Raw genomic sequence first — 230,686 nt, forward strand, 5'->3', positions numbered from 1 at the left:
GAAGTGGGGCGAATTATAGAGACTCAGAATCTGCCGTCAACACTTAATTTGAGTTTTCTATCAACCTTAGGAAAACGTCGCTTCTATATAGACGCGAACGCAGTGAGTGCGCACTATATTGCCCAATACACCAGCTACCTTCTCGGATGATGCCTCGCAAATGAACGACCAACCCCGCAGCCTTGCCTCAACCCTGTTCCCGGTTGGCCTTCTATTAATAGCCATGGCATCAATCCAGTCCGGCGCCTCGCTGGCGAAAAGCATGTTCCCCATCGTTGGCGCTCAAGGCACGACAACTCTGCGCCTGATCTTCGCCAGCATCATCATGCTGTTACTGCTCAAACCCTGGAGAGCGAAGCTGACGGCAAAGTCGCTACGCACAGTGATTGTCTACGGGATGGCCCTAGGCGGCATGAACTTCCTGTTCTATATGTCATTGCGCACTGTTCCGCTCGGCATCGCCGTCGCCCTGGAGTTCACTGGCCCGCTGGCAGTCGCCATCTATGCCTCACGTCGCGCGATCGATTTTCTTTGGATAGTTCTGGCGGCCATCGGATTGCTGTTACTGATACCGACCGGCGCCACCGAATCGGGTATCGATCTGATCGGTGCAGGCTATGCGCTGGGAGCCGGCGTTTGCTGGGCACTGTACATTCTGTTCGGTCAAAAGGCCGGCGCAGATAACGGCGTGACTACTGCGGCGCTTGGCGTGATGATCGCAGCCCTGTTCGTCGCCCCCATCGGCATCGTCCATGCCGGAAGCGCACTGCTGACACCCACATTGATCCCGATCGCGATCGGGGTCGCGATCTTGTCCACAGCCCTTCCCTACACACTGGAAATGATCGCTCTCACCCGCATGCCCGCCCGCACCTTCGGCACGCTTATGAGCATCGAACCGGCCTTTGGCGCACTGTCGGGCCTGCTATTCCTTCAGGAATACCTTTCTTTGTCACAATGGATGGCGATCCTGTGCATTATTCTGGCCTCCGTCGGTGCGACCATGACTATGGGCAGCACTGCCAAACCCGCGATCGCGGCAGATTGAAACGGGATTGAACGAAGATCTGGCATTTGGCGCTCATTTAGGCCATGTTTAGCCTCGCAACCCAATGCCAGACATGGATTTTTTCGGATAGGGACATCAGAACGCTTCAAGCGAGAGCGCATACAGGCAGACCCGAGCGCCAGACTCGAGGCCGCCATAAGGACGGTAATGAAACGAATTTTGATACTGATCGCCATACTCGCCATTGCAGGCTGTGCGGCGACGTCGAAAACCCAGGTCAAGCATGGCAAGAAGGGGCTGCACATCAACTGTTCGGGGCTATCCTCCTCTTGGGACAAGTGCTACACCAGCGCCGCAAACTCTTGTGCACCGAAAGGCTATAAGGTCATCGCAAAATCAGGTGATGCCGTGGAGGAGCCGGGTGATTACCCCTTCGGCCTCAACCCTGCCGGTTACACCAGCCGCAGCATGATCGTCATCTGCAAATAGGCCGCCACTATTGCGCTCGCGTAGCGGCGAGCTGGTTCCCGATCTCTTCATGACAGGAACTCAGCACCCGCTGCTGAATTTTTGGCGACGCCAGCATACGCGCCACCACCAGCGCCCCGACACATTGCGACAGAATCGCCCAGGCCAGGCTGTCGCTTTCCAGAATCTGCGCCCAACTTTCCTGAAGCTTACAAATCCACAGTTCGGCCTGTTCTCGCACAACAACATCCGATCGCGCAATCTCGGCGCCCAGTGCAGGCAATGCGCAGCCCAGCTCAGGTTGCTCGACATGAGCCATGTTCAGATACAGTTTCAGGCATCGCTCCAGCCGTTCCCGATCTTGCGGACCCTGCCCGCCCAAGCGTTCCAGACTCTGGCACAACTCGCGCTCGACTATAGCCGCAAACAACGCGTCCTTGGACGAGAAGTGGCTGTAGAACGCCGCTCCACTCAGGCCGATCGCCTTCATCAGTCCATCGACACCCATTGATGAGAACCCGTTTCTTTTCGCAGAAAGCGAACTGCTTTGCAGGAGTTTCTCTTTCGTTTCCAGCTTGTGACCGGCGGAGTACCGCATGTATTTGTCCCCACAATTGAGTGCCTTGACGCTCAGCGGATCCTAGCATAACGTTCGTTCACTTAACGATCGTTTACTAAAGGGATCCACCCATGAATAACAAGAAGGTCGTATTGGTTGTCGGTGCAGGTGATGCTACAGGTGGCGCCATCGCCAAGCGCTTCGCCAAGGAAGGTTTCATCGCTTGCGTCACGCGCCGCAGCGCCGACAAATTGCAGCCGTTGGTGGAAGCCATTCAGGCGGACGGCGGGGAAGCCCACGGGATTGCCTGCGATGCACGTAAGGAAGAAGACGTGATAGCGCTGATCGAAGATATCGAAACCCGCCTGGGCCCGATTGAAGCATTCGTTTTCAACATTGGTGCCAACGTTCCTTGCAGCATCCTCGAAGAAACCGCCCGCAAGTATTTCAAGATCTGGGAAATGGCCTGTTTTTCCGGATTCCTCAATGCCCGCGAAGTCGCCAAACGGATGGTGCCCCGTAACCGTGGCACCATCCTGTTCACCGGCGCGACTGCAGGATTGCGCGGTGCCTCAGGCTTTGCCGCATTCGCCGGGGCCAAGCACGGTATTCGGGCTCTGGCACAGAGCATGGCCAGGGAGCTTGGCCCGATGAACATCCACGTCGCCCATGTCGTGGTCGACGGCGCCATCGATACCGACTTCATCCGCGACAACTTCCCCGACAAATACGCCACCAAGGATCAGGACGGTATTCTCAATCCCGACCATATCGCCGAGAACTATTGGTATCTGCATAGCCAACCCCGGGACGCCTGGACGTTCGAACTGGATCTGCGTCCATGGAATGAGCGCTGGTAATTCCCCTCCCCGATAACAAAAACAGAGTGCAGCGAACATGAGCAAAACCGTGGAGTTTTATTTCGATCTCGGCAGCCCCGCCACCTACCTGGCCTATACCCAGCTACCAAGGATCTGCGCCGAAACCGGCGCTCAACTGATCTACATTCCGATGTTGCTGGGCGGCGTCTTCAAGGCCACCGGCAACGCATCGCCGGCAATGATCCCGGCCAAGGGTCGTTACATGTTTCAGGACCTGGACCGCTACGCCAAACGCTACGGCGTGCCCCTGAAATTCAACCCGCATTTCCCGATCAATACCCTGATGTTGATGCGCGCGGTCACCGGTATTCAACTGCGTCATCCCGATCGCTTCCAGGCATTCATCGATTGCCTGTTTAAAGCGCTGTGGGTTGAAGGCCGTCCTCTCGATGAACCGGCAACCGTTGCCGCCGTGCTGACCGAACATGGCTTCCATCCTGAAGAGGTACTGGCATTGACCAATGATGAAGCAGTCAAGGCTGCACTCAAGGACAATACCGAAACCGCCGTGAAGCGTGGCGTCTTCGGTGCGCCGAGCATGTTCATCGACAACCAGTTGTTCTTCGGTCAGGACCGGCTCGACTTCGTGGCGCAAGCCCTTCGCTAAATCTCCACCACCAGACGCCCCTGAGCTGCCTTCGTTGCCAGCAGCTCATGGGCTTCCCCGGCAGTTTCCAGCATAAACCGACGCGGATCGAGCAACGGGCGCAATTGGCCGGACTCAATCAAGGCAGCAGCCTGTCGCAGGATCTCGCCATGATGCTCACAGCCTCGGCCGGTCAGTAACGGCAGCAAGGTGAACACTCCCGAATACGTCGCCCCACGAAACGACAACGGCGCCAGACTGTGCTGCCCCCAACCGAGACAGCTCAGCACATGCCCGCTATAGATCCGTGCTGCTTTGAAGGATGCGTCCAGCGTCTCGCCGCCGACCGTGTCATAGACAATATCGAACCCTTCCCCCGCCGTGAACCTGGCGACGTAGTCCTCCACCGAGTTCTCTCGATGATCAATGAACGTCGCACCGTAGCCCTCGATGATCGAGCGTTGTCCCGCAGAACCCGTGGCATAGACTTCGGCACCGAATGCACGAGCCAGTTGAATGGCCACATGCCCGACACCGCCCGCACCACCGTGAATCAACACGTTGTGCCCCGCCCCCACCCGAGCCCGATCCACCAGACCTTCCCAAGCGGTGATCAGTATCAATGGCAAGCTTGCGGCCTCACGTGAGCTGAGGTTCAAAGGCTTACGCGACACCAGTCGTGCGTCCACCACTGCAAACTCGGCCAACGATCCTTGCGCGCCGCCAATGCCCGTGGCTAACGCATACACCTCATCGCCCGGCGCCCATCCCTGCACGCCCTCACCCACTGCTTCGATCACACCAGCCAGATCCAGTCCCAACACTGCCGGCAACGGTTGCCGGGCATGGGCGGCCTGCCCCGCACGAATTTTCAGATCGAGCGGATTCACACCGCTGGCCTTGATCCGCACCAGTACCTGTCCAGCCCCAGCCACAGGCCGTTCCAGGGAAACCAAGCGTAACGGCCCATTGGCCTGGTCCACCATCAGGGCTTTCATGTTCAGTGAGTCAGTCATTTCGGTCATTCCTGTCGGAGAAAGTGAAACCATGTTCCCGCAACAGACCCATGCCGATAAGAAGCCAAATGACTATAGTGAGCATGCCGAATTGGCATGAATGAGGCGCTTCATGGACAAGCTAAACGCAATGGCCATCTTCGTCCGGGTAGTCGAACGCGGCAGTTTCTCCGCTGTTGCCCGGGAACTGCACACCACCCAGCCGACTATCAGCAAAGTCCTGCGCGCCCTTGAAAATCAATTGGGCGGCAAGCTGATTGCCCGCAGTACGCGCAAGTTGTCACTGACCGATGAAGGTCAGCGGTACTACAACGAATGTCGAAATATCCTCGCAGCCGTGGATGCCGCCGAGCAGCGTTTCCAGTCCGGCAGGGAAACCGTGGCCGGTCCTCTACGAATCGGCTCATCCGTCAGTTTCGGCCGTTTGCAGATTGCCTCGCGACTGGCGGATTTTCTGCAACTCTACCCTCAGGTGCAGGTCGACCTGCAACTCAGCGATCAGAATCTGGATCTGGTCAGTGAAGGCCTGGACGTCAGCCTGCGCATCGGCGATTTGAACGACAGCGGCATGATCGCCCGACGCATCGGCACCACCCACCGGCTCACAGTGGCGACGCCCGATTACCTGCGACGCCAAGGTCACCCACAATCACCTCAGGATCTCGCGCAGCACAACTGCCTGCAATTCAACCTGCTCAGCACTCAGAACCTGTGGACCTACGAGAAGGATGGCCAATATCACGACGTACGTATCCAGGGCAATGCCCAGAGCAACAACTCCGAAGCGATCCGCGAAATGGTCTTGGGAGGACTGGGGATTTCGCTGTCACCGGTCTGGCTGTTCAGCGAGGATTTGAAGGCCGGTCGGGTGATCGCCCTGTTGCAGGACTACCAGACCCGATCATTGCCGATACACGCCGTGTCCCCGGTGAACCGTCGCCAGTCCGCCAGGGTCAACGCGTTTGTCGACTTCATGACCCGGGCGCTGGCTGCAGCGCCCGAGCTTCAACCGATCAGATAGCGGCAGTACGCGTGCTCAACCACTCCAGTGCCGCGCCATCAAGCAGCGGGCTCAGACGCTCGCGCACTTCGGCGTGATAGGCGTTGAACCACTGTTTTTCTTCCTGCGTCAGCAACGACGGTTCCAGGCAACGGGTATCGATCGGGCACAGGGTCAGGGTTTCAAACTTGAGGAACTCGCCGAATTCGCTGCTTCCCGCTTCAACGTTCATCGCCAGGTTCTCGATCCGCACACCCCAGCGGCCCGGACGATACGTGCCCGGTTCAATGGAGGTGATCATCCCCGGTTGCATGGCAGTCTGTGGTGCTGGCGCCGCCTGGTAGGCAATCACCTGCGGACCTTCGTGAACGTTGAGGAAGTAACCCACGCCGTGGCCGGTGCCGTGGCCATAATCCACGTTCTCGGCCCAGATCGGCGCGCGGGCAATCGCATCCAGCAGCGGCGACAGAATGCCTTTAGGGAAATGGGCGCGGGACAACGCGATCACGCCTTTCAGGACGCGGGTGCAGTCGCGTTTCTGCTCTTCGGTTGGCGTACCGACCGCCACCATCCGCGTGATGTCGGTAGTACCGCCCAGATATTGGCCACCGGAGTCAATCAGCAACAAGCCGTCACCCTCGATCACCGCGTGCTCTTCCGGGGTGGCGTGGTAATGCGGCATCGCACCATTGGCGTTGAATGCGGCAATTGTGTTGAAACTCAGCGACACATAATCCGGACGACGCTCACGGGCTGCCGTGAGTTTTTCATCGATGGTCAGCTCGGTTATGCGCTCGCGCCCCCAGGCCGATTCCAGCCAGGTGAAAAACTCGCACAGCGCCGCGCCATCCTGCTCCATCGCCTGACGAATATGGGCGGCGTCTGCCAGGCTCTTCTGCGATTTGGCCAGCGTGGTCGGGTTCAGGCCTTCGACCAGTTTCACGCCACTGTCGAGGTTGTCCAGCAGACCGCTGGTCACCCGCGCCGGATCCACCAGCAGGCTCGCGCCACTCGGAATCGCACGCAGGGCATCAGCGATTTCGCTGTAGTCACGCACGGTCACGCCGTCTTTTTCCAGCACGGCACGCAACTCTGCATCGACCTTACTCAGTGCGACAAACAGCGTGGCCTGCTGCTGGCTGATCAGCGCGAAAGAAACGAATACCGGGTTGAACGACACATCGCCGCCGCGCAGGTTGAACAGCCAGGCGATGTCGTCGAGGGTGGCGATGAAATGCCAATCGGCGCCGCGCTCCTGCAGGGTTTCGCGCAGTTTGGCGAGTTTCTCGCCACGGCTGACTGTCGCCTGCGGAGGCAGGTGCTGGTAGATCGGCGCATTCGGCAGCGCCGGGCGATCACTCCAGACTTCTTTCAACAGGTCGATGTCGGTACGCAGACTGGCGCCCCGCGCCTCGAGCTTGCTGCCCAGCGTACGCGCCGACGCAACCGCCATCACCGCACCGTCAACCGCGACCACGCCACCTTCCGGCGTCTGTTCGGCGAGCCAGTCCAGCGGGCTCGGCTGACCCGGTTGCAGTTTCACCAGTTCGATGCCGCTGCCCTTGAGTTCCTTGGTCGCCTGTTCCCAGTAGCGACTGTCGGCCCAGACCCCGGCGAAATCGGGGGTGACAATCAATGTACCCACCGAGCCATGGAAACCCGACAACCATTGCCGACCCTGCCAGTAACCCGGCAGGTATTCCGACAGGTGCGGGTCGGCGGACGGCACCAGCAACGCGTGGATACCTTCGCGGCGCATCAGTTCACGGGTGTGCGCGAGGCGCTGGGGAACCGTTCCATCGGTCAAAGTCTGGGTACTCATCATGTCTCCTGCCAATCACTTCATCGTTATTGTTCGGTGCCGTTCCAAGACGGCGAGTTAAAGCCTTGTCGCCCAGAATGCCGGAGCACTGGCGCAGGCGGTCCTGATCAGTTCTACAGCCTTGTCGACGTCTTCGGCAGTGGTGAAACGGCCGAGGCTCAGGCGAATCGTGCGCGCCGCCAGATGCGCATCGTGCCCCAGTGCCAGCAAGACGTGGGACGGCGCGTTGCTCGCGGAATTGCAGGCCGAAGTCGCGGAAAACGCAATTGAATGACTCAGCGCCGCCGGGTTGAACTCGCCTTCGCTGAAGGTCAGGCTCAAGGTGTGCGGGATACGTTGAGTACTGCTGCCGTTGAGGCGCACGCCGGGCAGGCTCAACAGTTGTTCAAGCAGACGTTCGCGCAGCGCGACGATGGTTTTCTTCTCGTCATCAAAAGCTTCGGCAGCCAAGGCAAACGCCGAGCCCATGGCAGCAATCTGGTGAGTCGCCAACGTACCGGAACGCAAGCCGCCCTCGTGGCCACCACCGTGAATCTGCGCCTGCAAGCGCTGTTGCGCACGCGGGCCGACGTACAGCGCGCCGATGCCTTTGGGGCCGTAGAGCTTGTGCGCCGAAAACGACATCAGGTCCACCGGCCATTGCGCCAGATCGATCGCGACCTTGCCCGCGCCCTGAGCCGCATCGACGTGGAACAAGGCCCCGCGCCCACGCACCACTTCGCCGATGGCCGGGATGTCGTTGACGGTGCCGAGCTCGTTGTTGACCAGCATCAGCGATACCAGAAAGGTGTCATCGCGCGTCGCTTCGCTGACTGCTTGCGGGGTGATCAGGCCTTCGGCGTCCGGCACCAGATAGGTCACGGCGACACCGGCGTCCTGCAATTGCCGGGCGGTATCGAGAATGGCTTTGTGTTCGATCTGACTGGTGATGATGTGCCCGCCGGACACACCACGGGCCTGGGCCACGCCTTTAAGGGCAAGGTTGTTGGATTCGGTAGCGCCGGAGGTCCAGACAATCTGCTGTGCCTGAGCGCCAACCAGTTCGGCGACTTGTCGCCGAGCGTTCTCGACCGTTTGTCGGGCTTGTTGGCCGAAGGCGTGGGAACTGGAGGCCGGGTTGCCGAAGTTACCGTTGAAGCCCAGACACTCGGTCATCACCTGGATGACCCGCTCGTCCACCGGGGTGGTGGCGGCGTAATCGAAATACAGCGGACGTGTGTTCATAAAAAGACTCGCAGAGCGTGTTCCGGGATCAGGAAGCTCGTGTCTACAAACGGCACGGCGCAGCCTTGTGAGCTGCGTCCGGGTTCGAGAGCGCCATCAATACCTGATCGGATGCCGTTAAAGAAGAACAACTTCATTTAAAAGTGCGTAGGAACGCTCCTGAGCGCGACTTTAACAGGCATCGGGGCGGCGGTTGTAGCACTGCGTCAGCCAAAGCTTTCAAGGAGTAACGGATACAGCGAAATCACCAGCAACGCCGCCATGCCCCAGTTGAACACCCGCAGCCAGCGACGATCCTTGAGCACGTTACGCAGCAACGTTCCGCACGCCGCCCAGACACCGACGCTCGGCAGGTTGATGATGGCAAACACCGCGGCAATCACGATCACATTGGTGAAGTAACCCTGCATCGGCGTGTACGTGCTGATGGCGCCGATGGCCATGATCCAGGCTTTGGGATTGACCCACTGAAAAGCCGCCGCGCCGAGATAGCTGATCGGTTTTGCTTCGCCCTGCTCGCTGTCGCCGACCGGGCCCGAATGGGCGATTTTCCACGCCAGATACAACAAGTACGCCGCGCCAACGTAACGCAGAGCCGTATAAAGAAGAGGATAAGTCTGGAACACCGCGCCCAAACCAAAACCCACTGCTACCACCAGCACGAAGAAGCCGCAGGTAATGCCGAGCATATGGGGGATGGTGCGGTTAAAACCGAAGTTCACGCCCGATGCCAGCAACATGGTGTTGTTCGGCCCCGGTGTGATCGAGGTGACAAGGGCAAACAGGGCGAAGCCCAGCAGCAGGTCGAGCGAGAGGGTCATGGCAGGCAGTCCGTCAGGGATCATTCAGGTGTTGACCCTATCCCACGGCGCCGCGCAAACCCACGGACAGTTGGGTAAAACTTCGAGCAGTACAGTTGCGAATCAGCTAGGACGACCGTGCAGCTGTACGGCCCGCTCGGCGCTCATTTCACCCTTGTTGTCGAAACCGAATGTCTTCTGCGGCTGGCCGAGCAATTCGGCTTTTTTCGCGTGGTATTCCTCGAAGGACAAACCGCGACGGTTCAAGGTTTCGAGGGCCAGTTCCCGGGTTTCTTCCGCAGTGTAAGGCCGCAATTCCGGGGAAACGTGGCTCGCGCAACCGGCGAGAACAGAGACAGCGAGCATCAGCGAAACAGTCAGTAAACGATTCATGGGAGTGTCCTGGCGAGCGGTGTGTGTCGATGGAGAAAGGCTACGCCCGGGCACGCTTTGGCAGAAATCAACGCTCTCAATAGTGGCTATCGGAATTTGGACAGGGTTGATTTCATATTTTCGTGACGGCAGTTTCCTCGGCCACAGCGCGCTACGAAGTCACCGACGAATTCCTCAAGATCTGGCGCCGCGTGTTGCAAGGCGGAGCCGCAACGTGACCTGCACGCGGCTGATCAAGATCGGCGAGTTGGCGGTGAACAAATAGCGCCCTGCGGCCAACCCGCAAGGCGAGCGCCTTATCCAGCTGCCGATCTAGCCGACCAGTTGGCAGTGCAAGCCATCGTCGTGACTGCGGGCGATGCTGCTCAGTACCTGGAATGAGCCGAAGGTCACGGTGCGCGCCTGATGAGTACGGATCAGTTGCCAGAAGTCCTGCTCGCCGGTCTCGAAACTCTGGAACGCGGCCTCTCCCGCCTCGCGGGACTGCCATTGCAGAAAGCTCAACACTCGCCGGCCATCGTCGCTGGCCTGGACGCTGGCACTGACGAAGCCGGGGTAACGCTGGGCCAGGCGTTCGGTCTGCACCGCCAGCGCCGAGACCAGCGCCGGTTGCTGGCCGGGTTCGATTTCAAATTCGATCAATTGGGTAAAGCTGCGGTTTTTCGCTGGTGCTTGCATGACATCCCCACTCTGTCAGACGAATCTTGCGATTCGAAGGCGTGCAGGGTAAAACCTCGAGTTAACTAGAGGTCAAGGGGCAATTTTCAAATGATCACTGCGGAAAATCTGCACAAGCAATTGACCGTCGGCGAAGTCGCGGCCCGCAGCGGCGTGGCGGTTACCGCCCTGCACTTTTATGAATCCAAGGGTTTGATCAAGAGCCAGCGCAATGCCGGCAACCAGCGCCGCTATCCTCGGGAGGTGCTGCGGCGGGTGGCGTTGATCAAGGTGGCGCAACGGCTGGGCATTCCACTGGCGGAAATCGGCGAGGCGCTGAAACAGTTGCCGGATAACCGCGCGCCGACGGCGGCGGACTGGAAAGTGTTGTCGGAGCAGTGGCGGCGGGAGTTGGACGAGCGGATCAATCAGTTGGTGCTGCTGCGTGATCGGCTGACCGGTTGCATCGGTTGCGGATGCCTGTCGATGGAGGCCTGCCCGCTGCGCAATCAGGGCGATGTGCTGGGCGAACAGGGGCCCGGAGCGCATTTTCTCGACGTTCCAAAGTGAAGGTTCCCACGCCACGGGTTTCGGCTTCCCGCGCGTAGTCAGCGAACAGGAACGCCAGCGCCAGCGGCGATTTTTGTGGTCGGCATTTGGGCTCCGTTCCGGCGTTGCGGGGCTGCTCGTCGGCTGCCCGGTCACGGCGGCGGCACGGATCTATAGTTGAGCGACCGGCAACCCCGGCGAAGGCATACCTTCAACCTCTAATAAAAACCAGGCAACAAATAACAGGGAGCACCGCCATGAGCGTCAAACCCATTCCCGAGGGATACCACAGCATTACCCCGTACCTCGGCATTCACAAAGCTGCCGAAGCCATCGACTTCTATAAAAAAGCGTTCGGTGCCACCGAAGTGATGCGCCTGAGCATGCCCGACGGCGGCATCGGCCACGCCGAACTGCGCATCGGCGACAGCGCGATCATGCTCGGTTCGCCATGCGATCAAGGACCGCTGAGCAATCCGGACACAGCGGTGTCGGTCGGTTTGCATCTGTACGTGACCGATGTCGACAAATCCTTCCAGCGCGCGCTGGATGCCGGCGCGACCTCGGTGTCCGAGGTCAAGGATCAGTTCTACGGCGACCGCAGCGGGACATTGAAAGATCCGTACGGGCATCTGTGGTTCCTGGCCACGCGCAAGGAGGACCTGACCCAGGCGCAGATCGAGCAGCGGGCGAAGGAGATGTTCCAGCAGGGTTAGCAACGCCGAGTGTCCATTCCCGCGCAGCGCGCGGGGATCGGCAAACACGATTCATGAACCGTCGAACCACGCTTCACGGCTTGTCATGAACGCCCGGCGATTTCAGGATGCAGGCCACTCGCCTGAATAAAGGATCACTCCAGATGTTTGCCGGATTCGTCAAAGACCAGCGCCTCGTCAACGGCGTGGACATCAGCTACCGCATCAAAGGCAGCGGCCAGGGTCTGCTGCTGTTGCACGGGCACCCGCAGACCCACGTCATCTGGCACAAGATCGCCGAGCAACTGGCCGAACATTTCACCGTGGTCGCTGCTGACCTGCGCGGTTATGGCGACAGCAGTCGCCCGCCGGCCGATGAGGCTCACCTTAATTACTCCAAGCGCGAGATGGCCCGCGACGGCGTGCAATTGATGAAAGCGTTGGGTTTCGAGCATTTCTCGATCCTTGCCCACGACCGTGGCGCCCGGGTCGCCCATCGCCTGGCTCTCGATCATCCCGAGGTTGTGCAGCGCATGGTCCTGCTCGACATCGCCCCCACGCTGGCGATGTACGCCCAGACCAATGAAGCCTTTGCCCGGGCTTACTGGCACTGGTTCTTCCTGATCCGTCCGGCGCCGCTGCCGGAAACCCTGATCGAAGCCGATCCCGAAGGTTACCTGCGCAGTGTCATGGGCAGCCGCAGCGCCGGGCTGGCACCCTTTACCGATGAGGCGTTCAGCGAATATCGGCGTTGCCTGGAACGTCCCGGCAGCGCTCGCGGAATTTGTGAAGATTATCGGGCCAGTGCCGGCATCGACCTGGAACATGATCGCGCCGACCTCGCGGCCGGTCGTCACTTGAACCTGCCATTGCTGGTGCTGTGGGGCGCCGAGGGCACCGTCGGTCGATGCTTCGATCCGCTCAGGGAATGGGAACAGGTGGCCACCAACGTACGGGGCAAGGCCCTGCCTGCCGGGCATTACCTCGCCGAAGAAGTCCCTGAACTGTTGCTCGTCGAAGCGCTCGATTTTCTCTGCTGATTTCCCTCCTCCAACCCGGCGGCATGCGCTGCCGGACTGCTTCGCCCTCTCCTCGCAAATCCGCCCCGCGCAGCCGCCACCTGCAATCGCGAAACATTTACTTTCATATCGCTTATCGGGATTTGCTTCGGTCATCCGTCTTATAGAAATGCGGGCCGGTCGCGTAGGCAAAAGCCACGACCGGCCCTTCAGGGACTGCCGCGCTGCGAAGCCCGTAGCGTCAAGTCCTCTTACTGAATCAAGACCCGTCATCATGTCGAAGAAATCCCGCTCGAAACTGTGGTTCCTGGTACACAGCTGGCTGGCATTGCCGATCTGGTTTTTCGTTCTGATCGTCTGCGTCACCGGCACGCTGGCGGTGGTCAGCCAGGAGATCGTCTGGCTGGCCAACCCGCAAATGCGCGCCAGTGCACCGTCGGATGATGCACCGCGCCTGAGTTACGACCAGATCCTCGCCGAAATCAAAAAAGCCGAACCGCAGACGGTGGTGCAAAGCATCAACCGCCCGGACGAATCGCACTTTGCCCTCGACGTCGACGTCAGCTACCCCGACGGGCGTTCCTTGACGGTCTACGTCAATCCGTACACCGGCGTAATTCAGGGCACGGCGCCGAGCTTCAACTTCAAGGCGTTCACCCGCGCACTGCATGGCTGGTGGCTGGTGCCGTTCACCAACGGTTTCAGCTGGGGCTGGTATCTGGTGTCGTTCCTCGGCCTGCCGATGCTGGCGTCGCTGGTGACCGGACTGGTGGTGTACAAGCGTTTCTGGAAAGGTTTCTTCCGCCCGACCTTACGCATTCGCCACGGTGCGCGGATTTTCTGGGGCGACTTCCATCGCCTCAGCGGCATCTGGTCGATCTGGTTCATCGCGGTGATTTCGATCACCGGCACCTGGTTCCTGATCCAGGCGCTGCTGTTTGACAACCAGATTTCCATCTCCAGCGAGCCGATCATTCCGGCCATGTCTCGCGAAGCCGTGCCGCAGTCCAGCGATGGTTTGCCCCCGCCGCGCATCAGCCTGGACCGCGCCATCGAAATCGCCCAGACAAAAATCCCCGGCTTCGAAGCCAGCTTCATCAGCCTGCCGGGCAATGCCTACGCGCATCTGGATATCGGCGGGCGCGGCTGGTATCCGCTGATGTACCAGACCGCCACGCTCAACCCGTACAGCGGTGACGTGGCGGCTTCGCGGCTGTTGTCCGATCGCACGTCGCTGGAGTTCGTCACCGAATCCATGCGCCCGCTGCACACCGGTGACTTCGGCGGTCTGTGGGTCAAGCTGATCTGGTTCTTCTTCGGCCTGCTGCTGAGCATGATGGTCCTCAGCGGTTTGTTGATCTGGACCAAGCGCACCGCGCTGGCCACCGCCAACGCCCTCAAGCGCGAGCACAAGAAACAGCGCGTACATACACAACCCGCCCTGCGCCGTGAAACGTCGGAGGCCAACCTGTGAGCAAGTCCACTCCCGTGGCTCAGCCTTCACGGCTGAGCGTGATCTGGCACAAATGGCGCTTCCACATCAACGTGCTGTTGCTGTTGATCCCTTTGGGCTTCATGCCCAAATATTTCGCCGACGCCTCGCTGTTTCGCGGAGACAGCGGATTGGGTGAAAGGGAGATCGGCGAAATCCAGGTCGGTCCCTGGAGCCTGCGACTGGCCGAACTGCGCAATGAGGCACCGACCCTGAGCGGGCCGGCCGGCTACATGAAAGATTTCAACGCGGCCCTCTGCGATGCCTGTGTCGACCACGTCAAGGCGACGTACCTGCGCATCGGCAAACCTCGCAGCCTGCGCGCGGCCGGGGTGATTTTCTTCGGCACACCTTACCGCATGGGCACCCAGCTGCCGGTGCCGGAAAAGACCGCTGCCGACGCCGAACTGTGGATCACCATGGAAGGCTGGGACGGCAGCATGCATCAAGCCTCGATCCCGCTAAGCCAGGCCTCGCCTGCCACCCTCGCCTGGCTGAACAAACAAGGAGCCAAACCATGAGCCGTCCTTTCCGACTGAGCATCCGCACTGCACTGCTGGCGCTGTGCGCCGGTTTCAGCGCCAGTGCCCTGGCCCACAACCCGATGTGCGAGTGCAAGGCCATCGACGCCGAGCAGATCAAATGCACCGGCGGTTTCTCCGACGGCAGCGGCGCGCCGGGGGTGACCCTGGATGTGATCGGCTACGACGAAACCATCCTGGTGCCTGGCAAGCTCGGCGCCGATTCGACCCTGACCTTCAAGAAACCCGGCGCCGAGTTCTACGTGCTGTTCGACGCCGGCCCCGGCCATGTGGTCGAAATCGACCAAGCGGATATCGAAGCCCCATGACCACACCGACCACCCAGGTTGTACGCCCGGCCGGTGCCGGGCACGAAACCCTCAACGTGCTGCTGACGTGCCTGCTGATCCTGGCGGTCGCCGGATCTGTAGTGGCATGGCGCGGCGTTTCCCACGAGCCCGAGCCGGTTTCCAGCCATCAGCTGGATGCCCGCCGCGACCTCGGCGCCAGCGAGCAAGGCATCTATGCCGACTTGCGGGTGACCCTCGACGAGATACGCCTGCTGCGTGAAGAACAGCAAGCGCTGCCGACCCCGCAGGACCTTGCAGATGAAGGGTTCGCGCCATTCGCCCAGGATGCCAGCTCGGTCAGTCGTGGCGGTCATGCCTGGCAGTTGCTGGCCGACCGCGCCTACTTCGGCCACAGCCAGGCTCCGGCCGTGGCCGGGTCGTTTCTGATGCGCCTGAACGACGCCGCACCGGATATCTGGCTCAACCGCGCCACCGACCTGCAAGCGCCGACAGATCTGTCCGACGCAGCGCTGTCCGCTGCCGGCTGGAAACAGATCGTCGCGCAATTCGATGCCGGCGTGACCCGCGAACATCGTCATTGAACCCTCGCCTTCATTCGAGAGAAGACCGCTTGCCCATGCCTAGTTCATCTCAACGCCGCCCCTTCCTGCGCCTCCTGCTGATCGGTCTGTGCGCCTGCCTGCTGAGCCCGCTGGCCAGCGCCGATCAGGCCAAGCGCCTGCGCATCGGCATCACCCTGCATCCGTATTACAGCTATGTGGCGAACATCGTCGGCGACAAGGCCGAGGTCGTGCCGCTGATTCCCGCCGGCTTCAACCCGCACGCCTACGAGCCGCGTGCTGAAGACATCAAGCGCATCAGCGGGCTGGATGTGATCGTGCTCAACGGAGTCGGGCATGACGACTTCGCCGACCGCATGATCGCCGCCAGCGAAACGCCGAACATCAAGACCATCGAGGCCAACGAAAACGTGCCATTGCTGGCCGCCACCGGGGTTGCCGCGCGCGGTGCCGGCAAAGTGGTGAACCCGCACACGTTTCTGTCGATCAGTGCCTCGATTGCCCAGGTCAACAACATCGCCCGTGAACTGGGCAAGCTCGACCCGGACAACGCCAGGACCTACACCCAGAACGCCCGCGCCTACGGCAAGCGCTTGCGGCAGATGCGCGCCGACGCTCTGGCCAAGCTGACCCAGGCACCGAACGCCGAATTGCGAGTGGCCACGGTGCACGCCGCTTATGACTACCTGCTGCGCGAGTTCGGTCTGGAAGTCACCGCCGTGGTCGAGCCGGCCCATGGCATTGAGCCGAGCCCGAGCCAGTTGAAGAAAACCATTGACCAACTGCGCGAGCTGGACGTGAAAGTGATCTTCTCCGAGATGGACTTCCCGTCTACCTACGTCGAAACCATCCAGCGCGAGTCCGGTGTGAAGCTGTACCCGCTGTCGCACATTTCCTACGGCGAATACACCGCCAACAAGTACGAAAAGGAAATGACCGGCAACCTCGACACCGTGGTTCGGGCGATTCGGGAGTCCGGCGCATGACTTCAAAAGAAATCGAACTCCCTGTGGGAGCGAGCTTGCTCGCGAAAGCGTCCATTCAGTCAACGTCGCCGTTGGATGAGAAACCGCATTCGCGAGCAAGCTCGCTCCCACGAGTATCAGGCCCGACTCTGGAATTCGCCGACGTCAGCCTGACCCTCGGCCGCACGACCATCCTCGACAAGGTCACCTTTCAAGTTCAGCCCGGCAGCGTGCATGCGCTGGTCGGCCCCAACGGCGGCGGCAAGAGTTCGCTGATCAAGACTCTGCTCGGGCAAATGCCCCATCAGGGCCGGCTCAGCCTGCAATGGCCCGGCGAGCCCGGCACCATCGGCTACGTGCCGCAGGCGCTGGAGTTTGATCGCGGCCTGCCGATGACCGTCGATGATTTCATGGCCGCCATGTGCCAGCGTCGCCCGGCGTTTCTCGGATTGAGCAAACGCTACGCCGGCGCCATCGGTAATGCACTGGAGCGGGTCGGCATGCAGGACAAGCGCAAGCGCCGGATGGGCGCGCTGTCCGGTGGCGAACGCCAGCGGGTGCTGCTCGCCCAGGGTCTGATTCCGGCGCCGCAATTGCTGGTGCTGGATGAACCGATGTCGGCCCTCGACGAAGCCGGGATCCAGGTGTTCGAGCGTTTGCTCGGCGACTGGCGCGCGACGGGCGTCACCGTGCTGTGGATCGAGCACGATCTGGAAGCGGTCGGGCGCCTGGCCAATCGCGTCACCGGCCTCAACCGCCGCGTGCTGTTCGACGCCACGCCACAACAGGCCCTGACCCCTGAGCGCCTGCTGACCCTGTTCTCGACCCATCCACGGAGCGCTGCCTGATGAGTTATGAAGCCTTTCGTTTGATGGTGCAGGGCTGGGCGTCGTCCGGTTACCTGCCGGAAGCCCTGGCCTACGGTTTTGTGGTCAACGCGCTGCTCGCCGGCCTGTTGATCGGCCCGGTGCTCGGCGGTCTCGGCACGCTGGTGGTGGTCAAGCGCTTCGCGTTTTTTTCCGAGGCGGTCGGCCACGCGGCGCTGACCGGCGTGGCCATCGGCATTCTGCTCGGCGAACCCTACACCGGGCCTTACGGCAGCCTGTTCGGCTATTGCCTGCTGTTCGGCATCCTGCTCAATTACCTGCGCAACCGTACCGGCCTGGCTCCGGACACATTGATCGGCGTGTTCCTGTCGGTGTCTCTGGCGCTGGGTGCCAGCCTGCTGCTGATCCTGGCGGGCAAGATCAACGTGCACATTCTGGAAAACGTATTGTTCGGCTCGGTGCTGACAGTCAACGGCAACGACCTGCTGGTGCTGGCGATTGTCGGTTCACTGGTGATGGCGCTGGCCCTGCCGTTGTACAACCGGATCATGCTTGCCAGCTTCAACCCGCAACTGGCGGCGGTGCGCGGTGTCGCGGTGAAAACCCTGGATTACCTGTTCGTGATTCTGGTGACGCTGATCACCGTCGCGGCAGTGAAAGTCATCGGCGCGATTCTGGTCGGCGCCCTGCTGGTGATTCCGGCAGCGGCCGCCCGCTTGCTCAGCCAGTCGCTCAAGGGTTTCTTCTGGTGTTCGGTGCTGATTGCCACGGTCAGCACGCTGTGCGGGATTCTCGCACCGATCGTGTTCGACCTGCCGATTCCGTCCGGCGCCGCGATCATTCTGGTCGCCGGTATCGCCTTCGCCATCGCTGCGATTGCCCGGGGCGTCGTCCCCAGTCTGAAAGGGAACCTTGGATAAATGGCTTTTTCATTGCGACAACTGACCCTGGCCATCGCCCTCAGCGGCGCAGTTTCGAGCCCTCTGCTGGCGGCCGAGAAACCGTTGCGGGTGCTGGCCTCGTTGCCCATCACTTATGGTCTGGGCGAAGTCCTGCTCAAGGGCACCGACATCAGCCTCGAACGCGCTGCGCCGGCCAATCTGCCGGGCAGCCGTCAGACCGCTTACTTCACCGGGCGCGGCGCCCCCGCGCTGAGCAAACTGGCCGCCGGCGCCGATGCAGTGATCGGCGTGCGCTCGCTGTGGGCCGATGATCCGCTGTACCCGATCGCCCGCCGCAGCAATATCCGCATCGTAGAAGTCGACGCGGCGCGCCCGGTGGACGGCGCCTTGCCCGGCATTGCCGTACAACCGGGGCTCAAGGTTGACGGCCTGAACAGCCAGCCGTGGCTGGCGAGCAACAACATGGGGCGCATGGCTGACGTGATGGCAGCGGATCTGGTGCGCCTGGCGCCGAAGGACAAACCGAAGATCGAGGCCAATCTGGCGGCGCTGAAACAACGTCTGCTGAAACTCAGTGCCGACAGCGAGGCGCGTCTGGCCAGTGCCGATAACCTGAGTGTGATGAGCCTGAGCGACCACTTCGGTTATCTGATCGGCAGCCTGAATCTGGAACTGATCGGACAGGATGCGCGTCCGGATACCGAATGGACGCCAGAAGATCTGAAAAAACTGACCGCCACACTGAAAGACAATGACGTAGCGGTGGTGCTGCACCATCGGCAGCCGTCGGACGCGGTGAAAGCGGCAATCGCCGAATCGGGCAGTCAGCTGCTGGTGCTGAGCACCGATGCGGCGGACCCGGTGGGGGAGCTGGAAGGGAATGTGGATGTGTTGCTCAAGGGCTTGAGCGGCGCGTAACGCCAGTCGCCCCCCGTTGATCGTTCCCGAAGCGGACGCAGAGCGTCCAATGAGACATTCCCACGCAGAGCGTGGGAACGATCATCAAGGCCGATCTTCCAGACATGAAAAAACCCGCTGACCGTTCTCGGTTCAGCGGGTTTCTTTTTGGCTGGAGACTTACTGGGCAGCCGCTTGCGCTTCCATCTTCTGGCGCAGGCTCAGCGGGCGCATGTCGGTCCAGACTTCTTCGATGTAGGCCAGGCATTCCTTTTTCAGGCCGCTCTTGCCGACGGTGCGCCAGCCCTCCGGCACGGCCTTGTAGTCCGGCCAGATCGAGTACTGCTCTTCGTGGTTGACCACGACTTGAAAGAGGATGTCCTCGCGGTCGAATACTGACGTCATGCTGTGTCTCCATCGCTTGAAGGGTGGGCTGCACGACGGGTGCAGCCGGGTTTGTAGAAAGAACGTTCGACGCGGCGAAAAATTTACAGGCTGGCGGTCGCGGCGCTCAGCGCACGGCCGAAGATTTCGGCGACGCGATCGATTTCGGCGGCAGTAATCACCAGCGGCGGCAGGAAGCGCACCACCGCGCCATGTCGCCCGCCCAGCTCCAGAATCAGCCCGCGCTTGAGGCATTCACGCTGAACCAGGGACGCCAGACGTGCGAAGGCCGGTGGATGGCCCAAGGCATCCGGGGTGCCATTCGGATCGACCAGCTCGACGCCGAGCATCAGGCCACGACCACGAATATCGCCCAGTTGCGGGAAATCGCGTTGCAGGATGTGCAGGTGTTCACTCAAGCGTTCGCCCATGGCGGCGGCGTGTTCGCAGACCTTGTGTTCGACCAGGTAACGCATCACCGCGGAACCGGCGGCCATCGCCATCTGGTTGCCACGGAACGTCCCGGCGTGGGCGCCTGGTTGCCAGGTGTCGAGCCAGTCGCGATAGACCACCACGGCCAGCGGCAGGCTGCCGCCGATGGCTTTGGACAGCACCACTACATCCGGCGTGATGCCGGCGTGTTCAAAGGCAAACATCTTGCCGGTGCGGGCGAAACCGCTCTGGATTTCGTCGATGATCAACGCCACGCCGACCTTTTCGGTGATGCGGCGCAGACCGCGCAACCACTCGATGTCCGCCGGAATCACACCGCCCTCGCCCTGCACCGCTTCAACGATGACGGCGGCCGGCAATTGCACGCCAGCCTCCGGGTCGTTGAGCAGGTTTTCCAGGTAACTCAGGTTGGCCTTCACGCCCGCCGCGCCACCGAGGCCGAACGGGCAACGGTAGTCGTACGGGAACGGCATGAATTGCACGCCGTTGCTGAGCAATGCGCCCAACGGTTTCTTCGGACCGAGGCTGCCCATCAGGCTCAAGGCGCCCTGACTCATGCCGTGATAACCGCCGGAGAACGACAGCACAGTGCTGCGCCCGGTGGCGGTACGCACCAGTTTCAGCGCGGCTTCCACGGCGTCAGTGCCGGTCGGGCCGCAGAACTGGATTTTCGCTTCCTTGGCCAATGCGGGAGGCAAGAGGCCGAACAGGTCCTGAACAAACTGATCTTTCACCGGTGTGGTCAGGTCCAGGGTATGCAGCGGCAGCTCATCGGCCAGCACCTGCTGGATTGCCTCGATCACCACCGGATGGTTATGCCCCAGCGCCAGAGTGCCGGCACCCGCCAGGCAATCGATGAAGGTCCGGCCCTCGACGTCCTCGACGTACAGACCCTTGGCGCGTTTCAACGCCAGCGGAATGCGCCGCGGGTAACTACGGGCATTGGATTCCTGCTGGCTCTGACGGGCCAACAACGGCGACTCATTGAACTGATACAGCGTTTCCGCCGGCGCGGAGGCGATCCGGGCCGACGACTCTTCGATAAGGCTGGTGGCGACTGACATCTCTCGACCCCTCAATACGCTATGGATAGTGACCAAAACTGCACACCAGGCAGTGCGCGCTCCGGTCGCGGGGCGCACATGCAGGTTTTCCTGTTCTGGAAACGCACCAGCGTGTTGAGGATTTACACCCTTGATCGAATGTCAGGCCGAGATTGCCAGCGCCTTGTGCATCGGCAGAGTCACAACGCCGTGTTGTATGAGGGGAGACGCCGTTTCGCGATAACCCAGGCGCCGGTAGAACGCCGCGCCGGTTCGCGTGCTGGCGAGCGTGACGCGAGGCTGGCCACGAATCCGCAGCCACCCCTCCAGATCGCCCATCAGTGCGCGACCCGCACCGCGACGAAACCACTCCGGCTGCACATGACAGAACGTGATCTCGCCATTGGCTGCGGCCATGCCGACACCGACAGGTTTGTCCTGCAGCAGCGCGATGTTCAGGTAAAGACGCGGATCGGCGAGCCAGGCGCTGATGTGTTCCGCCGATTGTCGGCGGATCCAGCGGTCGACCAGTTGTGGATCGTTGCGATGGTCGAGCGCGCAACCTACGCGAATCGAGCGCTCGAGAATCCGGCTGATGATGCCGGCGTCGGCGGGGGTGGCGGGACAGATGTAGACGGGTGCTTCCATGGCGCTGTTTCCCTCAATCCATTGAGTCAGAGACTGGAGCGACAATAACGTCGCGGCCAGCAGATGACTAATGGAGAGAGGTTACATTTGATGTGCCTGGCAAACGTCAGAGCGGTTGCAGCGGCATGGTCAGCTCGACCCGCAAGCCATCCGGGCGGCTGTCGAAATGCAGGGTGCAGGCGCAGCGTTGAACGATGGCCTGGACAATCGCCAGTCCCAGTCCGCAACCGGTGCTCTGGCCGTTGCGCCAGAAGCGCTGGGTCAGATGTTGCAGATCGTCCGGCGCAATCCCCGGCCCATGATCGCGCACCACGAAACGCACATGAGAGGCGGAGGTTTCCAGGCTCAGTTCCACCGCGCCGTCCGTCGGGGTATGTCGCAGAGCGTTATCCAACAGGTTGCGCAAGGCTGCGATCGACAACACTGCCGGCATTTGCAGGGGCGCAGCGGACAAGCGTTCAGGCAGGTGCAGCCTGATGCGCTGGCGCTGGTCGCTGGCCGAGTCCTGAATCGCCAGTTTCGCCACCTGTTCGGCACTGCACTGGACGCCGTCGTCGAACGACAGACTGCCTTCGACCCGCGCCAGCAACAGCAATTGCTCAAGGGTCCGGTGCAGGCGGTCGGCGCCCTCTTCGGCCCGGGCCAGAGACTGATCCCGTGCACTGCCTTCGGTCATGCGCGCCACTTGCAGGTGGGTCTTGATCGCCGTCAGCGGACTGCGCAGTTCATGGGCGGCATCGCCGGTCAGGCGACGTTCGCGCTCGATGGTCTTGCCGATGCGCTGGAACAACTGGTTCTGGGTTTCGAGCAGCGGTTTCAGTTCGCTGGGGAATGACTGCAACTGCAACGGCTCGAGCGAATCGGCGTTGCGGCGCATCAAGGCTTCACGCAAGCGATTGAGCGGTGCCAGGCCCTGGCCGATCCCCAGCCACAGCAGGCACAGGCAGCCGAGCAGCGCCACGCCGACCGGCACCGAGGCCGCCAGCAGGATCGACATGTTCAGGGCTTCGCGCTCGATCACCCGGTCGGCGGTGGTGATCCGCACATCGCCCCGGGCCAGAGTAAAGCTGCGCCATGGCGCACCGTCGATCATCTGATCGTGAAAGCCCATCTTCCGGGCTTCCAGCGCCTGTTCCGGGTTGTTGTGGCTGCGGGCGAGGATTTCCCCGCGCAGCGAACTGACCTGACAGGCCATGCCGCCGGGAATGTTCAATTGTTCGGCGCTGAAGTGGGTGCCTTCGCCTTTGCTCGGAATGGCCGGCAATTGCTCCAGCAAACCGGCGACCATGCGTGCCGACGCCACCAGGCGCTGGTCGAGGGAAAACATCATCTGGTTGCGCAGGTCGCTGAGCATCCAGGCAGCCGCCAGGGCCCAGATCAGCGCGAACGCGGCGCCGAGGGTCAGGCTCAGGCGCAGGCGCAGACTCATCACTTGTCAGGTTCTCCGCCATCGGCCGGGCCCAGGCGATAACCCAGCCCCCGCACGGTTTCGACGATGCCCTTACCCAGTTTGCTGCGCAGGTGGTGGATGTGCACGTTGAGCGCGTTGCTTTCCAGTTCATCGTTGAAGCCGTAGACGCTGTCCTTCAACTGCTCGGTGGACAGCACCCGGCCACGGTTGTGCAGCAAGGCCTGCAGCAACGACTGTTCACGCCGGGACAGATCAATCGAGCGGCCTGCCAACGTGGTTTCGCGGCTGCTCGGATCATAGGTCAGCGCACCGTGCTCAATCAGGTTGACACTGCGCCCGGCCACCCGGCGCAGCAGGGTTTGCAGACGGGCGAACAATTCGCGCAGATCGAATGGCTTGAGCAGATAGTCGTCGGCACCGGACTGCAAACCGTCGACCCGGTCGGTGACAGAATCCCGCGCAGTGAGGATCAGCACCGGAATTTCCAGCCCCTGCTGACGCAGTTGCTGCAGCAGTTTGAGGCCATCTTCGTCCGGCAACCCGAGATCGAGCACCATCACGTCGAACTCGGCAACCTTGAGGATCGCCCGCGCCTTTGAAGCCGTATTGACGTGCTCGACCGTCAGGCCCTGGGCAGTCAGGCCGGCGACGATGCCGCTGGCGATCAACTCGTCGTCTTCGCAAACCAGTACGTGCATGGGGAGGCTCTCTGAATAAAAACATGAGTCAAGCAGGCAAGGATTAAGGTCAAATTATGACGAGGGATTGAGTTCAGGCAAGGCGTATTTCGTGTCGCCTTTTCCATCTGCCAAGTGCCTGACACTCCATATAACGTTAACACTTATATATTCATCTTTACCCGCCCCCCAAAAAAGCATCAACTTGAAACATACATTCCCACCTGCAACCATTCCAAATTTGAATATTCATCGATACTCTCAACATCGAAAAACACAAACACAAAACAACCAACAAAACAGGCTTATACCCTAAGCCGCCATCTAATCTAAAGGAATTGAGACATGCCAAAAATGAACAACTTTGTCGCCGTTGACTGGTGCGCTGGCCCAGACCGAATTTTCTTTTTCTTCAAAGAGCACAACTCATACTCTCGTTTCTCCTTAGGCGACAACAAAGCCGACAGTGGCTATCCACTACCGGTGAGAGGAAACTGGGGCGACCACATCATATCCGCCGCTGATCTGCGCTTCGGCTTTACGACCACTGAACCCAGCTGGAATAACAGCATCGACCACCTCTGGCTTTTTTACTACCAGGATGATACTCCGTGTGTGTGCCAGTTCCTTCAACAGACTGACAGCGTAATCTCCAACACCACCGTTGCCGATTCCAAATGGGCCCCACTACTTCCATATTTCAAAAACATCATTGGTGTCATGCGGCGACAAACGACTTCATCCGTCGATGAACTCCGAGTACTTTTAAATAACGGGAATTACCTGTCCTACGATTACACCAGCATGACACTGGAAGTCATCCCCCTCGAAGGCAGCGACTGGGCCGACCTGGAACAATACAGTGATCGAATGATGACAGCAGTCTTGAATGACTATCCAACGTTCGATCGGTACTTTTATATTTTCCTGCACGGCAATGAGTACTTGCGATATGAGCACGAGTCCAAAAAAATACACGGCCCGATCCAAATCGACGATGAAAGTTGGCCGGGCCTCCCGCACGATTGAAATCATGCAGGACGCCAGAATATTTCTGCGACGCGATTAATAGAACCTTCAACATTAACTCCCTGCACAGAATTCATATCTGGCGTTCACCAACACCCATACGAACCGCTTCAACCACAAACAACTCTTCAACCAACCAAAAGAAAAAAACCATGGATAACTTCGTCTCTATCGATTGGCGCAACGGCCCCGATCGTATCTTTTTCTTCTTTAAAGGCACCGACATGTTCGCTAGTTTCAGTCTCGGCGATAATCGTCTCGAAAAACATCACCCCATCTTGATCAAGGGGCACTGGGGGGATTTCGAACAGCACGTGGACGACCTGAGGTTCGGATTCACCGTGCCAAGCCCGGACTGGCACAGTGCCGGCGGAGGCGACATGGTCTGGTTCTTTTACTACGACGGCGAAACTCCGATGGCCTGCAAGTTCTCCCAGATTACTTCCAGTGTGGTATTCAAAAAGAAACTTTCAGATACCGATATTGGTGGCCACTAGGAAACTTCTTCCACAAAATTGTCGGTGTCATGCTGGATGAAAAGGCGGACGTCAAGCACACCTACTGGGTTCTACTGAACGACGGACGCTATTTCAAATACAACCCTGGAATCCCCAGAAAAGTCAAAGTACTGTCAATGGCCAATTCCGAATGGAGCTTTCTCGAAAAGTACAAAGACCGGATCGTTACAACCGCACTGAATAATTACCCGGTCTTCGATACTTATTTTTACATTTTCTTGACCGACGAAGAATATCTGAGATTTGACCTCAAGACCCGAAAAGCCAGCGGCCCCCATCCGATCGATGAAGAAACATGGCCCGGTTTGTTTGATTGACAGGTAAATTGCTCTGTGCGCAGGGGAGCGGATTGGGCGTCGCGGTTAATCATCGGTTAATCGCCGCCGCCCATTGTGCCCCTCAATTGCACAGGGACAAGGCTCCTCCATGCGTCATTTTTTTCTACTGTTTGCACTGTTGATTTCGAGTCTGGCCCAAGCGGGTAATGATCCTTTTGCGTCAAAACCGGAGTTCCTGCCGGTCGACAAGGCATTCGTGCTGACCTCGGAACGTCTGGAATCCGGTGAGACCCAGCTGTTCTGGCAAATCGCCGACGGCTACTACCTGTATCAGAAGCGCCTCAAGTTCGACGGGCTGGCGACGCAAAACGTCCCGGCCCTGCCAGAAGGCGAGTCCCATAGCGACGAGTATTTCGGTGAACAACCGGTCTACCGACAGGGCCTCGAGCTGAAAACCCCGGCGGCCGCCACGGGCCGGATAAAGGTCAGTTATCAGGGCTGTGCCGACGCCGGCCTTTGCTATCCCCCGCAGACGCGAGTGATCGATCTCGGCGGCAAAGCCGCAGCAACGACAGATGAAGCACCGGATCAGGCACTGGCCAGCGGTCTGCAGCAGCACTCGCTGGGCTGGAGTCTGCTGGTGTTTTTCGGCCTCGGTCTGTTGCTGGCGTTTGCGCCGTGTTCGTTGCCGATGCTGCCGATTCTGGCGGGCATGGTGGTGGGCAGTGGTGCAACGCCGCGTCGCGGTTTCGCGCTGGCCGGCAGTTATGTGGTTTGCATGGCGCTGGTGTATGCGGCGATGGGCGTCATCGCCGCGCTGCTGGGGGCGAACCTGCAGGCGTGGTTGCAGAACCCGTGGCTGCTCGGGACGTTCGCAGCAGTGTTCGTGGTTCTGGCGCTGCCGATGTTCGGTTTCTTCGAACTGCAATTGCCGGTGGCCCTGCGGGATCGACTGGAGCACGCCTCGCGCAGCCAGCGCGGCGGCAGTCTGGTCGGCGCGGGCGTACTGGGCGCGCTGTCCGGCTTACTGGTCGGCCCGTGCATGACCGCGCCGCTGGCCGGTGCCCTGCTCTACATCGCGCAAAGTGGCAACGCGCTGCACGGCGGTCTGATTCTTTTTGCCCTGGGCATCGGTATCGGCGTGCCGCTGCTGTTGCTGGTAACGGTCGGCAATCGCTTCCTGCCAAAGCCAGGCGCGTGGATGAATCTGCTCAAAGGCGTGTTCGGTTTCCTGTTCCTCGCTACCGCGCTGCTGATGCTGCGTCCGGTGCTGCAACCTTCGCTGTGGCTGGGCCTGTGCGGTGCGCTGCTGTTGATCGCCGCTTACAGTGCCTGGAAACAATCCGGCGGCTTTGGTCGCGTGGCGCAGTTGTTTGGCGCCGGCTCGCTGTTGCTGGGCCTGTGGGGCAGTCTGCTGGTGGTCGGTGCGGCGGGCGGCAGTGACGATCCGTATCAACCGTTGCAGGTGTACAGCGCCGGACGCGCCGGATCTGCGGCGCCCAGCGGCCACGAAGCCTTCACGACGATCAAGGATCCCGCCGCCCTGCAACGCGAGCTCGACACCGCCAAAGCGCAGGGCCAGTGGGTATTGCTCGATTACTACGCCGACTGGTGCACGTCGTGCAAAGTCATGGAGAAACAGGTGTTCGGCCAGGCTCGAGTGATGCAGACCTTGAGTGATGTGCGCTTGCTCCGACTAGACGTCACCGCCGACAATGCCGCCAGCCGCGAACTGCTCGGTCGTTATAAAGTGCCGGGGCCACCGAGTTTCGTGTGGATCGGCACCGACGGTGAAGAGCGCCGCAGCCAGCGCATCACCGGCGAGGTCGATGCCGATACTTTCCTGCAACGCTGGACCACCACCCGAGACGCCCGTTAATGCTGACCTTCACCCTCGGCACCTTTGCCATCGCACTCAACCACCTGCTGCTGATCAGCGCGCTGGCGCTGGCGACCTTCGTCGGCTGGCGGGTGGCCAAGCGCGGCGGCGACAACCCCGAGTCGGCGCTGTTCAGCCTGTTTCTGCTCGGCATGCTGGCGGCGCGCATTGCGTTTGTCGCGGTGTATTGGGGGCACTATCGCAACGATCTGTGGCAGATCATCGACCTGCGCGACGGCGGTTTTCTCGCCTGGCCGGGGGTGATCGTGCTGTTGCTGGCGGCGCTGTATCGCGGCTGGCGCCGGCCGGGTTTGCGTCGACCGCTGGGTTTCGGCGTGGTCAGCGGTGTGGCGTTCTGGGTGCTGGCGACCCTGTCGCTGAACATCTACGAGCAAGGCACGCGCCTGCCGGACATCACCCTGCGCACCGCCGCCGGGGAAACCGTGAAACTCACCGACTATCAGGGCGGGCCGCTGGTGATCAACCTGTGGGCCACCTGGTGTCCGCCGTGCCGCCGGGAAATGCCGGTGCTGGAAAACGCCCAGCAACAACGCCCGGACCTGACGTTCCTGTTCGTCAACCAGGCCGAAAGCATGCAAAGCGTCGCCACATTTCTCGAAACCCAGGGCTTGAGCCTGAGCAACGTGCTGTTTGACCGCAGCGGACGCCTCGGCCAGGCCGTGGGCTCCATGGCACTGCCGACTACGCTGTTCTATAGCCCGGACGGTCGCCTGCTGGGCAGCCATCTGGGCGAGTTGTCGAACGCCAGCCTGGCCCGCGCCCTGGAAAACTTCGACACCCCGGCTTCCAGCCCGAATCCGGCCACCTCTTCTTCAAGGAAACTGCCATGCCCCGCCTCCGCCACCTGCTGACACTGACCATGAGCGCAGCCCTGCTGCACTTGCCGTCGGTCCAGGCTGCTGAAGAACTGCCTGAAGCGATCAAGAAAATCGAAGCCAAGGGCGCAAAAATCGTCGGCCAGTTCGACGCCCCCGACGGCTTGCGTGGTTACGCCGCGCAATACCAGAACCGCGGCATGGCGCTGTACCTGACGCCGGACGGCAAGCACGTGCTGCTGGGCAACCTGTACGACGCCGACGGCAATGACCTCAGCAGCGCGCCACTGCAAAAACTGGTCTATGCGCCAATGGCCAAGGAAGTCTGGGCCAAGTTCGAAGCCAGCAACTGGATTCAGGACGGCAACAAGGATGCACCGCGCACCGTGTATCTGTTCAGCGACCCGAACTGCCCGTACTGCAACATGTTCTGGGAACAGGCACGTCCATGGGTCAAGGCCGGCAAGGTGCAGCTGCGACACATCATGGTCGGCATCATCCGCGAAGACAGCCCGGCCAAAGCCGCCGCCCTGCTCGCCGCCAAGGACCCGAGCAAAGCTCTGGAAGATCACGAGAAGGCCGGCAAGGCCAGCACCCTCAAGGCCTTGAAGGACATTCCGGTTGCCGTGCAGACCAAACTCGCGGCGAACATGCAGTTGATGGAAGACCTGGAATTGCAGGCCACCCCGGCGATCTTCTACATGGACGACAAGGGCGAACTGCAACAACAGCAAGGCGCGCCGACGCCGGACAAGCTGGCGAAGATTCTCGGCCCGAAATAATGATTGGCGGCTCCGGCAAACGCTGCTGGAGCCGTCACCACTTACTCGGCTGACACCGGCCCAGGATGTCATCCAGCTCGCCTGTCGCTTCGCGCTCGAGCAAAAACTGCGTCACCTCTTGCGACCACTCCACGTCCGATAGTATGCCGGCCCAGGCATGGGTTTTTGCTGAGTGGCAGGGCCGATCATCGAAGTTGTGGATCAACGCCTGGTTCAAAGTTCGTACATCAAATCCCGGATTCCTTTCGCTTTGCAGCATCAGGGAATTGAGAACCCGTTGTTGAGTATCGGGATTCAGCGTGAATGGATGGGTTTTAGTTGAACTCAAAACGATAAACGTCGGTTTGACGTCTTCAGCCAGCGCGGCCTGCAATCGATAGTGACCGTCGATAATCACGTAAGAACACAAGGCGCCGACGTACCACAGCAAGACGGGGGGCAGGCTGTCCTCTCTCGCCTTCTTGCGCCACCACTTCATACGCCCGGCATACGGATCGACCGTGTGCAGACCAATCAGATTGCCCAAATCCCAGTCGAGCCACTCCACCGATCGTGGCTGAAGATTGTCGAGAATGCCGTCACCACGAGCTGACCATCTCGGTAAATGACTGGTCATCTCTTGCTCTGTCGAGAAATACCAGTTGCTCACACCTTCGCCACGTTGTCCTGGCACGGCCACAGGCATCATTGGCCGTGCCACCCATTGCCCGGGATAAAGAAAGTCCGCCTGATACTCCATCAGTTGGTTGATGAAGTATCGACTCCAGGCCTTCATCCGCTGCCCAGCAGGCAAATGGCGATGGTGTTCGACCTGTGCAGAGTCAATGGCAGGAACGGGTGGCGACTCCCAGTGCATCGGCATCGGATTGCGTACCAGCCAGGCACCGTAATACGAAGTCGCTATCGTTCCCCAAAGCAAAGGGCTCTCGTTGAACATCAGTTTCAGACGAGCATTGTTACCCGTTCGCAGATGCAGTTGTGGTTTGCCCTGCGGGGGGCCACTGATCTCGACGCTAAGCCCACCCCATTGTCCTTGCAGATCTTCAAGATCGCGCCAGAAGAATTGCTTCACGCCAGACCCTTAAAATGAAATTCCATGCGCAATTACAGCGTATTTCGATTGCGCTCACTCAAAAAGCTGAACAACACCTCCGTCACGAATTCGGGATTCTCCAGATTGGAGATATGCCCCGCCTCCGGCACCAGCACACACGGACAGCCAATCAGCTCAGCCATTTCCCGTGCTTCCGACGGCGGGCGTGGCTTGTCCTGATCGCCGCAGACCACCAGCGTGGTGGCCGCATTCAGCTCGCCCAGACGCGGCAACAGATCATCACGGCCAAAGGTGATACGCCCCATCGGCACGATGCTTTGACGCAGACGTTCAGCGGAGTAACCCGCGAGTTTCGCGCGAAAGTCCTGATACAGCGCCGACGCTCGATCGATGCCCGGCCGGAAGAAGATCGGCACCACGATATCCAGCAGTTGCTCGGAGATCCCGCCGCTTTCCTCGATCTGTTTGAACAGCGAGAAATAGTACTGGCGAGTCGGCTCCGGCTCGACGCCGACGTAGGTGTCCATCAACACCAGTCCGTTGAGCCGCTGCGGCGCCGACAACGCCAGACGCACACCCCACATGCCGCCGACCGACAGCCCGACCAGCGTAACCTGATCGATATCCAGATGATCGAGCAAGGCCAGCGCCTGGCGCGCGATGTCGTCCAGCGAAGCGGTGCCTTCAGGCAAATGACCGGATTCGCCATGGCCCCACAGGTCCAGCGCAATCACCCGGTAGTGCGCCGACAGTGCAGCGATCTGCGGCGCCCACATGGCCTGGTCCCACAGGTAGCTCCCGGCCAGTAATACCGCCGGGCCTGTGCCTTGATCAATGTAGTGAAGCGCCTGTCCGTCAACCGTGAAAAAAGGCATCGATAACCCCCGTGGCAAAGAAACTGAAGCCCGAAGACTGAGCGGGCCGGCCTCGACAGTCAATGATATGAAAGGATTACAAAGCCTTACCTGCGACAACGGCTACAGAGAAAACCATGTTTTCTGTCGCCGTTGTCGCGGGCTGTTGTTTACAGGCCCTCCAGCTCCGCCATCAGGTCATTCAGGCGATCAACCTTCTCCTCGGTAATGTCGCTGGCCGCCAGTCCTTCGATGTAACCGGCCAGTTCCTCCACCGTGCTGCACTCGAACATCGCCCGTAGCGGTACGTCCCGTTGCAAGGCTTTCTGCACCCGCGAGGCGATCTGCGTGGCGAGCAAAGAATGCCCGCCGAGCTCGAAGAAGTTGTCGCGTACCCCGACCTTCTCGACTTTGAGCACCTCGGCCCAGATGTCGACCAGGGTCTGTTCCAGTTCGCTGCGCGGCGCCAGGTAATCCCGGCTCTGCAACTGGCCGATTTCCAGCGCCGGCAAGGCCTTTCGGTCGAGTTTGCCGTTGGCGTTGAGCGGCAACCGGTCGAGCCACAGCCAATGCAGCGGCACCATGTATTCCGGCAGTTCGGCGCGCAGGCGCTGCTTGATCCGCTCCAGGCGTTCGCTCTGATTCAGTGCGGAATCTGCGGCGACCAGATAGCCGACCAGATGCTTGCCGTTGACGCCTTCCTGCACACCGACCGCGCCATCGCGAACTTCCGGTTGCTCATGCAGACGCGCCTCGATTTCACCCAGCTCGATCCGGTAACCGCGAATCTTCACCTGATGGTCGACCCGACCGACGTATTCCAGCACACCGTCACTGCGACGGCGCGCCAGGTCACCGGTGCGATACAGACGCTCGCCCGGTGCACCGAACGGATTCGGCACAAACACCGGCGCGGTGCGCAGTGGATCGCTGACATAACCACGACCGACACCGGTGCCCGCCACACACAACTCACCCACCGCACCCAGCGGCACCAGATCCAGCGCGCCATCGAGCAGGTACAGCAAGTTGTTGTCGGTCGGGGTACCGATCGGCAGGTAACTGCCGCGAGTCGAGGCCAGGTCGACGCGGAAGAACGCCACGTCGTCCGAGCATTCCGCCGGGCCATACGCGTTGACCAGACCGATCTCCGGGTAACGCAGCAACCACTGATGAGCCAGCTCCGGTGGCATTGCTTCACCGGTCGGCAGCATCCAGCGCAGGCCGTCGAGGCTCAGACGATCCGAAGCGAGCATGCCCTGGATCAGCGATGGCACGCTTTCGAGCACGGTGATGCCCTGCTGCTGCACATGCACCAGCAAACCTTGCGGATCGTGGGCGATGGTGTTCGGCACGATGTCCACCCGCGCCCCGAACAACGGTGCGGCGAGGAACTGCCAGACCGAAATGTCAAAGCTTTGCGAAGCGGTCTGGGCGATCACATCGGCGTCGCTCAGGTTCAGGTACGGCACCTTGCTCAACTGGTTGTTGAGCATGCCGCGCTGCTCGACCATCACGCCTTTGGGCAACCCGGTGGAGCCCGAGGTGTAGATCACGTAGGCCAGGTTGTCCGGGCCGCTGAAGATGCCCGGATTCGTCGACGACACTGCGCCCGCCTGAACCTCTTCCCACACCAGCAAACGTGGTCGGTTGGCACAGCTGAATTCGTCGAGCAAGGTCGTCGCCTGTTCACGGCAAGCTTCGCTGCACACCAGCACCGGCGTGCGACTGAGTTCGATGATCCGTTGCAGACGCTGGCTCGGCAGGCCCGGATCCAGCGGCAGGTAACCGGCACCGGCCTTGAAGCTGCCGATGATCATGCCCAGCAGATCCGGATTACGTTCGCCCAGCAGCGCCACCGGTTGATCCATCTGCACCCCGGCCGCGACCAGTGCATGACCGAGACGGTTGGCGTTGACGTTCAGTTGCCCGTAGCTCAACTGCTGATCGAGGCAACTGGCGGCAATGCGTTGCGGATGTTGCGCGACCTGCGCTTCAAACAGTTCGACGTAGCTCTGCTGCAGCGGATAGTCGTGCTCACTCTGATTGCAACCGTGGAGCAGGAAATCCTGTTCCTCATGGCCCAGCAGCGGCAGGTCGGCCATGTCGCCATGGAAGCCGTCGACCAGCGCCAGCAACAGACGCTTGAACTCACCGAGCATGCGCTCGATGGTCGACTCGTCGAAGTAACGCTGGTCGTAGGACAGATGCAGACCGAGGTCGTCGCCCGGATAGCAGACCGCCGTCAGCGGGAAGTTGGTGTGGGTACGGCCCGAGTCCGAGGTCGCATTGAGGCTTTGCGCACGGTCCAGCACCGAGACTTCCACCGGGGCGTTTTCGAACACGAACAGGCTGTCGAACAGCGGCTGGCCTTTCGGCAGTTCGCTTTGCTCCTGGATGTTCACCAGCGGCAGGTATTCGTACTCGCGCAGTTGCATGTTGCTGTCGAGCAGGTCGCTCAGCCACTGACGCACGCTGGCGCGCTGGTCGTCCGCCGGGATCTGCACCCGCAGCGCGATGCTGTTGATGAACAGGCCGACAGTGCGTTGCATCTCCGGCATCTCCACCGGACGCCCGGCCACGGTCACGCCGAACAGCACGTCGCGATCACCGCTCATGCGGCGCAGCACCAGTGCCCACGCCGCCTGGGCGAAGGTGTTGACGGTCAGTTGATGGGCCTGGGCCAGCTCACGCAGACGGGCGCCGTCCTCGACGTTCAGTCGGGTGTAGCGGTCGCCAACGATCATGCCACCGCTTTCACCGGCGTGTTCACGCAGGAACGGACGATCGCTCGGGATCGGCGTGGTGCGCTCGAAGCCTCGCAGGTTCTGCTGCCACCACTGACGTGCTTCGGCCAGGCTCTGGCGTTGCAGCCAGCCGATGTAATCGCGGTAGCGCGGTGGCTTCGCCAGTTGCGCTTCGCGACCTTCACCGAGGGCGGTATAGATCTCGAAGAAATCGTTCATCAGCAGCGACCGGCACCAGGCATCGATCAGGATGTGGTGGTTGCTCATCATGAACCAGTAGCGCGCGGCGCCGACCTTGATCAGGCGCAGGTGGAACGGGGCCTGATTGAGCAGATCGAACCCGGCCTCGCGCTCGGCCTTGAGCAGCGCTTGCAGTTTCGGCTCCTGCTCGGCGTCCGCAATGGTGCTCCAGTCCAGGTATTCGATCGGCGTACGACCCGGCGTATGAATCACTTGCAGCATGTCTTCGCCGACATTCCAGCAGAACGACGCACGCAGCGCTTCGTGACGGGCGACCACCGCTTGCCACGCCTGGGCGAAACGCTCGGGGTCGAGCTCGCTGTTGATGCGGTAGCGATCCTGCATGTAGTACAGACCGGTGCCCGGTTCGAGCAAGGTGTGCAGCAGCATGCCTTCCTGCATCGGCGTCAACGGGTACACATCTTCGATGTGCGCCGCCGGCACCGGCAGCGCATCGAGTTGCGCCTGGGTCAGTTTCGCCAGCGGGAAGTCCGACGGCGTCAGACCGCCGGCCTCGTCTTGCAGGCAGTGTTCGATCAGGCTCAGCAACTCACCGACGTAGGCATCCGCCAGCTCGTTGATGGTCTGCGCGTCGTAACGTTCGGCGCTGAAAGTCCAGCGCAGCAGCAGTTCCCCGCCGTACACCTGACTGTCGACGCTCAACTCGTTCGGCAGCGGTGCGTGCGGATCGTGGGCCGCGCCGACCGGCTCGTCCAGCGGACGGAACAGCGCATCGCTGCCGAAGCTCTGGTCGAACTGGCCGAGGTAGTTGAAGGTGATCGGCGCGTTCGGCAATGCCACCATGCTTTCACGACTGGCGTCATCGGCCAGATAACGCAGCACGCCATAACCAAGGCCTTTGTGCGGCACGGCCCGCAGCTGTTCCTTGATCGCCTTGATCGAAGCGCCCTGCCCGGCGGCCTCTTCGATGTTGTGCGGGGTCAGGCGCAGCGGATAGGCGCTGGTGAACCAGCCGACGGTGCGGGTCAGGTCGATCTCGTCAAACAGGGTTTCGCGGCCGTGGCCTTCCAGTTGAATCAGCGCCGACGGCTGCCCGCTCCAGCGGCACAGCACGCGGGCCAGTGCGGTCAGCAACAAGTCGTTGACCTGCGTGCGATAGGCGCTCGGTGCCTGTTGCAGCAGTTGTTTGGTGCGCTCGGCATCCAGACGCACGCTGACCGTTTGTGCATGACGATTCTCGCGACCGCCCTCAGGACGTTCGCACGGCAAGTCGGCATTCGGGCCAGCCAGTTGCGCTTGCCACCAGCTCAGTTCTTCACGCAGGGATTCGCTGCCGGCGTAGGCCTGCAAGCGCGCTGACCAGTCCTTGAAGGCGCTGGTTTTCGCCGGCAGTTTCACCGACTGATCGGCGTCGAGTTGGCGATACACGGTTTGCAGATCGTCGAGCAGAACGCGCCACGACACACCGTCGACCACCAGGTGATGGATTGCGATGAACAGCCGTTGCTGGCCGTCCGGCCCATCGATCAGCACGGCGCGCAGCAGCGGGCCTTGCGCGAGATCGAGACTGCGCTGGGCATCGGCGAACAGTGCGGCGCATTTGTCCATCGACGGCACGCGAACTTGCCAAAGCACCGCTGCATCGGTCACCGGTTGATGGGTTGCTTGCCATGTGCCGTTGGCCTCGATGAAGCGCAGGCGCAAGGCGTCATGCTGCTCGACCACCGCCAGCAACGCTTGCTCCAATCGGTGCGGTTCAAGCGCCACAGTCGGCTCCAGCAGCAACGCCTGGTTCCAGTGCTGACGCTCGGCAATCTCGGTATCGAAGAACCAGTGCTGGATCGGCGTCAGACGCGATTCGCCAGTCACCAGACCTTGCTCGGCGGTCACGGTTTCACTGCGGCTGGCGACAGCGGCCAGGGTCTGCACGGTCTGGTGCTGGAACAGATCGCGCGGGCTGAAGTGAATGCCCTGCTGGCGCGCGCGGCTGACCACTTGAATCGACAGGATCGAGTCGCCGCCCAGTTCGAAGAAGTTGTCGTTGAGACCAACCTGCTCGACGTTGAGTACCTCGCACCAGATCTGCGCCAGGGTCTGCTCAAGCTCGTTGCTTGGCGCCACGTAATCCTGACGATTGAGGTCCAGATCCGGTGCCGGCAACGCGCGGCGGTCGAGCTTGCCGTTGGCGGTCAGCGGCATGCTCGCCAGCAGGATCAGATGGGTCGGCACCATGTAGTCCGGCAGTTGCGTCTTCAGGTGCGCCTTCAGCGCTTCGCGCAGTTCGACCTGCTCAGCTTCGCTTCGCGAAGCGACCTCGGTCACCAGATAGCCAACCAGTTGCTTGCCGCTCGGCGCATCCAGCGCCAACACCACCGCTTCACGGATCGAATCGTGATCGAGCAAGCGGATTTCGATCTCGCCCAGTTCGATACGGAAGCCACGGATCTTCACCTGATGGTCGATCCGCCCGAGGTACTCCACCAGACCATCGGCACGCTGGCGCACCAGGTCGCCGGTGCGGTACATGCGCCCGCCATCGGCAGCAAACGGGTCGGCGACAAAACGCTCGGCGGTGATGCCGGCGCGGTCGTGATACCCCAGCGCCAGACCGGCGCCACCGACGAACAATTCACCGGTCGCACCTTGCGGCACCAGCGCCAGATCGGCGTCGAGAATGTAGGCCACGCGATCACCGATCACGCTGCCGATCGGCACGCTGCCAGCGCCCTCTTCCAGAACATCCGGCGCGAGACTGGCCAGCGGCATGACCACGGTTTCGGTCGGGCCGTAGGCATTGAAGAACAGGCTCGGCTTGAACGCCGCGCGAATCCGTTGCAGATGTTCGCCGGTCAGCGCTTCGCCGCCGGTGATGATCATGCGCACCGGCAGGATGTCGTTTTGCGTGGCGAGGAACTGCGCCAACTGGCTGCCGTAGCTCGGGGTGAAACCGAGAATATTGATCCGATGTTCGCGGATCAGGCCGCAGATTTCTTCCGCGTCCCACTGACCTTGCGCACGCAGCACGACTTGCGCCCCGCTGAGCAGCGGCACCAGCAGACGCTCGGTAGCGGCGTCGAAGTTGATCGAATAAAAGTGCAGCTCGCAATCGTCTGGACGCATACCGAAGCGCTCGATCACGGCCTGGCAATGCATGGCGATTTCACCGTGAGACACCACCACGCCTTTCGGCTTGCCGGTGGAACCCGAGGTGTAAATCAGGTACGCCTGATGCTGCGGCAGGCTGACAAATGGCAACTCGGTAGCCGGGTAATCGGCAAGCGCCGCGCTGTCGTCCTCCAGGCACCAGCGCGCCACGTTCGACGGCAGTTCGCCGAGGGCCTTGAACATTGCGCGGTCGCTGAGCAGCAGGCCGACGCCGCTGTCTTCGATCATGTAATGCAAACGGTCGAGCGGGTATTCCGGATCCAGCGGCACATAGGCGCCACCGGCCTTGAGGATCGCCAGCAGACCGACGACCATTTCCAGCGAACGCTCCAGCGCCAGGCCTACTCGCACTTGCGGGCCGACACCGCGCTCACGCAGGGCCCAGGCCAGGCGATTGGCGCGAGCGTCGAGTTCGGCGTAGCTCAGGGTCTGCCCGGCAAAAGTCAGGGCCGGTGCGTCTTTGCGCGCCAACGCCTGTTCGGCGAACAGGTGATGAATGCACTGATCGAGACGGCGCTCGCCCGGCTCGACGCCGAGGCTGTCGAGCAATTGCTGTTGCTCGGGCGCATCGAGCAGCGGCAGTTCGCTGAGACGTTGCTGCGGATCGGCGATCAACGCTTCCAGCAGGTTGCACCAGTGCCTGGCCATGCGCGCAATCGTCGGCTCGTCGAACAAGTCGGTGCTGTAAGTCAGGCAGCAACCGAGTCGGTGATCGAGGTCGGTGACTTCCAGGTTGAGGTCGAACTTGGTCGCCCGCGCATCGTTGGCCAGGTACTCGACGGTCATCCCGGCGAGCATGCGGCTTTGCTGGAATTCCCAGCGCTGTACATTGCACATCACCTGGAACAACGGGTTGTACGCGGCGCTGCGCGGTGGCTGCAACGCTTCAACCAGATGATCGAACGGCAGGTCCTGATGGGACTGACCTTCGATCACGGTGTGGCGCACCTGCTCGAACAACTCGCCGACCGACATCTGGCCGTCGAGCTGGCATCGCAGCACTTGAGTGTTGAGGAACGCACCGATCAGCCCTTCGCTTTCCGGACGGATACGGTTGGCCACCGGCGCGCCGATGCGCAGATCGGTCTGGCCGCTGTAGCGGTAAAGCAGGGTTGCGAGCGCAGCCGTCATGGTCATGAACAGGGTCAGACCGTTCTGCGCGTTGAACGCCCGGACCCGCGCGGCAAGATCGTCGCTCAGGTCGAAACGGAACAGCTCGCCCTGGTGGCTTTGCACCGGCGGACGCGGACGGTCGCCCGGCAATTCCAGCAGCGGATGTTCGCGACCCAGTTGCGCGGTCCAGTAATCGAGCTGACGCTGACGCTCGCCGGATTCCAGCCAGTTGCGCTGCCACACGCTGTAGTCGAGGTACTGCACCGGCAGCGGCTCCAGCGGCGAATCGCGGTCGTCAACGAACGCTTCGTACAGCGCGCTGAGTTCACGGGCGAAGATGTCCATCGCCCAGCCTTCGGTGACGATGTGGTGCAGGGTCAGGACGAAGTAATGCTCCTGCTCGGCGGTCTTGACCAGGCAGGCGCGCAGCAGCGGACCGGTTTCCAGATCGAACGGCAGATGCGCTTCATCGTCGGCCAGTTGCTGGACTTTCTGCTCGCGCACATCAGCGGCGAGTTTCGAGAAATCCTTCCAGTCCATGCGCACGCCGGTCTCGGCATGCACCTGCTGACGGGCCACGCCGTCGACGCTCGGGAACGTGGTGCGCAGGGTTTCGTGGCGCACGATCAGCGCTTGCAGTGCCGCCTCGAAACGCCCCACATCCAGCACGCCACGCAGGCGCGCCATGCCGCCGACGTTGTACGCCGGGCTGTCCGGCTCCATCTGCCAGAGGAACCACATGCGCTGTTGGGAATAGGACAGCGGCACCGGTTTGCTGCGATCAACCTTGTCGATGGGCGGCTGCTTGTTGGTGCGGCCGCTGGCCTGGATCTGGCGAATTTGTTCGGCGAAATCACCCAGCTCGCTGTGCTCGAACAAGGCGCGCAGCGGCAGCTCGACGTCGCAGGCCTGACGGGTGCGAGAGATGATTTGCGTGGCCAGCAGCGAGTGACCGCCGAGGGCGAAGAAGTCGTCGCGCAGGCCGACCTGTTTCAGGCCCAGCACTTCACGCCAGATCGCGGCGATCTGCTGCTCCAGCTCGGTGACCGGTTCGACGTGTTCGCGCACCTGCCATTGCGGCTCGGGCAATGCGCGGCGGTCGAGTTTGCCGCTCGGGCTCAGGGGCATAGCGTCCAGGCGCATCAGTTGCGCCGGGACCATGTATTCCGGCAGCTCGGCGGCCAGTGCGGTTTTCAGGCGAGCGGTTTGCGCGTCCTGATCTTCGCTGGTGTCGGTTGCAGTGAAGTAGCCGATCAGTTGCGGGCCGGCGACGGTTTCACGCACCAGCACGGCGGCCTGAGCGACACCGTCCTGAGCCAGCAGTCGCGCTTCGATCTCTTGCGGCTCGACGCGGAAGCCGCGCAGTTTGACCTGCTGATCGAGACGGCCGAGGTATTCGATCACACCGTCGCCGGTCCAGCGCGCACGGTCACCGGTGCGGTACAGACGCGCGCCCTGCTCGCCCAGCGGATCGACCAAAAAACGTTCGGCGGTCAGCGCCGGGCGACCGAGGTAACCACGGGCCAGGCCGATGCCGCTGATGCACAGTTCCCCCGGCACACCGGCCGGTACTGGGTTGAGATCGCTGTCGAGCACGCGGCAGACCACGTTGCCCAGCGGACGGCCAATCGGCGAACGCTCGCCATCCGCCACGGAGCAATGCCAGTGGGTGACGTTGATCGCGGTTTCGGTCGGGCCATAACGGTTGTGCAGCTGCACCGCCGGCAGTTGCGCCAGCACGCGGTTGCGCAGCTCCGCCGGCAGCGCTTCACCGCCGGAGAACACACGGCGCAGGCTGGTGCATCCGGCGCTCAGCTGTTCGTCGATGAACAGCGAAAGCAGCGGCGGCACAAAGTGCAGCGTGGTCACGCCGTATTGCTGAACCAGCTGCGCGATGCAATGCGGATCGCGGTGTTCACCGGGGCCGGCGATCAGCAGGCGCGCGCCCGTGATCAGCGGCCAGAAGCACTCCCACACCGACACGTCGAAACTGATCGGTGCCTTTTGCATCAACACGTCGGTGTCGTTCAGGCAATAGGTGTTCTGCATCCATTGCAGACGCTCGGCCAGCGCCGCGTGAGTGTTGCCCACGCCTTTCGGCTGGCCGGTGGAACCGGAGGTGTAAATCACGTAGGCGAGGTTGTCGCCGTGCAGGTGCAGGCCCGGTGCCTGGCTCGGCCAGTTCTCCAGGTGCAGGGTGTCCATGGCGATCACGCTGACGCCTTCGCTGGCCGGCAAGCGGTCGAGCAGTGCCGTCTGGGTCAGCAGCAGTTCGACACCGCTGTCGCTGAGCATGTAGGCCAGGCGTTCGGCGGGGTAATCCGGATCCAGCGGCACGTAGGCGCCGCCGGCCTTGATGATCGCCAGCAGGCCGATCAGCAGTTGCGGCGAACGCTCGGCGGCGATGGCCACACAGACATCCGGGCCGACGCCTTTGTCACGCAGGTAATGGGCCAGACGGTTGGCCCGGGCGTGCAGTTCGGCAAAATCGAGACTGCCGCCGTCCCACACCAGCGCGGTGCGATCCGGAGTCTGCCGGGCTTGTTCATTCAGCAGTTCCGGCAGCCATTGTTGCGCCGGGGTGCACGGGGCGATGCTCCACGCGTTTTGCTGAGTGTTCTCGGTGGCGGTCAGCAGCGGCAGGTCACCGATGGTCTGCTCCGGACGTTCGCAGACAGTCCGCAACAGGTTGCTGAAATGCTCGGCCAGACGCTCGATGGTCGCCGCGTCGAACAACTCATCGGCGTAGTCGAAGGACAGCGTCAGGCGACCGTTTCGGTCTTCTTCACTGTGCAGTTGCAGATCGAACTTGGCCTCGCGGCTGTGCCACGGCAGTTCTTCGGCGAGCAGGCCCGGCAGTCGTTTGAGCGCATTCAGGTCGCGTTGCTGATGGTTGAACATGACCTGGAACAGACCTTGTTCGCGGGCCTGCGGGAAGGCTTCGAGCAGTTGCTCGAACGGCAGGTCCTGATTCGCCTGGGCATCGAGTGCAGCCTGGCGGGTTTGCGCCAGCAGTTCGGTGAACGGCAGACGCGAATCGACGTTGGCGCGCAGCACCTGGGTGTTGATGAAGAAGCCGATCAGGCCCTGGGTTTCCAGACGCGGACGGTTGGCGTTCGGCACACCGATGCGGATATCGCGCTGGCCGCTGTAGCGATGCAACAGGCTCTGGAACGCCGAGAGCAGCAGCATGAATGGCGTGGATTGACAGGCTTGGGCAGTCTGGCGGATCGCATCGCTGAGGCTCACCCCCAGGCGAACGCTGTGGCGCGCGGCACTGTGTTTTTGCCTGGCAGAACGCGGATGGTCGGTCGCCAGCTCCAGGGTCGGATGCTCGTCGCCCAACTGCGCTTTCCAGTACGCCAGTTGCCGCTCGCCCTCACCTTGGGCCAGCCATTGGCGCTGCCAGCTGCCGTAGTCGGCGTATTGGGTGGGCAGCGGCGCGAGTTCGGCGCGCTGGCCTTGGGAAGCGGCGGCGTACAGGCGCGAGAACTCGTCGATCAAAACGTTCAGCGACCAGCCATCGGCGATGATGTGGTGCATGGTCACCAGCAACTGGTGATCTTCGTCATCGAGGCGAACCAGCGTCACCCACAGCAGCGGGCCTTTCTCCAGATCGAACCGGGTGCGGGCCTCGTCTTCGCGGATCTGTTGTGCGCGGGCTTCACGTTCGCCAGCCGGCAGGTCGCTGATGTCGATCAGTTGCAGGTTGAACTCACCTGCCGCTTCGACCTGTTGCAACGCCACGCCGTCGCGCTCGAAGAAACGCGAACGCAGAGATTCATGACGTTCGATCAGTTGTTGGAAACTGGCGCGCAGGGCGTCCTCGTCCAGTTCGCCGCGCAGGCGCAGGGCACCGGGAATGTTGTAAGCGCTGCTGTGCGGATCGAGCTGCCAGGTGATCCACAGACGGTTTTGCGCCAGCGATTGCGGCAAGGCTTCGTGGCGCGAAAGCGCGGTGATTTCGCCCTGGGCGCTGCCGCCGTCCCGTTGCTGTTGTGCGACAGCGGCGGCGAACGCGGACAGGGTCGGGGCTTCGAACAGCAGACGCAAATTCAGCTCCAGGCTCAGCTCTTCGCGAACCTTGGCGATCACTTGGGCGGCTGCGATCGAGTTGCCGCCGAGCAGGAAGAAGTGATCGTCGGCGTTGACCTGTTTGACGTTCAACTGCTCGGCCCAGATTCTGCCGATCAATGCTTCCAGTTCGGAGGTGGACGCGGTCGACTCGCAGTTTTCAGCGGTGGCCGACGGGAACACCGCGTAGCTGTCGAGGCTGCCGTCGGCCAGGCGATTGCGGCAGGCCGAACGTTGCAACTTGCCACTGGAAGTTTTCGGCAATGCGCCCGGATTGAGCAGCACCACCACGCTCGGTGCTTCCTGATACGCCTCGGCCACAGCCTGGCGGATGGCTTTGATCAGCGCTTCGGGCGGGAGGATTTTCTGCACGCTGCGGCTGATTTCCGCCGCGATGCCGATGCCTTCTTCGCCATTCTGATTGACCGCGAACGCAGCGACGCGGCCCTTGCGCACCACCTCCACTTCGTTCTCGACCGTCTTCTCGATGTCCTGCGGATAGAGGTTGTGACCGCGCACGATCAGCATGTCTTTCAGGCGACCGGTGATGAACAGTTCACCGTCGCGGATGAAACCCAGGTCACCGGTGCGCAGCCAGGTCTGGCCGGCGTGCTGCACGAAGGTTTTGGCAGTCGCTTCGGGATTGCGCCAGTAGCCGTGGGCGATGCTCGGGCCGGCTGCCCAGACTTCACCGACGGCGTTGTCGGCGAGCGCTTCGAGGGTGTTTGGCTCGACGATCAGCACCGCATGCTCGGGTTGGCTGATGCCGCAACTCATGATCGGACTGCCCTCGCCCGCTTCGGCACGGTTCTGTGCCAGGGCTTGATCGTCCACACGTAGCGCCGGAATGCCGGTGCCGCGCGGTGTGCCGGCGACGAACAGGGTCGCTTCGGCCAGACCGTAGGACGCCATGAAGCTGCTTTCGCTGAAACCGCATGCAGTGAATTTCTCGGCGAAGCGCTCGAGGGTGTCGAGGCGGATCGGCTCGGAACCGGAATAGGCCACGCGCCAGCGGCTCAGGTCGAGACGTTCCAGCGCCGATTCACTGACGCGCTCGCTGCACAGACGATAGGCGAAGTCCGGGCCGCCGCTGATGGTGCCGCCGTATTGGCTGATCGCTTCAAGCCAGCGCAACGGCCGGGCGAGGAAGTAAGCCGGCGACATCAGGATGCACGGCACGCCGCTGAAGATCGGTTGCAGCAGGCCGCCGATCAAACCCATGTCGTGGTACAGCGGCAGCCAGCTAACGATCACGTCGTCGGGGTTCACATCGATGCCGAAGCCGTGGCGGATCAGCAGTTCGTTGGCCACCAGGTTGCCGTGGCTGACCTGCACGCCCTTGGGCAGCGCGGTGGAGCCGGAGGTGTATTGCAGGAAGGCGATGTGGTCTTGCGGCAAGGTCGGTTCGGCCCAGCGCTCGGCGAGCGAAGCGTCCAGGGTATCGACGCACAACAGCGGCGGCGCGCCTTCGATTTGCTGCAGGGCGTCGCCCAGGTCGGCGCTGGTCAGCAGCAGGCGCGGTTCGGCGTCGGCGATGATCGACAGCAGGCGCTCCTGATGGTGACGCCTGGCCGACTCCGGCGGATAGGCCGGCACCGCGATCACGCCCGCGTAGAGGCAACCGAAGAACGCCGCGACGTAATCCGGGCCACTCGGAAACAGCAATACCGCGCGATCACCGAATCCGGCCTCGGCCTGCAACGCTGCCGCGATGGTGCGCGCGCGCTGATCGAGTTCGCGATAACTGAGCACCACAGCCTGTTCCTCGGTTTCGGCGAGAAAGCGCAAGGCCAGCCGATCCGGCGTCAGGGCCGCGCGGCGCTGGAGGGCTTGGACCAGAGTGCTGGGGAGTTCGAACGCGTCGGTCATGAGGTTTCCTGCCTGAATTCGGCTTGCTGATGGAATCGGGTTGGCTGCGGCATGCCCGTGCAAGGCATGCGGGACACGGTCTTCGCCGACCGTGCAAGGCATTGGAATGCGGTAGGTCCGGGGCTGGGTGCCCGGATCCATTCACCAATGAGAACGGATGACGTCTTGAAATAATTAGTCGGCAGGCTGGATCACCAACGGCGCTGGGCGCTTGGGCGGTGTGCGGCGGCGTGTCGCAGTTCACGGATCGCACCGTTATGGATCATTAGTTCTCTTTCTCAATTGACAATCATTATCATTCAACATAATTTGTCGCTCGATGTGTAGGACGGCCCCGTCCCCCAGGCGTCCCACTAACCTATTGGCAGCAAGGTGATTTCCATGACGGAACAAGTATCCACAAGCAGGTGCGATTCACCGCTACTTCAGGCATTCGTCGACAATCGACTGATTCTGGTCAAGATTGCAGCCCGCATTACCGGCTGCCGGTCACGCGCCGAAGATGTGGTGCAGGATGCGTTCTTCCGACTGCAATCGGCGCCGCCGATAACGTCGTCGATCAAGGCCCAACTGAGTTATCTGTTCCAGATCGTGCGCAATCTGGCGATCGATCACTACCGCAAACAGGCGCTGGAGCAGAAGTACGCCGGCCCCGAGGAGGAAGGGTTGAACGTGGTCATTCAGGGCGCTTCGCCGGAAACCTCGCACATCAACTTCTCGACCCTGGAACACATCGCCGACGCACTGACCGAGTTGCCGGTCCGCACCCGCTATGCATTCGAGATGTACCGTCTGCACGGCGTGCCGCAGAAGGACATCGCCAAGGAACTCGGTGTGTCGCCGACGCTGGTCAACTTCATGATTCGTGATGCGCTGGTGCACTGCCGCAAGGTATCCGGCAGCCGCGCCGAGGCCATGTCCGCGAACCGTCGCTGATAAAAATCGGCCCAAAAAAAAGATCGCAGCCTTTGTCGAAAGGCAGCGATCTTTTTTGTTTTCAGGGAAATGTCACACCAGCGTGCAGCGGTCGAAAAACCGCTCGCGACCAAGGATCATCAGCGCCGCGCGCTTGTGCGGGAAGTCGAACTCCTTGTCGCAGTGGAAGCACTGATTGTGCATATGGCCGATCATCTTCGCGTTGTCGGCACGTGGTTCGGCCACCACTCGCTGAGTGCGCGGATCATCCAGGAACAGGTAGTGCACCAGCGCCGACAGCCAGCTCGCCACCTTGTGCGGGCCGCGATGGTCTTCTTCCCCGACCAGCATGTGGATGCCGCGATCGTAATTGTCGGCATTGTAGAACGGCGCGATGCGGTCTTCCTTGGCCCAGTAAGCTTCGAAATAGGCAAACGGCTGATCATCGAAACAACCGATCAGGGTCAGGGTGTGCGGATCGGCGTCAAGCTTGCTCAGGTACTCGCGATGCTGTTCGAGGCTGCCCTCTTCCTGCCAGAAACTGGCGACTCGCGGACTGTTCTGCCAGCGATTGAAACGCGCAAGATCCTGCTCGATTTCCACCGTTCGCAGGGAAATCCAGGCACCGAGACGCGCATCGAAACGCCGGTAAACCTCACCACGCGGCTTCACCGGTCGCATCGGATGACGCTTGCCGTTACTGATGACCATCTGCTGCGGATAACTGCCCGTCAGCGAATTGCCCAGCCACGGTTGCGGCAGTTGCCAGAACAACGTGCGCTCGCAGCGATATTCACCCGCCACTTCAGTGCCCACCAGCAAACCGCTGCGCAAGGCTTCGGTTGGCGCCTGATCCAGTTGCCAGATCAATTGCTGACGCGCCGGATCACGAGCAAACAGCCAATAACAGGCCGCCCACAGCGCCTGGCCTGGCGGCAGCGCATAGCGTTCATCGATCTGGATCGGCCCCTGGCCTTCGCGATCAAGGCGCAGGCGAATCAGCGGTTGCCCGTCCAGGATCAGGCTCAGACGGCTTTCGGTGGCATCGGCTACCAGTTGGCTGCCCGAAGGCAGGGCCAGGGCAGTCAGGTCATTCAGATTGGACATGGGTCGGGCTCACGGTAATCGTCGACAGTTCAACGATGGGACGTGAGCCGAGGCGGGAAATTTAGGCCAGGCGCGAAAAACCGTCGGTCATTGTTGCGGTACCGGCACCACCGCAATCTTGTACGGATCGAAGATCTTCAGCATCTGCCCGTTGTCGCGCAGGCCCTGCAGCAGCTTGCCGAACGCTTCGCCGGTGATCGGCGCCTTCGGACTGAGAATCGCGTAGTGGTGGTAGATCTGGTCGATACGCTGGGACACCAGCAACTCGTCGCGCACTTTTTCGTTACGCAGCAGGTAATCGAACAAATACGAGCGAGTGACCAGGGCAATGTCTGCGCGCCCGCGCAAGACCATCAGCAGGTTGCTGTCGTGGGAATAGGTCAGCGTGGCGCTGTACGCCTCCGCGAGGTATTTGGGATCGGCGTTGAAGTTGGCGAACTCATAGTGATAGCCGCTGTACAGCGCCAGCCGTTTTCCCTTGAGATCGGCGAAGTAATTCTGCTGGCGTCCGGGCTTGTTCTGCGCGACGAAAATCTCCGCGTCCTCCAGGCCCATGTCGACGGTGGCGTGGGGAATGTCTTTCCAGCCCCACTCCGGGTTTTCGAAGATCGCCATGTCGGTGCGACCATCCTTGAAATCGCCGAACCGGCGAGGAATCGAGGTGGGCACCAGCTCGAAACGATAGTCGCTCTGGGCGCCGTTCAACGCCGCGACCAGTTCCGGCAGCAGGCCGGTGTCGGCGCCGTTTTCCGGGCGAATGGTGTAGGGCGGAAAATGCGCCGCGCCCACCCGAACCACTTGCGCCGCCGGAGCAGGCAATACCCATAATGCAGCCAGCGCTGCGAGCATCAGCCCGGCGGCCGTCCGAATTGGCGAAGACTTCAAAACACCCCACTCCCCGAAAAAGTACCGATCATTGCATTCAAGCTAGGCGGTTTCGCCCAGTTAGCCAGTTTCCCGGCCCGATAGAAAGCGCCTAGCGCTCTTCGAGTACCAGAATCAGCGCTTCTTCGGCCAGTTGATCCAGGCTCAGGCTGCCGCCGGCGCGGAACCAGGTGGTGGTCCAGGACAATGCGCCCGTGAGAAAACGTCGGGTAATGAACACGTCGCCACGGATGAAACCTGCCTCTTTGGCCTCGCCCAGCACTTGCAGCCAGAGGTCTTCGTAGATGTCGCGCAGCGCCAGCACTTTGGCCTGACCGTCTTCGGACAACGAGCGCCATTCATACACCAGCACCGCCATCGCTTCGCCGCTGCCGCCCATGATCGACTGCAATTCACAGCGGATCAGCGCCAGTACCCGCTCGCGCACATCGGCGGCGTCAGCCAGGGCTGCGCGCATCAGCGCAGTGTTGTAGCGGATGGTTTCTTCCATCACCGCCCGCAGGATTTCATCCTTGCTCTTGAAGTGATGAAAGATGCTGCCGGACTGAATCCCCACGGCACCGGCCAGATCGCGCACTGTGGTGCGCTCATAGCCTTTGTTGCGGAACAGGTGGGCCGCCACTTGCAGCAGTTTGCCGCGAGCGCTGTCCGGATCGGTCAGCTGGCCGGCATCGACCAGTTCACGCATGACCCTCAGGGCTTTTTGCTCGTCCACCCGTTCTCTCCTACAGTCGATCAGTCAAATGCGTCGTACCCCGCAGAAACGGCGGGGTTGCGCGGGCAATTTAAGCCGCCGGCGGTGACCAAGCAAGCGCTTGGGCAGAAGATAATTTCGCCTGTTTACAAACCAAGCGCTTGCTTGGTAGCCTCGATGCACTTCTGTCACAGGTTCCTGAGTCGGAGATCAAAATGCCCACCACGGTTCGCATCGGATGCGCCAGCGCATTCTGGGGAGACACCTCGACCGCCGCCGCACAGCTTGTGGCCGGAGGACAGCTGGATTATCTGGTCTTCGACTATCTGGCCGAAATAACCATGTCGATCATGGCTGGCGCGCGCATGAAGGACCCGCAGGCGGGATTTGCCGGCGATTTCATCGAAGTCCTCGCGCCTCTGTTGCCGCAACTGGCCGAGCAGAAAATCCGCGTCATCAGCAATGCCGGCGGGGTCAATCCAAAGGCCTGCGCCGCCGCGCTGCAAGCGGCCTGCGACAAGGCCGGCGTGGCGCTGAAAATCGCCGTGCTGTCGGGCGATGACCTGCAACCGCACTTCAAACAACTTGCCTCCCAAGGCATTACGGAAATGTTCAGCGGCGCCCCGCTGCCGCCGATGTGCGTGTCGACCAACGCCTACCTCGGCGCGCCGGGCATCGTCGAAGCGCTGCGTCTGGGGGCCGACATCGTGATCTCCGGCCGGGTGGTCGACAGCGCAGTGGTCAGCGCTGCGCTGGTGCATGAATTTGGCTGGTCATGGCACGACTACGACAAACTCGCGCAAGCCGCCCTGGCCGGACACATCATCGAATGTGGCGCGCAATGCACCGGCGGCAATTTCACCGATTGGCGCGATGTGCCGGATTACGAGCACATCGGTTTCCCGATCGTCGAAGTCAGCGCCGACGGCCAGTTCATCGTCAGCAAACCCGAGGGCTCCGGCGGGCTGGTCACCCCCCTGACCGTAGGCGAACAGATGCTCTACGAAATCGGCAATCCGCAGGCCTATCTGTTGCCCGACGTGGTCTGCGATTTCAGCCAGGTCAAACTCCAGCAACAGGGCAAAAACGCCGTGCGGGTACACGGTGCCAAAGGCCTGCCGCCCAGCGACCAATACAAGGTCAGTGCAACGTATCCGGACGGTTTCCGGTGTACCGCCAGTTGCTTGATAGCCGGGATTGACGCGGTGGAAAAAGCCCGACGCGTCAGCCAGGCGATCCTCGACAAAACCTCGGAAATGCTCGACCACAAAGGCCTCGGGCCATACACCGAAACCCACGTCGAACTGCTTGGCAGCGAAGCCACCTACGGCCCTCACGGTCAGCGCCAGGACAGTCGCGAAGTGGTGATCAAACTCGCCGTGCGCCACCCGAACAAACAAGCGCTGATCCTGTTCTCCCGAGAAATCGCCCAGGCCGCGACCGGCATGGCGCCGGGGCTGACCGGCATCGTCGGCGGACGGCCGACGGTGTATCCGCTGATCCGGCTGTTCTCCTTCCTGATCGACAAAAGCGCCTGCACATTGCAGATCGACATCGCCGGCGAATCTCACCCGTTCGCCCTGCCCGCCCCCGCCACCCTCGACAGCCAGGATCTGCCACTGCCCCACGAAACGCCCAAACCCCAGGGCCGCGCCGATGCGAGCGTGCCGTTGGTCAAACTGGCGGTCGCGCGCTCCGGCGACAAGGGCAATCACAGCAACATTGGCGTCATGCCACGTCGTCCCGAATACCTGCCGTGGATCGCCGAAGCACTGACCCCGGCGGTGGTCGTCGACTGGATGAGCCATGTCCTCGACCCGATTCACGGTCGGGTCGAACGCTGGTATCTGCCCGGCACTCACAGCCTCAACTTCCTGCTGGAAAATGCCCTTGGTGGCGGCGGCGTGGCGAGTTTGCGCATCGACCCGCAAGGCAAGGCCTTCGCCCAACAACTACTGGAAATCCAGATCCCGGTGCCGCAGAGCATCGCCGAACAGTTCGACTAGAGGATTGGCACCATGGCGTATGAATCGATTTTCAGGGCCGATCTGTTCAGCGGCCAGACCGTCATCGTCACCGGGGGCGGCAGTGGCATCGGGCGTTGTACCGCCCACGAACTGGCGGCGCTCGGGGCCAACGTGGTGCTGGTCGGACGCAAGCCGGAAAAGCTGCAAACCGTCGCCGCTGAAATTGCCGAGGATGGCGGGCGCGCCCACTGGAAGGTCTGCGATATCCGTGACGAAGAGGCGGTGAAGGCGCTGGTCAGCGAGCTGATCCGCGAGCACGGGCCGATTCACGGACTGGTCAACAATGCCGGCGGCCAGTACCCGTCGCCACTGGCCTCGATCAATCAGAAGGGTTTCGAAACCGTGCTGCGGACCAATCTGGTAGGCGGTTTCCTGATGGCCCGGGAAGTGTTCAACCAGTCGATGAGCAAACACGGCGGCAGCATCGTCAACATGCTCGCCGACATGTGGGGCGGCATGCCCGGCATGGGCCACTCGGGCGCTGCGCGTTCGGGCATGGACAACTTCACCAAGACTGCCGCCTTCGAATGGGGTTATGCCGGTGTTAGGGTGAATGCGGTGGCGCCGGGCTGGATCGCTTCCAGCGGCATGGACACTTACGAAGGCGCGTTCAAAGCGGTGATCCCGACCTTGCGCGAACACGTGCCGCTCAAGCGCATCGGCACCGAATCGGAGGTCAGCGCAGCGATCGTGTTTCTGCTCAGCCCGGCAGCCGCGTTCATCAGCGGCAGCACCTTGCGCATCGATGGCGCGGCCAGCCTGGGCAGTCGCGCCTGGCCGTTGCACAAGGCGTCCCACAGCGAATCCTTCAATGGTTTTCACCGGGCCTGCATGCCCGACGTTTTGAAGGACAAGGAGTAAGCCATGCCGCAGATCCAGTCCCGGCTCGACCCGCACAGCGAAGCCTTTACCCGCAACCGCGCAGCGATGCTCGCCGCCATCGAGCAAGTCCGGCAACTCGAACAGAACCTGCTGAACAAGGCCGCCGAAGCCAAACCGAAATTCGACAAACGCGGACAATTGCTGCCCCGCGAACGCCTGAATCTGTTGCTCGACCCCGGCGCGCCATTCCTCGAACTGGCGAGCCTGGCCGGCTACAAACTGCACGACGACAAGGACGGCAGCTCGGCCGGTGGCGGCTTGATCGCCGGCATTGGTTACGTGTCCGGCGTGCGCGCCTTGATCGTGGCGAACAACAGCGCGATCAAGGGCGGGACGATTTCCCCGTCGGGCCTGAAGAAATCCCTGCGCCTGCAACAGATCGCCCAGGAAAACAAACTGCCGGTCATCACCCTCGCCGAAAGCGGCGGCGCCAACCTCAATTACGCGGCGGAAATTTTCGTCGAAGGCGCACGCAGCTTTGCCAATCAGGCGCGGATGTCGGCCATGGGTTTGCCGCAGATCACCGTAGTACACGGTTCGGCCACCGCTGGCGGCGCCTATCAGCCGGGGTTGTCGGATTACGTGGTGGTGGTGCGCGGCAAGGCCAAGCTGTTTCTTGCCGGCCCGCCGTTGCTTAAAGCAGCGACCGGTGAAGTCGCCACCGACGAAGAACTGGGTGGCGCCGAGATGCACGCGCAAGTCGCCGGCACCGCCGAATACCTGGCCGAAAACGATGCCGATGGCGTGCGTCAGGTGCGGGAAATCGTCAGCCTGCTGAACTGGAACGAGCAAATACCGTGGCTGCCCGAACCGCAATTCAAGGAGCCGCTGTATCCCATCGACGAACTGCTCGGGCTGATCCCGGACGACCCGAAAAAACCTTACGACGTGCGCGAAATCATTGCGCGGATCGCCGATGAATCGCGCTTCCTGGAGTTCAAGGGTGAGTTCGACCAGCAGACCGTTTGTGGCCACCTGAAAATTCAGGGCCGCGCCTGCGGTTTTATCGGCAACAACGGCCCGATCACGCCCAACGGCGCGAGCAAGGCGGCGCAGTTCATTCAACTGTGCGACCAGAGCCAGACGCCGCTGCTGTTTTTCCACAACACCACCGGGTTCATGGTCGGCACCGAATCGGAACAGCACGGGGTGATCAAGCATGGCTCGAAATTGATCCAGGCCGTGGCCAATGCGCGGGTGCCGAAACTGACGATCGTGGTCGGCGGTTCCTACGGCGCGGGCAACTACGCGATGTGCGGACGCGGGCTCGATCCGCGCTTCATCTTCGCCTGGCCCAACAGCCGCACCGCCGTGATGGGCGGCGCTCAGGCCGGCAAGGTGCTGCGCATCGTCACCGAAGCCAAGCAGTTGAAGGACGGCCTGGTGCCCGACCCGAAAATGCTCGACATGCTGGAGCAGGTCACCGCGCAGAAACTCGACAACCAGTCCACCGCTCTCTACGGCAGCGCCAACCTGTGGGACGACGGGCTGATCGATCCGCGTGACACCCGCACCCTGCTCGGCTATCTGCTGGACATCTGCCACGAAGCCGACATCCGCACGTTGCAACCCAACAGCTTCGGCGTCAGCCGGTTCTGATCGCCACGGATTAAAGGAGAACAATAAAAATGATCTTCACCCCGGAACACGAAGCCCTGCGCCGCACCGTCCGCCAATTCGTCGAGCACGAGATCAACCCGCACGTCGATGAATGGGAAAAGGCCGGGCGCTTTCCGATCCACGAGATTTTCCGCAAGGCCGGCGACCTCGGTCTGCTGGGGATTTCCAAACCGGAAAAGTTCGGCGGCATGGGCCTGGATTACAGCTATTCGATCGTCGCCGCCGAAGAGTTCGGCACCATCCATTGTGGCGGCATTCCAATGTCGATCGGCGTGCAGACCGACATGTGCACTCCCGCCCTCGCCCGCTTCGGTTCCGATGAATTGCGCGAAGAGTTTCTGCGCCCGGCGATCACCGGCGAGCAGGTCGGCTGCATCGGCGTCTCGGAAGTCGGTGCCGGCTCCGATGTCGCCGGGCTCAAGACCACCGCGCGCAAGGACGGCGACGACTATGTGATCAACGGCAGCAAGATGTGGATCACCAACTCGCCCAGCGCCGACTTCATCTGCCTGCTGGCCAACACCTCGGACGACAAGCCGCACGTCAACAAATCGCTGATCATGGTGCCGATGAACACGCCGGGCATCAGCCTCAGTTCACACCTCGACAAGCTCGGCATGCGCAGCTCGGAAACTGCCCAGGTGTTTTTCGACAACGTGCGCGTGCCCCAGCGCAATCGCATCGGCCACGAAGGCGCCGGGTTCATGATGCAGATGCTGCAGTTCCAGGAGGAACGTCTGTTCGGCGCGGCCAACATGATCAAAGGCCTGGAATATTGCGTCGACAGCACCATCGAGTACTGCAAGGAACGTAAGACCTTCGGCAACGCGCTGATCGACAACCAGGTGATCCACTTCCGCCTCGCCGAATTGCAGACCGAAATCGAATGCCTGCGGGCGCTGGTCTATCAGGCCACCGAGCAATACGTGAAAGGTCAGGACGTCACCCGACTGGCGTCGATGGCCAAGCTCAAGGCCGGGCGTCTCGGCCGCGAAGTCAGTGACAGTTGCCTGCAATACTGGGGCGGCATGGGCTTCATGTGGGACAACCCGGTGGCCCGTGCCTATCGCGACGTGCGACTGGTGTCGATTGGCGGCGGCGCCGACGAAATCATGCTGGGCATCATCTGCAAACTGATGGGCATCCTGCCGGGGAAAAAGAAATGAGCGCCCTGCCCGATTGCCAGACGCTGCTGCTGGAACGGCACAACGGCGTGTTGCACATCACCCTCAATCGCCCGGAATGCCGCAACGCCATGAGCCTGCAAATGGTCGCCGAGCTACGCGCAATTCTGGCCGCTGTGCGCGATGACCGTAGCGTGCGCGCCTTGGTGCTCAGCGGTGCCGGCGGGCATTTCTGCGCCGGTGGCGACATCAAGGACATGGCCAACGCCCGCGCCCAGGGCAGCGATGCCTATCGCGAGTTGAACCGAGCCTTCGGGTCATTGCTGGAAGAAGCACAGCACGCGCCGCAAGTGCTGATCACCGTGTTGCAGGGCGCTGTGCTGGGGGGCGGCTTCGGGCTGGCCTGTGTCAGCGATATCGCCATCACCGATCATCAGGCGCAGTTCGGTTTGCCGGAAACCAGTCTTGGTCTGCTGCCAGCGCAGATCGCGCCGTTTGTGGTGCAGCGCATCGGTCTGACCGAAACCCGCCGCCTGGCCCTGACCGCCGCACGCTTCGACGGCCACCAGGCACGACGCCTGGGGCTGGTGCATTTTGTCGAGCAGGATCCACAGGCGCTCGCCGAGCGGCTGGATGAAGTGCTCGACCATGTCCTCTGCTGCGCTCCCGAAGCGAATGCCGTGACGAAAAAACTGGTGCTGGCCAGTGCCGGCCAGCCGCCAAGTGAACTGCTGGATGAAGCGGCGCAGTGGTTCAGCGAAGCGGTGACCGGTGCCGAAGGGATCGAAGGCACGATGGCGTTTGTGCAAAAGCGCAAACCGAGGTGGGCTCCTTAAAAAACATCGCGGGCAAACCCCGCGATGAGGCCCTTCCATACACCGCCAACATTCAGGAAAAACCACCATGCCCGCCCTCCACAAGATCCTGATCGCCAACCGCGGTGAAATCGCCTGCCGCATCCAGCGCACCGCCCAGGCCCTTGGCTATCGCACGGTCGCCGTTTTCAGTGATGCCGACGCCGATGCACTGCACGTGCAGATGGCCGATCAAGCGGTGAACATCGGCCCGGCGCCGGTGCTGCAGTCCTACCTGAATATCCCGGCGATCCTCGACGCCGCCCGGCGCAGCGGTGCCGACGCCATACACCCGGGCTACGGCTTCCTCTCGGAAAATGCCGAATTCGCCCGCGCCTGCGAACAGGCCGGCCTGACCTTCATCGGCCCCAGCGTCGAAGCCATCGAACTGATGGGCAGCAAACGCCAGTCGAAAATCGCCATGCTCGCGGCCGGTGTGCCGTGCATCGCCGGCTATCAAGGTGCGGATCAGGACGACGCGACCCTGACCCGTGAAGCCGAGCGCATCGGTTACCCGCTGATGATCAAGGCCAGCGCCGGCGGTGGTGGACGCGGCATGCGGCTGGTGCACAGCGCCGAAGAGCTGCCGGCGCAATTGCGCACAGCACGCTCGGAAGCCTTGAACGGATTCGGCAGCGATGAACTGATCCTCGAACAGGCGCTGATCGAACCGCGCCATGTCGAAGTGCAGCTGTTCGGCGATCACCACGGCAATCTGATCTACCTCGGCGAGCGCGACTGCTCGATTCAGCGCCGCCACCAGAAAGTCATCGAAGAAGCGCCGTGCCCGGTGATGACCGAAGAACTGCGTCAGGCGATGGGCGAAGCGGCGCTCAAGGCCGGGCGTGCGGTGAACTATGTGGGCGCTGGCACCGTGGAATTTCTGCTCGATGCCCGAGGCCAGTTCTACTTTCTGGAAATGAATACCCGGCTGCAGGTCGAGCACCCGGTGACCGAACTGATTACCGGATTGGATCTGGTGGCGTGGCAACTGTCAGTCGCCGAAGGTCAGCCGCTGCCGCTGACCCAGGCGCAGGTGAAACTCGATGGCCACGCGATGGAAGTGCGCCTCTACGCCGAAGATCCGGCCCAGGGTTTTCTGCCGCAGACCGGGCGTGTCGAAGCCTGGGCGCCGGCGCTGGATCGCGGTGCGCGGATCGATCACGGCCTGATCGAAGGGCAGTCGATCTCACCGTTCTACGACCCGATGCTCGGCAAACTGATCGCCCACGGCGCCACCCGTGAAGAGGCGCGGCGCAAACTGTTGTGCGCAGTTCAGGACAGCGTGTTGCTGGGCGTGCAGAGCAATCAGCGGCTGCTGGCCAGCCTGTTGCAGCATCCGCAGTTCATCAGTGGGGAGTTCGGCACCGGGTTCATTGCGCAGCACTTTGCCGACCACGACTGCCTACGCGCCTGTTTGCCCAGTGCCGAAGTGCTGGCCTTGGCGGCGGCGCTGTTTTACCTGTGCGCCGCACAGCAACACCGCGCCCCGTTGTCGGGATGGCGCAACAACGCCAGTGCGCCGTTGCTCTATCGCATCGGCCTCGACGCCCGCGACTGGAACGTGCAACTTCGCACCCGTTCAAATAATGCGTTTGAAGTGCAGGTCGCAGAACGTGTCATCGAACTCAGACTCGTCGAACACACTGCCGGAGCCGTGACGCTGGAGATCGATGGCCTGCGCCAGCGCCATGCCTATCGCCTGCGCGACGAGCAGCTCTGGCTGTTCACCCACCCCGGCAGCCTGCATCTGGTGGATCGAACTCATGCGGTGATCGACAGTCAGACCAGCGTCAGTTCCGGCACGTTGAAAGCCCCGATGGATGGCGCCATCATCGAAGTGCTCGTCAGCGAAGGCAGCCCGGTCAGCAAGGGCCAACTGCTGGTGGTGCTGGAGGCGATGAAAATGGAGCACCCGCTCAAGGCCGGCATCGACGGCGTGCTCAAGCGGGTGCAGGTCAAGGTCGGCGATCAGGTAAAAAATCGTCAGGTTCTGTTGCAGGTCGAGTAGTCGCCGCGCGCATCCGCAAGGTTTGACTACGCTCTGAATAATCAGGACGCGGAAATCAGGAAACCTGCGATGCCCCATTGGCTGGTCATAGATCTGGAAGCCACCACCGATGAGGGTGGCTGGCCGGTTACGGAAATGGAGATCATCGAGATCGGCGCGACCCTGGTGGATCGCGCCGGTCGCGAGCAGGATCACTTTCAGCGCTTCGTCAAACCGACGCGGCGCCCCTTGTTGACGCCGTTTTGCCGCGAACTCACGCACATCACCCAGGCCAACATCGATGCGGCGCAGCCGTTGAGCGACGTCTGGCCGGTCTTCGAGCGTTGGCTTGGCCAGCATCGGACGCGCCTTGAAGGCTGGGCCAGTTGGGGCGATTACGACCGCAAGCAGTTGCTTCAGGAATGGCAGCGGCTGCAACTCGACAGTGCCCTGAGCCGGGTGCCGCACATGAACCTCAAACAGCGCTTCGCCAAGGCCCGACGCCTCGAGCGGCCGCTGGGGCTCAATGGCGCGTTGCAACTGGCGGGCATGCAGTTCACCGGTCAGCAGCATCGAGCGCTGGAAGATGCGCGCAATACCGCCCGCTTATTGCCGTTGGTGCTGCCGCTCTAGCGCAGGTGACGGCGCCATAAGCCTTGTGCATACTGGCCGACCCTTTTTGACCCTTTTAAGCCCTTTTCGAGAGGAATCGCCCATGTTTAAAGTCAACGAGTACTTCGACGGCACCGTCAAGTCGATCGCTTTCGGCACTGCTGAAGGCCCTGCGACCATCGGCGTCATGGCCCCGGGCGAATACGAATTTGGCACCAGCCAGCGTGAAATCATGCACGTTGTCTCGGGCGCACTGACCGTCAAGCTGCCGGACAGCGCCGATTGGGAGACCTTCGCCGCGGGCAGCCAGTTCAACGTGCCAGCCAACAGCAAGTTCCAGCTGAAGGTGGCCGTCGACACCGCTTACCTGTGCGAATACCGCGGCTGAAACACCGGTTTCCTGCGCTCATGAAAATGCCCGTGTCGAAGGACACGGGCATTTTTCGTTTCCGGCGGGTTATTCGAGGATTTCCACCGGCATGCCGACTTCAAGCCGGCCGTTGCTGTCGTTGACCAGGTTCTGGCCGAACATCGCGCCGTCGGCCTGGGCACGGGTCTTCTGCAGGGTCGCCAGTGGTTCGCGGTCTGCGCTGCGCTCACCGGTCTGCGGATCGATGGTGGTGAGAATGCATCGCGAGCAGGACTTGACCACGCGGAACTCGACCTCACCGATACGAATCCGCTTCCAGCCGTCCTCGGCGTAGGCGTCACTGCCTTCGATCACCAGATTCGGCCGGAACCGCAGCATTTCCAAAGGTCGCCCGACTTCCTGCGACAAGTGTTGCAGCGAGGCCTCGCCAATCAGCAGCAGCGGAAAGCCGTCGGCGAATGCCACTTGATCGTCGTCCTTGCCATAGCCGGCCTGCGTCGTACGGGCGCGCTCCAGCGGCACTTGCACCAGACGCGTCGGCTTGCCGATGAATTCGCTGACCCAGCGGGCCGCTTCCTCGCCGGCATCCGGTACGCGCAAGGTATCGCGCCAGATGGTTACGCCACGCAGGTCGTCGTCACCGCCGGGCAAGGCGACATCGATTGCCGAATGCCCCGCCGCGCTGAGCGTCAGGCCGCCAGTGGCATTCCATAGCGCCGACAGCTGGCTCATTTTCGCTTCGGCACGCTGGGTCAGGAACCGCCCGCTGGCCTCGTCCACCAGCATCCAGCGTCGGTCGCCCTCAAGCCCCAGTTTGTCCAGGCCGATCCTTTGCAGGACCTCGCCCTTTGCGGATTTCAACGGGTAACGATAAAGCGCGCTCAGACGCAGCATGGCCAGCTCCCTGGTGGGTCAAAAACGCCACCCTATACGAGCTTTGTCAGCGAATCAAAGGCTGACGCGGGGTCAGCCTCGAAAGGTTGATCAGGCCGGTACTTCGTCGAGCATCAGACGCTGGCGCACCACGTCGACCAGTTTGTCCGGCTGGAACTTGGAGAGGAAATTGTCGCAACCGACCTTCTTCACCATCGAATCGTTGAAACTGCCGGACAGCGAAGTGTGCAGCACCACATACAGGCCACGCAGGCGCGGGTCGTTGCGGATTTCGGTGGTCAGGCGATAGCCGTCCATCTCCGGCATTTCGGCATCGGTGAACACCATCAGCAGTTTGTCGGTCATGTTCACCCCGGTGTCCGCCCAGGCCTTGAGCATGTTCAAGGCTTTAAGGCCGTCGCTGGCGATGTGCATCTTCACGCCCAACTGGCCGAGGGTGTCGCGCAATTGCGAGAGCGCCACGTTGGAGTCGTCCACCAGCAACACTTCGCGGCCACGGGCGCGTTCCAGCACCGGATCGTCCAGTTTGTCGCGAGAAACCTTGGCGTTGTACGGCACGATTTCGGCGAGGACCTTCTCGACGTCGATGATTTCCACCAATTGGTCGTCGACCTTGCTGATGGCGGTCAGGTAATGCTGTCGACCGGCACTGGTCGGCGGCGGCAGGATGGCTTCCCAGTTCATGTTGACGATGCGATCCACACCACCGACGAGGAACGCCTGCACCGAACGGTTGTATTCGGTGACGATGATCGTGCTGTTCGAGCCCGGCACCAGCGGGCGCATGCCGATCGCCTGGGACAGGTCAATCACTGGCAGCGTCTGGCCACGCAGGTTGACCACACCGCAGACAAACGGGTGACGCTGGGGCATCAGGGTCAGCTTCGGCAGTTGCAGAACCTCCTGAACCTTGAACACGTTGATCGCGAACAATTGGCGTCCGGCCAGTCGAAACATGAGAATTTCCAGGCGATTCTCACCCACCAGTTGCGTGCGTTGGTCTACCGTGTCGAGAATGCCGGCCATCAATGACTCCTGGGCTTGTTCTGATGAATTCACTATTGGGGGTTATCGGCTGAATCTGGCGGATCTTGATCCCGTCACAAATCACCAACAAAATGCCACGAGCGGGCATTGATGTCACATTAACATCATGCTTTACTGGCCCGGTGAAATCATCTGCTACATTCTCTTCGGCGCGACCTCGGTTTGCGCGACAGGTTCCCGTGCCTAAGGGAATCCCCTAGTAACAATCAGGCCCAACCTGATGTTCGCGATATCCAATAGCCATTAATGTGACGCCATTCTCATTGCATGAACGGAGTCAGGCTATTGTGTGCGATCGCAGTTCAGTGGAAACACATCCTCTTGAAACCCCAGGTCCGTGCGGATGCACACCGGGGCGCGGTCTCGCGACGGTTCATGATCGTCGACACACACGGCATTCCCTCATCAGACATGACGTGGTGGAGATAAGCATGCCGAACGACCGTAGTGATTGGGCGCAGCGGTTCCCCGAATTCCTTGTCGAGGCCGAAACGCTCCTGGCCAAGTCTGAAGAATGCCTCAGCCACCTGCAGTTGATCAGCAATGACAAGGACGCCATCGACTGCATGCTCAGCACCCTCCTGAAGCTTGCGAACAAGGCCGATGCCCTGTCACTGGAGGCGGTGTCCGGATTTTCCCTGCACCTGCATGGCTTGCTCACCCAGGTACAGGATCACGTGGATTTGCATGCGCAGGCCCTGGAAGCACTGAAAGAGTGCTTCACCCTGATGGCCTGGCAACTGGAACTGGTTGACCCACGCACCGGCCAGCTTGGACTGGATGAAAGCGAACAGGCATCGCTCATAGAAGCCTTTGCCTGTCAGGTCGGACAGGCTCACTTCCAATTGCCGCTCAATGGCAAGCCGATGTCCCTCGTCACCTGGTCGGAGCACCAGGCGTAACGAGATACACCATGGGCTGTTCAGGCCCGTCAGTTCTCGCAGTCGTATGTCGCAATTGAATAGTTCATACCTGCCCGCGACCTCTTCCAATAAATAATTACGAGCGATGAATGCGGACTATCCTCTACGGATGTCAGGGTTTTCCTGTGTAAAAGAAAACTTGCGGCTGCATCGCTAATTATCGAGTCAGGTACTTCAACTTTTCCATAATGGAACCGTCGTCCAACATGGCCTGTTTCCTGACTCTTTGGACATATAGGGCAAACGCGACCAACGGTATGTTAAGTGGTATTATGCCGCCCGTTAGTTGTTTCAGTTAATGGCAATGTGACTTCAATGATCGGTCTCCAGCAAAGTTGGCGCTCAATTATCGATCACTGAACCGTCTTTGAAATCAACAACCTGAATGACAGTTTTCCAGACAGAGACCGCCAGCCCTTCTGACCGGTCTGCCCGCAGCGAACATCCATTGGCTCCATCCGCTATGTACGCCAGCCTCAAGTCAATCACCACATGGCCTCCCTCCCGAGAAAATGCCCGCAGGTTCACACTCCTGTTGTGCACGGCTTCGGCCTTGGGCAGCCTGTTGTGCTATGGCTTCTCTGCGCCGTTGCCGCTCGGCCTGCTGCTGATCAACGTGGCGGCTGCCGGCTGTGTCTGGACCCAACATCGTCTGTCGCGCAAATCCATCAAGTTCCAGCCTCAGGAACTGGCCGACCGTTTGCTGGAAGTCCAGGAAAACGAGCGCCATCGCCTGAGTCGTGAACTGCATGACGATATCGGCCAGCTGCTGACCGCCGCCAAGCTGCAAAGCGAATGGCTCAAGCGCCGCCTGCCCGCAGATATGCAGGAACACTGCTCGGTCCTTTGCGAGACCCTGGAAGAAACCCTCAACAAGGTTCGCGACGTCTCGGCCATTCTCAATCCGCGGCAGTTGACCAGCCTTGGCCTGGAAGCAAGCCTGCGGGCGCATTTGCTCAAGGTATTGGCCAATACTTCGGTGCACTGGAGTCTTGATTGCCAGCAGCGCCTGAATGGAATCCCCGAAGAAATGGCGGTCGCTGCCTTTCGCATCACTCAGGAAGCGGTCACCAACATCCTTCGCCATGCACAGGCCAAAAACCTGTTGATCCGCGTACAACGCCTGCCGCAGGGCCTGACCTTGCTGATCAGCGATGATGGCCTGGGCTTTTCCCCGGCAGCGAATCCGGGGCGCGAAGGACAACGGGGCATGGCCGGAATGGCCGAACGGATCGAACAACTGGGCGGCACACTGAGCGTGACCAGCGAGCCGGGCAAAGGTACTCAAATCGAAGCACTATTCCCCTGGGCGCCCCGTGCACTCGAGCGGGCCAGTACGAATAAGGTTATGCGTTGACTTGTAACTTACTTCTAGTGGATGACCACTCGCTGATCAGGGCCGGCGTACGCGCCCTGGTGCTGGATATTCCCGGTTATGCGGTGATCGGCGAGGCCAATGACGGCTCGCAGCTGCTCGAGATGGTCGAGCAGCTGTCTCCCGATATCGTATTGCTGGACATTTCCATGAAGGAAACCGGCGGACTGGAAGCCCTCCAGCGGCTCAGACGCGTACGCCCGCACGCCAAAGTGCTGATTCTCTCGATGCACACCGACCCCGCGCTGATCATGCAGGCGCTGGAGTCCGGCGCTCACGGCTACCTGCTCAAGGACACCACGGCCACCGAGCTCGAACATGCACTGGAAGCACTGCGCAACAACGAGCGCTACTTGAGCCCAGCCATCGCCCACACCGTGATCAATCAGGCGCTGACACGCAACCTCAAGCAGCAACCGGAAGTCACCGAGTCGCACAACCTGACAGCACGCCAACTGGAAATCCTGCGTCTGATCGTACGCGGCAAGTCCACACGGGAAATCGCCAATGGTCTGGGCTTGAGCATCAAGACGGTCGAAACTCACCGCTCGCAGATCATGAAACGCCTGCAGATCTACGATGTGGCGGGCCTGGTGCTGTTTGCCGTGCGGGAACAGATCATCAGTCTGGACGACTGAGCCGGGTCGTTGTGCTCAACAGCGGCGAGTCCTTGGGCAAATGCACACGCAAGGCTGCGGGGCGCGCCGCAAACCGCAGACTGTCGCCCTCCAGTGGCTCACCGTCGAGATTGATGCAAAGCCCTTCGGCAACCTTGATTTCAACCCACGGCAAACGGGTGCGCACGAACATGTTGTCGATGCCGAACCCGTCGCTGAGCAGATTTTTCAGCGTACCGACCAATTCCTGCGGCGCCGGCAGAATGCTGATATCCAGAAGACCGTCATCCACCAGCGCTTCCGGGCACAACACATGCCCGCCACCGGCCTGGCGACCATTGCCGATCCCCAGCGCCAGCAGCTCGCCACGCCAATGAAAATCCGGTCCCTGCAACTCGCCGTAGGCGGCATGCAGTTCACTGAACCGCGATAAACCGGTAAACAGGTAAGCCGCGCCGCCCAGCACTTTTTTCAGATCTTCCGACGTGTTGGCCGTCACCTGACTGCCGAACCCGCCGGTGGCCATGTTCAGGAATATCTGCCCGCCGACTTCACCCAGATCGATGTCATGGGCGTGCGCCTCAAGCAATTCGAGCGCTTCGGCCGGTTCCAGGGGAATAGCGGCCGCACGGGAAAAATCATTGGCGGTTCCCAGCGGCAACAGCACCAGACTGGCCTTGCCTGGCTGCGCCGCCAGCGCTTCGGCGATATCACGCAGGGTGCCATCTCCACCACCGGCGATGATCTGACGGTATCCCGCCGCCAACGCCTCTTCCACCAGACGCTGGGCATCGCCGGCCTCCCAGGTCAGGCGCACGGCCAGTTCCCAGCCCTGTTTACGCTTGTTCTCGACAGCGGCACGAACCGCCTCGTTGAGTGCCTGCTTGCCATGCAGAATCAACAATGCCTTGCGTTCACTCATTACGGTCACTCCCGGAATTGAATCAGTACCGGACATCTTGACCCTCAACGCGGGTAAAAAAGTCGCACACCTTCCAATTAATTCCTGACGCTCGTCCTGCCCGCCCTACATATCGGTAATTTTTCGTACAGAACGTAAGGAATCGGCTCAATTGACCCGGCCAGGTCATTGGTACAACGTGTGTCGGCGTTAGAGATCTTCAATTCAATTACACAAGGATGTGCATGTAATGAGTGGATACAGTTTCAGGATTTTCGATTTCTTGCATTCCGGCATTTGCCAACAGCCCTCAATGGCCACAGGTGGACATTTCCATGCAAAGCCATGAAGCAAGACTATCCGTGAGTCCGGTTGCCTCTCTCTCCGAAAGTCGCGCCAGTCTCAAAGACGAATTCAAATGCAGCGCCAGAAATGCTGGAGAAAGCGATATGGAGCCGCGTGTCACCGAGCTGGAAACTCACCTGAAGTACATTCGACGCGATATGGACGAAGTCAGGGGAGACGTCAAAGCCATCAAACATCGCCTGGCCTACTCGGCAGGCGCGACAGCGATGGTGCTCGGACTGTTGGGCTGGATTGCCAACAGCCGGTTCGATCAACTGCTTACACTGCTCAGCCGTTGATCAGTTGAAAGGCAGGCACCGTTAAGCGACAGTGCCTGCCTTTCATATGCCTGCAATCAACCAAGAAGTTCGCTGAGTGGAATGAACGGCACCTGGTCTCCCTTGGCCAGGACTCGCCCTTCCTGCACTTCCACCAACCCCTCGGCCCAGGCAGCGCTGCGCAGGACGCCCGAGCTCTGGTTACGGTAGATAATCGCTTGCCCCTGCTCCAGACGTCCGCGCAGAAATTCACGGCGATTACCGGCCTGAGGCCAGGCAAAGCCTGCGGTCACTGAAAACTTCAGTGGTTCGACATCCTGCACGCCCTGGCGACGCAACAGATAAGGTCGGGTCAACAAGGCAAAAGTCACCAGTGTCGAAGCAGGATTTCCCGGCAATCCAACCACAGGGACACCACGAAAATGCCCGACCGTCAGCGGTTTGCCAGGTTTGATTGCCAGCTTCCAGAGCGTCAGCTCGCCCTCTTCCCTCAAGGCGATTCCAAGGAAATCAGCTTCCCCGACAGATACACCCCCGGTTGAAAGAATCAGATCTACATCCTGAAGCGCTCCAAGTCGCGCGCGGGTGGTAGGCAGGTCATCAGGCAGAATACCGGCATCCACCACTTCACATCCCAAGCGCTGCAACCAGCTGCACAACAACACCCGGTTACTGTTGTAGATCTGCCCCGGCCCCAATGCCGTGCCCGGCTCGACCAACTCATCACCCGTGGACAGTACCGCCACACGAACCCGGCGGACTACCTCAAGTCCTGAACAACCCAGCGATGCAGCCAACCCCTGCTCGATCGGACCGAGCCGGGTTCCGGCGGGCAATACCAACTCACCGACCGTCGTTTCCTGGCCTTGTGGACGAATGTTCTGCCCGGCCACCATCGCCTCGGTAAAACTCACGCGTTCATCGGCATGAATCTCGGTGTTTTCCTGCATCTCGACACAGTCCGCACCGGCAGGCACCGGCGCGCCGGTAAAGATTCGGGCGCAAGTGCCCGGTTTCAAAGGCTCTGGCGCCTGTCCGGCGAAAATCTTCTGACTGACCGGCAACGGCTCGCCGGTCCAGTCAGCCAGATTCAAGGCATAACCGTCCATGGCGCTGTTCGGCCACGGCGGCAGATCCAGTGTCGAAATCAGATCCTGCGCCAGCACCCGCCCCTGAACCTGAGCCAGTGGCAAAAACTCGTATTCGACAATCCGCGAGCTCTCGGCCATTTCCAGCAACCGCGCGAATGCCTCTTCAACCGGCATCAGGCTGCCGGTCTTGCCCGGCTTACCCACGGGATTCACAAGGCGCCGCCTGTTTCAAATGAGTGACGAAATTGCATGGGCGGTGGCGTGAGTCCAGTTGCTCGGCGAGGATGCCATCCCAACCGGTGCGCACTGCGTTGGTCGAGCCAGGCAGGCAGCACACCAGCGTGCCATTGGCCAGTCCCGCCAAAGCCCGGGATTGCACGGTGGAGGTGCCGATATCCGCCACCGAGATCTGACGAAACAGCTCACCAAAACCATCGACCTGCTTGTCCAGCAGGCAAGCTACCGCTTCGGGGGTGCTGTCACGGCCGGTAAAACCGGTTCCGCCGGTAATCAGCACTACTTGCACGACGTCTTCGGCAATCCAGTGGGCGACTTGCGCACGGATCTTGTAGAGGTCATCTTTGAGCAGCACCCGCTGCGCCAGATGGTGGCCTGCGGCCGTCAGACGGTCGACAAAAACCTGACCGGAAGTATCGGTTTCCAGAGTTCGGGTGTCGCTGACCGTCAGTACCGCGATATTGAGCGGTACGAAAGGTACATCAGCCTTGGCTTTCATAGGCTCGTCCAGTTGTAGGAGAAACAGCCCGGTGTTATATCACAGCGCCCCCTTTTTTCGCCGCCCCTGCAGAGAGCTGCCATGACCTCGAACACGCCATTGTCACCTTGTTCCATCCTGTTGCTGGCAGGTGGGCGCGGTCAGCGAATGGGCGGCCAGGACAAGGGACTTGTGGAATGGCACGGTGAACCGCTGATCGCACATCTGCAGCGCAAGGTTCGCCCGCTGACAGATGATCTGATCATTTCCTGCAACCGCAATCATGAACGCTATGCGCCATTCGCTGACCAATTGGTGAGCGATGACGAGGAAGACTTTCCTGGTCCCCTGGCTGGCATTCGCGCCGGCTTGAAAGCCGCGCGCCATACTCACCTGCTGGTACTGCCCTGCGATGTTCCGCGAATCGATCTTGCGCTGCTGCACAGCATGCGCGAGGCGGCCAGTCTGAATTCTGAAAAACCTTTAATGTTGCGACATGACGATCACTGGGAACCGCTGCTTTGCGTGATCCCGGTGGCGCTCCTGCCCGCTTTCGAAAACGCCTGGAACGCAGGAGAACGCAGCCCCGGCCGGGTGATGCGCACACTTGATGCCCAGGCCCTGGTTTGCCCTGACAACGATCCACGCCTGGCCAATCTCAACACCCCTGAACTGTTGAGTTCGCACAACACTGTGTCAGACTGACAGCATTCAAGGAACTTGCACGCCTTGTATACGTCTCAAGCTCAGTAACCAAAAGAATTTCCCTACGGAGACACACTCATGACTCAACGGACCCTCGCCACTTTCATGCTCGCACTGGGCCTCGCCACCCTCGCCGGTTGCGCTTCGCCAACAGTGATCACCTTGAATGACGGTCGCGAAATCCAGGCTGTCGACGCCCCTAAGTATGATGAAGATTCGGGCTTCTACGAGTTCGAGCAACTGGACGGCAAGCACACTCGCATCAACAAGGACCAGGTCCGCACTGTCAAAGAGCTGTAAGCTTTCAGTTCGACAGCGGATACAGAAAAGCCCGCAACATGCGGGCTTTTTCGTGTCTGACAGATAAGGGTCGATACCCGGGATCACCAGTCCAGTGTGATCCGGCTTTCAAACTCGCGCACCTGCCCTGTGACCGGATCGATGAACCGCAACCCCTGCGCCAGCAGCTTGAGCGGATTGGCATAATCATCCTCAACGTCTTTGAGCACTTCGGGGTAAAACGGATCATTGCAGATGCTCGCCCCCAGCGACGTCATGTGTACCCGCAACTGATGCTTCTTGCCGGTCACCGGATACAGTCCGTACCGCCATAGTTCGCCGTTCTTTTCACGAACCTCCACCGCCGTTTCGGTGTTACTCACACCTGGTCCTTCCTGCATGCGGAAAAACGGTTCACCGTCAATCATGCGGCTCTTGTGCACCAACGGAAATTCCAGCCCGGGCAGCGCGGCAGCAATGGCTTCATAGCGTTTTTCGATTTGCCGCGTCGGGAACAGCGACTGATACGCCGACCGCGTCTGTGGATTGGCAGAGAAAATCACCAGCCCGGCCGTGTGCCGGTCAATCCGGTGCAGCGGTACCAGATGAGGATTGTCCAGGCGCCGGATCAATCGGCGAAGCAGGGTCTGTTCGACGTACTCGCCCGCCGGGGTCACCGGAAGGAAATGCGGCTTGTCGGCCACCACCAGATGCTCGTCCGCGTACAGAATCGTCTCGACCACCGGGATCGGCTTTTCATCCGGCACTTCACGAAAATAGTGAATGCGCAGCCCTTCCTTGTAGGGCAAATCCAGCGGGATCGGCTGCCCCTGACCATCGAGCACCCGGCCCCGGGCGATTCGATCCAGCCATTGATCGCGCCCTATGGCACTGAAATGCTCACACAGACAGTCGAGCACTGTCCGCCAACTACCGGGGGGCAGATACAGCGTGCTGGCCTGATTCTGTGCGGCGGAAAACGTGGGTGTGCTGGACATACGGAAAACTCGAACCCTCAAAGCAGAGCGGCATTATCCAACACCGGACGCAGCAGACCTAGCGCGGAATCAGGCGGGGATCGATTTGAGCGCCGCCGCCTCGGTAAATTCCTTGAGCCAGCGCAACACATCCACGGCATCCCAACGACCCGGATCGTACAAGGCGTACAACAAACCCTGATACCCAACCACATCCAGCTGCTTGTGATAGCCGGCACGCTGGAACAATGCCTCGATCTCGGCAAAGCACGTATTGAAATGAAGCTTGTTGAAGGGAGTCTTGCCTTCCGTGACCAGACCGTCCAGGCGCAATTCGTGGACGGCCTCGCGCACCACGTCAACCGACATCCCGTTCACGCTGCTTTTCAACTGTTCGACATTGACCACGGTTGCTCCCTCTGACATCCGGTTTGGCCTGAGCAATGCCTGAAAACGGCATGGCAGGCCAATCCAATTACTGTATGCGCATACAGTAACCGAATAACCCGAAAGGTGCCAAGCCGTGATTGAGCGAAGGTGACGAATGCCATCAACGCAGAAGAGGAAAAAACCTTAACGCAGGAATGCCACCACCTGATCGGCGCTGAACGGCCACCCCAGTTCCGCGCCGGTATCAACCCTGCGCAGGACAGGGATGCGCAGGCTGTAAGCCTCGAACCACGATTCGTTGTCAGCAATGTCCACCAGTTCCACCAGCAGACCATGCTCGACAAAAGGCATCAGTTCGGCCTCTGCGACTTCACACAAATGGCACCCCAGGGTGCCGAACAACTGGCATTCAGGAAGCATGTGCGTTCAACCCCAAAAATCGAGTGATCATTCTAGGCCCGCTCACAAGGCCCGTCGACCCACCCATCCGGTGCGAAAACCGGCCTTGGCAAAACCCTGACGTAAATCAGCCCACAAAATCGCCGCTTGCGCGATGCTCCGGTGTTTTTTACCTCTACGCTTGAAGAGCCTGATCTGTCCCGGAGTGTCTTGTGTTTGCCAATCTGCTGATCATTCTGGCGTCGTCCCTGGTGATGATTGCCCTGTTCCGTCGCCTGCGCCTGCCACCTGTGCTGGGCTATCTGTGCGTAGGGTTGATGGTCGGGCCGAACGCGTTCGACTGGATCAATGAAAGCGAACATTTGCCGGATCTTGCCGAACTGGGTGTGGTGTTTCTGTTGTTTTCCCTGGGGCTGGAATTCTCCCTGTCGAAAATGATTGCCCTGCGCAAGGTAGTTTTCCGACTGGGCAGCCAGCAGGTGGTGATCACCACGGTGCTGCTGGGAAGCGTGCTGATGCTGCTGGGCATGCCTGCCACACCGGCCTTGCTGCTGGGCGCCGGCCTGTCGTTGTCATCCACGGCGATTGTGACCAAGGAGCTGGGCAGTCTCGGCGAAATTTTCAGCAGCCATGGCCAGAACGCGGTGGGCGTGCTGTTGTTCCAGGACGTGGTGGCAGTGTTGCTGCTGACGCTGGTGCCGGTGTTCGCCGGCAGCAGTGATCAGGCCTGGTACTGGGCGCTGCCCCTGACCTTGTCGAAGACCGTATTGCTGTTCTTCGGTTTGTTGCTGACCAGTCGCTGGCTGCTGCCACGCCTGTTCCAGGAAGTCGCGGCGTCCCGCTCGGCGGAACTGTTCGTGTTGCTGGCACTGGTCATTGTGCTGCTGACGGCCTGGCTGACCCACTTGCTGGGCCTGTCTCCGGCCCTCGGCGCGTTCCTCGCGGGCATGCTGCTGGGCGAAAGCCATTACCGGCATCAGATCGAGGCCGATATCCGGCCGTTTCGCGACATTCTGCTGGGGCTGTTTTTCGTCAGTATCGGCATGCTGATCGACCTGCAACTGTTCGCCAGTCACAGCCTGCAGATTATCGGCATGACCCTGGGTTTACTGGTGATCAAAGGCCTGGTGGTGACGCTGCTGGTGAAATGGCGCGGCAGCGACAGTGAAACGGCCTGGCGCAGCGGTCTTGCTCTCGCCCAGGGCGGAGAATTCTGCTTCGCCCTGATGGCGCAGATGCAGCAGAACCGGCTGCTCCCCGCCGAGCTCGGCGCCCTGCTGCTCGCCGCCACCTTCTGCTCGATGCTGCTGACGCCTTTGCTGTTACGCGCCGCACCGCGCATCGCCGCCACCCTGCACCGCAAACCCAATCAGGAAGCGCAGATCGAGGAAATCAGCGCCCTCAATGCCGGGTTCGACGGGCATGTGGTGATCTGCGGCTACGGCCGTGTCGGTCAGTCGATCGGGCGCTTCATGCGCAATGCCGGGCAAACCTACGTCGCACTGGATAACGATCCGGTGCGAATACAGGAAGCCGCCACCGTCGAACGCGACGTCCACTACGGCGATTCAACCCGCGGCGATCTGTTGACCGCCGTCGGCTTGCTGCGCGCCAGGTTGCTGGTCATTGCCGTGGATCAAGCTGACGTTGCCTTGCGGGTTCTCAAGGAGGCCCGGCGCCTCAACCCGACAGTACCGATTCTGGTACGCACCCGGGATGACAGCCAGTCGGCCGAGCTGAAAGCGGCCGGCGCCAGTGAAGTGGTGCCGGAGCTGCTGGAGTCGAGCCTGATGCTCGGTTCCCATGCGCTGATCCTGCTGGGGTTTCCTGCGCATCGGGTTCAGGAGAAAGTCGATCAGGTGCGCATCGATCGTTATCGCCTGCTTCACGGTTTTTACCCCGGAGCCGACGATGAGGAAACCTAGTCCTGGCTCACCGCGCCGATCTTGTGCAGCGACAGGTCGGCGCCGTAGTACTCCTGTTCCTGGCTCAGGCGCAAACCATGCAGTGCCTTGATCGAACCGTAGACGACAAACCCGCCGATCAGCGCCACCGCCACACCAAGGGCGGTGCCGATCAACTGGCTGATGAGGCTTACGCCGCCGAGTCCGCCCAGCGCGGTCGAGCCGAAGATCCCGCAGGCAATGCCGCCCCACACGCCACACAGACCATGCAACGGCCAGACACCCAGCACGTCATCGATCCGCCATTTGACTTGCGCCGCCGTGAAACACCAGACAAAAAGGGCACCGGCAATCGCGCCGGTCACCAGCGCGCCGACCGGGTGCATCAGGTCGGAACCGGCGCACACTGCCACCAGCCCGGCCAACGGACCGTTGTGCAGAAAGCCCGGGTCGTTGCGCCCGACGATCAACGCCGCCACCGTGCCGCCGACCATCGCCATCAGCGAGTTGACCGCCACCAGTCCGCTGACTCCCTGCAGGGTTTGCGCGCTCATTACGTTGAAGCCAAACCAGCCGACGATCAGAATCCACGAACCCAATGCCAGAAACGGAATGCTCGAAGGCGCGAACGCCACCAGCTTGCCGTCACGATAGCGCCCGTTGCGCGGCCCGAGCAGCAACACCGCCGCCAGCGCCAGCCAACCGCCCATGGCATGCACCACCACAGAACCTGCAAAGTCATGGAAGGCTGCACCGAACTGCGCAGTCAGCCAGGCTTGCAGGCCGTAGTTGCCGTTCCAGATCATGCCTTCGAAAAACGGGTAGATGAACGCTACGATCAGTGCCGTGGCGCACAGTTGTGGCACAAACCGCGCCCGTTCGGCGATGCCGCCGGAGATAATCGCCGGGATCGCCGCTGCAAAGGTCAGCAGGAAGAAAAACTTCACCAGTCCATAACCATGATCGGCACTGAGCACCGCCGCCGGTTGCAGGAAGGTCACCCCGTACGAAAGCCAATAGCCTATAAAGAAATAGGCGAGCGTCGACACCGCGAAGTCGCTGAGAATCTTCGACAGAGCGTTGACCTGGTTTTTCTGGCGAACCGTTCCGACCTCCAGAAACGCGAATCCGGCATGCATGGCCAGCACCATGACCGCACCGATCAGAATGAACAACGTGTTGGAACTGTGAACCAGTGTGTCCACAGCGCTTTGCAGATTTTCCATGAGGAGGCAGACCCGAAGCTGAAAAAGGCACCAAAGCGGTTCATGCGCACATTTCATGCACCAAGTTGCGGCTGCGCAGTTACTGATCCGGTCGTTCGGTGAACCGCTTTGGCGCACTAGGTCGATGGGCTGACATGAACCCTCATCGTCCGGGCCATGCTTTGCCCGGGTTCGCGCCCGGCAACAGCGCACTGCTACCGATCGACGCACCACGACACAGCAAAAGTTGTACCAGCCATTTGCACTGAACCTTCACACTTGGCTCATACTCGAACGCTTCAGAACGCTGCTTCAAAACGCCACTTACGGAGATCCCCCATGGCCAGCATCAAGGCAAAGACTGCTCAAGAAATCCTGATGAACGACTTCCAGACGCTGGTCAGCGACACTGAACGGTTGCTGGAACACACCGCCACGCTGGCCGGTGATCAGGCTGACGAGTTGCGCGAGCAAATCCACGAGAGCCTGCTGCGCGCACGGGAAACCCTGAAGTTGACTGAAGAGACTCTGCGCGAGCGCGGTCAGGCTGCGGTCAACGCCACCGAGGAATATGTGTCCGCCAACCCTTGGCAATCGGTGGGCATCGCCGCCGGCGTAGGGTTTCTGATCGGCCTGCTGGCCACGCGGCGCTGATCATGTCGATCGGTGAATCCGGCCCGAACACGGGCACTGCCTCCTCCACACGACGTCTGGGCGCCGCCGTTCTCGGTCTGCTGCACAGCCACGTCGAATTGTTCGGTATCGAATTGCAGGAGCAGAAGTCACGTACCGTCAGCCTGTTGCTGTTCGCCGGCCTCGCGCTGGTGTTTGCGCTGCTGTTGCTGGTTGGCCTGTCGACGCTTGTCCTGATTGTGTTCTGGGACACCTATCGCCTGGCTGCAATCATTGGTCTGTGTGTGTTCTATACCCTGGCAGCAATCTTTTGCGCGCTGCGTCTCAAGGCCGCGATCTTCGATGAATCCTCGCCCTTCCACGGCACGCTGGAAGAATTGGCCAACGACCGGGAGCGCCTGTTGCCATGAGCCTGCCTGAACTTCCGCACAACAGCTCACGCCGGGAAATGCGCAAGGCACTGATCCGTTTGCGCATGGAAATGCATCGTCAGGAAATCCGCCACGAAACCGGCCAGGTCCTGCAACCACTGCAACGCATGCGTGGCATGACGCAAAACCTGCAGGGCGGTTTCGGCATCAAGCACGCGCCGTTATGGGGCGTGGCGGCCGTGACGCTGCTGGGCTTCATCACGGGAAAAGGAGCCAAAAGCGGTGGTGTCGGCGGCTTGACCCGACTGATCCGCCTGGGCACCAGCCTCGCTCCACTGATCAAGCTGGTCATGCAGAGTTCGAGCAAACGCTGACCCTTCGCATCTGGCTGCATTCTTGCAACATCAGCGGGATTGAATCTCTTATCCGGAGATTCAATCCCGCTCGCCTATCCGGCCGGCAGAATTCGACCAGAACAAGAACGACAAGGAGGCCCCGTGATCGACGGGCAACCGCTCGCCTGCTTTCAACCTTTCATCGATACCGCCACCGGACGCATTGCAGGTGTCGAGGCACTGGGTCGTCTGCGCCAGGCCGATGGCCAACTGGTATCGGTCGGACCGCTGTTCGCCGACCCGCGCACCCCGGCCGTCGCGCTGCGCCGACTGGACCGGCAGATCCGGGATAACGCGTTGAGCCGACTGCACGAAGCGCCGCCGGACTGGTTTCTCAGCCTGAACATGTCACCGCGCTGGATCAGTCGCTTGCGTGCCGACCAGGCCTTGCCGAGCCTGAAACAGCTTGCACGGCACGGTATCGATCCACAGCGGATTGTTTTCGAGATTACTGAACTTGGCGGCAACAGCCAGCGCCTGAGCGAAGTCGTGGCCCGCTATCGCGATGCCGGTGCCCGGATTGCCATCGACGATTTCGGCGCCGGCTATTCGCAGCTTGATCGCGTGCTGGCGCTGCAACCGGACATTCTCAAACTCGACATGCGCCTGTTCCAGGCCGCCGCACTTGGCGGCCCGAGCAGTGACGTGGTCAAAGCCCTCGCGCAAATGGCCGAAAAAACCGGCTGCTGGATCATTGCCGAAGGCGTGGAAACCACGGCGCAGCTGAATTTCGCGCTGGAGTGCGGATCGCGCTACGTGCAAGGTTTTCTGTTCGCCCGGGCGCATGAGGCACTTTTCGGCACGGATGACTTCGTTGAGCGCTTTGCCGAGCTGCGCCAGTCCTACGTGCGCCAGAAGCTGGCCGAACGCAGCAGATGGATGTTCATGCGCCAGCAGCTCGGCGAACTCATGACCATCCTGCAAACCTGGGCCCAGGCCCGCGCCCCGCTCAGCGCCCTGCCACAGCTCGACGCCTTCCCGTGGCTGCTGCGCTTTTACCAATGCGACCGTCACGGCACCCAGCTGACGCCAAACCTGGAATGGCGACAAAGCGGCTGGGTCGCCGACAATCGCTACCTGGGCCACAACTGGTCGTGGCGCCCGTACTTCTATCACCTGCTGGCCGAAGGCTGGGAAGAACGGCGCCTGACGCTTTCCAACACCTATCGCGACGCCACCAGCAACCAGTATTGCCTGACCGCCGGACAGTTTTTCGATAACGGCGAGCGCCTGCTGCTGATCGACATCGATGCGGCAGGATTGTAGTTGCGCTTGCAGATGCCAGCCTGAACCGGGAAGCTAGGGAATCAGTCACCAGACGGAGAGAATCAGCCTTGGATTGGCATACCCTGCTCAACCGCGAACGTCTCGGCAAACCCTTGCACAGCCCGCAGGAACTGGGCCGCAGCCCGTTCCATAAAGACCATGACCGCATCATCTTCTCCGGCGCCTTCCGCCGCCTGGGGCGCAAGACCCAGGTGCATCCGGTGTCGAGCAACGACCACATTCACACGCGCCTGACCCACTCGCTGGAAGTCAGTTGTGTCGGCCGCTCGCTGGGCATGCGCGTCGGTGAAACCCTGCGCCGCGCCCTGCCCGAATGGTGCGAACCGAGCGATCTGGGCATGGTGGTTCAATCGGCCTGCCTGGCACACGACATCGGCAATCCGCCGTTCGGCCATTCCGGTGAAGACGCGATCCGTCACTGGTTCCAGCAGGCTGCCGGGCGCGGATGGCTGGACGCGATGAGCGACGCCGAGCGCGGTGACTTCCTGAACTTCGAAGGCAATGCCCAGGGTTTCCGGGTGCTCACGCAGCTGGAATATCACCAGTTCGACGGCGGGACACGACTCACCTACGCCACCCTCGGCACCTATCTGAAGTACCCGTGGACCGCGCGACACGCTGACTCCCTCGGTTACAAGAAGCACAAATTCGGTTGCTATCAGAGCGAACTGCCGTTGCTGGAGCAGATCGCCCACAAGCTGGGTCTGCCGCAACTGGAAGAGCAACGTTGGGCACGCCATCCGTTGGTGTATCTGATGGAGGCGGCGGACGACATCTGCTACGCCCTGATCGATCTGGAAGATGGCCTGGAAATGGAGCTGCTGGATTATGCCGAAGTCGAGTCGCTGCTGCTCGGTCTGGTCGGCGATGATCTGCCCGAAACCTATCGCCAGCTCGGCCCGCAGGATTCACGCCGGCGCAAACTGGCAATCCTGCGCGGCAAGGCCATCGAACACCTGACCAACGCGGCCGCCCGAGCCTTCGTCGAACAACAGGACGCACTGCTGGCCGGTACGCTGCCGGGGGATCTGGTGGAGCACATGCACGGTCCGGCCAAGCGCTGCGTGTTGAACGCCAAGGACATCGCCCGCAAGAAAATCTTTCAGGACAAGCGCAAGACCCTGCATGAAATTGGTGCTTACACGACCCTGGAGATTTTGCTCAACGCCTTCTGCGGTGCGGCCCTGGAACAGCACAACGGCCGCACGCCGTCGTTCAAGAGCCGCCGGATTCTCGATCTGCTGGGCAACAACGCACCGGATCCGCACGGTCCTCTACATACATCGTTCCTGCGCATGATCGACTTCATCGCCGGCATGACCGACAGCTACGCCAGCGACATGGCGCTGGAAATGACCGGCCGTTCCAGCCACTGACGCCTGCCCCCCCGCCCAATCTGCAATGGATCGGGCGGGTCTTGTGCAATAACGGCGAAAAGACAGACCCTTCTTTTTTTATATGTTCAAGAAGGCGAAACCGGAAAACCGATAATAGTTCCAGCATCGACCGCACTGCGCCCCTCCAAACTTAAACAAGAACAACTCTTGAACATCTCACGCCTCTACCTACGTCAAACCTAGTTAACACGTAGTCTGATTCTTCTTTATTTGTAGGACTTCTCCCTGATTGCTGCTGACGGCCTGCCAGTTCATGCGAGCGTTCATTCATCTGAGCTAAGGTTCGCCCTTTATTTGCGCTCGTATGGGATTTGATTATGAACTCCGTTTTTATTGTCGACGATCACCCGGTCATCCGCCTTGCCGTTCGAATGCTGCTGGAGCATGAAGGTTATAAAGTCGTCGGAGAAACCGATAACGGTGTCGATGCCATGCAGATGGTTCGCGAATGCATGCCCGACCTGATCATCCTCGACATCAGCATTCCCAAACTCGACGGCCTGGAAGTCCTGTCCCGCTTCAACGCAATGAGTTCGCCATTCAAGACGCTGGTATTGACTGCGCAATGCCCGACCCTGTTCGGCATACGTTGCATGCAGTCAGGTGCCTCGGGTTACGTGTGCAAACAGGAAGACCTGAGCGAACTGGTCAGTGCAATCAAAGCCGTACTGTCCGGTTACAACTACTTTCCCAGCCAGGCCTTGAATCCGGTTCGTCAAGATGATGTGCGCTATGTAGAACTTGAACTTTTCAAATCCGTCAATGATCGGGAACTGATGGTGCTGCAATTATTTGCCCAAGGGCGTACCAACAAGGAAATAGCCAAAGGCATGTTTCTCAGCAATAAAACCGTCAGTACTTATAAAAAACGCCTCATGCAAAAACTCAAAGCCAAGTCCCTTGTAGAACTTATCGAAATGGCCAAACGTAACGCACTCGTGTGAGAGCCAACATGCCCAGTCGCTTAAAGAGTTTTCTGATTGCATTGAGTGCATGCCTGTGTATCAGCGCACCTGTCACGGTTGCATCGCTTACCTTCCAGGACTTTGTCCTGCTTGCGCGCTCGACCGACAGATCCATATCGGTCTCGCTCGAGCCCGCGCAGATGGCGTGGCTGCACGCTCGCAATGAGTTGATTCTTGGGGCCTCTGCTCCCGACTATCCGCCCTTCGACATGACCACCAGCGGGCACGACTTCGAGGGATTCACGGCGGACTACGCGGGGCTGGTCGGCCAGGCGACCGGTCTGCCGGTCAAGGTCAGGCGCTTCGCGTCTCGAGAAGCCGCGATTCGGGCATTGATCGACGGCAGCATCGACATGCTCGGCACATCCAACGGCTTCGAAGCGGAAAACCCGGACATCGTGCTGTCCCGCCCCTACGCCGTCGATCAACCGGTGCTGGTGACCCGCGAAGGCGAAACCCGCTCTCTGACCGAAGGCCTGGCCGGTCTGCGGCTGAGCATGCTCTATCACTATCTGCCGCTGGATGAGGTCAAGGCGATGTATCCCAAAGCCCTCATCACGTCCTATCCGTCCTACCAGAACGCAATCAACGCCGTCGCATTCGATCAGGCGGACGTGTTTCTCGGCGACACCATTTCCACGCACTACATGATCAGCAAGGGTTACCTGAACAACATCCGCATGGCCAATTTCGGCAAGCACGAGGCTCACGGGTTCAGCTTCGCCGTGCATCGCAACAACGCACAGCTGGTCAAAATCATCGACACCGTGCTCAAGACTGTCCCTGGCAGCGAGCGCGAAAACATCGCCAAGCGCTGGAGCGTCGGCAGCGACACACTGCTCACAGACCAGAAGCTGCAACTGACCCGACGCGAAGAACAGTGGCTGAAAAGGAATCCGGTGGTAAGTGTGGTCGTCAACGAGGCCTTCGCCCCGCTGACGTTCTTCGACAGTGATGGCAACTTTCGCGGCATCAGTGCCGACCTGCTCGAACTCATCCGCTTGCGCACCGGCCTGCGTTTCGACGTCCGCCGCAGCCGCAACGATGCAGAGATGATCAAGCAGGTTGAAAATCACCAGGCCGACCTTATCGCCGCCCTGCTGCCCACCACTCAGCGCGAGCAAACCCTGACCTTCAGTCGCCCCTACCTGGAAAACTCCTATGTCCTGTTGACCCGAAAAGCGGCCGACAGTCCGACCCACCTGGGTCAGCTCAAACGCAAACGACTGGCGATCGCCCAGGGCAATCCGATGATCGAATACCTGCGGGCCGAATTTCCACGTATCCAACTGATCGAAACACCGGACACCTTCAGCGCCGTGGCGTTACTCGACGCAGGTCAGGTCGAGGGCGCAGTGAACTCGCTGGTCATCGCCAACTACTTCATCACATCCCGCATTTTCGAACAGCCACTGCAGATCACCACCACCATCGGCACACGTCAGGCGGCCTTCTCCCTGGCCACAGCTCGAGACAACACGGAACTGAGCTCGATCATCGACAAGTCGCTGATGAGCATCACCCCCGAAGAACTGGGCATCATCAATGGTCGCTGGCGTGGCTACTCAAGCGTTTCGCAAGGCACATGGCATCAGTACCAGCGCTTTTTTTATCAGGCGATCGGCGGCGCCTGCCTGCTGTTGCTGCTGTCGCTGTTCTGGAATGCCTACATGCGCCGCCAGATCAAACAACGCAAGGCAGCCGAACGAGCCTTGAACGATCAACTGGAATTCATGGGCGCACTGGTCAACGGCACCCCCCACCCCATCTACGTGCGTGACCGCCAGGGCGTGCTGAAAAGCTGCAATGACAGCTATCTCCAGGCGTTCAATGCCCGACGCGAAGACGTCATTGGCAAAAGTGTGATGCAGGGGCCATCGAACAATGCTTTCGAAGCCCTGACGTATCAAGCCGACTATCAGCGGGTAATGGCCGAGGGCAAACCGCTGGTGCTCGACCGGCCGCTGCAGATCGGCAACCGGCATCTGACCATCTATCACTGGATCCTGCCGTACCGGGACTCCAGCGGTGAAGTTCAGGGAATCATCGGCGGCTGGATCGACATCAGCGAGCGCCGCGAACTGCTTGATGAGCTGCGCGCGGCCAAGGAGCAGGCGGACGATGCCAATCGGGCCAAAAGTACGTTTCTGGCGACCATGAGCCACGAGATCCGCACACCGATGAACGCCGTGATCGGCATGCTCGAGTTGACGCTCAAGCGCATGGATCACGCTCACCCGGATCGCTCCGGCATCGAAACGGCCTACCATTCTGCCAAGGATCTGCTGGGCCTGATCGGCGACATCCTGGACATTGCCCGCATCGAGTCCGGGCGGCTGAGTCTGAACCCCGAGCGAATCAACCTGATCGATACCGTCGGTTCTGTGGTCAGAATCTTCGAAGGGCTCGCCCGGCAGAAACACCTTTCACTGGCGATGTCCGTCTCTCCGCCGGAACTGGATGTCGATGTACACCTCGACCCGCTGCGCTTCAAGCAGGTGCTGTCGAACCTGATCAGCAATGCCATCAAGTTCACCGAAGCAGGACACATCAAAATCACGCTGGATGTTCAACCCACCGACGATCCGGAACGCTCGATGGTGCAACTGACCGTACAGGACAGTGGCATCGGGATCACGACGCAGGATCAGTTGCGACTGTTCGAACCCTTCGCCCAGGCCGGCAACGGCGGACAACGAACCGTCAGCGGCGCGGGCCTGGGACTGGTCATCAGCCGCAACCTTTGCGAAATGATGGGAGGAAAACTGCGGTTGAGCAGCTTGCCCGGAGTCGGCACACAGGTCAGTGTCTCGCTACCGATGGCCATCCTGCCTGCGCAAGTGGCGAGAGCAGAAGACGAACCGCAGATTCAGGCATCCCTCATCCCCTTGACGGTTCTGGTGGTCGATGACCATCCGGCCAATCGGCTTCTGATGTGCCAGCAGCTGGAGTACCTCGGGCACCGCTTCAGTATTGCCGAAGATGGCCAGCGCGGACTGGAGCAATGGAAGAACGGCGAATTCGATCTGGTCATTGCCGACTGCAACATGCCCGTCATGAACGGCTATGAGCTGACCCGGGCGATTCGTCAGCACGAAATGCTCACCCGCCGCCCGGCGTGCACGGTGCTGGGGTTCACCGCCAATGCCCAGCCGGAGGAAATCCAGCGCTGCAAACAGGCCGGCATGAACGAGTGCCTGTTCAAACCCCTGAGCCTGAACAGCCTGAGCCAATGGGTCGACAGCGTTAAGCCGTTGTTCCGTGCGCCGGTGTTCAATCTGCAAGGGCTCACGCTGCTGACCGGCGGCAACCCCTCCCAGACTCACCGCCTGCTGGCAGAACTGCTCAACAGCAGTCGTCTTGACCGGCAGGAGTTGCAGACTGTGTCCCTCACACGGGACCGCCCTGCGCTGGCCGTCATCGCACACAAGATCAAAGGCGCCGCACGCATTGCCCAGGCCACACGTCTGATCGACAGTTGCGATGCACTTGAGCAGGCTTGTCAGCAAGCGCTGCCGGGGGACGAGATCGAGCGTCGCTGTCAGGCCAGCCGCCTTGCCATCCTGGAACTGGAGCAGGCACTGGAACAGCAACTGAACCGGATCAGCCAGAGCAAAGTGACCGGGGCTTAACTATGCTTGGACGCTGAGCGGTGTGCTTACCTACACGGAGAGTCCGCAATGCCCAGCCCACTGCGCCCGGAACAACGCCGGTTCCCGCTGCATGTGCACATCAGCGTCATGTTCACCTTTCTGCTGTTGCTCACCGGGGTGGTGCTGGGTCTGTTCAACTATCGACAGACCACACAGATCATCCTGTCGAGCAGCGAAAAACTGTTCAATCGCATCGAACAGGATGTACGCCTCGATCTGCAAGCCACTTATGCACCGATCCGGCATTTGCTGAGTCTGTTGGCCGACACCCCTGCCGCCCGGTCTTCCGGTCTCGAACCGCGCCTGGCGCTGCTCAAGCCGTTCAGCCAGTCCCTGACGGACAATCCGGATCTGGCCTCGCTGTATCTGGGATATGGCAACGGCGACTTCTTCATGGTTCGTCCTTTGCGCACGCCGGCGCTGAAAAACCTGCTCAAGGCACCCGAGGCAGCGGCTTTTCAGGTCTGGAGCATCGAACACGACGCCAGCGGTCAGGCGCATTCGCAGTCGCTGTTCTTCGATCAGGTCCTGTCCCCGGTCGGCCGGCAGGACAACCCCGACGATCCTTATGATCCCCGCAGCCGGGCGTGGTACATCAACGCGCGGCAGCAGACCGAACAGATCACCACTGAACCCTACGTCTTTTTCTCCACCCGCAACGTCGGCACGACACTGGCTCGGCGCAGCGGTGCTGACGCGGTGATCGGCGCCGACCTGACCCTCGACGCACTCTCCGCAACCCTGATCAAACACGTGGTGACACCCGCCACGGAAATCGTCCTGTTCGACGCCGACGGCAATGCCGTGGCCTATCCCGACAGCAGCCGGTTGATCGTCGATGACCGAACCGCGCGTCTGGCCAAGGCTGCCGACTTGAGCCCTGCCCTGCATGCCTTGTTTTCCGGTCACCAGGGCAATCGGATCAAGGCCGACGGCCGGCAATGGATTGTCGCCCGCAGCCAGTTGCAGGAAGGTGGGCCGAAGGGCTTGCAGATGGCGTTGCTGGTGCCGGAGGACGAGTTGCTGGTCGACGCCTATCGCATGCGCTGGCAAGGCGCGCTGATCACGCTGGCCACCCTTCTGCTGTGCCTGCCGCTGGGCTGGCTGATCTCGCGAATTCTGGTCAAGCCGCTGCATGCGCTGGTCAAGGAGGCCGACGCGATTCGCAGTTTCGATTTCAATTTTCCCGTGACCCGACGTTCGCCGGTGCTGGAGGTCGACCAGTTGAGTCTGTCGATGGCCCGCATGAAAGACACTCTGGCCAGCTTCTTTCGGATCACCGACAGTCTGACCGCCGAAACCCGCTTCGCCCCGCTGCTGCAACGGGTGCTGTTCGAGACCGTGCAGATCGCCCAGGCCCAGGCGGGCCTGATTTATCTGCGCGAAAACGATGGCGATCGCATGGAGCCCTGCGGTCTGGTGGTCGACGGCGAGTCCCAAAGCCTGGCCGCGTTCGATATTCAGGGGCACAACCTTGACACCGCTCCGAGTCCCGAATGGTTCCGACAACTGGCGAACGCCAACACGGTCGTGAGCAATCTGGGTTTCGAACAGGCCACCGACCTGCAGAAAGTGCTGCTGGCCATGGAATCGCCGAGGGCTCATCTGATCGGTATCCGCCTGCATAACCGGCACAACGAGACCGTCGGCCTGCTGGTACTGCTGATCAATGACAGCGGTACGGCGAGCGATCTGGAAAAGCTGCGGCCCGATCGCATCGCCTTCCTGCAAGCGGTGTCCGGGGCGGCGGCGGTGAGTATCGAGAGCCAGCGCCTGCAAGCCCGGCAGAAACAATTGCTGGACGCGTTCATTCAGTTGCTGGCCGGCGCCATCGACGCCAAGAGCCCTTATACCGGCGGGCATTGCCAGCGCGTGCCGGAGCTGACGCTGATGCTCGCCCATGCCGCAGCGGCCAGTCAGGCACCGGCGTTCAGTGACTACCAGCCGAACGAAGACGAATGGGAGGCCCTGCATATTGCCGCGTGGCTGCACGATTGCGGCAAGGTCACGACCCCGGAATACGTGGTCGACAAAGCCACCAAACTGGAAACCCTGAACGATCGTCTTCATGAAATCCGCACCCGCTTCGAAGTGCTCAAGCGCGATGCATGGGTCAGCTACTGGCAAGCCGTGGCCATGGGCGGCGATGAACGGCAACTGGCCGAGCTGCGCGACGCAACCCTGACAGCACTGGATGACGATTTTGCATTCGTCGCCCACTGCAATCTGGGCAGTGAAGCGATGGCCGAGGCCGATCTGCAACGTCTGCAACGTATTGCGCAACGTACCTGGACCCGCACGCTGGATGATCGACTGGGCTTGTCGTGGGAAGAGAACCGGCGTCAGGCACGCACCCCGGCACCGACCTTGCCGGTCAGCGAACCGCTGCTGGCGGACAAGCAGGAACATCTGCTGGAACGCGCCGAGGGCGAGCTGATTCCGGAGGACAATCCGTGGGGCTTCAAGCTCGACGTGCCGCCTTACAAATACAATCGCGGCGAGCTCTACAACCTCAGCATTCCTCGGGGCACGCTGACCCGCGAAGAACGTTACATCATCAACCACCACATGGTGCAGACGATCCTGATGCTCAGTCACCTGCCCTTCCCCGGGCATTTGAACAGCGTGGCGGAAATCGCCGGGGGGCATCACGAAAAGATGGATGGCACCGGTTATCCCAAGCGCCTGAAACGCGAAGACATGAGCCTGCCGGCGCGGATGATGGCGATTGCCGACATCTTTGAAGCCCTGACCGCCGCCGACCGCCCGTACAAAAAGGCCAAGTCCCTCAGTGAAGCGCTGGGGATCATGGCCACCATGTGCCGCGAGGCTCACATCGATGCCGAGCTGTTCGGGCTGTTCGTTCGCGATGGCGTGTATCTGCAGTACGCCACGCGTTTTCTCGATCCACGGCAGATCGATGCCGTGGACCCGGCGGCCGTGCTGCTCAAGGCAGGCCTGGCGGTGTGATCAGCAGTCGGTCAGGCGCAGGAAAATCGCCGCCAGCTGTTCGATCCCGGCCTGATCCTCGGCACCGAAACGCGCGAGCTTCGGGCTGTCGAGGTCGAGCACACCGATCAGACGACCGTCCTTGACCAACGGCACAACCAGCTCGCTGTTCGACGCACTGTCGCAGGCGATATGGCCGGGGAACGCGTGAACGTCTTCGACCCGTTGCGTCTGCAGGCTGGCAGCCGCCGCGCCGCACACACCGCGACCGAACGGAATGCGCACGCAGGCGATCTGGCCCTGGAACGGGCCAAGCACCAGCTCTTCGTTGCGATTGAGGTAGAAACCGGCCCAGTTCAGGTCATCGAGCTGGTTGTACAGGAACGCCGAAAACTGCGCGGCGTTGGCGATGAAATCGCGTTCGTCCGCCAGCAGCGACTCCAGTTGCGCGGCCAACATGCCATAGCCTTCGAGGCCCTGGCCGCTCTGTTGCAAATCAATCATGCCTTGTGCTCCAACAATTTCAGTCCCACCCAGTAACGGGCGAATTGGTATGCGCAACGTCCGTTGCGATTGCCACGACCGGTTGCCCAGCGCACGGCGAGGATGTCCAGTTGTTCGTCGCGCTCCCAGCTCAGGCCGGCCTTGGTGGCCAACTGGCCTATCCAGTGCTCGACGACGTTGAGGAAATGTTCCTGGGTAAACGGATAGAACGACAGCCACAGGCCGAAGCGATCCGACAGCGCGATCTTGTCTTCCACCGCCTCGCTCGGATGCAGCTCGCCATCGACGCGCTTCCAGTTTTCGTTGTCGCTTTCCTTTTCCGGCACCAGATGGCGACGGTTGGAGGTGGCGTACAGCAACACGTTGTCCGGCGCCTGTTCGAGCGAGCCGTCGAGCACGCTTTTCAGCACGCGGTAGTCGCCTTCGCCGGACTCGAACGACAAGTCGTCGCAGAACAGCACAAAGCGCTGCGGCAGCTTGGCGATCTGCTCCACCACCCGTGGCAGGTCCGCCAGGTGATCGCGCTCGATTTCGATCAGACGCAAACCGGCCGAGGCATGTTCAGCCAGCAGCGCGCGCACCAGCGACGATTTACCGGTGCCGCGCGAACCCCACAGCAGCGCATGGTTGGCCGGCATGCCGTCGAGAAACTGCTGGGTATTTCGGCCCAGTTGCTCCAGCTGCCGGTCGACACCGATCAGGTCCGACAGACGCATGTCGAGGCTGACTTCCAGCGGCAGCAGATAACCGCTGCGACCGTCACGCTGCCAGCGTGCAGCCAGGCAGGTACCCCAGTCGATGACCGGGCGTGGAGCCGGCAGCAGCGGTTCGATCCGCGCCAGAACCGACTCGGCGCGCTCAAGAAAAGCATTCAATCGGGAATCCACGTCTTCTCCTCGGGCTCGTTCACAGTGATGATGGCGGTGCAGCGACGACAGACAGCGTTCGAAACCTGTCCCGGCCCTTGCTACAAGGCGCTTCGGGAACTCAGGAGTCCGTGCATGATCGACTATGCTTGAGCAGCGAAGGGAAACGGAAGTGGTTCAACACCCCATGGATATCAAATTCACCCACCGGCTGTCGTACAAACAGGCCCGGCTTACCGTGCTGGTCGGGTTCATTCTGGGCACGCTGCTCAGCCTGCTGCAAATCGGCATCGATTATGCCAGTGAAGACGCGTCCATCAACCGTGAAATCCTGTCTTTGCTGGAAATCAGTCACAACCCGGCCTCGCGCATCGCCTACAACATCGATGCCGAACTGGCGCAGGAGCTGACCCTGGGACTGCTGCGCTCGCCGGCCATCATTTCCGCACGCCTGACCGACAACAACCAGACGGTGCTGGCCAACGTCAAACGCCCGGAGCTGCAAAGCGGCTACCGGATGATCAGCGACTTCCTGTTCGGCGCCAAACGCCAGTTCGAAGACCGCCTCTATCTCGATCACTTGCCCAACGAATCCCTCGGCACCCTCAGCCTGGAAGTCGACACCTACGCGTTCGGCAGCCGCTTCCTGCGCCGGGCCGAGGTCACGCTGATCAACGGTTTCGCCCGCAGCCTGATTCTCACCGGGATCCTGCTCGCGCTGTTCTACGTGATGCTGACCAAACCGCTGGTGCGGGTGATCCGCGAACTCAGCAGTCGCGACCCGCGCAGTGCCGAACCGACCACCCTTGAATGTCCAGGCGGACACGCCAATGACGAGATCGGCGTACTGGTCAAGGTGGCCAATCAGCAGTTCGAGAACATCGCCACGGAAATCCAGCAGCGGCGCAATGCGGAAAACCGGCTCACCGACTACCTCGCGCAACTCGAAGACATCGTGTCCGCGCGTACCGCCGAGCTCAAGGCGATCAACGCGCGCCTAAGCCAGTCCAACCGGGAACTGGAAGTGGCCCGCAGCACCGCACTGGACATGGCCGAGGCACGCTCGGCATTTCTCGCCAACATGAGCCACGAGATCCGCACCCCGCTCAACGGCCTGCTGGGGATGATCGCCCTTTCGCTCGACGGCCCGCTCAACCCCGAACAACAGCAACAACTGTCCATCGCTCACGACTCTGGCAAGGTATTGGTGGAGCTGCTCAACGATATTCTCGACCTGTCGAAATTCGATGCCGGGCAACTGGAGCTCGAACATATTCCGTTCGATCTCGGTTCGCTGATCGAAGACACCGCCAACCTGCTGTCGCAGAACGCGGCGCCGAGTGTCGAGCTGACTTGCCTGATCGATCCGTACTTCCCGGCACTGGTGCTCGGCGATCCGACCCGGGTCAGGCAGATCGTCAGCAATCTGTTGTCCAATGCCCTGAAATTCACTCGCTTCGGCCGGGTCGACGTGCGCTTGTCTACCTGGAAGGACGGTGTCCGGATCGAAGTCTGCGACACCGGCATCGGCATCGCCCAGGAAGCGCAGGTGAAGATTTTCCAGCCGTTCACCCAGGCGGGGGCCGGCATCACCCGCCAGTACGGCGGCACCGGGCTCGGCCTGGCACTGACCCATAACCTGTGCGAAGCCATGCAGGGGCGCCTGACCATCAGTTCCGAAGTGGGTTTCGGCAGTCAGTTCTGCGCCGAACTGCCATTGCCCTGCCACACCCGCGCGGTGATTCCGCCACCGTTGCACGGCAAGGTGCTGGCAATCACCAGCGCGGTCAGCGGGCTGGCAGAGCTGCTGGAAAGTCTGCTGCCGGTCTGGGGGCTGACCTACGAGCAGCGAACCCTCGACGATCCACTGCTTGGCCTGTCCCCCGACGTCATCATCACCGACTGCCCCGAATGCCTGTTCGGCCTGCGCCCGGCGATGACGGCGCCGATTCTGCTGGTAACCGCTTACGGAAGTTTCATGCCGGGTGAGGAAGCCACGGCCCTCGCGCCGTTGCAGCAGCAGGCGCGACCACTGGCCCGCAACGCGCTGTATCAGAATCTGCGCCGGACGCTGTTGCCGGACCTCTCCACCATCGACCGCGCGCGCCTCGAAAGCGTGCCGTCGCAGCGACGCGGTCGGGTGCTGCTGGTGGAGGACAACCCGGTCAACCAGTTGGTGGCCAAGGGCATGCTGGGGAAACTCGGCTGCGAAGTGGTCGTCGCCGCCCATGGTGTGGAAGCGCTGGATCAGCTGGAGCACGACGATTTCGACCTGGTGCTGATGGACTGCAACATGCCTGTGATGGACGGCTACGAAGCCAGTCGCCAGATTCGCCAGAGCGGCCGCTGGCCGCATCTGCCGATTGTCGCCCTGACCGCCAACGCCATGTCCGAGGAACGCGAACGCTGCAGGGCGGCGGGCATGAGCGACTATCTGGCCAAACCGTTTCGCCGTGAAGAGCTGGCGGCGCTGCTGGACCAGTGGATTCCGACTACGACAGTGCCTTGATCTGCCCCAGCAAGTGATCGAGACCGTCACGCAAGACATTGAGCCGGTCCAGATCCACCCCGCTGTCGCACAGCAGCCGTGCTTTCAACGGCCCGACCTGTTCACGCAGCGCTTGCCCCTGAGGTGTGAGGCTCAGATGTACCTCACGCTCATCTCGGGCCGAGCGCTGACGCTGGACCAGCTGCAGTTGCTCCAGACGCTTTAGCAGCGGCGTCAGCGTGCCGGAATCCAGTGCCAGACGCTCACCCAGCGCCTTGACCGTGGGTTGCTCCGGCACGGTTTGCTGCCATTCCCACAACACCAGCATCGCCAGGTATTGCGGATAGGTCAGACCGAGCTGTTCAAGCATCGGCTTGTAGGCACGAATCACCGCCCGCGATGCGGCATACAACTTGAAACACAGCTGGCTGTCGAGCTTCAGCGAATCGGCGGACAAGCTGTTCATTTGAGCAGGGCTTCGATCTCGCGGCTCAGATCCTGCGGCTTGGTAGCCGGGGCGAAGCGCTTGACCAACTGGCCGTCCTTGCCGATCAGGAATTTGGTGAAGTTCCACTTGATGCCCTGGGAGCCCAGCACGCCTGGCGCGCGTTTCTTCAATTGCACGAACAATGGGTGCGCGTCGGCGCCGTTGACTTCGATCTTCTTGAACAGCGGGAAGCTGACCCCGTAGTTCAGCTCGCAAAACTCGCTGATGGCGCCCTCGTTGCCCGGCTCCTGCTTGCCGAACTGATTGCACGGAAAACCCAATACCACCAGGCCCTGATCCTTGTAGGTCTGCCACAGCTCCTCAAGGCCTTTGTACTGCGGGGTGAAACCGCATTTGCTGGCGGTATTGACCACCAGCACTGCCTTGCCGGCGAAGTCGGCGAGGGTCTTTTGCTCGCCTTTGATGGTGGTGCACGGAATGTTCAGCAGGTTATCGCTCATGGTGCGCACTCTTGAAAATGGATAGGCGGCAAAAATAGCGAGCAATTGAATTGTGTGCAATTTAATTATTCGAAAGGCGACCCGTGGATCGCCCATTTCGGTTACTCGCGCGGCACCAGGTCCAGGCACACCGAGTTGATGCAGTAACGCAGACCGGTCGGCGGCGGGCCGTCAGGGAACACATGGCCCAAGTGCGCATCGCACCTGGCGCATTTCACTTCGGTGCGGATCATGCCGTGGCTGGTGTCACGGATTTCGGTCATGGCGTTGTCGCCGATCGGCGCGTAGAAGCTTGGCCAGCCGCAGCCGGAGTCGAATTTGGTCCTGGAGTCGAACAGCGGCTCGTTGCAGCAGATGCAGTGGTAGACGCCATCGGTCTTGGTGGCGTTGTACTTGCCGGAGAACGGCCGCTCGGTGGCGCTCAGGCGGCACACGTTGAACTGCTCGGGGTCGAGCATCGCCCGCCATTCTTCCAGGGTCTTTTCAATCTTTTCCATCATCACACCTCAGCGGCTGAAAAAGCCCGATCTGTACCTTTTCCACGGATCGGGCGGCACGTATGATTGCGCCTCGTCACACGCCAGTCTGGCAGCGGGTTCCTGCGCATTCAAACGGATTGTTGGAAACCGCCGCCCAAGACACCTGCCTGTGTGAAGACGCAGGATTCCCAGCACGGTTGTCCACCCGCCGCCTGGATCGTTCATTTTCGGGATCACATCGCCATGCAGTTCAGCAAATCGAACAAGCTCGCCAACGTCTGCTACGACATTCGCGGCCCGGTGCTCAAGCACGCCAAACGCCTGGAAGAGGAAGGCCATCGCATCCTCAAGCTGAACATCGGCAACCCGGCGCCCTTTGGTTTCGAAGCGCCGGACGAAATTCTCCAGGATGTGATCCGCAACCTGCCGACCGCCCAGGGCTACAGCGATTCCAAAGGCCTGTTCAGCGCGCGCAAGGCGGTGATGCAGTACTACCAGCAGAAACAGGTCGAAGGTGTCGGCATCGAAGATATCTACCTGGGCAACGGCGTGTCCGAGCTGATCGTGATGTCGCTGCAGGCGCTGCTCAACAACGGCGACGAAGTGCTGGTGCCGGCGCCGGACTACCCGCTGTGGACCGCAGCCGTGAGCCTGGCCGGCGGTAACGCGGTGCATTACCTGTGCGACGAAGGTGCCGACTGGTTCCCGGACCTGGCCGACATCAAGGCCAAGATCACCCCGAACACCAAGGCGATGGTGATCATCAACCCGAACAACCCGACCGGCGCGGTGTATTCGAAGGAAGTGCTGCTGGGCATGCTCGAACTGGCCCGCCAGCACAATCTGGTGGTGTTCTCCGACGAGATCTACGACAAGATCCTCTACGACGACGCCGTACACATTTGCACCGCCTCGCTGGCCCCGGACTTGCTGTGCCTGACCTTCAACGGTCTGTCCAAGTCGTATCGCGTGGCGGGTTTCCGTTCCGGCTGGATCGCCATTTCCGGGCCGAAACACAACGCCCACAGCTATATCGAAGGCATCGACATGCTGGCCAACATGCGCCTGTGCGCCAACGTGCCGAGTCAGCATGCGATCCAGACCGCTCTGGGCGGCTATCAGAGCATCAACGATCTGGTACTGCCGCAAGGCCGCCTGCTGGAACAGCGCAACCGGACCTGGGAATTGCTCAACGACATTCCCGGCGTAAGCTGTGTGAAGCCGATGGGCGCGCTGTACGCGTTCCCGAAGATCGACCCGAAAGTCTGCCCGATCCACAACGACGAGAAATTCGTGCTCGACCTGCTGCTCTCCGAGAAGCTGCTGGTGGTGCAAGGCACGGCGTTCAACTGGCCGTGGCCTGACCACTTCCGCGTGGTCACCCTGCCGCGGGTCGATGACCTGGACATGGCCATCGGTCGTATCGGCAACTTCCTCAAGTCCTACCGCCAGTAACCGGCGCTCAGTGCGCAACGGCCCGAACGTTGCGCACTGTCTGATTCAGCAACACTTCTGCTCCACCCCTCCTCCAGCACCTTCTACACTTGCGACTCATATGAATCATGCGTGCCTGAGGCAATGAGACCGGTTGCCGCGTGCCTGTCATCCATAACGGTTTCGGCAGTGGGAAATGTCCCACGCCCGGCGAATCCGGTGTAGGACACAGTTTGAAATAGTCACTCGGTTGAATCGCCAGGTGCCGCACCTTATATACCCCGCAGTACGCTACATCTTTAGCTTGAGGAGATTTCTACAACCATGATGCGCATCCTGCTGTTCTTGGCCACTAACCTGGCGGTCGTGCTGATAGCCAGCATCACCCTGAGCCTTTTCGGCTTCAACGGGTTCATGGCGGCCAACGGGGTTGACCTCAACCTCAATCAGCTGCTGGTTTTCTGTGCAGTCTTTGGTTTCGCCGGTTCCCTGTTCTCGCTGTTCATCTCCAAGTGGATGGCGAAGATGAGCACCAGCACCCAGGTCATCACCCAGCCACGCACTCGCCACGAACAATGGCTGCTGCAAACCGTCGAGCAACTGTCCCGGGAGGCCGGGATCAAGATGCCCGAAGTCGGGATTTTCCCGGCCTACGAAGCCAACGCCTTCGCCACCGGCTGGAACAAGAACGACGCTCTCGTCGCGGTCAGCCAGGGCTTGCTCGAGCGCTTCAAGGAAGACGAAGTGCGGGCCGTGCTGGCCCACGAGATCGGCCACGTGGCCAACGGCGACATGGTCACCCTGGCGCTGATCCAGGGCGTGGTGAACACGTTCGTGATGTTCTTCGCGCGGATCATCGGCAACTTCGTCGACAAGGTGATCTTCAAAAACGAAGAAGGCCAGGGCATGGCCTACTACATCGCGACCATCTTCGCCGAACTGGTACTGGGCATTCTGGCCAGCGCAATCGTGATGTGGTTCTCGCGCAAACGCGAGTTCCGTGCCGACGATGCCGGTGCACGTCTGGCCGGTACGGGCGCAATGATCAACGCCTTGCAACGTCTGCGCGCCGAACAGGGCCTGCCGGTGCACATGCCTGACACCCTGAACGCCTTCGGCATCAACGGTGGTATCAAACAAGGGTTCGCCCGCATGTTCATGAGCCACCCGCCGCTGGAAGAGCGTATCGACGCCCTGCGTCGTCGCGGCTGATCAAACCGGCGCAACCATGAGAAGGCCCGCAGTGATGCGGGCCTTTTTTTGCCTGTCGATTACTGCCCGGAAATCCGGTACACCCGCTCCTCCAGCCGAGTTACGCCGGCCTGCACGAACTTCCAGCTATCACCGAGTACGTCCTGTTCTTCCAGCATCTCGACGCGCCAGACACGGCCCAGCAAACGCTGCACTTCGGCATCGTCCACGGAAAAGGGCGGCCCTGGCATCTGCGACTGGTCGTAATCCAGCGTCACCAGCAGCCCTCGGCAAGTCGGCAACAGGCCCTGCAAGTGCGCTGCATAACGTTCGCGCATCGACGGCGGCAAGGCAATCACCGCCGCCCGGTCGTACAAGGCGGTGCAACCGGCCACGTCAGCCGCCGTCAGCAAGAAGAAATCCCCGCACCACAACTCGATCGCGCCGGCGCGATAAATCTTGAAGTCGCCCTGCTCGCTGACCTGCGGCTGCAATTGCTGCTCAAGGAAAAAGTCTTCCACGGCCTTCTCCGACAGCTCGACGCCGAGCACCTGATAGCCACGGCCGGCGAGCCACAGCAGATCCAGGCTTTTCCCACACAACGGCACCAGCACACGTGCCTGCGCCGGGATGGCCAGATCGGGCCAGTGCCGCTGCAAATACGGATTCACCTGACGCTGGTGAAAGCCGATCTGGTTCGATTCCCACTTCTTGTGCCAAAACTCCGGCTGCATGCATCCTCCCAAGAATTCGATCAAAAGGCGTTAAAACTTATATTGGAATTAGATCAATGAACTGACTGAAGATGAGCCATCTTAACGCTCAGGAACCCTTCCATGTTTCCCAGCCTGTTTATCTCTCACGGCTCACCTATGCTGGCGCTGGAACCCGGCGCCAGCGGCCCGGCCCTGGCGCGACTGGCAGCCGAACTGCCACGTCCGAAAGCCATCGTCATCGTTTCCGCCCATTGGGAAAGTCATGAACTGCTGGTCAGCAGCCATGCGCAACCGGAAACCTGGCACGACTTCGGCGGTTTTCCCCGCGCGCTGTTTGAAGTGCAGTATCCGGCTCCGGGCAATCCGCAACTGGCCCGCGAGGTCGCCGACTTGCTGACCGCCAACAACCTGCCGGCGCGTCTCGATCCGCAACGACCGTTCGATCACGGCGTGTGGGTGCCACTGTCGCTGATGTATCCGCAGGCGGATATACCGGTGGTTCAGGTTTCCCTGCCCAGCCGAGGTGGCCCGGCGCTGCAGAACCGCGTCGGCCAAGCGCTGGCCAGCCTGCGCGATCAAGGCATTTTGTTGATCGGCTCCGGCAGCATTACCCACAACCTGCGGGAACTGGACTGGCACGCCGGCCCGGAAAGCGTCGAGCCGTGGGCCCGGGAATTTCGTGACTGGATTGTCGACAAGCTTGCGGCCAACGATGAAGCTGCCCTGCACGATTACCGCCAGCAGGCACCGAACGCCGTGCGCAGCCATCCAAGTGATGAACACCTGTTGCCGCTGTACTTCGCCCGAGGTGCCGGCGGTGATTTCAGCATTGCCCATCAAGGCTTCACCATGGGCGCGCTGGGCATGGACATCTACCGCTTCGGCTGATGCCCGAATTGCAGGCAAAAAAAATCCCCGAACCAGTCGGGGATTTTTTATGTTCGATCAATCAGCCCAAGGGCGGATCAATCTTCGCGGTAGCGACGCAGCTTCAACTGCTTGCCGGCAACGCGAGTGTCCTTCAGCTTGGTCAGGAGTTTGTCCAGACCCTCTTCCGGCAGCTCGACGAGGCTGAAGCTGTCACGCACCTGGATGCGACCGATGGCTTCACGTGCCAGACCACCTTCGTTGAGGATGGCGCCCAGCAGGTTTTTCGCCGCGATACCGTCACGCGCGCCCAGCGCGGTACGGCAACGGGCACGGCCTTCGCCCAAAGGCATTGGCGCACGACGCTCACGATCACCACGGTCCGGACGATCACCGGAACGCTCAGGACGGTCGCCACGTGGCGCGCTGTTCGGTACCAGTGGACGTTCCTTCTCGATCGCTGCCAGGTTCAGCGCCTGACCATTGGTGGCCTTGCGCAGCAGAGCGGCAGCCAGGGCACGCGGGGTGCAACCGATGTCGGCGGTCAGGCGATCCAGCAGATCACCGTGAGTCGATTCGGCGTCAGCCACCAGCGGCGACAGGCTGTTGGTCAGTTTCTTGATGCGGGCATCGAGAACGGCCTGGGCGTCCGGCAGACGCACTTCGGCAACTTTCTGACCGGTTACACGCTCGATCACTTGCAGCATGCGGCGCTCACGTGGCGTCACCAGCAGCAGCGCGCGGCCTTCGCGACCGGCACGGCCGGTACGGCCGATACGGTGCACGTAGGATTCCGGATCGTACGGCATGTCCACGTTGAACACGTGGGTGATGCGCGGAACGTCCAGACCACGGGCGGCAACGTCGGTCGCCACAACGATGTCCAGACGGCCATCCTTCAGCGAGTCGATGACGCGCTCACGCTGGTTCTGGGCGATGTCGCCGTTCAACGCGGCGGCTTTGTAGCCTTTGGCGTCGAGGGCGCTGGCCAGATCCAGGGTCGCTTGCTTGGTGCGCACGAACATGATCAGAGCGTCGAAATCTTCCACTTCCAGCAAGCTGAGAACGGCAGAAGTCTTCTGGTCAGCGTGAACCAACAGGTGAGCCTGTTCGATCGCGGTAACAGTCTGGGTCTTGCTCTGGATCTTCACGTGCTTCGGATCGCGCAGGTGACGCTCGGCGATGGCACGGATCGATTGCGGCAGGGTCGCCGAGAACAATACGGTCTGACGGGTTTCCGGCATGGCCTTGAAGATGACTTCGAGGTCGTCCATGAAGCCCAGTTTGAGCATTTCGTCTGCTTCGTCGAGAACCAGGTGGTTCACGGTCTGCAGCACTTTTTCGTCGCGACGCAGGTGGTCGCACAGACGGCCCGGAGTGGCGACAACAATCTGTGCGCCATTACGGATTGCTTTCAATTGTGGGCCCATCGGCGCACCGCCGTAGACAGCCACAACAGTCACGCCCGGCATTTGCTTGGCGTAGGTTTCGAAAGCGGTTGCAACTTGCAGCGCCAACTCACGAGTTGGGGCCAGGATCAGAGCTTGCGGCTCGCGCTTGGACGGATCAATGCGGTGCAGGATAGGCAGGGCAAAGGCAGCGGTTTTACCGGTACCGGTTTGCGCCTGACCAATCATATCGTGACCGGCGAGGATGATCGGGATCGACTGCTGCTGAATGGCCGAAGGCTCTTCATAGCCGGTAGCGACTACTGCAGCGACAATATTGGGATGAAGTTCAAGAGCGGCGAAGCCGCCGATTTCCTGGGTCATGGGTCTGCCTCTAAGTGCATCCGCAAAGACCCATGCTCCAAAGCTGCACATGCCGTGTTGAGACTCAAGAGTCGCCCTGGCAGCTTTGTCGGCGGGGATTTGCGAAAACGAATGGATGGAAAAGAATCGTCAAGGAAGAGCCCGCAGTGCGGACGTGCAGCCGAAGCTGACTTCGGGGAATTGCGCTACCTAAACGCGGCCCGGTTAAAGGCCGGCGCGCACTATACCGGAATTTGCCCAAAAAGGGAGCTTTTTTTATCGGTGAAATACAGTTGTCACCGCTGTGTAACGGGGTTTTGCGGATAATCGGACAAAGGTCTATTTTTCTAAGACCCCGGCCCTGCGGGCGATGGCGCTTAAACGATTCACCGACATGCGACATCCGGTCGCTGCACCCTTTCTTCCCCTGCGAGGAAACACCCATGAATCAGCCCTGCCCCGGCCGCGTGAGCCGTGCGCGTGACGGTCACGTGTACTTGATCGGCCTGGACCGCGCCGCCAAGCGCAATGCCTTCGACCTCGACCTGCTCAACGATCTGGCCCTGGCCTACGGTGAATTCGAGGCTGATAAAGAAGCGCGGGTGGCGGTGGTGTTCGGACACGGTGAGCATTTCACCGCCGGGCTCGATCTGGTCAACGCAAGTTCCACCCTCGCCCAGGGCTGGCAGGTGCCGCCCGGTGGCTGCGATCCATGGGGCGTGTTCGTCGGCCCCCGGGTCAGCAAACCGGTGATTGTTGCGGCACAGGGTTATTGCCTGACCATTGGCATCGAGTTGATGCTCGCCGCCGACATCAACCTGTGTGCCAGCAACACCCGGTTTGCCCAAATGGAAGTGCAGCGCGGAATCTTCCCGTTCGGAGGTGCGACGCTGCGCTTTCATCAGATCGCCGGTTGGGGCAACGCGATGCGCTGGCTGCTGACCGGCGACGAGTTCGACGCTCATGAGGCCTTGCGCCTGGGGCTGGTGCAGGAGGTCATGGCCAGCGAGGATCTGCTGCCGCGCGCCATCGAACTGGCCGAACGGATTGCCCGGCAGGCGCCGCTTGGCGTACAGGCAACCCTGATGTCGGCGCGTCAGGCACGCTACGAAGGCGAGACTGCGGCGGCAAAAAGCTTGCCGCCGCTGGTTAAAAAATTGCTGGCCAGTGAAGACGCCAAGGAAGGTGTGCGCTCGCTGGTGGAGCGGCGACCCGGTGTCTTCAAAGGGATCTGAAATGGGTAGCGGTCATAGCGCCGCCTTCGCAGGCAAGCCCGCTCCCACAGTAACCGCGTCGTTCATAGACCTGTGTACGGCGCTAAAACTGTGGGAGCGGGCTGGGTCCGGGCGGCGATCCGACGAAGGGGCAATTACTGACAACTCAGGTCGCCGGACGGATGCAATTGATCAACGACTGCAACGAGTATCCCAGCTTCGGTGCCAGCGCTTCAGCTCGCGCGGTTAGCGCCTGCATGTCCAGCACCTGATCGAGATCCGCCGGCACGATCAGAATCACGTTGCCCTCCTTCACCGGCAGTTCCCAGTAATGCCGGTGATAGAGCCCGCGCAGCAGCGCCGCGCCCAAGGGTTTGCCGTCATCGGTGGCCCATTGATTGATCACCAGCCAGCCACCGGAATTCAGACGTTTCTGACAGTCACCGAGGAAATTCCACGCAAGGTGCCCGGCACCAGGGCCGACATCGGTATACAGGTCGACGAAAATCAGATCTGCAGGTTCAGTGGTCGACAGCAGCTCAAGGGCATCACCGACGCGGATGTACAGCCGTGGATCGTCATCAAGGCCAAGGTATTCGATGGCCAGGCGCGGTACATCCGGACGCAGTTCGATGGCTTCGACATCTTCCAGCGGCAGGAACTTGAGGCAGGCCTGGGTCAGCGTCCCCGCGCCCAAGCCGAGAAACAGCGCACTCTCCGGTTGTTCATGGCACAGCGCACCAATCAGCATTGCCCGGGTGTAGTCGTACTCCAGCCAGCTCGGGTCGGCGGTAAACACGCAGCTTTGCTCGATCGCATCGCCGAACTCCAGAAAGCGGTAGTCGGCCACTTCCAGCACGCGAATCACGCCGAACTCATCCTGTACCTCGGCGAGCAACAGCTCGACGCGCTCCTCAGTCATTTCGTCTCCTGGTGGTCACCGGGCGCGGTGACGCGATGGCACCGATTTGGTGCCGTGGCAAAGCGGCGATTGTCGGCGAAGCGGCGGGAGCAGGTCACGCACTAATTGCTGCTAACATGGCCGTCCGTGCGTAGAACCGTAGAGACCGTGATGAGCCAACCCTGGAGCCCTGACAGCTGGCGCGCCCTGCCGATCCAGCAACAACCCCAATACCCCGACGCCGCGCATCTGCGCCAGGTCGAGCAGACGCTGGCCAGCTACCCGCCGCTGGTGTTTGCCGGCGAAGCGCGCGAGCTGCGTCGTCAGTTTGCCGAAGTCACCCAGGGCCGGGCGTTCCTGCTGCAGGGCGGCGACTGCGCGGAAAGCTTCGCCGAGTTTTCCGCCGCGAAGATCCGCGACACCTTTAAAGTGTTGCTGCAAATGGCGATCGTCATGACCTTCGCCGCCGGCTGCCCTGTGGTGAAAGTCGGGCGCATGGCCGGTCAGTTCGCCAAGCCGCGCTCGGCCAACGACGAGACCATCGACGGCGTGACTCTGCCGGCCTACCGGGGCGACATCGTCAACGGCATCGGTTTCGACTCCGCCAGCCGCGTACCGGATCCGGAGCGTCTGCTGCAGTCGTATCACCAGTCCACCGCCACTCTCAACCTGCTGCGTGCCTTCGCCCAGGGCGGTTTTGCCGACCTGCATCAGGTGCACAAGTGGAATCTGGACTTCATCGCCAACTCGGCGCTGGCCGAAAAGTACAGCCATCTGGCCGACCGCATCGATGAAACCCTGGCGTTCATGCGCGCCTGCGGCATGGACAGCTCGCCGCAACTGCGCGAAACCAGTTTCTTCACCGCCCACGAAGCCCTGCTGCTGAACTACGAAGAAGCCTTCGTGCGCCGCGACAGCCTGACCAACGATTACTACGATTGCTCGGCGCATATGCTGTGGATCGGCGACCGCACCCGTCAGCTCGACGGTGCCCACGTCGAATTCCTGCGCGGGGTGAACAACCCGATCGGTGTCAAAGTCGGCCCGAGCATGAACCCTGACGACCTGATCCGCCTGATCGACGTGCTCAACCCGGACAACGATCCGGGTCGCCTCAACCTGATCGCGCGGATGGGCGCGAACAAGGTCGGCGATCACCTGCCGGCGCTGATTCGCGCGGTACAGCGTGAAGGCAAGCAGGTGCTGTGGAGCTCCGACCCGATGCACGGCAACACCATCAAGGCCAGCAGCGGCTACAAGACCCGCGACTTCGCGCAGATTCTTGGTGAGGTCAAACAGTTCTTCCAGGTTCACGAAGCGGAGGGCAGCTACGCCGGCGGTATCCACATCGAGATGACCGGGCAAAACGTCACCGAATGCATCGGTGGCGCGCGGCCGATCACTGAAGATGGCTTGTCGGATCGCTATCACACCCATTGCGACCCGCGAATGAATGCCGACCAGTCGCTGGAGCTGGCGTTTCTGATTGCCGAGACGCTGAAACAGGTGCGTCGCTGAGTTCGGAAACCTTCATTGTTTGATCGGGCCTCATCGCGGGCAAGCACGGCTCCCACAGGATCGAATTCGTACATTCAATTTTTTGAACGACTCGGTCACTGTGGGAGCTGGCTTGCCAGCGATGAGGCCGGTTCAGTCGCAGCCGATGTGGACCATAGCCAGCCGAAGCCGCCCCGCACTTTCCCGCTGACAATTGAGCTGCACCTGCTCAAGCCCCAACCAGTCCGCCATGCGCCGCAAGTTCAGCGCCAGTGCCAGCATCCCTGCATCATCCAGTCCCGTTTCTTCCTCGTGCACCGCATGCACTGCAAGGCGCCCCGCCGCCCGTTCGGCGCGCAGGTCAACCCGCGCCGCAATCCGTTCGTTGTGCAGGAACGGCAGCACGTAATAGCCGTAGACCCGCTTGTCCTGCGGGGTGTAAATCTCCAGCCGATAGCGAAAATCGAACAGTCGCTCGGTCCGGCTGCGTTCCCAGATCAGTGAGTCAAATGGCGACAGCAATGCACTGGCATCAACCTTGCGCGGAATTTTCGGCTCGGGCAGGCAATAGGCGATTTGCCGCCACCCGGCGACTTCGCAGGTCAGCAGTTGCCTGTCCTCGACCAGTTCGGCCAGACGCGGGCGGGCATCAGAGGGATTCAGTCTGAAGTAATCACGCAGGTCTTTTTCCGTGCCGACACCCAGCGCCTGCGCCGCATGCAACAGCAAACCGCGCTGCGCCTCGGCCTCATCGGGCAATGGCTGTTGCAGCACGGAGGCCGGAATCACCCGTTCCGGCAAGTCATACAATCGCTCGAAGCCACGGCGTCCGGCCACGGTGACTTCGCCAGCGGCAAACAGCCATTCCAGCGCATGTTTTTCCGCACTCCAGTCCCACCATGGCCCGGCCTTTTCCTTGCGGGTCGACAGGCTGCCGGCGCCCAGTGCGCCCTGCTCCCGGACCGACGCCAGCACCCGGCGGATGGTGTCCTGTTGCTCACGGCCGAATCGCGCCAGTTGCTGATAAATGTCCTCACCGCGCCTGGCCCGCTGCATGCGCCAGCCCATCAACGGATACATCGACAGCGGCAGCAACGACGCTTCATGGCCCCAGTATTCAAACAGCGAACGACGCCGCCCCGAACTCCAGGCAGCCTGGTCGAGCAAATCAGCAGAATAGGAACCGAGACGGGAGAACAGCGGAAGGTAGTGCGAGCGCACCACGGCGTTGACGGAGTCGATCTGCAACAGGCCGAGGCGTTCGATCAGCCGGTTGAGGTGCATGGCCTTGACAGCCGGCGGCTGGCGCCCGTGAAACCCTTGGGCAGCCAGCGCCAGACGTCGAGCCTGTTTAAGGGAAAAGGACAATGTCGCGGGCATGTGTACCTCCATGTCTGCTCGCAACCTACCTCACTGCAAAGGGGTTTGTGTAGCAATGGCCTCATCATTTATGCATCGGATCGTCCCAGAACGGCCTTACCGACTCATGTTCGACATCGGCTCGACTGACCCCGATGTCCTTAAGCGCTTCGTCGCTCAGACTGGCAAGCAACTCTCGTTCGCGGTGAAGTTCGTACCAGCGGCTAAACTTGTGCAGCAGATCGGAAATCAGATGGACCGGCACTCTGTCATCGCTCACATACACTTTTTGACCTTTCATCGTGTTGCCCTCCTTTAGGGATGGCTCAAGTCTCGCGCCGGAGCTACGATCAATCCAACGAATGTTTCTGATGGCATGCATCACGGAGATTCATCAATTGTCGGCGTACCCGAGTATCGATACCGATGTCCTGCGCACCTTTGTCGCGATTGCCGATCAAGGCGGTTTTACCCGTGCCGGCGAAATGGTCAACCGCACCCAATCGGCGGTGAGCATGCAGATGAAGCGTCTGGAAGAGGATGTGATGCAGCGCCAGTTGTTCGAGCGTGACGGGCGCCAGGTGCGCCTGACCGCCGAGGGCCAAGTGTTGCTCGGTTACGCGCGGCGCATCCTGAAATTGCACAGCGAAGTTTTCAACACCCTGCGCGAGCCGCACATGGTCGGCACGGTGCGGATCGGCACGCCGGACGATTACGTGATGCGGTTTCTGCCGGGGATCCTGTCGCGCTTCGCCCAGTTCTATCCGCTGATCCAGATCGAAGTGCATTGCGAGTCGACCAAACAGTTGCTGCAACGCACGGACCTGGATCTGTCGATCGTCACCCGCGAGCCGGGCAACGAGATTGGCCAGTTGCTGCGCAAGGAACGTTTTGTCTGGGCCGAGGCGCAGAATTTCAGCGCCCACGAACAGACGCCGTTGCCGCTGGCGATGTTCAACAGTGATTGTTTCTGTCGCCTGTGGGCCTGCAATGCGCTGGACGCGATGGGCCGCGAATACCGGATTGCCTACAACAGCACCAGCCTGTCGGCGTTGATGGCTGTGGTGAGCGCGGGTCTGGCGATCACCGCGCAGCTGGAAAGCCTGATCACCCCGGACCTGCGCATTCTTGGGGCCGCCGAGAATCTGCCACTGTTGCCCGAGGCCAGCATCATGCTGATCCGCAACCTCAATAATCCCTCGCCGATCACCGAATGCCTGGCCGAACACATCGTCGAAGGCTTCAAAATTTAAAGGCGAGCATCACCGCGGACAGCACCAGGAACCCGCAGAACAGTCCGCGCAGGAGTTTTTCCGGCATTGCGTGGGCCACTTTCACGCCCCAACTGATGCTGGCCAGCCCGCCAATGGCCAGCGGCAGGCCGATCATCCAGTCCACTTCGTGATGCACCGCGTACGTCACCAGCGTCACGCCGGTGCTCGGCAACGCCAATGCCAGCGACAGCCCCTGAGCGACCACTTGAGTGGTACCGAACAGGCTGGTCAACACCGGCGTCGCCACCACCGCCCCGCCGACGCCGAACAAGCCGCCCATGGCGCCCGACGCCGCGCCAAGCACGCCCAGCCATGGCCACGAATAACGCATCTCGGAAGTTGCTGCCTGACGCGCGCCAAACATGCGCACCAGGTTGTAGGCCGACAACGCTACAAGGAACGCGACAAAGCCGATGCGCATGGTTTGTGCGTCGATGCCCACGGCCCAGATTGAGCCGATCCACGCAAAGCAGAATCCCATCACTGCCAGCGGCAACGCATGGCGGAGTTCGATGCGGTTACGCTGGTGATAACGCCACAGCGCCAGCATCACATTCGGCACCACCATCACCAGCGCCGTGCCTTGGGCGATTTGCTGATCAAGCCCGAACCACACGCCCAGCAGCGGAATGGCAATCAAGCCACCGCCGATGCCGAATATTCCGCCCAAAGTGCCGAGGGCGGCGCCAAATACCAGGTACAGCATAAAATCGATCACAGCGGCATTCCTCATACGTCAGTCAGCGCATCGTACGCAGTCGGTGCTGGCACGGAAACGCATAGCAACGCACAATGGCTTTGCCAAATTCGCATAGGCGCTGAGCTGATCGATGAACCCCAATCAATTGACCGAACAACTCGGACTGTTCCTCGATGTTCTGGAGACCGGCAGCTTTTCTGCTGCTTCACGGCGACATCCGCTGACGCCCTCGGCCGTCGCCCGGCGCATCGACAGTCTGGAAAGCGCTGTCGGCAGCCAGTTGTTTATCCGCAGTACTCATGCAGTGCGCGCCACGCCGGCCGGTGTTGCGTTTGCCGAACGGGCACGGCGCATCGTGGCGGAGTTGCAACTGGCCCGGGCTGAAGCGGTGTCTCTGAGCAGCGCGCCGGAAGGCTTGATTCGGGTGGATGCGCCGGCGGCATTCGGGCGTCGGCATTTGGCCCCGGTGATTGCCGATTTTCTGGTGCTGTATCCGGGACTCGACGTGCAACTGCATCTGATAGACAGCTTCGTCGACATGGACGGCTCGAACCTGGGCAAGGTCGACCTGGTGCTGCGTGCCGGACAGATGGCCGACACCCGCCTGGTGGCCACGCCATTGGCGAGCATCGTGCGCATTGCCTGCGCCAGCCCCGACTACCTGAAGCGTCGGGGCGTACCGGGCGAGCCCGCGCAATTGAGCGAGCATGACGGCCTCGATTGGGACGGCCTCGCCCCACCTTTCGCCTGGCGTTTCGAGCAGGACGGACAGATGCAATTGCACCGCCCGGCAAGGGTACGCATGAGCGCCAACAACGCCGAGGCTTTGGTCTGCGGCGCACTGGCGGGGCTTGGGATTGCGCATCTGCCGACCTGGCTGGCCAGCGAATACCTGTTGCGTGGCGAGTTGCTGCCGCTGTTCTGTGAAAATGGCCTGCCAACACCGGAAAGCGCCGGCATTTACGCGCTGCGGCTGCAACAGCAGGCCAGCTCCCGCAGCCGCCTGTTGCTGGAATACCTCAAGACCCGGTTCAGCCCAGTGCCGCCGTGGGATCTGGCCCTGCAACGAGAGCTGGGCCGGCACTGACCGATTCGCCACCGGGCACAATTGTCTGGCGCATTAAAGATTCGAGCGCTAGATTCATCGGTATCACCGTTCAAGGCACCGACATGACCAACGACCGCAACACCTCCGATTACTGCGAAGACCTGCTGCTCGATAATCAGGCCTGCTTCGCCCTGCATTCCACTTCGCTGATGATGACCAAGGTCTACAAGCCACTGCTGCAAGCGCTTGGCCTGACCTATCCGCAATACCTGGCGATGATGGTTTTGTGGGAGAAGGATGGTTTGACCGTCGGAGAAATCAGCACGCGCCTGCTGACCGATCCGGGCTCGCTGACCCCGCTGCTCAAGCGTCTGGAGGGTGAAGGTTTGCTGAGCCGTACGCGAAGCCGTGAGGATGAGCGGGTAGTGATCGTTGAACTGACTGCCCAGGGACGCGCCTTGAAAGACAAGGCCCGAACCGTTCCACAATGCATCCTCGGTGCCAGTGGCTTCACGCTGGAGCGTCTGCAAAACCTGCAAGCCGAGTTGCAGGCCTTGCGGGGTCATTTGCAGGACAGCCTCGCTTAAGACCTTCCCTTCCCTACGGGCGCAGCCTTGCGCCTGTAGGCGAATCGCCCCTTCCCGGCTTACCCACGAAAAAAAATTTCCTCTCGCTTACGTTAAAAAAAATCTTATATATCAAAAACTTGAGATCACCACTCCACCTGATCCGAGTGCCAATTGCCGATCTTTTCGAAAATTTATCTTGCGCGCTAAATATTCGCGCAGTACATTTACTTCGCACCTAGTTAGCGCGCAAACAATTAGCGCAACAAATCACACTTAATGAGGCTCACACCATGCAAGCTCTCTACACCGCAATCGCAACTTCCACCGGCGGCCGTGACGGTCGTGCGATCTCCAGCGACAACATCCTCGACGTCAAACTGGCCACCCCGAAAGAACTCGGCGGTGCCGGCGGCGCGGCCACCAACCCTGAGCAACTGTTCGCCGCCGGTTACTCGGCCTGCTTCATCGGCGCGCTGAAATTCGTCGCCAGCCAGACCAAACGCAAAATCCCGGACGACTCGTCGATCACCGCTCACGTCGGCATCGGCCAGATTCCTGGCGGTTTCGGTCTGGACATCGACCTGCACATCAGCCTGCCGGGCCTGGAACAGGCTGACGCGCAAAGCCTGGTCGACGCTGCGCACCAGGTCTGCCCGTACTCCAACGCCACTCGCGGCAACGTCGATGTGCGTCTGCACGTCACCGTGTAATCACTGACACTCAGGCCCGTACAGGAAATGAACATGAACACTTTCAGCAAAGTCTTGACCGGTACCCTTCTCGCTCTGTCCATCCACAGCGCATTTGCCGGGGAGGTTGAACACAACACCCAGGCGTTCCTCGATGTGCTGAATGCCGGCACCGGCAAACCGATGGAACAGCTGACACCCAAGGATGCCCGAGCCGTTCTGACCGGCGCACAGTCCGGGGTCAAACTGACGTTGCCCAAGGCGGACGTCAGCGAGAAGACCATCCAGGTCGATGGCCAACCGTTGAGCCTGACCATCGTCCGGCCGGCCGGAGTCAAGGGCGAGCTGCCGGTGTTCATGTTCTTCCACGGCGGTGGCTGGGTGCTGGGGGATTTCCCGACCCACGAACGTCTGGTGCGGGATCTGGTGGTCGGCTCGGGGGCGGCGGCGGTGTTCGTCAACTACACCCCTTCGCCGGAAGCGCATTACCCGGTGGCGATCAACCAGGCTTACGCGGCGACCAAGTGGGTGGCCGAACACGGCAAAGAAATCAACGTCGACGGCAAACGTCTGGCGGTGGCGGGCAACAGTGTTGGCGGCAACATGGCGGCAGTCGTCGCCCTGATGGCCAAAGACAAAGGCACCCCGGCGATCAAATTCCAGGTGCTGCTGTGGCCGGTAACCGATGCCAATTTCGATACGGGTTCGTATAACCAGTATGCCGAGGGGCACTTCCTCACCCGCAACATGATGAAGTGGTTCTGGGACAACTACACCACCGACGCCAACCAGCGTAACGAGATCTACGCCTCGCCGCTGCGGGCCACCACCGCACAGTTGAAAGGTCTGCCGCCTGCACTGGTACAGACTGCGGGGGCCGACGTACTGCGTGACGAAGGCGAAGCCTACGCCCGTAAACTCGACGAAGCCGGCGTGCCGGTAACCTCGGTACGCTACAACGGCATGATCCACGACTACGGTTTGCTCAACGTGGTCAGCCAGGTGCCGGCGGTGCGTTCGGCGATGCTGCAGGCTTCGGAAGAATTGAAGCAACACCTGAAGAAGTAATTTTCATCAGGTACAAAAAAGCCCGACTCAATGGTCGGGCTTTTTCTTTCCGCAAAAAACAGTGCTTATTTGGCACGGCCTTTGTAGGAACCGCCTTCGCGGGTATCGATCTCGATCATGTCGCCGATTTCGATGAAGTCAGCAACCGACAGCTCGGTACCGTTCTTCAGTTTGGCAGGCTTCATCACCTTGCCGGAAGTGTCACCGCGAGCGGAACCTTCGGTGTAGTCGACCTGACGCACGATGGTGGTCGGCAGCTCTACGGAAACCAGACGGCCTTCGAAGAATACCGCTTCGCAAACGTCGGTCATGCCTTCTTCCACGAATGGCAGAACGCTTTCGATGTCTTCGGCGTTCAGCTCGTACATGGTGTAGTCGGTGGTGTCCATGAACGTGTAGGAGTCACCGCTGATGAAGGACAGGGTCGCTTCTTTACGATCCAGGATCACGTCGTCCAGCTTGTCGTCCGCACCGTAAACGGTTTCGGTCTTGTAACCGGTCAGCAGGTTCTTCAGCTTGGTCTTCATGATCGCGCTGTTACGGCCCGACTTGGTGAATTCAGCTTTCTGAACCAGCCAAGGATCGTTGTCGATACGGATCACGGTACCGGGTTTGAGTTCTTTACCAGTTTTCATTGCGAATATCCGAATTTGGATGGGATTTACAAAAATCTAGGCCGCGTATCATATCCAATTTCGGTAAAACTGTACCAGCGCCGTCGCAAGATCCGCCTGCGAGGCCTGTTCCAGACACCACGCGCGGGCATTTTCCTGCAGTGCAGGCCAGTGTTTTCGGGCCTCGAGCCAGTGATCGCCGATAGGCTGCCCGGCACTCCAGGCGCGCCAGAGACCGTTCATCGCCTCGGCAGCTACGGGCGAAAGGCGCTTTGTGTAGAGCGCAAGGAAGGCGTCGAGCTTGTCGAGATGGATGTCTTCGTCCTGCTGATAGATGTGCCACAGCATCGGACGCCCCGCCCATTGGGCCCGGACAAACGAGTCCTCGCCGCGCACCGCATTGAAATCGCAGCACCAGAGCAATTGGTCATATTGATCCTGACGGACGAACGGCAGCACCTGCACGGTCAGCGCCCGACGCACATTGAAGTCGCCGACCGACAGTGACTCGACACCGAGCCAGCGCGCGACATCACCGAGAATCCGCCCTTCCGGCACCAGCAGATGAGTGGGCGTCGAGTCAGCAGCGAGTACATCCAGCCAACTGGCGAGTCCGGCATTCTCGTAGGCAAACAGCGAAATCAACTGCGCACCGGGCACAGGAACGATCCCCAGACCGTGCAGGAATTGTCGCTGCGCCTCGGGATCCTGCTGAAACTGCTGGCGCCGCTCCAGCAAACCGCTCTCACGCAACAGGCCACCGGTTCCCGGCTGGAATCCCGGAAAGAAAAAGTACTTCTGCACCGATTTGTACTTCACTGACGGCAGACCGTGGCAACCGACCACCCAGTCTTCGGCACTGAGGTAGTCGAGGTTCATCCACAACGGCGGCTTCTGCCGCGCGGCCATGGCGTCCATGTAGAGACTCGGCAACTGGCAGGCAAACGCGGCGATCACTACGTCGGCGGCGTCCGTTTCCGGCCATTCAGCCGGCCAGTGTCGGACTTCGACACCCTGCTGCCTTTGCTGGTCAAGATGGATGTCGATTTCCGGGCAGATGCGCTCGAAGGCGCGCAGGTCATCGACCCACAGTCGCACCGTCATTGCATGTTCACTGACCAGTTGCCGGGCCAGACGCCAGGTCACGCCGATGTCGCCGTAATTGTCGACGACCGTACAAAAAATGTCCCAGCGGGTTATCGGTTGCGGCATTCAAGGCTCCCGTTGGCAAAAGCGCCGATTGTCCGCATAAATGTCTCCATGCAGAAGAGCCGACGGCAATTAATCTTCGTGCGACAATCGCCACTCGCCCGCATTCATCCGCCAGGAGGCAGCCATGCCCTATCGTCCCAATCCCCGTCGCCCCTTGCCTGTTCAGCTTAGCGCGCTGCAATTGACCGGCAGCATTGCGCTGGGTTTGTGGCTGGGTTTCCTGGCCATTGCGCTGACGTGCTGGCTCGCCTCGTCTCTCTTCAGCCATCAGTTGCAGCCGGTGGCGCAGGCGGTACAACAATTGAGCAAGCCTCCGGTGGCCGCCCAGCCACAGCCAGAACCTGAGCCACAAAACCGCCTGTTCGAGCAGTACGAAGAAAACCTGCGCAAGAACGAACAACAGGCACGCCTGGATCAGTCCCGAGGCAACACACGCAATCTGTCGAATCCCAAATGCCAGTTCTGGCTGCAACAGGATCAGACGGCCCCGAGCGAAAAGAGCCGCACCAATGTCCTGCAATTCTGCGATTGATCATGAATAAACAGACAGTTCACCAACTGATTCTCGACAGGCTGCGCGTCGACCTCGACATCGCCGAACGCGCGGCGCAAACCGCTTACGAAACTGCGACCCACGAAGAGAACATCGCCGAAAACAAGTACGACACCCTGGGACTTGAGGCTTCGTACCTGGCGGCGGGCCAGGCAAAACGGGTCGAGGAGATTCGTCACTCGCTGGCGCTGTGCCAGAACCTGACGCTGCGTGCATACGACGATCAGCGAGGGATTGAAGTCCGCGCCCTGCTTGGTCTGGAAGACGAAAAAGGTCGCGAGCAATGGCTGTTTCTCGCGCCGGATGCCGCGGGCTTGAAAGTCGACGTGGTGGGTCAGCCGATTACCGTCATCACCCCGCGCTCGCCGCTGGGCAAAAGCCTGCTGGGCAAGTTCGAGGGTGACGAGGTGGAGATTCTGGTGGCAGGCACCCGGCAACAGTTTGCTGTCACCGAGGTGCTGTAGACAGGCGCTTGGTGACAGGGGCTTAGTGGACCGGCAGTTCGACGCCTTCGAACAGCTCTTCCAGTTCCTGCTTGTTGTGGCACTGAATGGCCTTGGCCATGACATCGCGGGTCAGGTGCGGCGCGAATTTTTCAATGAAGTCGCACATGAAGCCGCGCAGGAAAGTGCCACGACGGAAACCGATCTTGGTCACGCTGGACTCGAACAGCTCGCTGGCATCGAGCACCACCAGATCGTTATCGAGTTTGGTGTCGACTGCCATTTTCGCCACGATGCCCACGCCCAGCCCCAGGCGCACATAGGTTTTGATGACGTCGGCGTCGGCAGCGGTGAACACCACTTTCGGCGTCAGGCCACGATGGCTGAAGGCTTCGTCGAGTTTCGAACGGCCGGTGAAACCGAACACGTAAGTCACGATCGGGTATTCGGCCAGCGCTTCGAGGGTCAGCTTCGGCAGCTTGGTCAGCGGGTGGCCCTGAGGCACGACCACGCAACGGTTCCAGCGGTAGCACGGCATCATCACCAGATCGCCGAACAGCTCCAGCGCTTCAGTGGCGATGGCGAAATCGACGGTGCCGTCAGCGGCCATTTCGGCGATCTGCATCGGCGACCCCTGGTGCATGTGCAGCGCCACGTCCGGGTATTGCTTGATGAAGTTGCTGATCACCGGCGGCAGTGCATAACGCGCCTGGGTGTGAGTGGTGGCGATCGACAGGGTGCCCTTCTTCTCGTTGGAGAATTCCTGAGCGATCTGCTTGATGCTTTCGACCTTGCGCAGAATCTCACCGGCAGTGGTGATGATGCGCTCGCCGGCCGGGGTGACGCGGGTCAGGTGCTTGCCGCTGCGGGCGAATACTTCGACGCCCAGTTCGTCTTCCAGCAGACGGATTTGTTTACTGATGCCCGGTTGCGAGGTGTAGAGGCTTTGGGCTGTAGCGGAAACGTTGAGGTCGTGGTGCGCCACTTCCCAGATGTAGCGCAATTGTTGAAGCTTCATATGAATCCCTCAAAGCAGGTAGACGCCACGGGCATCAGCGACGATATATAACTATATTAATGGTTTGAATAATAAATCTAGAACTTTTTTATCAAAGGGCCATTATTCCTGCTTCAGCGATCCTCCCGACGCCGACGCTCCACCAACGGCACCAGATAAACCGGCACCTTGGACAATTGCAGCAGCCGTGCTGCCGTTCGCCCCAGGGGTGTCTCCGCCCCGACCCCATGGCTGTGACTTCCTACGATCAGCAAATCGACAGAGAGTTTCTGCACCTGATCGAGAATCACCTGTGACGGATCGCCCTGCAGCACCCGTACCGCGCGTATCCGCTGCAGGTCCTGCTCGCCCTCGTCCCCCAGCTCTTCACGAAAGCTGTCGAGCACCCGTTGCTCGATATTGGCGATAACGGTTTTCAGACCCTGACTGTGGAATTCGTTCAATGCCTGTTCGTCGAGATAGCTCTGCAACACCGATTCGGCAAACAGCCCCATGGGCTCCACCGCGTGCACCACGTACAGATCGGCATTGAACGTTCGTGCCATTGCCAAGGCATGCTGCATCACTAACGGTGCGTACAGACCGAGGTCAGTGGCATACAGCATCGAACGAATCATATGACCTCCTCGCGTGCCAACATGGCGGAGATTTGATTCAGCTTAGCAGTGCCTTCGCGAGTACGACGTGCGACGCAACGTCTTGAACAACGTGCGCTCTAGACCGCCGGTTCGTTGCTGATGCCGTGGGGTACGTGACCGGTTGCCACGACTTCCCGGGCCAACTCGCAGTGGCCGGCCTGATCGTCGAAAAACACGTCGGCGGCGAAGGCTTCGAGGAACGCCGATTTGTTCAAGCCACCGAGAAACAGCGATTCGTCCAGACGAATGTCCCACTCACGCAAGGTGCGAATCACCCGCTCGTGGGCCGGAGCCGAACGCGCAGTGACCAGTGCCGTACGGATCGGGCATTCCTCATCGGAGAATTCGCGCTGCAACAGATTGAGTGCTGCGAGGAAGCCCTTGAACGGACCGCCGCGCAACGGTTCGCGCGCGGATTCACGCTCCTTGGCCTGGAAGGCTTCGAGGCCACCGGATTGATAAACCCGTTCCGACTCGTCGGAAAACAGCACCGCGTCCCCGTCGAAGGCGATGCGCAATTCATCGCTGGCCGCACGGCTGGCGCCGCCGGACAGAATGGTCGCCGCCGCAAAACCGGCATCCAGTGCGGCGCGCACGTCTTCGGCATGGGTGGAGAGAAACAGGTCGCAACCGAAAGCCTTCAGGTACGGATAAGGACTGCGCCCGCCGACAAACGCAGCACGGGAAATCGCCAGGCCGTAATGACCAATGGAATTGAAAACGCGCAGGCCGGTGTCAGCACTGTTGCGCGACACCAGAATCACCTCGACCCGGGCGCGGCCGAGGCGACTGTTGAGGTTGAGCAGTTTTTCCACCAGCGGAAAGGCATCGCCCGGCGCGAGAATTTCGTCTTCGTGATCGATCTGATATTGCCGGTAGGCTTCCACGCCACTCGACTCATACACCTTGTGACTTTCGCTCAGGTCGAACAGGGCACGGGACGAAATCGCCAGCACCAGTTTGTCATCGATATTCTTGGCCATGCCTTTCCCCCCGTGCGACCGGTTTATACGTTGCGCCGATCGATAAAGCTCAATGTGCGATACAACGACTCGATACGCGGCAACTCGCAGCCTGCCGCTTTTGCCGCCGCCAAAGGACGAGCGTAGATCGCCTCCAGTTCCAGTGGTCGCTTGTGCAAAAAGTCGTGGTACATGCTCGGCCAATAGTCGGGCATTTTCTCGGTCATCATGAACAGGTATTCGGCGTAACCGGGCGGCATGTCGTGGCCGCAGGCCCTGGCGCCCTGCACCACTTCAGCCATCAGCGCCTGAATCAATGCGCGGCTGTCAGTGTCGGCCATCAATGGCGTGGTGCCGGCACCGAGCAACACCGAAAGCCCGTTGTAGGGAATGTTCCACACCAGCTTCTGCCAGCGCGCCTGATGCAGGTTCGGCATCGCCTGGGAGTCGAGACCGGCGGCCCGGAACAGGCCGGCGCCCTCCTCGACGATCGCCATGCGCGCCGCTTCATCCGGTGCCGGGCCGCTGTGATAACCGACGTTCACCGCCCCCAGCGCCTGGTGAGTGACCTGCCCCGGCCCTTCACGGTGGACGCAGATCAGGCACAAGCCGCCCAGCAAATGCAGGGAATCGGGCAGCAATGCACGCAAGCTGTCTTCGACATCGAGGCCGTTTTGCAACAACAGCACTTTCGCGTCGGGTTTCGCCGCCTGAATGATCGACGGTGCCAGCCCGGCATTGCTGGTGGTCTTGGCGCCGACCAGCAGCCAGTCGCAGGGTGGCATGTCTTCTGCCGATGAATAGGCCTGCACCGGGTTCAGCGTCAATGCGCCATGCACGGCACTGTCCACTTGCAAGCCGCGCTCGGCGACTGTTGAAAATTCACTTCGCAATAGAAAGTGCACATCGAATCCGGCCCGAGCCAGCATCACTCCGTAAAACCCTCCGATGGCGCCGGTGCCAATGATCCCCACCACCGGTTTGTTGACTGCTCCCATCACGGCAACTCCTCTGCAATTCGACCCAGCGCCTGCGCCACGGCTGCGTTCAGCTCATCGACATTCAGGCGCGTGTGCACTGCCCCAAAAAACTCGCCGTCGCGCACCACAAACAGCGCCGGCAAATGAAAGACCTGATAACGCTCGACCAGTCCGCCGTTGTCACCGGCATCGATCCAGCACACGCGATCGACGGTCAAGTCGAACCCCGGCAACACTTCGCGGGCATAGCGACAACTGGCGCAGCCAACGCTGGTGAAGATCACCAGCGAAACGCCTTCCATCGCCAGCAGCCGTTGGTCGGCGTCGAAATCGGTCAGCTGCGATTCGACCACTATACTGGGGGAAACAATGTCAAATGGCCGACACAGGGAGTCTGTGCTCATGGGACGGTTTATTCCTCATCCGGATGATGTGCCCGTTGAATTGACCTTGCTCACACCGGAGTGTATTTCGCGTCAACGGCTGCACACTATCAGCCTCGGCGGCATCGCTTGCAATTACCACCGTGCCTGGCGCCATGGCACCGCCTTGCAGGTACGCATGCCGACCCTCAACGCCGACATCTGTTATCCGGGCTACGTGGCCTGGTGCCTGCGACGTAAAAAAGGCTATCTGGTGGGCATCGCCTTCACCGACGAACAGACGCTGTTCAGTGCGCGAATGGGTGAACAGGTGTGTCAGATCGAACGCTATTGCCGACTCAACGATGCCCACGACGATCTCCAGGATATTCAGGCCCTGGCCCTGCAATGGGTCGAACAACACGCCGACGAGTTCTCTCACGACACCGTTCGCAAAGCTTTTGCGCAGCCAGTGCTGGACTGAACAGTTACTTGCCCATTGTCTAGCAGGCGCCTAACGCGATAAGGTTCGGCTCCCCGACGCGCTTAAATCCGCTGTGCTCCGCCGCGCGGGGATCGCTGGCGGCCGGCACCCGTGACCTGACGAGTAAACGATGGCTGATTTACCGATCAACGACCTGAACGTCGCTTCCAACGAGACCCTGATCACTCCTGATCAGCTCAAGCGTGATATCCCTCTGAGCGACGCTGCCCTGCGCACCGTCACCAAGGGTCGCGAAGTCATCCGCAACATTCTCGATGGCACTGACCATCGTCTGTTCGTGGTTATCGGCCCCTGCTCGATCCACGACATCAAGGCTGCCCACGAATATGCCGATCGCCTGAAAGTGCTGGCGGCAGAAGTGTCGGACACCCTGTATCTGGTCATGCGCGTTTACTTCGAGAAGCCACGGACCACCGTCGGCTGGAAAGGCCTGATCAACGACCCATACCTGGATGACTCGTTCAAGATCCAGGACGGTCTGCACATCGGTCGCCAGTTGTTGCTGGACCTGGCCGAGAAAGGCCTGCCGACTGCCACTGAAGCCCTCGACCCGATCTCCCCGCAGTATCTGCAGGACCTGATCAGTTGGTCGGCCATCGGCGCACGGACCACCGAATCCCAGACCCACCGCGAAATGGCTTCCGGCCTGTCCTCGGCGGTCGGTTTCAAGAACGGCACCGACGGCGGCCTGACTGTGGCAATCAACGCCTTGCAGTCGGTTTCCAGCCCGCACCGTTTCCTGGGCATCAACCAGGAAGGTGGCGTGTCGATCGTCACCACCAAGGGCAACGCCTACGGTCACGTGGTGCTGCGCGGTGGTAACGGCAAGCCGAACTACGATTCGGTGAGCGTCGCCCTGTGCGAGCAGGCGCTGAACAAGGCGAAGATCAAGCCGAACATCATGGTCGATTGCAGCCACGCCAACTCCAACAAGGATCCGGCCCTGCAACCGCTGGTGATGGAGAACGTTGCCAACCAGATCCTTGAAGGCAACCAGTCGATCATCGGCCTGATGGTCGAGAGTCATCTGAACTGGGGCTGCCAGGCGATCCCGAAAGACCTCGCCGACCTGCAATACGGCGTGTCGATCACCGATGCGTGCATCGACTGGTCCGCTACCGAAAACACCTTGCGCAGCATGCACGCCAAGCTCAAGGATGTCCTGCCGAAACGTCAGCGCGGCTGACAGCCGTTTCTCAGGCATAAAAAACGCCAGGCATTGCCCGGCGTTTTTGTGTGTGCGGTGAGGTCAGTCAGATCTTGGCGGTGCGCCGCTGATGGCGCTCCATATAACGCTCCACGTAGGAGCACGAAGGAATGACCGTGTAACCCATTTCATCGGCGTACTGCAACGCCCGTTCGGTGAGGGCAGCCGCGATGCCTCGGCCACGCAAGGCGTTGGGCACGAAGGTGCGGTAGATATCCAGGGTCTGTTTCCCCAGATCCATATAGGTCAGGTAGGCACGATGACCGTCCACATTGGTCTCGAACTGATGACCAGCCTGGTCATGGTGGATGGACAACGCCTCGCTCATCACTACTCCTCGCGGGTCTCGAATTCTGACCCCTACCTTACCGATGTTTTCCCGGCGAAGGAACATCTACGCCACCCTGTGCCTGATGGACACCGAGAAGAACTGCACCGATCTCGCGCAACCCGAGCACGTATCAAATAGTAGGCACCATTGGCGAAAATGCTCAAGGTACGCTCGTCTTTACTCAGATCGACGGGGCAATTTCAGTGGACTCAGGTCCGGTTCGGGAGACGATCTTCCCGAGCCGAAAGGCTGAACATCGCCGGATGTTGAGACTTAAGACGAGCCCCCTGTTTTAAAGTCACCTCAACATGGACAAAGATATGCGAGGCGCTGCGCAAATTCGCAACAGAAGTGTGGACGAATCCATATAGACAGACTTTAGCCACTACCTGCAAAACAGCGAAGGGCAACGGGAACTTTTTCTCATTAACTCACTCATCTCGCGGCTTACAGGTGGATATTTTTTATACAGCCCAGTTAAAAGTTGCTCGAAAAAGAATCAACGCCTACAATTTTTTTTGCTTCTTGCCTCACGTCAGTTTACTTACTACAAGTAATGGGTAGTATGTACGCCGGCTATTTCCTCAATCGGAGGAGACAGCCACTTAATTGAAAGTCCTTGAAGGGGAACACGATGAACAACGTTCTGAAATTCTCTGCTCTGGCTCTGGCCGCAGTTCTGGCTACCGGTTGCAGCAGCGCATCGAAAGAAACCGAAGCACGTCTGACCGCTACTGAAGACGCAGCTGCTCGCGCCCAGGCTCGTGCAGACGAAGCTTACCGTAAAGCTGATGAAGCTCTGGCTGCTGCTCAAAAAGCACAACAGACTGCTGACGAAGCTAACGAGCGTGCTCTGCGCATGCTGGAAAAAGCTAGCCGCAAGTAATAGTCCTTCGGGATTGTTATCAAGCCGACCCGTTTTTCGGGTCGGCTTTTTTGTGCCTGCGGTTTTCTGCAGGCAACAAAAAACCCGCCGCTGCGCAAGCCTCGGCGGGTTTCATCTTTCAGCTTATTGCTGCAGGTCGATCGGTGCGCTGGAGACCATTGGCGCCGAGGTGTTCGGTGTGCCGATTTCGGTTGGCAGGCCATCTTCGGCCGCCACCACATCACGCACCACATCCCAGTTCATGCGCAGGTTGTTGGTGATGTCTTCGCGCTTGAGCATCGCGTTGATCACGGCGGTGTGCTTGTCAACCACCGACGGGTTGCCCTTGTCGTCGATCGGCGTGTGCGCTTCCAGATAGATCTTGCCGCCACTGCGACCGAACTTGTAAGCGTCGTTGAGGATTCGTACCGAAGTACCCACCGGCACCATGCTGGCCATTTCCAGCACGTTGTTGTTGAACATGCGGAAACAGCCATGGCTGGTACGCATGCCGATACCGAACTTCTTGTTCGAGCCGTGGATCAGGTAGCCCGGCGTGCCCAGAGTGAACTTGAACGGACCCAGCGGATTGTCCGGACCCGCCGGCACCACGTTCGGCAGCGGATCACCATCAGCGGCGTGTTCCGCCTTGATCGAGGCCGGTGGCGTCCAGGTCGGATTCGGTGTCTTGGCTGTGATCGTGGTGTGGGCGATCGGCGAGCCCCAGCCTTCACGACCGATACCCAGCGGGAAGGTGTACACCACGTTCCGGCCTTTCGGGTAGTAGTAGAGGCGGTATTCGGCGAGGTTGATCACAATGCCTTCACGCGGGCCCGGTGGCAGGATGAAGCGGGTCGGAAGAACGATTTCGGTGCCGGCGCCCGGCAGCCAGGCATCGACGCCCGGGTTGGCCGCGACCATTTCCGAATAGCCAAGATCGTAAGTGGTGCCCAGATCGGCAAAGGTGTCTTCGTACTTGGCCTTGATCACCTGCACCTGGCCGATGATGTCTTCACCAGGCGGTGGCAGGGGAAACTCCAGTGCGGCAACGGGACCGGCCACGCACAGGGCGGCAAGAGACAGGCAGCGGGTGACGGCAGGAAAACGCGGCAACATCCGGAGAATCCTTCGCAAGATCGACAAGGGTAATAAGAACGCGATTGTACACCGCGCCCAGAGAATTCGGGGAGATGCGCCGATGGGCTGGCATCACTCTTCACGATTGAAGCTGCCGCTAGCTCCGACTGCATTCGGAGATGGCTGAGCTTAAAGCTCGAAACGCAACTCGGGCCAGATCGGCGAGGTGCCGCGCTTCTGCGATTCAAGGATCGCCCGGCACAGCGAGCACAGGCGCTGATCCTGAAACACCCGGCGATCCACGCTCGACCAGCGCGGTTGCGCCGGCAGCAGACTGCCGCACAGGGTCCGGTCTGCCGAGCCGCCGAGCTCCAGTTGACGGGTCACCAGATGCACCCGCACTTCCTGGCAGGCGAACAGATCCAGCTGTTCGTCAGGCTCGATCAGTTGGTAGGCAAACAGGGACCAGGCAGGACGCGGCATCGGGGGCTCCAAATAAGGGGGCGCCACATTAGCCGAAAGCCTGCCGCTAGAAAAGCCTCATAGCAGCGGTTTTAGCGTCGGCCAGACATTTTCCAGCAACTTGCCCTGAGCCCCGGCTGCCGGGTGCAGACCGTCGGCCTGCATCAGGTCCGGATGCCCGCCCACGCCGTCGAGGAAAAACGGCACCAGCGGGATTTTTTTCTCCTCGGCGAGTTTGCCGTAAACCTCGGCAAAGGCATCGGTGTAGCGCTTGCCATAGTTGGGCGGCAATTGCATGCCGAGCAACAGCACCTTGGCACCGCTCTGCCGGGAGCTGTCGATCATCGAAGCAAGATTTTGTTGCAATTGCGTGGGCGGCATTCCGCGCAGGCCATCGTTGCCGCCCAATTCGAGGATCACCAGTTCCGGTTTGTGCTCTGCAAGCAGCGCAGGCAGCCGCGCCTGGCCTCCGGCACTGGTGTCGCCACTGATGGACGCATTGACCACTTTGTCGTCAAACCCTTCGGTCTTGAGCCGCTGTTCGAGCAACGACACCCACCCCAGCCGGGTATCCAGTCCGAAACCGGCGCTGATACTATCGCCAACGATCAGGACTGTACCCGCCGCTGCGTTCTGGGCCATGCACATCAAGGCCAGGCCAGCACTCAAAAACCACACACGCATCGGATTCTCCATGGGCGCAAGCATTCTCACCGCGAAGAACCTTAGCAAAGTGGTTCCCAGCGCGGAAGGTGAACTGACCATCCTGCACGAACTCAGCCTGGAACTGAACAAGGGCGATAGCCTGGCCATCGTCGGCGCGTCCGGTTCCGGCAAATCCACCCTTCTGGGTCTGCTTGCCGGCCTCGACCTGCCGAGCAGCGGCGAAGTGACTCTCGCCGGGCAAGGCCTGAGCAATCTCGACGAAGACCAGCGCGCGCGCATTCGTGCCGAGCATGTGGGTTTCGTCTTTCAGTCGTTCCAGTTGCTCGACAGCCTCAACGCGCTGGAAAACGTCATGCTGCCGCTGGAGCTCGACGGCCGCAAAGACGCCAGAAGCCGCGCCACCGAACTGCTGCAACGGGTCGGCCTCGGCCAGCGCCTGACTCACTCGCCGCGCCAACTCTCCGGGGGTGAGCAGCAACGCGTTGCAATTGCCCGGGCCTTCGCCGCCGAGCCGGACGTGCTGTTCGCCGACGAACCCACCGGCAACCTCGACAGTCACACCGGCGAGCGCATCAGTGACTTGCTGTTCGAATTGAACAAGGAACGCGGCACCACCCTGGTGCTGGTGACCCACGACGAACGCCTGGCCCATCGGTGCCGGCGCCTGATCCGTCTTGAAGCCGGCCTGTTGGTCGCCCCTCTGGAGCCTTGATGGCACGTCTGCCGCTGTTGCGTCTGTTCAGTCTCGCCCTGCGCCAACTGATGCGCGATGCCCGCGCCGGTGAACTGCGGGTGCTATTTTTCGCCTTGGTCGTGGCGGTGGCGGCGAGTACCGCGATCGGTTATTTCGGCGCCCGCCTCAACGGCGCAATGATGCTGCGCGCCACCGAGTTTCTCGGCGCCGACCTGTCGCTCGAAGGCAGCTCGCCAGCCCGACCGGAGCAGATCCGGAGCGGCACCGAGCTGCGGCTGGACCATGCGCAGGTGGTGGAGTTTTCCAGCGTCATCGCTACGGACAACGGCATTCAGCTCTCCAGCATCAAAGCTGTCGACCGCGCCTATCCGCTGCGCGGCGAGCTGAAAAGCGCCCCCGCCCCTTACGCGACGGAAGAAGCCGGAGGCGAGCCGCAGCCCGGTGAAGCCTGGGTCGAAGCACGCCTGCTGACGGCGCTGGACCTGAAAATCGGCGACAGTATCGACGTCGGCATGAAGACATTGAAACTGACGCGAGTGCTGACCTACGAGCCCGATCGCGCGGGCAACTTCTACAGCCTCACACCACGCGTAATGATCAACCTAGACGATCTCGCCGCGACCGGCGTGGTGCAACCCGGCAGCCGGGTGAGCTATCGCGAACTCTGGCGCGGTGAGCCGCAAGCGCTGGAAACCTATCGTCAACTGATCAAACCGGGCCTCGCCGCCAACCAGCGGATTCAGGATGCCCGCGACGGCAACCGACAGATCGGCGGCGCACTGGGCAAGGCCGAACGTTATCTGAACATGGCCAGTCTGGTCGCCGTGCTTCTGGCGGGGGTGGCGGTGGCGTTGTCGGCCAACCGCTTTGCCAGTCGACGTTTCGATGCCAGCGCCCTGCTGCGTTGCCTGGGCTTGTCGCGCCGGGAAACCCTGGTGCTGTTCAGTCTGCAACTGACAGTGCTCGGCCTGCTCGCCAGCCTCAGCGGCGCCCTGCTCGGCTGGCTCGCACAATTGGGATTGTTCGCGCTGTTGCATGATCTGCTGCCGACCGACGTACCGCCGGGTGGCTTGCTGCCGGCGCTCGCCGGAATCGGCACCGGACTGGTCGCCCTGGCAGGTTTCGCCCTGCCACCGCTCGCCGCACTGGGCCGCGTGCCGCCATTGCGGGTATTGCGCCGGGACATGCTGCCGATTCCGTCGAGTACCTGGATGGTCTATGGCGCGGCACTCGGCGCGCTTGGGCTGATCATGTGGCGCCTGAGTCTGGACCTGCTGCTGACATTCGCCCTGCTTGGCGGTGGCGTGGTGGCCGCGCTGGTGCTCGGCGGCTTGCTGCTGTTGCTGCTGCAGAGCCTGCGTCGCCTGCTCGCACGCGCGTCCCTGCCGTGGCGGCTTGGTCTGGGTCAGTTGTTGCGCCATCCTTTGGCGGCGGCTGGCCAGTCATTGGCCTTCGGGCTGATTCTGCTGTCCATGGCTTTGATTGCACTGCTGCGCGGCGAACTGCTCGACACTTGGCAAAACCAGTTGCCGAAAAACGCACCCAACTACTTCGCTCTGAACATCCTGCCGGCGGACAAACAGGCCTTCACCGATCACCTGATCAATGTCTCGGCCCAGGCCGCGCCGTTGTATCCGGTGGTGCCGGGACGGCTGATCAGCATCAATGGTGAGGCGGTGCAGCAGATCGTCAGCAAGGATTCGGCCGGCGACCGTGCCATCCAGCGCGACCTGAGCCTGACCTGGGCGGCCGACCTGCCGGCGGGCAATAAAATCACCGCCGGCTCGTGGTGGACCGGTCAACCTTCGGATGACGTTCCGGGCGTTTCGGTCGAAGGCAAAGTGGCCGAAAGCCTGAAACTCAAGCTGGGCGATCACATGGTGTTCAGCGTCGGCGGGGTCAATCGCGAGGCGAAGGTCACCAGTCTGCGGGAGATCAACTGGGACAACTTCCAGCCGAACTTCTTCATGATCTTCCAGCCCGGCACCTTGAAGGATCTGCCAGCGACTTACCTGACCAGCTTCTATCTGGCGCCCGGCCACGATCAGCAGATTGTCGAGTTGTCGCGAGCGTTTCCGGCGGTGACCATCCTGCAGGTCGAAGCCTTGCTCGAACAGCTGCGCAGCATCCTCGCCCAAGTCACCCTGGCGGTGGAGTATGTGCTGTTGTTTGTGTTGGCGGCGGGGATGGCGGTGCTGTTTTCAGGTTTGCAGGCAACGCTGGATGAACGCATTCGCCAGGGTGCGCTTTTGCGTGCGCTGGGTGCCGAGCGGCAGTTGTTGATCAAGGCGCGACGGATCGAGTTCGGCTTGCTCGGCGCGGTCAGCGGATTGCTCGCGGCCATCGGTTCGGAAGTGGTGAGTCTGGTGCTGTATCGCTTTGCCTTCGATCTGCCTTGGCATCCCCATCCGTGGTTGCTGCTGTTGCCGTTGATCGGCGCGGCGCTGATTGGTGGCGCCGGGGTGTTCGGCACACGGCGTGCGCTCAACGCCAGCCCGCTGACAGTGTTGCGTGAGGGTTGATAGACTCCAGCCGTCTCCCTCAAAAGAACTTGCCATGAGCCGTTATCGCCCTCCCCGCACCGCTGGCACCGCGCTGATCACCCCTGAGGGTGAAGCGCGGATGCGGGCCGAATTCCATGAGCTGTGGCATGTGCGCCGTCCGCAAGTGACGCAATCGGTCAGCGAGGCAGCGGCTCAGGGTGATCGTTCGGAGAATGCCGAGTACACCTACGGCAAGAAAATGCTGCGCGAGATCGACAGTCGCGTGCGTTTTCTCACCAAACGCCTCGAAGCGCTCAAAGTGGTCAGCGAAAAACCGAGTGATCCGAACAAGGTCTATTTCGGCGCCTGGGTGACCATCGAAGACGAGGACGGCAAACAGTCGCGCTATCGCATCGTCGGCCCGGACGAACTGGACCTGAAACTCGGCCTGATCAGCATCGACTCACCACTGGCCCGCGCCCTCATCGGCAAGGCGCTGGATGCGGAAGTGCGGGTACAGACGCCGACCGGCGAACAGTTCGTCTACATCGTGGCGATCGAATATCCCTGACGCTCAGCGCCGGGTAATCAGGCCCTGGCGTGCGACGCGGGTCAGTTGGCGAATCATTTCCGGCGCTTCTTCAAGACTCGGAGCCTGAATGACGGCCAGATCGAAGCTGTCATCGGCAAAACGCGCCAGCGACTCACCGTCTTCGACAAACTGGATCAGAAATGCGGCAGGACCGCCGCTGCGACGTGGCCAGCCATCGAGATAACGCAACAGCGTCGGCTGATGTTTGCCGCCAAGCAGGATTTTCGGATTGCGCTGGGTGATGTGTGCCGTGATCGGCGCGGGACGTGCTGGAGGGCGTAGTGCATTCATCGTGTCGTGTCTCTGCCTCAAAAGTCTGCATGGCAGGTGAGAGGCAACACCGAACCAGCGCTTTAGCGGTATTTCGAAGCCCTGTTCCGGCTTCTGACGGCAACTGAAGAACAGTCACCTGGCGCCCCGCAAGTAGCTGTTTAAATCGGCGCATGAGCGGCATCCTAGAGAACGTGACCGGCCAGTGTCAAGAATCAGCCGCAACAAAAAAGGCCCGCATAATGCGGGCCTTTTGCTTGAGCCAGAGCCTTCAACCGGCGATGGCGCGATCCACCGAGAGCTTGCCGGCACCTTCGATCAGTACCGCGAGGCTGCCACCGAGCAGAGCCAGGGCGAACTCGTAACCATTGTTGGCCATGAACAGACCGTTGCTGATGTGCACAGTGAAAATGGCCACCAGCGACAGGAAGGTCAGACCCAGTGCCGCCGGGCGCACCAGCAGGCCGATGATCAGCGCCAGACCGGCGAAGAACTCGGTGCCGCCGGCCAGTGTGGCCATCAGATAACCCGGGGTCAGACCGATGCTTTCCATGTATTGCGCGGTGCCTGCCAGACCGTAGCCACCGAACAGACCAAAGAGTTTCTGCGAGCCGTGGGCGGCGAAGATCACGCCGACGGCAATGCGCAGAATGGTCAGACCGTAGCCGGCGCGGGTGAACAGGACCTTGTTGATCAGAGAGCTCATGTTGCGTTTCCTTGTGGTCAGAAGTGCTTGTTGGTTGGCCGCTATATTAATCAGTTAATTTCATGTTAAAAGCGCAAAAAATCCGCCATAACAATCAACTTATTAGATCATTTGCGTGAGACCACTTTTTGCCCTGCGGGCTCCAACGACTCCCGCTCCCGGTCGAACGCCAAGTAATACTTGTTCACGCTATTAACATAGCTGACGGCTCCCATTCCCACCTGCTCCATGGCGATGCGCTCGACCTGGAAGAACCATTGGTTGGGATTCAGGCCGCGACGCCGCGCTTCTGCACGCATGCCTTGCACCCGCTCCGGCCCGATGTTGTAGGCGGCCAGAGTGAACGCCATCCGCTCGCGCTCGTTGAGTTTCGGGCTATTGAAGAACTTGCGGCGGATCATCGCCAGGTACTTGGCCCCGGCCTGCACATTCGCATCGAGATTCTGGATATTGTTGACGCCGACCCGCTGCGCAGCGGACGGCGTGATCTGCATCAACCCGGTTGGCCCGCCGCCGCTGCGCGCGCTGGGTTGCAGCGCAGACTCCTTGAAGGCCAGCGCCGCCAGGTTGAGCCAGTCCATATTTTGCGCTTCGGCGTGTTTCTGCAGCGTCGGGCGCAGTTTTTCCAGTCGCTGACGGTCAGCCTTGGCCAACGGATAGTGCACTTGATAGAGGCGGCGGTAGATCCGCAGGAATGCCGCATCTTCGTTCGACGGTTTTTTGTAGCCGGTCAGGAAGCGGTCGATGCTGGCCCGTAACATCGAGGCATCGCGGCGCACGAACCAGTATTCCTCGCCCGGTTCGCTGATCATCACCTGCCGGTCGAAACGCAGCTTGGGCAGGATCTTGCCCCAACGCTCGGCAATCGGTTGCTCGACGATGGTCAGGTGGAAGATACCGCCCTGGACCATTTCCAGCACATCTTCGACCGCCAGCGTCGGATCGACCCATTCGATCTTGATCGGCGCCAGTTTGTGTAGCGCCAGCTTCTGGTTGAGCTGACTCACCGCCTCCCCTGCCGCACTGCCGGTGGGCAATGCCAGGGTTTTGCCGGCCAGTTGTTCGACCTTGGTGTAGCGCTTCTCGCCCTTGATGCCGACCAACACCAGCGGCACGTTGCTGGCAATCGGCTCGCTGCTGGCGACCGCGTGGCCCGGTTGCAACTCGAGCAGTTCGCCCGGCGCAACAAGATCACCTTCGCCGCGCTGCAACGCGCCGAGCAATTGGTCCTTGGCTTTGGGGATGATCTTGAGGGTGACTTCCTGGCCGTCGCGGGCGTGGCCGTTGAGGTACTGCTCGAAGGCACGCAGACGGTGGTATTCGACGCCGATGGCCTGACCCTGGACTTCGCCAGAGCTATTGCGGCTCTGGTTGACCAGCACCCGCAGGAGGCGGCTGCTGCGGATCTCGGTCAGGTCGCGGACCTTGGCGGCCGGCACGGCTTGCAGCGGCCCGGGCAGCCGCGCGACCGCCGTCATCGGCAGCAGCAACGAACCACACAGCAGGAGCAAAACCGACGGACGAACCATCCACTCTCCGGAAAGAATACGGGCGTTTTCACCGCTGAACGGTCGCAAAACACCGACGAAAACAGAGCGCCTGGAGCGCTGATAAAGTGCGAGAGACTGGCACAGTGATAGCAATGCTGTCACACCAGCCTGCCTCGCGGCCTCAACAGACAGCCATAAGCCGTTGTAGTTCTTGGCTTTTCTTATAAATCTACAGCTCTGATATGCTTTCCGGCCTTCGGCCCGAGGTAGCACCATGCAACTCATCGATATCGGCGTCAACCTGACCAACCCCAGTTTCGCCGACAAACACCAGGCCGTGCTCGACCGCGCCTACGCTGCCGGAGTCTGCCAACTGGTGCTGACCGGCACCAGCGTCGAGGGCAGCGAACAGGCGCTGGAACTGTGCCAGCAACTGGATCCGGACGGCCAGCGACTGTTCGCCACCGCCGGCATTCACCCGCATTCGGCCAGCGACTGGAATGCCGACAGCGCACGGCGTCTGCGCAGCCTGCTGCAAGAATCGAACGTGGTGGCGGTGGGCGAATGCGGGCTGGATTTCAACCGTGATTTCTCGCCGCGCCCGCAGCAGGAAAAAGTCCTCGAAGAACATCTGGCGCTGGCGGCCGAACTGCAATTGCCGGTGTTCCTGCACGAACGTGATGCGAACCAGCGCCTGCTGGAAATCCTCCGAGACTTTCGCGACAGATTGCCCGCCGCCGTGGTGCATTGCTTCACAGGTGAGCAGAAAGCGTTGTTCAGTTACCTCGACCTGGATCTGCACATCGGCATCACCGGCTGGATCTGCGATGAGCGTCGCGGCACTCATTTGCATCCGCTGGTGAAGGAGATCAAACGCGGTCGCCTGATGCTGGAAAGCGATGCGCCGTACCTGCTGCCACGCACATTGCGGCCAAAACCGAAGAACGGTCGCAACGAGCCGGCGTATCTGACCGAAGTGCTGCGTGAAGTGGCCTTGCATCGAGGCGAGACCGAGGAAGATCTCGCGGCCCACACCACCGCCTGCGCGCGGGCGTTTTACGGTCTACCTACCCTGCCCTAGCCGGGGCGACTGCATCACTTGTTGATGCACATCAAAATCCGGGCACCTGGGTAGCGGCACAATAATGGCACCTTGCCAAAACTGTTTCCGCTATCAGAGAAGACCTCCATGGGTGCCTGGCTTAGCAATATCTCGCTGAAATACAAATTCTGGGCGGTCAACGCGGTCGCCTTTGTCACCACCCTGTTGCTGGTGCTGTACGCCGTACAGCTCGAACAACAGGCCCGCAGTCACGCCGCGCAAACCTCGGCCCAGGCCCAGGCACAGGTGCTCAAGGCCTGGCCGGCCGGGCAGGCGCTGCCCAAATCCGATCAAGTGCTGACGTTCAAACGCGGCGAAGCACCGCGCCTCAACGATCAGCCGTTGCTGGAGATCACCGACACCAACGGCTGGATCGAGATCAGTCACTTGCCGTTGTTCGGCGAAAACCCGCTGCTCGGCGCGGAGGTATTCAGCCGTGCCGATGGCCAGCAGGTCGCCGTGATCGCCTGCGCGCCCAGCCTCAGTCAAGTGTTCAGCGAGCGCTTCGCCAACTATGCGGTGGCGGTGTTCATCCTGATGCTGGCGATGCTTGGCGCTTCACAGTTGCTGATCCGCTTTCTGCTCAGCCAGCTCAACACCCTCAAGGACGTAATGCTGCACGTGGAGAAAACCGGCGACCTCGCCGCTCGGGTGCCGCTGGCCTGCAAGGATGAAGTCGGGCAGATGGCCAATGCGTTCAACGCAATGCAGGCCGGTTATCAGCGGGTGGTCACCACCGTGGCCAACACCGCGCGGCAACTGGATATCGGTGCCGCGCGACTGGCGTCGAGCATGAACGAAGTGCGTCACGGCATGCTCGGCCAGCAGAGTGAAACCGATCAGGCCGCCACGGCGATCAACGAAATGACCGCCACCGTCTACCACATCGCTCAGCACGCCGGCGCCACGCGCGACCTGTCGCAAACCGCCGACGGCCTGGCCGGCAGCGGTCAGCAGGTGGTGAGCCGAGTGCAGACGTCGATTGCCGGGCTGTCCAGCGGCGTGCAGCAGACCGCCGAGATGATTCAGCGCCTGGCCGAGGACAGCCAGAAGATCAATGGCGTGGTCAGCGTGATTCACAGCATCGCCGAACAGACCAACCTGCTGGCACTCAACGCCGCCATCGAAGCGGCCCGAGCCGGGGAAATGGGCCGCGGGTTCGCGGTGGTCGCCGACGAGGTGCGCAACCTCGCCAAACGCGTGCAGACCTCCACCGATGAAATCACCACCATGGTGTCAGCGTTGCAGGCCGGCACCCGTGACGCGGTGGACTTCATGCAGGAGAGTTCGTACAAGGCCGACGACTGCGTGCAGCAGGCGCAAGAGGCCGGCGAAGCGCTGGCGGAAATCACGGGGGCGGTGGCGCAGATGCGTGAGAGCAACACGCAGATTGCGGTGGCGGCAGAACAGCAAAGTCAGGTTGCCGAAGAGATGAATCGCGCCGTGGTGAGCATTCGCGATGTCACCGAGAACACTGTGCAGCAGACCGTGGATTCGGCGACCACCAGTAACGAGTTGGCGACGCTGGCCGGGGAACTGAACAAGGCGATCGGTCAGCTCAAGCTCTAGGGCGCAACATCAAAAATGGCCATTGTCCCTATTACTTCAATAGCCAACCTTGATTCGCCGCTCTGGCTGCCCGGGCCTATTCTTCAACCATGTACTGAACATGGATCGAGGAGCAGCAACATGGGCAAACGTCACCCCAACCTTCCCGCGTGGCAATGGCGCGCATATCCGAACAACCATCAGCATCCGACCAATCTGGTGCTGCACCTGATTGCCGTGCCGCTGTTCATCGTCGCGTTTCTGTTGATCGTCTCCGGTGTGTTCAGCCTGAGTCTGGCCAGTGTGGCGATCGGCGTGATTGGTATCATCGCGGCGCTGGGTCTGCAGCGCCATGGTCACAGCCTGGAGGCGCAAGCCTCCGAGCCGTTCAGTGATCGCAAGGACGCCGTCTCGCGTCTGCTGGTCGAGCAGTTTCTGACGTTTCCGCGGTTCTTCCTCAGTGGCGGCTGGTACCGTGCCTGGCGTGAGCGTCACCGCCGCCATTGAGTCAGGCGAAGATCGTCACCGTCTGCCGGCTCATGGCAATCAGTTCACCCTGCGCGCTCCACAGCTTGGCGGCGACATGGCCGTAACCGTCGGCCGCATACTCGATGTCCGCCAGGTACTGGCAAAAATCCAGCGTGCTCAAATCCCGTAACGGCTGAACGAATTCGATGGTCCAGGTCAACGTGCTGCCCGGTGCCGGTTTCTTCAGGTACGGCAACAGCGCCGGTGGCCAGGCATCGACCAGCGCCAGCAGGTGCGCCTCGTTGACCGGCTCTTCCTTCACATCCCCGCGCAAGCGCACCCAACCGCCCATCAGCCGCGATTGAATGCCGGTGAACGGCATGCCGCCGACACTCCAGCGCATCGCCAAATGACGCATGAACTCCGGGGTTACGCCTTTGATGTATGGCAGTTCCTGGCAGTCGTTCCAATGTTTCATCTCGGGTGCCGGATAGGCTTCCACCGCCACCTCCGACGGTCGCGAAGCCCCGAAGCTGCCTTGCACCATCGTCACCACCTGACCGTTCTGCACGGCGCGCCCCAGCACTTGGCTGACCGCCTTGCCTTCGCGCAGCACTTCGACCCCAAAGCTCACCGGCACTTCGGGCTCGACCGGGCCGACAAAGGTGATCGCCAGCGAACGCACCGGCCGATCAGTCGGTACTCGGGTGCGCATCACTTCAAATTGGAGTGCGGCCACCAACCCGCCAAAACTGGCCCGGCCCTGGCCCCACTCCGCCGGAATCGTTACCTCCGGTTGACGACGGACAGCATCGATCAGATCGCAAAAGCGCATGGAAACCTCGGACACGAAAAAGGGAATGACCGGATCTTAACCAGCGCGGCAGAGCCGCGCAGCGTCCATTCCGGTCAAAGAGACTGACAGATAAGACAGCGGCGCTGCGCGCCAGCGGGTTTCAGGATTTGAAGCAGGCCGCGCTGAGTTTATCCAGTACCCGGTCGGCCTTGATTTCGGCTTTGGCCATGGTCGCCTGCCATGTGGCGACGCAGGGTCGCAGATCCGGCTCCAGTTCGGCGCGCGCCAGCCATTGCCAGCAATCGTGCCAGTCACCGAGGGCGCCTTGTGCGGATTTCAGACGGGTTAATGCGGCTTCCGGCAGACGATCGAGTTCCGGGTAAGCCTCGATGCCGTAACGCACGCGCTTGATCAGCAAACGCAGACGATGGCGGTCGTGGGCCGGGTCGTGCAGCGCCACGTCGAGGTTTTTCCATTGTTTGCCCAGACGTTTCTCGATGCGCTTGTCCAGGCGCTTGAGCAATCCCTGGCGCTGGGACGCTCGCAGAAAGCGCGGGAAGGCGTCGAGGATCATCAGCAGCGAAGCCACTTCGGCGCTGGCCGCCAGCGTCGGATACGCCTCGGCCATTTGCGCCATGCGGCGCTGCGCGGCTTCGGGCTGATCATGCTTGATCAGCCAGGCCGCCAGCACTTCGCGGTCGCGCCAGGGCGTGGTCAGTTGCCCCACCGCAGCCGCCGCATCTTCCAGTTGCTCGACACCGGGCAAACCGCGCAACGGCCGCAACAGACTGCGCAAACGGCGCACGGTGGTGCGCAAATCATGCAGCGCCTCAGGGTCGGTCCGCGCAGTCAGACGGGCCTGACAGCCCAGCAGCCGTACTTCGAGGCTCAGGACATGGGCCACCAGCCGATCAACCAACGCAGACATCGCTTGCTCCTGAATTCAATGGCTTTGCACGAGTGTGAACTGGCGCAAGACACCTGCCCTTGCGCCACGTCAGCAGCTTAGCGTCCGGCGCGGGATTCGCGAATGTAGAAACGCGCCTTTTCGGCCTTCTTGGTGCAGCCTTCGAAACCCTCGAATTGCTGCTGAGTCTTGGCCGCCGTCAACAGCGACAACGCCTTGGAATAGCTGACGGTGCCGGCAAACCCTTCGGCCTTCGCCAGGTCCAGTTCATGCCACGCCGCGTCGAGCTGGCTGCCGCAGCTGTCGCGATAAGCAGTCTTGCCGGCGCAACCGGCCAATGCCAGAGCCATCAACGGCACACAGATCCAGGCTTTCATCACTCACACCTCAAAGATAGGTCAACAGTCGTGCAGGTAAGACGGTAAGGCAGCGAAAAAGTGCCTTGTACCCCGCAATTGCACCGCACTGCAAAAGATAGCGCCGACGGGTCATGAAGTATCGAAAAAACGACGCCATGGCCGCCCCGAGCGACCCCGGCGATTGAAGCCCGGCCCTCGATGGGTGCATTGTGGAACCTTGCCGGGAGGAAGACGGATGAAAAAACGTGTCGCACTGGTGCTGGGCTCCGGTGGCGCCCGGGGCTATGCCCATATCGGGGTCATTGAAGAGATCGAACGACGGGGCTATGACATCAGCTGTATTGCCGGCTGTTCAATGGGGGCCGTGGTCGGCGGAATCTACGCCGCCGGCAAGCTCGACGAGTATCGCAACTGGATCGAAAGCCTGGATTACCTCGACGTGCTGCGCCTGGTGGATGTCAGCTTCCGTCTCGGCGCGATCCGTGGCGAGAAAGTCTTCGGCCAGATCCGCAAGATCGTTGGCGAGATCAACATCGAAAACCTGCGCATTCCCTACACGGCGGTGGCCGCCGACCTCACCAATCAGCAGGAAATCTGGTTCCAGGAAGGCTGCCTGCATCAGGCCATGCGCGCCTCGGCAGCGATTCCCAGTCTGTTTACCCCGGTGATGCAAGGCAACCGGATGCTGGTGGACGGCGGCATTCTCAACCCGTTGCCGATCGTGCCGGTGGTGTCGAGCCACTGTGACCTGATCATCGCGGTCAATCTCAACTCGACCAACCAGCGCCATTACAAACTGCCGGTGATTCAACGCCCCGCCGCGTTCCGTACGCGCTTCGACAGCCTGATCAGTTCGCTGGGTTCGAAGATGCCGTTCCGCCGCAAACAGGCCGAGCAACTGCTGATCCTGGAACAGGAAGCACTGCGTGCCGAAGCGGCGGACATCAATCCGTGGGTCGAAAGCGCCGAGCCGGAAGCCCAGCAACCGGCCGCCGCCCCGGAGCGCGACGGCGCACCCAAGTCCGCCACCGGTTCATTTATCGTCGATAACGTCGGGCCGGCGTCATTGCTGGACCTGATCAACCAGAGTTTCGAGGTGATGCAGACCTCGCTGGCGCAGTACAAGATCGCCGGGTATCCGCCGGACATCCTGATCAACGTGCCGAAGCGGGTGTGCCGGTTCTTCGAGTTCTACAAGGCGCCCGAATTGATCGCGCTGGGTCGCGAGATTGCCCGGGATACGCTGGATCGCTACGAGAGCGAACAGAACTAAAGGCTGCTCTCGCTCAACAAGCGATAACCGACACCGGCCTCGGTCACGATGAAACGGGGCCGGGTCGGATCGTCCGCCAGTTTCTGTCGCAGATGACCGACCACGATCCGCAGGTAGTGACTGTCTTCGGTGTGAGTCGGGCCCCAGATGTCCTTGAGCAATTGCTGCTGGGTGATCACCCGCCCCGGATGCCGCGCCAGTTGCGCCAACACTGCATATTCCTTGCGGGTCAGGGCGACTTCGACGCCGTCGAGCAACACGCGGCGATATGCCAGGTCCACGGTCAGCGGGCCGAAATTCAACGCGGCCTGCTGCGCTTCGCCGGCCGGCGCCTGACGCAGCAACGCGCGCACCCGGGCGAGAAATTCCTGAATGCCGAACGGCTTGGTCACGTAGTCATTGGCGCCGCCATCCAGCGCCTGGACTTTCTGCCCTTCGCTGGCACGCACCGAGAGCACCAGCACCGGCGCCGTGGCCCACTCGCGAAACTCGCGCAGCACTTGCTGGCCGTCCATGTCCGGCAGGCCGAGGTCGAGCACCAGCAGATCGGGTTTGTTCAGCGCCGCCTGGGCCAGGCCCTCGGCGCCGGTGCCGGCCTCCAGCACTTTGTAGCCCTGGGAAGCGAGGCTGATACGCAGGAACTTGCGGATCTGCGGTTCGTCATCGATGACCAAAATGGTCGCGGTCTGGCTCATGAATTCACATCAACACAAAAGAGTGGCAAGAGAGTAGCGCAGCGCGGATCAGGCTTCACCGTCCATCCCCGGTTGCGTCTGCAACGGCAAGTGCAGGGTGATGCAGGTGCCGCGTCCGTCGATGCCGTCGCCGACACTGATCCGCCCGCCATGGGCGCCGACCATACCCTGACAGATCGCCAACCCGAGCCCCGTGCCCTGCCCGCCCCGATCACCCCGGGCGGCGGTGTAGAACATGTCGAAAATCTTCGCCCGCTCATCGACGGGAATCCCCGGCCCTTCATCGCTGACCGAAAAAAACACTTCGCTGTCATCCGCCCCGGCACGCAATTGCAGACGGCCGTGAGACGGCGAGAAGCGTGCGGCGTTTTCCAGCACGTTCACCAGCGCCTGTTCAATCAACGCGGCATGCACGTACAGCAGCGGCAGTTCGGCTGGCACATCGGTGCTCACCTGCAAAGATGAGAGCACTGCCCGCAGTCGGTTGAGCGCACTGCCGACGATGTCCGCCGGCGACACCCAGTCCCGCGCCAGCTTCAACGCACCATGCCCGAGACGGGTCATGTCCAGCAGGTTCTGAATGTAGCGATCGAGACGTTCGGCTTCGTCGCGTGTGCCTTCGAGCAGCTCGCGGCGATCCTCCAGCGGGATCGCTTCGCCGAGGGCCAGCAGGCTGTCGATGCTGCCGCGCATCGAGGTCAGCGGCGTGCGCAGATCGTGGGACACCGAGGCCAGCAAAGCGCTGCGCAGTTGTTCGGTTTCGCCGTGCAGGCGCGCGGCTTCCAGATCATCGGCCAATTGCGCCCGGGCCAATGCCTGGGCCAGCGGCTGACTCAACGCGGTCAGCAAACGACGACGCTGGCCGCTCAAGGTTCGGCCCTCTTTGGCGCACACCCCGAGCAGCGCCAGCGGTCCGTCCTCCACCGACAGCGGCCACCACCACCAGCGACCGAACGGCAACGTGCCGGTGCCCATGCCCGCCGGTTGATCGTGTTGCCAGGCCCAGTCGGCGGCGGCGCGTTCGGATTCGGTGAACTGCAACGGTCCGCCGGTTTCAACTTTCCAGCCACCCTGCCCGTCACGATTGAGCAGGCACAGTTGCAGATCGCTCCAGCCATTGAGGTGTTGCGCGGCGGCGCTGACCACGGCCTGGCGGTCGGTGGCGGCGGTGAGTTTGCGCGACAGGTCGAGCAGTTCGGTGGTCTCTTCCTGGGTATCGCGCAGCGCCTGCAATTGCCGCCGCTGTCGCGCCGCGAGGTTGCCGGTGAGCGCCGCCATCAGCAGGAAGAACAGCAAGGTCAGCACGTCTTCTTCGCGCTGGATGCTGAAGGAGAAATTCGGCGGGATGAACAGAAAGTCATAGGTCAGAAACGACAGCGCCGCACAGGCCAGCGCCGGGCCGAGGCTGCTGCGAACCGCCACCAGCAGCACCGCCGCAAGGAACACCAGCGAGATATTCGGCAACGGCAGCACGCTGGACACCGCCCAAGCCAGCGCACTGGCCAGCACTGTGGCGACCAGCGCCAGGGCATAGTCGAACCACACCAGCGTCGGCGCTACACGCGGGCGCGGCTGATGCTGTTCCTGGTCACTGTCCAGCACGTTGATTTCCAGGCCATGAGCCTGACGCAGCAAACGCGCCGCCAGCCCACCGCCGAACAGGCGCCTGCGCAGACGCGGCCGGGACTGGCCGACCAGCACCAGACTCGCCCGTCGTTCAGCCGCATGCTGGATCAGGGTTTTCGCCACTTCGCCGGCCCGCAACAGCACCACCTCGCCGCCGAGGCGTTCGGCCAGTTGCTGGGCGCTTTGCAGGCGCAGGCGCGATTGCTCGTCGCGCACGCTGCCGTTATCGACGTGCACCAGACTCCATGGCAGATGTCGCCGCTGGGCGACGCGGCTGGCGTGACGCACCAGCCGTTCGGCCTGCGCATCGCCATCGACGCCGACCAGCAAGCGCCCGCGCACCGCCGGCGCGGCCTGACCGAGCTGGCGATAGCCTTGAGCGAGATCGTTATCGACCTGCGCGGCAGCGGTCTGCATCGCCAGTTCGCGCAGTGCGGTGAGGTTGGTCTGAGTGAAGAATGCATCGATCGCGGCGCGTGCCTGCTCAGGCACGTAGACCTTGCCTTCGCGCAGGCGCTCGAGCAGTTCGCGGGGCGGCAGGTCGATCAGCAGCAGTTCGTAGGCTTCTTGCAGCACCCAGTCAGGGAGGGTTTCGCGTACCTGGACACCGGTGATGCCGCGCACCTGATCGTTGAGGCTTTCGAGGTGCTGGACGTTGACCGTGGTGTACACGTCGATACCGGCGGCGAGCAGTTCCTGAATGTCCTGCCAGCGTTTGGCGTGGCGGCTGCCGGGGGCGTTGCTGTGGGCAAGCTCATCGACCAGCACCAGTTTCGGCCGGGCCGCGAGCAGGCCATCGAGGTCCATTTCTTCAAGCGTCACGCCACGGTATTCCGAGCGCACCAACGGCAGTTGCGGCAAACCGCCAAGCAGCGCTTCGGTTTCGGCGCGACCATGGGTTTCAACCACTCCGGCGATGACTTTCACGCCCTGGCGCAATTGGCTGTGGGCGGCCTGCAACATCGCGTAGGTCTTGCCCACACCCGGCGCAGCGCCGAGGAAAACCTTGAGCCGGCCGCGTCCATCGCGGGGCAAGTCTGCTAACAGCGCGTCGGCGCGGCCGGAGTCACTCATGCTTGAAGCTCTCTTCCTGAAGTTGATCGTTCCCACGCTCTGCGTGGGAATGCAGCCCAGGACGCTCTGCGTCCCGCACATGCTGACGCACAGCGTCTTTTAAGGCGTTCCCATGCAGACGGTTCGACGCCTGGACATGGGAACGAACATCCACTACAGCTTTTCCAGCGCCATGTTCAGCGTCAGCACATTCACCACCGGCGGGCCCACCAGCGGCTGTTCGATGTGCGCGTCGAGCAGTTGCTGCAAGGTCGCCACCGGCAGATTGCGCGCGGCCGCAACACGCGCCAGTTGATAGGCAATCGCCGCCGGTGGCAAGTGCGGATCGAGGCCACTGCCGGAGGTGGTCAGCAGCGCCAGCGGCACCGGGCCCTGACCGGGCACCTGCAGCTTGTTGGCGTCATCGATCACCCGAGTGGCCAGCGCCGGATTGCTTGGCGACAGGTTGCTCGCACTGCTCGACACGGTGGCGAAGGCACCGGCCGAAGGACGCGGATGAAACCAGGCATCGCCGACAAAGTCCTGCGCGATCAGCGACGAGCCGCGCACCTTGCCTTCGGCGTCGCGCACCAGGCTGCCGTTGGCTTGCTCGGGGAAGGCGACCTGGGCAACGCCGGTCACCACCAGCGGATAGGCAACGCCGGTGACCAGGGTCATCAGCACCAGCAGGCTCAGGGCCGGACGTAACATTGTGGACATTTCAAAATCCTCGAATTCGTGCTTGAAGCGGTGTGCCCGGCACACCGCTGTTCAGGTTCAAACCAGATGCAACGCCGTCAACAGCATGTCGATCGCCTTGATCCCCACAAACGGCACCAGAATCCCGCCCAGGCCATAGATCAGCAGATTGCGACGCAGCAGCGCCGCCGCACTCGCTGCCTGCACCCGCACGCCGCGCAGGGCCAGCGGAATCAGCACCACGATGATCAACGCGTTGAACACGATGGCCGACAGGATCGCGCTCTGCGGACTGCTCAACTGCATGATGTTCAGCACGCCCAGTTGCGGGTAGATCGCGGCAAACAGCGCCGGCAGGATCGCAAAGTACTTGGCCACGTCGTTGGCGATGGAAAAGGTCGTCAGCGCGCCACGGGTCACCAGCAATTCCTTGCCGATCTGCACCACGTCCAGCAGCTTGGTCGGGTCGCTGTCGAGGTCGACCATGTTGGCCGCTTCACGCGCGGCTTGCGTGCCGTCGTTCATCGCCATGCCGACGTCAGCCTGAGCCAGCGCCGGGGCATCGTTGGCGCCGTCGCCGCACATCGCAACCAGACGACCATCGTTCTGCTCGTGACGGATGCGCGCCAGTTTTTTCTCCGGTGTGGCTTCGGCCAGTACGTCATCGACACCCGCTTCAGCGGCAATCGCGGCGGCGGTCAGCGGGTTGTCGCCGGTGACCATCACCGTGCGAATCCCCAGCTTGCGCAGCTCGGCAAAACGCTCGCGGATGCCCGGCTTGACCACGTCTTTGAGGTGGATTGCGCCGAGCAGTTTGCCGTCGGCGCAGACCAGCAACGGCGTGCCGCCGCTCTGGGCGATCCTGTCGATTTCCCGGGACAGCGCCGGGGCCAGGTCCTTGCGTTGTTGGCCGAGGAAGGCCAGCAGCGAATCCACCGCGCCCTTGCGGAACACACGGCCCTGATAGTCGACACCGGACAAGCGGGTTTCTGCGCTGAACGGTACGGGGGTCAGGGTTTCCGGCGAAGGTTCCGGCTGCGGATTTGAGCCGCGAAGGTACTCGACTATGGACTTGCCTTCGGCGGTTTCGTCGGCCAGCGAAGCGAACAGCGCGCCTTCGGCCAGCTCACGGGCATTCACGCCCGGCGCTGCATATACCGCGCTGCAACGACGGTTACCGAAAGTGATGGTGCCGGTCTTGTCCAGCAGCAGCACGTGCACGTCACCCGCCGCTTCCACCGCGCGACCGGACTTGGCGATCACGTTAAGGCGCACCAGCCGATCCATCCCGGCGATACCGATCGCCGACAGCAGACCGCCGATGGTGGTCGGAATCAGCGTGACCAATAACGCCACCAGGAACACCAGCGGCAAGCTGCCGTTGGCGAAGTGGGCGAACGGTTGCAGGGTCACGACCACCAGCAGAAAGATCAGGGTCAGGCCGATCAGCAGGATATCCAGCGCCACTTCGTTCGGGGTCTTCTGGCGTTTGGCGCCTTCGACCAGCGCGATCATGCGGTCGAGGGTCGATTCACCGGGATTGGCGGTGATCTTCACCAGCAGCCAGTCGGACACCAGCCGGGTGTTGCCGGTGACGGCGGAACGGTCGCCGCCGGACTCGCGAATCACCGGCGCCGATTCACCAGTGATCGCCGCTTCGTTGACCGCCGCAATACCTTCGATGACTTCGCCGTCACCGGGGATCATCTCCCCCGCTTCAACGCGCACCACGTCGCCCTTGCGCAGACTGGTGGCCGGTACGACCTGGAAGCTGCCGTTGGCCAGTTTGCGGCGGGCGCTGAGGCCTTCGCTGCCGGCCTTGAGGCTGTCGGCGCGGGCCTTGCCACGACCTTCGGCCAGCGCTTCGGCGAAGTTGGCGAACAGCACGGTGAACCACAGCCACAGGGCGATTTGCGCGGCCACGAAAGTCGGCACGCCGTTGTCGGGAATGAAGCACAGCACGGTGGTCAGGATCGCCGTCAGTTCGACCACCAGCATCACCGGCGAGCGCTGCAACTGGCGCGGGTCGAGCTTGACGAACGCTTGCACCAGCGCCGGACGCCACAGGGCGCTGATCGCGGTTTTCGCTTGTTCCGGCGCCTTGGCGACGACGGGTTTGATTGCGGGCATATTCATCATCAGCTCCTTAGAAGCCCATGCTCAGGTGTTCAGCGATTGGGCCCAGTGCGAGGGTCGGCAAGAATGTCAGGCCGCCCACCAGCAAAATGGTCACGGTCAACAGGGTCACAAACAGCGGGCCGTGGGTCGGGAAGCTGTTCTGGCCGATCGGTGCGGTTTTCTTCATCGCCAGGCTGCCGGCCAGAGCCAGTACCGGGAGGATGTAGCCGAAGCGACCGATCAACATGCCCAGTCCCAGCATCAGGTTGTGGAACGCGGTGTTGGCGCCGAAGCCGCCGAATGCCGAACCGTTGTTCGCACTGGCCGAGGTGTAGGCGTAGAGCAACTGACTGAAGCCGTGCGGGCCGGGGTTGCTCACCGCCGCCACCGGGCCCGGCAGGCTCGCTGCAATCGCGCCGAGCACCAGCACGCCGACCGGCATCACCAGCAGGGTGATGACCAGCAGCTGCACTTCACGGGCCTGGAGTTTCTTGCCGAGGTATTCCGGGGTGCGGCCGATCATCAGGCCGGCGAGGAACACCGCGATCAGCACGTTCAGCAACATGCCGTAGAGCCCCGCGCCGACGCCGCCGAAGATCACTTCACCGACCATCATGTTGACCAGCGCAACCATGCCGCTGAGCGGGTTGAGGCTGTCATGCATGCCGTTGACCGAACCGTTCGACGCCGCCGTGGTGGTCACCGACCAGAGCACGGTGGCGGTGGTGCCGAAGCGCGCTTCCTTGCCTTCCAGCGGCGCGGTCTGTTCGACGGCGACGTTGTTCAAGGCAGGGTTCGGCTGATACTCGGCCCACAGCGAAGTGGCGCCGCCGATGATGAACAGCGCGAGCATGCAGCCGATGATGGCGCGACTCTGACGCAGATCCTTCACGTAGTGGCCGAAGGTGAATACCAATGCCACCGGGATCAGGATGATCGACGCGACTTCGAACAGGTTGCTCCAGGCAGTCGGGTTCTCGAACGGATGCGCCGAGTTGACGCCGAAGAAACCACCGCCGTTGGTGCCCAGTTGCTTGATCGCAATCTGGCTGGCAGCCGGGCCGAGCGGGATGACTTGGTCAACGCCCTGCATCGTCACTGCATTCACATATTGAGCGAAGGTTTGCGGCACGCCCTGCCACACCAGGTACAGCGCCAGCAGCAGACACAGCGGCAGCAGACCGTAGAGCGTGGCACGGGTCATGTCGACCCAGAAGTTGCCGAGGGTTTTGGTGGACTTGCGCCCGATGCCACGGCACAGCGCAACCAGCACGGCGAGGCCGGTGGCGGCACTGACGAAGTTCTGCACGGTGAGGCCGACCATCTGGCTCAGGTAGCTGAGGGTCGCTTCACCGCTGTAGGACTGCCAGTTGGTGTTGGTCATGAAGCTGACGGCGGTGTTGAACGCCTGGGTCCACTCCTGGCCCGGCAGGTTTTGCGGGTTCAGCGGCAGGTGATCCTGAAACAGCAGGATCGCGAACAGCAGCAGAAAACCGGCGAGGTTGAATGCCAGCAGCGCCAGCGTGTACTTCTGCCAGCTCTGTTCATCCTGCGGATTGACCCCGGCAATGCGATAGCAGCCACGTTCGACCGGGCCGAGAATCGGCGTCAGCCAGGTGCGCTGGCCCTCCATCACCTTGTAGTAGAAGCGCCCGAGGAACGGCGCCGGCAGCAAGACCACCGCGAAGAATGCGAGGATCAGCCAATAGTCATAACTGTGCATAGCCGCTCCTAAGTCCGATCCGCGCGCAACAGCGCAACCAACAGATAAATGAACAGCCCCACTGCCAGCAGCAGTGACACCCCGTCCAGAACGCTCATGGAAGATCTCCGTGTTACGGCGTATTGCCGCGTGTGGAGGCATTGTCGGAAAGGAGGCTGTAAAGGAACGAGACCGAGGTTGCGCGCAGGGCATAAAGAAAGCGTAAAGAGTGGGTTTACGCGGGCGTTACAGCAGAGTTTTGCGTCGTGTGGACGGGCCTCTTCGTCGGATCGCCGCCCGGACCAGGCCCACTCCCACGTTTTGAAACGCGCTCCTCCAGACACCACTTACACCTGCGGGCTTGCCCGCGAAGACGGCAACACAGACAACATCGCACCCAACTGGCGCACAACTCTGTGGGCATTGCGCCGCGAACATCCCCGATACGACAGCTTTAAGCGCATTACGACCCGCCAATACAAAATGGCACGCCCACTGCACACGCCTTTCCCCGAGCTTTCCAAACCGTTCAGGGAGCAAACGCATGAACACTCAACTCAAACCCACGCTGGGCACGTTGCATCTGTGGGGCATCGCGGTGGGGCTGGTGATTTCCGGGGAATATTTCGGCTGGAGTTATGGCTGGGGCGTCGCGGGAACTCTCGGCTTTCTGGTGACCTCATTCATGGTCGCCACCATGTACACCTGCTTCATTTTCAGCTTCACCGAACTGACCACGGCGATTCCCCACGCGGGCGGGCCGTTTGCCTACAGTCGCCGGGCTTTCGGTGAAAAAGGCGGATTGATCGCAGGCCTGGCGACACTGATCGAATTCGTCTTCGCCCCGCCGGCGATCGCCTTGGCGATTGGCGCGTATCTGAACGTGCAGTTTCCGGCCCTCGATCCGAAACACGCGGCGGTCGGCGCATACATTGTGTTCATGACCTTGAACATCCTCGGGGTGAAACTGGCAGCGACCTTCGAACTGGTGGTCTGCGTGCTGGCAGTGGCCGAGTTGCTGGTGTTCATGGGTGTAGTCGCCCCGGCCTTCAGCTTCAGCAACTTCGCGCTCAATGGCTGGGCCGGTTCGGACATCTTCGGCGCTCCGGCGATTGCCGGGATGTTCGCGGCGATTCCGTTCGCGATCTGGTTCTTCCTCGCCATCGAAGGCGCGGCCATGGCCGCCGAAGAAGCCAAGGACCCGAAACGTACGATTCCCAAGGCCTACATCAGCGGCATTCTGACCTTGGTGTTGCTGGCGATGGGCGTGATGTTCTTCGCCGGTGGCGTCGGTGACTGGCGCACCCTGTCGAACATCAACGACCCGTTGCCTCAGGCGATGAAAACCGTGGTCGGCGACAATTCCGGCTGGCTGCACATGCTGGTGTGGATCGGCCTGTTCGGGCTGGTGGCGAGTTTCCACGGGATCATTCTTGGCTACTCGCGGCAGTTCTTCGCCCTCGCCCGCGCCGGTTACCTGCCCGCCTCGCTGGCGAAGCTGTCGCGCTTCCAGACCCCGCACCGCGCCATCATTGCCGGCGGCGTGATCGGCATCGCGGCGATCTACAGCGACGGGCTGATCAACCTCGGCGGCATGACCCTCACTGCCGCGATGATCACCATGGCGGTGTTCGGTGCGATCGTGATGTACATCATGAGCATGCTCAGCCTGTTCAAACTGCGTAAATCCGAACCAAATCTGGAGCGCACCTTCCGCGCGCCGTGCTATCCGTTGATTCCGTTGATCGCGCTGGCGCTGGCCGTGGTGTGCCTGGTAGCGATGGCCTGGTTCAATGCGCTGATCGGGCTGATCTTTCTCGGCTTCATGGCGGTCGGTTTCGGATACTTCCTGTTGACCGGCCAATTGCGCGCCAACGCCCCGGCAGACGCCATGCTCACCGGACTGTAAACCGCGACGGGCATAACCGGCCTAGAATGGAACCACTGCGAATGCACTTCGCTCAAAGTGGTATGCAGCGTTGAACGGCGAAACCCTCGCCCGTCGACCTGTCTTTAAGGAGAGCCGTTATGCCCTGGTATGCCTGGTTGATTCTGGTCGTTGCAATCGGCTCGATCGTCGGCGGTCTGATGATGTTGCGTGACACCGCCAACAAGGTCGAACTGACCGATGAACAGCGCAAGCGCGTCGCTGAACGCAATGCCGAAGCGGACATCAAGGACGCGCAGGACCGCTGAACGAAAAACCCCGCCTGAATCGGCGGGGTTTGTTTTTATCGCGGCTACTTTTCCCATTCAGCCTTGGCGATGTGCAAGCCATGCAGGCCTTTGTACGCCGCCCGTTCCGGCTGGCTCCAGCCTTCGAGCAGCGCATCGTCCAGACGATAGATTTCCACGCCGAGCGGGCGGCACACGGTCAGCGGATCCTGCGCATCCGGCCCCCACATCGCCAGCGACAGATCACCGCCGGGGCACGTCGACAATGCACACAGCAAGTCGATTTCCGCAAAGAACTCCAGATAGTCACCCTTCTGCGCCGGGCAGGCCTTCATGAAGTACAGGTCATCGTGATTCAGGCCCGTGCACTGGAAGATGTTCAGCACGTCATGCACGTCGAACTCGGTCAGGCCATGGGGCAACACGGCGCGGGTCAGGTTTGAATGGCAGTGATGATGGAAATCCTCGCCGGTGAGCATCTTGTTCACGTAGGGATCACAGCGCGTGCCGAGCAAATCGTGCAGGCGCCCACCGTGCTCGTCGATGCCATAGTCGGCCAGGCTGTCATCGGTGATGGTCACCAGCGGACGAAGAAAAGGCAGGTTCGACCAGAGCCGGTCGTGGGTGCTGACATGGGCGCCCTGCAGTTGCCGGGTGCGCGCCGCCCACATCCGTTCACGCGGATCGTGTGCGTTCCACACATTGAAATCGCCCACTTGGGGCCCGACCGGTGTGGTGACACGAAACACATGCCCCGCCGGCACATGCCAGGCACGACCGGTGCGGATCGGCACTTCGAATTGTTCGATCAGTGTGCGCCCGTCCTTGCGGTCGCGAATCCGTTCGTAGAAAGGTGTATTGACCTGTAGCGCCGAGCCTTTGCTGACCTGATAGGCGGCCGGGTAGTCTTTGTACATGATTCTCCTGCTCCTCAAGTGATGGCAACTTTGCAAGCTGCAACCACTATCCGTGCCAACCATTTATGGTTGTTACGAACTTGTTGGATTCACCGGCAGGCTTTTTAGAAGTAGAAGTACAGTCACCATTCAATTTGCATTGGTTAAGATGGCGGTCTTGTTGCGGAGAGTTTAAATGCGTTACTCGCAAGATCATAAAGCCCAGACACATCAGCGCATTATCAAGGAAGCGTCCGAGCGGTTTCGCAAGGACGGCATTGGTGCGACCGGGCTGCAACCTTTGATGAGGGCACTGGGCCTGACGCACGGCGGCTTCTATTCGCACTTCGCGTCCAAGGACGAACTGGTGGAAAAAGCGCTGCAAGCTGCCGGCGAGCAGGTAGCGGGGCTGTGCGCGGAAATCTTCGCCCAGGACAAACCGTTGGAGGTGTTCATCGACACCTACCTGTCCGAATGGCACCAGACAAGTCCCCATGAAGGCTGTCCGTTGCTGACCATATCTTCGGAGCTTGGACTGCGTGGCCAGCCTAGTCCGACCAGCGATTCAGTCTTGAAGGCTCGCCTCGACCAGATCGAAGGCACCCTTGAAGGCGAGAACGCCGCCGAACGCAGCATCGTCATCATGGCGACACTGGCCGGGGCGCTCCTGCTGTCACGCAGTGTTGCGGATGCCGAATTTGCGCAGCAGATCCTCGACGTCACCCGCGAACACCTCAAGCGCTCCGAAGGCTAAGCCTGCCAGCGCTTGAACAGCACGCTGGCATTGACCCCACCGAAGCCGAAGCCGTTGGATAACGCATACTCGATCGGCATCGACCGCGCCTGACCGTGGACGATGTCCACGCCTTCGCTCGCCGGATCGGGATTCTCGAAGTTGAGCGTTGGCGGAATGGTTTGATCGCGGATCGCCAGCAACGTGAAAATCGCCTCCAGACCTCCCGCCGCACCCAGCAAATGCCCCGTCGCGGATTTGGTCGAGGTCACGGCAATCTCGTTCTGGGTCCCGAATACCGATTTAATCGCGGCCAGTTCACCGAGATCACCCACTGGCGTCGAGGTCGCATGTGCGTTCAGATGTTGCACCTGATCCGGCGTGACACCAGCCTGGGCCAGCGCCAGAGTCATCGCCCGGCGTGCACCGCTGCCGTCTTCCGGCCCGGCGGTCAGGTGATAGGCGTCGGCGCTGGTGCCATATCCGACCAGTTCGGCTAATGGCTGCGCCCCCCGTGCCAATGCGTGCTCAAGTGATTCGATCACCAGCAGCCCCGCACCCTCGCCCATCACGAAACCGTCGCGCCCGCTGTCGAACGGGCGTGAGGCGCGCTCAGGCGTGTCGTTGTAGCCGCTGGACAAGGCCCGCGCCGCCGCGAAACCGGCAAGGCTGACGCGATCGATGCATGCTTCCGCACCGCCGCACACGGCAATATCGGCCTCGCCGACATGAATCAGCCGAGCGGCATCACCGATCGCCTGCACGCCGGCGGCACACGCCGTGACCGGCGCACCGAGCGGGCCCTTGAGACCGTGCTGGATCGAGACATGGCCCGCCGCAAGGTTGACCAGAAACGAAGGGATAGTGAACGGTGACAAGCGACGCGGACCACGGCTGTCGGTGGTCCGCACCGCATCGGCGATTGCACCGAAGCCGCCGACACCTGAGCCGATGATGGTGGCCGTGCGTTCCTGAGCGTGGGATTGCGTCGGGTGCCAGCCCGCCTGTTCAAGCGCCTGCCGTGCAGCCTCCATCGCGAACAGAATGAAACGATCCATTTTCTTCTGTTCTTTGGGCGGCGTGGCGCGATCCGGATCGAACCCAGCTTCGGCATCCTCCTCCATCGTCGGCACCACCCCGCCGACCCGCGTCGGCAGATCGGCAATGACCGCTTCCGGCAGGTTTCGCAATCCCGAACGCCCGGCCAGCAAGCGCTGCCAGACAACTTCGACGTCGCTTCCCAAGGGCGATACCAGGCCCATACCCGTGACAACTACTCGACGCTGATCCATATCGGGTTGACCTCTCACGAATCAATTTACTTGTAACGGCTGGCCGCCGAACTGTGGGACAGATTCGGGGCCATTACATGACGCGCGGCGACAAAGGCTTGCCATTCCCCGACATCAGGCAGCGAAGGAATGGTGACGAGTTCGCCCTGATCCAGACCGGACAGCGCAGCATCGACCATCTCGCCCGCTTCCATGACCATTTCCGCCGGAATACCGCTGGCATCGAAACCGGAGCGATCCCAGATTTCAGTGCGGGTCACGCCGGGCAATACCGCTTGCACCTTGACCCCGGTGCCTTCGAGTTCGGTATTGAGCGATTGAGTCAGGCTTAGCACGTAAGCCTTGCTGGCGCTGTAGGTGGCGTTGAAACGTTCGGGGAACAAGGCAACCACCGATGCAATGTTGATGATCGTGCCACGCCCGGCGCGGGTGAACGCCGAGGCTGCTGCGGCTGCCAGCCGGGTCAGGGTTGTGACGTTCAACTGGATCAGTTGCTCCAGCACCTCGGGATCGGCGTTGGCCAGCAAGCCGTTTACCGCTACGCCCGCATTGTTGACCAGCAGGCTGATACTGGAGTCGCTGCGCAGGCGCTGCTCAAGCTTGAGCACTTCATTCTTCTGGGTCAGATCGGCTTTCAGGACTTCGACCTGAACGCCATGTGCGTCCCGAAGCTTGCTGGCTGCAGACTCCAGACGCTCCTGATCGCGAGCCACCAGCAACAGATCAAAACCACGTGCCGCCAACCGCTCGGCATACACCGCACCGATACCGGAAGATGCGCCAGTGATCAACGCCGTACCTTGGGATTTTGGGGAATTCATGACGATACTCCTGGAATGCGTAAGGGATGAGCGACCGCTGAAAAGCAGAGGGCTTCAGTGGCGACTGAAATTATTATAGGCATAATCTCAAAGCAATATGATAGCCGTAATTTTCTATTTTCCGACGGAAAGGCTGTCGTCCTTCTGCGATGCACCCAGGAATCGGGAACCAAAAAGGGCCGGTCAATGACCGGCCCCTTGGCGTTGAACAATCAGCTTAGTTCACTTCCAGCTTGTCGCGATTGCGATCCAGAATCGCCTTGCCGATACCTTTCACCTCAAGCAATTCGTCCACCGATGCAAACGGCCCGTTTGTTTCACGATAAGCAACAATCGCTTTCGCCTTGGCCTCGCCCACGCCTGCCAGTTCCTTCTGCAGAGTGGCCGCATCGGCACCGTTCAGATCGACCTTCTGATTTTCAGAAGCGGCTGACGCGTCCATCACCACAGGCGCCCTGTTCGTTTCGGTAGACGCCGGAGGCGCAGCGATTGCGGCAATCGAGGCGCTGGTCAGCAGGGCAAAAATCAGGGAGTAGAAATAACCGGTACGCATAAGTGACGCTCCATCATCAATTGAGAAAGCAGCTTTTCCGAAGCTGCTCTCCAAACTTAGGCGATGATGGGAGCCTGTCAAAAACGTGTCCGTTACAGGATGTGAAACAATCAGGGTTCGAGACGGCGCTGCTGGTAGATCCAGTCAACGATTTCGCCGTCAGGGGTGTAGCCGCTGACGGTTTCGCGCAGAATCTGGCGGACGCGGGAATAGTCATCCGCATCGACAGCAGCGAGCAGCTCTCCCAACCGGGATTTAAGAACATCCCAAGGCAAGTGATCCTCACTGGCGGTCATAATCATCGGATGCGGCGTCGCGGCAACGTTGTCGCCAATCAGCAGTTCTTCGTAGAGCTTTTCACCCGGGCGCAAACCTGTGAACTCGATGGAAATGTCGCCCTGCGGATTGCGCTCGGAACGAATACTCAAACCGGACAGATGAATCATTTTCTCGGCCAGTTCCACGATTCTCACCGGCTCGCCCATATCCAACACGAACACATCGCCCCCCTGCCCCATGGAGCCCGCCTGAATCACCAGTTGGGCGGCTTCCGGGATCGTCATGAAGTAGCGGGTGATTTTCGGGTGTGTGACCGTCAGCGGACCGCCGGACTTGATCTGACTGTGAAACAGCGGGATTACGGAACCGGACGAACCCAGCACGTTGCCGAATCGGACCATGGTGAAGCGGGTCTTGTTGACCCGGGAGACGTTGGCTGCGTCACCAAACAATACCGGCGCCACCTCACGACTCAGCGCCTGGAGAGTCAACTCTGCAAGACGTTTCGTGCTGCCCATGATATTGGTCGGACGGACAGCCTTGTCAGTCGAGATCAATACGAAATTCGAAACGCCTGACTGCAAAGCGGCTTGCGCAGTATTAAGCGTACCAATCACGTTGTTCAACACACCTTCAGCAATGTTGTGCTCGACCATCGGTACATGTTTGTAGGCCGCTGCGTGATAGACCGTGTCGACCCTCCAAGATTTCATCACGTCGAGAAGCTTTTGAGAGTGCCGGATCGAACCGAGTATCGGCAGTAACCGGACAGGGATCGATTCGCGACTGCCACGCTGTTCGAGTTCAGACAGAATGCTGTAAAGGTTGAATTCGCTGTGTTCGAACAGAATCAGGGTAATCGGTCCCAGCGCAAAGATCTGACGGCACAACTCAGATCCGATCGAGCCTCCCGCCCCCGTCACCATCACGGTCTTGCCCTTGATGCAACGCTCCAAAAGGTCAGGCAACGCAGGAACAGCATCACGCCCCAACAAGTCGCCGATATCTACTTCTTGAATATCTTCGACCCTGACCCGACCACTGGCCAGGTCGGTAAAGTTAGGAACACTTCGAACATGTAGTGGAAAGCCTTCCAGAACGTTCAGGATTTCCCTGCGTCTTGCCCGGGTCGAAGAAGGCAAGGCGAGGAGAATTTCCTGCGCACCAGTAACATCAATCATTTGTTGAATATGTTTGGGTTTGTAGACCTGCAATCCTGAAATGGAGCGATCGGAAATACCCGGATCATCATCGATAAATGCTACCGGACGCATGACACGCCCCATGCGAAGGGCCGCCACCAACTGATTTCCGGCAACGCCGGCGCCATAGATGGCTACCTTGGTCAAACCATCATCGCGATTGGTAAAGGGAACGTGCTGGGCGGCAGTGAACCAGTCGCCCATGAAATATTGACGCATCAGCAGGCGCAGGCCGCCGATGATCACCATGCTCACCCACCAGTAATTGAAGATTATCGAGCGAGGAACGACAGTTTCGTGATTGCTGTACCAGTAAACAATCAACGCCAGAATTAACGATGAAAGGCTGACGGCCTTGATGATCGCAACCAGCGCATCATTGCCGAAGTAACGCATCACAGCCCGGTACATACCAAAACGAATGAACAACGGAATAGCCACGAAAGGCGCCGAGGCAAACAACCAAAGATGAACACGCAGCGGGTTGTACATGTCATCGATGCCAAGACGAACGATAAAGGCCAACCAGAGTGCCAGCCACACCAATACTATGTCGGTGGCGACCTGAATCAGCCTTTTACGACGCCGGGGCAAACCCAGCAAATACGTTCTTACCTTGTCCATCATCCCGTCAAACACCTCAGCACTGTTCCTTTCAACTGACCTTACTATCACGCCTTCCCCTCAATGAGAGAGGGAGTAACACAGCATAACCAAACAGTAACATTGTTTTTCACGTGTTTGACGACCGGCTCTCCAACTGCCCTGCCTCGTACCTCACAGCCAGCCAAACAAGAGGCAAGTAGGCCAGGATCAGAACCAGGGCACCATCCCAGTGAAAAACGACGACTCCCAACGCGAGTGGCAACAACCACAGCAAATTGATCAAACCAACCGTCAATGTTACTGGCAAGTGAGCGCCATGGACGCGTGACGCAAACTGATAGGCATGACTGCGATGCGCCTCATAAACCTTATCACCACGTATGAGGCGTCGCAGCAAAGTGAATGTGGCATCAACAATGAAAACCCCCAGTAGAATCAGCCACCCCCATAACAACCCGGGACTGTTCCAGGCCGCCTGCAAAGACATAAGACCTAACACGATGCCAAGAAAGCCGCTGCCCGCATCGCCCATGAAAATTTTTGCCGGCGGGAAATTCCAGCATAGAAATCCCGCTACGCATGCGGCAAGCATTACGGATGGCCAGGCGACATCGGCTGCTCCACTGACCCAATAAAGAAGTGCGGCACCTAAACAGACACTCATCGCTTCGATACTGGCGATCCCATCGATACCATCCATGAAGTTGTAAAGGTTGAGCATCCATACCAGATAAATCACGGCCAGAAGATGTCCGCTCCATCCGGAATCAAGGGTGAAACCGAAGAGTGTCACAGGCGCAAGCCCACCCAGCCAGTAAACGCCCCAACCTGCGGCCACAAAATGCGCAAGCAATCGCCACCGAGCTGCAATGTGTCCGTGGTCATCAAGAAATCCGATGACAGCGATGACTCCGCCTGCTCCAAGGAATGCCACAAAAGCGTCGAAAGAGATCAGTTTCCAGCCATACATCAACCCGAGTGCAGCGAGGAAGCTCAGGACGATCGCCACACCGCCCCCACGAGGCGTCGGCATGGAATGGGAACTGCGATCATTGGGAACATCGAGAAGGCTACGAGACATCGCATAACGGCGCAATGTGGCGGTAAGTACAAAAGAAAGACCGGCCAGCGCCGGAGCAAGCCAACAAAAGTTCATTGTGATTGCGATTCCAGATAAGACTGAACGGTAGTTCTGATTCCGTGATCCAGACTAAAGGGTGGCACCCATCCCAAGAGCTGTCTGTTTTTGCTTATATCAACTTGAAGGGATCCGAAGAGACGCTGAGCGAGCGCATCCTTTCCAACAAGCTTCGCCCCAAATCGCATCAAGACTACGGGGAAAGAAATAAGCCTTGCCGGCTTGTTCAACGCATGACTGATTTTTCTTAGCAACTCAGTGGTGGAGACATCGGCCCCATCACTTGCAAGGAATGTCTGATTTGCCGCCCCGGGATGATCAAAACAAGTGACGATCAGGTCGATCAGATTATCAAGGCTTACCAGGCTGCGTTTATTGTCGACTGCACCGAATGGCAGCGGCACACCACGTTCCAGCCAGCGAATCATGGTGAGAAAATTGGCCTTTACCCCTGGGCCGTAGACCAGTACCGGACGAATGATGACCAGCTCCATTTCCGTCGAAGCAACGAATTCAGCAAGCGCCTGTTCTGCTTCATGTTTGGAAAGACCGTAGGGATCGGCGGGCGAAGCCGGGTCGTTTGCAGTAAACGCTACCCCTGGCGCAGTGTTCTCACCATTGACCTTTACGGAGCTTATATAGATAAACCGCCGCACACCTGCCTGCGCAGCCTGTTGCGCCAGATTCATCGTGCCGTCGACATTGACCAGACGGAATTCTGCGAGTGGGTTCCGAGAGGACTCTTCCATTACATGCACCCGTGCAGCAGCGTGAACGACGATATCGACGCCGGACAACGCTTGTCGCCAATCTTGCTGAGGTGTAAGACCCTCGATCGGGAAAGTTTGTACTGATGACGGCAGATCCGCAGCCTGGCGCCTTGATGCTGTACGCAGAACGTAACGATTCAAGGGAACCAATGTCCTTAACAAGGCGCCGCCCAGAAAACCTGATCCACCTGTAACAAGTAGGGTACTTGCGCTCATTAATCTCGTTCTTCTCAAGCATAATCATTTAAAAGCGAACCTGAAGGCTCAAGTCCTGGAGCGCTCCCCTGGATGCCAGTATCCACAGCGCTCCGCAAAAGGTGCAACCCACAGCTGGCATGTCTTCAAGACCGGCGGGGTTGATAAGGGTAAAGCCTTACAATTTTCAGCGTCACTGGATGAGGAACATCATGAAATCCCTTGGTGAAGACTTCATGCGATCAAAGCGGTGAATCGATATCTTACCTGATAGCGGGTCGTCCGCCGGTCAATCTCCCTGCTCCATGGCAGTCAGGCACTATCAAGCACAAGCGCATTTTCGCTACAATGCCCGTTTTGATTTGGGTCATTCGATCTAGTATGTGCGTTGCATTCAGCAATCATGCTCTCGTTGAAAACCTTTCTGACCTTCGAGTCATTTTTGCAATGGAGTGCTAGGTTGCTTAACCCTTTACCACCAGATCATCAAGTGGACGCCACCTCCCAAAGCCAAAGCAGGCATACAGATACTCTTCTTGGATCTTCGTCTAAAAGCGTTGCAGTGCTTATGTGCACGTATAACGGTCAGCGCTTTCTCGCCGAGCAATTGACGTCCATAGGGCGTCAGACCCACGACAACTGGACAGTCGTGATATCGGACGATGGTTCGACTGATAAGACCCTCGAGGTTATTGAATCGTTTGCCAATCGCCTCGATCAAATCGGTAAAGTCAGCGTCGTGCAAGGGCCTAAACGGGGATTTGCAGCCAATTTCCTGACTTTAGCCTGTCGTAAGGAAATCCAGGCAGATTTCTATGCCTGGTCTGATCAGGACGATATCTGGCAGGAAAATAAAATTGAAACAGCTTTGGACTGGATCAAGACAATTCCTTCCCAGGTACCTGCGCTCTATTGCGGAAGAACCCGAGGAATGGACTCGCAGGGCACCCCCCTCGAATGCTCACCTCTTTTCTCTCGCCCCCCAGCCTTTGCCAATGCACTCGTGCAGAGTCTCGCGGGTGGCAACACCATGGTATTCAACCAAGCAGCGCGGGAGCTGTTCATCAGTGCGGGGGAGCAACTGGATATCGTTTCTCATGACTGGTGGGCCTACCTGCTGGTGACCGGTGCGGGCGGCCAGGTGTTCTATGACGCACAACCGTTCGTTCTTTACCGGCAACATGAAGACAATCTTGTAGGCTCGAATTCAGGCTTTACAGCACGGCTGTCCCGGTTGCGCATGATGCTCAAGGGTCGATTCTCGAACTGGACCGAGCAAAACATCAACTGCCTGGGCTCAGCACGCCACCTGCTGACAGTCGAAAACCAGCAAATACTGGAGCGGTTTCGCCTGGCAAGGCAGAGCCCTCTTCCACGCCGCCTGGTGGGGCTATTGCGTGCTGGTGTCTACCGACAAACATTGCCAGGCAATATCGGACTGTTCCTCGCAGCCATTGTGAGGGGCATTTGACCGATGAACAAAACACGAGTGTTGCATTCCATAATCGTCAACGCATGTCGATGCACGAGCCTCGGCGAGCATGAAACGGGAGAGACTTCTACGCGATCCCTGGATCGGCCATCGTCCCCAACGCACGAAATATTCAGCGCCGCTCATAAAATTTTTCGACATAAAGAACGGCTGCCATTGGAGCTATTGCCTTGAACATGCATGATTCATTTCCAACGTCGCCCCTGAGAATGTTGACGAGTGCGATCAGGAATCGCCAGTTGATCATTCAACTGACGAAACGGGAAATTTCTTCTCGCTACCGCGGTTCTGTCGGAGGCGTGGCATGGTCATTCATAAACCCGCTGCTGCTGCTCGCGATATACACGTTTGTATTTTCAACAGTATTCAATGCCCGGTGGGGAGGTGGCGCGGCCACAGGCTCCAAAGTCGATTTCGCGCTGATCCTTTTTACCGGCCTCATCATTCATGCATTCTGCGCTGAGTGCATAAATACCGCGCCGAAACTGATCACGAGTAATGTCAACTTTGTAAAAAAAGTGGTTTTCCCTATTGAAACCCTCGCACCGACTTCCGTACTGAATGCGTTGTTTCATCTATGTGTCAGCCTTTCAGTCCTTTTGGTTGCGCAAATGGTATTCAACCATTCGATTCCACTTACTGCGCTCCTTTTTCCGTTGGTCCTGCTCCCGTTGATTCTGATGGTGATCGGTCTGTCCTGGATCCTGTCCGCGCTCGGCGCCTATATTCGCGACATAGGCCAAGTAACCGGCATGGCAGCAACGGCCCTGCTGTTCCTTTCACCTGTTTTCTACCCGATCAGCGCCCTGCCGGAAGAGTACCGTGGCTGGCTCTACATCAACCCCCTGACGGCCATCATCGAGAATGGCCGTGCAACCCTGCTTTTCGGTCAAATTCCCGACCTGCATACACTCGGCACAAGCTACATCGTCGGGATCGTCATTTGCTGCCTCGGCTTTGCATTCTTTCAAAAAACTCGCGCAGGCTTTGCTGATGTCCTCTAAAGATGTTGCCATTCACGTCAATGGCCTCTCAAAGCGTTTCAACATGTATGAGAAAGCACACGACCGCTTGCTCCAGATGATCCTGCCATCGAAAAAGCTTCACCATGAATTCTGGGCGCTGAAGGACATAAACTTTGAAGTGGCACGTGGTGAGTCCGTGGGCATCATTGGCAAAAACGGATCGGGCAAGTCCACACTCTTGCAGATCATTTGCGGCACGCTCACGCCAACTACCGGAACGGTCAATGTTGACGGGCGTATTGCCGCACTGCTTGAGCTTGGTTCCGGGTTCAATCCGGAGTTCAGCGGGCGGGAAAACGTTTATCTGAACTGTGCGATTCATGGCCTAAGCCGAAGCAAGACCGACGAACTGATGGACGACATCCTGTCATTTGCGGATATCGGGGAATTTGTTGACCAGCCCGTCAAAACCTACTCAAGCGGCATGTTTGTACGCCTGGCATTCTCTGTGCAGGCCAACCTGAAACCCGAAATCCTGATCGTCGACGAAGCTCTCGCCGTCGGCGATGCGCTGTTTCAGAAACGTTGCTATGAACGCATTGAAAAGCTCACAAGCAGCGGAACTACTCTGCTGTTCGTTTCTCACGATGAAGAATCCGTTCGAACTTTGACACAGCGAGCAATTTTTTTATCGAACGGCAAAATCGAAAGCATTGGTTCATCGGCTGACGTCATTCTCGACTACCGCAGAAACCTGCACGAACAGGAAAGTCTTTACCTGCAACAGCTGACCAAAAGTCTTTCCGATAAAGCGGCTCAGCATCAGAAAGACAGCGGCCAGACAGAGAAGGCTGAATCGAAAACAGCGGATCGTTTCTCTTTCGGGAATCAGGACGCGGAAATTCTGGATGTCAGGGTTCTCAACGCAGCAGGCGAGGAAACTCAGGTTTTTTACGCAACAGACATCGCCGTCATTCGGGTCTCTTTCCGTAGCAATGTGGATCTTGAGCATCTAAACGTCAGTCTGCGTCTACGCAACAAGGAAGGCGTCAAGATTTACTCGTGGGGCACACTGAATCAGGACATGGCCATTGCCGCCAACCTGGCAACGGGCGAAACATTCTGGAACAAGACGTTCTCCGCAGGCACGGAATCATCGGTGGACTTTCAATTTGAATGCAGCCTGGGCGCCAACCTTTATGAAATTCAGGCGGCCGTTTCCCAGGAAGGCAAACCTTACTACGCAGAACAACGCATTCTCCATTGGAGAGACGAAGCAGCATTCTTCACGGTGGCAACCAAGCCACGGGAGTATCACTTCGGCGGTGTATTGGATCTTCGCATGAAAGCAAATGAAATTAAGGGCTGAGCCTATGACTATCTCTGACACAAACATTTGCTCGGCCGCCGAAGCACACACGACCTCGCTGACAGCGGGAGAGCGCGCACAACTGGTGTCGCAGGTACTTTCCGCCTGTGGCAATGGCAACCTGCTGCATATCGGCCTGCCTGATACAGAACTGCTACGCTCGTTCCTGTTGGAAGGCGTCCAGGTTTCCAGCGTTTACCCGGGAGCCGAAGTCGGCAATTACAATGCCCAGCTACCGGGTCGATTCATCGAATGGAAGAGCGACGATCTGCCATTGGGCGATGAGAGCTATTCGACGGTTCTGATCACCACCCGTGCTGACGACATTGAATTGTCGCTTCAGCGCTTGGCCATTGAGGCGACAAGAGTTTCTCGGCGCAATATTTTCCTGTTCCTGGATACTCGCACCGAACCCGATACGAAAGAGGCTCGCAAAGCCTGGGAAATGGTGTTTTTCGACAACGGCGCTCGAAAACATCCGGCCTACTATCGCGTCAACGATTACCAATCCCTGCAATACGAACAGGGCAAAATCGCGATTCCACTTGAAAAACTGCCCAAGGAAGCCGCAGCCATTTATCCATTGGAAGCGCTTAAAGAAGAGCGCGACCTGCATATGGACATGACGCGCGAACCTGGCAGTCGCTCCGATGGCCATATCATTCGCTACTTGCTGGCAAGTCGTTATGTGCGCAATGGCGACCGTGTCCTGGATGCGGCCTGCGGACTGGGCTATGGCGCCTATACCCTGTTCAATTGCTCGGACGCCAGTTCGATCCTGGGTGTTGACGGAAGCAACTACGCGATCAAATACGCAGAAAAGAACTTCTCCGCCGTCAATCCACAACTGACCTTCAAAGAAGGCTGGTTGCCGGAAGCATTGAACGATATTCCGGACAACTCAATCGACCTGATCACATCATTTGAAACACTGGAGCACGTTCCGGACCCGGTCGGCCTGCTTGCCGAGTTCTACCGCGTCCTCAGCCCTTCAGGGCGAATTGTGCTTTCTGTTCCAAATGACTGGTCCGATGAAACCGGAGAGGATCCGAACGAATTCCATTTCCATGTCTATACGTGGGAACGCATTCTCAAGGAACTTGAGAAGGACTTCATTGTTGAAGCGGCGTACGCTCAGACCGCCGATCAATACAAACCGAAAATCAACAACTCCTATGAATGGGCAGTCGGCGTTCGTGAAATGTACGAAGTCGACACCAAGACACTGATCGAAAAAGATCCGTCTTGCGAATGGTGCATTCTGGTCGGGATGAAATCGCCGACACTGGGTGCGACAGTGCCTTACCGTGAAAGCACGTATGACCTTTATCCGGAAAATCCCGAGTGGAAAGTCACGCGCTTCGACGATTACGCCAACCCCTGGCTGGTAAAAGGACTGGTCACGATAGGTGACCGCATCGAGGATCGTCAGCAACTGCTTGAACTGTCCCGCGAAGCAGCCAGTCAGGCGTCGTCGACATCTCCCGATCTCGGCGCGGCGCTCTGCATTCAGGCCTATCAGCTCCTGCAAGCTTCAACGCTGACGGTGAGCGAGTTGGAAGTGTTTGCCCAAGGCACCGACACATACATGAACCAACTCGACCATTCCCCCCAGCAATTGCGCTGGAAAGTGTCGCTGGCGTTCGTCATGGCTCAACTCTGGCAGGTCGTCGGCAATACGGCTCGCGCTATCGAACTGTATGAACGCTGCGTGGCATACGACTGCTTGCAGTACAGCCCGACACTGATCACCAAGCAGATTCGATCGTACCTGAATCTTGGCTTGATCGAGTCGGGCGCAGGCAACTATCAAAAGGCTGTGGAGTATTGGCGTGCAGGTGTTGCCGGCGCAGAAAAAGCGCTTGGTGCAGACTGGCGCTCGTCAATCGGTTCGCTCGACAAACCGACTGATTTCGGCCTGTCCGAGCTCGGTGCCATTGTCGAGCTCGCCTCCTCATGCGCTTATGCCTTACGGTATGTTTCCAACGCTCAGAATCGCACCCCGCAATGGTGGCACCAACACCTTCGCGACCGCGACTCTCAATTGTCGAAAGTACCAGGTATCGTCGCCGAAACCGCGCGTCTGAATAAGGTGATCCTGCAGAAGGATGCGGCACTGCAGTCCATTATTTCAGACGCCAGCAAGGCCGCTCTGGAAGAGGCCAGGGCGGCAGCCAATGCAGCTCGGGAAGAGGCCAATGCAGCTCAAGAGCAGATCAACGCCCTGAACCAGCACCTGGAGCAGAAAAACGCGATTGTCCAGCTGCTGAATGCTGAAGTTGCACAGCGTGAACAACGCTTGCAAACCATTGCCCGGAGCCGTTTGTTCCGTTTGAGTCAAGCGTTTGCAGCTCAGCCCAGCGACCTGAAAAAATACCTTCGCGTGGCTTACGTACTGGCTTCCTTGGTGACACCAACACCGGTTCGACGCTTGCTGAGTCCGGCAGTTTCAGCTCTGAAGAAAAATCTCAAGCGCGAACCTGCCGCCACGCAGGTCACCGAAAAGACTTTCGACATCAACCAAGACACCTACATCGTCAAGCAACCGACCTCGCTCAACGCAGCAAGGCCGCAAGTGTTGCATGTGATTGCGAACTTCATGACCGGGGGCTCCTCTCGTCTGGTGGTGGACATCTACGAGTACCTGGGCGGTCGGTTCGATCAAAGCATCCTGACCAGTTTCGCACCAAATCCAGCGGCTTATTCCGGTATTACCATCAAGGAAATCAAACTGTCTGCAGATGAAGCGCCTTTTGTCGAATATCTGCAGACCTTGCAGCCAGACGCCATCCACATGCACTACTGGGGTGATTGCGACGAACCCTGGTATGACCAAACCATGCGCGCTGCACAACAACTCGGCATTCCAGTCATTCAGAACATCAATACACCCGTGGCTCCCTATGTATCGCCGGCCATCAAGCGGTACGTCTATGTCAGTAACTATGTGCGCAATGTATTTGGTACTGCCGAGGCACCGAACGCAACGGTATACCCTGGCTCTGACTTCTCGATCTTTGAAGCCGACGCTCCCAACCAATCGGCGACCGACACAATTGGCATGGTTTATCGACTGGAGACGGACAAACTCAACGCTGATTCCATTACGCCGTTCATCAAAGCCGTACAAAAGCGCCCTCAGACTCGCGTACTGATTGTCGGCGGCGGCAGCCTGATGGAGACGTTCAAGGAAGCAGTAAACGCTGCGGGGTTGACCGATAACTTTGAGTTCACCGGCTATGTGGCTTACGGGCAACTGCCGGACCTGTACCGCCGTATGAAATTGTTTGTGGCACCGGTCTGGAAAGAAAGCTTCGGCCAGGTCAGCCCTTTCGCAATGAATATGCACGTTCCCGTCGTCGGGTACGACATTGGTGCAATCGGTGAAATTGTCGACGATACAAGCTTGCTGGCACCTTACGGTGACGCAGACAAACTGTCGGACATCATCGTCAACCTGCTGGATGACAGCGCACGTCGAACCTTGATTGCCAACCGCCACAGCGAGAGAGCGCAGGCTCACTTCTCGATCAAAGCAATGATTGAGAACTACGACCAGATCTATGCCGAGACCCTGGCGGAAACCAAACAATGAAGATCGTATTTTTTGTGCACTGTTTCTTTCCTGACCACTTCTACGGAACAGAGACCTATACGCTGGAACTGGCCAAGAACTACCGCAACTGGGGACACGAGGTGGTCATCGTCAGCGCCTTGTTTCAGGGTGAACCCGCGGCAGCGGAGCTGATTACTGCCTATGAGCATGAAGGCTTTAAAGTTGTCCTTATCGACAAAAACAAAATCCCTCATGCCAACATCAAGGAAACGTACTACCAGGCAGAAATGCGCCCGGTCTTGACCGATATCCTCTCCGACTTGAAACCGGACATCGTTCACGTCACGCACTTGATCAACCATACCAGCGCCTTGCTCGAAGCCACCAAGGCTTTGGGCATTCCAACCTATGCAACTTTCACGGACTTTTTCGGCTTCTGCCTGACCAATAAGCTGGAAGCCGCCGATGGTGCACTTTGCGCAGGCCCGTCCAGGACTCGCAGCAACTGCGTGGCGTGCTACTTGAAAGAGACGGCGCGCACCTCGAAAGACGGTTGGATCAAATACGCAAATAATGGCACTTCAGCAAAATTGATCGCGAGCGCTGTCACCGCCCTACGAAAACTGCCGGGCGTGAAAAACAGTGTTTTCGATAAAACGATCGACTACATCGCAGAGCGACCTGACATCCTGGGTGCCCTCTACAACGGTTCTTACGCGGGAGCCGTCGCCCCAACCACCTTTTTAAGGGAAGCCTACGTCAAAAACGACATCAAGGTACCTATGAAAACCTTGTGGTTCGGCATCGACGTCGATCGTACACCGAAGCCGGTACGAGACGCCGACCACATACCCGTGATTGGTTTCATTGGCCAGATAGCACCGCACAAAGGTACAGATTTGTTGATTGATGCCTTCAATCGATTGCCAAAAGGCAGTGCACGATTGTTGATCTATGGGCCGACCGATCAGGATCCGGCATACATGGAAGAGCTGAAAGCCAAAAGCGCCGGCACACAAATCGAGTTCCGCGGCGTTTTCGAGAGCAAGGACATGGTCAACATCCTGCGTGACATGGACACTTTAGTGATTCCTTCGCGCTGGTATGAAAACAGCCCGCTGGTACTGTTGAACGCTCTCGCAACCCATACCCCGGCACTCGTTTCGGATGTGCGCGGGATGACGGAGTTCGTTGAAGCCGGCGTAAACGGAGAGATCTTCGATCGTGGCAGCGCAGAAGACCTGTATCGAAAGCTGTCGGCCTGGGTTGCCAACCCGAAAGTCCTCTATGACCTGGCGAAAACCACGAACTACGAACGGACGCCGGAATTAATGGCGAGGGAAACATTTGCCATGTATTCAAAAACAGCAGCTGCGTCTAACAAGATAGCTTGATCAACGAGGGCCAAGGAGGGCCCTGACAAGTTTTTTTAAAATTCGCATCAAATATCAAGCTCACAGGATTCATGTTATGCATGCGACAGTAAAACTTGACGCCCTGACATCATTACGTTTTTTTGCCGCCGCGATGATTGTATTGGGGCATACTCACGGCGCCTTCGGTTCACTGGGTCTGGCAACTACATTATCCTTGGCACAAGGTGTATCTTTCTTTTTTGTACTTTCCGGCTTTATCCTTGCTTATAACTACCCCTCTCTATCATCGCGCCAAGAACTCTCCCATTTCTTTAAAGCCCGAATTGCACGTATCTGGCCAGCACATATTGCAGCAATCATTTTGCTTTACCTGCTCACGTCAGGTCTCAACCTCGGAGGATTGACACATTTACAGGCTGCCTTCACTGCTGTAGCAAACATATTTCTAATTCAATCACTTATACCGCTAAGAGATGTGTATCTGACATTTAACGGTGTCGCCTGGAGCATCTCTACGGAGATGTTTTTTTACTTCAGCTTTCCACTTCTAATTTCCAGCCTTATACCGGGATGGAAAATAAAAATACTGTTTTTAGGTACAATCGCGGCGTTGTTTTTCGGATTCGCCATTGCCTGGAACCTCCCAGCAGACGATGGAGCCCCCCAAGTCAGCCTGATGGGATTACTTTACGTAAATCCGCTTGTCCGAATCGTCGAGTTTTTTGCGGGAATTCTCGCTTGTGGCGTATATAAAACAATATATCACCGCATCAAGAGCGAAACAGGCGTCCTTTTTTCCGTAATCGAATTACTGGCCATCTGCTTGGCAGTAGTCGCCATGTGGCTGACCCCCAAGCTTATAATGTATATTGGAATTCACAGCACTTTCGGAAGTGTCATAAATTATTACTTGATCAAATCGGGGAGCTTCCCGGTATTTGCAGCTTTAATTGTTATTTTCGCCTTGGGCAAAGGAATATTTTCAAAAGCGCTCTCCGCCCCTTTTCTGGTACTGCTGGGTGAAATAAGTTTCTCTCTGTACCTGGTACACATGACAATATTTCAGTGGTACCAGTCCAACATCTTGTACTTCAGTCATGTTCCGCTCATCGTTCAGACTACAGGTTATTGGGCTATTGCCCTTTCTATGGCTTTTCTCATGCACAAAGCAGTAGAAAATCCGTGCCGCAAGTTTATTCTTGGCATCAACAAAACCACAGTTTCAAACGCGCTGTCCTCAGCTTACAACGTCCGCTCACTTGCTTATCTCGTAACAGCAAGTGCTCTGATCCTGGCGCTTAACACACTACCTGCGGCGTTTGCCCCTAGAGGTTGCCAGTCGGATGAATGCACCTCGCTGGTAAGAAACCATGTTTTAAACAACTCACCTATATTTGGTGAAAACCTGCGTCTTATTGCTGCAAAGTCTCTGAAAAACGACTCAGGCAGTAACACTATCGAACTGGCGTTCGAACTGATAAAACCTCTTCCCAAGGGATATATACTGGCTGTTCACCTCTTGGATAAAGACGCGCAGATTCTCGACAAATCGGATTCGGCACTCTCGAAGTCTGAAAAATTGAGGCCCGGCGATCAATGGGAAGAAGTTGTTACTCTAAAATCAGGTTTAGACAAACCCATGCCGGAAATGCTGGGGTTGGCGATATACTCGGATCCCGCCAGCCCTATAACAGTACATGACACTCGCTCTGACTATAATGGGCGCCGAGCACTACTACAACTTTCGAACATTCAGACGAATTGAGAACTACGACCTTGGTAAAAATGACTGGATATATCGACATGGACATCGTTGCTTATCATGCACAGTGATTTGGCTATTGCCAATGGCAAACGCATTCTATTGTGCGCCCATCAATTTTTCCCGCATTTTTCTGCTGGAACAGAAGTGCTTACCTTGTCGACCGCTCAAGCGTTAAAAGAAGAAGGTTATGCGGTAGAAATTGTAACTGCACAGCTTGGGGCGCAAGATACGCTGAGAACCCGCTCCTATAATCACAAGGGCTTCACAGTACATCAGTTGGAGATTCCTTACATCGCAGGAAAATTCTCCAGCACAATTGTAGTGAACGAATACAACAACCCATCGGTATACACGCCATTCAAGAATCTGCTCGAGCAGATCAAACCGGATCTGGTGCACTTCTTCCATCTCAAGAATCTGACTTTATCGGCGCTTCAGGCCTGCATTGATAGCAAGATTCCGACGGTGTACACGCCCACAGATTATTGGATCAACTGTCGCTCCTGCCAGTTGGTTAAGCCATGGGGCAAAAATGAATGCCCCGGGCCAAGCTTATTGGCCGGAAACTGCCTCAAACACATAGTCGTGAACAACAGAAGGGGTATTGTTAGAAAGATTTCAGCGATGACTCCTCAGCTCCTGTTTTCAACAATAGTGGCCCTTGCCCCCGCGTTTGTAAGAACACGACTGAGGAGTGCCGCTCAGGCGATGACCGATTTACGCGATCGAGAACAGACCATTTCCCAAGCGCTGCTCAAAATCGACCAGATCCTCCCGCCGACCCAATTTATAGAGAATTTGCTCATCAGTGCCGGGGTCCCACAACAGAAGATCAGACGACTAAAATACGGGATTCAGCCTCCGATCATTTACCCGGTCGCGCCGGACTTGATCAATACAGCGAAAAAACGCGCTGCAATCGGCTTCATTGGAACGCTGTCTGATCATAAAGGCTGCCATGTACTTATACAGGCAATCAAATTAATCCCCAATATCGATGCCGACTTTCTAATTTACGGCGACATTCAACAAAACCCTGATTACCTGAAAAAGCTAAAGTCTATTTCTCAAGGCGACCCCCGAATACGCTTCGTGGGAACTTTCCCTCATGAAAATATCGGCAATATTTTGAGCACATTGGATGTACTCGTCATACCCTCAACCTGGAGGGAAAACGCTCCATTGGTTCTTTTGAATGCTTTGGCTTGTGGCACCCCTGTGATTGCCAGCGATGTAACAGGCATAACTGAATATCTTGGAGAGGAGGACAATGTAACCGTCTTCAAGCCTGGGAACGCCCAAGAGCTGGCCCAACAGCTTAAGTCGTACCTTGCATTGGGTGGTGAGCCAGCCCACAATCGGGGCGCAGGAAGGATAGCGGGTGAACCACTGCACGCCTATGTCAGCGTACTGTCGGGCGTTTATGCGGACCTCATCCAAATCTCATGAAAAATTGGAATAAATTATGAAGTACGTAATCTTTGGCGGCGGGGGCTTCATCGGCTCGAACATAGCAGACAAGCTCCTCGAAGAGGGGCACAGCCTGCGTATTTTCGAGCGACCACGTGTCCCGCCGTACCGCACGTTTGAATCCCATGAGGACGTTGAATGGATCTCTGGAGATCTTCAGAGCAAACACGACCTTGAAGAAGCAATCCGGGGCGTAGATGGCGTACTCCACCTGGTATCTACTACCCTACCTAAATCGTCTAACGATGATCCAATTTATGACATTCAAACTAATGTCATCGCAACTCTAAACATGCTGAATGTCATGGTAGAGCAAAAAGTAGAGCAGATCGTCTTTATTTCATCTGGAGGAACGGTTTATGGCAAACCTATCCAGTGCCCACTACCGGAAAGTCACCCTACCGATCCAGAAGTTTCTTACGGCATCAGCAAACTGACTATTGAAAAATATCTATATCTGTATAAGAAGCTTCACAATATCAAACCGGTAATTTTAAGGGTTGCCAACCCTTATGGTGAAAGACAAAGAATTGAAACTGCACAAGGAGCAATCGCCGCCTTTGTTAGCAGAGCTACAGCAGGAAAAGCGATAGATATATGGGGTGATGGTTCAGTCACAAGAGACTATATATACATAAAAGATATCGCCAATGCTTTTTCAAAAGCCCTTCAATACAAAGGTTCAGAAACAATTTTCAATATTGGCTCAGGTGAAGGAACTTCACTCAACACCTTGATCGGGCTTATTGAGAGCATAACTCACAACGTGGTGGAATGTAATTTCTCACCCGCAAGAGCTTTTGATGTTCCCATCAATGTACTTGATTGCTCACTTGCAGAAAGAGAACTGAACTGGAAGGCAGAGTTCAGCCTTCACGAAGGTTTAACACAAACAATAAACTGGTACATTGATAGCCTGAAATCTACCGGAAAATAATATAACGCTTAATATCCAAACGGGGTAAGAAGCAATCTTTACCCCGCTTTACAAATCAATATCAAGAACACTATTTCGGGTTGTAGTAACCACTGCATGCACGAAACAATACGGCCAAAACTGCAAAATTCCCCTTCATGCCGTTAATTTTTGTCGGAACTTTGCCGACAGGGTAACGCCTTACCGTTGCCAACTCTTTGCACCAAAATCCGAGTTTGGGGGCTATATAACTCAGATAGGCAAGCAGTTCATATGTCATAAAGACACTACGAAATGGTGAAATTCTAGTATCCAAGAGCATTTTCCGACTATAAGCGCGGAAACCTTGAGTAGTGTCGGTCCATTTAAACCCTGAAGAAATACTTAGTAAGGGTGCATGAATCAGCCGGATGGCCAGATCTCTGGATTTCGGCGTATTTTCAGCAAGTCCCCCCTCCAGAAATCTGGACGCTTGAACGAAATCAACTCCTTTCTCCAGCTCGCTAATGAATCTCGGGATCGCTTCTGGATCATCCTTATCATTACCGTCGATAGTTACAATTCCGTCATAGCCCTGATCAAGAGCGAAAGCATATGCGCAACGTAACTGCGCACTCAGCTTCCCTGGACCGCGCTTGATCAACAAACCGCGAACGTTATTATTATGCAAAAACTCTAGAGCGAGAGAGTTATCCGTACTCCCACCATCCACAATAATGACATCTGCGATCTCACTGATATTCAGATGTGTCATTCTTTCAAGAAGATTTCTAATTCGATCACCTTCGTTAATGACGGGAATCACAACACACCAAGGTTTTACACGCCCCTGCCAAAAGGCTTCCTCGTACGCCGGCACCTCCCAACTGAAACGCTCATCAACCATTTTGTCTACTTTCATGTTCGTTATTACCATTAAGTCGAGCGAAGTGTGATCAAAAACACACCGACAATTACTAATACTATTCCAGCTATTGTAGTGGTATGAAACGGCTCTCTAAAAATAACCACAGAGGAAACAGCGACCGTTGCAACTGCACCGGCTGTAAGAACAGGGTGCGCTATATTCAGTGGTAGGCGCGCTAGCGCGGCTGCATACAACAGGAATGCAGCGCCGTACAATCCCAAGCCAAGCCAAAATGGCCAGTTCGCCAACGCCGCGAGCGGGTCAGTAAACGAAGGAAACTTACGCGGCGCCATCATGGCCATTTTAATTAATACACTGGCGGATGCATTAGACAAAATCCCTACGATCAAAATAAGCCATTTCATGATAAACATCCGGAGATATTTTCTCGATAGCAACCGACAGCAATGCCCAAGGCACGCTCAATCGATACAATATTTGGCTCGTTTTTTTGACCTAACATCTCGATACAGACTATATGTTTCGGTAAGTAATCGTGAAGTGCACGGCTCATCACTTTATGGTCAGTGGCACCATCGCCAAGCGGGACCAGGTTGGGCTCACTGGAGTGAACATGGCCAATCAGATCAGCAAACTGCTCCAAAGCCGTTGAGGGCTGTTCACGAGTAATCGTCAACGCTCCAGTATCAAACTGCATCTTGATGAATGGATGATCGACTTCGCGGACGACCTGCGCGGTTTCAGCACTGGTTACCATATAGTTTGCACCATAGCAGACAGGGTTCGGCTCCAGGCATAGAGTGGTGCCATACTCTCCGGCTACGTCTCCGAGTTTTCGGAAAAAAGGAATTGCAATTGAGGCGGCTTCCGCATCCGTTAATCCGCTGCGATCCCTGTTTTTGGGGGATCCAAAAACCAAATGCTTTGCACCCAGCCCTTCCCCGATCCGGCATATATTAGACAGATGCTTGATCATCTCACTTCTACTTTCATCTGTGCCGAATACATTTAATCCGGTAGTTCCGAAAAGCAAGGACTGCATGCCGACTATTTCAATGCCCCTAGAATTCCACCAATCTCTGACACTCGATATGTCTGAACTTCGAGCTTTGGCTGGTTCCGAAAAATACTTACTCGGAGCCACATCTATAGCATCAACCGAAAACCTGTTCAATATACTCGCAACAGCTTCGTCGTGTTCAACGCTCCAAGCTATATTTGAAATGGAAATCCTCATAGAGCAGACCCCTTGGTCTTTGGCTCGGATTGCGCGTAAGCTCTGACCGCCTGAATTGTTTCACGATAACTATATTGATAATTACTTTTCACACCGAAAAGACTAGCATGTATAGTTCGCATATCGTAAACAGGGGATGGCTTATCATTAGTATTCTGAAATTCCACGCCGAAACCGGATTTTGATATATCACCAACCGATATGGGAGCAGCTGTCAGATGAACAAGCTTTAGATTTGCATTAACTGCTATCGATATATCGTACCAAAGGTTAACCATAGGATAAAATTGAAAAACCGCATTACTGTCGATAGACTCAACATTATTATTATTCAAAAAATCATAAATAACATTTTTTCGCAACCCCGGTCCTACTAAGCCAGGCAACCTTACAATCAGGTGGTTGGAAAACTGTTCTTCTACAAATTTCTCAAGTAGCCGTCTATGAAGACCATAGGGATGAAGGTCAATCTCGTTAATCTGTGTATTTTCATCGACAGCTACTGCATGCATGAAAACATCTACTGTACTTATCAAAATAAATTTTTTACATTTTAAGCTCTTGAGAATATCAATAAGCCCCAGTATGTTTTCTAGGTCAGCTTCAGGTCGGGAGTTGGCAATCCATTTTTGCGCAGGTGCGCCGGCGCAAACAACAGTGTCAAATTCCTTACCCTGAATTTCAGCAATATTCGTGGAGCGATAAAGAAAATCAAAATGGGTTTGATTTTGCAGTGTTCCTCCGACGAAACCACTGTAACCGATAAGTGCATTAGCCATTCTACCCTCCATTTAAGAAACATTGACCTTCATTACCGAACCTCAATAAGATTCGGGTAGCCATCAAGACTTGGACTTAAGGTCTTACCACTAACTGTCACATTAATAAATTGATCGCTATATTCCAGCGCAGTAACTTTACGAAAGCCAGAGGCGGAAAAATTCAGTCCAACATCAAGAAATAGAGACTGTCTATTTGAAAAATTATTTTTAACGAAAAACCGAACTCCAGAAACTCCATTAACCCAGTTCAAGTCCGTCATATTAAATGCAACGATTTTTTTATTGTTTGCCTGCTTATCAAGAACCATTGAGTCACGCCAAATGATATTTATGGAATTACCCAAAACGGTATACTGGCCAAAATCAATTTTTTCGACACTGTAATTTGGCAGTTTTACCAGGGCCGCGCACGATGCCGCATATTTTGAGGGCCACAACGGCGAGGGCAATTCAAAGCGCTTCCATTCGAAATCCAGATTTTCATATTGATTGGGACTTGATGACGCGCCATTTTTGTATACATGCAGATAAAATGTCTTACTTGTGTCTAACTGACTGCAATCGTGGGAGTAAAAAGCCAACTCTCCTTGCTGGGTGACTTTCACCATTATACCTACCGAAGTTTTAATCTCACGACCAGGATCCGCCAGTAGATTCGCGAAAGTCTCCTCGAACAACGTTCCACGCTCGTAATTCGCCCCGAACACCACCATCAAAAGCAGTACTAAAATATGACAAACCAATAACGCAGGCTTATAAAATGAGCGCTGCTTCGCCGATTGCCACAGATCCTGAACACAAAGAATTAGACAAGAGATCGTAATATACGCTAACGCTTGAACAAAACCAAAATACCACAGCACGTAGTTTAATTGAGTGTGGATATAAGAGTGGCCTTTAGCTAAGACCAGCCAAGATGCAGAAGCAGCAAAAAACACTAAAAACACAACACTGTTCTTTGCGCAAAACTTCCGACTGGAAATAGATACATAAAGAAGGCCCGCCAAAGATATCAGTATCAGCCACTTAAAAGCAGCACCAGGCAAGTAAAAGAAAAGCTGAGTTTCCCAGACATTAATATAGCGCTGCACTACATCAAATGGAGAGCTTTGAAGCGATGCTTTGAAAACATCATCAAAAGTAGATGGATCACCGTAGGTTCGTCGCTTCACATCTTGCTCGAAAATGTTCTGCAGACCAGCGACGATAGTATCTCCACGCATTCCAGCATGAAGCAATAGTGCAAAAATAAAACCAACCACGCAAAACGAAAACGTTAATAAAAAGAACTTCAGATTGCGACGACAATCAGATTCTTGCCTACTAAAAAACGGTGCAACGATAAATATGGAACAGGCAAATAGAGTAATCGCCGAAAGATATTCATATCCCGCCAAGCTCTTTATAAAAACTGCCAAACCTGTCAGTACGCAGTAGGCCAGTCTTTTGGCATTCCCAATAGACTTGTATGCTAAAGCTGAAAAAACTGCTGGTAAAAACCAAAGCACCGGAACCCAATAAAGATTTCTGGCAAATGCAACGACCCATGGAGAGCTAATCATTACGACAAAAAAAACCAATGCAAAGCGACTACTGTAGACTTTCGAATACAATAGTGAAAGAACACCAACAACTAAAGCAAACAATACAGAATTAATAAGTTGCAACTTATCGATGCTATCAAGACCAAGCAAAGCATATGCCGTTGAAAAGAAAAGTCCCTGAATACCATATTGCGATTTGTAGGGTGAAAAATATATATCTTTACCAGACGCATCTCCGGCAAATACAGGATAAGCGTCCAGCATATTTTTTGCGTAATCAAATTTCTGCCCAATCGAGATAAAACCTATATGGGCACCATCTTTGGCAAGTCCGGAGTTATCAGCCGTAATCCCCCCTAGGATTAACGCCTGAGACCCCTTGTCGAAATTATCAAAAAAATACTGGTCGGAGAATTTGAAATAATTAAACTGATAGCTGAACGTGGCCACGACCACCATAAAAAATAAAGCTAAAAGATTGAACTTATTCTTAGTCAAGATGTTCAGCATCGAGCTTCTCCAGCACATCATAGATATTATCGATTTTTCCACCAAGTATTGAAAAGCATCTCGGTAAGTCTTCATATTTCTCGAACAAGATTGGACGACCGTCATCACTTTCGTTTTTCATCAAGATCGTCTTTACTTCAAACAATGATTCAACGTACTGCGCCTTTGAAAGCGACGGAAGATACCTGGACACGTCTCGCACCATACGGTCTACTTGTGAAATCCGCGGATAATCGCTGAGTTTTTCATAAGGACTTATCCCGGGTTCATCACGCCATTGAAGGTGTGGCGTGTATCGAACGTGAGATAACGTATGAAGCCCTTTTGCGGGGAAAGGCATTAACGAAAAAAAAGGCCCATCCATCACGGTGATACCCAAATCTGCCAGAGGAGCAGGCATTTTCATGAGCGCCATTTCGGTAATTTCCTGCTTCAACTCCGTTTTTACACCTGGAAAATCACCCTTCAATTGGTTTATCCCGCTATAACTGCAATTGAAAATATATCGACTTGATAATACTTTACGCTCTCCGCCCGTATCGCAAATCGCGATGGAGAGTTCTCCGGATGTTGCCTTGGAGATGGATGCCACTTGGGTATCAAGCAACAGGTCAACCCCTGACTCTAACAGTTCAAGCCGTGCTTTATTGGCAATCAAAGTTGAGTTGAAAGCATACTCCTTGACCAAGTAAACATCTTCAATCAGCCGAGGTTCAAATAGCTTGCGCATTGCCGGATCGGCTGTTTGTATTTCCGCACCAATATCGGTACAGAAACGAACAAATTGCTTTGCGGTGACTTTTGAGTTTCGTCGAGAAATAGCGTACAGCTTTGTGAACTCTTGATTTACGGCTTCAGGCCAATCTCGCACAAATTTTGGCAAATTCAGGCGGCTGCGGTAAGCGGTAGTGAAGCTTCGCGGATAATGATAGCCATTGTGCACACGCGCTTGATTATTGTAAGAAGCTCTTTGGAGAAGAGACGATTCTCTTTCTACTAAAAGCACTCTTTTAAATCCGCGATTTTTTGCAAGATAGATAGCGATGGCACAGCCATAAAAGCCGCCACCAATAATTACTGCGTCGAAATCCGTTTCAGACATTGGCATTATCAACTTGCTCATCATCTGAATTTGCGTTTCGTTTGGAATAGGCGGACACTTCTTCTATGTTCAACTTTTCACGGCGCGTAACTTTCGAACTCGTCATTTCCTGAGCCACATGATATAGCGGTGCTTCGTTAGAAAGGCTCGCCATATGCAGGATATATTCGCCAAGCACAAGCAGCACTAAAGAAATCAGGAAAAACATGCCTGACTGTTGAAGCGAGACACTAATCCACCCTGGAGCAACATCAGTTTTAAACAAGCCTACTGCAATAACATAAACACAATAAAGTAAATTCGCCATCGCCCCAAACAAGGAGAGAGAAGTGACAAGTCGCATAGGTGCTCTGGTAGTGGATACCAACAATCGCATCCCTCTATCAATACTTTCTGCCAGTCGTTTTGGCTGAGATGCCTTAGGTGGCGCGCTATACGAAAGTCGAACCTGTGAAAACCCTCCCGTCGCCGGCAGATGGCGATATGTCATGGCTGACTGAGGATGTTGCAAAATAAAATTAATTACCTTCTTGCTCAACAGCCTAAACTGCGGCGCCTCTTTAGCAAGGTGAACTCCGTTGAAATGATTGTACATACCATGAAAAACGGCGAAAGCTGCTCGGTATGCGAGGCTATGAGTAGGTTTTTTCTCGTTATTTGCAAAGACGACATCAACTCCATCAATTGCCTTTTGCAGCATTGATGGCAAAAATTCTATACTATCGACAAGCGGATCAATTACTGCGACATAGTCACCCAAAGCACTTTCTAGCCCAACCCACGACGCAGTATCTGAATCGACTTCTTTTGTCAGTGCGTAAACTTGCAGATTGGCAATGCCATCTTCACTTGTCAGTCGCTTCATTACTGAAATGCTTTCATCTTCAGAAGCATTATCTACAATAATAATCTCGTAATCACGCACGACTTCAGAGACTACACTAGTAGCATCCGTGATAATCTTTTCAAGATCCAGCGCTTGATTCCTGACGACAAAAACAACAGAAACAAAACAAGGAAAAAAACTCATACCATCGCCCCTCTAAAGCCCACAAAAAAATCAACTTCCAAGTCACCCTTTTGTTATCGTTGCTGCAATTGTCGCCCCTCCGAGCAGCAAAGACTTTTCAAGATCAAATTTCAGCTCCCCCGATTCACAGCCCGGAGGCAACAGACAAAGAAAAAGAGAATTTTATCTCGCAAACGGCGACGACACTTCCAGGCATGCAGGGATAGCGTCAGAAACTCCAACCTTCCCATCATTTTCCATGAACTGAAAAATGGATGTTGGTTCATACCCACTAGCGCAGCTATTAACCTGACCTGTGAAAACCACCAACCATCCTGAATGGTTTTATATCTTGAAATAAGCGACTTTATCCCAGCATTCGCACCGACCTGATTCCTTTCATGCTGTCGATAGCGCAGTGTTGAGCGAGGATCGATAAACCATTCAAACCCCCTGCTTCGGGCAAACGCATAAACATACCAATCATGCAGGGAAACAGATTGAAGTTTTTCCCAACTCTGCAGCATTAATGCCTTTAACGGGTCGGCGACTTTCCGGCTCATCAAATAAGTACAGCCCGGACCCGCGGCCTCAAATAGATAATCCCACTCGACCTGAGGTTGCGCCTTGTCCAACAAGAGAGTTTTGCCGCTTGGCCAAAATGCGGTCACGTTACTGGAATACGCATCAACATTATGACTCTGAAGCATCCGGACAGAGTGATCGAGCTTGTTCGTATCCCAGATATCATCCTGATCAGAAAACGCTACGTAGTCATAGCCTTCAAAACTAACGTCGCGAATCAGACGGAAAAAGTTACGGGCAGCGCCTCCGAACTTCTCGGAGACAGGCAGGAGAACCACCTCGGTATGCTCGGCTGCACAAGCGGCGCACCACTGCTCGGTACCATCAGAGGAAGGGTCGACACTGATGTAAATTGTCAGGTCCACCGCCGTCTGGTGGCGGATTGACTCAATCTGTTCCTCTAACCAGTGCACGCCATTATAAGCCGCCAGTAAAACAGCGATTCGGGGTTTTACTGGCATATGGTTTTTTCGAGCACTCACGAAACATCCTTTGCATCAAATCGCTATTTTCAGCGATTAGTTGGTTCCAAGAGTTTCTGCAAGTACTGTCCGTATCCCGTCTTCTTCAGCGCATCAGCCTGCGCACCCAGCTGCTCAGCATTGATCCAGCCATTGTGGTACGCGATCTCCTCCAGGCAAGCCACCTTGAGCCCCTGACGCTGCTCGATGGTGTGTACGAAGTGGCTGGCTTCAAGCAGCGAATCGTGTGTACCTGTATCGAGCCAAGCGAACCCACGACCGAGCATTTCAACACTCAGTGTCTTTCTCTCAAGATACGCACGGTTGACGTCAGTGATTTCCAACTCACCGCGCTCCGATGGCTTGATGCTCTTCGCAATCTCGACGACATCGTTATCGTAGAAATAAAGACCGGTCACGGCGTAGTTGGATTTTGGCTTGAGCGGTTTTTCTTCAATACTCAGAGCACGACCCGTTTTGTCGAATTCGACAACACCGAAACGCTCTGGATCGGACACGTGATAACCGAAGACCGTAGCACCTTTCTGCTGAGTAGTTGCCGAACGCAAATTATCCGAGAAATGCTGACCATAGAAGATATTGTCGCCAAGAATCAGGCAGCAAGGGTCTTTGCCGATGAATTCTTCACCGATGATGAAGGCTTGAGCCAGACCATCCGGGCTAGGCTGCTCGGCATAGGTAAGCTTGATACCGTAGAGGCTGCCATCACCCAACAACTTGCGGAAACATGGCAGATCTTCCGGTGTGGAGATGATCAGAATTTCACTCATTCCCGCCAGCATCAGTACAGATAGCGGATAGAAGATCATCGGCTTGTCGTAGATCGGCAGCATCTGCTTCGACACGCCAAGGGTTAACGGATGCAGGCGTGTGCCCGAGCCGCCAGCGAGGATGATGCCTTTACGATTTGTCGTAATCATTTGTTCAGAACTTCCCTAAGCATTCGGGTTACACCACTTTGCCAATCCGGCAAGTGTAGAGAAAAATTGTCACGCAGCTTCTGAGTATTCAGTCGCGAATTCAGCGGCCGACGCGCGGGCGTGGGATAAGCGGAGGAATCAATCGGATTGACCACCTTGACGGCGAGTTCCTCGCCATTACCCCTCGCAAATGCAATCACATGGCTGGCGTAGCCGTACCAGGACACTTCGCCACTCGCTGCGAGGTGATACACACCTGACAGCTCTGGCCGCTCCGCAGCCTGGCGGATGGCCAGCGCGGTGACATCGGCAATCAGATCAGCTCCTGTAGGGGCGCCGACCTGATCATCAATCACGTTCAACGTTTCACGGTCTTTAGCCAGGCGCAACATGGTCTTTGCAAAGTTATTGCCGCGAGCGGCATACACCCAGCTCGTGCGAAAAATCAGATGCTTGCAGCCCGACGCAATGATCGACTGCTCCCCAGCCAGCTTACTTGCGCCGTATTGATTCACCGGGGCGACAGGATCTGACTCCTGCCACGGCTTGGAGCCTTGGCCATTGAAGACATAATCAGTCGAGTAATGAATCAACCAGCCCCCCAGAGCCTTGGCTTCCTCCGCCATGAGCTGGCTGGCTTGAGCATTCACGCGATCGGCCAGCACCGCCTCCACTTCAGCCTTGTCGACAGCAGTATAAGCTGCAGCGTTGACAATGATGTCTGGCTTGAGCTTTCGAATTGTGACGCGAAGCGCCTCCAGATTGGACAAGTCGCCGCATAATCCATCATCGGCATGGCGATCAAGCGCTATCAGCTCGCCCAGTGGCGATAGCGAACGCTGCAGCTCCCAACCTACCTGGCCATTTTTGCCCAACAGGAGAATTTTCATGCCTTGTCAGAGCGATCTGCGTAGTTCTGATCGATCCATTGCTGATAGGCACCGCTCTTCACGTGCGACACCCACTCAGAGTTATTCAGATACCACTCAACTGTTTTGCGGATACCTGTTTCGAAGGTCTCTTCTGGCGTCCAGCCCAGCTCGCGCTGGATTTTGCTGGCGTCGATGGCATAACGCTGATCATGACCCGGGCGATCCTGAACGTAGGTGATCAGGCTCGCGTGCGGGCGGTGTGCGGAATTCGGGCGCAATTCATCGAGTAGTGCACACAGTGTATTAACTACTTCAATGTTTTGTTTCTCGTTATGGCCGCCGATGTTGTAGGTCTCACCGATGACGCCTTCTGTAACAACCTTGTACAGCGCGCGAGCGTGATCTTCGACATACAACCAATCGCGAACCTGATTACCTTTGCCATAGACAGGCAGCGGCTTGCCTTCCAGGGCATTGAGAATGATCAACGGGATCAATTTCTCGGGGAAGTGGCAAGGACCATAGTTATTCGAGCAATTGGTGACCAGCGTCGGCAAACCATATGTACGAGCCCAGGCGCGGACCAGGTGATCGGAACTGGCTTTACTGGCCGAGTACGGCGAGCTTGGCTGATACGGGGTGGTTTCCGTGAAGAGATCTTCCGGGCCTTCCAGATCGCCGTAAACTTCATCCGTCGAAATATGGTGGAAGCGGAAAGCGGCCTTGCGGGCATCATCCAGCGCCGCCCAGTAATGGCGCGCGGCTTCCAGCAAGGTGTAAGTACCGATGATGTTGGTCTGGATGAACTCGGAAGGACCGGAAATAGAGCGATCTACATGGGACTCTGCCGCCAAGTGCATGATTGCATCCGGTTGATGCTCCTTCAGAACGCGGTCGATCTGCTCACGATCGCAGATATCGACGCGCTCAAATGTGTAACGCGAGTTTCCGCTGACTTCGGCCAGCGACTCAAGGTTACCGGCATACGTCAGCTTGTCGACGTTTACCACTGCGTCGGTAGTATTGGAGATGATATGACGGATAACAGCTGAGCCGATAAACCCGGCGCCGCCGGTTACTAGAATTTTCACGCGAAACCATACCCTTGAGTTGCTGACAGGGCTGCCAACCGAGCGCTGTCTAATCCATGAATGCAAAAGCCATCAGCTAGCTGTGACTTCTGACAGAGTCAGTCTGTACCGATGTGGGAATACGTCACTATCGGACAAGCACAGCATTTTACAGCTTAATGAACGTTTTACTAATGGATATAGACAAGCTGTGGCTAAAGTTTAGTTCGCCTTTCCTTCCATGTTGCAATCAGACCAGACGCTTGCGTAAGGCCCTGGACGAACGTCCCAGAAACCAGCCAAAAACCGGCCCGATCAGCATACCCACCAGAAATGCACCAACCGCAATCACTGATATAGGAAGTTGTGGTCCTGCCCAACCAAGAAATAACAGGGAGACCGATTGCTGATTTTCGAGAACGAACGCAAGGATCGCCAATACAACCAATAGAATTAAAACTGAAAACAAAATGCGCTTGAGATTACTCATGAGCGGCTCCTCGCATAACGGTGACCGTCAAACCCCCTCCTCCTCTTCTTCATTCACGCGATCTCTCAGCTCTTTGCCTGGCTTGAAATGCGGAACGAATTTTCCATCAAGGCTGACGGACTGGCCGGTTTTCGGGTTACGCCCCACACGCGGCGCACGATAGTGCAAGGAAAAGCTGCCAAAACCACGGATCTCGATGCGATCGCCGGTGGCCAGGCATTGGGACATTTGTTCAAGCATAGTCTTGATGGCCAGCTCCACATCCTTGGATGAGAGCAGCCCCTGATGGGTGACAATTCGTTCGATCAACTCCGACTTCGTCATATTTTTCCCTTCTTTTTCAAGCAGCTAGATCAGCGCTTGAAAGGTTTTAGCACGCCCTGAAGATTTTGAACAGCCCAGGGCTTGACATATCTTTCCGCTCGCCGAAACGCCCATTTTCAGGGCATCGGATCGCAAGCAGGCCAACGCTCACTCACCGACAAATCACCAGCATTGTTCGAGTTACGTAACCGGCAGGATTAAAGCCAAAGGGAAACTCATCCTCATCCCGGGCATAATCAGATCGCGTAATCACCTTATAACCCGCACCCTTGCACTCCTTGGCTGCGCGCTTCTGACACCTCTCCCAGCCCGACCCCAAACCCGAGCAATCGACTTCGATGCCGCTAACTCCGCGCACCGCATGGGTCTTGGCGCTGGTAGTACACCCTGCCAACACCAACACACCCAACAGAACTATAAACTTGTTCATTCACATCCTTATGCCAGGCACCTGCCCGACTACTGCGATCTTCAGACTAAGCCTAGACGCGAATAGACGATTGATCCGATTAAAGAAACAGACCGCCGCACAAAGGGAATGGTTTCACCGGGACAACGCACAGCATGACGCCAAATAAATCACAGGCACAAAAAAGGGCGACCGAAGTCGCCCTTTTTTTAATGATCAGACAGAACTCAGTTCTGTTTGGCCATTGCTTGACGCAGCAGTGCCGCCATGGTGGTGTCAGCTGCTTCACCTTCCGGAGCTGCTTTCAGGCTCTGGATGGCTTCTTTCTCTTCAGCATCGTCTTTCGATTTGATCGACAGCTGGATTACGCGGCTCTTACGATCAACGCTGATGATCTTGGCTTCTACTTGCTGGCCTTCTTTCAGAACGTTGCGCGCGTCTTCAACGCGGTCACGGCTGATTTCGGAGGCTTTCAGAGTCGCTTCGATATCGTCGGCCAGAACGATGATGGCGCCTTTGGCGTCAACTTCTTTCACGGTGCCAGTAACGATTGCGCCTTTGTCGTTAACCGAGACGTACTCGGAGAACGGATCGCTTTCCAGTTGCTTGATACCCAGGGAGATACGCTCACGCTCCGGGTCAACCGACAGGATAACGGTGTCCAGCTCGTCGCCCTTCTTGTAACGACGCACGGCTTCTTCGCCGGTTTCGTTCCAGGAGATGTCGGACAGGTGAACCAGACCGTCGATGCCGCCGTCCAGACCAATGAAGATACCGAAATCGGTGATCGACTTGATGGTGCCGGAGATCTTGTCGCCCTTGTTGAACTGGCCAGAGAAGTCTTCCCATGGGTTCGACTTGCACTGCTTGATGCCCAGGGAGATACGACGACGCTCTTCGTCGATATCCAGAACCATGACTTCCACTTCGTCGCCGACTTGTACGACTTTCGAAGGGTGGATGTTCTTGTTGGTCCAGTCCATTTCCGAAACGTGTACCAGACCTTCAACGCCTTCTTCCAGCTCAGCGAAGCAGCCGTAGTCGGTCAGGTTGGTTACGCGAGCGGTAACGCGAGTGCCTTCTGGGTAACGGGCTTTGATAGCAACCCATGGATCTTCGCCCAGTTGCTTCAGGCCCAGGGAAACACGGTTGCGTTCGCGATCGTATTTCAGAACCTTGACGTCAATCTCGTCACCAACGTTGACGATCTCGGAAGGATGCTTGATGCGCTTCCAGGCCATGTCGGTGATGTGCAGCAGGCCGTCCACGCCACCCAGATCGACGAATGCGCCGTAATCGGTGAGGTTTTTGACGATACCTTTGACTTGCTGGCCTTCCTGCAGGGATTCCAGCAGAGCTTCACGCTCGGCGGAGTTCTCGGCTTCCAGGACGCTGCGACGGGAAACGACAACGTTGTTGCGCTTCTGATCCAGCTTGATGACCTTGAATTCCAGCTCTTTGCCTTCCAGGTGCGTGGTGTCGCGCACTGGACGGACGTCAACCAGGGAACCTGGCAGGAACGCACGGATGCCGTTAACGTCGACAGTGAAGCCGCCTTTAACCTTACCGTTGATAACGCCCTTGACCACTTCCTCAGCTGCGAAGGCTGCTTCCAGAACGATCCAGCATTCAGCGCGCTTGGCTTTTTCACGGGACAGCTTGGTTTCACCGAAACCGTCTTCAACCGAGTCCAGAGCAACGTGAGTTTCGTCACCGACGTTGATGGTCAGTTCGCCAGCTTCGTTGTAGAACTGCTCAAGCGGGATGAGCGCTTCAGACTTCAGGCCCGCATGAACGGTAACCCAGCCATTTCTGTCGTCAATATCAACGATAACGCCGGTGATGATGGAGCCTGTCTGAAGGTTCAGAGTCTTCAGGCTTTCTTCAAAGAGTTCCGCAAAGCTTTCGCTCATTTTAATTCCTGTTGATTAGGGCGAAAAATACGCCCATCTCCACATCCCAGACGATGCGGGTCAGTTTCATGTAAAGGAAGCCACCGCAGGACTATGACTGGTCCCCTGCGGCCTTCCTGGTCACCCGGCGATATCGCGAATGGCAATCTCGCTCATGATGCGTTCAAGCACCTGATCGATGGACAACTCCGTGGAATCCAGCAGTATCGCGTCGGCCGCCGGCTTGAGCGGGGCCACCGCTCGCTGGGTATCACGCTCATCGCGCGCACGGATCTCATCTAGCAGACTCGACAGACTAACACCCTCGACTTTGCCCTTCAACTGCAAATATCGACGGCGCGCCCGCTCCTCGGCACTGGCGGTCAGGAAAATCTTCAAGGGTGCGTTCGGAAAAACCACCGTTCCCATGTCGCGACCATCGGCCACCAGACCAGGCACTTCCTGGAAAGCGCGCTGGCGCTGCAGCAGCGCCTCGCGAACGGCCGGCAATGCAGCCACCTGGGAAGCGCCGGAGCCGACGCTCTCGGTGCGAATGACATCGCTGACTTCGTCACCTTCCAGAATGATGCGCTGCAACTGACCGTCGGTCGCGGCGATGAACTGCACATCCAGATGAGCGGCCAGTTTCTTCAGCAGCTCTTCATTGGTCAGGTCGACACCATGATTGTGCGCAGCAAACGCCAGCAGGCGATACAGCGCGCCGGAATCCAGCAGATTCCAGCCCAGACGCTTGGCCAGAATCCCGGCTACGGTGCCTTTGCCCGAGCCGCTTGGCCCATCGATGGTGATGACCGGTGCAATGTTGTTCACGACTGAGCCTCTTGCGCCACACGAATGCCGACCTGCGCGCACAGCGCCAGGAAGTTCGGGAACGACGTCGCGACGTTGGCGCAATCATGGATGCGGATCGGTGCAGTGGCGCGCAGCGAGGCCACGCTGAAAGCCATCGCGATGCGGTGATCGCCATGACCATGCACTTCGCCGCCGCCGATCTGGCCGCCGTCGATGATGATGCCGTCCGGGGTCGGCTCGCACTTGACGCCCAGCGCCAGCAAACCGTCCGCCATGACCTGGATACGGTCCGACTCCTTGACCCGCAGCTCCTCGGCGCCGGTCAGCACGGTGCGCCCTTCGGCACAGGCCGCAGCCACGAACAGCACCGGGAATTCGTCGATGGCCAGAGGAACCAGCGCCTCCGGAATCTCGATACCCTTGAGTTTAGCTGCCCGCACGCGAAGATCCGCTACTGGTTCGCCGCCTACTTCACGCTGGTTTTCCAGGGTGATGTCGGCGCCCATCAGGCGCAGGATGTCGATTACGCCAGTACGGGTCGGGTTGATGCCGACGTGTTCGAGCACCAGCTCCGAACCTTCAGCGATCGACGCTGCCACCAGGAAGAACGCCGACGACGAGATATCACCCGGCACTTCGATGTGGGTCGCAGCCAGCTTGCCACCGGACTCGACGGACGCAGTCGCGCCGTCAACGCTCACCGGATAGCCAAAGCCGCGCAGCATGCGCTCGGTGTGGTCACGAGTCGGAGCCGGCTCGGTCACGGTGGTCTTGCCTTCGGCGTACAGACCCGCCAGCAACAGGCAGGATTTAACCTGGGCACTGGCCATCGGCATGGTGTAGGTCAGGCCTTTGAGCTTGTGACCGCCACGAATGGTCATCGGCGGACGACCGTCGGCAGCGGTTTCGATCACGGCACCCATTTCCCGCAGCGGGTTGGCGACGCGATTCATCGGGCGTTTGGACAGCGACGCGTCACCGGTCAGGGTGCTGTCGAAGTCCTGCGCGGCCAGCAGGCCGGACAGCAGGCGCATCGAAGTACCGGAGTTGCCCAGATAGATCGGGCCCGGCGCAGGTTTCAGGCCATGCAGGCCGACACCGTGGATGGTCACACGGCCGTGATGCGGGCCTTCGATGACCACGCCCATGTCGCGGAACGCCTGCAAGGTCGCCAGGGCGTCTTCACCCTCGAGGAAGCCTTCGACTTCGGTGACGCCTTCAGCCAGCGAACCGAGCATGATCGAACGGTGGGAAATCGATTTGTCACCCGGTACGCGAATCCGACCGGAGAGGCGGCCACCAGGTTGAGCCAGGAAGATCAGATCGTTGGAATTCATAGCGTCCACATAGGCCCTGCGGGCCAGGATTTTACTGAAATGCTCGCGGGCAACCCGGGCGCGCGTGAAGACGCCCAACAATTGGTGCCCATCCCCTGCATCGACCGCGTCGCGCAAGGCGTCGAGGTCGCTGCGAAATGTATCGAGTGTGCGCAGGACAGCCTCGCGGTTGGCGAGAAAGATGTCATGCCACATGACCGGGTCGCTTCCGGCAATTCTTGTGAAATCACGGAAACCGCCCGCAGCGTAACGGAAGATCTCAAGATTTTCATTGCGCTTGGCCAACGAATCGACCAGACCGAAGGCCAGCAAGTGCGGCAGATGGCTGGTCGCGGCCAGCACTTCATCGTGACGCTCGACCTGCATGTGCTCGACGTCGGCGCCCAGCTCGCGCCACAAGCGATCAACCACCGCCACGGCAGACGGATCGGTCTGCTCCAGCGGGGTCAAAATCACTTTATGACGGCGGAACAGCTCCGAGTTGGAGGCTTCCACCCCGCTCTGCTCGGAACCGGCAATCGGATGCCCCGGTACGAAACGCGTCGGCATGCCGCCAAACGCTTCGGTCGCCGCGCGCACCACATTGCCCTTGGCGCTGCCGACGTCCGTCAGGATTGCCTGCCCAAGATCCATGCCGGCCAGACGAGCCAGCACTTTTTCCATGGCCAGGATCGGCACCGCCAACTGGATCACGTCCGCGCCCTGGCAAGCGGCCACCAGATCGTCTTCGCAGCGATCCACCACGCCCAACTCGACCGCCAGCTTGCGCGATTGCGGGTCGAGATCAACGCCGACCACTTCGCGGCACACACCGCTTTCACGCAAGCCTTTGGCAAACGAACCACCGATCAACCCCAGACCGACCACCACCAGGCGCCCGATCATAGGTGCAGCAGATTGCAGCGCAGTGACATCACCCACGAGCCAGAACCTTGCGCAGCGCTTCAAGGAAGCGGCTGTTTTCCGCCGGCAGACCAATGGTCACTCGCAGATGGTTCGGCATGCCGTAGTTGGCCACCGGACGCACGATCACGCCTTCGCGCAGCAGGCCCTGGAACACCGGAGCCGCCACCTGGCCGAGATCGACGCAGATAAAGTTGCCCTTGGACGGAATCCAGCTCAGACCCAGCTCGCGAAAACCCGCTTCCAGCTGTTGCATGCCGGACTCATTGAGCTGACGGCTCTGCGCCAGATATTCCTCGTCCTTCAGCGCCGCACAGGCCGCGGCCAAGGCCAGGCTGTTGACGTTGAACGGCTGGCGTACACGGTTCAGCACGTCTGCCACTACCGGAGTGGACAGACCATAGCCAACGCGCAGCGCCGCCAGACCGTAGGCCTTGGAGAAGGTGCGCGAGACCAGCAGGTTCGGGTAAGCCGCGAGGAAGTCCAGGCCATCCGGCAGATCGCTGCCTTCGGCATATTCGATGTAGGCTTCGTCCAGTACCACCAGCACATGCTCAGGCACGTCCTGCAGGAACTCATCCAGCGCTTCAGCGCCGAACCAGGTACCGGTCGGGTTGTTCGGGTTGGCGATGAACACGACGCGAGTATTGGCGTCGATGGCCGCCAGCATGGCCGGCAGGTCATGGCCCCAATCCTTGGCCGGAACGACCTTGGCCTGAGCGCCGACCGCCTGGGTCGCGATCGGGTAGACCGCGAACGCGTGCTCACTGAACACCGCATTCAGGCCCGGCGCCAGATAGGCACGCGCCACCAGTTCGAGAATGTCGTTGGAGCCATTGCCCAGCGTCACCTGGTTCAGCTCGACGCGACACTGTTCGGCCAGCAGGGATTTGAGTGCGAAGCCGTTGCCGTCCGGGTAGCGGGTCAACTCGTCCAGCGCTTCGCGGATCGCGGCCAGCGCTTTCGGACTTGCGCCCAACGGGTTTTCGTTGCTTGCCAGTTTGACGATGCTTGCCGGATCCAGGTCCAGCTCGCGCGCCAGCTCGTCCACGGGCTTGCCCGGCACGTATGGCGAAAGTTGTTGCACGCCCGGCTGTGCCAGAGCGAGGAAGTTGCCACTCATTGCTACCACCCCTTAAAGAACTGCTTTCGGGTAGGAACCCAGCACCTTGAGTGCTACTGCTTCCTGACTGATCTTTTCCAGTACACCTTTGATCAGCGGATCACGGTGGTGACCGACGAAGTCGATGAAGAACACGTAGGTCCACTTACCGCTGCGCGATGGACGGGTTTCGATCCGGGTCAGGTCGATCCCGTTGTCATGGAACGGCACCAGCAGCTCATGGAGCGCGCCGGGTTTGTTGCTCATCGACACGATGATCGAAGTTTTGTCGTCGCCGGTCGGCGGCACTTCCTGGTTACCGATCATCAGGAAGCGCGTGGAGTTGTCCGGACGATCCTCGATCTTCTCGGCCAGACGCGTCAGGCCGTACAGCCCGGCCGCCATGTCACCGGCGATCGCCGCCGAGTTCCACTCACCCTTGACCCGCTTGGCCGCTTCGGCGTTGCTGGACACCGCCACACGCTCGACATTCGGGTAATGGGCATCCAGCCATTTGCGGCACTGGGCCAGCGACTGGGCGTGGGAATAGATGCGGCTGATGCTGTCGGTCTTGGTGTTTTCACCGACCAGCAGGTGGTGGTGAATCCGCAGCTCGACTTCACCGCAGATCACCATGTCGTGCTCGAGGAAGCTGTCGAGGGTGTGGTTGACCGCGCCTTCGGTGGAGTTCTCCACCGGCACCACGCCGAAATTCACCGCACCAGCCGCCACTTCACGGAACACTTCGTCGATCGCCGCCATCGGCTTGCTGATCACCGCGTGCCCGAAGTGCTTCATCGCCGCCGCCTGGGTGAAGGTGCCTTCCGGACCGAGATAAGCGACTTTCAGCGGGTTCTCGAGGGCCAGGCACGAAGACATGATTTCGCGGAACAAGCGCGCCATCTCTTCATTGCCCAGCGGCCCCTTGTTGCGCTCCATCACGCGCTTGAGGACCTGCGCCTCACGCTCGGGACGATAGAACACCGGCTGCTCGCCCTCGGCCAGACTGGCCATCTTGACCCGGGCAACCTCTTCGGCACAGCGCGCGCGATCGCTGATCAACTGGAGGATTTTCTCATCCAGGTTGTCGATGCGAACGCGCAGCGCCTTGAGCTCCTGCTCGGACATCAGGAATGCTCCTTCTCGAATTCAGCCATGTAGCCAACCAGGGCTTCGACGGCGTCCAGCCCCAGGGCGTTGTAGATCGAGGCACGCATGCCGCCGACCGAACGATGGCCCTTGAGGTTGAGCAGGCCACGGGCGTCGGCGCCAGCCAGGAACGCTTTGTCCAGACGTTCGTCAGCCAGACGGAACGGCACGTTCATCCACGAGCGGGCGTTGGTGCTGATCGGGTTGGTATAGAAGTCGCTGTTGTCGATGAAGCCGTACAGGCGATCTTTCTTCGCCTTGTTGCGCTGCTCCATCGCGGCGACGCCGCCCTGCTCCTTCAGCCACTCGAAGACCAGACCCGAGAGGTACCAGGAATAGGTGGCCGGCGTGTTGTACATCGAACCGTTGTCGGCCGAAACCTTGTAGTCGAGCATGGTCGGGCACGAACTGCGGGCACGACCCAGCAGATCCTCACGAACGATCACAACGACGAGACCACTCGGGCCGATGTTCTTCTGTGCGCCGGCATAAATCAGGCCGTACTGCGACACATCGATGGGACGCGAGAGGATGTCAGAGGACATGTCGACCACCAGCGGAACGTCACCGGCCTCGGGAACCCAGTCGAACTGCAGGCCGCCGATGGTTTCGTTCGACGCGTAATGCAGATAGGCCGCACCCGGGGTCAGCTCCCACTCGTTCTGACCAGGGATGGCCAGGTAGTCATAAGGCTTGGCGCTGGCAGCGACGTTGACGTTGCCGAAGCGACGCGCTTCCTCGATGGCTTTCTTCGACCAGATGCCGGTTTCGACATAGTCGGCAGTGCCGTTCTCGGGCAGCAGGTTCAGCGGAATCTCGGCGAACTGCTGGCTCGCACCGCCCTGCAGGAACAGCACTTTGTAATTGGAGGGGATGGACAGCAGGTCGCGCAGGTCTTGTTCGGCCTTTTCGGCGATGGCCACGTAGTCATCACTGCGATGGCTCATTTCCATGACCGACAGACCCTTGCCATGCCAGTCGAGCATCTCGGACTGGGCACGCAACAGGACAGCTTCAGGCAGCGCAGCGGGACCTGCGCAGAAGTTAAAGGCTCGTTTGCTCACATCCACTCTCGCTATGCAATCACGGTAGCGGACAGAGCAAACACTCTGCCCTGCTACGATTTGGTTAGTCTTGCGACTCTTCTTCGTCTGCGGCGTCCGCCTGCAGGTTATCGACCGCATCGTCCGGTTCGGCGCCGGTCACGCCTTGTTCCAGCTCGACACCTTCTTCACCTTCCAGCTCGTCACCTTCGACTTCCGACGGTTCCTGGACTCGCTCCAGACCGACCAGGGTTTCATCCTTGGCCAGTTTGATCAGGGTCACACCCTGGGTGTTACGACCCAGGCTGGAAACTTCGTCGACACGGGTACGCACCAGTGTGCCCTGGTCGGAAATCAGCATGATCTCCTCGCCGTCGAGCACCTGAACTGCACCGACCAGACGGCCGTTACGCTCGTTGCTGACCATGGCGATCACGCCCTGACCGCCACGCTTGTACTCAGGGAACTCGGTGATCGCGGTGCGCTTGCCATAACCACGCTCGGAAGCGGTGAGGATCTGGCTGCCTTCTTCCGGGATCAGCATCGAAATCAGCTTCTGCCCTTCTGGCAGACGCATGCCGCGCACACCACGAGCGGTACGGCCCATGGCACGAACGTCGGATTCCTTGAAGCGAGTCACCTTGCCGCCGTCGGAGAACAGCATCACTTCACGCGCGCCATCGGTGATGGCTGCGGAAATCAGCACGTCGCCTTCGTCCAGCTCCAGCGCGATCAGACCGACGCTGCGCTGACGGCTGAAGGATTCCAGTGGAGTCTTCTTCACGGTGCCGTTGGCGGTGGCCATGAAAATGTAGTGACCTTCGGTGTATTCCTCGACCGGCAGCATGGTGGTGATGTATTCACCGTCATCCAGCGGCAGCAGGTTGACCAGCGGACGACCACGGGCAGCACGGGATGCTTCCGGGATTTCGTAGGTTTTCAGCCAGTACACCTTGCCCTTGCTGGAGAACAGCAGCAGCGTGGTATGGCTGTTGGCAACCAGCAGGTGAGCGATGTAGTCCTCATCCTTGACGCCGGTAGCCGATTTGCCTTTACCGCCACGTCGCTGGGCCTGATACGCAGCCAGCGGCTGGGTCTTGGCATAACCGCCGTGGGAGATGGTCACGACGCGCTCTTCTTCCGGGATCATGTCGCCCAGGGTCAGGTCGAGACGGGCATCGAGGATTTCGGTGCGGCGCACGTCGCCGTATTCGGCGCGGATCACTTCCAGCTCTTCGCGAATCACTTCCATCAGGCGCGTGGCGCTGTTGAGGATGCGGATCAGCTCGCCGATCTGGTTGAGGATCTCTTGATACTCGGCCAGCAGCTTTTCGTGCTCCAGACCGGTCAGACGGTGCAGACGCAGCTCCAGAATGGCTTGCGCCTGTTCCGGCGACAGGAAGTACTTGCCGTCGCGCAGGCCGTATTGCGGGTCGAGGTTTTCCGGACGGCACGAATCGGCACCGGCGCGCTCGACCATGGTCATCACCGCACTGGATTCCCACGGCGTGCTGACCAGCGCTTCCTTGGCTTCCGACGGGGTCGGCGAGGCCTTGATCAGGGCAATGACCGGGTCGATGTTCGACAGGGCGACGGCCTGACCTTCGAGAATGTGACCACGCTCGCGCGCCTTGCGCAGTTCGAACACCGTGCGGCGGGTAACCACTTCACGACGGTGACGGACGAAGGCTTCCAGCAGGTCCTTGAGGTTCAGGATCCGTGGGCGGCCGTCGATCAGCGCAACGATGTTGATGCCGAATACCGATTGCAGCTGGGTCTGGGCGTAGAGGTTGTTGAGGATCACCTCAGGCACTTCGCCGCGGCGCAGCTCGATCACGACGCGCATACCGTCCTTGTCGGACTCGTCGCGCAGCTCGGTGATGCCTTCGAGTTTCTTCTCTTTTACCAGCTCGGCGATCTTCTCGATCAGACGCGCCTTGTTCAGCTGATAAGGGAGTTCAGTGATGACGATCTGCTGACGGCCACCGACCTTGTCGATGTCTTCAATGATCGAACGGGCGCGCATGTAAATGCGGCCGCGACCCGTGCGGTAGGCTTCAATGATGCCGGCGCGACCGTTGATGATCGCGGCCGTCGGGAAGTCCGGACCGGGGATGTATTGCATCAGCTCATCGACGGTCAGCTCAGGGTTGTCGATGAGGGCCAGGCAACCGTCGATGACTTCACCGAGGTTGTGCGGCGGAATGTTGGTTGCCATGCCCACGGCGATACCGCTGGAACCGTTGACCAGCAGGTTCGGCACGCGGGTCGGCATGACTGCGGGGATCAGTTCGGTGCCGTCGTAGTTCGGCACCCAGTCCACGGTTTCCTTGTGCAGGTCGGCCAGCAGCTCGTGCGCCAGCTTGGTCATGCGCACTTCGGTGTATCGCATGGCCGCGGCGTTGTCGCCGTCCACCGAACCGAAGTTGCCCTGGCCGTCGACCAGCAGGTAACGCAAGGAGAAAGGCTGCGCCATGCGGACGATAGTGTCGTACACCGCGGTATCACCGTGCGGGTGATACTTACCGATCACGTCGCCGACGACACGGGCAGATTTCTTGTACGGCTTGTTGAAGTCGTTGCCCAGCTCGCTCATCGCGAACAGCACGCGACGGTGCACGGGCTTCAAGCCATCGCGCGCATCCGGCAGTGCACGGCCGACGATCACGCTCATCGCGTAGTCGAGATAGGACTGTTTCAGCTCGTCTTCGATATTGACCGGGAGGATTTCTTTGGCCAGTTCGCCCATGAGAAGCCTGATTCCTTTTTCTGGTGAAACTTCGCCATATCCATAGGGGACGCACGAAGCTCGTCGATGCAGGCCGAGTGCCATGCGCCGACTTACGACAAATCGACAAGTTGACCCTGGATTTGCGCAGTGAAGACAACCCCGTGGGACTGCCTCGGAAAACGCCGGATGTTATCACAAGAGCCGCCACGCACCTATCCCCCAGATGCGCATGGAGCATAGTTAGATGACCGATGACAGGCTTAACGGGGACGAGAGAGGCTCAGAGCTTCCCTGAATGCAAATTTGAGGTCAGGTTTGGGGATGTTTATTGACATTTATGGCCTCATCGCTGGCACGTCGAGTCGTCGCACCGCAGCTCCCACAAAATCGGCGGCATGCACAAAACCTGTGGGAGCTGGCTTGCCAGCGATAGCGTCCGAACAGAGGCCAGAGTCAATCAATGCAGGCGCTTGCGGCACATCAACTGCGCCATTTTCGCGGTATCCGGGCGCTCTACGATGCCTTTCTCGGTGACGATCGCATCGATCAGGTCTGCCGGGGTCACGTCAAACACCGGGTTGAACGCTTCAACTTCAGCGCCGACGCGCTTGCCGCCAACTTCCAGCAATTCGGCGCCGGCGCGCTCTTCGATCGGGATGTCATCACCGCTGGCCAGATTCATGTCGATGGTCGAACTCGGCGCCACCACCATGAAACGAACGCCATGGTGCATGGCGTTGACTGCCAGTTGATAGGTGCCAATCTTGTTCGCCACGTCGCCGTTGGCAGTGATCCGATCGGCGCCGACGATCACCCAGGTCACGCCTTTGGTTTTCATGATGTGCGCAGCGGCGGAGTCAGCGTTCAGGGTCACCGGAATGCCTTCGTTGGCCAGTTCCCACGCGGTCAGGCGCGAGCCCTGCAGCCACGGCCGGGTTTCGTCGGCGTAGACGCGCTCGACCATACCCTCGATGAATGCTGCGCGAATCACTCCGAGTGCCGTGCCGAAACCGCCGGTGGCCAGGGCGCCGGTGTTGCAGTGCGTCAGAATGGCCTGAGCATTGCCCTGATGCTTGCGAATCAGATCAACGCCGAGCTGAGCCATGGTCAGGTTGGCTTCGCGATCGCTTTCATGGATGGCAATGGCTTCGGCCTCCAGCGTCGCCAGCGGATCGGCGTTTTCTTTCAACCGGTCCAGCCGGTCATGCATGCGGTTCAACGCCCAGAACAGATTCACCGCCGTCGGCCGGGAATCGGCCAGCAGCATGAAATCCTCTTCCAGCGCCGCGTACCAGTCGCCACCTTCGGCAATCCGGGCACGGGCGGCCAGCACGATGCCGTAGGCTGCACTGATGCCGATGGCCGGCGCACCGCGCACTACCATCGAACGAATCGCCTCGGCCACGCCGGCGGCGCTGGTGTAGGCGATCCAATTTTCCTCGAACGGCAAAACGCGCTGATCCAGCAGGTGGAGCGCGCCATCACGCCAATCGATGGCCTTTACTTTCTCCGCAGCCAATAGTCGATCGCGCATCCCTCACCCCGCACTCATGAACAAAAGCCGCCGATTATAGCGATCCCCCCGCGAAGACGCTCGGGTATACTTCGCCATCCTTTACAAAAGCACTGGAACCGACCCTCGATGCCGAAACCTGCCGTTGCGCTCGACTTATTATTGCTGCCGACCTGGCTGGTACCCGTCGAACCTGCAGGCGTTGTGCTCAAGGAGCATGGCCTGGGCATCCGCGACGGCCGCATCGTGTTTATCGGCCCGCGTGCCGAAGCGCTGAAGTGTAACGCCGCCGAAGTCCACGAACTGCCAGACGTCCTGATCAGCCCCGGCCTGATCAACGCCCACGGCCACGCCGCGATGACGCTGTTTCGGGGCCTGGCCGACGATCTGCCGCTGATGACCTGGCTGGAAAACCACATCTGGCCGGCCGAGGGCAAATGGGTCGATGAAGATTTTGTGCGTGACGGCACCGATCTGGCCATCGCCGAACAGATAAAAGGTGGCATCACCTGTTTTTCGGACATGTACTTCTTCCCGAAGGTTGCCAGCGAGCGCGTACACAACAGCGGAATCCGCGCACAGATTGCGATTCCGATCCTCGACTTCCCGATTCCGGGGGCCGCCAGCGCCGATGAAGCCATTCGTCAGGGTGTCGAACTGTTCGGCGACCTCAAGCATCACGAGCGCATCAAGATCACTTTCGGCCCTCATGCACCCTACACGGTTGGCGATGAGAACCTGGAAAAAATCCGTGTGATCGCCGAAGAACTGGACGCCTCGATCCACATGCACGTCCACGAAACCGCTTTCGAAGTACAGCAAGCAGTCGAACAGCGCGGCGAACGCCCGCTGGCCCGGCTCGGTCGCCTCGGCCTGCTCGGCCCGCGCTTCCAGGCCGTGCACATGACCCAGATCTGCGATGACGACCTGGCGTTGCTGGTAGAAAGCAACACCAGCGTGATCCACTGCCCGGAGTCGAACCTGAAACTGGCCAGCGGTTTCTGCCCGGTGGAGCGCCTGTGGCAGGCCGGGGTCAACGTGGCCGTCGGCACCGATGGCGCGGCGAGCAACAACGATCTGGACCTGCTGGGCGAAACCCGCACCGCTGCATTGCTGGCCAAAGCTGTCGCCGGCTCGGCCACCGCGCTGGACGCCCACCGGGCGCTGCGCATGGCCACGCTGAACGGCGCGCGGGCCTTGGGGATCGAAGCCGAGACCGGCTCGCTGGAACTCGGCAAGGCGGCAGACATCGTCGCCTTCGACCTGTCCGGCCTGGCGCAGCAACCGGTCTATGACCCGGTCTCGCAGCTTATTTACGCCACCGGCCGCGACTGCGTGAAACACCTGTGGGTTGCCGGCAAGCAGTTGCTCGACAACCGCCGCCTGACCCGCCTTGACGAACAACAGCTCGGCGAAACCGCCCGAGCCTGGGGCCGACGCATCAGTGGCCACACCGAATCGTAAACACCCCGGGACAAACTCCGGGGCTACAGCCTTTTTCAAGTTTTAGAGGATTGAATCATGAGCAACGTCGACCACGCCGAAATCGCCAAATTCGAAGCCCTGGCCCATCGCTGGTGGGACCGCGAAAGCGAATTCAAACCGCTGCACGACATCAACCCGCTGCGGGTCAACTGGATTGACGAGCGGGTCAATCTGGCCGGCAAGAAGGTTCTGGACGTCGGTTGCGGCGGCGGCATCCTCAGCGAAGCCATGGCCCAGCGCGGCGCGACCGTGACCGGCATCGACATGGGCGAAGCGCCGTTGGCGGTCGCGCAACTGCATCAGCTGGAGTCCGGCGTGAACGTCGAGTACCGGCAAATCACCGCCGAAGCCCTGGCCGAAGAAATGCCCGAGCAGTTCGACGTCGTCACCTGCCTGGAAATGCTCGAGCACGTACCGGATCCATCCTCGGTGATCCGTGCCTGCTTCCGCATGGTCAAGCCCGGCGGCCAGGTGTTCTTCTCCACCATCAACCGCAACCCGAAGGCGTACCTGTTCGCCATCGTCGGCGCCGAATACATCATGAAGCTGCTGCCGCGCGGCACCCACGACTTCAAGAAATTCATCCGCCCTTCCGAGCTCGGCGCCTGGAGCCGCATGGCCGGCCTGACCGTCAAGGACATCATCGGTCTGACCTACAACCCGCTGACCAAGCACTACAAACTGTCGGCGGACGTTGACGTCAACTACATGATCCAGACCCTGCGCGAGGAATAAGCCGATGGCCATCAGAGCAGTCCTTTTCGACATGGACGGCACTCTGCTCGACACCGCGCCGGACTTCATCGCCATCTGCCAGGCGATGCGCGCGGATCGTGGCTTGCCGCCCATGAACGACAAACACATCCGCGATGAAATTTCCGGCGGTGCCAAGGCCATGGTCGCGGTGACATTCTCGATGGATCCGGAGTCGCCGGGTTTCGAGGAACTGCGCCTGGAGTTCCTTGAGCGCTACCTCGTCGGTTGCGCCGTGCACAGCAAGCTGTTCGAGGGCATGGGCGAATTGCTGGCCGACATCGAGAAAGCCAATCTGATCTGGGGCGTGGTCACTAACAAACCGCTGCGCTTCGCCGAGCCGATCATGCAGCAACTGGGGCTGGCCGAGCGCTCGGCACTGCTGATCTGCCCGGATCACGTGAAGAACAGCAAGCCGGATCCCGAGATGCTGATCCTCGCCTGCAAGATGCTTGATCTGGATCCGTCAACCGTTCTGTTTATCGGCGATGATCTGCGCGATATCGAATCCGGCCGTGACGCCGGCACCAGGACCGCTGCCGTGACCTATGGCTACATTCACCCGGACGACAACCCTCGGCACTGGGGCGCGGACGTGGTGGTGGATCATCCGCTGGAGCTGCGCAAGGTGCTGGATAACGCACTTTGCAGCTGCTGAGGCCTGACGCGGAGCGTTATTGGCTGCATTCCCGCGCCGACGGTTCGACGCCTCGACGTGGGAATGATCTGACTCTTGATGAGGTTTTTTATGTTTGATTACTCCGCTCGCCCCGAATTGCTCAAGGATCGGGTCATTCTGGTCACCGGTGCCGGTCGTGGCATCGGCGCGGCTGCCGCCAAGACCTACGCCGCCCACGGCGCGACCGTGCTGTTGCTGGGCAAGACCGAAGCCAACCTGACCCAGGTCTACGACGAGATCGAAGCGGCCGGGCATCCGCAGCCGGCCGTAATCCCGTTCAACCTCGAAACCGCCCTGCCCCATCAATACGATGAGCTGGCGGCGATGATCGAGACCGAGTTCGGCCACCTCGACGGCCTGCTGCACAACGCCTCGATCATCGGCCCGCGCACGCCGATCGAGCAGTTGTCCGGTGAAAACTTCATGCGCGTCATGCAGGTCAACGTCAACGCCACTTTCATGCTGACCAGCACGCTGTTGCCGCTGCTCAAACTGTCGCAGGACGCGTCGGTGGTCTTCACCTCCAGCAGTGTCGGGCGCAAGGGTCGTGCTTACTGGGGCGCCTATGGCGTGTCGAAGTTCGCCACCGAAGGCTTGATGCAAACCCTGGCCGACGAAGTCGAAAACGTGGCCCCGGTGCGCTCCAACAGCATCAACCCGGGTGCCACCCGCACCAGCATGCGCGCCCAGGCTTACCCGGGTGAAAACCCGCTGAACAACCCGACACCGGAAGAGATCATGCCGGTCTATCTGTACCTGATGGGCCCCGACAGCACCGGTATCAATGGCCAGGCCTTCAACGCCCAGTAATGCCATACGTCGCATTTGTTGCCGTGGCGGAATCCCGTCGCGGCATGCAATTGCCGCTCTGAGCAGCGCAAACTCAGTCAAATATCCATCATCTTTACCGCCTACAAAGCCCCAACCTGTTGATTCAAAACGGTTTTCAAAAAATATGAACCGTATGGCACGACTTTCGCTCTACATTTCCTCAAAGCACGCCGAGTGAAGGCAGTCGGGCGAGGACCGATTCGATAGCTGACTAATCGTCATCGCGCAGACTAAACTTGTGACAAATGTCCTACGGGACTGATGGATCAGTATGACGCGCAGCCCATAGCCGCTCTCACCCAGCCTGTAAGACAGACTTACTGCTTAGGGGCTCACGCCATATGAAATCACCCTCCCAGACCACTGCAATTGACTTCGACAGTGCCAAATTGCAACGCCTGGGCTTTGGTCAGCATCCGTCTCTGCTGGCGCGACCTGTCAGCCTGGCGCAATTGCGCCAGCAAATGAGCCTGCAACTGCAAACCAGCCTCGAGCCACAACGCATCCTCGGTCTTTTTTTCCGCGAAGTTCAGCGCCTCGTGCCGCTGGACGCTCTGACTTATGTGCACAGCGGCAGCGACCTGCGCCTGGAATTCGGCGCCCGCGGACACCACTCGGCCAGTTACAGCCTCAGTCACGAAGGCGAGCACATGGGTGAACTGGTATTCCGCCGCAACCAGCGCTTCAGCGAACAGGAACTGGGCAATCTCGAGTCGCTGCTGTCGGCCCTGCTGTATCCGATGCGCAATGCCCTGCTGTACCGTGCCGCCACGCAAAGCGCCTTGCGTGATCCGTTGACCGGTGCCGGCAACCGCATTGCCATGGAGCAGACGCTGCAACGGGAAATCGAGATGTCCCGCCGACACCTGCAACCTCTGTCGTTGCTGATGCTGGACATCGATCATTTCAAACAGGTCAACGACCTTCATGGCCACGGCGCCGGCGATGACGTACTCAAAGCCGTAGCCGCATCGATCAAGGGCCAGTTGCGCAATGTCGACATGGTGTTTCGCTATGGCGGCGAAGAGTTTCTGATCCTGCTGTCCAACACCGCTCGCGATGCGGCCGCCATGGTCGGCGAGCGCCTGCGTCAGGCAGCGCAGGCCCAGGATTACTACGCCAATAATCAATTGATCGAACTCACCGTGAGCCTCGGCTGCTCGACCCTGTTGCCGGGCGAATCCGCCGACAGCCTGCTGCGCCGCGCCGACAGCGCGCTATATGTCGCCAAGCGCGAGGGTCGCAATCGCCTGACCATGGCGGGCTGATTTTTTGCAGCCGACAAAAACGGGAGCCGAGGCTCCCGTTTTTTATTGATGTCGCCGAAATCAGCTCTCGACCAGCGCCCGACGCTCACGTCCGACCATCACCCGCTCCGACAGCTCAAGCTGCATGCAGCGCTCCAGGAACAGGTACATGTAGTCGTAGCTCTTGCAAATCGCCTGTCGCAGTTCCACCTGCAAGGCCTTGCTAGGGTTCGTCCCGGCCAGGGTGCAGATGATCTCCAGCGCTTCCCAAGGGTGGGCATCGTCGTACTGGGCGTGCATCTTCAGCCACTTCATCGCCCGCTTGCGATCCTCTTCAGGGAAGGCGGCGGCATAGACACCCGTCGAACACACCAGCGCCGACCACTCCCCGGTCGCGCCTTCGATGGCGTAGTTGGTGGCTGCGATGGCCACGATCAGTGAATCCGCCGAACTGGTGTGCCAGCACCAATGGCTCAGAGCATGCAGCTCCGGTGGCACTTGCTGCGCCTGCAAATCTTCCAGGCTCACCCCATGGGCCCGGCTCCAGTGCAGCCAGTAATCGGCATGGTTGAGTTCGACGCGGATGTTGCGCATCAACCAGCGCCGCGCCATGTCTTCACCCGGGTGACGGGCGAATTTGGTTTTGGTGAGGTTCTGCGCCATGTACAAGGCGAATTGCTCAACGACGGGCCAGCCCCCGATCAGGTACTGGCGCATGGTTTTGGCGCTGAGCTTGTTATCACGCATGCGCAGATAAAGTTCATGTTCGACAACCCGGCGTTTGCTCTCGCTGCAATCCTGGATCAACTGTTGCGCCCAGGCGGGATAACTTGCAGCTTCCATGAGTGGTCCGGTTCGGTTGAATGTGTCGATCACTGTTCGGCTCCTTTTGATTTGTGATTGTAAGGATCGGCAAGAGACTTCAACGGAATTTGCCAGGCGCCTTGAATAACAGTGGCTGCGGTCTGGCGGGCCGACTTTGCAAACTGTCACAGGTAAACAACTGCGGGCGTTCCACAACATAACCCTGAGCGTAATCCACGCCGATTTCAAGCAACGCCTGCTCGATCTGCGCCGTTTCAACAAACTCGGCAATTGTCTGCTTACCCATGACATGCCCGATGTGATTGATCACTTCGACCATTGCACGGTTAATCGGGTCGTCCAGCATATCCTTTACGAAACTCCCGTCGATCTTCAGGAAGTCTACAGGCAAATGTTTCAAATAAGCGAATGAAGACATTCCGGCACAAAAGTCATCGAGCGAAAAATAACAACCCAAGCCCTTGAGTTCATTAATAAATCTGATTGCACTACCGAGATTTGCAATGGCACTGGTTTCTGTAATTTCAAAACAAATCATTTCAGGCGGTATGCCGTAGTTATCAAACTGCTCGCGTAGAAAGTGCAAAAAAGCGTCATCTCCGATAGTAATGCCTGAAAGATTAATCGCACACATTGCCAGAGGCCCTTCGCACTCTTCGTTAATACATTGAGCAATAACCTTAAATACATTCTGCACAACCCAGCGATCCAATGAGGTCATCAAACCGTAACGCTCAGCCGCCGGTATGAAACTGTCCGGGAGAATCATCCGACCCGCTTCGTCATGCAGGCGCAGCAGAATTTCGATGTGCCCGCGGGAGCCTCCGGCAACCGAATTCAGCGGAGCGATTTCCTGGGCGTAGAGACAGAAGCGGTTTTCCTCCAGGGCCATGTGCAGGCGCTGTACCCATGCCATCTCGCCGAAGCGCAGAGACAGCTCCGAATCGTCGGCGTGATAGACCTGCACCCGGTTGCGGCCCTTTTCCTTGGCCATGTAGCAGGCCATGTCGGCGGCCCGCAATGAGGCTTCGAGGGTGGTCGGGGTTTGCGCGACGTGCACCAGGCCGATGCTGACAGTGGTCAGGAACGGCCGGCCCTTCCAGACGAAATGCAGGTTCTGCACGGTCTGGCGCAGCCCCTCGGCGATTTTCTCGGCCGCCTCCGGCGCGCAGTTCTCCAGCAGGATGCCGAACTCGTCCCCACCCAGCCGCGCCAGGGTGTCGCCCTCGCGCAGGCCCGATTGCAGCAACGCACAGATATGCCGCAACAACTCATCGCCGGCCGCATGCCCGCAAGTGTCATTGACCAGCTTGAACTGATCGAGATCGAGGAACATCAGCGCATGCCGTCCCGGCTGCCGGGTCAGGTTGTGCAGGGCCTGTTCGAGGCGGTATTCGAACTCGCGACGGTTGGCCAGCCCGGTCAGCGCATCGTGAGTGGCCTGCCACGACAGATTGGCGATGTATTGCCGCTCCTGAGTCATGTCATGCAGCACCAGCACGGTACCGCTGACCTTGCCGGCGTTGCGGATCGGCGCGCCGACCAGGGTCACTGACACGGTGCTGCCATCCAGCCGCTGGATCAGCTTCGAATGCTCGCTGCCGCCCGTGAGCTGGCCGCTGAGAATGTGCTCGATCAGCGTCAACCCCTCATTCTGGGCGTTGTCATCCAGCAGGTTGAACAACGCCGCCAGCGGGAGACCGGCAGCCTGCTCGGCCTTCCAGTGGGTCAACGCCTCGGCGGCCGGGTTCATATAGTCGATCGCCCCGCTCACATCGGTGGTGATCACCCCGTCGCCAATCGAGTGCAAGGTGACATGGGCGCGGTCCTTTTCCAGTTGCAGCGCTTCGGCGAAAGCGTGCCGCTGCTTGAGCAATTTGCGGGTACGCAGCAGTGCCAGCACGATCAGGCCCAGCGCGGTGGCAAGGTTGGTGAACAGCAGCAGGCGCAGGATCATCCGCGAGCCTTCGCCCAAGGCATCGCTGAACGCCTTGGCGGCCGGGGTCACGCCATCATTGATGGCAAAAATCCGCTCTTTCCAGCGCCGGATATCGGCCTCGGTGGCGGCATTGGCAGTGATGCGCTGATGCATCTCCTGCGCCACGCCGTCGAGCTCCACCAGATAGGCATCGCCCAGCGTCCAGCGGTCGATGGCGGTTTCCAGGTAACTGAAGTGACGGAAATTCAGGTACAGCCAGATCAGACTGGACACATCGTCCGGATGATTGCCGCCCTTGAGGATGCCTTCGCGCGCCGCTTGCAGGTCGGGCGGTTGCTTGTCCAGCGCCAGACGCAACTGATGGCCACCCTGAGGCACGGCAATCGCCGTCTGGTATTTGAGGTAAATCGCCTCGTCTCGGCTGTCGGCATACAGGTTGAGGTAATAGATGGCGTCTTTCTGGCCCTTGGACCAGAGGCTTTCGCCTGCCACATACCCTCGAACCGCAGAAAGGACGTAAAGACTCACGCCCCCCAGCAAGGCTTGAAACAACACGACGGCAATGAATGGCCAGACGATGCCCAGCAACCGAGGCGTTCCGAGAGTCCGCTTTTGTTTCATTGGATTCCTTGCGTGGTCACTGCCTGATCGTCCGTCTCTATCAGACCAACTCCCAAAGACTAGGAGGCGTTCGGGGTTACGGCAAGCGGCGGATCGGCCCTGATTCAGTACAAACGCAGCCTTATACATATGTAACGCCGCACAATTGGCTGGCGGCGTTTCACTGGCACTCCAGTTGTTCCCTCTCAGGGCAGGAAATCGTTCTCGCGGAGTGCTGCATCACATCGATCTCTCTTGCTACAACCGACACACCAGACACTCAGGAGTTTCGTGTCAGACAGGCATCGGGACTTGATTCGGGCCCCGACATCAAAGACCTGGCTCCCTCACCCGCCGCACGGGAAAACCATCAATCGCATAAGGCGAGAAACATCGCGCATGCCGACGTCGTGACCGCCAGGACAGCGAGGCCAAACAGGTCAGCTTGTTGCGCAAAAAGTATCGCCTCGGTGGACGTGGCCACAAGCCTGCCGCCGAGCAACAGCTGGTCACGACGCCACGACAGATGGATTGAAGGTGCTGCGCAGCTGATCTACAACCGCTGCAAATGCCCATAAAGCTTGGCGTACAACCCGCCATCGGCAATCAGTTGCTGATGGTCGCCATCCTCGGCCACTTGCCCGCCGTCGAACACCAGCACCCGGTCCGCCTGCTTCACCGCTGACAAGCGGTGGGCGATGATCAGCGTGGTGCGGCCATGGAGGAACCGCGCCATGGCCTGGTGCAGGTTGTATTCGGTGGCGGCGTCGAGGGCTGACGTCGCCTCGTCGAGAATCACCACTTTGGGTTCGGCGAGAATCATCCGCGCGATCGCCAGACGTTGCCGCTGACCGCCGGACAAGCGCACGCCGGAGCGGCCGACGATGCTGTCCAACCCGTCCGGCAAGGCGCGGATGGTGGGTTCGAGCTGGGCGATTTCCAGTGCCTGCCAGCAGGCTTCGTCGCTACGGGTGCGGCCCATGGTCAGGTTGGCGCGCACGCTGTCGTTGAACAGCGCCGGATGTTGCAGCACCACCGCGACATTTTCCCGAACCGTTTCCAGGCCGATTTCCTGCTGGGTCGATCCGCCGAAACGGATCGTCCCGGCCAGTGGCGTGTAGAGCCCCAGCAGCAATTGCACGAGGGTACTTTTGCCGCCACCACTGGCGCCGACAATCGCCACTTTTTCACCAGGAGCGATGGACAGATTCAACTGGTCCAGCACCAGTTCGTCGCCGTAACCGAAGCTCAACCCTTGCACCTGAATCCCGACGGTATCGCGGCCCTTGAACGGATCGACACCGCCGGGGTATTGCGGCTCGTCGGCGCGCGCCAGCAGTTCGTTGATCCGCGACAGCGCACCGCCTGCCGCGTAGTAGGCGTATTGCAGGTTCAGCAGTTGTTCGACCGGGCCGATCATGAACCACAGATAGCTGAACACCGCGAGCATCTGGCCGATCGACAGATCGGAGAACAACACCGTGAGCATGGCCGCCGCGCGGAAGATATCGATGCCGAACTGAAACAGCAGACCACTGGCCCGGTTCGAGGCGTCGGTCTTCCATTGCGAATTGACTGCATAGTTGCGCACTTCCTGCGCTCGCAGGCCGAGGCGCCCGAGAAAAAAGCCCTGACGGTTGCCGGCGCGCACTTCCTGTATCGCATCAAGGGTTTCGCTCAGCGCCTGAGTGAAGCGCGAGGTGCTGTCGTTCTCCAGTTTCTTCAGGTGCTTGACCCGCTTGCCCAACTGCACCGTGGCGTAGATCACCAGCGGGTTGAATAGCAGGATCAGCAATGCCAGTTTCCAGTGCATCCACATCAGGATGCTGGCGGTGCCGACCAGGGTCAGCATCGCCACCAGGAAACGGCTGAGGGTTTCGCCGACAAACTTGTCGAGGGTGTCGAGATCGGTGACCAGGTGGGTGGTGACCGTGCCGCTGCCCAGGCTTTCGTATTCACCGAGGGAAATGCGTTTCAGACGCTCGATCAGCCGCACGCGAATGCGATAAACGATGTCCTTGGCCAGCCGCGCAAACAACCGCGCCTGCAATACGCCAAAACACAGGGCGCTGCAGCGCAGGGTCAGCGTCACCACCAGCATCAGGCCGATATAGCCTGCCGCCTGCTGCCACATCGAAGGCAGCACATGGTTCATGACTTTCAGCGCCGCATCGCCGTGACCGAGCAGGACTTCGTCCACCAACAACGGCAACAGCAGCGGAATCGGCACGCTGCACAGCGTCGCCAGTACGGCCACGCCGTTGGCGATCCACAGGGACTTTTTGTGATGAAGTGCCAATCGCCGGACTTCAGCCCAGCTCAGCCGGTCGACACGCTTGACGGCTGGCGTGTCATCGGCCGGGTCAGACACAGGCGGCGCGCTCCAGCCATCGACCGAGCAACGGCGACAGTTCACTGAGCGGCTGGTAACCGTTGGTCAGCAACGCCAGTTGGCCATTACGCTCGGCGAGCAGCGTCGGGAATCCGGCGATGCCCAGATCCTGCACCCAGCTGAAATCGGCCTGGGTCGCCTTGTGTTGATCGGCATGATCAAACAGGGCAGCAAATTCGATGCGCGGGACGCCGGCCTTCTCGGCCAGCTCCACCAGAACGCTGGCCTGGGTGACATCGCGACCTTCGACGTAAAACGCGTGCTGGATCAACCCGACCAGTTTCCACGCGCAATCCGGCGCCAGGCTGCGCGCGGTGACGATGGCCCGGCAGGCAGGTTCGGTGTCGTAGACAAAACCGTCCGGCAATGCGCCTTCCAGCTTGAACGGCTGGCCAGTGGCCTCGGTAACCGCCTGCCAGTGTTCGAGAATGTAGCGCCGGGTGGTCGGCTCAAGCGCCGCACCGCTGCCGGTACGCAACCCGCCGACCACCAGGTGCAGTTCCACCCCGGCTGCCTGCGCCTGCTCCACCAATGCCTTGGCTACCGGAGCAAATCCCCAGCACCACGAACACATCGGATCCATCACATAGAGCAGGCGTGCAGACATGATTAAGCCTCGGTGGATGCTTGCTTATCTTGCTTATAGTTGTAGCCGATCGGGTGCGGCATGTTGCGCGCTTTTGCCAGCTCGATCTGCTTCTGGCGGTCGATGGCGCTGCGGCGGGTCTTCTCGCTCAGGGTGTCCCAGCAGTGCGGGCAGCTGATGCCGGCCACGTAATGCTCGGAGGCGCGATCTTCAACGCTGACCGGGGTGCGGCAGGCATGGCACTGATCGTAGTCGCCTTCGCTCAGGTCATGGCGCACGGTCACGCGGTTGTCGAATACAAAGCAGTCGCCCTGCCATTTGGTTTCTTCCTGCGGCACTTCTTCGAGGTACTTCAGGATGCCGCCCTTGAGGTGGTAAACCTCTTCGAAACCTTCGCCGAGCATGTAGCTGGAGGCTTTTTCACAACGAATGCCGCCGGTGCAGAACATCGCGACCTTCTTGTGCACGGCCGGATCGAAGTGTTCTTTGATGTAGTCGGGGAATTCGCGAAAACTGGTGGTTTTCGGATCGATGGCGCCTTCGAAGGTGCCGATCGAGACTTCGTAATCGTTGCGGGTGTCGATCAGCAACACTTCCGGATCGCTGATCAGCGCATTCCAGTCCCGCGGTTCAACGTAGGTGCCGACCTTCTTGTTCGGGTCGACGCCTTCGACGCCCAGGGTCACGATCTCTTTCTTGAGCTTGACCTTGGTGCGATAGAACGGCTGCTCGTCGCAGTACGATTCCTTGTGATCGATATCGACCATGCGCGGATCGTTGCGCAGCCAGGCCAGCAGGCCGTCGATGCCTTCACGGCTGCCGGAAACCGTGCCGTTGATGCCTTCTTCGGCGATCAGCAGAGTGCCTTTGATGCCGTTGTCGACCATCGCTTGCAACAGGGGCTCGCGCAGGCTGACGTAATCTTCGAGGGTGACGAACTTGTACAGTGCCGCCACGACAATCGGTTGTGTCATGGGTATTTCTCCAGGTGGCTACCCTCGTAAAGGGTGAACCGGATGCGAAAAAAAACGCGCCGGGTGAGCGGCGCGTTGCGGATTCTAGCAAAAAACCTCAGTTCATTGCTGCAAGGCTCAATGCTTGCTGCCGCCGGCACAGGTCGGCGACGCCGGAGCGGCACCTACCTCTGCCCATTCCTGCGGGGTGTAGGTGTGCAGCGCCAACGCATGGAACTCGCCCATCAGCTCGCCGAGCGTGCCGTAGACTTTCTGGTGGCGCTTGACCCGGTTCAGGCCTTCGAACTGCGCACTGACCACCACTGCCTTGAAGTGGGTCTGCAACCCTCGACTGTGCATGTGGCTTTCGTCCAGCACTTGCAGATGCTCAGGCTGAAGCAGCGCCAGCGTCGATTCGATGCGTTGTTGCATGGTCATCACGAACTCCGCTTACTTCTTCTTGGCCGGAGCCGCGCCTTTCGGTGCCAGCTCGTTGGTCATGTCGTCCAGCAGCTTGTTGACCACCGGTACCGCGCTTTCCAGTTTGGCCTGGGTCATCTGGGCCGATTGCTGAGTCAGCTGCGGCATCTTTTCCAGGACTTTCTTGCCCAGTGGCGACTGGTAGAACGCGACCAGATCTTTCAACTCCTGTTCGCTGAAGTTGCTGGTGTAGAGCTTGACCATGTCCGGCTTCAGCTTGTTCCAGCCGATGGCCTGGTCCAGGGCGGCGTTGGCCTTGGCCTGGTAGGTATCCAGTACGGCTTTCTTGGATTCCGGCGCCTTGGTCTGTTCAAAACGCTGGGCAAACATCTGCTGAACCTGCATGTACACCGGAGTGCCCAGCTTGTCAGCGTGCGCCAGGGTCAGGAAAGTTTCGGCACTGGCGTTGTGGCTGGCGGTATCGGCAAACACCTGGCCGCTGGCGCAAACCAGGGCAACCGCGGTGCAGATGGCACGAAGACGAATCATCGAGTTTCCTTTTCAGCTAGGCGAGGTCAAACCCCAAGGGCGACCATTCTGCGCCTGAATAACGCTGCGGCTCAACCCCCGGCCCTTGCCGCGCTTGATTGGCGGGGATTTGCCAGTCAACAATCGGCCGGAGGGAACCACCCGGGCCGACACCGGCCTAAACTGCGCAAACAGACCAACAGGAGTGTGCACGATGAGCCGTAACGAAACCGACAGCCTGGGCCCGATCGAAGTCCCGGACGACGCTTACTGGGGCGCTCAGACGCAACGCTCGCTGATCAACTTCGCCATTGGCCAGGAACGCATGCCCTTGCCGGTCCTGCACGCCCTGGCCCTGATCAAGAAAGCCGCGGCCCGGGTCAACGACCGCAACGGCGACCTGCCAGCCGACATCGCCCGCCTGATCGAACAGGCCGCCGACGAAGTGCTCGACGGCCAGCATGACGACCAGTTCCCGCTGGTGGTCTGGCAGACCGGCAGCGGCACGCAAAGCAACATGAACGTCAACGAAGTGATCGCCGGTCGCGCCAACGAACTGGCCGGCAACCCGCGCGGCGGCAAGACGCCAGTGCACCCCAACGATCACGTCAACCGCTCGCAGAGTTCCAACGACTGCTTTCCCACCGCCATGAGCATCGCCACTGCGCAAGCGGTGCAGGCCCAACTGCTGCCCGCCATCGCCGAGTTGTCGGGCGGCCTCGCCGAGCTGTCGGCACGGCACATGAAACTGGTGAAAACCGGTCGCACCCACATGATGGACGCCACGCCGATCACTTTCGGCCAGGAAATCTCCGGCTTCATAGCGCAGCTGGATTACGCCGAACGAGCGATCCGCGCAGCGTTGCCCGCAGTCTGCGAACTGGCGCAGGGCGGCACGGCAGTCGGCACCGGACTCAATTCGCCACACGGTTTCGGCGAAGCGATTGCCGCGGAACTGGCGGCACTGTCGGGCCTGCCATTCGTCACCGCGCCGAACAAGTTCGCAGCCCTCGCCGGCCATGAGCCGCTGAATACGCTGTCCGGCGCCCTGAAAACCCTCGCCGTGGCGCTGATGAAAATCGCCAACGACTTGCGTCTGCTGGGCTCGGGCCCACGCGCAGGTTTTGCTGAAGTGAAATTGCCGGCCAACGAACCAGGCAGTTCGATCATGCCCGGCAAGGTCAACCCGACGCAGTGCGAAGCGTTGTCGATGCTCGCCTGTCAGGTGCTGGGCAACGACGTGGCAATCGGTTTTGCCGCCAGCCAGGGTCATCTGCAACTGAACGTGTTCAAACCGGTGATCATCCACAACCTGCTGCAATCGATCCGCCTGCTGGCCGACGGTTGCAGCAACTTCCAGCAGCACTGCATCGCCGGGCTTGAACCGGATGCCGAAATCATGGCGAAACATCTGGAACGCGGGCTGATGCTGGTGACGGCGCTGAACCCGCACATCGGCTACGACAAGTCGGCGGAAATCGCCAAGAAGGCCTACAGCGAGGGCAAGACCCTGCGCGAAGCCGCGCTGGAACTGGGTTATCTGACCGATGAGCAGTTCGACGCCTGGGTACGGCCGGAGAACATGATCGAGGCCGGCGCCAAGGGCTGAATCCCGTAGCGCCAGAAAGTCCGTCATCGCGAGCAAGCTCGCTCCCACAGTTGACCGCATTCCCCTGTCAGGAATGCGGTTTAATGTGGGAGCGAGCTTGCTCGCGAATGAGGTTGACGCGGTTTAGCTGGCGGCCATCTTCATCCGCCGGGCCTTGAGCCCGGCAATCAGCGAAGGCCCGAGCGCCACCAGCGCCGACCCCAGCACCACCAGCACCGCCCCACCATACCCCAGCAGATTGATTTGCTCGGCATGCACATACTCGGGCCACACCCCGGCCGCCACCGCTACTGCGCCGAACGTCACCAGCGGCGTGATCGCGAGCGTCGCACTGACGCGTGAGGCTTCCCAATGCGCCAGTGCCTCGGCAAATGCGCCGTAGGCGATCAGGGTGTTCATGCAGCACGCCAGCAGCAGCCAGCCCTGCAACGGGCTCAGCGACAGTGCTTCGAGCGGATGCACCCAAGGCGTCAGCAACATGGCGCAGAACAGGTAGATCACCATCATCACCTGCAACGAATTCCACACCGTCAACAATTGCTTCTGCCCCAGCGCGTAAAAGGTCCAGACGGTCGAGGCCAACAGCACCAGCAACACGCCGGCGGTGTAATCAGATAAAGAGGTGAGCAATTCCGCCAGACGCTGGTTGAAGAACAGCGCAAAACCGATCAGCAGTACCGCCAGGCCAATGCCCTGGCCGATGCTGAAGCGTTCCTTGAACACGAACAGGCTGGCGATCAGCAACATGATCGGCCCCATCTGCACCACCAGTTGCGCAGTGCCGGGGCTGAGCAGGTTCAGGCCCATCAGGTACAGCACGTAGTTGCCCACCAGCCCGAGCACGGCCATCAATACCAGCCATCCGCCCTTCGGCCCGAGCACCTTGCGACTCGGCAGCCGTTTGGTCGCCGCCAGATAAATGAACAGACAGCCGCCGGACACCAGCAGACGAAACCAGGTCACCGTGACCGGATCCATCACCATCAGCACCTGCTTGAGCTTGATCGGCAGGATTCCCCACAGAAACGCCGTCAACAGCGCCAGGAACATGCCGTACACCCAACGACCCGATGAAACGTGCATGAGAACCCCAAGCGCCAGAGACAGGAGCGCTCATTCTAGGCGCACACACCCGCCCGACACAGGGACAGTTGCGCTCAAGCCGCAAATGAAACTGTGCAGGTCGCAGCAGAAAATTGACGAAGGGCCGTTGATCGGCTGGCCGGGCAAGGTAAGTGGTTCAGGCATAAGCTCCTTGGATCCACCCCGGGACAACACTCACCAAGGAGACGCCGTCATGTTAGGCATGCGCGCCCAGGACACCGCCCCCGCCATGCACTTTCGCAGCGACCGCATATGCCGGGTCAATGGCGAGCTGTATTTCAGCACCCGGGAAAACACCCTCGAAGGGCCGTTCGACAGCCCCGAGAAAGCCGAGCAGCAGATAAAGGCCTACATCGCGCGGATGCAGTTGCTGGATTCCGGCAGGTAGATCCGGTCGCCCCATTCGCGAGCTTGCTCGCGAAAGCCATCGAGAGAGCAAAACAAATTCCCGGACTTAACGCACGGCCTCAAACAATCCGGTCGCGCCCATCCCGCCGCCCACGCACATGGTCACGATCCCGTAGCGCAGATTGCGTCGCTGCAACTCGCGCACCAGATGCCCGACCTGCCGCGACCCGGTCATGCCGAACGGGTGACCGATGGAAATCGAGCCGCCGTTGACGTTGTATTTCTCGTTGTCGATTTCCAGTCGGTCACGGGCGTACAGGCACTGCGAGGCGAACGCTTCGTTCAATTCCCACAGATCGATGTCCGCCACCTGCAAGCCTTTGGCCTTGAGCAGTTTCGGCACCGAGAACACCGGGCCGATGCCCATTTCGTCCGGCTCGCACCCGGCTACGGTAAACCCACGGAAAAACGCTTTCGGCTTGAGCCCCAGTTGCAGGGCTTTTTCCAGGCTCATCACCAGCGTCATCGAGGCGCCATCGGACAACTGCGACGAGTTGCCGGCGGTCACCGAACCGTCCTCGGCGAATACCGGTTTCAATCCGGCGAGGCTTTCATAAGTGGTATCCGGACGGTTGCAGTCATCGCGATCAACGATGCCGTCGAGGATCTGCACTTCACCGCTGTTCTTGTCTTCAACGCGGTACTTCACCGCCATCGGCACGATTTCATCGTTGAACAGGCCGGCGGCCTGCGCCTGAGCAGTACGGATCTGACTTTGCAGCGAGTAACGATCCTGCGCCTCGCGACTCACGCCATAACGGCGCGCCACCACTTCGGCGGTCTGGCCCATGGTGTAGTAGATCCCTGGCGTCTGCTGCTTGAGCAACGGGTTGATCAGGTGATCAGTGTTGACGCTTTTCAGGGTCAGGCTGATCGACTCGACGCCGCCGGCGACGATGATGTCGCTGCAACCCGATGCAATCTGGTTGGCGGCAACCGCAATCGCCTGCAAGCCCGACGAACAGAAACGGTTGAGGGTCATGCCCGCCGTGCCAGTGCCCAATTGCGAGAGCACCGCCACGTTACGACCGATGTTGTAGCCCTGGGCGCCTTCGTTGGAGCCGGCGCCGACGATGCAATCCTCGACGCTGGCCGGGTCGATGTCGTTGCGCGAGAGCAACGCATTGACGCAATGGGCCGCCATGTCATCGGGACGGGTCTGGTTGAACTTGCCGCGAAAGGACTTGGCCAGGCCGGTCCGTACGCTGTCGACGATCACCACTTCACGCATGGCATACCTCATTGTTGCAGTCAGTTGAGAGTGGACCGAGCATATGTCCACTCAATCGCCGACCGCGACAATCATTCACCTCGCGTATGCGGGCCCATCGGCTCAGTCCTTGTGTTTCCTGGCTCGTTTGTCGGACTTCTCGAAAGCTTCTTCCAGCGCACGGTTGATCGTGCGCAAGACCTTGACCCGAGCCCAGCGCTTGTCGTTGGCCTCGACCAGGGTCCAGGGGGAAATTTCGGTGCTGGTGCGGTCGACCATGTCGCCCACCGCGGCACGATAGGCGTCCCACTTGTCGCGGTTGCGCCAGTCGTCTTCGGTGATCTTGAAGCGCTTGAAGGGGATTTCTTCACGCGCCTGGAAGCGCTCAATCTGCGTGTTCTTGTCGATGGCCAGCCAGAACTTGACCACGATCACCCCGGCATCGGCGAGCTGCTCTTCGAAGTCGTTGATTTCGCCGTAGGCACGCATCCAGTCGGCGGTGCTGCAAAAGCCTTCGATCCGCTCTACCAGCACCCGGCCGTACCACGAGCGGTCGAACACGGTGAACTTGCCCCGGGCCGGGATGTGTCGCCAGAAACGCCACAGGTAAGGCTGTGCCCGCTCCTCCTCGGTCGGCGCGGCAATCGGCACGATGTTGTACTGACGCGGATCGAGCGCCGCCGCCACCCGACGGATCGCCCCGCCCTTGCCCGCCGCATCGTTGCCTTCGAAAACCGCCACCAGTGCATGGCGGCGCATGCGTTTGTCGCGCATCAGGCCGGACAGCCTCGCCTGTTCGGTGATCAATTGTTCTTCGTAATCTTTCTTTTCCAGACGCTGATCCAGGTTGAGGCTGTCGAGCAGATTCAACTGATCCACCGACGTGCCCAGCGGTTGGGCACTGACTGCACTCGAATGCACGTCGGGGCGCTTCAACGCGTTTTGCAGGCCTTCAAGCAAAATCTTGCCAACGGTCAGGCTGCGGTAGTTTGCGTCCACCCCTTCGATGACATGCCACGGCGCATAGTCGCGGCTGGTTCGGCGCAACACACGTTCGCCGTATTTGACGAACTTGTCGTAGGTCTGCGATTGCTGCCAGTCCAGCGGGCTGATCCGCCAGCTGTGCAGAGGGTCGTCGGCCAACGCCTTGAGCCGCGCCTTCATTTGCTTCTTGGACAGGTGGAACCAGAACTTGAAGATCAGCGCACCTTCGTCGCACAGCATCTTTTCCAGGCGTTCGGCCCCGGCGATGGCCTGATCCAGTCGCGGATCCTTGAACAAGCCGTGGACCCTGCCCTGCAGCATCTGGCTGTACCAGTTGCCAAAGAAAACCCCCATCCGCCCCTTGGCCGGCAGCATCCGCCAGTAACGCCAGGCCGGTGGCCGCGCCAGCTCTTCATCGGTCTGCTGGTCGAAAGTGCGCACTTCGATCAGACGCGGATCCATCCACTCGTTGAGCAATTTCACCGTCTCGCCCTTGCCGGCGCCTTCGATGCCGTTGATCAAAATGATCACCGGAAAACGCTTCTGCTGCTGCAACTCGAACTGGGCTTCCAGCAACGCTTCACGCAGAGCGGGCACGGCGGCTTCGTAGGTGTCTTTGTCGATGGCGTGACCGATTTCAGCGGATTCGAACATAGGGACGGCTCCTTCCAGGATTCAGCAAGACTAGCGGATTGGGCTCTGGCGCGGCACAGAAATTCCCGTCGGCGGCGGATTGTCCTCGAGTGATCGTCAGCCAGGCTTGCCATGGATCAAGCGCCGCCTGCGTGATCGGCTAGAATGGCCGCCTTGTCGTTGCCGAGCCTGCCATGAAACCTGTAATGCCCCACGCCCAAATCGACTGGGATGACCAGGGACGCCCGCGTTCGCGAGTGTTCGACGATGTGTATTTTTCCGACCAGTCGGGGCTGGATGAAACCCGCTACGTGTTCCTCGAACAAAACCGTCTGGCCGAGCGTTTTGCCGCGCTGCCGGCGGGTGGGCGACTGGTGATCGGTGAAACCGGCTTCGGCACCGGGCTGAATTTTCTCTGCGCCTGGCAGTTGTTCGAACAGCATGCGGTGGCCGGTGCGCGGCTGCATTTCGTCAGCGTGGAAAAGTACCCGCTGAGCCCTGCCGACCTGCAGCGGGCGTTGGCGTTGTGGCCGGATCTCAAGCCGCTGTCCGATCAACTGCTCAAGCATTACGTGGCAATCCATCAAGGCTTCCAGCGTATTGTTCTGGATAACGGTCGCGTGACCCTGACGCTGCTGATCGGCGATGCGCTGGAACAGTTGCCGCAACTGGACGGCCAGATCGACGCCTGGTTTCTCGACGGTTTCGCCCCGGCGAAAAACCCGGAGATGTGGACCGCCGAACTGTTCGCCGAACTGGCGCGACTGGCGGCGCCCGACTCGACCATCAGCACCTTCACCAGTACCGGCTGGGTGCGGCGCCTGCTCAACGCTGCCGGCTTCAAAATGAAGCGCACGCCGGGCATCGGCCACAAGTGGGAAATCCTGCGCGGCGAGTTTCTTGGCTGGCCCGAGAATGAGCCTTTACCCGCCGCGACCAAACCATGGTTTGCCCGCCCGATTCAGTTGAGCAGTGAGCGTCGCGCTCTGGTGATCGGCGCCGGTCTGGCCGGTTGCGCCACGGCGGCCAGCCTCGCGGCGCGGGGCTGGCAGGTCAGTCTGCTGGAGCGACATGACGCCGTGGCCCGGGAAGCCTCGGGCAATCCTCAAGGCGTGCTGTACCTGAAACTGTCCGCCCACGGCACCGCACTGTCGCAGTTGATCGTCAGCGGTTTCGGCTACACCCGGCGCCTGCTGGAAACCCTGCAACGGGGTACCGACTGGGACGACTGCGGCGTGCTGCAATTGGCGTTCAATGAAAAGGAACGCGAGCGTCAGGGGCAACTGGCGGCGGCGTTTCCCGAAGACCTTCTGCAGTGGCTTGATCAACCCGAGGCGCAGGCCCGTGCCGGGGTCGGTCTGGCCCATGGCGGTTTGTACTATCCCGAGGGCGGCTGGGTGCATCCGCCCGCGTTGTGTCAGGCGCAATCCGCACAACCGGGCGTCACGCTGCTCACCCATCAGGAAGCCGTGGAACTGCGCAAGGTTGACGGCCAGTGGCAGGCCTTCGACGGTGATCGATTGATCGCAACAGCACCCGTCGTGGTGTTGGCGGGTGCCGCCGAGATCAAGCGTTTCCCCCAGAGTGCCGACCTGCCCCTCAAACGCATTCGCGGACAAATCACCCGACTGGCGCAGACCACACGAAGTCAGGCACTGGCCACCGTAGTGTGCGCCGAGGGTTATGTCGCACCGGCACGCTTGGGCGAGCACACCCTCGGCGCCAGTTTCGATTTCAACAACGACGACCTGACCCCGACCACCGCTGAACACCTGGGCAATCTGGCGATGCTCGAAGAAATCTCCACGGATCTGGTCGCACGCCTGCACATCAGCGAACCCGACGCCGACCGCCTCGAGGGTCGCGCCGCCTTCCGTTGCACCAGTCCCGACTACCTGCCGATTGTCGGCCCGCTCGCCGATCACGAAGCCTTCACCGACGCGTATCGCGCCTTGAGCAAGGATGCCCGGCAAGTGCCGGACGTTCCCTGCCCATGGCTGGACGGTCTGTACGTCAACAGCGGTCATGGTTCACGCGGATTGATCACCGCACCACTGTCTGGCGAGTTGCTGGCCGCGTGGCTCGATAACGAACCGCTGCCGCTGCCGCGCAGTGTGGCCGAAGCCTGTCATCCCAACCGGTTTGCCCTGCGCCGTCTGATTCGTGGCAAATGAACCCGGGCTCGATCAGTCAGCGGGCACAATGCGATCGGTCAGGCCGACACGCTTATAACCGATCGTTCTAAAACTCCCACATGCGTGCCGGGTCAGTTTCTGGGTACCGGCCATTTCGGCGCGGTTCAGCAACACCCTCCCCAACGGAAAAACCGGTAAGGACCTTATGTGCGGATTAGCTGGCGAGTTACGTTTTGATCAACAACCTGCAGACCTTGCAGCCATCGAGCGAATCACCCATCACCTGGCCCCTCGCGGCCCCGATGCGTGGGGCTTCCATGCCCAGGGACCGATTGCCCTGGGCCATCGACGCCTGAAAATCATGGACCTGTCGGACGGCTCGGCGCAGCCGATGATCGACAGCCAACTGGGCCTGTCCCTGGCCTTCAACGGCGCGATCTACAACTTCCCGGAACTGCGCGCCGAACTCGAAGCGCTCGGTTACGCGTTCTATTCCGGCGGCGACACCGAAGTGCTGCTCAAGGGGTATCACGCCTGGGGCGAAGCGCTGCTGCCGAAACTCAACGGCATGTTCGCCTTCGCCATCTGGGAGCGTGACGCCCAGCGCCTGTTCATCGCCCGCGACCGTCTCGGTGTGAAGCCGCTGTACCTGTCGCGCACCGGCCAGCGCCTGCGTTTTGCGTCAGCCCTGCCGGCACTGCTCAAGGGCGGCGACATCAACCCGATCCTCGATCCGGTGGCGCTCAATCATTACCTGAATTTCCACGCCGTGGTGCCCGCGCCGCGCACCTTGCTGGCCGGCATCGAAAAGCTGCCGCCAGCGAGCTGGATGCGCATCGAAGCGGATGGCACCACCGAGCAGAAAACCTGGTGGACCCTGCCCTACGGCCCACGCGACGACGAGAAAAATCTGACACTCGAAGACTGGCGCGACCGCGTGCTCGACAGCACCCGCGAAGCCGTGGCGATCCGCCAACGAGCGGCAGTGGATGTGGGTGTGCTGCTTTCCGGCGGCGTCGATTCCAGCATGCTCGTCGGCTTGCTTCGTGAAGTCGGCGTGGAAAACCTGTCGACCTTTTCCATCGGTTTCCAGGATGCCGGCGGCGAGCGCGGTGACGAATTCCAGTATTCCGATCTCATCGCCAGGCACTACGGCACCCGGCACCATCAATTGCGCATCGACGAAAAAGAGATCATCGAGCAACTGCCCGCCGCGTTCCGCGCCATGAGCGAGCCGATGGTCAGCCACGATTGCATCGCCTTCTATCTGCTGTCCCGCGAAGTGGCCAAGCACTGCAAAGTGGTACAGAGCGGCCAGGGCGCCGACGAACTGTTCGCCGGTTATCACTGGTATCCACAGGTGGACGGCGCGGCCGATCCGTATGCGGCCTATCGTGAGGCGTTTTTCGACCGCAGCTACGACGATTACGCCGCCACGGTGCAGCCGAAATGGCTGACCGCCAATGACGCCGCTGGCGACTTCGTGAAGGAACATTTCGCACAGCCCGGCGCCGATGCAGCAGTCGACAAGGCTCTGCGCCTGGACAGCACTGTGATGCTGGTGGACGACCCGGTCAAACGCGTCGACAACATGACCATGGCCTGGGGCCTGGAGGCGCGCACACCGTTTCTCGACTATCGCCTGGTGGAGTTGTCGGCCCGTATTCCCGGCAAATTCAAACTCCCGGACGGTGGCAAGCAGGTGTTGAAAGAAGCCGCGCGACGGGTGATTCCGAGCGAAGTGATCGACCGCAAGAAGGGTTACTTCCCGGTACCGGGTCTCAAGCATTTGCAGGGCGATACCCTGAACTGGGTACGCGAACTGCTGCTCGATCCAAGTCAGGATCGCGGCCTGTTCAACCCGGCCATGCTCGACAAATTGCTGACCGATCCACAAGGTCAGTTGACCCCGCTGCGCGGCTCCAAGCTGTGGCAACTGGCGGCCCTGAACCTGTGGCTCAGCGAACAAGGAATCTGATCGATGAAACCTCACGCCACGGCTTACAGCCAACGGCTGCTGCGCGGTCAGACGCCGTCCTACGAGCGCTTGCAGGCGCGACTGGCCGAGGACGGCAGCGAGCCGGCCGCCGAACCGATTGCAGTGCACTGCGGCTGGGGCCGATTGCTGATCGGCCACACCTTTCCCGATCCGGCGAGCCTTGCCCGGGAACTGCTGAACGAGCAGACCGGCGAGCGCGACATCGCGTTGTACGTCGCCGCGCCGCAGCAGATTCTCGGCCTGGAACCGACCCAACTGTTTCTCGACCCGTCCGACACCCTGCGGTTGTGGTTCAGCGATTATCGTCAGGCAACCCGGGTATTTCGTGGCTTTCGCATTCGTCGTGCGCAAAGTGACGCGGACTGGCAGGCGATCAATAAGCTGTATCAGGCACGCGGCATGTTGCCGATCGATCCCACCCTGCTCACCCCGCACCATCAGGGCGGCCCGGTGTACTGGCTGGCGGAAGACGACGACAGCGGCGCGGTAATCGGCAGCGTCATGGGCCTCAATCACCAGAAGGCTTACAACGACCCGGAAAGCGGCAGCAGTCTCTGGTGCCTGGCAGTCGATCCACAGTGCTCGCGTCCCGGTGTCGGCGAAGTGCTGGTACGGCATCTGATCGAGCATTTCATGAGCCGCGGCCTGAGCTACCTCGATCTGTCGGTGCTGCATGACAACCGTCTGGCGAAAAATCTCTACGCCAAGCTCGGTTTTCGCAACCTGCCGACCTTCGCCATCAAGCGCAAGAACGGCATCAATCAGCCGCTGTTCCTCGGGCCGGGGCCGGAGGCACAGTTCAACCCTTATGCGCGGATCATCGTCGAGGAAGCCCATCGGCGCGGCATCGATGTGCAGGTGGACGACGCCGACGCCGGGCTGTTCACCCTCAGCCACGGCGGGCGCCGGGTGCGCTGCCGCGAATCCCTGAGCGACCTGACCAGCGCCATCAGCATGAACCTGTGTCAGGACAAGAGCCTGACCCACAAGGTGTTGAAAGCTGCCGGACTGAATGTGCCGTCGCAGCAATTGGCGGGGAACGCGGACGACAATCTGGCGTTTCTCGACGAATACCAGCGAGTAGTCGTCAAACCGCTGGATGGCGAACAGGGCCAGGGCGTGGCGGTGGATCTGCAGACCATCGAGGACGTGCAGCAGGCCATCGAAGCCGCCAGGCAGTTCGACACTCGCGTACTGCTCGAAAGCTTCCACGAAGGCCTGGACCTGCGGATTCTGGTGATCGGTTTCGAGGTGGTTGCAGCGGCAATCCGGCGGCCGGCAGAAGTGGTCGGCGACGGTCATCATTCCATCGGCGCGCTGATCGAAGCCCAGAGCCGGCGACGGCAAGCGGCGACCAGCGGCGAAAGCAAAATCCCGCTGGATCACGAAACCCAGCGCACCCTGCACGCGGCCGGTTATGACTACAACAGCATCCTGCCGGCCGGTGAGCATCTGTTCGTGCGACGCACGGCGAACCTGCACACCGGCGGCACGCTGGAAGACGTCACGGCGATTCTGCACCCGACTCTGGCCGACGCTGCCGTGCGCGCGGCCAGGGCGCTGGAGATCCCGATGGTCGGCCTCGACCTGATGGTGCCAGCGGCGGATCAACCGGCGTATGTGTTCATCGAAGCCAACGAGCGGGCGGGTCTTGCCAACCATGAGCCGCAACCGACGGCCGAGCGGTTTGTCGATCTGTTGTTTCCGCACAGTCAGCCGGCCGTTTGATTTCTCTTCGGCGTCATTCCCGCGTTCAACGCGCGAATGACGCCCCGCAACAGGAGTTTCCATGACCACCCAAATTCCCGAACCGGACCTGAACTACCTGCAGAAAGTCCTGCTGGAAATGCTCGCCATTCCCAGCCCCACCGGGTTCACCGACACCATCGTGCGCTACGTCGCCGAGCGTCTAGAAGAACTTGGCATTCCCTTCGAAATGACCCGTCGCGGCACGATCCGCGCCACCCTCAAAGGCAAGAAAAACAGCCCCGACCGCGCAGTGTCGGCGCACCTCGACACCATCGGCGCCGCCGTGCGCGCGGTGAAAGACAATGGGCGTCTGACCCTGGCCCCGGTAGGTTGCTGGTCGAGCCGGTTTGCCGAGGGCAGTCGCGTCAGCCTGTTCACCGACAACGGCGTGATTCGCGGCAGCGTGTTGCCATTGATGGCTTCCGGTCATGCCTTCAACACTGCCGTGGACGAGATGCCGATCAGTTGGGATCACGTCGAGCTGCGTCTGGACGCCTACTGCGCGACCCGCGCCGATTGCGATTCGCTGGGCATCAGTGTTGGCGATGTGGTGGCCTTCGATCCTTTGCCCGAGTTCACCGAAAGCGGCCACATCAGTGCCCGCCATCTGGACGACAAGGCCGGTGTCGCCGCGCTGCTGGCCGCGCTGAAAGCCATCGTCGACAGCGGCCAGGAGTTGATGATCGACTGTCATCCGCTGTTCACCATCACCGAGGAAACCGGCAGCGGCGCGGCGGCAGCGTTGCCGTGGGACGTCAGCGAATTCGTCGGCATCGACATCGCCCCGGTCGCACCGGGCCAGCACTCCAGCGAACATGCCGTGAGCGTGGCCATGCAGGATTCCGGCGGCCCGTACGACTATCACCTGTCGCGGCACCTGTTGCGACTGGCGGGTGAACACGAGTTGCCGGTGCGCCGCGACCTGTTCCGCTATTACTTCAGCGACGCCCATTCGGCCGTCACTGCCGGTCACGACATCCGCACCGCCCTGCTCGCCTTCGGCTGCGACGCGACCCACGGCTACGAACGTACGCACATCGACAGCCTCGCGGCACTTAGTCGCTTGCTCGGGGCCTACATTCTGAGCCCGCCGGTGTTCGCCAGCGATGCGCAACCGGCCAATGCTTCACTGGACCGATTCAGTCATCAGATCGAACACGAAACGCAGATGGAGAGCGACACCCGTGTGCCGTCGGTAGACAGCCTGGTGGGGCAACGCTCGGAGAGTTGAGTCTGGCCCTCGGCGGTCATTCGCCGTAGCATCCCGACATTGATTTAGCCGAGGTGCCCATGCTGATTCCCTACGACGCGCTAGAAGTCGACACCCTCACCCGCCTGATCGAGGATTTTGTCACCCGTGACGGTACCGACAACGGTGACGACACGCCGCTGGAAACCCGCGTGCTGCGGGTTCGCCAGGCACTGACCAAAGGTCAGGCGCTGATTGTCTTCGATCCGGAAAGCGAGCAATGCCAATTGATGCTCAAGCACGACGTGCCCAAGCACCTGTTCGACTGAAAACGGTCAGCGGCCCTTGCCGCTGGCCTGTTTGCGCTGGATCCGTTCGTAGACCTCGGCGCGATGCACGCCGACCTGCTCCGGCGCTTCGACGCCGAACCGCACACTGGAGCCGTTGACCGCCAGAACGCGCAGAGTGATGTTGTCGCCGATGGAAATCAGTTCACCGACAACACGGCTGAGTACAAGCATGGGAGGTGTCCTTCAAGGTTTGCGAGCCTTGAAGATGCGCGGGTTTCGCCCGCCCTACAATGCACGCCGGGCAATTCAGTCATTCCCTACGCGCCAAGGCGCGCAAGCCTTCAGACGTTTCCTTCAGGCCTGCGAGATTCAGCTCGCGGAAAACCTCGGCCCGAACAGAATCACACTCGCCCCGATCACACACAACGCCACTCCGATCCAGTCCGAACCCAGCGGGCGGATGCGTTCGACCACCGCCAGCCAGCCAATCGAAGCAATGATGTAGATGCCACCGTATGCGGCATAGGCGCGACCGGCGTAGGTCGCTTCGACGCGCGTCAACAGCAGCGCGAACAGGGTGAGGCTGATCAGCGCCGGGATCACCCACAGGGCGCTCTTGCCCTGGCGCAACCACATCCAGAACGCGAAACAACCGGCGATTTCGAACAGCGCGGCGAGGAAAAACCACAGGTAGTTGAGCATGCAAAACATCTCGTCGGGGTGACTGTTGCGGCCACCCTAACGATGCGGCGAACGCGGGGCAAGTTCAGCCGTTGTTCTGTCTGGCCTTGGCGCGCATCTTTTCAGCCATCGCGGTCATTTCGTTGTAAAGCAATTGCGGGTTCTTCTGCTTGAGCGCCCAGGCCATGCGTCCTTGTTCGTGGGGCAGGATCATGAACTCACCGGCCGCGACTTGTTTGTAGATGTAGTCGGCAATATCGCTGGCGGTAATCGGCGAACTTTCCAGCAACTTGCCGACCTGGGCTTTCATCGCCGGCGTCGGGCCACGGAAAGAATCCAGCAGATTGGTCTGGAAGAACGACGGGCAGACCACATGAACCCCGACTTCCTGTTGAGCCAGTTCGATCAACAGACTTTCCGACAGCGCCACCACACCTGCCTTGGCCACGTTGTAATTGCTCATCGCCGGGCCCTGCATGAGCGCGGCCATCGAGGCAATGTTGATGATCTTGCCCTTGCTCTGCTCCAGCAACGGCAGGAACGCCTTGCAGCCCTTGACCACGCCCATCAGGTTGATCGCGATCTGCCAGTCCCAGTCCTCCAGCGACAGCTCGCTGAAGAAACCGCCCGAGGCCACCCCGGCGTTGTTGACGATGATGTCGATGCCGCCAAGTTTCACTTCGCAGGCCTGGGCGAATGCGGTGAGCTGGCTGTAATCACGCACGTCGCAGCGCTGGATGAAGCCATCGCCGCCAGCCTCGCGAACGAGTTTCAGGGTCTCTTGCAAACCGGGCTCGCTGACGTCGGACAAGGCCAGTTGCCAGCCTTCACGCGCCCAGCGCAGCGCGATTTCGCGACCCAGGCCTGAGCCCGCGCCAGTGATCATCATGCGATTTTGCATAGCAGACAGCCTTGTTGTTCCGGGGAAGATGCGCGGAGTGTAGCGAAGGATCATCAGCGACCCACGCTCCATCAGATTGCTGAATGGCGAGGGCAAACCGCGACAACAAACGAAATAAGCACGCGAGCCAAATACCTTAAAAAAACATTGAATTTTCTTTCATGCGCACCAGTCGGAATTTGTAAGCCGTCTGGAATTAGTTCAACTTCCAGCCGCCCTTGAACACCAAGACTTCACAGACGCTATCAACAAGGAAATAGACATGGGCACAATTCTAATCATCATCCTGATCCTGTTGCTGATCGGTGGTCTGCCGGTCTTCCCGCACTCCAGAAGTTGGGGTTATGGCCCTTCGGGCATTATCGGTGTGGTGCTGGTAGTACTGTTGGTGCTGTTGTTACTCGGTCGGATATGACTGTTTGACCGACAAAAAAAGAGGCCCTTCAAAAGGGCCTCTTTTTTATTGCGCCGAATGATCAGTCCGGCTTGCCGTTAATCACACCGGCGGTATTGTCGAGCAGGCTCTTGGTAGCCGTCTGCAGGAACGCTTCGAGCTTGAGCTTCAGCTCGGCGGTGCGCGGTGCGTCCGGAATGATTTCGGCAGAAGGATTGGCGCCCAGTTGGTACTGATAGATCTTCGGTGCCATTTCCTTCTCTTTCGGCAGCACCAGAATCTGGTCGGCGGTGACAATGGCGGTGGTCTGCTCGCTGCCCGACGGCTTGATCACACCGAAACCGGTGTCACCCTGCGGCAGGTTCAGCAGATCGCGGCCCCAGCACTGATGGCGCACTTCGCCGCCGAGGCGACCCATGATGGTCGGCACGATGTCGATCTGGGTGCCCACAGTGTGGTCGCGGGTACCGAATTTCTCCTGGATGCCCGGTGCGATCATCAGCATCGGCACGTTGAAGCGGCCCAGGTCCATTTCGGTGATCTGACGCTCGTTGCCAAAACCGTGGTCGCCGACGATGACGAACAGGGTTTCCTTGAAGTACGGCTCCTTGCGGGCCTTCTCGAAGAACTGGCCCAGCGCCCAGTCTGCGTAACGCATGGCGGTCAGGTGCTCGTTGAGCGGGCCACGATCGGTGACGCGCTCGACCGGCAACGGCGTAGGCAAGGCATACGGCGTGTGGTTGGACAGGGTCTGCAGCAGCGCGTAGAACGGCTTGCCGTTTTCCCGCGCCTTGAGCTCCACCAGACCACGGTCGAACATGTCCTGGTCGGACACGCCCCAGGTCGGATCGGAGAACACCGGGTTCACGAAGTCGTTGCGGCCGACGAAGTTGGTCATGCCCTGGTTGCTGAAGAATCCGGACTGGTTGTCCCAGGCAAAGTCACCGTTGTAGACGTAGACATCGTCATAGTTGCGCGCGCTGAGCAACTGCGGCAGGCCGGACAGTTTGTGGCTGCCCTCCGGTGTCTGCATCAGATACTCGAAACCCGGCAGGTTCGGGAAGCAGGCCATGGTGGCGAACATGCCCTGGTGGGTATGGGTGCCGTTGGAGAAGAAGCGGTCGAACAGCAGGCCTTCCTTCGACAGCTTGTCGAGGTACGGCGTGATGTTGCCCGGCGCGCCCAGAGCACCGACCGAGTGACCGGCCATGCTTTCCATCAGGATCACGACGACGTTCTTGATCGGCAGGGTCTTGTCGGCAGGCGGCGTGTATTCACGACGCACGGCGGCGATATCGGCATCTACCAGTTTGTCGTCCGGCATCACCAGCATCTCGCGCACGACTTTCTGCGCCTGATCCTGCGGCAGCGTGGCTTTCCAGATGTTGTCGCGATCCTCGCCCATCCGGTCCTTGGCCGCCGCGATCAGCGACAGCGTGCCGTTGAGGCCGAGCTGGTTGGCGAAGTTCGAATCGGTGGTGTACACGTCACCCCAACGCAGCGGCGGGCCTTGACGCAGAGTGCCGCGAGCGGCGACCACGCAGATCAGCAGGCACACCACGAACACCGCCAGACGCGCATACCAAGGCGCCACTTGACGGGTGCCGACGTTGCCACCGCTGAACGGGCCACGTGGGCGGGTCAGACGGTCGGCGCCCTTGAACGCCAGGGTCAGGATCAACGTGCCCACGACCCACGCCAACAGGTAGCGCACCACCGGGAAACCGTACCAGAGCATGCTCATCACGGTTTTCGGATCTTCCTTCACGTACTGGAACACCAGGCCGTTGAGGCGCTGGTGGAACTCGCGATAGAAGTCCATCTCCATCAGGCCGAGGAACAGCGCGATGCTCGAAGCGACAGTCAGCCACAGACGGAAGAACCCGCGCGCCGCCATGGCCCGGGCACTGAACAGCGCCAGCACCAGCGGAATGCAGACATACACCACCAGACGAATATCGAAGCGCAGGCCGTTGGCGAAGGCTTCGAGGAACGTCGAGGCTGGGGTATCGAGGATCATCTCGCGGTTGTAGACCAGCAGCGCGAGGCGCAGCACGGAAAACATCACCATCATGACCAGCGCGCACAGGAGCGTGTAGGCCAGATGCGATTTGACGGTCGGTTGCAGCAGGCGACTGGAAGATCGCTGCTGACTCAGGGCGTCCGGGTTTGCCATGTCGTTTTAGGACCCATTGGAAGTTGAAGTTGCAAAAATTCAGCTGCGCCCTGCCCTCTGTTGGCCGTTCCAGGCCCCGGGGCTTGCGCGGAGCGCAAATGTTGCACGATCACCGGCGGCATTGCCATTGATTAGTGCCCGCTGCCGGACGCTTTCATTCAAGGCACAGCGCATCGGGACAGGTGCAAACAGCGCGGGCGAATTGTCTTGGAGACTTTGTGAAAATTTCGTTCAACGCATATCCGGAAACACAATAAGCCTTGAAAACAAAACGCCCCGAATTCTTCGGGGCGTTTACAGATGAACGCGAAATTTATTTCTCGGCGCGTTCTTTCAAGGCTTTCAGGGTGTTGAACGGTGCATCGACCACAAACTTGTTGGCGATCATCGACGGCACGCTGCCACCTGGCTCGGTGTGAACCTGATAAGTCACTTCAACCTGATCGCCCTTTGGCACGAACTTCCAGAAACCTTTGACCTGCGCGACCCGCACAAAGCCCTTCTCTTCGGGCAGGTACTTCGGCAAGCCTTCCAGATTGCGGGTCAGGCTGCCATCGGCGCCTTCAACAGTGGTGACATGCAGGATGGAGTCGCGCGGAGTGACCGGCCATGGCGTGTTGAACTGAGTGTAGGTCCAGCTCTGGTCACCTTCGTGCTTGAGCAGTTTCTGGGTCTTGCACTCGTGAATCCAGGCGCACGCACCGGAAACGTCTTCCTGCAAGGCGCGCAGTTTGGCGACGGTGGTCTTCATCAAGGTCACGCCCTGATAAGACTTGTAGTCCGAACCCGGCACTTCGCTCAGGGAGACCTTGATGCCGTCCTCGTTCTTGGCGACTTTCCAGTCTTCAGCCTGGGCGGCCGAGGTGGCCAGCACGGCAGTCAAACCACACAACACAGCGATACGATGCAGCGAACCCATAGTCTTATTCCTTATTGTTGAAGTTCCGTTCGTTTGACACATCACGCCGCCGTCATCTGCTCCCACCAGCCGAGCAGTCTGATCGCGTCTTCCTGGCTGCTGCCGCAGACGTCGGGATCGGCCTTGAAGCCTGAACAGACCGCCGGACGCTCCGGTCGGCCGAAAATGTTGCACAGGTTATCGACCGACAACTGAACGCAGCGTTCACCGGCAGGTTTGCCATCGGGCATGCCTGGAATCGGCGAACTGATGGAGGGGGCAATGCAGCAGGCGCCACAGCCTTCACGGCATTTCATGACGACGCGTTCCTCGCAGCGGGCAATGTGTTAAAGGGACGCGGAACAGGGTAACCGCTTAAACGGCTGTTTTAAATTCCCTGAACCGGGGTTTTTACGCAGAAACGAAAGTGACTGACCAGTCTCCGACAAAGCGTCTGGTCTGCGGGTCACCGATGGGGACGATTTATTGCTTGAACTCGAAATCCAGCGCCGCGCCTTCGACTTCCCGACGCTCCTCATTGCGCAGCTGCAACTGCATTTCGTTGCTGAGCAAACGGCCGTTGAGCTGGAACCCGCTGTTCTTGTCGCCGAACATTTGCGGCAGGATCGGTTCGCGCTTGGGCAGCGTCACGGAGCCAGGCGGTTTCAATTCCTGGACCATGTCCTTGGGCAGACTCAAATCGAGCTTCGTGGACGGCAACGGCGTCTTGGCCACTTCTTTCGCCGACTTGGACTTGGAAGCGACCGGAGCGCGCTTCTTGGCTGGAACAGCCTTTTTCGGCGGTTCTTTCTTCGCTGGAACGGCTTTCTTGACCGTGACCGTTTTTTTCGCGGTGGCTGCATCCGGCGTCTTTTCCTGAGCCGCGGCCGCCGTCGCGCCAGGCACATGACCCATCATCAACAGGCAGAGCACAACCCAGGCGACAGAAAATTTCGCTTTCATGAACCCAACGAAGCTAACGGCAGAGGGCCATATGCTCGCCTGTTGGACGCCACATGACAAGCTCCGCCACTGTTTCAAAATCCGCCGGCCATCTCCTGGCAGAGCTGGGTCGCCAACATGCCAAGGGTCATCAGCGCCCGTTCCGCTTCACGATTCCACGGTATGCCGCAGTTCAACCGGATGCAGTGGTTAAACTGCTCGGTGTTGCTGAAAATCAGGCCCGGCGCAATGCTGATGCCCTGTTGCAGCGCCCGCACGTGTAATTCCTGAGTATTGACCCGCCCCGGCAGACTGACCCACAGAATGAATCCGCCGGTCGGCCGGGTCATCTGTGTGCCTTCGGGAAAGTATTGCTGAACCGCCAGCTGGAACGCACTGAGATTTTTTCGGTATTCCTGGCGGATGTACCGTAAATGCCGGTCATAACCACCGTTTTCCAGGTAAGCCGCGATGGCCATTTGCGTGACACTGCACGCCGAATGGGTGCTGAAGGTCTGCAAGCGCTGGATTTCCTGCTGATACTTGCCGGCGATCATCCAGCCGATGCGCACACCGGGGGACAACGTCTTGGAAAAACTCGAGCAATAGATCACCCGATCGAGCCGGTCGTAGGCCTTGAGCGACTTGGTGCGGCCCTGCTCGAACATCAACTCGCCATAGATGTCGTCTTCGACAATCTGGATATCGAAGTCCGAAGCCAGTCTCAGCAGTTGTTTTTGACGCTCCTCTGGCATGGTGCCGCCGAGCGGATTACTCAGGCGCGTGGTCAGCACCAGCGCCTTGATCGACCATTGGTTGGCCGCCAGTTGCAGGGCTTCGAGGCTCATGCCGGTGGCGGGGTCGCTGGGGATCTCGATGACTTTCAGGCCCAGCAGATCCGCCAGTTGCAGCAGTCCGTAATAAGTCGGTGATTCGGCGGCGATCAGGTCGCCGGGGCGGGTCAGCACCCGCAACGACATCTGCAAGGCGTCGACGCAGCCGTGGGTGATCACCACTTCCGAGGGGTCAACGACCACGCCTGCATCGCGCATGCGAATTGCCACTTGCCGGCGCAACGGTTCGAAACCGGGGCTGAACATGTAGCTGAACGCCCGGGGGCTGTGAAATCGGGTGACCTTGGCCAGTTGCTGATGCAGGGCGCGCACTGGCAAGTAATCGACACTCGGCACCGCCGCTCCCAGCGGGAACACGCCTTCACGACGTGATTCGACCAATACTTGCTGAATGATGCTGCTGCGGGTGACCAGGCCTGGCCGTTCGACCCGGGCGATGTCCGGCGTGGGCGCCGTCAGTGCGGGAGTCTGGTGCACGTAGTAACCGGACTGCGGCCGCGCGCGGATCAGGCCCTGATCCTCGAGGTTGGCGTAAGCCTGCAGCACCGTGGCATGGCTGACGTTGAGCTGCGAACTCATCTTGCGCACCGAAGGCACGCGCTCGCCCGGTTGATAGACGCCACGGCGGATATCTTCGGCCAGCTGTTGAGCAATACGTTGGTAGAGCAAGAGATTGGTCATGACGCAGCACTCGATTTCACGGGCGTTTTATTCTTGTGTGAAACAATACCGGAACAGTTTGGAAGTGTACTGGGACAGTTGCCATATTAGTCAACCATACAGTGCTGTGTCGGTGAAATCTGTACTGCTTTGTGAGGTAATCGACAGACGTAAAAAAGCCCGGCGCTGCCTGACAGCCCGGGCTTTCCAGTAACGCCACCCTCAGCGGGCGGCGCCGAGCTGGCCTTTTTCGTCGGAGAACACGATTTCAACCCGACGATTCTGTGCACGCCCGCGCTCGGAAGCGTTGGCGTCCACCGGGTATTCGTCGCCGTAACCTTCGACCTGAATACGCTTTTCGTCGATGCCCAGATCCGTCAACACGTCTGCTACCGACTGCGCGCGATCGCGGGACAGTTTGAGGTTTTCCTGTTTGCCACCGGTGCTGTCGGTGTAACCCTCGATACGCACCACGCGTTTCGGGTTGAGTTGCAGGAACTGCACGATTTTCAGCACAACGCGGTTGGCCGAGTTTTTCAGTTCGGCTTCACCGGTGTCGAACAGCACGTCACCCAGGGTCATCACCAGACCACGGTCGGTCTGGGTAGTGGCCAGTGCAACGATCTGCTCTTCCAGCCATTTACCCTGCTGTTGCACGCTCAGCAGTTTGGACTCGCGCAGTGCCAGTTGCAGGCGTTGGCGCTCCAGCTCCAGCTTCGCTGCGCGCTCTTCGTTGAGCACCTGATTGGTGTGCTCACGGGCAATTTCGCTGTAGCGCTGACTCAGGTAGGCGTAATGCACCACGTCCGAGCCGCTGCCCCAGTACGTCGACAGTCGATCGGCACGGGCCAGGGACTCGCCGGCACGAATCACGTCTTTCGGCGCGATGCGCAGCACGTTGGAATCCTCCTTGACCTTCTGGAAATCGGTGCTGGCCTGCTGCAATGCGGATTCGCTGTGCTGACCGGCGCAGCCGTAAAGGCTGGCGCAACCGGCAAGGATCAGAGCGCCAATGGCTTTGGACTTCAGGCTCATTGGGCATCCCCCAGTTGCTTGCGCAGTCGGACGATGCGGGTATTGAGCACATTCACATGCTCTTCGCTCTTCTGGGTCAACACTTTGGCTTCCGCCAGACGTGCGTCGAGTTCGGCCTGTTCGAATCGCATTCGCGCATTTTTGTAAGACTCACCCGCCATACTGCCTTTGGCCCGGTTGAACTTGTCTTCTGCCAGTTTCATTTCCGGCACGTCTTCGGCGGTGGCGCCCACGGCTTTGGCTTGCTCAAGTGCCTGCTCGGTCAGGCGCATTTGTTCGTTGGGTGCCGGATCGCTCGCGCAACCGGCCAGGGCCAGAACGGCCATGGCCGCGAAAAGAAGTCGATTACTCACTAAAAATCCCTACTGTTTTGGGGCGCTGACAGGTGCTTGCGGTGGCTGTTGCTGCTGCGCCTTCCAGCGCTCGATGTTGCGTTGCAGCGCGGCTTCCGTCAGGCCGGATGCGGGCAATTCTGTCATCTTTTTGGCCAGCTGTCCGCGCAACCACGGATCGTTGCAGGCCGAGTTGTGCGAAACCGCCAGGAACAGACCAGGCCGATCGATAGGTTGTTCAAAGGCCAGCAGATCATTGGCCATACCCAGTGCCTGCGCGGCCGCCATGCCCGAGTAGCGACCGGCGAGTACATATTCCACCTCGCCCAGCAGAAGTTTCTGAAACGCCTGGGTCAGGTTTGCCGTACGGCTCAGGGTCAATTGCTGCTCGGCGAAAGTGCCGAATGCCGGAGTCATTCGAGACTTTTCCGACAAGCCGCCGGTATGCCCGTGCAGATCAATGGCTTCGGTGTAAACCAGCGTCGAGCCTTTACGCGTCCATACCAGGTAATCGTTTTCCAGCAACGGCGGGTGAATGTAGTCGAAATTTTCCAGCTCATTGAAGGTCATCGGCGCGTCGGCCAGCATGTCCATGCGCCCGCTGCGCACTTCGTCGAGGGCCCGGGAACGCTTGCCGGCATACAGCAGTTCGACTTTGATGCCCAGATCCTTGGCCACCTGTTGCAACAGGTCGGCACTGGCACCGATCAGTTGTTTGGGATTCTGCGGATCCTGCCAGAGGTACGGCGGTGCATCCGGGCTGCCGGTCACGACGAGCCGCTCGCACTTGCCCGCCGCCACCGACAGGCCCGGCAACAATGCCAGCCCCAGCAACCACGAACAGCCCAACCGAAGATGCAGATCCATGGCGAAACGCTCCCACTCAAATCCGAGACAAAAAAAAGCCCGACCAAAAGGTCGGGCTCTTTATAAGTGAAGCAGCCGGATTAGACCAGCTTCTCCAGCTCAGGTACGGCTTCGAACAGATCCGCCACCAGGCCGTAATCGGCCACCTGGAAGATCGGTGCTTCTTCGTCCTTGTTGATCGCAACGATCACTTTGGAGTCTTTCATGCCGGCCAGGTGCTGGATCGCGCCGGAGATACCGACGGCGATGTACAGCTGTGGCGCAACGATCTTGCCGGTCTGACCGACCTGCATGTCGTTCGGTACGAAACCTGCGTCGACCGCGGCGCGGGAAGCACCCACGGCAGCGCCCAGCTTGTCGGCCAAGGCGTACAGGTGTTTGAAGTTGTCACCGTTCTGCATGCCGCGGCCGCCGGAAACGACGATCTTGGCAGCGGTCAGCTCAGGACGATCGGACTTGGCCAGTTCCTCGCTGACAAAGCTGGAAGTGCCGGCGTTGTGAGCAGCAGCAACCGCTTCAACAGTAGCCGAACCGCCTTCAGCGGCAACCGGGTCGAAACCGGTGGCACGCACGGTGATCACTTTGATCGCAGCGGTCGATTGCACGGTAGCGATGGCGTTACCGGCGTAGATCGGGCGCTGGAAGGTGTCAGCGCTTTCTACCGAGATGATCTCGGAGATCTGGTCAACGTCCAGTTGTGCAGCAACGCGCGGCAGGATGTTTTTACCGTTGGAAGTGGCAGCAGCCAGGATGTGGCTGTAGCCAGCGCCCAGCTCTGCTACCAGCGGAGCGACGTTTTCCGGCAACTGATGCGCGTAGGCAGCATTGTCAGCGTTCAGGACTTTGCTCACGCCAGCGATTTTCGCAGCGGCTTCAGCCACGGCGCCAGCGCCCTGGCCCGCAACCAGAACGTGGATGTCGCCACCGATTTTGGCAGCGGCAGCAACGGTATTCAGAGTGGCCGGGGCCAGCACCTTGTTGTCGTGTTCGGCGATTACCAAGATAGTCATGATTAGATTACCTTCGCTTCGTTTTTCAGTTTCTCGACCAGTTCAGCCACCGACTTGACCTTGATGCCCGCGCTGCGTGCAGCCGGCGCTTCGACTTTCAGGGTCTTGTTGGTGGAGGCGGTGGAAACGCCCAAAGCATCCGGAGTCAGCGTCTCGAGAGGCTTCTTCTTGGCTTTCATGATGTTTGGCAGGGACGCATAACGCGGCTCGTTCAAACGCAGGTCGGTGGTGACGATCGCTGGCAGTTTCAGGGAAACGGTCTGCGCGCCGCCGTCGATTTCGCGGGTCACGGCGACGGTGTCACCGGAAACTTCGACTTTAGAGGCGAAAGTGCCCTGACCATAGCCGCTCAGTGCAGCGAGCATCTGGCCGGTCTGATTGTTGTCGCTGTCGATGGCCTGTTTGCCCAGGATCACCAGCTGAGGCTGTTCCTTGTCGACCACGGCCTTGAGCAGTTTGGCCACGGCCAGGGAAGTCAGGTCTTCAGCGGATTCGACGAGGATGGCGCGGTCGGCACCCAGAGCCAGTGCGGTACGCAGCTGTTCCTGAGCAGTGGACGGACCGATGGAGACGACGACGATTTCAGTCGCAACGCCTTTTTCTTTCAGGCGTACGGCTTCTTCCACTGCGATTTCGCAGAACGGGTTCATCGACATCTTGACGTTGGCGAGGTCTACGCCGGAATTGTCCGCCTTGACGCGAACCTTGACGTTGTAATCCACAACGCGTTTGACAGCTACAAGAACCTTCATGGATTCCTCGTTACTCTCCGGTGAAAAGAAAGTCGCCTAGGCGAACCTGGCGGTTGATGCTCATCGGGCACAAGGGCACCTCTAAAAACGCCGGCTGAGCGGGATGACCGTTCGTCAGTCGTGACCGACGAGTCATGCCGCGCCGCGGTGTGTAAACTGCGCGCCAAACCTGCGCTGCGCATCACCGGTTACCGCCTACGCCCTGTCTTTAGAGGTGCTCTTGAAACCACCATTCAGCCTACGGCGAGCGCAAAACCGCCCGTATCTTGACCGGAACGCCCATTCTGGTCAATACGCCAAAATGCCCTGTCATAAGCCGCGCTTCTTTGATTTCTCTGGCCTGGAGCCGATTCAAACAAACGTTTGTATTGGACGCTAAGAGTGGTGTAGATATAATGCGCCGCCTAGAGAGAAAGGTGGTTTGCCCATTATTAGCCTTGACGTTAACGTAAAGGCAATAACGGATACGACACCGAACCTCCAAATTAGAAAAAAAACTGTTGAGCCTTGAGTAGGAGATAGCCTGTGGAACGCGAATACATGGAATTCGACGTGGTCATCGTCGGTGCCGGCCCCGCTGGCCTGTCCGCCGCCTGCCGTCTGAAGCAGAAGGCCGCCGAAGCCGGTAAGGAAATCAGCGTCTGCGTGGTCGAAAAAGGCTCGGAAGTCGGCGCGCACATCCTGTCCGGCGCCGTATTCGAACCACGGGCCCTGAACGAACTGTTCCCGGACTGGAAAGAACTCGGCGCTCCGCTGAACACGCCAGTCACCCGCGATGACATCTTCGTGCTGAAAAACGCCGAAAGCGCGCAGAAAATTCCTGACTTCTTTGTGCCCAAGACCATGCACAACGAAGGAAACTACATTATTTCCCTCGGCAACCTTTGCCGCTGGCTCGCTCAGCAGGCCGAAAACCTGGGCGTGGAAATCTACCCTGGCTTCGCCGCTCAGGAAGCGCTGATCGATGAAAACGGCATCGTGCGCGGGATCATCACCGGTGACCTCGGCGTCGACCGCGAAGGTCATCCGAAAGAAGGCCTGTACACCCCGGGCATGGAACTGCGTGGCAAATACACGCTGTTCGCCGAAGGCTGCCGTGGCCACATCGGCAAGCAACTGATCAAGCGCTACAACCTCGACAGCGACGCCGACGCCCAGCACTACGGCATCGGCCTGAAAGAAATCTGGGAAATCGACCCGGCCAAACATCAGCCAGGCCTGGTCGTACATACTGCCGGTTGGCCGATGGACATCATGGGCACCGAGAACACCGGCGGCTCCTTCCTCTATCACCTGGAAAACAACCAGGTGGTGGTCGGTCTGATCGTCGATCTTTCCTACAGCAACACTTACCTGTCGCCGTTCGACGAGTTCCAGCGCCTCAAGCATCACCCGGTACTGAAGCAATATCTGGAAGGCGGCAAGCGCATCAGCTATGGCGCACGTGCGATCTGCAAGGGCGGCCTGAACTCGCTGCCGAAAATGGTGTTCAAGGGCGGCGCATTGATCGGTTGCGACCTCGGCACCCTGAACTTCGCCAAGATCAAGGGCAGCCACACCGCGATGAAGTCCGGCATGCTCGCCGCTGAATCCGTGGCCGACGCGTTGTTCGCTGAAAAGGACGGCACCGAAGAGCTGACCACTTATGTCGACGCGTTCAAGAAGAGCTGGCTCTACGAAGAACTGTTCGCCAGCCGCAACTTCGGCCCGGCGATCCACAAGTTCGGCGCCATCGTCGGCGGCGGTTTCAACTGGCTGGACCAGAACATCTTCGGCGGCAAACTGCCGTTCACCTTGCACGACACCAAGCCGGACTACGCCTGCCTCAAGCTCGCGGCCGACTGCAAGAAGATCGACTACCCGAAACCCGACGGCAAGATCAGCTTTGACAAGCTGAGCTCGGTGTTCATCTCCGGTACCAACCATGAAGAAGAACAACCGTGCCACCTGAAGCTCACCGACCCGAGCATCCCGCTGAGCAAGAATCTGCCGCTGTACGACGAACCGGCGCAGCGCTACTGCCCGGCCGGCGTTTATGAAGTAATCACCAAGGAAGACGGCGAGAAGCGCTTCCAGATCAACGCCCAGAACTGCGTGCACTGCAAGACCTGTGACATCAAGGACCCTTCGCAGAACATCACCTGGGTGACGCCGGAAGGCGCTGGCGGCCCGACCTACCCGAACATGTAAGTCGACCCGCTGGACATCAAGGCTCCCGAAACGGGGGCCTTTTTGTTGCCCGCGATTTGTACAGGATCACGCCGCGCGTTCATCCCCCGGACTGCGTTCGAAATAACGTTTGTACTCGCGACTGAACTGCGACGTACTCTGATACCCCACCCGATGCGCCACCTGTGCAACCCCCAGCCCCTCGGCGATCAACAACGTCTGCGCCTTCAACAAACGTAAACGCTTCAAGTACTGCACCGGCGACAGCAGCGTGCTGCGTTTGAAGTGTTCGTGAAAGGTCGAAACGCTCATGTTCGCGCAACTGGCCAACGTCTCGACGTTCAAGGGCTCGGTGTAGTGCGAGTGCAAATGGCTGATCGAAGCCGCGATACGGGCAAACTGCCCCTGCTGCTCCACCAATGCCCGCAACACATCGGCCTGAGGTCCGCGCAACGCGACGAACAACAATTCACGCACCCGCGCCGGCCCCAGAATCTGGCACTCCAGCGTATCGTGCAGACAACGCAGCAGGCGCTCGACGCAACCGCGCATGTCATCGTCGAGCACCACCGAGGTCATCGATTCCGGTGTCTGCGCCGGAATATGCCGTCCCGGCGCCAGCCCCATGGCCAGCACCAGTTCACCGAGCAGCACCCGGTCGATCGCCACCGACACGCCAAGCAACGGTGCGTCCGGCAACGCATAGGTTTCGCACTCGAACGGCACCGGCAACGCCTGAATCAGATAATGCCCAGCGCCGTACTCCATGGTGCGCGGCCCCAGATACGCGAGCTTACTGCCCTGGGCGATGATCATCAGGCTCGGTTCATAAATATGCGGGCCACGGGCGACATCGCAACTGGCGCGCAACACCTGCACGCCCGGCAGCCCGGTCTGGCTGTAACCATCGCGCAGCGCCAGCGGTTCGATCAGCGAAACCAGGGTGGCGTTGGCGTCAAGGTGGCGGGTCAATTGCATCGGGCGGCTCTTCAGAAAAATCACGGAAAAAGGGATGAACGCATCATCGCAGATCCTTTTGCCAATGCGACCGATCAACCCCGCATGCCGGAGGATTAGGCATGACACCCGGAGGAATCGCCATGGCCGGACGACCGGGCGGCGCCCAGAATGCGCCGCCTCACCTGTCACTGCTTTTGCGAGGTTTCACATGTACACCGCCATTGGCTACGCCGCTCAAACGGCCACCACTCCCCTCGCCCCGATGAAGTTCGAACGCCGCAGCCCACGGGCCGACGACGTCGCCATCGAAATCCTGTACTGCGGCGTCTGCCACTCCGACATCCATCAGGCGCGCAACGAGTGGGGCATCGCCGTTTACCCGTTGATGCCCGGCCACGAGATCGTCGGAAAAGTCACCGCCGTCGGTGCGAATGTCACCAGGCACAAGGTAGGCGATCTTGTCGGCGTCGGCTGCATGGTCGACTCCTGCCGGACCTGCGAAGCCTGCCAGTCGAACCTGGAGCAATACTGCCTCGAAGGCCCGACCATGACTTATGCCACCCCGGATCGGGTCGATGGCAGCAACACCATGGGCGGTTATTCGGACAGCATCGTGGTCAGCGAGCACTTTGTGGTGCGCATCCCCGAGAAGCTGGATCTGGCAGCCGCCGCGCCGATTCTCTGCGCCGGCATCACCACCTATTCGCCGCTCAAGCACTATGGCGTGAAGGCCGGCGACAAGGTCGGGATCCTCGGCATGGGCGGCCTCGGCCATATGGGCATCAAGTTCGCCAAGGCCATGGGCGCTGAAGTGACGCTGTTCACCCGTTCGGCAAGCAAGGCTGAGGAAGGTCGTCGTCAGGGCGCCGATCACGTGATCGTCTCAACCGACGAGGAACAGATGAAAGCGGCGGCCGGTCGATTCGATTTCCTGCTGGACACCATTCCGGTGCAGCACGATCTGAACCCGTACCTCGATACCCTGCGCTTCGACGGCGTGCACATTCTGGTGGGCCTGATCGAACCGATCGATCCGCCGGTCCACGCCGCCAAACTGGTATTGGGCCGTCGCGTATTAGCCGGCTCGCTGATCGGTGGCGTCGCAGAAACCCAGGAAGTGCTGGATTTCTGCGCCGAGCACAACATCAGCTGCGACATCGAAATGCTCGATATCCGCCAGATCAACGAGGCTTACGCCCGCATGATTGCCGGTGATGTGAAGTACCGCTTCGTGATCGACATGGCGACTTTGAAGCTTTAAACCTTCAAGCCTGCACTTTTAAACCAAGTTCAGCCGAGAGCCGGGCCGTGACCCCTTTGATCAGGGGAATCAGCTCGGCCATTTTCTCCAGCGGCATGTACGGCACGGTGCTGGCGATGCTGATGGCCGCGACGATGCGCTTGCTCGCGTCGCGGATCGGCGCCGCCACGCAACGGATCGACGGTTCGTTGTCTTCCAGGTCGAACGCGTAGCCGCCGGCCACGTATTCAGTCATCCGCTGCTCCAGCTGTTCCCACGACTGTTGCGGATGCTGCGGCCAGAACTGACTTTTCCCACCTGCCGGCAGGCTGATGTCGTACAGACGCTGCCAGTCCTGCGGCGCGTCATCCAGCATCAGCGCCTTGCCGATTCCGGTGCGCGCCAGCGGCATGCGATGGCCGACCCGCGAGCGCATTTCCGGGCCGTTGCGCCCCGGATTCTTCAGCAGATAAAGCACCTCGTCGCCTTCACGGATTCCCAGGTGAACGGTGTCGCCGGTCAGCGCCGACAACTCGTCCAGGTAAGGCCCGGCCAACGTCACCAGCGGTAACTCTTCGCGCGCCTGAAAACCCAGCTCAATCAGTTTCGGCCCCAGCAGATAACCGACTTGCGGCACGACGCGCAGGTAGCGCTCGTCCACCAGACAACTGGCCAGACGATGGGTGGTGCTGCGCGTGGTGCCGATCAGGCGGGCGATCTCTTTGAGATCGCGGGCGCCACTGGCGACGGCTTGCACTACACCCAACCCGCGCAGCAGGGTCTGGGTGCCGGTCGGCGCGGCGTCCTTGGCGGTTTTTGGGGCGTCTTCCTGCATATCCAGCCTTTAGCGTTGAGCGAGGGAACGGGCGGCATTATGGTCGCCCGACATAGCCGACTACAACTCGATGCGTTCGACCTTGCCCACCAGCAGCACGTAGGACAAAGCACCGATCAATGCCAGAACCGCGATGTAGGTGATCGCCGGGGCGAACGAATCACCACTGGCCAGGAAGCCGATGACAATCGGCGTGGCAATCGCCGACAGATTGCCGATGAAATTGAACACCCCACCGGTCAAGCCGAGCAAGCGCGCCGGTGCCAGTGTCGAGACCAGCGACCAGGTGATCGACGCCAGCCCGTTGCCGAAAAACGCCAACGCCAGGAAGGCAATCACCAGCGGCGTCGACTCAACGAAGTTGGCGCCGATGATCGAGGTGGAAATCAGCAGCCCGCCAATGATCGGCAACTTGCGCGCAAACCCGACGGTGCAACCACGACGAATCAGGAAGTCGGAAAAGAACCCGGAGCACAGCACGCCGATGAACGCGGCGAGAAACGGCAGCGACGCCAGCAGGCCGGACTTGATGAAGTCCATGCCGCGATATTTCACCAGATAGGTCGGGAACCACGTCAGGAAAAACCACAGCGTCGAGTTCAGGCAGAACTGGCCGAGGTAGATCCCCCACAACTTGCGTTTGCTGAGGACGATGCCGAGATCGGTCCAGCTGAATTTCGCCTTCACCTTGGCAGTTTCGGCTGCGATATCCACCAGGCCGCCGCCCTCGCGAATCAGGTCGATTTCGCCTTGGTTGGCACCTTTGAAATCACGTGGTTCGCGATACACCGCGTACCAGATCGCCGCCCACACGATGCCCACCGCACCGGTCACGACAAACACCATGTGCCAGCCAAATTCATGTTGCAGCCACGCCAGCACCGGGGTCAGAAACGCCAGCCCGACAAACTGCCCGGAGGTGTAGAAACCGATGGCCGTAGCCCGTTCACGCTCGGGGAACCAGGTCGTCACCACGCGGCTGTTGATCGGATACGCCGGCGCTTCCAGCGCACCGACCGCCATGCGCAGCACAAACAGCGCGATGAAACTGGCGGCGAAACCGAGCATCACGGTGGCCAGCGACCACAGCAGCAATGCGACGCTATAAAGGATGCGCGGCGGCACCCGGTCCACCAGCCACCCGCCGGGGATCTGCATTGCGGCGTAGGTCCAGCCGAACGCAGAGAAGATCAGCCCGACGTGCACCGGGTCGATGCCCAGATCCGTCGTCAGTGCCGGGGCGGCAATCGACAGGTTGCTGCGGTCGAGGTAGTTGATGACCACGGTGATGAACAGCAACACCATGATGAAAAATCGCTTGCGGCTGGGCGTGACTGACGTCGCTTGCCCGGTGAGGGTTTGCGGTTGCATGGGGAGCGCCTCTTCTTATGTTTATTGAGGTCGAGGGTTGTTGGCGAGATCGTTCCCACGCTCCGCGTGGGAATGCAGCCCGGGACGCTCTGCGTCCCAAGAGCGGACGCAGAGCGTCCATTGAGGCATTCCCACGCGGAGCGTGGGAACGATCGCTTAGAAGGGAATCAGCGACTCACCACTCGGCAAAACTGCCATCGGCATGACGCCAGATCGGATTGCGCCAGCGGTGGCCGACCGCCGCGCGTTCGATGACGTATTCCTCGTTGATCTCGATCCCCAGTCCCGGGCCGTTGGGGATTTTCACAAAGCCTTTGTCGTAGTCGAACACCTGCGGATCCTTCACATAATCGAGCAGGTCATTGCTCTCGTTGTAATGGATGCCCAGGCTCTGCTCCTGGATAAACGCGTTGTAACAAGCGGCGTCCAGTTGCAGGCACGCCGCCAGCGCGATCGGCCCCAGCGGGCAATGGAGTGCCAGCGCCACGTCGTAGGCTTCGGCCATGTTGGCGATCTTGCGGGTCTCGGTGATGCCGCCGGCGTGGGACGCATCCGGCTGGATGATGTCGACGTAACCTTCGCTCAACACCCGTTTAAAGTCCCAGCGCGAAAACAGCCGCTCGCCGAGGGCAATCGGGGTGCTGGTCAGCGGTGCCAGTTCTTTCAGCGCTTCGTAGTTTTCGCTGAGCACCGGCTCTTCGATGAACATCAGCTTGTACGGGTCGAGTTCCTTCATCAGCACCTTGGCCATGGGTTTGTGCACCCGGCCATGGAAGTCGACGCCGATGCCGACGTTCGGCCCGACCGCATCGCGCACGGCGGC

211 protein-coding genes and 3 pseudogenes (1 of these 214 cut by a window edge) are annotated in these 230,686 nt (G+C 59.5%); 97 read left to right on the top strand and 117 right to left on the bottom strand.

All coding sequences use genetic code 11. The annotated features are described in order from the left end of the window. The first annotated feature begins 160 nt into the window (after positions 1-160). Together rhtA and MKZ87_RS17255 are read left to right on the top strand one after the other, a co-directional pair. Positions 161-1,048 (top strand): threonine/homoserine exporter RhtA, encoded by an 888-nt coding sequence (rhtA, locus tag MKZ87_RS17250; RefSeq protein WP_234205699.1) that lies wholly within the window; start codon positions 161-163, stop codon positions 1,046-1,048. A 168-nt stretch (positions 1,049-1,216) separates the two neighbouring features. Then, positions 1,217-1,498 carry a hypothetical protein gene (locus MKZ87_RS17255; protein WP_085700151.1) on the top strand — a complete coding sequence of 94 codons (282 nt, stop codon included), beginning with the start codon at positions 1,217-1,219 and terminating at the stop codon, positions 1,496-1,498. A gap of 7 nt (positions 1,499-1,505) precedes the next feature. On the opposite strand, the gene MKZ87_RS17260 is transcribed toward MKZ87_RS17255, so the two are convergent. Then, a complete protein-coding gene (locus tag MKZ87_RS17260; RefSeq protein ID WP_085700150.1) occupies positions 1,506-2,075 on the bottom strand; it encodes a TetR/AcrR family transcriptional regulator in 570 nt (189 codons plus the stop codon). A 92-nt stretch (positions 2,076-2,167) separates the two neighbouring features. Here MKZ87_RS17260 and MKZ87_RS17265 point away from each other — a divergent pair, with 92 nt between their 5' ends. Further along, positions 2,168-2,896, top strand: a complete 729-nt coding sequence (locus MKZ87_RS17265) for an SDR family oxidoreductase (RefSeq protein ID WP_234205701.1) — start codon at positions 2,168-2,170, stop codon at positions 2,894-2,896. 37 nt (positions 2,897-2,933) lie between these two features. Beyond that, positions 2,934-3,524 carry a 2-hydroxychromene-2-carboxylate isomerase gene (locus tag MKZ87_RS17270; protein WP_085700148.1) on the top strand — a complete coding sequence of 197 codons (591 nt, stop codon included), beginning with the start codon at positions 2,934-2,936 and terminating at the stop codon, positions 3,522-3,524. Here MKZ87_RS17270 and MKZ87_RS17275 read toward each other — a convergent pair. Beyond that, positions 3,521-4,519 carry a zinc-dependent alcohol dehydrogenase family protein gene (locus MKZ87_RS17275; RefSeq protein ID WP_266201393.1) on the bottom strand — a complete coding sequence of 333 codons (999 nt, stop codon included), beginning with the start codon at positions 4,517-4,519 and terminating at the stop codon, positions 3,521-3,523. The genes MKZ87_RS17270 and MKZ87_RS17275 overlap by 4 nt on opposite strands. Positions 4,520-4,631: 112 nt before the next feature. Here MKZ87_RS17275 and MKZ87_RS17280 point away from each other — a divergent pair, with 112 nt between their 5' ends. After that, positions 4,632-5,540 carry a LysR family transcriptional regulator gene (locus MKZ87_RS17280; RefSeq protein WP_266201394.1) on the top strand — a complete coding sequence of 303 codons (909 nt, stop codon included), beginning with the start codon at positions 4,632-4,634 and terminating at the stop codon, positions 5,538-5,540. Here MKZ87_RS17280 and MKZ87_RS17285 read toward each other — a convergent pair. The 4 genes from MKZ87_RS17285 to MKZ87_RS17300 all read right to left on the bottom strand — a co-directional run bounded on the left by MKZ87_RS17285 (position 5,533) and on the right by MKZ87_RS17300 (position 9,758). Continuing rightward, positions 5,533-7,341 carry an aminopeptidase P family protein gene (locus MKZ87_RS17285; RefSeq protein WP_266201395.1) on the bottom strand — a complete coding sequence of 603 codons (1,809 nt, stop codon included), beginning with the start codon at positions 7,339-7,341 and terminating at the stop codon, positions 5,533-5,535. The two genes, MKZ87_RS17280 and MKZ87_RS17285, sit on opposite strands and share 8 nt — an antisense overlap. 57 nt (positions 7,342-7,398) lie before the next feature. Continuing rightward, complete coding sequence (locus MKZ87_RS17290; RefSeq protein WP_266201396.1) at positions 7,399-8,565, bottom strand: aminotransferase class V-fold PLP-dependent enzyme; 1,167 nt, start codon at positions 8,563-8,565, stop codon at positions 7,399-7,401. A gap of 206 nt (positions 8,566-8,771) precedes the next feature. Continuing rightward, positions 8,772-9,386, bottom strand: coding sequence for a LysE family translocator (locus MKZ87_RS17295; RefSeq protein ID WP_085700143.1), 615 nt, complete (start codon positions 9,384-9,386; stop codon positions 8,772-8,774). A gap of 102 nt (positions 9,387-9,488) precedes the next feature. Continuing rightward, the gene (locus MKZ87_RS17300) at positions 9,489-9,758 is read right to left on the bottom strand and encodes a hypothetical protein (RefSeq protein ID WP_085700142.1); all 270 of its coding nucleotides are present in this window, start codon (positions 9,756-9,758) and stop codon (positions 9,489-9,491) included. A gap of 124 nt (positions 9,759-9,882) precedes the next feature. Here MKZ87_RS17300 and MKZ87_RS29065 point away from each other — a divergent pair. Continuing rightward, positions 9,883-9,967, top strand: a pseudogene (locus MKZ87_RS29065) (hypothetical protein); the annotation flags it as partial. Between the two features lie 103 nt (positions 9,968-10,070). Here the strand turns inward: MKZ87_RS29065 and MKZ87_RS17305 are convergent. Beyond that, on the bottom strand, positions 10,071-10,436 hold the full coding sequence (locus MKZ87_RS17305; protein ID WP_085700141.1) for an antibiotic biosynthesis monooxygenase family protein: 366 nt from the start codon (positions 10,434-10,436) through the stop codon (positions 10,071-10,073). A gap of 90 nt (positions 10,437-10,526) precedes the next feature. Between MKZ87_RS17305 and soxR the strand changes: the two genes are divergently transcribed. The 11 genes from soxR to MKZ87_RS17360 all read left to right on the top strand — a co-directional run bounded on the left by soxR (position 10,527) and on the right by MKZ87_RS17360 (position 19,174). Beyond that, positions 10,527-10,985 (top strand): redox-sensitive transcriptional activator SoxR, encoded by a 459-nt coding sequence (gene soxR, locus MKZ87_RS17310; protein ID WP_085700140.1) that lies wholly within the window; start codon positions 10,527-10,529, stop codon positions 10,983-10,985. 236 nt (positions 10,986-11,221) lie between these two features. Next, positions 11,222-11,680, top strand: a complete 459-nt coding sequence (locus tag MKZ87_RS17315) for a VOC family protein (RefSeq protein ID WP_085700139.1) — start codon at positions 11,222-11,224, stop codon at positions 11,678-11,680. Positions 11,681-11,823: 143 nt separating this feature from the next. Further along, on the top strand, positions 11,824-12,699 hold the full coding sequence (locus MKZ87_RS17320; RefSeq protein WP_085704491.1) for an alpha/beta fold hydrolase: 876 nt from the start codon (positions 11,824-11,826) through the stop codon (positions 12,697-12,699). Between the two features lie 253 nt (positions 12,700-12,952). Further along, positions 12,953-14,152 (top strand): PepSY-associated TM helix domain-containing protein, encoded by a 1,200-nt coding sequence (locus MKZ87_RS17325; RefSeq protein WP_085704489.1) that lies wholly within the window; start codon positions 12,953-12,955, stop codon positions 14,150-14,152. After that, positions 14,149-14,691 (top strand): thiamine pyrophosphate-binding protein, encoded by a 543-nt coding sequence (locus tag MKZ87_RS17330; protein ID WP_085700136.1) that lies wholly within the window; start codon positions 14,149-14,151, stop codon positions 14,689-14,691. The genes MKZ87_RS17325 and MKZ87_RS17330 overlap by 4 nt, the downstream gene beginning before the upstream one ends. Then, positions 14,688-15,020, top strand: a complete 333-nt coding sequence (locus MKZ87_RS17335; RefSeq protein WP_085700135.1) for a hypothetical protein — start codon at positions 14,688-14,690, stop codon at positions 15,018-15,020. The genes MKZ87_RS17330 and MKZ87_RS17335 overlap by 4 nt, the downstream gene beginning before the upstream one ends. Further along, entirely contained in the window at positions 15,017-15,583 is a 567-nt protein-coding gene (locus MKZ87_RS17340; RefSeq protein WP_085704487.1) for a DUF6162 family protein, read from the top strand. Before MKZ87_RS17335 ends, MKZ87_RS17340 begins: the two co-directional genes overlap by 4 nt. 35 nt (positions 15,584-15,618) lie before the next feature. Continuing rightward, a complete protein-coding gene (locus MKZ87_RS17345) occupies positions 15,619-16,548 on the top strand; it encodes a metal ABC transporter substrate-binding protein (RefSeq protein WP_085704485.1) in 930 nt (309 codons plus the stop codon). Then, positions 16,545-17,375: a metal ABC transporter ATP-binding protein gene (locus MKZ87_RS17350; protein ID WP_085704483.1), complete on the top strand. Its 831-nt coding sequence runs from the start codon at positions 16,545-16,547 to the stop codon at positions 17,373-17,375. The genes MKZ87_RS17345 and MKZ87_RS17350 overlap by 4 nt, the downstream gene beginning before the upstream one ends. Beyond that, on the top strand, positions 17,375-18,274 hold the full coding sequence (locus tag MKZ87_RS17355) for a metal ABC transporter permease (protein ID WP_085704481.1): 900 nt from the start codon (positions 17,375-17,377) through the stop codon (positions 18,272-18,274). Before MKZ87_RS17350 ends, MKZ87_RS17355 begins: the two co-directional genes overlap by 1 nt. Beyond that, entirely contained in the window at positions 18,275-19,174 is a 900-nt protein-coding gene (locus MKZ87_RS17360; protein ID WP_085704479.1) for a metal ABC transporter substrate-binding protein, read from the top strand. Between the two features lie 159 nt (positions 19,175-19,333). On the opposite strand, the gene MKZ87_RS17365 is transcribed toward MKZ87_RS17360, so the two are convergent. The 5 genes from MKZ87_RS17365 to MKZ87_RS17385 form a co-directional block, all read right to left on the bottom strand. Next, positions 19,334-19,558: an MbtH family protein gene (locus tag MKZ87_RS17365; RefSeq protein WP_007917715.1), complete on the bottom strand. Its 225-nt coding sequence runs from the start codon at positions 19,556-19,558 to the stop codon at positions 19,334-19,336. A gap of 83 nt (positions 19,559-19,641) precedes the next feature. Then, a complete protein-coding gene (locus MKZ87_RS17370; RefSeq protein WP_085704478.1) occupies positions 19,642-21,054 on the bottom strand; it encodes an aspartate aminotransferase family protein in 1,413 nt (470 codons plus the stop codon). Positions 21,055-21,195: 141 nt separating this feature from the next. Next, entirely contained in the window at positions 21,196-21,681 is a 486-nt protein-coding gene (locus tag MKZ87_RS17375) for a GNAT family N-acetyltransferase (protein WP_085700128.1), read from the bottom strand. A 106-nt stretch (positions 21,682-21,787) separates the two neighbouring features. Continuing rightward, entirely contained in the window at positions 21,788-23,110 is a 1,323-nt protein-coding gene (locus tag MKZ87_RS17380; RefSeq protein WP_085700127.1) for an ATP-binding protein, read from the bottom strand. Beyond that, complete coding sequence (locus MKZ87_RS17385; protein WP_085704475.1) at positions 23,110-23,790, bottom strand: response regulator; 681 nt, start codon at positions 23,788-23,790, stop codon at positions 23,110-23,112. Before MKZ87_RS17385 ends, MKZ87_RS17380 begins: the two co-directional genes overlap by 1 nt. A gap of 324 nt (positions 23,791-24,114) precedes the next feature. On the opposite strand from MKZ87_RS17385, the gene MKZ87_RS17390 reads away from it, so the two are divergent. The 6 genes from MKZ87_RS17390 (at position 24,115) to dsbG (ending at position 29,091) form a co-directional block, all read left to right on the top strand. Continuing rightward, entirely contained in the window at positions 24,115-24,798 is a 684-nt protein-coding gene (locus MKZ87_RS17390) for a hypothetical protein (protein ID WP_085700125.1), read from the top strand. 152 nt (positions 24,799-24,950) lie between these two features. Next, positions 24,951-25,295, top strand: a complete 345-nt coding sequence (locus MKZ87_RS17395) for a hypothetical protein (RefSeq protein ID WP_085704473.1) — start codon at positions 24,951-24,953, stop codon at positions 25,293-25,295. A 29-nt stretch (positions 25,296-25,324) separates the two neighbouring features. Then, entirely contained in the window at positions 25,325-25,633 is a 309-nt protein-coding gene (locus tag MKZ87_RS17400; RefSeq protein WP_085704471.1) for a hypothetical protein, read from the top strand. A gap of 109 nt (positions 25,634-25,742) precedes the next feature. Continuing rightward, on the top strand, positions 25,743-27,473 hold the full coding sequence (gene dsbD, locus MKZ87_RS17405; RefSeq protein WP_085704469.1) for a protein-disulfide reductase DsbD: 1,731 nt from the start codon (positions 25,743-25,745) through the stop codon (positions 27,471-27,473). Beyond that, positions 27,473-28,345, top strand: coding sequence for a TlpA disulfide reductase family protein (locus MKZ87_RS17410; RefSeq protein ID WP_085704468.1), 873 nt, complete (start codon positions 27,473-27,475; stop codon positions 28,343-28,345). The genes dsbD and MKZ87_RS17410 overlap by 1 nt, the downstream gene beginning before the upstream one ends. Beyond that, complete coding sequence (gene dsbG / locus MKZ87_RS17415) at positions 28,321-29,091, top strand: thiol:disulfide interchange protein DsbG (protein ID WP_064378573.1); 771 nt, start codon at positions 28,321-28,323, stop codon at positions 29,089-29,091. Before MKZ87_RS17410 ends, dsbG begins: the two co-directional genes overlap by 25 nt. A gap of 34 nt (positions 29,092-29,125) precedes the next feature. Here the strand turns inward: dsbG and MKZ87_RS17420 are convergent, their stop codons facing one another. The 3 genes from MKZ87_RS17420 to MKZ87_RS17430 all read right to left on the bottom strand — a co-directional run bounded on the left by MKZ87_RS17420 (position 29,126) and on the right by MKZ87_RS17430 (position 44,168). Beyond that, a complete protein-coding gene (locus MKZ87_RS17420; protein ID WP_085700121.1) occupies positions 29,126-30,163 on the bottom strand; it encodes a hypothetical protein in 1,038 nt (345 codons plus the stop codon). Between the two features lie 32 nt (positions 30,164-30,195). Further along, entirely contained in the window at positions 30,196-31,020 is an 825-nt protein-coding gene (locus MKZ87_RS17425; protein ID WP_266201404.1) for an alpha/beta fold hydrolase, read from the bottom strand. 149 nt (positions 31,021-31,169) lie between these two features. Then, positions 31,170-44,168, bottom strand: coding sequence for a non-ribosomal peptide synthetase (locus MKZ87_RS17430; RefSeq protein WP_234205709.1), 12,999 nt, complete (start codon positions 44,166-44,168; stop codon positions 31,170-31,172). Between the two features lie 381 nt (positions 44,169-44,549). Here MKZ87_RS17430 and MKZ87_RS17435 point away from each other — a divergent pair, with 381 nt between their 5' ends. After that, the gene (locus tag MKZ87_RS17435; protein ID WP_085704462.1) at positions 44,550-45,104 is read left to right on the top strand and encodes an RNA polymerase factor sigma-70; all 555 of its coding nucleotides are present in this window, start codon (positions 44,550-44,552) and stop codon (positions 45,102-45,104) included. A 72-nt stretch (positions 45,105-45,176) separates the two neighbouring features. Here MKZ87_RS17435 and MKZ87_RS17440 read toward each other — a convergent pair whose 3' ends face one another. The 3 genes from MKZ87_RS17440 to MKZ87_RS17450 form a co-directional block, all read right to left on the bottom strand. After that, positions 45,177-46,190, bottom strand: coding sequence for a GNAT family N-acetyltransferase (locus tag MKZ87_RS17440; protein ID WP_085704460.1), 1,014 nt, complete (start codon positions 46,188-46,190; stop codon positions 45,177-45,179). 87 nt (positions 46,191-46,277) lie between these two features. Beyond that, positions 46,278-47,075: a substrate-binding periplasmic protein gene (locus MKZ87_RS17445; protein ID WP_085704458.1), complete on the bottom strand. Its 798-nt coding sequence runs from the start codon at positions 47,073-47,075 to the stop codon at positions 46,278-46,280. A 91-nt stretch (positions 47,076-47,166) separates the two neighbouring features. Then, positions 47,167-47,790, bottom strand: coding sequence for a TetR/AcrR family transcriptional regulator (locus MKZ87_RS17450; protein WP_007955773.1), 624 nt, complete (start codon positions 47,788-47,790; stop codon positions 47,167-47,169). 194 nt (positions 47,791-47,984) lie between these two features. Between MKZ87_RS17450 and MKZ87_RS17455 the strand changes: the two genes are divergently transcribed. The 9 genes and pseudogenes from MKZ87_RS17455 to MKZ87_RS17490 all read left to right on the top strand — a co-directional run bounded on the left by MKZ87_RS17455 (position 47,985) and on the right by MKZ87_RS17490 (position 57,266). Further along, on the top strand, positions 47,985-49,775 hold the full coding sequence (locus tag MKZ87_RS17455) for an acyclic terpene utilization AtuA family protein (RefSeq protein ID WP_085704456.1): 1,791 nt from the start codon (positions 47,985-47,987) through the stop codon (positions 49,773-49,775). 12 nt (positions 49,776-49,787) lie between these two features. Continuing rightward, complete coding sequence (locus tag MKZ87_RS17460; RefSeq protein ID WP_085704454.1) at positions 49,788-50,657, top strand: SDR family oxidoreductase; 870 nt, start codon at positions 49,788-49,790, stop codon at positions 50,655-50,657. A 3-nt stretch (positions 50,658-50,660) separates the two neighbouring features. Then, positions 50,661-52,277: a geranyl-CoA carboxylase subunit beta gene (gene atuC, locus MKZ87_RS17465; RefSeq protein ID WP_085704452.1), complete on the top strand. Its 1,617-nt coding sequence runs from the start codon at positions 50,661-50,663 to the stop codon at positions 52,275-52,277. Between the two features lie 29 nt (positions 52,278-52,306). Continuing rightward, positions 52,307-53,464: a citronellyl-CoA dehydrogenase gene (gene atuD / locus MKZ87_RS17470; RefSeq protein WP_085700109.1), complete on the top strand. Its 1,158-nt coding sequence runs from the start codon at positions 52,307-52,309 to the stop codon at positions 53,462-53,464. After that, positions 53,461-54,258 (top strand): enoyl-CoA hydratase/isomerase family protein, encoded by a 798-nt coding sequence (locus tag MKZ87_RS17475; protein ID WP_085704450.1) that lies wholly within the window; start codon positions 53,461-53,463, stop codon positions 54,256-54,258. Before atuD ends, MKZ87_RS17475 begins: the two co-directional genes overlap by 4 nt. Before the next feature lie 67 nt (positions 54,259-54,325). Continuing rightward, positions 54,326-55,801, top strand: a pseudogene (locus MKZ87_RS17480) (acetyl-CoA carboxylase biotin carboxylase subunit); the annotation flags it as partial. A gap of 135 nt (positions 55,802-55,936) precedes the next feature. Continuing rightward, positions 55,937-56,287: pseudogene (locus tag MKZ87_RS29070) on the top strand (acetyl-CoA carboxylase biotin carboxyl carrier protein subunit); the annotation flags it as partial. 69 nt (positions 56,288-56,356) lie between these two features. Continuing rightward, a complete protein-coding gene (locus tag MKZ87_RS17485) occupies positions 56,357-56,899 on the top strand; it encodes an exonuclease domain-containing protein (RefSeq protein ID WP_085704446.1) in 543 nt (180 codons plus the stop codon). Between the two features lie 82 nt (positions 56,900-56,981). Next, positions 56,982-57,266 (top strand): pyrimidine/purine nucleoside phosphorylase, encoded by a 285-nt coding sequence (locus MKZ87_RS17490; RefSeq protein ID WP_085700101.1) that lies wholly within the window; start codon positions 56,982-56,984, stop codon positions 57,264-57,266. Between the two features lie 69 nt (positions 57,267-57,335). Here MKZ87_RS17490 and MKZ87_RS17495 read toward each other — a convergent pair whose 3' ends face one another. Further along, positions 57,336-58,142 carry an MOSC domain-containing protein gene (locus tag MKZ87_RS17495; protein ID WP_085704444.1) on the bottom strand — a complete coding sequence of 269 codons (807 nt, stop codon included), beginning with the start codon at positions 58,140-58,142 and terminating at the stop codon, positions 57,336-57,338. A gap of 90 nt (positions 58,143-58,232) precedes the next feature. Next, positions 58,233-59,168 (bottom strand): chemotaxis protein CheV, encoded by a 936-nt coding sequence (locus MKZ87_RS17500; RefSeq protein WP_266201412.1) that lies wholly within the window; start codon positions 59,166-59,168, stop codon positions 58,233-58,235. A gap of 452 nt (positions 59,169-59,620) precedes the next feature. Between MKZ87_RS17500 and MKZ87_RS17505 the strand changes: the two genes are divergently transcribed. From MKZ87_RS17505 to MKZ87_RS17515, 3 genes are all read left to right on the top strand, one after another. Beyond that, the gene (locus tag MKZ87_RS17505; protein ID WP_085704442.1) at positions 59,621-60,091 is read left to right on the top strand and encodes a hypothetical protein; all 471 of its coding nucleotides are present in this window, start codon (positions 59,621-59,623) and stop codon (positions 60,089-60,091) included. A 484-nt stretch (positions 60,092-60,575) separates the two neighbouring features. Further along, entirely contained in the window at positions 60,576-61,469 is an 894-nt protein-coding gene (locus MKZ87_RS17510; RefSeq protein WP_085683399.1) for a sensor histidine kinase, read from the top strand. Next, positions 61,466-62,125 (top strand): response regulator transcription factor, encoded by a 660-nt coding sequence (locus MKZ87_RS17515; RefSeq protein ID WP_085683400.1) that lies wholly within the window; start codon positions 61,466-61,468, stop codon positions 62,123-62,125. The genes MKZ87_RS17510 and MKZ87_RS17515 overlap by 4 nt, the downstream gene beginning before the upstream one ends. Here MKZ87_RS17515 and yegS read toward each other — a convergent pair. Then, the gene (gene yegS / locus MKZ87_RS17520) at positions 62,109-63,026 is read right to left on the bottom strand and encodes a lipid kinase YegS (RefSeq protein ID WP_085700093.1); all 918 of its coding nucleotides are present in this window, start codon (positions 63,024-63,026) and stop codon (positions 62,109-62,111) included. The two genes, MKZ87_RS17515 and yegS, sit on opposite strands and share 17 nt — an antisense overlap. Before the next feature lie 314 nt (positions 63,027-63,340). Here yegS and MKZ87_RS17525 point away from each other — a divergent pair, with 314 nt between their 5' ends. Then, positions 63,341-63,649 (top strand): hypothetical protein, encoded by a 309-nt coding sequence (locus tag MKZ87_RS17525; RefSeq protein WP_170929763.1) that lies wholly within the window; start codon positions 63,341-63,343, stop codon positions 63,647-63,649. A 56-nt stretch (positions 63,650-63,705) separates the two neighbouring features. Here the strand turns inward: MKZ87_RS17525 and glp are convergent, their stop codons facing one another. Continuing rightward, the gene (gene glp, locus MKZ87_RS17530; RefSeq protein ID WP_085704440.1) at positions 63,706-64,932 is read right to left on the bottom strand and encodes a gephyrin-like molybdotransferase Glp; all 1,227 of its coding nucleotides are present in this window, start codon (positions 64,930-64,932) and stop codon (positions 63,706-63,708) included. After that, on the bottom strand, positions 64,916-65,455 hold the full coding sequence (gene moaB / locus MKZ87_RS17535; RefSeq protein ID WP_007955742.1) for a molybdenum cofactor biosynthesis protein B: 540 nt from the start codon (positions 65,453-65,455) through the stop codon (positions 64,916-64,918). Before moaB ends, glp begins: the two co-directional genes overlap by 17 nt. A gap of 81 nt (positions 65,456-65,536) precedes the next feature. Here moaB and mobA point away from each other — a divergent pair, with 81 nt between their 5' ends. Together mobA and MKZ87_RS17545 are read left to right on the top strand one after the other, a co-directional pair. Then, positions 65,537-66,139 (top strand): molybdenum cofactor guanylyltransferase MobA, encoded by a 603-nt coding sequence (gene mobA, locus MKZ87_RS17540; protein WP_085704438.1) that lies wholly within the window; start codon positions 65,537-65,539, stop codon positions 66,137-66,139. A gap of 78 nt (positions 66,140-66,217) precedes the next feature. Beyond that, complete coding sequence (locus MKZ87_RS17545) at positions 66,218-66,439, top strand: YgdI/YgdR family lipoprotein (protein WP_039770418.1); 222 nt, start codon at positions 66,218-66,220, stop codon at positions 66,437-66,439. Positions 66,440-66,522: 83 nt separating this feature from the next. On the opposite strand, the gene MKZ87_RS17550 is transcribed toward MKZ87_RS17545, so the two are convergent. The 3 genes from MKZ87_RS17550 to MKZ87_RS17560 form a co-directional block, all read right to left on the bottom strand. Then, positions 66,523-67,416, bottom strand: coding sequence for a pseudouridine synthase (locus tag MKZ87_RS17550; protein ID WP_085700085.1), 894 nt, complete (start codon positions 67,414-67,416; stop codon positions 66,523-66,525). Between the two features lie 69 nt (positions 67,417-67,485). Continuing rightward, a complete protein-coding gene (locus tag MKZ87_RS17555) occupies positions 67,486-67,803 on the bottom strand; it encodes a hypothetical protein (protein ID WP_007955735.1) in 318 nt (105 codons plus the stop codon). A 165-nt stretch (positions 67,804-67,968) separates the two neighbouring features. Beyond that, a complete protein-coding gene (locus tag MKZ87_RS17560; protein WP_085700083.1) occupies positions 67,969-68,205 on the bottom strand; it encodes a glutaredoxin family protein in 237 nt (78 codons plus the stop codon). Positions 68,206-68,396: 191 nt separating this feature from the next. Here MKZ87_RS17560 and MKZ87_RS17565 point away from each other — a divergent pair, with 191 nt between their 5' ends. Then, positions 68,397-70,109, top strand: a complete 1,713-nt coding sequence (locus MKZ87_RS17565) for a cation:proton antiporter (protein ID WP_085704436.1) — start codon at positions 68,397-68,399, stop codon at positions 70,107-70,109. Here the strand turns inward: MKZ87_RS17565 and MKZ87_RS17570 are convergent. Further along, positions 70,106-71,314, bottom strand: coding sequence for an ammonium transporter (locus MKZ87_RS17570; RefSeq protein ID WP_085700079.1), 1,209 nt, complete (start codon positions 71,312-71,314; stop codon positions 70,106-70,108). The two genes, MKZ87_RS17565 and MKZ87_RS17570, sit on opposite strands and share 4 nt — an antisense overlap. 318 nt (positions 71,315-71,632) lie before the next feature. Between MKZ87_RS17570 and MKZ87_RS17575 the strand changes: the two genes are divergently transcribed. From MKZ87_RS17575 to MKZ87_RS17610, 8 genes are all read left to right on the top strand, one after another. Further along, positions 71,633-71,947: a DUF883 family protein gene (locus MKZ87_RS17575; protein ID WP_085700077.1), complete on the top strand. Its 315-nt coding sequence runs from the start codon at positions 71,633-71,635 to the stop codon at positions 71,945-71,947. A 2-nt stretch (positions 71,948-71,949) separates the two neighbouring features. Beyond that, positions 71,950-72,336 carry a phage holin family protein gene (locus MKZ87_RS17580; RefSeq protein ID WP_085700075.1) on the top strand — a complete coding sequence of 129 codons (387 nt, stop codon included), beginning with the start codon at positions 71,950-71,952 and terminating at the stop codon, positions 72,334-72,336. After that, entirely contained in the window at positions 72,333-72,671 is a 339-nt protein-coding gene (locus tag MKZ87_RS17585) for a hypothetical protein (protein ID WP_064598290.1), read from the top strand. The genes MKZ87_RS17580 and MKZ87_RS17585 overlap by 4 nt, the downstream gene beginning before the upstream one ends. Before the next feature lie 123 nt (positions 72,672-72,794). Then, complete coding sequence (locus MKZ87_RS17590; RefSeq protein ID WP_085700073.1) at positions 72,795-73,958, top strand: EAL domain-containing protein; 1,164 nt, start codon at positions 72,795-72,797, stop codon at positions 73,956-73,958. Between the two features lie 68 nt (positions 73,959-74,026). Beyond that, positions 74,027-75,355 (top strand): deoxyguanosinetriphosphate triphosphohydrolase, encoded by a 1,329-nt coding sequence (locus MKZ87_RS17595; protein WP_085704434.1) that lies wholly within the window; start codon positions 74,027-74,029, stop codon positions 75,353-75,355. A 338-nt stretch (positions 75,356-75,693) separates the two neighbouring features. Continuing rightward, positions 75,694-76,320: a response regulator transcription factor gene (locus tag MKZ87_RS17600; protein ID WP_085700069.1), complete on the top strand. Its 627-nt coding sequence runs from the start codon at positions 75,694-75,696 to the stop codon at positions 76,318-76,320. An 8-nt stretch (positions 76,321-76,328) separates the two neighbouring features. After that, on the top strand, positions 76,329-79,973 hold the full coding sequence (locus MKZ87_RS17605; protein WP_266201419.1) for a transporter substrate-binding domain-containing protein: 3,645 nt from the start codon (positions 76,329-76,331) through the stop codon (positions 79,971-79,973). A 48-nt stretch (positions 79,974-80,021) separates the two neighbouring features. After that, positions 80,022-82,964: an HD domain-containing phosphohydrolase gene (locus MKZ87_RS17610; RefSeq protein WP_085704430.1), complete on the top strand. Its 2,943-nt coding sequence runs from the start codon at positions 80,022-80,024 to the stop codon at positions 82,962-82,964. Here the strand turns inward: MKZ87_RS17610 and MKZ87_RS17615 are convergent, their stop codons facing one another. Together MKZ87_RS17615 and MKZ87_RS17620 are read right to left on the bottom strand one after the other, a co-directional pair. Then, complete coding sequence (locus MKZ87_RS17615; RefSeq protein ID WP_085700063.1) at positions 82,965-83,447, bottom strand: GAF domain-containing protein; 483 nt, start codon at positions 83,445-83,447, stop codon at positions 82,965-82,967. Then, positions 83,444-84,334 carry an ATP-binding protein gene (locus tag MKZ87_RS17620; RefSeq protein WP_085700061.1) on the bottom strand — a complete coding sequence of 297 codons (891 nt, stop codon included), beginning with the start codon at positions 84,332-84,334 and terminating at the stop codon, positions 83,444-83,446. Before MKZ87_RS17620 ends, MKZ87_RS17615 begins: the two co-directional genes overlap by 4 nt. Before the next feature lie 124 nt (positions 84,335-84,458). Between MKZ87_RS17620 and MKZ87_RS17625 the strand changes: the two genes are divergently transcribed. After that, the gene (locus tag MKZ87_RS17625; protein WP_371917935.1) at positions 84,459-86,822 is read left to right on the top strand and encodes a hybrid sensor histidine kinase/response regulator; all 2,364 of its coding nucleotides are present in this window, start codon (positions 84,459-84,461) and stop codon (positions 86,820-86,822) included. Here the strand turns inward: MKZ87_RS17625 and MKZ87_RS17630 are convergent. From MKZ87_RS17630 to msrB, 3 genes are all read right to left on the bottom strand, one after another. Continuing rightward, the gene (locus tag MKZ87_RS17630; protein WP_085704428.1) at positions 86,806-87,267 is read right to left on the bottom strand and encodes a MarR family winged helix-turn-helix transcriptional regulator; all 462 of its coding nucleotides are present in this window, start codon (positions 87,265-87,267) and stop codon (positions 86,806-86,808) included. The two genes, MKZ87_RS17625 and MKZ87_RS17630, sit on opposite strands and share 17 nt — an antisense overlap. After that, positions 87,264-87,749 carry a glutathione peroxidase gene (locus MKZ87_RS17635; protein WP_085700054.1) on the bottom strand — a complete coding sequence of 162 codons (486 nt, stop codon included), beginning with the start codon at positions 87,747-87,749 and terminating at the stop codon, positions 87,264-87,266. The genes MKZ87_RS17630 and MKZ87_RS17635 overlap by 4 nt, the downstream gene beginning before the upstream one ends. A 101-nt stretch (positions 87,750-87,850) precedes the next feature. After that, entirely contained in the window at positions 87,851-88,246 is a 396-nt protein-coding gene (msrB, locus tag MKZ87_RS17640; RefSeq protein WP_085700159.1) for a peptide-methionine (R)-S-oxide reductase MsrB, read from the bottom strand. Positions 88,247-88,471: 225 nt separating this feature from the next. Between msrB and MKZ87_RS17645 the strand changes: the two genes are divergently transcribed. Further along, complete coding sequence (locus MKZ87_RS17645) at positions 88,472-89,683, top strand: pyridoxal phosphate-dependent aminotransferase (RefSeq protein WP_007955711.1); 1,212 nt, start codon at positions 88,472-88,474, stop codon at positions 89,681-89,683. A gap of 303 nt (positions 89,684-89,986) precedes the next feature. Further along, positions 89,987-90,874 carry a protease HtpX gene (gene htpX, locus MKZ87_RS17650; RefSeq protein ID WP_085700052.1) on the top strand — a complete coding sequence of 296 codons (888 nt, stop codon included), beginning with the start codon at positions 89,987-89,989 and terminating at the stop codon, positions 90,872-90,874. Positions 90,875-90,933: 59 nt separating this feature from the next. Here htpX and MKZ87_RS17655 read toward each other — a convergent pair whose 3' ends face one another. Beyond that, positions 90,934-91,587: a thiopurine S-methyltransferase gene (locus tag MKZ87_RS17655; protein WP_085700050.1), complete on the bottom strand. Its 654-nt coding sequence runs from the start codon at positions 91,585-91,587 to the stop codon at positions 90,934-90,936. 102 nt (positions 91,588-91,689) lie between these two features. Here MKZ87_RS17655 and MKZ87_RS17660 point away from each other — a divergent pair, with 102 nt between their 5' ends. Continuing rightward, positions 91,690-92,457: a DODA-type extradiol aromatic ring-opening family dioxygenase gene (locus tag MKZ87_RS17660; RefSeq protein ID WP_227233144.1), complete on the top strand. Its 768-nt coding sequence runs from the start codon at positions 91,690-91,692 to the stop codon at positions 92,455-92,457. Positions 92,458-92,534: 77 nt separating this feature from the next. Here MKZ87_RS17660 and MKZ87_RS17665 read toward each other — a convergent pair whose 3' ends face one another. Continuing rightward, positions 92,535-94,208: a DEAD/DEAH box helicase gene (locus MKZ87_RS17665; RefSeq protein ID WP_085700046.1), complete on the bottom strand. Its 1,674-nt coding sequence runs from the start codon at positions 94,206-94,208 to the stop codon at positions 92,535-92,537. 422 nt (positions 94,209-94,630) lie between these two features. Here MKZ87_RS17665 and MKZ87_RS17670 point away from each other — a divergent pair, with 422 nt between their 5' ends. After that, positions 94,631-95,422, top strand: a complete 792-nt coding sequence (locus MKZ87_RS17670) for a crotonase/enoyl-CoA hydratase family protein (protein ID WP_085704420.1) — start codon at positions 94,631-94,633, stop codon at positions 95,420-95,422. A gap of 145 nt (positions 95,423-95,567) precedes the next feature. Here MKZ87_RS17670 and MKZ87_RS17675 read toward each other — a convergent pair whose 3' ends face one another. Next, the gene (locus MKZ87_RS17675) at positions 95,568-96,323 is read right to left on the bottom strand and encodes a spermidine synthase (protein WP_266201422.1); all 756 of its coding nucleotides are present in this window, start codon (positions 96,321-96,323) and stop codon (positions 95,568-95,570) included. A gap of 150 nt (positions 96,324-96,473) precedes the next feature. Here MKZ87_RS17675 and MKZ87_RS17680 point away from each other — a divergent pair, with 150 nt between their 5' ends. After that, positions 96,474-97,820 (top strand): class II 3-deoxy-7-phosphoheptulonate synthase, encoded by a 1,347-nt coding sequence (locus tag MKZ87_RS17680; RefSeq protein ID WP_064383296.1) that lies wholly within the window; start codon positions 96,474-96,476, stop codon positions 97,818-97,820. A gap of 132 nt (positions 97,821-97,952) precedes the next feature. Here MKZ87_RS17680 and MKZ87_RS17685 read toward each other — a convergent pair whose 3' ends face one another. Together MKZ87_RS17685 and MKZ87_RS17690 are read right to left on the bottom strand one after the other, a co-directional pair. After that, positions 97,953-99,179, bottom strand: a complete 1,227-nt coding sequence (locus MKZ87_RS17685; protein ID WP_266201423.1) for a winged helix-turn-helix domain-containing protein — start codon at positions 99,177-99,179, stop codon at positions 97,953-97,955. A 64-nt stretch (positions 99,180-99,243) separates the two neighbouring features. After that, entirely contained in the window at positions 99,244-99,459 is a 216-nt protein-coding gene (locus MKZ87_RS17690; RefSeq protein ID WP_085700039.1) for a DUF1127 domain-containing protein, read from the bottom strand. Positions 99,460-99,556: 97 nt separating this feature from the next. Here MKZ87_RS17690 and MKZ87_RS17695 point away from each other — a divergent pair, with 97 nt between their 5' ends. Then, positions 99,557-100,411, top strand: a complete 855-nt coding sequence (locus MKZ87_RS17695; protein ID WP_266201558.1) for a LysR substrate-binding domain-containing protein — start codon at positions 99,557-99,559, stop codon at positions 100,409-100,411. On the opposite strand, the gene MKZ87_RS17700 is transcribed toward MKZ87_RS17695, so the two are convergent. Then, the gene (locus tag MKZ87_RS17700; RefSeq protein ID WP_266201424.1) at positions 100,401-101,150 is read right to left on the bottom strand and encodes a sulfite exporter TauE/SafE family protein; all 750 of its coding nucleotides are present in this window, start codon (positions 101,148-101,150) and stop codon (positions 100,401-100,403) included. The two genes, MKZ87_RS17695 and MKZ87_RS17700, sit on opposite strands and share 11 nt — an antisense overlap. A 112-nt stretch (positions 101,151-101,262) precedes the next feature. On the opposite strand from MKZ87_RS17700, the gene MKZ87_RS17705 reads away from it, so the two are divergent. The 4 genes from MKZ87_RS17705 (at position 101,263) to MKZ87_RS17720 (ending at position 104,506) form a co-directional block, all read left to right on the top strand. Continuing rightward, complete coding sequence (locus MKZ87_RS17705; RefSeq protein ID WP_266201426.1) at positions 101,263-102,219, top strand: LysR family transcriptional regulator; 957 nt, start codon at positions 101,263-101,265, stop codon at positions 102,217-102,219. 83 nt (positions 102,220-102,302) lie between these two features. Next, the gene (locus MKZ87_RS17710; RefSeq protein ID WP_266201428.1) at positions 102,303-102,767 is read left to right on the top strand and encodes a MarR family winged helix-turn-helix transcriptional regulator; all 465 of its coding nucleotides are present in this window, start codon (positions 102,303-102,305) and stop codon (positions 102,765-102,767) included. Between the two features lie 272 nt (positions 102,768-103,039). Then, entirely contained in the window at positions 103,040-103,459 is a 420-nt protein-coding gene (locus tag MKZ87_RS17715) for an organic hydroperoxide resistance protein (protein ID WP_266201429.1), read from the top strand. Positions 103,460-103,492: 33 nt separating this feature from the next. Continuing rightward, a complete protein-coding gene (locus MKZ87_RS17720) occupies positions 103,493-104,506 on the top strand; it encodes an alpha/beta hydrolase (RefSeq protein WP_085607156.1) in 1,014 nt (337 codons plus the stop codon). 65 nt (positions 104,507-104,571) lie between these two features. Here MKZ87_RS17720 and MKZ87_RS17725 read toward each other — a convergent pair whose 3' ends face one another. Both MKZ87_RS17725 and earP read right to left on the bottom strand, forming a co-directional pair. Then, positions 104,572-105,141 carry an elongation factor P gene (locus MKZ87_RS17725; RefSeq protein ID WP_007955690.1) on the bottom strand — a complete coding sequence of 190 codons (570 nt, stop codon included), beginning with the start codon at positions 105,139-105,141 and terminating at the stop codon, positions 104,572-104,574. Between the two features lie 48 nt (positions 105,142-105,189). Then, positions 105,190-106,332: an elongation factor P maturation arginine rhamnosyltransferase EarP gene (gene earP, locus MKZ87_RS17730; protein WP_266201435.1), complete on the bottom strand. Its 1,143-nt coding sequence runs from the start codon at positions 106,330-106,332 to the stop codon at positions 105,190-105,192. Positions 106,333-106,456: 124 nt separating this feature from the next. On the opposite strand from earP, the gene MKZ87_RS17735 reads away from it, so the two are divergent. Together MKZ87_RS17735 and MKZ87_RS17740 are read left to right on the top strand one after the other, a co-directional pair. Further along, a complete protein-coding gene (locus MKZ87_RS17735) occupies positions 106,457-106,864 on the top strand; it encodes a hypothetical protein (protein ID WP_266201437.1) in 408 nt (135 codons plus the stop codon). Between the two features lie 2 nt (positions 106,865-106,866). Then, positions 106,867-107,349: a GreA/GreB family elongation factor gene (locus MKZ87_RS17740; RefSeq protein WP_266201438.1), complete on the top strand. Its 483-nt coding sequence runs from the start codon at positions 106,867-106,869 to the stop codon at positions 107,347-107,349. 22 nt (positions 107,350-107,371) lie between these two features. Here MKZ87_RS17740 and cysB read toward each other — a convergent pair whose 3' ends face one another. The 5 genes from cysB to MKZ87_RS17765 form a co-directional block, all read right to left on the bottom strand. Further along, positions 107,372-108,346, bottom strand: a complete 975-nt coding sequence (gene cysB / locus MKZ87_RS17745) for an HTH-type transcriptional regulator CysB (protein WP_085700020.1) — start codon at positions 108,344-108,346, stop codon at positions 107,372-107,374. Positions 108,347-108,459: 113 nt separating this feature from the next. Then, positions 108,460-108,963, bottom strand: a complete 504-nt coding sequence (locus MKZ87_RS17750; protein ID WP_007955683.1) for a universal stress protein — start codon at positions 108,961-108,963, stop codon at positions 108,460-108,462. 98 nt (positions 108,964-109,061) lie between these two features. Then, positions 109,062-109,967 (bottom strand): 5'-nucleotidase, encoded by a 906-nt coding sequence (locus tag MKZ87_RS17755; protein WP_085700018.1) that lies wholly within the window; start codon positions 109,965-109,967, stop codon positions 109,062-109,064. A gap of 23 nt (positions 109,968-109,990) precedes the next feature. Continuing rightward, positions 109,991-110,947: a putative 2-dehydropantoate 2-reductase gene (locus tag MKZ87_RS17760; RefSeq protein WP_227233152.1), complete on the bottom strand. Its 957-nt coding sequence runs from the start codon at positions 110,945-110,947 to the stop codon at positions 109,991-109,993. Further along, positions 110,944-111,330 carry a thioredoxin family protein gene (locus tag MKZ87_RS17765; RefSeq protein WP_266201442.1) on the bottom strand — a complete coding sequence of 129 codons (387 nt, stop codon included), beginning with the start codon at positions 111,328-111,330 and terminating at the stop codon, positions 110,944-110,946. Before MKZ87_RS17765 ends, MKZ87_RS17760 begins: the two co-directional genes overlap by 4 nt. Here MKZ87_RS17765 and MKZ87_RS17770 point away from each other — a divergent pair. Together MKZ87_RS17770 and MKZ87_RS17775 are read left to right on the top strand one after the other, a co-directional pair. After that, positions 111,329-111,772, top strand: coding sequence for a PilZ domain-containing protein (locus MKZ87_RS17770; RefSeq protein ID WP_011335308.1), 444 nt, complete (start codon positions 111,329-111,331; stop codon positions 111,770-111,772). The genes MKZ87_RS17765 and MKZ87_RS17770 overlap by 2 nt on opposite strands. Before the next feature lie 130 nt (positions 111,773-111,902). Beyond that, positions 111,903-112,979: a 3-deoxy-7-phosphoheptulonate synthase gene (locus MKZ87_RS17775; protein WP_011335309.1), complete on the top strand. Its 1,077-nt coding sequence runs from the start codon at positions 111,903-111,905 to the stop codon at positions 112,977-112,979. A 67-nt stretch (positions 112,980-113,046) separates the two neighbouring features. On the opposite strand, the gene MKZ87_RS17780 is transcribed toward MKZ87_RS17775, so the two are convergent. Next, positions 113,047-113,328 carry a GNAT family N-acetyltransferase gene (locus MKZ87_RS17780; protein ID WP_007955658.1) on the bottom strand — a complete coding sequence of 94 codons (282 nt, stop codon included), beginning with the start codon at positions 113,326-113,328 and terminating at the stop codon, positions 113,047-113,049. 637 nt (positions 113,329-113,965) lie between these two features. On the opposite strand from MKZ87_RS17780, the gene oprI reads away from it, so the two are divergent. Beyond that, a complete protein-coding gene (oprI, locus tag MKZ87_RS17785) occupies positions 113,966-114,217 on the top strand; it encodes an outer membrane lipoprotei OprI (RefSeq protein WP_011335311.1) in 252 nt (83 codons plus the stop codon). Positions 114,218-114,340: 123 nt separating this feature from the next. Here oprI and MKZ87_RS17790 read toward each other — a convergent pair whose 3' ends face one another. The 3 genes from MKZ87_RS17790 to MKZ87_RS17800 all read right to left on the bottom strand — a co-directional run bounded on the left by MKZ87_RS17790 (position 114,341) and on the right by MKZ87_RS17800 (position 116,419). Next, a complete protein-coding gene (locus tag MKZ87_RS17790) occupies positions 114,341-115,312 on the bottom strand; it encodes a L,D-transpeptidase family protein (RefSeq protein ID WP_064383316.1) in 972 nt (323 codons plus the stop codon). 150 nt (positions 115,313-115,462) lie between these two features. Beyond that, on the bottom strand, positions 115,463-115,756 hold the full coding sequence (locus MKZ87_RS17795; RefSeq protein WP_003226812.1) for a hypothetical protein: 294 nt from the start codon (positions 115,754-115,756) through the stop codon (positions 115,463-115,465). Between the two features lie 57 nt (positions 115,757-115,813). Then, on the bottom strand, positions 115,814-116,419 hold the full coding sequence (locus MKZ87_RS17800; protein ID WP_007955652.1) for an arylesterase: 606 nt from the start codon (positions 116,417-116,419) through the stop codon (positions 115,814-115,816). Between the two features lie 10 nt (positions 116,420-116,429). On the opposite strand from MKZ87_RS17800, the gene MKZ87_RS17805 reads away from it, so the two are divergent. The 3 genes from MKZ87_RS17805 to greB are packed head-to-tail and all read left to right on the top strand — an operon-like array spanning position 116,430 to position 120,149. Continuing rightward, positions 116,430-117,113: an ABC transporter ATP-binding protein gene (locus MKZ87_RS17805; protein ID WP_007955651.1), complete on the top strand. Its 684-nt coding sequence runs from the start codon at positions 116,430-116,432 to the stop codon at positions 117,111-117,113. After that, a complete protein-coding gene (locus MKZ87_RS17810; protein WP_085704406.1) occupies positions 117,113-119,617 on the top strand; it encodes an ABC transporter permease in 2,505 nt (834 codons plus the stop codon). Before MKZ87_RS17805 ends, MKZ87_RS17810 begins: the two co-directional genes overlap by 1 nt. Before the next feature lie 34 nt (positions 119,618-119,651). Then, on the top strand, positions 119,652-120,149 hold the full coding sequence (greB, locus tag MKZ87_RS17815) for a transcription elongation factor GreB (RefSeq protein WP_039770483.1): 498 nt from the start codon (positions 119,652-119,654) through the stop codon (positions 120,147-120,149). Between the two features lie 3 nt (positions 120,150-120,152). Here the strand turns inward: greB and MKZ87_RS17820 are convergent, their stop codons facing one another. The 3 genes from MKZ87_RS17820 to MKZ87_RS17830 form a co-directional block, all read right to left on the bottom strand. Then, complete coding sequence (locus MKZ87_RS17820) at positions 120,153-120,461, bottom strand: hypothetical protein (protein WP_085607170.1); 309 nt, start codon at positions 120,459-120,461, stop codon at positions 120,153-120,155. 250 nt (positions 120,462-120,711) lie between these two features. Then, entirely contained in the window at positions 120,712-121,146 is a 435-nt protein-coding gene (locus MKZ87_RS17825; protein WP_007950955.1) for a DoxX family protein, read from the bottom strand. Between the two features lie 107 nt (positions 121,147-121,253). Continuing rightward, a complete protein-coding gene (locus tag MKZ87_RS17830; protein WP_266201460.1) occupies positions 121,254-122,675 on the bottom strand; it encodes a transglycosylase SLT domain-containing protein in 1,422 nt (473 codons plus the stop codon). Between the two features lie 235 nt (positions 122,676-122,910). Between MKZ87_RS17830 and MKZ87_RS17835 the strand changes: the two genes are divergently transcribed. From MKZ87_RS17835 to MKZ87_RS17845, 3 genes are all read left to right on the top strand, one after another. Beyond that, complete coding sequence (locus MKZ87_RS17835; protein ID WP_227233157.1) at positions 122,911-123,717, top strand: TatD family hydrolase; 807 nt, start codon at positions 122,911-122,913, stop codon at positions 123,715-123,717. Positions 123,718-123,825: 108 nt separating this feature from the next. After that, positions 123,826-125,307: a methyl-accepting chemotaxis protein gene (locus MKZ87_RS17840; RefSeq protein WP_266201463.1), complete on the top strand. Its 1,482-nt coding sequence runs from the start codon at positions 123,826-123,828 to the stop codon at positions 125,305-125,307. 120 nt (positions 125,308-125,427) lie between these two features. Then, a complete protein-coding gene (locus MKZ87_RS17845) occupies positions 125,428-125,793 on the top strand; it encodes an Mpo1-like protein (RefSeq protein ID WP_039770492.1) in 366 nt (121 codons plus the stop codon). 1 nt (position 125,794) lies between these two features. Here MKZ87_RS17845 and MKZ87_RS17850 read toward each other — a convergent pair whose 3' ends face one another. The 3 genes from MKZ87_RS17850 to MKZ87_RS17860 form a co-directional block, all read right to left on the bottom strand. Beyond that, a complete protein-coding gene (locus tag MKZ87_RS17850) occupies positions 125,795-126,589 on the bottom strand; it encodes an acyl-CoA thioesterase (RefSeq protein ID WP_266201465.1) in 795 nt (264 codons plus the stop codon). 121 nt (positions 126,590-126,710) lie between these two features. Then, on the bottom strand, positions 126,711-127,478 hold the full coding sequence (locus MKZ87_RS17855) for a CHAD domain-containing protein (protein WP_085699996.1): 768 nt from the start codon (positions 127,476-127,478) through the stop codon (positions 126,711-126,713). Positions 127,479-127,555: 77 nt separating this feature from the next. After that, on the bottom strand, positions 127,556-127,834 hold the full coding sequence (locus tag MKZ87_RS17860; protein WP_007950948.1) for a hypothetical protein: 279 nt from the start codon (positions 127,832-127,834) through the stop codon (positions 127,556-127,558). A 217-nt stretch (positions 127,835-128,051) separates the two neighbouring features. Here MKZ87_RS17860 and MKZ87_RS17865 point away from each other — a divergent pair, with 217 nt between their 5' ends. Continuing rightward, positions 128,052-129,089, top strand: a complete 1,038-nt coding sequence (locus tag MKZ87_RS17865; protein ID WP_085699994.1) for a patatin-like phospholipase family protein — start codon at positions 128,052-128,054, stop codon at positions 129,087-129,089. Here MKZ87_RS17865 and MKZ87_RS17870 read toward each other — a convergent pair. The 6 genes from MKZ87_RS17870 to kdpF form a co-directional block, all read right to left on the bottom strand. Beyond that, positions 129,086-129,784, bottom strand: coding sequence for a response regulator (locus MKZ87_RS17870; protein ID WP_039770498.1), 699 nt, complete (start codon positions 129,782-129,784; stop codon positions 129,086-129,088). The genes MKZ87_RS17865 and MKZ87_RS17870 overlap by 4 nt on opposite strands. 48 nt (positions 129,785-129,832) lie before the next feature. Then, entirely contained in the window at positions 129,833-132,484 is a 2,652-nt protein-coding gene (locus MKZ87_RS17875) for a sensor histidine kinase (protein WP_085699992.1), read from the bottom strand. Positions 132,485-132,637: 153 nt separating this feature from the next. Next, on the bottom strand, positions 132,638-133,183 hold the full coding sequence (kdpC, locus tag MKZ87_RS17880; RefSeq protein ID WP_085699990.1) for a potassium-transporting ATPase subunit KdpC: 546 nt from the start codon (positions 133,181-133,183) through the stop codon (positions 132,638-132,640). 57 nt (positions 133,184-133,240) lie between these two features. Then, complete coding sequence (kdpB, locus tag MKZ87_RS17885; protein WP_266201469.1) at positions 133,241-135,298, bottom strand: potassium-transporting ATPase subunit KdpB; 2,058 nt, start codon at positions 135,296-135,298, stop codon at positions 133,241-133,243. Positions 135,299-135,308: 10 nt separating this feature from the next. Then, positions 135,309-137,003: a potassium-transporting ATPase subunit KdpA gene (gene kdpA, locus MKZ87_RS17890; protein WP_266201471.1), complete on the bottom strand. Its 1,695-nt coding sequence runs from the start codon at positions 137,001-137,003 to the stop codon at positions 135,309-135,311. A gap of 8 nt (positions 137,004-137,011) precedes the next feature. After that, a complete protein-coding gene (gene kdpF, locus MKZ87_RS17895; protein WP_007950940.1) occupies positions 137,012-137,101 on the bottom strand; it encodes a K(+)-transporting ATPase subunit F in 90 nt (29 codons plus the stop codon). A 425-nt stretch (positions 137,102-137,526) separates the two neighbouring features. On the opposite strand from kdpF, the gene eat reads away from it, so the two are divergent. Further along, positions 137,527-138,891: an ethanolamine permease gene (eat, locus tag MKZ87_RS17900; RefSeq protein WP_085704392.1), complete on the top strand. Its 1,365-nt coding sequence runs from the start codon at positions 137,527-137,529 to the stop codon at positions 138,889-138,891. Between the two features lie 119 nt (positions 138,892-139,010). Next, a complete protein-coding gene (locus MKZ87_RS17905; RefSeq protein ID WP_007950938.1) occupies positions 139,011-139,178 on the top strand; it encodes a DUF2897 family protein in 168 nt (55 codons plus the stop codon). Positions 139,179-139,222: 44 nt separating this feature from the next. On the opposite strand, the gene MKZ87_RS17910 is transcribed toward MKZ87_RS17905, so the two are convergent. Next, a complete protein-coding gene (locus MKZ87_RS17910) occupies positions 139,223-140,074 on the bottom strand; it encodes an urea carboxylase-associated family protein (RefSeq protein ID WP_085607190.1) in 852 nt (283 codons plus the stop codon). Positions 140,075-140,249: 175 nt separating this feature from the next. Here MKZ87_RS17910 and MKZ87_RS17915 point away from each other — a divergent pair, with 175 nt between their 5' ends. Then, complete coding sequence (locus MKZ87_RS17915; protein ID WP_085699980.1) at positions 140,250-140,807, top strand: TetR/AcrR family transcriptional regulator; 558 nt, start codon at positions 140,250-140,252, stop codon at positions 140,805-140,807. Here MKZ87_RS17915 and fabF read toward each other — a convergent pair. From fabF to MKZ87_RS17945, 6 genes are all read right to left on the bottom strand, one after another. Then, on the bottom strand, positions 140,804-142,078 hold the full coding sequence (gene fabF, locus MKZ87_RS17920; protein ID WP_266201474.1) for a beta-ketoacyl-ACP synthase II: 1,275 nt from the start codon (positions 142,076-142,078) through the stop codon (positions 140,804-140,806). The two genes, MKZ87_RS17915 and fabF, sit on opposite strands and share 4 nt — an antisense overlap. A gap of 26 nt (positions 142,079-142,104) precedes the next feature. Further along, complete coding sequence (locus MKZ87_RS17925; protein WP_266201476.1) at positions 142,105-142,899, bottom strand: SDR family NAD(P)-dependent oxidoreductase; 795 nt, start codon at positions 142,897-142,899, stop codon at positions 142,105-142,107. 217 nt (positions 142,900-143,116) lie between these two features. Beyond that, on the bottom strand, positions 143,117-143,452 hold the full coding sequence (locus MKZ87_RS17930) for a ComEA family DNA-binding protein (RefSeq protein WP_085704386.1): 336 nt from the start codon (positions 143,450-143,452) through the stop codon (positions 143,117-143,119). A 110-nt stretch (positions 143,453-143,562) separates the two neighbouring features. Then, the gene (locus MKZ87_RS17935; protein WP_085704507.1) at positions 143,563-145,557 is read right to left on the bottom strand and encodes a polysaccharide biosynthesis protein; all 1,995 of its coding nucleotides are present in this window, start codon (positions 145,555-145,557) and stop codon (positions 143,563-143,565) included. Between the two features lie 109 nt (positions 145,558-145,666). Then, on the bottom strand, positions 145,667-146,695 hold the full coding sequence (locus tag MKZ87_RS17940) for an MraY family glycosyltransferase (RefSeq protein WP_085704384.1): 1,029 nt from the start codon (positions 146,693-146,695) through the stop codon (positions 145,667-145,669). Further along, positions 146,692-147,663, bottom strand: a complete 972-nt coding sequence (locus MKZ87_RS17945; RefSeq protein WP_085704382.1) for a UDP-glucose 4-epimerase family protein — start codon at positions 147,661-147,663, stop codon at positions 146,692-146,694. Before MKZ87_RS17945 ends, MKZ87_RS17940 begins: the two co-directional genes overlap by 4 nt. Before the next feature lie 439 nt (positions 147,664-148,102). Between MKZ87_RS17945 and MKZ87_RS17950 the strand changes: the two genes are divergently transcribed. The 8 genes from MKZ87_RS17950 to MKZ87_RS17985 all read left to right on the top strand — a co-directional run bounded on the left by MKZ87_RS17950 (position 148,103) and on the right by MKZ87_RS17985 (position 160,572). Continuing rightward, a complete protein-coding gene (locus MKZ87_RS17950; RefSeq protein WP_256574800.1) occupies positions 148,103-149,113 on the top strand; it encodes a glycosyltransferase family 2 protein in 1,011 nt (336 codons plus the stop codon). Between the two features lie 191 nt (positions 149,114-149,304). Further along, on the top strand, positions 149,305-150,138 hold the full coding sequence (locus tag MKZ87_RS17955; protein ID WP_085704378.1) for an ABC transporter permease: 834 nt from the start codon (positions 149,305-149,307) through the stop codon (positions 150,136-150,138). Further along, complete coding sequence (locus MKZ87_RS17960; protein ID WP_085704376.1) at positions 150,128-151,468, top strand: ABC transporter ATP-binding protein; 1,341 nt, start codon at positions 150,128-150,130, stop codon at positions 151,466-151,468. The genes MKZ87_RS17955 and MKZ87_RS17960 overlap by 11 nt, the downstream gene beginning before the upstream one ends. A 4-nt stretch (positions 151,469-151,472) precedes the next feature. After that, positions 151,473-155,063 carry a glycosyltransferase gene (locus MKZ87_RS17965; protein ID WP_176247765.1) on the top strand — a complete coding sequence of 1,197 codons (3,591 nt, stop codon included), beginning with the start codon at positions 151,473-151,475 and terminating at the stop codon, positions 155,061-155,063. After that, positions 155,060-156,418 (top strand): glycosyltransferase family 4 protein, encoded by a 1,359-nt coding sequence (locus tag MKZ87_RS17970; protein ID WP_085704372.1) that lies wholly within the window; start codon positions 155,060-155,062, stop codon positions 156,416-156,418. The genes MKZ87_RS17965 and MKZ87_RS17970 overlap by 4 nt, the downstream gene beginning before the upstream one ends. 76 nt (positions 156,419-156,494) lie before the next feature. Then, on the top strand, positions 156,495-158,165 hold the full coding sequence (locus MKZ87_RS17975) for an acyltransferase family protein (protein ID WP_266201480.1): 1,671 nt from the start codon (positions 156,495-156,497) through the stop codon (positions 158,163-158,165). 57 nt (positions 158,166-158,222) lie between these two features. Further along, positions 158,223-159,614, top strand: a complete 1,392-nt coding sequence (locus tag MKZ87_RS17980; protein ID WP_085704368.1) for a glycosyltransferase — start codon at positions 158,223-158,225, stop codon at positions 159,612-159,614. 16 nt (positions 159,615-159,630) lie between these two features. Beyond that, on the top strand, positions 159,631-160,572 hold the full coding sequence (locus tag MKZ87_RS17985; RefSeq protein ID WP_085704366.1) for an NAD-dependent epimerase/dehydratase family protein: 942 nt from the start codon (positions 159,631-159,633) through the stop codon (positions 160,570-160,572). A gap of 70 nt (positions 160,573-160,642) precedes the next feature. Here the strand turns inward: MKZ87_RS17985 and MKZ87_RS17990 are convergent, their stop codons facing one another. From MKZ87_RS17990 to mtnA, 22 genes are all read right to left on the bottom strand, one after another. After that, entirely contained in the window at positions 160,643-161,452 is an 810-nt protein-coding gene (locus MKZ87_RS17990) for a glycosyltransferase family 2 protein (RefSeq protein WP_085704505.1), read from the bottom strand. A 14-nt stretch (positions 161,453-161,466) separates the two neighbouring features. Beyond that, positions 161,467-161,823: a multidrug transporter gene (locus tag MKZ87_RS17995; RefSeq protein ID WP_085704364.1), complete on the bottom strand. Its 357-nt coding sequence runs from the start codon at positions 161,821-161,823 to the stop codon at positions 161,467-161,469. Continuing rightward, positions 161,820-162,656 (bottom strand): sugar phosphate isomerase/epimerase family protein, encoded by an 837-nt coding sequence (locus tag MKZ87_RS18000; protein WP_085704362.1) that lies wholly within the window; start codon positions 162,654-162,656, stop codon positions 161,820-161,822. Before MKZ87_RS18000 ends, MKZ87_RS17995 begins: the two co-directional genes overlap by 4 nt. Beyond that, the gene (locus MKZ87_RS18005) at positions 162,653-163,435 is read right to left on the bottom strand and encodes an NAD-dependent epimerase/dehydratase family protein (RefSeq protein WP_085704360.1); all 783 of its coding nucleotides are present in this window, start codon (positions 163,433-163,435) and stop codon (positions 162,653-162,655) included. Before MKZ87_RS18005 ends, MKZ87_RS18000 begins: the two co-directional genes overlap by 4 nt. Before the next feature lie 32 nt (positions 163,436-163,467). Beyond that, positions 163,468-165,492, bottom strand: a complete 2,025-nt coding sequence (locus MKZ87_RS18010; protein ID WP_085704358.1) for a hypothetical protein — start codon at positions 165,490-165,492, stop codon at positions 163,468-163,470. Then, a complete protein-coding gene (locus MKZ87_RS18015) occupies positions 165,473-166,594 on the bottom strand; it encodes an FAD-dependent oxidoreductase (RefSeq protein ID WP_139834873.1) in 1,122 nt (373 codons plus the stop codon). The genes MKZ87_RS18010 and MKZ87_RS18015 overlap by 20 nt, the downstream gene beginning before the upstream one ends. Then, entirely contained in the window at positions 166,587-167,624 is a 1,038-nt protein-coding gene (locus tag MKZ87_RS18020; RefSeq protein WP_085704354.1) for a glycosyltransferase, read from the bottom strand. Before MKZ87_RS18020 ends, MKZ87_RS18015 begins: the two co-directional genes overlap by 8 nt. 110 nt (positions 167,625-167,734) lie before the next feature. Then, entirely contained in the window at positions 167,735-168,649 is a 915-nt protein-coding gene (locus MKZ87_RS18025; protein WP_085704352.1) for a glycosyltransferase, read from the bottom strand. 50 nt (positions 168,650-168,699) lie between these two features. Next, positions 168,700-169,590, bottom strand: a complete 891-nt coding sequence (gene rfbA / locus MKZ87_RS18030; RefSeq protein ID WP_085704350.1) for a glucose-1-phosphate thymidylyltransferase RfbA — start codon at positions 169,588-169,590, stop codon at positions 168,700-168,702. Further along, on the bottom strand, positions 169,587-170,480 hold the full coding sequence (rfbD, locus tag MKZ87_RS18035; RefSeq protein WP_085704348.1) for a dTDP-4-dehydrorhamnose reductase: 894 nt from the start codon (positions 170,478-170,480) through the stop codon (positions 169,587-169,589). The genes rfbA and rfbD overlap by 4 nt, the downstream gene beginning before the upstream one ends. Next, entirely contained in the window at positions 170,477-171,553 is a 1,077-nt protein-coding gene (rfbB, locus tag MKZ87_RS18040; RefSeq protein ID WP_085704346.1) for a dTDP-glucose 4,6-dehydratase, read from the bottom strand. The genes rfbD and rfbB overlap by 4 nt, the downstream gene beginning before the upstream one ends. A gap of 229 nt (positions 171,554-171,782) precedes the next feature. Beyond that, positions 171,783-172,022, bottom strand: coding sequence for a LapA family protein (locus tag MKZ87_RS18045; protein WP_085704344.1), 240 nt, complete (start codon positions 172,020-172,022; stop codon positions 171,783-171,785). Positions 172,023-172,049: 27 nt separating this feature from the next. Then, a complete protein-coding gene (ihfB, locus tag MKZ87_RS18050; protein WP_003189779.1) occupies positions 172,050-172,346 on the bottom strand; it encodes an integration host factor subunit beta in 297 nt (98 codons plus the stop codon). A gap of 151 nt (positions 172,347-172,497) precedes the next feature. Then, the gene (locus MKZ87_RS18055; protein WP_085704342.1) at positions 172,498-172,776 is read right to left on the bottom strand and encodes a hypothetical protein; all 279 of its coding nucleotides are present in this window, start codon (positions 172,774-172,776) and stop codon (positions 172,498-172,500) included. Between the two features lie 206 nt (positions 172,777-172,982). Continuing rightward, on the bottom strand, positions 172,983-174,668 hold the full coding sequence (gene rpsA, locus MKZ87_RS18060; protein ID WP_085699937.1) for a 30S ribosomal protein S1: 1,686 nt from the start codon (positions 174,666-174,668) through the stop codon (positions 172,983-172,985). 120 nt (positions 174,669-174,788) lie between these two features. Next, positions 174,789-175,478 carry a (d)CMP kinase gene (gene cmk / locus MKZ87_RS18065; protein ID WP_266201485.1) on the bottom strand — a complete coding sequence of 230 codons (690 nt, stop codon included), beginning with the start codon at positions 175,476-175,478 and terminating at the stop codon, positions 174,789-174,791. Continuing rightward, complete coding sequence (locus MKZ87_RS18070) at positions 175,475-177,682, bottom strand: bifunctional prephenate dehydrogenase/3-phosphoshikimate 1-carboxyvinyltransferase (protein WP_234206545.1); 2,208 nt, start codon at positions 177,680-177,682, stop codon at positions 175,475-175,477. The genes cmk and MKZ87_RS18070 overlap by 4 nt, the downstream gene beginning before the upstream one ends. 28 nt (positions 177,683-177,710) lie before the next feature. Beyond that, complete coding sequence (gene hisC / locus MKZ87_RS18075) at positions 177,711-178,823, bottom strand: histidinol-phosphate transaminase (RefSeq protein ID WP_007950914.1); 1,113 nt, start codon at positions 178,821-178,823, stop codon at positions 177,711-177,713. Between the two features lie 12 nt (positions 178,824-178,835). Continuing rightward, on the bottom strand, positions 178,836-179,930 hold the full coding sequence (pheA, locus tag MKZ87_RS18080) for a prephenate dehydratase (protein ID WP_007950913.1): 1,095 nt from the start codon (positions 179,928-179,930) through the stop codon (positions 178,836-178,838). Beyond that, positions 179,930-181,015: a 3-phosphoserine/phosphohydroxythreonine transaminase gene (gene serC / locus MKZ87_RS18085; RefSeq protein ID WP_085699929.1), complete on the bottom strand. Its 1,086-nt coding sequence runs from the start codon at positions 181,013-181,015 to the stop codon at positions 179,930-179,932. Before serC ends, pheA begins: the two co-directional genes overlap by 1 nt. Before the next feature lie 64 nt (positions 181,016-181,079). Further along, positions 181,080-183,743, bottom strand: coding sequence for a DNA gyrase subunit A (gene gyrA, locus MKZ87_RS18090; protein ID WP_085699927.1), 2,664 nt, complete (start codon positions 183,741-183,743; stop codon positions 181,080-181,082). 439 nt (positions 183,744-184,182) lie between these two features. Further along, positions 184,183-185,259 carry an S-methyl-5-thioribose-1-phosphate isomerase gene (gene mtnA, locus MKZ87_RS18095; RefSeq protein WP_085705401.1) on the bottom strand — a complete coding sequence of 359 codons (1,077 nt, stop codon included), beginning with the start codon at positions 185,257-185,259 and terminating at the stop codon, positions 184,183-184,185. A 108-nt stretch (positions 185,260-185,367) separates the two neighbouring features. On the opposite strand from mtnA, the gene MKZ87_RS18100 reads away from it, so the two are divergent. The 5 genes from MKZ87_RS18100 to MKZ87_RS18120 all read left to right on the top strand — a co-directional run bounded on the left by MKZ87_RS18100 (position 185,368) and on the right by MKZ87_RS18120 (position 190,254). Next, positions 185,368-186,702 carry a TRZ/ATZ family hydrolase gene (locus MKZ87_RS18100; protein ID WP_085705400.1) on the top strand — a complete coding sequence of 445 codons (1,335 nt, stop codon included), beginning with the start codon at positions 185,368-185,370 and terminating at the stop codon, positions 186,700-186,702. 57 nt (positions 186,703-186,759) lie between these two features. Beyond that, a complete protein-coding gene (gene ubiG, locus MKZ87_RS18105; protein WP_065257165.1) occupies positions 186,760-187,458 on the top strand; it encodes a bifunctional 2-polyprenyl-6-hydroxyphenol methylase/3-demethylubiquinol 3-O-methyltransferase UbiG in 699 nt (232 codons plus the stop codon). Positions 187,459-187,462: 4 nt separating this feature from the next. Continuing rightward, positions 187,463-188,134 (top strand): N-acetylmuramic acid 6-phosphate phosphatase MupP, encoded by a 672-nt coding sequence (gene mupP, locus MKZ87_RS18110; protein WP_085705399.1) that lies wholly within the window; start codon positions 187,463-187,465, stop codon positions 188,132-188,134. A 90-nt stretch (positions 188,135-188,224) separates the two neighbouring features. Further along, positions 188,225-188,965 carry a YciK family oxidoreductase gene (locus tag MKZ87_RS18115; RefSeq protein WP_085705398.1) on the top strand — a complete coding sequence of 247 codons (741 nt, stop codon included), beginning with the start codon at positions 188,225-188,227 and terminating at the stop codon, positions 188,963-188,965. A gap of 362 nt (positions 188,966-189,327) precedes the next feature. Continuing rightward, on the top strand, positions 189,328-190,254 hold the full coding sequence (locus MKZ87_RS18120; RefSeq protein ID WP_085705395.1) for a GGDEF domain-containing protein: 927 nt from the start codon (positions 189,328-189,330) through the stop codon (positions 190,252-190,254). 60 nt (positions 190,255-190,314) lie between these two features. Here MKZ87_RS18120 and MKZ87_RS18125 read toward each other — a convergent pair whose 3' ends face one another. The 7 genes from MKZ87_RS18125 to MKZ87_RS18155 form a co-directional block, all read right to left on the bottom strand. Beyond that, positions 190,315-191,109: a TenA family transcriptional regulator gene (locus MKZ87_RS18125; RefSeq protein WP_085705394.1), complete on the bottom strand. Its 795-nt coding sequence runs from the start codon at positions 191,107-191,109 to the stop codon at positions 190,315-190,317. Between the two features lie 46 nt (positions 191,110-191,155). Beyond that, entirely contained in the window at positions 191,156-193,618 is a 2,463-nt protein-coding gene (locus tag MKZ87_RS18130) for an EAL domain-containing protein (protein ID WP_085705393.1), read from the bottom strand. A 532-nt stretch (positions 193,619-194,150) separates the two neighbouring features. After that, positions 194,151-195,968 carry an ABC transporter ATP-binding protein gene (locus MKZ87_RS18135; protein WP_085705391.1) on the bottom strand — a complete coding sequence of 606 codons (1,818 nt, stop codon included), beginning with the start codon at positions 195,966-195,968 and terminating at the stop codon, positions 194,151-194,153. Then, positions 195,961-196,563: a DsbA family protein gene (locus tag MKZ87_RS18140; RefSeq protein ID WP_170929764.1), complete on the bottom strand. Its 603-nt coding sequence runs from the start codon at positions 196,561-196,563 to the stop codon at positions 195,961-195,963. The genes MKZ87_RS18135 and MKZ87_RS18140 overlap by 8 nt, the downstream gene beginning before the upstream one ends. 35 nt (positions 196,564-196,598) lie before the next feature. Continuing rightward, positions 196,599-197,549, bottom strand: coding sequence for a rhodanese-related sulfurtransferase (locus MKZ87_RS18145; RefSeq protein WP_085699904.1), 951 nt, complete (start codon positions 197,547-197,549; stop codon positions 196,599-196,601). A 117-nt stretch (positions 197,550-197,666) separates the two neighbouring features. Further along, complete coding sequence (locus tag MKZ87_RS18150; RefSeq protein WP_065257175.1) at positions 197,667-197,966, bottom strand: BolA family protein; 300 nt, start codon at positions 197,964-197,966, stop codon at positions 197,667-197,669. Between the two features lie 12 nt (positions 197,967-197,978). Continuing rightward, positions 197,979-198,497, bottom strand: coding sequence for a DUF2059 domain-containing protein (locus MKZ87_RS18155; RefSeq protein ID WP_085699902.1), 519 nt, complete (start codon positions 198,495-198,497; stop codon positions 197,979-197,981). 193 nt (positions 198,498-198,690) lie between these two features. On the opposite strand from MKZ87_RS18155, the gene MKZ87_RS18160 reads away from it, so the two are divergent. Further along, positions 198,691-200,085, top strand: a complete 1,395-nt coding sequence (locus MKZ87_RS18160; protein ID WP_085705389.1) for a class II fumarate hydratase — start codon at positions 198,691-198,693, stop codon at positions 200,083-200,085. A gap of 123 nt (positions 200,086-200,208) precedes the next feature. Here the strand turns inward: MKZ87_RS18160 and MKZ87_RS18165 are convergent, their stop codons facing one another. Continuing rightward, a complete protein-coding gene (locus tag MKZ87_RS18165; RefSeq protein WP_085704676.1) occupies positions 200,209-201,168 on the bottom strand; it encodes a DMT family transporter in 960 nt (319 codons plus the stop codon). A 214-nt stretch (positions 201,169-201,382) separates the two neighbouring features. On the opposite strand from MKZ87_RS18165, the gene MKZ87_RS18170 reads away from it, so the two are divergent. Further along, the gene (locus MKZ87_RS18170) at positions 201,383-201,577 is read left to right on the top strand and encodes a DUF6316 family protein (RefSeq protein WP_085696950.1); all 195 of its coding nucleotides are present in this window, start codon (positions 201,383-201,385) and stop codon (positions 201,575-201,577) included. Positions 201,578-201,643: 66 nt separating this feature from the next. Here MKZ87_RS18170 and MKZ87_RS18175 read toward each other — a convergent pair whose 3' ends face one another. Continuing rightward, positions 201,644-202,828 (bottom strand): thiolase family protein, encoded by a 1,185-nt coding sequence (locus MKZ87_RS18175; protein WP_266201492.1) that lies wholly within the window; start codon positions 202,826-202,828, stop codon positions 201,644-201,646. A 102-nt stretch (positions 202,829-202,930) separates the two neighbouring features. Then, positions 202,931-204,445 carry a polyphosphate:AMP phosphotransferase gene (pap, locus tag MKZ87_RS18180; protein ID WP_085696951.1) on the bottom strand — a complete coding sequence of 505 codons (1,515 nt, stop codon included), beginning with the start codon at positions 204,443-204,445 and terminating at the stop codon, positions 202,931-202,933. A 173-nt stretch (positions 204,446-204,618) separates the two neighbouring features. On the opposite strand from pap, the gene mnmC reads away from it, so the two are divergent. The 5 genes from mnmC to MKZ87_RS18205 all read left to right on the top strand — a co-directional run bounded on the left by mnmC (position 204,619) and on the right by MKZ87_RS18205 (position 211,825). Then, complete coding sequence (gene mnmC, locus MKZ87_RS18185; RefSeq protein WP_266201494.1) at positions 204,619-206,598, top strand: bifunctional tRNA (5-methylaminomethyl-2-thiouridine)(34)-methyltransferase MnmD/FAD-dependent 5-carboxymethylaminomethyl-2-thiouridine(34) oxidoreductase MnmC; 1,980 nt, start codon at positions 204,619-204,621, stop codon at positions 206,596-206,598. Positions 206,599-206,764: 166 nt separating this feature from the next. Continuing rightward, positions 206,765-208,537, top strand: coding sequence for an N-acetylglutaminylglutamine amidotransferase (locus MKZ87_RS18190; protein ID WP_266201496.1), 1,773 nt, complete (start codon positions 206,765-206,767; stop codon positions 208,535-208,537). Positions 208,538-208,540: 3 nt separating this feature from the next. Further along, on the top strand, positions 208,541-210,286 hold the full coding sequence (gene ngg, locus MKZ87_RS18195; protein ID WP_266201498.1) for an N-acetylglutaminylglutamine synthetase: 1,746 nt from the start codon (positions 208,541-208,543) through the stop codon (positions 210,284-210,286). A gap of 61 nt (positions 210,287-210,347) precedes the next feature. Further along, positions 210,348-211,538 (top strand): osmoprotectant NAGGN system M42 family peptidase, encoded by a 1,191-nt coding sequence (locus MKZ87_RS18200; RefSeq protein ID WP_085696955.1) that lies wholly within the window; start codon positions 210,348-210,350, stop codon positions 211,536-211,538. A gap of 59 nt (positions 211,539-211,597) precedes the next feature. Next, entirely contained in the window at positions 211,598-211,825 is a 228-nt protein-coding gene (locus MKZ87_RS18205; protein WP_003192759.1) for a YheU family protein, read from the top strand. 6 nt (positions 211,826-211,831) lie between these two features. Here the strand turns inward: MKZ87_RS18205 and csrA are convergent, their stop codons facing one another. The 3 genes from csrA to MKZ87_RS18220 all read right to left on the bottom strand — a co-directional run bounded on the left by csrA (position 211,832) and on the right by MKZ87_RS18220 (position 213,368). Continuing rightward, a complete protein-coding gene (gene csrA, locus MKZ87_RS18210) occupies positions 211,832-212,017 on the bottom strand; it encodes a carbon storage regulator CsrA (protein ID WP_007950875.1) in 186 nt (61 codons plus the stop codon). 138 nt (positions 212,018-212,155) lie between these two features. Continuing rightward, positions 212,156-212,488 (bottom strand): YnfA family protein, encoded by a 333-nt coding sequence (locus MKZ87_RS18215; protein ID WP_007950874.1) that lies wholly within the window; start codon positions 212,486-212,488, stop codon positions 212,156-212,158. 64 nt (positions 212,489-212,552) lie between these two features. Continuing rightward, a complete protein-coding gene (locus MKZ87_RS18220) occupies positions 212,553-213,368 on the bottom strand; it encodes an SDR family oxidoreductase (RefSeq protein WP_085696956.1) in 816 nt (271 codons plus the stop codon). Positions 213,369-213,624: 256 nt separating this feature from the next. Between MKZ87_RS18220 and MKZ87_RS18225 the strand changes: the two genes are divergently transcribed. Continuing rightward, entirely contained in the window at positions 213,625-213,783 is a 159-nt protein-coding gene (locus tag MKZ87_RS18225; protein ID WP_169432680.1) for a DUF3309 family protein, read from the top strand. 61 nt (positions 213,784-213,844) lie between these two features. On the opposite strand, the gene MKZ87_RS18230 is transcribed toward MKZ87_RS18225, so the two are convergent. The 10 genes from MKZ87_RS18230 to MKZ87_RS18275 all read right to left on the bottom strand — a co-directional run bounded on the left by MKZ87_RS18230 (position 213,845) and on the right by MKZ87_RS18275 (position 223,288). Then, positions 213,845-215,938: an LTA synthase family protein gene (locus MKZ87_RS18230; protein WP_085696957.1), complete on the bottom strand. Its 2,094-nt coding sequence runs from the start codon at positions 215,936-215,938 to the stop codon at positions 213,845-213,847. 313 nt (positions 215,939-216,251) lie between these two features. After that, a complete protein-coding gene (locus tag MKZ87_RS18235) occupies positions 216,252-216,857 on the bottom strand; it encodes an START domain-containing protein (protein WP_085704686.1) in 606 nt (201 codons plus the stop codon). 41 nt (positions 216,858-216,898) lie between these two features. After that, positions 216,899-217,153: a YkgJ family cysteine cluster protein gene (locus MKZ87_RS18240; RefSeq protein ID WP_085683506.1), complete on the bottom strand. Its 255-nt coding sequence runs from the start codon at positions 217,151-217,153 to the stop codon at positions 216,899-216,901. Positions 217,154-217,319: 166 nt separating this feature from the next. Continuing rightward, entirely contained in the window at positions 217,320-217,799 is a 480-nt protein-coding gene (locus tag MKZ87_RS18245) for a translation initiation factor 2 (RefSeq protein WP_266201563.1), read from the bottom strand. Positions 217,800-217,873: 74 nt separating this feature from the next. Beyond that, a complete protein-coding gene (locus tag MKZ87_RS18250) occupies positions 217,874-219,313 on the bottom strand; it encodes a PLP-dependent aminotransferase family protein (protein WP_007950868.1) in 1,440 nt (479 codons plus the stop codon). Positions 219,314-219,514: 201 nt separating this feature from the next. Continuing rightward, a complete protein-coding gene (locus MKZ87_RS18255) occupies positions 219,515-220,327 on the bottom strand; it encodes an OmpA family protein (RefSeq protein WP_266201503.1) in 813 nt (270 codons plus the stop codon). Continuing rightward, positions 220,324-220,680, bottom strand: coding sequence for a DUF4398 domain-containing protein (locus MKZ87_RS18260; RefSeq protein WP_170929698.1), 357 nt, complete (start codon positions 220,678-220,680; stop codon positions 220,324-220,326). Before MKZ87_RS18260 ends, MKZ87_RS18255 begins: the two co-directional genes overlap by 4 nt. A 9-nt stretch (positions 220,681-220,689) precedes the next feature. Next, positions 220,690-221,526: a substrate-binding periplasmic protein gene (locus tag MKZ87_RS18265; protein WP_266201504.1), complete on the bottom strand. Its 837-nt coding sequence runs from the start codon at positions 221,524-221,526 to the stop codon at positions 220,690-220,692. An 80-nt stretch (positions 221,527-221,606) separates the two neighbouring features. After that, a complete protein-coding gene (locus MKZ87_RS18270; protein ID WP_085704692.1) occupies positions 221,607-222,536 on the bottom strand; it encodes an electron transfer flavoprotein subunit alpha/FixB family protein in 930 nt (309 codons plus the stop codon). A gap of 2 nt (positions 222,537-222,538) precedes the next feature. Further along, on the bottom strand, positions 222,539-223,288 hold the full coding sequence (locus MKZ87_RS18275; protein WP_085704694.1) for an electron transfer flavoprotein subunit beta/FixA family protein: 750 nt from the start codon (positions 223,286-223,288) through the stop codon (positions 222,539-222,541). Positions 223,289-223,813: 525 nt separating this feature from the next. Between MKZ87_RS18275 and MKZ87_RS18280 the strand changes: the two genes are divergently transcribed. After that, positions 223,814-225,478, top strand: coding sequence for an electron transfer flavoprotein-ubiquinone oxidoreductase (locus MKZ87_RS18280; protein ID WP_266201505.1), 1,665 nt, complete (start codon positions 223,814-223,816; stop codon positions 225,476-225,478). A 66-nt stretch (positions 225,479-225,544) separates the two neighbouring features. On the opposite strand, the gene MKZ87_RS18285 is transcribed toward MKZ87_RS18280, so the two are convergent. Next, positions 225,545-226,435 carry an AraC family transcriptional regulator gene (locus MKZ87_RS18285; protein ID WP_266201506.1) on the bottom strand — a complete coding sequence of 297 codons (891 nt, stop codon included), beginning with the start codon at positions 226,433-226,435 and terminating at the stop codon, positions 225,545-225,547. 190 nt (positions 226,436-226,625) lie between these two features. Between MKZ87_RS18285 and MKZ87_RS18290 the strand changes: the two genes are divergently transcribed. Beyond that, entirely contained in the window at positions 226,626-227,678 is a 1,053-nt protein-coding gene (locus tag MKZ87_RS18290) for an NAD(P)-dependent alcohol dehydrogenase (RefSeq protein WP_085704698.1), read from the top strand. Between the two features lie 4 nt (positions 227,679-227,682). Here MKZ87_RS18290 and MKZ87_RS18295 read toward each other — a convergent pair whose 3' ends face one another. The 3 genes from MKZ87_RS18295 to dgoD all read right to left on the bottom strand — a co-directional run. Then, complete coding sequence (locus tag MKZ87_RS18295) at positions 227,683-228,492, bottom strand: IclR family transcriptional regulator (protein WP_085704700.1); 810 nt, start codon at positions 228,490-228,492, stop codon at positions 227,683-227,685. Positions 228,493-228,552: 60 nt separating this feature from the next. Further along, positions 228,553-229,863: an MFS transporter gene (locus MKZ87_RS18300; RefSeq protein ID WP_266201507.1), complete on the bottom strand. Its 1,311-nt coding sequence runs from the start codon at positions 229,861-229,863 to the stop codon at positions 228,553-228,555. Between the two features lie 175 nt (positions 229,864-230,038). Beyond that, a protein-coding gene (dgoD, locus tag MKZ87_RS18305) for a galactonate dehydratase (protein WP_085704704.1) crosses the window boundary here: on the bottom strand, positions 230,039-230,686 show its 3' portion. 501 nt of this gene lie beyond the right edge of the window; 648 of the gene's 1,149 nt are visible here — the last part of the coding sequence; the start codon falls outside the window, past its right edge — the gene reads right to left on this strand; its stop codon occupies positions 230,039-230,041.

It is taken from the genome of Pseudomonas sp. MCal1 (assembly GCF_026341415.1).
GTDB lineage: Bacteria > Pseudomonadota > Gammaproteobacteria > Pseudomonadales > Pseudomonadaceae > Aquipseudomonas.

Excerpts from the sequence above, each read along its gene's own strand:
- rhtA (WP_234205699.1), top strand. The coding sequence starts at position 161 with ATGAACGACCAACCCCGCAGCCTTGCCTCAACCCTGTTCCCGGTTGGC.
- MKZ87_RS17255 (WP_085700151.1), top strand. The coding sequence starts at position 1,217 with ATGAAACGAATTTTGATACTGATCGCCATACTCGCCATTGCAGGCTGT.
- MKZ87_RS17260 (WP_085700150.1), bottom strand. The coding sequence starts at position 2,075 with ATGCGGTACTCCGCCGGTCACAAGCTGGAAACGAAAGAGAAACTCCTG.
- MKZ87_RS17265 (WP_234205701.1), top strand. The coding sequence starts at position 2,168 with ATGAATAACAAGAAGGTCGTATTGGTTGTCGGTGCAGGTGATGCTACA.
- MKZ87_RS17270 (WP_085700148.1), top strand. The coding sequence starts at position 2,934 with ATGAGCAAAACCGTGGAGTTTTATTTCGATCTCGGCAGCCCCGCCACC.
- MKZ87_RS17275 (WP_266201393.1), bottom strand. The coding sequence starts at position 4,519 with ATGACTGACTCACTGAACATGAAAGCCCTGATGGTGGACCAGGCCAAT.
- MKZ87_RS17280 (WP_266201394.1), top strand. The coding sequence starts at position 4,632 with ATGGACAAGCTAAACGCAATGGCCATCTTCGTCCGGGTAGTCGAACGC.
- MKZ87_RS17285 (WP_266201395.1), bottom strand. The coding sequence starts at position 7,341 with ATGAGTACCCAGACTTTGACCGATGGAACGGTTCCCCAGCGCCTCGCG.
- MKZ87_RS17290 (WP_266201396.1), bottom strand. The coding sequence starts at position 8,565 with ATGAACACACGTCCGCTGTATTTCGATTACGCCGCCACCACCCCGGTG.
- MKZ87_RS17295 (WP_085700143.1), bottom strand. The coding sequence starts at position 9,386 with ATGACCCTCTCGCTCGACCTGCTGCTGGGCTTCGCCCTGTTTGCCCTT.
- MKZ87_RS17300 (WP_085700142.1), bottom strand. The coding sequence starts at position 9,758 with ATGAATCGTTTACTGACTGTTTCGCTGATGCTCGCTGTCTCTGTTCTC.
- MKZ87_RS17305 (WP_085700141.1), bottom strand. The coding sequence starts at position 10,436 with ATGCAAGCACCAGCGAAAAACCGCAGCTTTACCCAATTGATCGAATTT.
- soxR (WP_085700140.1), top strand. The coding sequence starts at position 10,527 with ATGATCACTGCGGAAAATCTGCACAAGCAATTGACCGTCGGCGAAGTC.
- MKZ87_RS17315 (WP_085700139.1), top strand. The coding sequence starts at position 11,222 with ATGAGCGTCAAACCCATTCCCGAGGGATACCACAGCATTACCCCGTAC.
- MKZ87_RS17320 (WP_085704491.1), top strand. The coding sequence starts at position 11,824 with ATGTTTGCCGGATTCGTCAAAGACCAGCGCCTCGTCAACGGCGTGGAC.
- MKZ87_RS17325 (WP_085704489.1), top strand. The coding sequence starts at position 12,953 with ATGTCGAAGAAATCCCGCTCGAAACTGTGGTTCCTGGTACACAGCTGG.
- MKZ87_RS17335 (WP_085700135.1), top strand. The coding sequence starts at position 14,688 with ATGAGCCGTCCTTTCCGACTGAGCATCCGCACTGCACTGCTGGCGCTG.
- MKZ87_RS17340 (WP_085704487.1), top strand. The coding sequence starts at position 15,017 with ATGACCACACCGACCACCCAGGTTGTACGCCCGGCCGGTGCCGGGCAC.
- MKZ87_RS17345 (WP_085704485.1), top strand. The coding sequence starts at position 15,619 with ATGCCTAGTTCATCTCAACGCCGCCCCTTCCTGCGCCTCCTGCTGATC.
- MKZ87_RS17350 (WP_085704483.1), top strand. The coding sequence starts at position 16,545 with ATGACTTCAAAAGAAATCGAACTCCCTGTGGGAGCGAGCTTGCTCGCG.
- MKZ87_RS17355 (WP_085704481.1), top strand. The coding sequence starts at position 17,375 with ATGAGTTATGAAGCCTTTCGTTTGATGGTGCAGGGCTGGGCGTCGTCC.
- MKZ87_RS17360 (WP_085704479.1), top strand. The coding sequence starts at position 18,275 with ATGGCTTTTTCATTGCGACAACTGACCCTGGCCATCGCCCTCAGCGGC.
- MKZ87_RS17365 (WP_007917715.1), bottom strand. The coding sequence starts at position 19,558 with ATGACGTCAGTATTCGACCGCGAGGACATCCTCTTTCAAGTCGTGGTC.
- MKZ87_RS17370 (WP_085704478.1), bottom strand. The coding sequence starts at position 21,054 with ATGTCAGTCGCCACCAGCCTTATCGAAGAGTCGTCGGCCCGGATCGCC.
- MKZ87_RS17375 (WP_085700128.1), bottom strand. The coding sequence starts at position 21,681 with ATGGAAGCACCCGTCTACATCTGTCCCGCCACCCCCGCCGACGCCGGC.
- MKZ87_RS17380 (WP_085700127.1), bottom strand. The coding sequence starts at position 23,110 with ATGAGTCTGCGCCTGCGCCTGAGCCTGACCCTCGGCGCCGCGTTCGCG.
- MKZ87_RS17385 (WP_085704475.1), bottom strand. The coding sequence starts at position 23,790 with ATGCACGTACTGGTTTGCGAAGACGACGAGTTGATCGCCAGCGGCATC.
- MKZ87_RS17390 (WP_085700125.1), top strand. The coding sequence starts at position 24,115 with ATGCCAAAAATGAACAACTTTGTCGCCGTTGACTGGTGCGCTGGCCCA.
- MKZ87_RS17395 (WP_085704473.1), top strand. The coding sequence starts at position 24,951 with ATGGATAACTTCGTCTCTATCGATTGGCGCAACGGCCCCGATCGTATC.
- MKZ87_RS17400 (WP_085704471.1), top strand. The coding sequence starts at position 25,325 with ATGCTGGATGAAAAGGCGGACGTCAAGCACACCTACTGGGTTCTACTG.
- dsbD (WP_085704469.1), top strand. The coding sequence starts at position 25,743 with ATGCGTCATTTTTTTCTACTGTTTGCACTGTTGATTTCGAGTCTGGCC.
- MKZ87_RS17410 (WP_085704468.1), top strand. The coding sequence starts at position 27,473 with ATGCTGACCTTCACCCTCGGCACCTTTGCCATCGCACTCAACCACCTG.
- dsbG (WP_064378573.1), top strand. The coding sequence starts at position 28,321 with ATGCCCCGCCTCCGCCACCTGCTGACACTGACCATGAGCGCAGCCCTG.
- MKZ87_RS17425 (WP_266201404.1), bottom strand. The coding sequence starts at position 31,020 with ATGCCTTTTTTCACGGTTGACGGACAGGCGCTTCACTACATTGATCAA.
- MKZ87_RS17430 (WP_234205709.1), bottom strand. The coding sequence starts at position 44,168 with ATGACCGACGCGTTCGAACTCCCCAGCACTCTGGTCCAAGCCCTCCAG.
- MKZ87_RS17435 (WP_085704462.1), top strand. The coding sequence starts at position 44,550 with ATGACGGAACAAGTATCCACAAGCAGGTGCGATTCACCGCTACTTCAG.
- MKZ87_RS17440 (WP_085704460.1), bottom strand. The coding sequence starts at position 46,190 with ATGTCCAATCTGAATGACCTGACTGCCCTGGCCCTGCCTTCGGGCAGC.
- MKZ87_RS17455 (WP_085704456.1), top strand. The coding sequence starts at position 47,985 with ATGCCCACCACGGTTCGCATCGGATGCGCCAGCGCATTCTGGGGAGAC.
- MKZ87_RS17460 (WP_085704454.1), top strand. The coding sequence starts at position 49,788 with ATGGCGTATGAATCGATTTTCAGGGCCGATCTGTTCAGCGGCCAGACC.
- atuC (WP_085704452.1), top strand. The coding sequence starts at position 50,661 with ATGCCGCAGATCCAGTCCCGGCTCGACCCGCACAGCGAAGCCTTTACC.
- atuD (WP_085700109.1), top strand. The coding sequence starts at position 52,307 with ATGATCTTCACCCCGGAACACGAAGCCCTGCGCCGCACCGTCCGCCAA.
- MKZ87_RS17475 (WP_085704450.1), top strand. The coding sequence starts at position 53,461 with ATGAGCGCCCTGCCCGATTGCCAGACGCTGCTGCTGGAACGGCACAAC.
- MKZ87_RS17485 (WP_085704446.1), top strand. The coding sequence starts at position 56,357 with ATGCCCCATTGGCTGGTCATAGATCTGGAAGCCACCACCGATGAGGGT.
- MKZ87_RS17490 (WP_085700101.1), top strand. The coding sequence starts at position 56,982 with ATGTTTAAAGTCAACGAGTACTTCGACGGCACCGTCAAGTCGATCGCT.
- MKZ87_RS17495 (WP_085704444.1), bottom strand. The coding sequence starts at position 58,142 with ATGCTGCGTCTGAGCGCGCTTTATCGTTACCCGTTGAAATCCGCAAAG.
- MKZ87_RS17500 (WP_266201412.1), bottom strand. The coding sequence starts at position 59,168 with ATGGCCGGCATTCTCGACACGGTAGACCAACGCACGCAACTGGTGGGT.
- MKZ87_RS17505 (WP_085704442.1), top strand. The coding sequence starts at position 59,621 with ATGCCGAACGACCGTAGTGATTGGGCGCAGCGGTTCCCCGAATTCCTT.
- MKZ87_RS17510 (WP_085683399.1), top strand. The coding sequence starts at position 60,576 with ATGTACGCCAGCCTCAAGTCAATCACCACATGGCCTCCCTCCCGAGAA.
- yegS (WP_085700093.1), bottom strand. The coding sequence starts at position 63,026 with ATGAGTGAACGCAAGGCATTGTTGATTCTGCATGGCAAGCAGGCACTC.
- MKZ87_RS17525 (WP_170929763.1), top strand. The coding sequence starts at position 63,341 with ATGCAAAGCCATGAAGCAAGACTATCCGTGAGTCCGGTTGCCTCTCTC.
- moaB (WP_007955742.1), bottom strand. The coding sequence starts at position 65,455 with ATGAAAGCCAAGGCTGATGTACCTTTCGTACCGCTCAATATCGCGGTA.
- mobA (WP_085704438.1), top strand. The coding sequence starts at position 65,537 with ATGACCTCGAACACGCCATTGTCACCTTGTTCCATCCTGTTGCTGGCA.
- MKZ87_RS17545 (WP_039770418.1), top strand. The coding sequence starts at position 66,218 with ATGACTCAACGGACCCTCGCCACTTTCATGCTCGCACTGGGCCTCGCC.
- MKZ87_RS17550 (WP_085700085.1), bottom strand. The coding sequence starts at position 67,416 with ATGTCCAGCACACCCACGTTTTCCGCCGCACAGAATCAGGCCAGCACG.
- MKZ87_RS17560 (WP_085700083.1), bottom strand. The coding sequence starts at position 68,205 with ATGCTTCCTGAATGCCAGTTGTTCGGCACCCTGGGGTGCCATTTGTGT.
- MKZ87_RS17570 (WP_085700079.1), bottom strand. The coding sequence starts at position 71,314 with ATGGAAAATCTGCAAAGCGCTGTGGACACACTGGTTCACAGTTCCAAC.
- MKZ87_RS17575 (WP_085700077.1), top strand. The coding sequence starts at position 71,633 with ATGGCCAGCATCAAGGCAAAGACTGCTCAAGAAATCCTGATGAACGAC.
- MKZ87_RS17580 (WP_085700075.1), top strand. The coding sequence starts at position 71,950 with ATGTCGATCGGTGAATCCGGCCCGAACACGGGCACTGCCTCCTCCACA.
- MKZ87_RS17585 (WP_064598290.1), top strand. The coding sequence starts at position 72,333 with ATGAGCCTGCCTGAACTTCCGCACAACAGCTCACGCCGGGAAATGCGC.
- MKZ87_RS17600 (WP_085700069.1), top strand. The coding sequence starts at position 75,694 with ATGAACTCCGTTTTTATTGTCGACGATCACCCGGTCATCCGCCTTGCC.
- MKZ87_RS17605 (WP_266201419.1), top strand. The coding sequence starts at position 76,329 with ATGCCCAGTCGCTTAAAGAGTTTTCTGATTGCATTGAGTGCATGCCTG.
- MKZ87_RS17610 (WP_085704430.1), top strand. The coding sequence starts at position 80,022 with ATGCCCAGCCCACTGCGCCCGGAACAACGCCGGTTCCCGCTGCATGTG.
- MKZ87_RS17615 (WP_085700063.1), bottom strand. The coding sequence starts at position 83,447 with ATGATTGATTTGCAACAGAGCGGCCAGGGCCTCGAAGGCTATGGCATG.
- MKZ87_RS17625 (WP_371917935.1), top strand. The coding sequence starts at position 84,459 with ATGCTTGAGCAGCGAAGGGAAACGGAAGTGGTTCAACACCCCATGGAT.
- MKZ87_RS17630 (WP_085704428.1), bottom strand. The coding sequence starts at position 87,267 with ATGAACAGCTTGTCCGCCGATTCGCTGAAGCTCGACAGCCAGCTGTGT.
- MKZ87_RS17635 (WP_085700054.1), bottom strand. The coding sequence starts at position 87,749 with ATGAGCGATAACCTGCTGAACATTCCGTGCACCACCATCAAAGGCGAG.
- msrB (WP_085700159.1), bottom strand. The coding sequence starts at position 88,246 with ATGGAAAAGATTGAAAAGACCCTGGAAGAATGGCGGGCGATGCTCGAC.
- MKZ87_RS17645 (WP_007955711.1), top strand. The coding sequence starts at position 88,472 with ATGCAGTTCAGCAAATCGAACAAGCTCGCCAACGTCTGCTACGACATT.
- htpX (WP_085700052.1), top strand. The coding sequence starts at position 89,987 with ATGATGCGCATCCTGCTGTTCTTGGCCACTAACCTGGCGGTCGTGCTG.
- MKZ87_RS17655 (WP_085700050.1), bottom strand. The coding sequence starts at position 91,587 with ATGCAGCCGGAGTTTTGGCACAAGAAGTGGGAATCGAACCAGATCGGC.
- MKZ87_RS17660 (WP_227233144.1), top strand. The coding sequence starts at position 91,690 with ATGTTTCCCAGCCTGTTTATCTCTCACGGCTCACCTATGCTGGCGCTG.
- MKZ87_RS17665 (WP_085700046.1), bottom strand. The coding sequence starts at position 94,208 with ATGACCCAGGAAATCGGCGGCTTCGCCGCTCTTGAACTTCATCCCAAT.
- MKZ87_RS17670 (WP_085704420.1), top strand. The coding sequence starts at position 94,631 with ATGAATCAGCCCTGCCCCGGCCGCGTGAGCCGTGCGCGTGACGGTCAC.
- MKZ87_RS17675 (WP_266201422.1), bottom strand. The coding sequence starts at position 96,323 with ATGACTGAGGAGCGCGTCGAGCTGTTGCTCGCCGAGGTACAGGATGAG.
- MKZ87_RS17680 (WP_064383296.1), top strand. The coding sequence starts at position 96,474 with ATGAGCCAACCCTGGAGCCCTGACAGCTGGCGCGCCCTGCCGATCCAG.
- MKZ87_RS17685 (WP_266201423.1), bottom strand. The coding sequence starts at position 99,179 with ATGCCCGCGACATTGTCCTTTTCCCTTAAACAGGCTCGACGTCTGGCG.
- MKZ87_RS17690 (WP_085700039.1), bottom strand. The coding sequence starts at position 99,459 with ATGAAAGGTCAAAAAGTGTATGTGAGCGATGACAGAGTGCCGGTCCAT.
- MKZ87_RS17705 (WP_266201426.1), top strand. The coding sequence starts at position 101,263 with ATGAACCCCAATCAATTGACCGAACAACTCGGACTGTTCCTCGATGTT.
- MKZ87_RS17710 (WP_266201428.1), top strand. The coding sequence starts at position 102,303 with ATGACCAACGACCGCAACACCTCCGATTACTGCGAAGACCTGCTGCTC.
- MKZ87_RS17715 (WP_266201429.1), top strand. The coding sequence starts at position 103,040 with ATGCAAGCTCTCTACACCGCAATCGCAACTTCCACCGGCGGCCGTGAC.
- MKZ87_RS17720 (WP_085607156.1), top strand. The coding sequence starts at position 103,493 with ATGAACACTTTCAGCAAAGTCTTGACCGGTACCCTTCTCGCTCTGTCC.
- MKZ87_RS17725 (WP_007955690.1), bottom strand. The coding sequence starts at position 105,141 with ATGAAAACTGGTAAAGAACTCAAACCCGGTACCGTGATCCGTATCGAC.
- earP (WP_266201435.1), bottom strand. The coding sequence starts at position 106,332 with ATGCCGCAACCGATAACCCGCTGGGACATTTTTTGTACGGTCGTCGAC.
- MKZ87_RS17735 (WP_266201437.1), top strand. The coding sequence starts at position 106,457 with ATGCCCTATCGTCCCAATCCCCGTCGCCCCTTGCCTGTTCAGCTTAGC.
- MKZ87_RS17740 (WP_266201438.1), top strand. The coding sequence starts at position 106,867 with ATGAATAAACAGACAGTTCACCAACTGATTCTCGACAGGCTGCGCGTC.
- cysB (WP_085700020.1), bottom strand. The coding sequence starts at position 108,346 with ATGAAGCTTCAACAATTGCGCTACATCTGGGAAGTGGCGCACCACGAC.
- MKZ87_RS17750 (WP_007955683.1), bottom strand. The coding sequence starts at position 108,963 with ATGATTCGTTCGATGCTGTATGCCACTGACCTCGGTCTGTACGCACCG.
- MKZ87_RS17755 (WP_085700018.1), bottom strand. The coding sequence starts at position 109,967 with ATGGCCAAGAATATCGATGACAAACTGGTGCTGGCGATTTCGTCCCGT.
- MKZ87_RS17770 (WP_011335308.1), top strand. The coding sequence starts at position 111,329 with ATGGGACGGTTTATTCCTCATCCGGATGATGTGCCCGTTGAATTGACC.
- MKZ87_RS17765 (WP_266201442.1), bottom strand. The coding sequence starts at position 111,330 with ATGAGCACAGACTCCCTGTGTCGGCCATTTGACATTGTTTCCCCCAGT.
- MKZ87_RS17775 (WP_011335309.1), top strand. The coding sequence starts at position 111,903 with ATGGCTGATTTACCGATCAACGACCTGAACGTCGCTTCCAACGAGACC.
- MKZ87_RS17780 (WP_007955658.1), bottom strand. The coding sequence starts at position 113,328 with ATGAGCGAGGCGTTGTCCATCCACCATGACCAGGCTGGTCATCAGTTC.
- oprI (WP_011335311.1), top strand. The coding sequence starts at position 113,966 with ATGAACAACGTTCTGAAATTCTCTGCTCTGGCTCTGGCCGCAGTTCTG.
- MKZ87_RS17790 (WP_064383316.1), bottom strand. The coding sequence starts at position 115,312 with ATGTTGCCGCGTTTTCCTGCCGTCACCCGCTGCCTGTCTCTTGCCGCC.
- MKZ87_RS17795 (WP_003226812.1), bottom strand. The coding sequence starts at position 115,756 with ATGCCGCGTCCTGCCTGGTCCCTGTTTGCCTACCAACTGATCGAGCCT.
- MKZ87_RS17800 (WP_007955652.1), bottom strand. The coding sequence starts at position 116,419 with ATGCGTGTGTGGTTTTTGAGTGCTGGCCTGGCCTTGATGTGCATGGCC.
- MKZ87_RS17805 (WP_007955651.1), top strand. The coding sequence starts at position 116,430 with ATGGGCGCAAGCATTCTCACCGCGAAGAACCTTAGCAAAGTGGTTCCC.
- MKZ87_RS17810 (WP_085704406.1), top strand. The coding sequence starts at position 117,113 with ATGGCACGTCTGCCGCTGTTGCGTCTGTTCAGTCTCGCCCTGCGCCAA.
- greB (WP_039770483.1), top strand. The coding sequence starts at position 119,652 with ATGAGCCGTTATCGCCCTCCCCGCACCGCTGGCACCGCGCTGATCACC.
- MKZ87_RS17820 (WP_085607170.1), bottom strand. The coding sequence starts at position 120,461 with ATGAATGCACTACGCCCTCCAGCACGTCCCGCGCCGATCACGGCACAC.
- MKZ87_RS17825 (WP_007950955.1), bottom strand. The coding sequence starts at position 121,146 with ATGAGCTCTCTGATCAACAAGGTCCTGTTCACCCGCGCCGGCTACGGT.
- MKZ87_RS17830 (WP_266201460.1), bottom strand. The coding sequence starts at position 122,675 with ATGGTTCGTCCGTCGGTTTTGCTCCTGCTGTGTGGTTCGTTGCTGCTG.
- MKZ87_RS17835 (WP_227233157.1), top strand. The coding sequence starts at position 122,911 with ATGCAACTCATCGATATCGGCGTCAACCTGACCAACCCCAGTTTCGCC.
- MKZ87_RS17840 (WP_266201463.1), top strand. The coding sequence starts at position 123,826 with ATGGGTGCCTGGCTTAGCAATATCTCGCTGAAATACAAATTCTGGGCG.
- MKZ87_RS17845 (WP_039770492.1), top strand. The coding sequence starts at position 125,428 with ATGGGCAAACGTCACCCCAACCTTCCCGCGTGGCAATGGCGCGCATAT.
- MKZ87_RS17850 (WP_266201465.1), bottom strand. The coding sequence starts at position 126,589 with ATGCGCTTTTGCGATCTGATCGATGCTGTCCGTCGTCAACCGGAGGTA.
- MKZ87_RS17855 (WP_085699996.1), bottom strand. The coding sequence starts at position 127,478 with ATGTCTGCGTTGGTTGATCGGCTGGTGGCCCATGTCCTGAGCCTCGAA.
- MKZ87_RS17860 (WP_007950948.1), bottom strand. The coding sequence starts at position 127,834 with ATGAAAGCCTGGATCTGTGTGCCGTTGATGGCTCTGGCATTGGCCGGT.
- MKZ87_RS17865 (WP_085699994.1), top strand. The coding sequence starts at position 128,052 with ATGAAAAAACGTGTCGCACTGGTGCTGGGCTCCGGTGGCGCCCGGGGC.
- MKZ87_RS17870 (WP_039770498.1), bottom strand. The coding sequence starts at position 129,784 with ATGAGCCAGACCGCGACCATTTTGGTCATCGATGACGAACCGCAGATC.
- MKZ87_RS17875 (WP_085699992.1), bottom strand. The coding sequence starts at position 132,484 with ATGAGTGACTCCGGCCGCGCCGACGCGCTGTTAGCAGACTTGCCCCGC.
- kdpC (WP_085699990.1), bottom strand. The coding sequence starts at position 133,183 with ATGTCCACAATGTTACGTCCGGCCCTGAGCCTGCTGGTGCTGATGACC.
- kdpB (WP_266201469.1), bottom strand. The coding sequence starts at position 135,298 with ATGAATATGCCCGCAATCAAACCCGTCGTCGCCAAGGCGCCGGAACAA.
- kdpA (WP_266201471.1), bottom strand. The coding sequence starts at position 137,003 with ATGCACAGTTATGACTATTGGCTGATCCTCGCATTCTTCGCGGTGGTC.
- kdpF (WP_007950940.1), bottom strand. The coding sequence starts at position 137,101 with ATGAGCGTTCTGGACGGGGTGTCACTGCTGCTGGCAGTGGGGCTGTTC.
- eat (WP_085704392.1), top strand. The coding sequence starts at position 137,527 with ATGAACACTCAACTCAAACCCACGCTGGGCACGTTGCATCTGTGGGGC.
- MKZ87_RS17905 (WP_007950938.1), top strand. The coding sequence starts at position 139,011 with ATGCCCTGGTATGCCTGGTTGATTCTGGTCGTTGCAATCGGCTCGATC.
- MKZ87_RS17910 (WP_085607190.1), bottom strand. The coding sequence starts at position 140,074 with ATGTACAAAGACTACCCGGCCGCCTATCAGGTCAGCAAAGGCTCGGCG.
- MKZ87_RS17915 (WP_085699980.1), top strand. The coding sequence starts at position 140,250 with ATGCGTTACTCGCAAGATCATAAAGCCCAGACACATCAGCGCATTATC.
- fabF (WP_266201474.1), bottom strand. The coding sequence starts at position 142,078 with ATGGATCAGCGTCGAGTAGTTGTCACGGGTATGGGCCTGGTATCGCCC.
- MKZ87_RS17925 (WP_266201476.1), bottom strand. The coding sequence starts at position 142,899 with ATGAATTCCCCAAAATCCCAAGGTACGGCGTTGATCACTGGCGCATCT.
- MKZ87_RS17930 (WP_085704386.1), bottom strand. The coding sequence starts at position 143,452 with ATGCGTACCGGTTATTTCTACTCCCTGATTTTTGCCCTGCTGACCAGC.
- MKZ87_RS17935 (WP_085704507.1), bottom strand. The coding sequence starts at position 145,557 with ATGGACAAGGTAAGAACGTATTTGCTGGGTTTGCCCCGGCGTCGTAAA.
- MKZ87_RS17940 (WP_085704384.1), bottom strand. The coding sequence starts at position 146,695 with ATGAACTTTTGTTGGCTTGCTCCGGCGCTGGCCGGTCTTTCTTTTGTA.
- MKZ87_RS17945 (WP_085704382.1), bottom strand. The coding sequence starts at position 147,663 with ATGAGCGCAAGTACCCTACTTGTTACAGGTGGATCAGGTTTTCTGGGC.
- MKZ87_RS17960 (WP_085704376.1), top strand. The coding sequence starts at position 150,128 with ATGTCCTCTAAAGATGTTGCCATTCACGTCAATGGCCTCTCAAAGCGT.
- MKZ87_RS17965 (WP_176247765.1), top strand. The coding sequence starts at position 151,473 with ATGACTATCTCTGACACAAACATTTGCTCGGCCGCCGAAGCACACACG.
- MKZ87_RS17970 (WP_085704372.1), top strand. The coding sequence starts at position 155,060 with ATGAAGATCGTATTTTTTGTGCACTGTTTCTTTCCTGACCACTTCTAC.
- MKZ87_RS17975 (WP_266201480.1), top strand. The coding sequence starts at position 156,495 with ATGCATGCGACAGTAAAACTTGACGCCCTGACATCATTACGTTTTTTT.
- MKZ87_RS17980 (WP_085704368.1), top strand. The coding sequence starts at position 158,223 with ATGCACAGTGATTTGGCTATTGCCAATGGCAAACGCATTCTATTGTGC.
- MKZ87_RS17985 (WP_085704366.1), top strand. The coding sequence starts at position 159,631 with ATGAAGTACGTAATCTTTGGCGGCGGGGGCTTCATCGGCTCGAACATA.
- MKZ87_RS17990 (WP_085704505.1), bottom strand. The coding sequence starts at position 161,452 with ATGAAAGTAGACAAAATGGTTGATGAGCGTTTCAGTTGGGAGGTGCCG.
- MKZ87_RS17995 (WP_085704364.1), bottom strand. The coding sequence starts at position 161,823 with ATGAAATGGCTTATTTTGATCGTAGGGATTTTGTCTAATGCATCCGCC.
- MKZ87_RS18000 (WP_085704362.1), bottom strand. The coding sequence starts at position 162,656 with ATGAGGATTTCCATTTCAAATATAGCTTGGAGCGTTGAACACGACGAA.
- MKZ87_RS18005 (WP_085704360.1), bottom strand. The coding sequence starts at position 163,435 with ATGGCTAATGCACTTATCGGTTACAGTGGTTTCGTCGGAGGAACACTG.
- MKZ87_RS18010 (WP_085704358.1), bottom strand. The coding sequence starts at position 165,492 with ATGCTGAACATCTTGACTAAGAATAAGTTCAATCTTTTAGCTTTATTT.
- MKZ87_RS18015 (WP_139834873.1), bottom strand. The coding sequence starts at position 166,594 with ATGTCTGAAACGGATTTCGACGCAGTAATTATTGGTGGCGGCTTTTAT.
- MKZ87_RS18020 (WP_085704354.1), bottom strand. The coding sequence starts at position 167,624 with ATGAGTTTTTTTCCTTGTTTTGTTTCTGTTGTTTTTGTCGTCAGGAAT.
- MKZ87_RS18025 (WP_085704352.1), bottom strand. The coding sequence starts at position 168,649 with ATGCCAGTAAAACCCCGAATCGCTGTTTTACTGGCGGCTTATAATGGC.
- rfbA (WP_085704350.1), bottom strand. The coding sequence starts at position 169,590 with ATGATTACGACAAATCGTAAAGGCATCATCCTCGCTGGCGGCTCGGGC.
- rfbD (WP_085704348.1), bottom strand. The coding sequence starts at position 170,480 with ATGAAAATTCTCCTGTTGGGCAAAAATGGCCAGGTAGGTTGGGAGCTG.
- MKZ87_RS18045 (WP_085704344.1), bottom strand. The coding sequence starts at position 172,022 with ATGAGTAATCTCAAGCGCATTTTGTTTTCAGTTTTAATTCTATTGGTT.
- ihfB (WP_003189779.1), bottom strand. The coding sequence starts at position 172,346 with ATGACGAAGTCGGAGTTGATCGAACGAATTGTCACCCATCAGGGGCTG.
- MKZ87_RS18055 (WP_085704342.1), bottom strand. The coding sequence starts at position 172,776 with ATGAACAAGTTTATAGTTCTGTTGGGTGTGTTGGTGTTGGCAGGGTGT.
- rpsA (WP_085699937.1), bottom strand. The coding sequence starts at position 174,668 with ATGAGCGAAAGCTTTGCGGAACTCTTTGAAGAAAGCCTGAAGACTCTG.
- MKZ87_RS18070 (WP_234206545.1), bottom strand. The coding sequence starts at position 177,682 with ATGATCGGGCGCCTGGTGGTGGTCGGTCTGGGGTTGATCGGTGGTTCG.
- hisC (WP_007950914.1), bottom strand. The coding sequence starts at position 178,823 with ATGAGTGGCAACTTCCTCGCTCTGGCACAGCCGGGCGTGCAACAACTT.
- pheA (WP_007950913.1), bottom strand. The coding sequence starts at position 179,930 with ATGTCCGAGCAGGAGCTCAAGGCGCTGCGCGTTCGCATCGACAACCTG.
- gyrA (WP_085699927.1), bottom strand. The coding sequence starts at position 183,743 with ATGGGCGAACTGGCCAAAGAAATCCTCCCGGTCAATATCGAAGACGAG.
- mtnA (WP_085705401.1), bottom strand. The coding sequence starts at position 185,259 with ATGCGCGATCGACTATTGGCTGCGGAGAAAGTAAAGGCCATCGATTGG.
- MKZ87_RS18100 (WP_085705400.1), top strand. The coding sequence starts at position 185,368 with ATGCCGAAACCTGCCGTTGCGCTCGACTTATTATTGCTGCCGACCTGG.
- ubiG (WP_065257165.1), top strand. The coding sequence starts at position 186,760 with ATGAGCAACGTCGACCACGCCGAAATCGCCAAATTCGAAGCCCTGGCC.
- mupP (WP_085705399.1), top strand. The coding sequence starts at position 187,463 with ATGGCCATCAGAGCAGTCCTTTTCGACATGGACGGCACTCTGCTCGAC.
- MKZ87_RS18115 (WP_085705398.1), top strand. The coding sequence starts at position 188,225 with ATGTTTGATTACTCCGCTCGCCCCGAATTGCTCAAGGATCGGGTCATT.
- MKZ87_RS18120 (WP_085705395.1), top strand. The coding sequence starts at position 189,328 with ATGAAATCACCCTCCCAGACCACTGCAATTGACTTCGACAGTGCCAAA.
- MKZ87_RS18130 (WP_085705393.1), bottom strand. The coding sequence starts at position 193,618 with ATGAAACAAAAGCGGACTCTCGGAACGCCTCGGTTGCTGGGCATCGTC.
- MKZ87_RS18140 (WP_170929764.1), bottom strand. The coding sequence starts at position 196,563 with ATGTGTTCGTGGTGCTGGGGATTTGCTCCGGTAGCCAAGGCATTGGTG.
- MKZ87_RS18145 (WP_085699904.1), bottom strand. The coding sequence starts at position 197,549 with ATGACACAACCGATTGTCGTGGCGGCACTGTACAAGTTCGTCACCCTC.
- MKZ87_RS18150 (WP_065257175.1), bottom strand. The coding sequence starts at position 197,966 with ATGACCATGCAACAACGCATCGAATCGACGCTGGCGCTGCTTCAGCCT.
- MKZ87_RS18155 (WP_085699902.1), bottom strand. The coding sequence starts at position 198,497 with ATGATTCGTCTTCGTGCCATCTGCACCGCGGTTGCCCTGGTTTGCGCC.
- MKZ87_RS18160 (WP_085705389.1), top strand. The coding sequence starts at position 198,691 with ATGAGCCGTAACGAAACCGACAGCCTGGGCCCGATCGAAGTCCCGGAC.
- MKZ87_RS18165 (WP_085704676.1), bottom strand. The coding sequence starts at position 201,168 with ATGCACGTTTCATCGGGTCGTTGGGTGTACGGCATGTTCCTGGCGCTG.
- MKZ87_RS18170 (WP_085696950.1), top strand. The coding sequence starts at position 201,383 with ATGTTAGGCATGCGCGCCCAGGACACCGCCCCCGCCATGCACTTTCGC.
- MKZ87_RS18175 (WP_266201492.1), bottom strand. The coding sequence starts at position 202,828 with ATGCGTGAAGTGGTGATCGTCGACAGCGTACGGACCGGCCTGGCCAAG.
- pap (WP_085696951.1), bottom strand. The coding sequence starts at position 204,445 with ATGTTCGAATCCGCTGAAATCGGTCACGCCATCGACAAAGACACCTAC.
- mnmC (WP_266201494.1), top strand. The coding sequence starts at position 204,619 with ATGAAACCTGTAATGCCCCACGCCCAAATCGACTGGGATGACCAGGGA.
- MKZ87_RS18190 (WP_266201496.1), top strand. The coding sequence starts at position 206,765 with ATGTGCGGATTAGCTGGCGAGTTACGTTTTGATCAACAACCTGCAGAC.
- ngg (WP_266201498.1), top strand. The coding sequence starts at position 208,541 with ATGAAACCTCACGCCACGGCTTACAGCCAACGGCTGCTGCGCGGTCAG.
- MKZ87_RS18200 (WP_085696955.1), top strand. The coding sequence starts at position 210,348 with ATGACCACCCAAATTCCCGAACCGGACCTGAACTACCTGCAGAAAGTC.
- MKZ87_RS18205 (WP_003192759.1), top strand. The coding sequence starts at position 211,598 with ATGCTGATTCCCTACGACGCGCTAGAAGTCGACACCCTCACCCGCCTG.
- csrA (WP_007950875.1), bottom strand. The coding sequence starts at position 212,017 with ATGCTTGTACTCAGCCGTGTTGTCGGTGAACTGATTTCCATCGGCGAC.
- MKZ87_RS18215 (WP_007950874.1), bottom strand. The coding sequence starts at position 212,488 with ATGCTCAACTACCTGTGGTTTTTCCTCGCCGCGCTGTTCGAAATCGCC.
- MKZ87_RS18220 (WP_085696956.1), bottom strand. The coding sequence starts at position 213,368 with ATGCAAAATCGCATGATGATCACTGGCGCGGGCTCAGGCCTGGGTCGC.
- MKZ87_RS18230 (WP_085696957.1), bottom strand. The coding sequence starts at position 215,938 with ATGGCAAACCCGGACGCCCTGAGTCAGCAGCGATCTTCCAGTCGCCTG.
- MKZ87_RS18235 (WP_085704686.1), bottom strand. The coding sequence starts at position 216,857 with ATGGGTTCGCTGCATCGTATCGCTGTGTTGTGTGGTTTGACTGCCGTG.
- MKZ87_RS18240 (WP_085683506.1), bottom strand. The coding sequence starts at position 217,153 with ATGAAATGCCGTGAAGGCTGTGGCGCCTGCTGCATTGCCCCCTCCATC.
- MKZ87_RS18245 (WP_266201563.1), bottom strand. The coding sequence starts at position 217,799 with ATGAAAGCGAAATTTTCTGTCGCCTGGGTTGTGCTCTGCCTGTTGATG.
- MKZ87_RS18250 (WP_007950868.1), bottom strand. The coding sequence starts at position 219,313 with ATGACCAATCTCTTGCTCTACCAACGTATTGCTCAACAGCTGGCCGAA.
- MKZ87_RS18255 (WP_266201503.1), bottom strand. The coding sequence starts at position 220,327 with ATGAGCCTGAAGTCCAAAGCCATTGGCGCTCTGATCCTTGCCGGTTGC.
- MKZ87_RS18265 (WP_266201504.1), bottom strand. The coding sequence starts at position 221,526 with ATGGATCTGCATCTTCGGTTGGGCTGTTCGTGGTTGCTGGGGCTGGCA.
- MKZ87_RS18270 (WP_085704692.1), bottom strand. The coding sequence starts at position 222,536 with ATGACTATCTTGGTAATCGCCGAACACGACAACAAGGTGCTGGCCCCG.
- MKZ87_RS18275 (WP_085704694.1), bottom strand. The coding sequence starts at position 223,288 with ATGAAGGTTCTTGTAGCTGTCAAACGCGTTGTGGATTACAACGTCAAG.
- MKZ87_RS18285 (WP_266201506.1), bottom strand. The coding sequence starts at position 226,435 with ATGCAATTGACCCGCCACCTTGACGCCAACGCCACCCTGGTTTCGCTG.
- MKZ87_RS18290 (WP_085704698.1), top strand. The coding sequence starts at position 226,626 with ATGTACACCGCCATTGGCTACGCCGCTCAAACGGCCACCACTCCCCTC.
- MKZ87_RS18295 (WP_085704700.1), bottom strand. The coding sequence starts at position 228,492 with ATGCAGGAAGACGCCCCAAAAACCGCCAAGGACGCCGCGCCGACCGGC.
- MKZ87_RS18300 (WP_266201507.1), bottom strand. The coding sequence starts at position 229,863 with ATGCAACCGCAAACCCTCACCGGGCAAGCGACGTCAGTCACGCCCAGC.